Genomic DNA, 206,516 nt, shown 5'->3' on the forward strand with positions numbered 1-206,516 from the left:
TCGTCCACCGCCTCCTGCAGGGTGGCGTCGACGCAGATCTTGACCCCCTGGCCCACGAAGCCCAGCACGAACCCCGCGAGGACGACGGTGGGCGGGAGCGCGGGCAGGCCGAGGGCGACCAGCAGCGGCCCGGCGAGGGCCAGCAGCAGCGTCACCCAGCGGGACCGCCCGAGCCGGCGCACCGCCGCCGGGGTGACCGCCGCCGCGAGCAGGGTGCCCGCCGCGCCGGTGGCCACGACCACCCCGAGCCCGCCGAGCCCGCCGGGCACCGGCCCCCACGCGTCGAGGGTGTTCCGGAACAGCAGGAGCGTCATCAGCGTCACCAGGCCGAAGCACAGCCGGTGGGCGGTGATCACGGCGAGCGCGACGACGGCGGGCGGGCGGCTCCACGCGTGCCGGGCGCCGGCGACCATCCCGGCGCCCACCGTCCGCACCGACGGGGACGCCGTCCGGGTCGCGGTGTCCGGCCCCAGGTACCCGCGGCCGAACCCGGCGACGACCCCCGCGGACACCAGGTACGGCAGCGCCGCCGCCAGGGTGGCCGCCGCGTAGGCGCCGTCCCCCGCGCCGGCCAGGGGCAGCAGCGCGACGGCGACCGCACCGCCCACCACCGTGGCCACCGCCCCGGAGGTCGTCGACAGGGCGTTGGCCGGCACCAGCGACGGCTCGTCGGCCGTGTGGGGCAGCGCCGCGGACAGGGCGGAGAGGACGAAGCGGTTGACCGAGAAGACCGCCAGGCCGGTGAGCAGGAACGGCGCGCCGGAGACGCCGGACCACACCAGTCCGGCGAGGAGCGCGACCAGGGCGCACCGGACGAGGTTGGCCCGCAACAGCACCTGGCGGCGGCTCCACCGGTCCAGCCAGACGCCGGCGAAGGGGCCGACCAGCGAGTAGGGCAGGAGGAGCGCGGCGAACCCGGCCGCGACGTCGAGCGGGTCGGCCGCGCGCTGCGGGTTGAACAGCACCGTGCCGGCGAGCGCGGCCTGCACCACGCCGTCCCCGAACTGCGCGGACAGGCGCGTGCCCAGCAGCCGGCGGAAGTCCGGCCGCACCAGCAGGTGGCGCACGCTCGTCCCCGCCTGGCGCACGCGGTCACCCTACGGTGGCCGTCCCGTCCCGGAGGGTGGACGACGGGCCGCGATCGGGCTTCCACAGCGGGCGGTCGCGGGCACCCTGCCCCGTCCGCGTGGGGCACACTGGGTGCGATGACTCCCCCGCCCTCGTCCGAACCCGAGTCCGGGCCGCCGGCGCGCCCGGTGGCGGGACGACGCCGTGCGGGCGCGGTTCCCCCGCTGTCCATCGGCGGTCTGGACGACGTCCGCCCGGGCTCGCTGCTGGTCGCCATGCCGGCGCTGACCGACCCGACCTTCGCCGGGACGGTCGTCTTCGTGCTCGACCACAGCGACACCGGCACCCTGGGCGTCGTCCTGGGCCGGCCGAGCCAGGTGGAGATCCGCGACGTCCTGCCGGGCTGGTGCGACCTCGCCGTCGAGCCCGGGGTGTTCCACGTGGGCGGCCCGTGCGAGACCGACACCGCGCTGTGCCTGGCCGTCTGCCCCGGTGTCCCGCCGGCGCCCGACAGCGGTCTGCGCCAGGTCGCCGGCGACGTCCACCTGGTCGACCTCGACGCCGAGCCCGACGTCCTCGACGGGCAGGTGCAGGGGCTGCGGGTGTTCGCCGGCTACGCGGGCTGGTCGCCGGGCCAGCTGGCCGGGGAGGTCGCCGAGGGGGCGTGGGCGTGCGTACCCGGCACCCCGGACGACGTGCTCAGCGAGCTGGCCGGCCCGGAGCTGTGGCGCCGGGTCATGGGCCGGCAGACGGGCCGGCTGGCGGTGCTGTCCACGGCACCGGCCGACCCGTCGGTCAACTGAAGGTCACGATCCGCCGGTCAGGGGCGCGCCGGGGCAGCCGATCTGGTAGAAAGACCCTCGGAAGGGGGCGGTCTGGGGAAGAGGCCGCCCCCTTCCGCATGTCCGGGGCCGGGTGCTCCAGCGGCCTCAGAGGCCGACGGCCGCCGAGACCTCCGGGTGCGCCGCCCCGTCGACGGTCTCCTCCTCCGCCGGCACCGCGATCTGCCGGGGCCCGTGGTCGGACAGCGTCACCGTCACGTCGTGCTCCTGGCCGGGCAGCCGGGTGAGGAACTGCACCAGCAGGTCGCTGGAGCTGTCCACGGCCACCGACCAGCCCGACTCCGACGCGTAGACCGCCGTCAGGTCGCCGTCCACCGAGCGCTCGCCCTGCCAGGTGTAGTCGGTGCCCCGGAACGCGCCGGGGTCGTCGGGCTCCTCGGCGGAGAGGTTGAGCACCAGCCGCACCAGCACGTCGGTGAGCGGCGACTCGTCGCCGGTGGCCAGCGGTCGGCGCACGTACGAGGCCTCCGGGAGGCCGGCCGCGGCGAGGGTCGCGGCGAGCCCCGGCACGTCGCCGAACCAGACTGCCTCGGGGGTGAAGAAGAGCGTGCGGGTGTCGTCGGGGCGGCCGTCGCCGTAGGTGGTCACCGCCTGGGCGCGCCCCACCCGGCCGGCGAGGTCGACCTCGCCGGTCAGGGTCAGGACGGTGTCCTCGCCGTACGGCGCCGTGACGACGACGTCCGCGCCGCCCTCGTCCTGGTTGCGCGCCAGCAGCTGCGCCAGGACGTCGGCCTCGGCCGCGGTCACGGGGTCGCCGGTCTGCCGTTCCTCGTCGCCGCCGGAGCACCCCGTGAGCAGCGCGAGCACCAGCCCCAGGGCCGGGAGCAGCGGACGGCGGCGCGGCGGCATGCGGCCCAGCGTAGGCAGCCGGGGCGGTCGGGCCGCGCAACGCGACAGGGCCCGTCCCCCGGATCGGGAGACGGGCCCTGTCGGGGCGCTCAGGACCTCAGCGCTCGACGTCGCCGCGGATGAAGGCCTCCACGGCGTCGCGGGCCTCGCTGTCGTCGTACTGCACGGGCGGGCTCTTCATGAAGTAGGACGACGCGGAGAGGATCGGGCCGCCGATGCCGCGGTCCTTGGCGATCTTCGCGGCGCGGACGGCGTCGATGATGATCCCGGCCGAGTTCGGGGAGTCCCAGACCTCCAGCTTGTACTCCAGGTTCAGCGGGACGTCGCCGAACGCGCGGCCCTCCAGGCGGACGTAGGCCCACTTGCGGTCCGACAGCCACGGCACGTGGTCCGACGGGCCGATGTGCACGTTCTCCTTGCCCATGTCCCGGTCGACCTGGCTGGTGACCGCCTGGGTCTTGGAGATCTTCTTGGACTCCAGGCGCTCGCGCTCGAGCATGTTCTTGAAGTCCATGTTGCCGCCGACGTTGAGCTGCATGGTGCGGTCCAGCTGCACGCCGCGGTCCTCGAACAGCTTGGCCAGCACCCGGTGGGTGATGGTCGCGCCGACCTGGCTCTTGATGTCGTCGCCGACGATCGGCACGCCGGCGGCGGTGAACTTGTCCGCCCACTCCTGGGTGCCGGCGATGAACACCGGCAGCGCGTTCACGAACGCGACGCCGGCGTCGATGGCGCACTGGGCGTAGAACTCGGCGGCCTGCTGCGAGCCGACGGGCAGGTAGCAGACGAGGACGTCGGCACCGGACTCGCGCAGCGCCGCGACGACGTCCACCGGCTCCTCGTCGGACTCCTCCACCATCTCGCGGTAGTACTTGCCCAGGCCGTCGAGGGTGGTGCCGCGCTGCACGGAGACGCCCAGGGGCGGCACGTCGCAGATCTTGATGGTGTTGTTCTCACTGGCGACGATGGCCTCGGAGAGGTCGCGGCCGACCTTCTTGGCGTCGACGTCGAACGCGGCGACGAACTCCACGTCGGACACGTGGTACTCGCCGAAGCGCACGTGCATGAGCCCGGGCACCGAGGCGGTCTCGTCGGCGTCGCGGTAGTAGTGCACGCCCTGGACGAGCGACGCGGCGCAGTTGCCGACGCCGACGATGGCGACCTTGACAGATCCCACAGGGGTCTCCTTCTTCATTGGACCGCGAACGGTCGGTGAGCGGACCGGGGACGGTCCTGCGTGTACGGAGGTGGCGACGCCTCCGGGGTCATCCCGCTGCCGGGGGCGGGTCGGCGTCCCTGGTCTCGGGTCCGCCGGTCCGTCGCCGCTCGCTGTCGGTCAGCTCCTGGTCGATCAGCTCGGCGAGCCAGCGGACCTCCCGGTCCACCGACTCCAGGCCGTGGCGCTGCAGCTCGAGGGTGTAGCGGTCCAGGCGCTGGCGGGTCCGCGCCAGTGAGGCCCGCAGGCCCTCCCGCTGCTGCTCCACGGTGCGGCGGCGGCCCTCGAGGATCCGCAGCCGCACGTCGGCGGCGGTGTGCCGGAAGAACGCCAGCCGGACGCCGAAGAGCCCGCCGTCGTCGTACGCCTCCGGGCCGGTCTGGCTGACCAGCTCGTGGAAGCGTTCCTTGCCCTCCGCGGTGATCGTGTAGACCACCTTCCCGCGCCGGCCGGTCAGCGCCGGGGCGTCGGCCGGCAGCGGTGCCCGCGGGTCCGGCTCGTCGGTGGTGACGTAGCCGGCCGCGTGCAGCCGCTTGAGCGCGGGGTACAGCGAGCCGTAGGAGATGCTGCGCAACCCGCCGAGCACCTGTGCGAGCTGTTTGCGCAGCTCGTAGCCGTGCATCGGGGACTGGTGCAGCAGGCCCAGGATGGCGAGCTCGAGCACGTCGCCTCCCCTTCGCCCCCACGGTTCGATGTATCGGGACGATACATCGACAGGCGACCGCCGCGACACGGGGAGGTGTCCGTGAGGTGGCCGGCCGGAGGGCCCGGTGGTGCGGCCGGGACGCCGGGGACCTGCTCGTCAGCGCTGACGGCGTCGGTCGCGGTGCGTACATTGGCGCCGTGCCCGGACGTCGATCCGTCGTGGACTACTCGCTGCAGCGGCGAGCCGTCCTCGCCGACGTGTACGCCGGACGCACGGGGCTCTTCGAGGTCTGCGACGCCAGTCCCTACCTCTCCCGGGCGGCCAAGTACCACGGTGAGGCGACCGACGTCGTCTGCCCGGTCTGCCGCAAGGAGCGCCTGACGCTGGTCAGCTACGTCTACGGCGAGCACCTCGGACCGACGGCCGGACAGGCCAAGACCCCGACCGAGCTCGCCCGGATGGACGCCGCGCAGGAGGAGTTCTCCGTGTACGCCGTCGAGGTCTGCCGCGGCTGTGGCTGGAATCACCTCGACTGCTCGTACGTGCTCGGGAACGAGCCTGAGCCGGGGCGTTCGCCCCGCCGGACCCGCCGGCGCGCCGCCACGGAGTAGTGGCTGCGGGAACAACTGCGCCCCGCCGGACCCTTCCGTCACGTGGGACCGCTGTGAGTACGGCGCTGCCGCGGGTCCTCCCCCGCTCTCACAGCTGAAGACGACACCCTGAGTGCGGGACGCCTTCGTCCCGCCCACCGAACGAGTCAGAGAGGGGCCCCTTCGTGCCTCCCCACGACGAGACCTCCCCGGTCGGGCCGCAGGGCGGCCCCGACCGCCGACCGGCGCCGGGCCGCACCGGCGGCGGGAACGGCGGCAACCGGCGGCCACCAGCCGGCCGTGGGGGCCGGACGACGGCGTCCCGGTCCGGCGGCGCGCGCCCCGGTTCCGCCGTCGCACGGTCGGGGCGGCCGAGCGGCCGGCCGATGACCAAGGCGGCCCGCACGAAGAAGCAGAAGGGCCGCCGCCGGCTGAAGATCGTCGGCGCCGCGTTCGCCGGCATGCTCGTGCTGCTCGGCGTCTTCGTCGGCGTCGTCTACGCCACCACCGAGGTGCCCGACCCCGACTCGGTGCAGAACGCGCAGACGACCGTCGTCTACTACGCCGACGGCACCACCGAGATGGCGCGGCTCGGCGTGGACGGCGGCAACCGCACCAACGTCCCCCTCGACAAGGTCGCGAAGCCGGCGCAGGAGGCGATCCTCGCCGCCGAGAACCGCAGCTTCTACACCGATCCGGGCATCTCCTTCACCGGGATCATGCGGGCCGCGTGGAACAACCTCACCGGCGGCTCGACCCAGGGTGGCTCGACGATCACCCAGCAGTACGTCAAGAACGCGTTCCTGACGCAGGAGCAGACGTTCAGCCGCAAGTTCCAGGAGCTCTTCCTCTCCATCAAGCTCGACAACGAGTACGAGAAGGACGAGATCCTCGAGAACTACCTGAACACCATCTACTTCGGCCGTGGCGCCTACGGCATCGAGAGCGCGGCCAACACCTACTTCGGGGTGCCGGCCGCCGAGCTGACCCCGCAGCAGGGCGCCGTCCTCGCCGTCCTCATCCGCAGCCCCAGCAACAACGACCCCGAGACCAACCCCGAGGGCGCGCAGAAGCGCTGGGGCCTGGTGCTCGACGCCATGGTCGACGAGGGATGGCTGACCCAGGAGGAGCGGGACGCCTCGGTCTACCCGCCGGTGCAGCCCAAGACCGAGTCGAACCTCGGCATCCCCGGCACCCACGAGGGCCTGGTCGTGCAGCGGGCCATGGACGAGCTCGAGGCGAAGGGCTACACCGAGCAGCAGATCCGGGCCGGCGGCCTGCGGATCACCACCACGGTGGAGAAGCGTGCGCAGGACGCCGCGGCGGCCGCCGTCGACGAGGTGATGGACGGCCAGCCCGACGGCCTGCGGCAGGCGCTGGTCGCCGTCAACCCGCACAACGGTGCGGTGCGCGCCTACTACGGCGGCGCGAACGGCAACGGCACCGACTACGCCCAGGCCCAGCGCCAGGCCGGCTCGTCGATGAAGCCCTACACCCTGGCCACCGCGCTGGAGGAGGGCATCAGCGTCAACGCCCGCCGGGACGGCAGCTCGCCGCAGAAGTTCGACGACCGCGAGGCGCTGGTGCGCAACTCCGGCGGCGCGTCCTGCGGCGCGTGCACGCTGGTCGAGGCCATGACCCGGTCGCTGAACACCACCTTCTACGGCCTGGCGCACGAGGTCGGTCCGGAGAAGGTCCGCGAGACGGCACTGGCCGCCACCGGCCTGCCGGAGGTGTGGCCCGAGGGCACCAACCTCGCCGGCAACACCACGCTGGCCAACGCCGACGGCTTCACCGGCTCGGCGATCGGCATCGGCGAGTACGAGATGCGCCCGATCGACCAGGCGCACGGCTTCGCCACCCTGGCCAACGGCGGGGTCGAGCACGAGCCGTTCTTCGTCTCCCGCGTGACCGACAGCCAGGGCGCGCTGCTGCTGGAGTACTCCGGTGACTCCGGCGACCAGGCGATCACCGCCGACGTCGCCAACGACGTCACCTTCGCGCTCAAGGGCGTGGCGTCCTACTCCAAGCGGGCGCTGGACGGCGGCCGCGAGGTGGCCAGCAAGACCGGTACGCAGGGTCAGGGCGAGGACAACTCCGACGCCTGGATGGTCGGCTACACCCCGTCGCTGTCGACGGCGGTGTGGATGGGCAACGACTCGCCCAGCGACCCGATCGTCAACTCCAGCGGCGCGATCATCTACGGCTCGGGCCTGCCCGGAGCGATCTGGCAGGAGTTCATGAACAGCGTCCTCGAGGGCACGCCGAAGGAGGACCTGCCCGACCGGGCGCTCATCCGCGGCGACACCGGCGTGAGCGTGCCCGAGCCGGCGCCGCAGACCACGCGGCCGCAGCCGTCCACCGCCCCGCCCACGCAGTCGCAGCCGTCGACCCCGCCGGTCGTCCAGGACACGCCGCCGGCCGACGGGACCGGCAACGGCAACGGCAACGGTCAGACCGGCAACGGCGAGACGACGAACGGTCAGACCGGCAACGGCGAGACGACGAACGGTCAGACCGGCAACGGCGGGACGACCGGCGACCAGACCGGCCCGGGGGGTCGCACCATGCCGCCGCAGCCCGGCAGCCCCGCCCCTGTCCAGCCGGCGCAGCCCGTGGAACCCGACAGCGAGCTGCAGCCGACCGGCTGACCTGCGCGGGCAGACTGTCCGCGTGAGCACTTCCCCGCAGGGCCCGTCCGACCCGGCTGTCCAGCCGGCGGGCGGGCCCTCGGCGTCTCCGGCGGCGACCACCGGCCGGGGGGACGACGCGCGCCCCGACCGCGTCGTCCCGACCTGGACCGACCCGGTGGCCACGCAGGCCAGCGAGGCCGTCGGCGGCCCGTGGGGACGGCACGCGGTCACCGGCCGGGCCCTGTTCTGGACGCCGCTGCGGGTCTGCCTGCTGTTCAGCACCACCGTGCTGGCGCTCGCCTGGGTCAAGCAGGCGCCCTGCTCCGACGGCAACTGGGCCGGCTGGGTGCAGTACACGCACTTCTGCTACTCCGACACCGTCCCGCTCTACGGCCTGCACGGGCTGGACGCCGGGGAGGTCCCCTACCTGGACTCCGCCGTCGAGTACCCGGTGCTCACCGGCGCGCTCATGTTCGTCTCGGCCCTGCTCGGCCGGTCCTACGACGCGCTGGCGGCGGCGTCCGGCGTGCTGCCCGCCGTCCCGGCGGTGCAGTCGTACTACGTCGCCACGTGCCTGCTGCTGTCGCTGTGCGCGCTGCTGGTGACCCGCGCGGTGCTCGGCTCCTCCGGACGGCGGCCGTGGGACGCCGCGATGGTCGGGCTGTCCCCGCTGCTGTTCGTGCACGCGTTCACCAACTGGGACCTGCTGGCCGTCGCCCTGGCCTCGCTCGGGGTGTGGGCCTGGGCGCGCCGCCGCCCGGTGCTCGCCGGGGTGCTGCTGGGTCTCGGCGTCGCCGCCAAGCTCTACCCGGTGCTGCTGCTGGGCGCGCTGTTCCTGCTGTGCCTGCGGGCGGGGCGGCTGCGGACCTGGCTGCGGACGGCGGGAGCCGCGGGGCTGGCCTGGGCGGCGGTGGACGTGCCCGTCGCCGTCCTCGCCCCGGAGAACTGGTCGCGGTTCTTCCGGCTCAACAGCGAGCGGCCGGCCGACCCCGACACCCTGTGGAACATCGCCATCCACGTCTCCGGGGGGCGGCTGTTCGACGGTCCGCTGGCCGAGGGCGAGGCGCCGGTCGTGCTCAACGCCGCCGTGGCCGTCGCGGTGCTCGCGCTCGTCGTGGCGGTGGCCTGGCTGACGCTGGCCGCCCCGGTGCGGCCCCGCGTCGCGCAGGTGGCGTTCCTGCTGGTCGCCGGGTTCCTCCTGCTGAACAAGGTGTGGAGCCCGCAGTTCTCCGTGTGGCTGCTCCCGCTGGCGGTGCTGGCCCGGCCGCAGTGGCGGGCGCTGTTGCTGTGGCAGGCCACCGAGGCGCTGGTGTGGGTGCCCCGGCTGCTCTGGTACCTCGGCACCGACAACCGCGGCGTCGGCGTGGAGTGGTTCTTCCTCGCCGTGATGGTGCGCGACATCGCCGTCGTCGTCCTCATGGCGCTGGTGGTGCGGGACGTCTGGCGCCCGGACGGCGACGTCGTCCGGGCGAGCTGGCCCGGCGTCGACGACCCGGCCGGAGGCGTCCTCGACCACGCGGCGGACCGGGTGGTGCTGCGCCGGCGGTCAGCTGACGTGTGACCGCAGGAAGGCGACCTCCTCGGCGTGGGCGGCGGCGTCGCCGGGGGTCTCCAGGACGACGGGACAGTCCGCGGCGCGGGCCACCTCGACCAGGAGCTCGGTCGGGATCTCGCCGTCGGTCAGCGGTGCGTGCCGGTCGCGGCTGGAGCCGGCCGGGTCGCGGCTGTTGTTCAGGTGCACCAGGTCGACGCGGCCGGTGATCGCCCGGACGTCGTCCACCGCGGTCGCGAGGTCCCACCCGGCGGCCCAGGCGTGACAGGTGTCGAGCACGAAGCCGGCGCCGAACTCCCCGACCGCCTCCCACAGGCGGGCGATCGCGTCGAGGTCGCGGGCCATCGCGTTGCCGCCGCCCGCGGTGTTCTCGATGAGCAGCGGGACGGCGAAGCCGCCGGTCTCCGCCTGCCGCGCGAACGTCTTGCGCCAGTTGTCGACACCGGCCGCCGGGTCGTCCTTGGCCAGCACGTGGCCGCCGTGCACGACCATGCCGCGGGCGCCGATCGCGGCCGCGGCCCGGGCGTGCGCGTCCAGCAGCTTGCGGCTCGGGATGCGGATGCGGTTGTTCGTCGTCGCCACGTTGAGCACGTAGGGCGCGTGCACGACCACCATGACGTCGCCGGCGAGCAGGTCGGCGGCGTCCGGGCGGGGCTTGGGGGCGGTCCAGCCCTGCGGGTCGGCGAGGAAGACCTGCACGCCGTCGGCGTCCATCTCCGCCGCGCGCGCCAGCGGACCGCCGGCGTCGAGCTCGTTGTCCTCGGTCAGGCCGGGGCCGACGTGTACGCCGATCGGGTGAGCTGGCACGGCGGGAACCCTAGAAGGACCCCCTGCCCCCCGTCGCTCGCAGGCTCGCGGCGGGACCCTGCAGGGGGCCTGTGGACGCGCCCCGCGGCGAGGTCGGCGCGTGGCGTACCCTGGGCGGAGCGCGTTCCACCGGTACCTCCGGTCGGGGCGCGCGACGCGTGTACGACCCTCCTGCTGCAGACCGACTGCAGCCGCCCAGACCAGAGGAGGTGGGGTTCTCCGTGCGTCACTACGAACTGATGGTCATCCTCGACCCCGATCTCGAGGAGCGGACCATCGCGCCGTCCCTCGACCGGTTCCTGACCGTCGTCAGCAACGCCGGCGGCACGTTCAAGACCGAGATCTGGGGCCGTCGCCGCATGGCCTACGAGATCAAGAAGCAGGTCGAGGGCATCTACGCCGTCATCGACATCCAGGCCGAGCCCGCCGCGGTCGCCGAGCTCGACCGGCAGCTCAACCTGAACGAGTCGGTCCTCCGCACGAAGCTGATGCGGCCCGAGGCCCACTGACGATGGCCGGCGAGACCGTCATCACCGTCATCGGCAACCTGACGTCGGACCCGGAGCTGCGGTTCACGCCCTCCGGTGCCGCGGTCGCCAACTTCACCGTCGCCTCGACGCCGCGGACGTTCGACCGCCAGTCGCAGGAGTGGAAGGACGGCGAGGCGCTCTTCCTGCGCTGCAACGTGTGGCGGCAGGCGGCGGAGAACGTCGCCGAGTCGCTGACCCGCGGTTCGCGGGTGATCGTCTCCGGCCGGCTCAAGCAGCGGTCGTTCGAGACCAAGGAAGGCGAGAAGCGCACCGTCGTCGAGCTGGAGGTCGACGAGATCGGCCCCTCGCTCCGCTACGCCACCGCGAAGGTCACCAAGGCCTCGCGCGGTGAGGGTGGCGGCGGCTTCGGCGGCGGTGGCGGTGGCGGCTTCGGCGGCGGCGGCGGGTCCAGCGACCCGTGGTCGACCCCGGCCCCGCCGTCGGACGAACCGCCCTTCTGAAAGAGGACCCCGTCCTCCTCACCCCCTCCCACGCTCGGGGTGAGCCTCTGGACGGGGCCGACAACCCCCTGAACCTCTTCGTAACTGGAGAACCCCGGTGGCCAAGCCCCCCATCCGCAAGCCGAAGAAGAAGGTCTGCCAGTTCTGCAAGGACAAGGCGACCTACATCGACTACAAGGACACGACCCTGCTGCGGAAGTTCATCTCCGACCGCGGCAAGATCCGTGCCCGCCGCGTCAGCGGCAACTGCAGCCAGCACCAGCGGGACGTCGCCGTGGCCGTGAAGAACAGCCGCGAGATGGCTCTGCTGCCCTACACCTCGACGGCGCGCTGACCATGAGCACCCAGAAGCTGATCCTGACGCAGGAGGTCACCGGTCTCGGTTCCTCCGGTGACACCGTGGAGGTCAAGGGCGGGTACGCCCGCAACTACCTCCTGCCCCGCGGCCTGGCCATCGTCGCCACCCGCGGTGCCGAGAAGCAGGTCGAGTCGCTGCGCCGGGCGCGTGCCGCCCGCGAGGTGCGGTCGCTCGAGGAGGCGCAGACCGTGGCCGGCAGCCTGTCCGGGCTGACCGTCCGCGTGCCGGCCCGCGCCGGTGAGGGTGGCCGCCTGTTCGGCCGCGTCACCACCGCCGACGTCGTCAACGCCGTCACCGCCGCCGGTGGCCCGGCGCTGGACCGCCGCCGCGTGGAGCTGCCCAGCAGCATCAAGACCACGGGCCAGCACACCGTCACCGTGCGGGTGCACCCCGAGGTGACCACCCAGCTGGCGATCGAGGTCGTCCCCAGCTGAACCCGGACCCTCCAGGTTCCCTCCGGGGAGGCCGTGGAGGGCCCACCGCCCGCGAGGGGCGTCGGACTCCGGTCCGGCGCCCCTCGCGGCGTCGTGGCCCCCGTGCAGGAGCCCGTGAGCGGCGGGGGCAGGGGCCCGCCGTCAGTCGACCGCCGTCGCCTCGATCTCGACCATCAGCTCCGGGAAGGCCAGCCGCGTGACCCCGACGAGGGTCGACGTCGGCCGGATCCCGGCGGCGGCGAAGCGCTCGGCGAGGGCCGGCCAGCAGGTCATGATGCCGTCGACGTCGGTCGTGAAGACGTTCAGCCGGACGACGTTGGCCAGTGTCATGCCGCCGTCCTTCAGCACGGTCTCGACGTTGTCGAGGCTCAGGGCCACCTGGGCGGCCAGGTCGCCTGGGTGCTGCGGGACGCCCTCGGCGTTCACGGCGGCCTGACCGGAGCACACGAGCACCCTGCCGGCGCCCTCGACGAGCGCGGCCTGGTCGAAGCCGAAGGCGGCCGACCACGGCCAGGGGTTCACGGGGGTACGGGTGACGGGCATCGGGGCCTCCCTTCCTCGGCCGCCGCCACGGGTCCGGGGCGGTCGGCGGCGGGAGCCCATGGTGGACCACCGGCGGGCACGAGTGGAGCTGTGGACATGTGGCCCGTGGGACGGGTGGTCACCGGTCCGCGACACGCCGGGGGGCGACACCCGGATTTCTCGGTGATTTTCCCCGTCCACACCCGGTGGGTCGTCTTCCCGCAGCTCAGGCGCGGGATGTGGAGATCGGCGCCCGTCCGTCCCCCGCTGTCTCCACATGTCGACACGTCTGTGTCCACCGACTTGTCCACAAGTTGTGCAGAACGAGGTGCACAGCGGTGTTGGACTGCTCCGTCTCAGCTTCCTAACGTCCTCCCCGAGCTGCCGCCGGCGCGTCCTGTCGGTGCCGCGCGGTAGCAATGACACGAACAGACGTTCGAGTCAGGTGTACGTCGATTCTGGTGCTTCCCCCACCAGGCCCCGGCCGGCGGCCGGGGTCTGTTCGCGGGTGCGCCGGTGAGTGGATGGAGGAGCCTCCGTGGCGGTGGCCGACGAGTTCAGCCGACCGATGCCGACGGCGCCGGAGTACGACCGGCAGCCGCCGCAGGACGTCGCGGCCGAGCAGTCGGTGCTCGGCGGCATGCTGCTGAGCAAGGACGCGATCGCCGACGTCGTCGAGGTGCTGGCCGGCCCGGACTTCTACCGGCCCGCGCACCAGGTGATCTTCGACTGCATCCTCGACCTGTACGGCCGTGGCGAGCCGGCCGACGCGATCACCGTCGCCGCGGAGCTCAACCGCACCGACCAGCTGTCGAAGATGGGCGGCGCGGTCTACCTGCACACGCTCATCCAGTCCACGCCCACCGCGGCCAACGCCGGCTACTACGCGGCGATCGTGGCCGAGCAGGCGGTGCTGCGCCGGCTGGTGGAGGCCGGCACCCGCGTGGTCCAGCTGGGCTACGGCGCCGCGGGCGGCAAGGGCGACGTCGACGACATCGTCGACCGCGCCCAGCAGGAGATCTACGACGTCACCGAGAAGCGCATGAGCGAGGACTACGCGCGCCTCGAGGACGTCCTGCAGCCGACGATGGACGAGCTGGACGCCATCGCCTCCCGCGGTGGCACCGCGCGCGGCGTGCCCACGGGCATCCGCGACCTCGACGAGCTCACCAACGGCCTGCAGGCCGGTCAGATGGTCGTCATCGCGGCCCGCCCCGGTGTGGGCAAGTCGACCCTCGGCCTGGACATCGCCCGCTCGGCCACCGTGAAGCACCACCTGCCGGCGGTCATCTTCTCGCTGGAGATGAGCAAGCACGAGATCACCATGCGTCTGCTGTCGGCCGAGGCGAAGGTGCCGCTGCACCACATGCGCGCCGGCACGCTGTCCGACGAGGACTGGTCGAAGCTGGCCCGTCGCATGGGCGAGATCGCCGACGCCCCGCTCTACATCGACGACTCCCCGAACATGACGATGATGGAGATCCGGGCCAAGGCGCGGCGGCTCAAGCAGCGCAACGACCTCAAGCTCGTGGTCATCGACTACCTCCAGCTGATGACCTCGGGCAAGCGGGTCGAGAGCCGCCAGCAGGAGGTCTCGGAGTTCTCCCGTGCGCTCAAGCTGCTGGCCAAGGAGCTCGAGGTCCCGGTCATCGCGATGAGCCAGCTGAACCGTGGGTCGGAGCAGCGTCAGGACAAGAAGCCGATGCTGTCGGACCTCCGTGAGTCCGGCTCGATCGAGCAGGACGCCGACATGGTCATGATGATCCACCGCGAGGACATGTACGAGAAGGAGAGCCCGCGGGCCGGCGAGGCCGACATCATGCTGGTCAAGCACCGCAACGGCCCCACCGCGAACGTCACCGTCGCCTTCCAGGGCCACTACAGCCGCTTCGTGGACATGGCGAACTGACCCGACCCCAGACCCCCAGAGGCCCAGGACGACGTCGTCCTGGGCCTCTCGGCTGTCGTCACGGCGGAAACCGTCGGACCCTCCTGTCACGGTGGGCGCGTGAAGCTGTTGACCGCGACGTACACGGGGCAGGGCGAGCGGGACGGCGACTTCTGCTTCGCCGTCGAGGGCGAGCTGGTCCTGGTGGGTGACGTCTGCGCGGCCGACCAGGCCGACCCCGACCCCGACGGCGGGTGCGGCTGCGGCCGGGCCTTCACCGGGCTGAGCTCGCACCGGGGCACGACGACCGCGATGGTCCGCGACCTCGAGTTCTCCCTCGGCGACCTGCAGCTGGCCCTGGAGGCCCATCTCGCCGCGAGCGGTCTGGGTCCCGATGTCCTGGGCGACGAGGACTTCGCCGACCTCGTGGAGGAGACGGTGCACGAGACGGCGTCCTTCGCCCGGTGCTGGCCCGTGGGCACGGTCCTCGGGCGGCGCCTGGACTCGGTCCGCCGGCGGTCGCTGCCGGCCGGCGCGGAGGACCACCCCTGGTTCGGCTCCGACAGCTGAGCCGCGCGTGCTCGTCGTGGCCACGGACGACGAGAGACCCGGAGTGCGGCTACCAGCACTCCGGGCCTCGTCGTCGGCTCCCGCCGCCTCAGGGGCGGCCAGGGGTCAGGCCGCGGCGGCCTCGGCCAGGAGCCGGCGGCGGACCTTCGGCGACCCGGTGCTCATCTTGTAGAGCATGACCAGCTGCGAGGGCAGGTTCCGCGCCGTCGTCTTGTCCAGCCAGCCGTTGGGCAGCGACAGCCGGATGATCTTGTGCCAGGCCGACGCGACCTGCTTGGGCAGCGGCGCGGAGTGGTAGTTCAGCCCGTACCGGTCGAACAGGTCGCGGACCCTCGGCGCGATCTCGGCGTACCGGTTGCTCGGCAGGTCGGGGAACAGGTGGTGCTCGATCTGGTGCGACAGGTTGCCGGTCATGATGTGCATGGCCTTCGACCCGGAGATGTTCGCCGAGCCCAGCATCTGCCGCAGGTACCACTCGCCGCGGGTCTCGCCGTCGATGGACTTCTTCTCGAAGGTCTCCACGCCCTCGGGGAAGTGCCCGCAGAGGATGACGGAGTTCGACCACAGGTTGCGCACCAGGTTGGCCACGAAGTTGGCCGTCAGGGTCGCCAGGAAGTTGGGCCCGGACAGCAGCGGGTGGACGAGGTAGTCCTTGCGTGCCTGCCGGCCGATCTTGCGCAGCACGGCCTTGGCCCGCGCGCGGAACTCGGGGTCCCCGGTCTGCTTCTTCGCGATGACCGCGCCGAGCTCGAGGTCGTAGGCGGCGATGCCGTACTCGAAGAAGCAGGCGTTGATGAAGCTCCACAGCGGCTGCCCCAGGTACATCGGCACCCACGTCTGGTCCTCGTCGACGCGCATGATGCCGTAGCCGAGGTCGTTGTCCTTGCCGATCACGTTCGTGTACGTGTGGTGCAGCTCGTTGTGCGAGTGCTTCCACTGCTCGGCCGGGCTGGCCATGTCCCACTCCCACGTCGTGGAGTGGATCTTCGGGTCGCGCATCCAGTCCCACTGCCCGTGCAGGATGTTGTGCCCGATCTCCATGTTGTCGAGGATCTTGGCCACCGAGAGGCCGATCGTCCCGAGCACCCAGGCGGGCGGGAAGCCCGAGGCCAGCAGCACCGCGCGGCTGCCGAGCTCGATCTTCCGGTGGACGTCGATGACCTTGCGGATGTAGGCCGCGTCGGCCGCACCGCGGGTGTCGATGACGCTCTGACGGATGTCGTCGAGCTCCTTGCCGATGAGCTCGACGTCCTCGGCGGTGAGGTGGGCGATCGGGTTGACGGGCTTCTTCTGCAGGACGGTCACGCGTGAGTCCTCCGCTGGGTTCGGGGGCGGTCGGTCAGTGGTCGATGTCGCAGGCGCCGGCGGCGGCGCTCACGCAGGTCTGGATGAGGACGCCGTCCCCGGGGGCGGCGGTGGTGACCTCGCCGTTGCGCAGGTCGCGGACCGCGCCCTCCCGCAGCGGCAGCACGCAGCCGAAGCAGATGCCCATCCGGCAGCCGCTCGGCATGAGCACGCCGGCCTCCTCGGCGGCGTCGAGGATCGTCGTCGCGCCGTCGGCCTCCAGCGTCGTGCCCGACTTCACGAAGGAGACGGTGCCGCCCTCGCCGGCGACGACGGTCGTGGGGCGGAACCGCTCGGTGAACAGCCGGTCGGCCAGCCCGGCCGTCTCCCAGTGCTCCTCGAGGGCCTCCAGCAGGCCGACGGGGCCGCACGCCCAGGTGGCGCGCTCGGCGTGGTCGGGCACCAGGGCGGTGATCGCCGCGGGGTCGAGCAGCCCGGCGGTCTCGGTGTGCTGCTCGACCAGCCGGATCCGGCCGGCGGCGGCCAGCGCCCGCAGCTCGGCACCGAAGACGACGTCCTCGGCGGTGGGCGCGGAGTGCACGAGGACGACGTCGGGGAGCTCGGGGTGGTTGCGCAGGATGCCCATGACCGGCGTGATCCCGGAGCCCGCGGTGATGAACAGCGTCTTCGCCGGAGCCGGCGTGGGCAGCACGAACTCACCCGCGGCCTGGTCGAGCTGCACGATGGTGCCCGGCTCGGTGTGGTGCACCAGGTGGTTGCTGACCTTCCCGCCGGGGATGGCCTTGACGGTGATGCTGATGCAGCCGTCGGAGCGGGTCAGGTCCGAGGTCAGCGAGTAGGCGCGCCACTGGCGGACGCCGTCGACGTCGACACCGATGCGCACCCACTGGCCGGGCACGTGCGGCCGCCAGTCGGCGCCGGGGCGGATCACGAGGGTCGCGGCGTCGCGGGTCTCGTGGTGCACCGCCTCGATGCGCCCGCGCAGGGCGGCGCCGGAGCGCAGCGGGTGCACCAGGTCCAGGTAGTCGTCGGGCAGCAGCGGCGTCGTCACCAGCTCGGCGAGGCGCAGCGCCCGCCGGCGCAGGGCGGTCAGGGCCGGCCGGGCCGGGGAAGGGCGCGGGACGGTCGCGGTCATGCTTCTGATCGTTCCCAGCCCACCGTGCAATTACCTGTGCTCTCGACGTGAACCTCGGGCCGGATACTGTCTCGACCGAACAAAGAACCGGTGACGGTGAGGTGAGTGTGACGCCGGAGCAGAACCCCTTCACCCCCGCGGTGGCCGCGGCCATGCGCGCCGAGCTGCCCGCGGTGGCCGAGAGCACCGTGGCCGCGATCGTCGTCGAGGTGCCCAGCTACACCGAGGCCTTCCGGGGCGACATGGGCCGGGCGATCGAGAACGCCGTCCAGCTGGCGCTCGGGGGGTTCCTCCAGCTGGCGACGACGACGGCCGGTGTCGACGCCAGCCGGCCGATCGGTCCCGCGCTCGAGGGTGCCTACGCCCTGGGCCGCGGGGAGGCCAAGAACGGGCGGACGATGGACGCGCTGCTGGCCGCCTACCGGGTCGGCGCCCGTGTGGCGTGGCGGCACATGAGCGAGACCGCGGTGGGTGCCGGGATGCCCGCCGCCTCGCTGGCCCGCTTCGCCGAGCTGGTGTTCGCCTACATCGACGCGTTGTCGGCCTCCAGCGTCGCCGGCCACGCCGACCACCTGGCCACCAGTGGCCGCGAGCGCCGCCGTCACCTGGAGCGGCTGGCCGAGCTGCTGCTCACCGGCAGCCCGGCCTACGACCTGGCCGCCGCGGCCGAGCGGGCGGACTGGACGCCGCCGCGGACCCTCACCGCGGTGCTCCTCCCGGAGGCCCGGGCCCGCGGGGCGGTCGCCCAGCTGGATGCCCGCACGCTGCAGGCCGGCACGGACCTGCCCGGCGCCGAGCCCTCCACCGAACGGGCGGTGCTGCTCGTGCCGGACGCGGAGGGGTTCGCCCGCGGCGGCCTGCTCAAGGCGCTGTCCGGGCGCGAGGCCGTCGTCGGACCGCCGCGACCGTGGCAGGACGCCCGGTCGTCCTACTCGCGGGCGCTGCGGGCGCTGCAGCTGGGCCTGCGACCCGAGGGCGAGGCGCCGGTGGACACCGAGCAGCGGCTGGCCGAGCTGGTCCTGCGGGCCGACGGCGAGGCGCTGGCCGACCTGCGCGCCCAGGTGCTCGCGCCGCTGGAGGACCTCGCCCCGGGTCCGCGGGAGAAGCTGGTCGAGACGCTGCGCTCGTGGCTGGCGCACCACGGACGGCGGGAGCGGATCGCCGCGGAGCTGTTCGTCCACCCGCAGACCGTGCGCTACCGGATGGGGCAGCTGCGCGAGCTGTTCGGCGACCGCCTGGAGGACCCCCGCACCGTGCTGGAGCTCACGATCGCCCTGGGCACCGCCGAGCCCTGAGGCCGCTCCCTACGATCGCCGCCGTGATCGGCTTCCTCGTGGCGCACGGCTGGGAGAACCGGCGTCCGGCCGGGCACTGGCAGCACTGGCTGGCCGGGGAGCTGGCCGTGCAGGGGCACGCCGTGGCCTACCCGCAGTTCCCCTCGCCCGACGAGCCGGTGCTCGACGAGTGGCTGGCCGAGTTCCGCCGCCACCTGGCGGCCCTGGACGGCGACGAGCGGGTGCTGGTGTGCCACAGCCTGGCGGTCCTGCTCTGGTGGACGGCGCAGCCGGCACTCGGGGACCTGCAGCCCGACCGGGTCCTGCTGGTCGCCCCACCCTCCCCCGACCGGCTGCGCCGGGAGCCGGCGGTGGCCGCCTTCGTGCCCGACGGCATCGCGACGACCCCGCTGGACGACGACGTCCGCCGCCGGGTGCGGATGGTGGCCTCCGACGACGACCCGTACTGCCCGGGCGGGGCGCTGGAGGTCTACGGCAGGCCCCACGGGCTGGACCTCGACGTGGTGCCGGGCGGCGCGCACCTGGACCTGCCGGCGGGCTACGGGTCGTGGCCGGCGGTGTTGCGCTGGTGCACCGACCCGAGTGTGAGGATCACCGGTCGATGAGCGCTCTGCTCGACGAGGTCTGGCCGCTGCTGACCGGGAGTGCGGCGCCGTCGGTCCGCGTCGTCGGGGCGACCGGTCTGGGCGGGCCGCTGCCCGTGCCCGACCTCGCCGTGGGGTCGGTCGCCGCGCAGTTGCTGGCCGCGCGGCTGCTCCGCGGCGGCTCGGAGCCGGTCGAGGTGGACGCCGCGCACGTCGGGCCGGCGTTCCGCAGCGAGCGGTTCGCGGCGGTGGGCGGGCAGCCGGTCGCGCCCGGGTTCGCGCCGCTGTCGCGGTTCTGGCGGACCGCCGACGGCTGGCTGCGGCTGCACGGCAACTACCCGCACCACCGGGACGCCGCGCTGCGGGTGCTGGGGCCCGAGGGTGGCCCGGCGGCGGAGCGGTGGCGGGCCGAGGAGCTGGAGGCGGCCGTCGTCGCGGCGGGAGGTGCGGCCGCCGCCGTCCGTCCGCGGTCGGTCTGGGCGGGGACGCCGCAGGGGCGGGCCGTGGCGGGAGCCCCGCTGGTCGGGTTGCGCCGGGTTGCCGACGGGCCCGTGCGGGCGTCGTCCCCCGACGGGGTGCGGGTGCTGGACCTGACGCGGGTCATCGCCGGCCCGGTCGCCACCCGCACGCTCGCCTCGCACGGCGCGGACGTGCTGCGGGTCGACAGCCCGCGGCTGCCCGAGGACCCGGGGCAGCTGGTCGACACGGGGCCCGGGAAGCGGCACGTGCTGCTGGACCTCGCCGCGGCGGCCGACCGCCGGACGGTCGAGGGGCTGCTGGCGGGGGCGGACGTCGTGGTCCAGGGGTACCGGACCGGGGCGCTGGCGCGGTTCGGCCTGGATCCCGCTTCGCTGGCGTCCCGGCATCCGCACCTGGTCGTGGTGAGCCTGTCGGCCTGGGGCACGGCGGGGCCGTGGGCACAGCGGCGGGGCTTCGACTCGCTGGTGCAGGCGGCGACCGGGATCGCGCTCGAGTGCGGGTCGGCCGGCGAGCCCGGGGTGCTGCCGGCGCAGGCGCTGGACCACGCGACCGGTCACCTGGCCGCCGCGACGGTGCTGGCCGCGCTGGCCCGCCGCCGGGAGGAGGGCGGCGGCTGGCACGGGGAGCTCTCCCTCGCGCGCACGGCGCACTGGCTGCTGGACGCACCGCGGGTCGCGGCCCCAGCGGCGGCCTCGTCGGTCGATCCGGCGCCGTACCTGCTCTCCCTGCCGTCGCCCGACGGGCCGGTGACGCTCGTCGCGCCGCCGGGCTCGCCGCCGTGGCGGTCCGCGGCGGTCGGGCCGGCGGGTCAGCGGCCGGTCTGGCTGCCCCGGCCGTAGCCGGGGCCCTGGCGTGCGGGGTGCGGCGAAGCCTCGAGGGTGCGGCGGCGTCGGGTCACGGCGTCCTCGGAGCCGGCGCACAGCTGCCGTCCAGGTTCCCCGCTGACGATGGTGGTGCCGGGTCGACGGACCCCACCGTCCCGTTCCCACACCCCGGCACCGCTGAGCCGCGCGGGCGCGAGCGGAGCGGGCCGGCACCCCTCAGGCGGGGCGGAGGACGGCGACCAGGAACTCCGACGTCGGCGTGAACGGCCGCAGGTCCCAGGTGGCCAGCAGCAGGTCCGGCGTCCAGCCGCCGGTGCGGGTGTCGGCGAGGAAGTCGTCGAATGCGTACCCCCGGCCGGCGCCGAAGCCGATGGCCGCGCGTCCGTCGCCGGCGACGTGCGCCCGCAGCCGCTCCAGCACCGCGACGCGGGTGGAGGGCGCCAGGAACGTCATCACGTTGCCGGCGCAGACGATCGCGTCGAAGGCGCCCGCCACCCCGGCCGCCGGCAGGTCGAGCTCGGCGAGATCGCCGACCAGCCACCGCGGGCCGGGGTGGTCCTCCTCGGCGGCGGCGATGAGCACCGGGTCCACGTCCACCCCGACGACGTCGTGACCGGCCGCGGCCAGCCGGCCGCCCACCCGGCCCGGCCCGCAGCCGGCGTCGAGCACGCGGGAGCGGCGGGGCAGCATCGCGTCCACCAGCCGGGCCTCGCCGCCGAGGTCGGCGCCCTGCGCGGCCATGGTGCGGAAGCGCTGCACGTAGGCGGCCGAGTGCCCGGGGTCGTCCTGCGTCATCTGCACCCACGCGCTCTGGTCGACCATGCGGCCCATGATCGCCCCCGGTCCCGACCGAACTGCCACCCGGCTCCCAGCCCCCGGCCGGCCGGACGACGTCCTGCCGGCCGACCGGGCGGTCGACGTGGCCGCCGCCGCGCTGACGGAGCACCCCGGCGCGGTCATCGACCAGGTCGACGTCCACGTCGACTCCGACCTCACGGTGCCGGGCCGGCCGGCGTTCCCGGGCTGACCCGCCAGTCCGGCGGGTCGGCGGGGTGCAGGGCGGGGTCGTCGGAGGCCAGCGTGCGCACCGGTCCGGGCGGCGTCCCGGGGCCCTCGAAGCGCACCGTGACCCGGCCCAGGCCCCGGCCCCACACCCAGCCGGCGCCGAGGTCGTCGTGCCGGACGTCCTGCCCCGGCCACCACCGCTGCTCCGCGGGCAGCGGGGCCTCCGGCTCGTCGGGGGCCTCGTCGGGGACCGGGTCCTCCTCGGCCGGCGCGGGGTCGTCGGCCGCGAAAAGGTCGCCCTGCGCGTAGGGCGACAACCCCGAGACGCCGACGCCGAGCAACCGCAACCCCCCGGCGGTGCCGGCCTCGGTGAGCAGCCGGCGGGCGATCCCGGCGATCGCCCGCGGGTCGTCCGTCGGCTGCGGCAGCGTCTGCGAGCGGGTGAGCGTGGTGAAGTCGTAGCGCCGCAGCTTGAGCGTCACGGTCCGGCCGGACAGGGCGGAGTCGCGCAGCCGGGTGGCGACCCGCCCGGCCATCGTGTCGATCTCCCGCGTGAGGACGGCGACGTCGGTGAGGTCCCGCTCGAACGTCGACTCCTGCGACACCGACTTCGCGCCGCGCTCGGCCACCACCGGCCGGTCGTCCTCGGCGCGGGCCAGCGCGTACAGGCCCCCGCCGTGCGCCCGCCCGGCCAGCGCGACCAGGTCCGGCAGCGACCGGGCGGCGAGGTCCGCGACGGTCTTCACGCCGATCTGGTGCAGCCGCTCCGCGGTGGCCGGGCCGACGCCGCCGAGCCGGGTCACCGGCAGCGGGTGCAGCGCGTCCAGCTCCCGCCCCGGGGGGACGACGACCAGCCCGTCGGGCTTGTCGAGGTCGGAGGCGATCTTGGCCATGAGCTTCGAGGACCCGATGCCCACCGACCCGGTCACCCCGCCGGTGGCCTCGGCGATCCGCTCCTTCAGCCGGCGCCCGAGCGCGGTGACGCCGTCCACGGAGAGGTCGTGCCCGGCACCGGCCGCGAGGTCGACGTAGGCCTCGTCCAGCGAGGCGGGCTCCACCAGCGGGGAGAGCTCCCGCAGCAGTTCCATGACGACGTCGGAGGTGCGCCGGTAGGCGGCGAACCGGCCGCCGAGGAACGCCGTCCCGGCCGGGCAGCGCCGCCGCGCCTCGGCGGTGGACATCGCCGAGCGCGCCCCGTAGGCCCGCGCCTCGTAGGACGCCGTCGCCACCACGCCGCGGCCGCCGACCCCGCCGACCACCACCGGCCGCCCGCGCAGCGACGGCTTGTCGCGCTGCTCGACCGCGGCGAAGAAGGCGTCGAGGTCCAGGTGGAGGATGCTCGCCTCCCGCCGCACGCCCCACCTCCTCGCTGTCGCCGGCCCACCCCATCGTCGCCCGTCCTCCGACCGGGTGACGCGGACGCCCCGGTGCCGGTTCCGGTTGATCACCGGCGCCCGCGCCTGCGAGTGTCGGCGGCCACACCGACGGAGGGGGGCGCGTGGAGGTCGCTCTCCTGGTCGTGGGCGCGATCGGCCTCGCCGTCCTGCTGCTCTCCCTGGTCGTCGGCGAGATCGGCGACCTCGCCGGCGACGCGGACGGCCCCTTCTCCGTCCCCGCCGTGGCGGCGCTGCTCGGCGGCGTCGGCTTCGGTGGCGCCGCCGCCGCCTCGCTCCTGCCCGACGACCTCCCGGACGCCGGCCGGCTCGGGCTGGCCCTGGTCCTCGGGCTGGCGGTCGCGGTCCCGCTGGCCTGGGCCGCGGTCCGGCTGTCGCGGGCGCTGCGGAACATGCCCACCACCGAGACCCTCACCCGCCACCACCTGCTCGGGGCGCAGGGGGTCGTGGTCTCCGCCGTCCCGACCGCGGGGTTCGGGGAGGTCCGGCTGCGGGTCGCCGGCCAGCAGGTGAAGTTCGCCGCCCGCAGCGACGTCCCGCTGGCCGCCGGCACCCCCGTCTACGTCGTCGAGGCGCTCAGCGAGACCGCCGTCCAGGTGGTGTCCACCGCGCCCGACCCCCTGCCCGAGCTGCCCCAGACCGGAGGCCCCGAACCGTGGACCTGACCCTGCTCATCGCCATCGGCGGCATCGCCGTCCTGGTGCTCCTGCTCGTGCTGCTGGTGCTCTCCCGGATCAAGGTGGCCGGACCCAACCAGGCGTTCATCGTCACCGGCCGGCAGGGCCGCCAGGTGACCAGCTCCAACGGGGTGACCTCACGGGACTCCTCCGGTCAGAAGGTCGTCATGGGCGCGAGCGTCTTCGTGCTGCCGGTGGTGCAGAAGCTGCACACGATGGACCTCTCCAGCCGCCGCATCCCGGTCGGCATCCGCGGGGCGGTGTCCAAGCAGGGCGTGAAGTGCGACCTCGAGGGCGTGGCCATCGTCAAGGTGGGCGGCACCGAGGACTCCATCCGCGCCGCCGCGCAGCGGTTCCTCAACCAGCAGGAGGGCATCGACACCTTCACCTCGGAGGTGCTCGCCGGCGCGCTGCGCTCCATCGTCGGCCGGCTGACGATCGAGGAGATCATCCGGGACCGCGCGGCGTTCGCCTCCGCCGTCGCCGAGGAGGCGGAGTCCTCCCTCACCGGGCAGGGGCTGGTGCTCGACACCTTCCAGCTGCAGGACATCCAGGCCGAGGGCAGCTACCTGGCCGACCTGGGCCGTCCCGAGGCCGCCCGGGTGCTCAAGGAGGCGAGCATCGCCGAGGCCCGCGCCCGGCAGGCCGCCCAGCAGGAGCAGCTGCTGGCCGACGAGGCGATCGCCGTCGCCCAGCGGCAGCTCGCGCTCCGGCAGGCGGATATCACCGCCGAGACCGACGCGGCGAAGGCCCGGGCCGCCGCGGCCGGCCCGCTGGCGCAGGCCGCCCAGGACCAGGCGGTGCTCATCGAGCAGGAGAAGGTCGCCGAGCGGACGGCGGCGCTGACCGAGCGGCAGCTGGACACCCAGGTCCGCCGGCCGGCCGATGCCCAGCGGTACAAGGTCGAGCAGGAGGCCGAGGGCCGCAAGAACTCCGCGATCCTCACCGCCGAGGCGCAGCGGCAGGCCACCATCGCCGCCGCCCAGGCCGCCGCCGAACAGGCCAAGCTCTCCGGTGAGGGTGAGCGGGCCCGCCGCTCGGCGCTGGCGGAGGCCGAGGCGATCGAGGGCGCCAAGCGGGGTGAGGCAGAGAAGCTGCGCCGGCAGGCCGTCGCGGACGCCGTCGAGCGCGAGGGTCAGGCCGAGGCGGCCGCGATCCTCGCCCGCGGGCAGGCCGAGGCCGAGGCGCTGGACGCCCGCTCGGAGGCCTTCGCGAAGTACGGCGAGGCGGCGATCCTGGAGATGCTGGTCAAGGTGCTCCCGGACGTCGTCCAGGCGGCCGCCGCCCCGCTGGCCGGCGTGGACAAGATGACGGTCATCTCCGCCGACGGCGCCGGCTCGCTGGGCCGGTCGGTGGCGGCCAACGTCGCGCAGGGCCTGCAGCTGTCCGGCGACCTCACCGGCGTCGACGTCGCGGCGCTGCTGCGCCGGCTGGGCGGGGCGGGCGCGCCCGGCGCGGACGGTGCCTCCCGGGCCACGGACGGCGCCACCCGCATCCCGATCGTCCCGGCCACGGGTGAACCGCCGGCGAGCTGACCGTCAGAGCCGGTCCGGCCAGGTCTCCCGCTCGTGCGCCGCCCGCCAGAACTCCAGCTCGTACCGGGTGGCGACGGTGAACGCCCGCAGCATCGCGGGCTCCGCCCCGGGCGACGCGAGGGCGGCCGCGTCCACCAGTGCCCGGGCCTCGCGAGCGGCGTCCTGGAACGCCGGGGAGTCGTAGGCGGCGACCCAGCGCAGGTACGGGTGCCCGGGGACGAGCGCGGCGGTCCGGGCCAGCCGCGCGCCGACGTCCGCGTACACCCAGTAGCAGGGCAGCGCGGCGGCGGCGCCCACCGCGTACGGAGCCGTCGCCGCCGCGGCCACCAGGTAGGAGACGTAGGCCAGGCAGGTCGGTGAGGGCACCGGGTCGCCATCCGGCCGGTCGGCCGGCCGGAGCTCGGCGGCCAGCAGGTCGGCGTGCAACTGGCGCTCGACCGTCGCGGTCGTGGCCGCGGACGTCGCCCAGAAGGCCGCGGCGGCGGAGTCCGGGGCGCGGGCGGCGAGCAGGGTCAGCGCCCGGGCGTACTCGGCGAGGTAGAGGGTGTCCTGCTCCAGGTAGTGCCGGAAGGTGGCCGGCGGCAGGGTGCCCGAGCCCAGCTCTGCGAGGAAGGACAGCTCGTCGATGGCCACCCGCAGGCCGGCGGTGGCCGCCCAGGCGCGCTCGGTGAACCGCTCGGTGGACGAGGTCACGACGGCCAGATGCCGGCGAAGTGGTGGACCGGGCCGGCCCCGGAGCCGATGCCCAGCCCGGCGCCGCCGACCAGCGCGGCCTGCAGGTAGTCCCGCGCCCGCTCCACCAGGGGCAGCCAGTCGCCGGCGCCCTCCGCGGCGGCGAGGGCGGCCAGCGCCGAGGAGAGCGTGCAGCCGGTGCCGTGCGTGGCCGAGGTCGCCACCCGGGGCCGCCGGGTGGGCGTCGCGCCGGCCGCGGTGACCAGGACGTCGACGCTCTCCGCCCCGCCCAGGTGGCCGCCCTTCAGCAGCACCGCCCGCGGGCCCAGCGCCAGCAGCGCCTCGCCCTGCCCGACCAGCCCGTCGACGTCGGTCGCGGGCGCGGCGTCCAGCAGCGCCGCCGCCTCGGGGACGTTGGGCGTGACGAGGTCGGCGAGCGGCAGCAGGGTGGTGCGGACGGCGTCCACCGCCGACTCGTCGATCAGCCGGTGGCCGCTGGTCGACACCATGACCGGGTCGCAGACGACCGGGCCGGCGGGGCGGGTGGCCAGGACGCCGGCCACCGCGGCGACCACCTCAGCCGTCCCGAGCATGCCCAGCTTGGTGGCGGCGACGGGGACGTCGTCGAGCAGCGTGTGCAGTTGCTGGGCGACGAACTCCGCCGGTACCGGGTGCACGCCGGTCACGCCGCGGGTGTTCTGCGCGGTGAGGGCGGTCAGCACCGCCGTCCCGTAGGCCCCGAGGGCGCTGAAGGTCTTGAGGTCGGCCTGGATGCCGGCCCCGCCGCTGGGGTCGCTGCCGGCCACGGTGAGCGCGACCGGTACCCCGGCCCGCCGCGGGGGCGCGTCCGGCGCGGTCACCGGTGCGCCCCCGCGGCCCGGCCGGCGGCGATCCCGGTCCGCAGGGCGCGAGCCGCCGCCTCCGGGTCGGACGCGGCGCAGATCGCGGACACCACGCAGATCCCGTCGACCCCGGTGCGGGCCACGTCGGCCGCCCGGCCGGCGTCGATGCCCCCGATCGCCACCGCGGCCAGGCCACCGGCACGGGCGGCGGCCGCCAGCGCGGCGGCGCCCGCGAGCCCCAGCCCCGGAGCGGCGTCCGGCTTCGTGGGGGTGGCCCACACCGGGCTCAGCCCGACGACGTCCACGGTGCCCGCGGGCAGGGCCAGCGCCGCGTCGAGTTCCGCCGCCGAGGAGACGCTCACCCCGAGCAGCCGGTCCGGCCCGAGCAGCGCGCGGGTCTCCCCCGGCGGCAGGTCGTCCTGTCCCACGTGCGCGCCGTCGGCGCCGGCGACCACGGCGACGTCCACCGCGTCGTTGACCACCACCGCCACGTCCGGCCGGTCGGCGAGCGCCGTCTGCACCGCCCGGGTGAGCGCCAGCAGCTCCCGGCGGGAGGCGGTCTTGTCGCGCACCTGGACGGCGGTGACCCCGCCGGCCACCGCGGCGCGGACGACGTCGGCGACCGGCCGCGGGTGGCACAGCGCGGTGTCGGTGACCAGGTAGAGGGTGGGGTCGAAGCGGGTCACCGGGAACCCCGGATGTCGGCGCCGGCCAGGGAGTCGCCGTCCAGGGCGTCGAGCGCGTCCAGCCACGCGGGCGCGAAGGTGCCCGGGCCGTCGGCGAGGTCGGCGGCGACCTCGGCGGCCAGCGCCACGTGGGCGTGGGCGGCGACGGTGCCGGTGAGGGCGTCGCCGGTGGCGGCGACGTAGGCGGCGACCAGCGCACCGAGGGCGCACCCGGCACCGGTGGTGCGGGTCAGCAGTTCCGAGCCGCCGCCCACGCGGACCGTCCGCCGCCCGTCGGTGACCAGGTCGACCTCGCCGCTGACGGCCACCACCCCACCGGTCCGGCGGGCCAGGTCGGCCGCGGCCGGGGCCGCGGCGTCGGTGCCGGCGGTGCTGTCCACCCCACGGCCGCCGCTGCCCGCGCCGGCCAGCGCCATCACCTCGGAGGCGTTGCCGCGGACCACCGTGGGCCGCAGCCCGACCAGCTCGGTGGCCAGCTCGGTGCGGAAGACCAGGCCGCCGACGGCGACCGGGTCCAGGACCCACGGCGTCCCGGCGGCGGCCGCCGACCGGGCGGCCAGGCGCATCGCCTCGGCGGTGCGGGCGTTCACCGTGCCCACGTTGACCAGCACGGCGGAGGCGACGGCCGCGAAGTCGGCGGCCTCCTCCGGGGCGTCGACCATGGCCGGCGCCGCGCCGGCGGCCAGCAGGGCGTTGGCGGTGAGGGTCTGCACGACCGTGTTGGTCAGGCAGTGCACCAGGGGGGTGGTGGCGCGCAGGGCCGCCCGGGCCGCGCGCAGGTCGTCGGCATCCACGCCGTGACATCCCTTCGCCAGTACGAACTGGAGCAGGTTCGACGGGTGTGCTCTCAGTCCCCTGCGGGGACACCCCGTGTCACTTCCGCCGCCGAACCTAACAGCCGGGCCCTCAGACCGCGGCGGTCACCGCGGGCCGCGCGACCGGGACGGCCGGGCGGGGCGACGGCCGGAAGCCCCTGGCGATGAGGACGGCGGCGAGGCTCATCTCCCAGACGGTGACGGGGAGGGCGGCGACCATGCCCCACACGGAGACCTGTTCGTAGAGGCCGAACAGGATCGCGGTGGACGACGCGAAGACGACCGGTCCGCCCACGATCCCGAGGACGGCGATCCAGCGCGGCACGAGCCGGGACCGGTACACGAGGACGGCGAGCAGCAGGCTGTTCACCCCGATGACGAGGCCGGGGCCCAGCAGGAACGTCCGGTCGTGCAGGGCGACCAGCGACCGCGCGACCGCCAGCAGCCCGGCGTCGTCCGTGCCGGCCGCGGGGTCCTGCCGCAGGGTGACCACGGACAGGAGGCTGACGACGCCGACGACGATGAGCGCGGCCTCGAGCAGCCGGCCGCAGACGTAGGCCAGCGCCATGCCCTCGCCGTGCCGCCTGACCACCGGGTACAGCGTGACCGCGGTGCCGATGCACGAGGCGGCGAGCACGACCTCGAGGAAGCCGCCCCACAGCACGTGGGTGTCGGCACCGGCGCCCAGGACGTAGCCCGGGTCGCCCAGCACCGGCTGGTACAGCGCCAGCGCCACGACCGCGGTCACCGCGGCCACCACGAAGAACGTCCCCGCGACGACCGCGGTCCCTCTGTCCGTGCTCATGTCGTTCCCTCCCGGCTGAGGTGTACGGCGTACACCGATGCCGGAGACGGTAGGTGTACGTCGTACACCGGTCAAGGGCTAGGCTCGTCAGGGTGGCCTCGGCGGGGAGCTCGTCGGGGCGAGCTCGTCGGTGGGAGGGAGCCGCGATGCCCCAGCAGGCAGCCGGCGCGCGGCGCGTCCCGCTCAGCCGGGAGCGGGTGCTGCGCGCCGCGGTCCAGCTGGCCGACGAGGCCGGGATCGACGCGGTCAGCATGCGGCGGCTCGCCCAGGAGCTGGGGGTCGTGCCGATGGCGCTGTACAAGCACGTCGCCTCGAAGGAGGAGCTGCTCGACGGCGTGGTCGACGTCGTCATCGGCGAGTTCGAGGCGCCCGACCCGTCGATGGACTGGCGGACGGCGGTGCGCGAGCGGGTGCTCTCCGCGCGGCGGGCGGTGCTGCGGCACCCGTGGGCGCGGCAGGCCATCGAGTCCCGCACCCGCCGGACGCCCGCCGTCCTCGGCTACATGGACGCCGTGACCGGCACGTTCCGGGCGGGGGGCTTCTCCGCCGACCTGACCCACCACGTGATGCACGCGCTGGGCAACCGCATCTGGGGCTTCAGCCCGGAGCTGTTCGACGAGGCGCCCGGTGCGGACGCGCCGGCTCCCACCCCGGAGGAGCAGGCGGCCATGGCGGCGGAGTTCGCCCAGCGGTACCCGCACATCCTCGAGATCGCCGTGGCCGCGAACGAGGGCCCCGGGGCCGGGTCCGGCTGCGACGAGCAGTTCGAGTTCGAGTTCGCCCTCGACCTGCTGCTGGACGGGTTCGACCGGCTGCGACAGCAGGGCTGGAGCTCTCGGCCGGCCTCCGTGCCCGGCTGACGGGACCGGACGGGCTCAGGCGTCGGTCAGCGCCGTGGCCGGCAGCCAGTCGGCGTCCAGCAACTCGGCGATCTCCTGCAGGGACGACGTGTCCGCGCCGGCGGTCGACCCGCTGACCGCCAGCCGCTCCACCATCACGCGGGCGACCTGCTCCTCCACGGTGTCCTCCGCGAAGGCGACCCGCCACGGGGAGACCTGGCCGTCGCGGTGCGTGCGGCCGGTGACCTGCCGGGCCTGGATGCCGGAGAACCGCGGCTGGTGGAACAGCCCGACCCGCGGGGTGGCCGAGGCGGCGGACCCGCTCGGCAGCAGCTCGCCGGCGTGCAGGCTGATGGAGGCGGTCACGGTGAACACGCACACCGGCGCGGCGCCGGTCTGGAAGCGCAGCCGCTCGGCCTCGACGTCGAACCGGTCGCGGCCGTAGATGGCGGCGACGGGGATCCCGGAGTCGAGCAGGGCCTCGCGGATCGGGTCGGCCGCCGTCTCGACGAACTCCACCGAGACGGCCACCTGCCGCTCGGCCTCCACCTGCGCCCTGACCCAGTCGACCGTCGCCTGCGCGCGGATCAGGCCGGCCTTCTGCCGGAACCGCAGCAGCGCCGCCCGGCCGCGGGCGCTCTGCCGGGCGCGCCGGGCCAGTTGCATCTCGGTCCGGAACTCCTGCCACTCTGAGTCGTAGGCGGACCGCTCGGCGGGGGTCAGTGCGACCGGCGTCCCGGTCACCGACACCGGCCCCCAGGGCGCCGGCCGGTGCAGCGTCGCCGGTGGGGTGCCGTCGGCGAGCCACCCCTGCAGCCGGGCGAGGTCGGCGCGGCGCTCGTCGGCGTCCTCGGTCCAGGCCCAGCCGTAGCGGCCGCGTTCCACGTGGAACCCGTGCTCGGCCAGCCGGCCGGGCAGGTCGGACCAGGCGCGCAGCGGCTCGCCGTGCCGCTGCGCGAACTGCGGCGCGAGGTACGGCAGCTCCAGCGGTGTGTGCGCGGGGGTGGCGGTCGCGGCGATGACGAACGGCGCGTCCTTGACCCGGCCGGCGCCGGAGACGGCCTTCCAGTGCTTCCACCGCTGGGTCGTGGTGTGCCGGACCATGTGTGCCTCGTCGGCGATCACCACGTCGAACCGGAACTTGGCGACCTTGGCCAGGCGGTCCCAGGTGGTGACGCACCAGCGCAGCCCGCCGTCCCCGAACCCGGCGATCGAGCGCGTCCAGTGCGGGATGGTGATCGCGGCGGGGCGGTCCGCGACGACGAGCACGGTGCGGCCGCCGCGCTGCGCCGCGACCTCGCGCGCGGCGAGGACCGCGGTGCCGGTCTTGCCGACGCCGGGGTCGTCACCGAGCAGGAACACGCGGTGCCCGGCCTTCGCGGAGGCGGCGATCGCCGCGGCGCCGGTGAGCTGCTCGTCGCGCGGCTGCATCGGGCGGCCGGCGGGGAGCGGACGCGGCATCGGGTTGAGCTCGTCCTCGAGGAACCGCTCGAAGGTGTACGGCGCGGGGGCGTGGGGCGCCAGCTCCGGCGGCAGCTCGCGGCCGACGTACACGTGGGCCTGCAGGTCCGGGCGCCACTGGGCGCCGGGCGCCGGCGCGCGGAACGGGACGGCGAGCACCCACACCCGCTCCCCCGGCCCGGCGACCGGCGGCTCCGGGGCGGGCTTCGCGGCGCGGCGGGCCGGTGGCTTGCGGCGGGTGGCGGTCGTGCTGCGGGTGGTGGACCGGGTCGTCGTCCGGCGGCGCCGTCCGGGCATGGGTGCGCTCTCCTTCGTCGGCGCCGAGGGCGACCGGTGACTTCGTCGGCCGTCGACGGTAGGTGGGGAGGCCGCGGGGATCTGGTGGAATCGCCGGGTGACGACGAACTCCGACGAGCGGCTGCACGCCCGGACGCTGGGGGACGCCGGCCCGCGGGTGGTGTTCGTGCACGGGTTGTTCGGCCAGGGGAAGAACTGGACGACGATCGCCAAGGGCCTCTCGGCCGATCACCGCGTCACCCTGCTCGACCTGCCCAACCACGGGCACTCGCCGTGGACCGACCGCGTCGACTACGTCGACATGACCGGGATGGTCGCGGCGGAGCTCGAGTCGTTCGGCGAGCCGGTGACCCTCGTCGGGCACTCGATGGGCGGCAAGGTCGCGATGCAGCTCGCGCTGCGCCACCCGGAGTTGCTACGCGCCCTCGTCGTCGTCGACATCGCGCCCACGGAGTACCCCGTGTCCGGCGGCCGCACCGACGACGAGGACGAGGAGGCCTCCCCGTTCGGCGCGTACATCGCCGCGATGCGGGCCCTCGACCTCGACGCGCTCACCAGCCGCGAGGACGCCGACGCCGCGCTGCGCTCCGCCGTCCCGAGCCGGATGGTGCGCTCGTTCCTGCTGCAGAGCCTGGTCCGCGAGGGGCTCGGCGAGGGCGGCGGCTGGCGGTGGCGGCTGAACCTGGAGCTGCTCGAGCGCGACCTCGGCGAGCTGCGCGGCTTCCCCGAGCCGCCGCCGGGGGCGCGGTACGACGGGCCGGTGCTGTGGATCGCCGGGGCCAACTCGCACTACGTCCTGCCCGAGGACCGGGAGCGCATGGACCGGTTGTGCCCGAACACCCGGCTGGTGCGGGTCAAGAACGCCGGGCACTGGGTGCACTCCGAACAGCCGGAGGTGTTCCTCGAGACGCTCAAGCGCTTCCTCGCCGCGGTCGAGGGGCGGGACGGCACGGCCTGACGGGGGTGCCGGCCGAGCGGCAGGTGCTCGGCCGGCGCTCCCGGTACCGAGCGACCACACCGTCCGGCCCGGCCCTCCACGCGGACGGCCGGCGCCGCCGTGTCCACCGGTCGCGACCGGGGTGGGTCCGGGCCAAGATCGGCGACATGACCGACCCCCGCGCAGGACAGCCGGCCCGGCCGGACGACCTCATCGACGTCGCCTCGCTGGTCACCGCGTACTACACGTTGGAGCCCGACCCGTCGGACCCGGCGCAGCAGGTGGTGTTCGGTACCAGCGGTCACCGCGGGTCGGCGTTCGACGCGGCCTTCAACGAGGCGCACATCCTCGCCACCACGCAGGCGATCTGCGAGTACCGCACGGCGCAGGGCTACGACGGGCCCCTGTTCGTCGGCCGCGACACGCACGCGCTGTCCGAGCCGGCCTGGGCCAGCGCGCTGGAGGTGCTCGCCGCCAACGACGTGACCGTGCTGGTCGACGCCGCCGACCGGTACACCCCCACCCCGGCGGTCAGCCACGCGATCCTGCAGGCCAACCGGGGGAAGAGTTCCGGGCTCGCCGACGGCATCGTCGTCACCCCGTCGCACAACCCGCCCCGCGACGGCGGGTTCAAGTACAACCCGCCGTCCGGCGGGCCGGCCGACACCGACGCGACGAAGACGATCGCCGACCGCGCCAACGAGCTGCTGCGGGCCGGGCTGGAGGGTGTGCAGCGGATCCCGTTCCGCCGGGCCCGCGCGGCGGCTGCGGCGCACGACTTCCTCGGCGACTACGTCGACGACCTGCCGTCGGTCCTGGACGTCGACGCGATCCGGTCGGCCGGCGTGCGGATCGGCGCGGATCCCCTCGGCGGCGCGAGCGTCGACTACTGGGCCGCCATCGCCGATCGGCACCGCCTCGACCTCACCGTCGTCAACCCGCTGGTCGACCCGACCTGGCGGTTCATGACGCTGGACTGGGACGGCAAGATCCGCATGGACTGCTCCTCCCCCAGTGCGATGGCCTCGCTCATCGGCAAGCGCGCCGACTACGCGATCGCGACGGGCAACGACGCCGACGCCGACCGGCACGGCATCGTCACCCCGGACGGCGGGCTGATGAACCCCAACCACTTCCTCGCCGTGGCGATCTCCTACCTCTTCTCCCACCGGCCCGAGTGGGGCCAGGACACCGCGGTCGGCAAGACCCTCGTCTCGTCGTCCCTCATCGACCGGGTGGTCGCGGGCCTCGGCCGGCGCCTGGTGGAGGTGCCGGTCGGGTTCAAGTGGTTCGTCCCCGGCCTGCTCGACGGGTCGGTCGGCTTCGGGGGTGAGGAGTCCGCGGGCGCCTCGTTCCTGCGCCGCGACGGCAGCGTCTGGACGACGGACAAGGACGGCATCCTGCTGGCGCTGCTGGCCAGTGAGATCCAGGCGGTGACCGGCAGCTCGCCGTCCCAGCTGCACGCGGAGCTGACCGCGAGCTACGGGGAGTCGGCGTACGCGCGGGTCGACGCCCCGGCCTCCCGGGAGCAGAAGGCCAAGCTCGGCAAGCTCTCCCCCGGCGACGTGACGGCGACCGAGCTGGCCGGCGAGCCCATCACCGCCAAGCTCACCAGCGCGCCGGGCAACGACGCCGCGATCGGCGGGCTCAAGGTGACCACCGAGAACGCCTGGTTCGCCGCCCGCCCCTCCGGCACCGAGGACGTCTACAAGGTGTACGCGGAGTCGTTCAAGGGCCCCGACCACCTGGCGCGTGTGCAGGAGGAGGCCCGCGCCGTCGTGACCGCGGCGCTGGGTGGGAGGTGACTCGGTGGCTGACGTGGCCGCGCTCGACCTGACCGCGCTGGTGCGGGAGCTCGTCGGCCGGACGACGGTGTCGGGGGACGCCGCCGCCCAGCGCGACACCCTCGGCGCGCTCACCGAGGTGCTGCGCGAGCGGGCGCCGCACCTGGAGGTCACGGAGGGCCGCGACCCCGACCACCCGTGGACCCTGCTGCGCACCCCCACCGACCCGGGCCGCCGGCAGCTGCTGCTGGCCTGCCACGTCGACACCGTGCCGGTGCCCGACCCCGGCGCGTGGTCCCGCGACCCCTTCGGCGCCGAGCTGGACGGCGGCCGCGTGTGGGGCCGGGGTGGCAGCGACATGAAGGCCGGCGTGGTGGCCGCGGCCGCCGCGCTCGCCGCCGCCGACCCGCAGACGCCGGTCGCGCTGCTGCTCACCAGCGACGAGGAGATCGGCTCCCAGGGCGCCGCCGCCGCGGCCGCCGCGGTCGCCGACCAGGCGGTGGGCGCGGTCGTCGTCCCGGAGGCCACCGGCAACCAGGTCGTCCTCGGCCACAAGGGTGCGCTCTGGCTGGCCGTCCGGACGGCCGGGCGGGCCGCGCACGGCTCCACGCCCGAGCGCGGGCACAACGCCGTCCTCGACCTCGTCGCGCTGCTCGCCCGCGCGGGCAGCGCCCTGCCGTTCCGCACCGACCCGTTCCTGGGCACCGAGACGTGGAACCCCGGCGTGGTGGCCGGCGGCACGGTGCCCAACGTCGTCCCCGACCGGGCCGAGGTGGTGGTCGACATGCGCACCGTCGCCGCCGGCGACGAGCTGCTGGCCTGGTGGCGCGGCCAGCCGGAGGTGGCGGACGTCGACGTGCGGGTCGACCTGCCGCCGGTCGGCACCCCGGCCGACGACCCGTGGGTGGCCGCGCTGCCGGCCACGGTGCTGCCCACACCGGCCACCTACTTCACCGACGCGTCGGTGCTCGGCCAGGTCGTGGGCGGCGCCCCGATCGTCGTCTGGGGTCCGGGCACGCCCGCGGTGATGCACGCCGTCGACGAGTACGTCGAGCTCGCCGAGCTCGAGCAGGCAGCCGCGGCGTTCACCGACGTCGTCGCCCGCTGGCGCGGCTGACCGCAGCCTGCTCCCGGCACGTCCCCAGGGCGAGGCAGGTCACGTCTCGATACACGGGTGTATCCGATACAGTCGTGCATCGTGACGAGCGAGGACCTCGACCGGCCCAAACGCCGCCGTGAGGTCACCGTGGAGCGGCTGCTGGACGCGGCGCTGGAGACCTTCGCCGAGGTCGGCTTCGCCGCGGCCAGCGTCGAGGACATCTGCCGCCGCGGTGGCTTCACGCGCGGCGCGTTCTACTCCAGCTTCCGCACCAAGGACGAGCTGTTCGCCGCCCTCTACGAGCGGGAGACCCGGCGCGAGCTGTCGCGGGCGGAGGAGCAGCTGGCCGGCCTCGAAGGGGAGGACGACCCGGTCGCGGCCGCGGTCGAGCGCTGCCTGAACACGCTCCGCGCCGACCGGACGTGGGTGCTCGTGCACACCGAGTACACGTTGCACGCCGCCCGGCACCCCGAGGCCGCCGCCGCGCTGCGCCAGCACACCGCCGCCATGCACGCGCAGGTCGCCACGCTGATCGAGGGCGCGGTCACCCGGCTGGGGCTGCGCCTCACCGTGCCCGCCGGGCAGCTGGCCCGCGCCCTCATCGCCCTGCACGAGGGCACCGTCCTGCGGTCGGTCGCCGACGACGCCGTCGACCCGTCCACCCCGGGCGACCCCGACCTCGAACACACCGCGCTGCTGCTCCTGCTGCGCGCGGCCGTCTCCCACTGAACCCGGAGCACTCGACACCCATGGCAACCCTGCTCGCCCGGCTCGGCCGGGCCGCCTACCGCTCCCGTCGGCTCGTCGCCGCGATCTGGGTGCTGGTCCTCGCGGGCGTCGTCGCCGTCCTGGTCACCGCCGGCGGCGAGTTCGACGACACGTTCACCATCCCCGGCTCGGAGTCCCAGGCCGCCCTCGACCGGCTGGCCGAACTGCAGCCGCAGGCTGCGGGGGCCAGCGCGCAGATCGTCTTCGCCGCCCCCGAGGGCGCCGGCCTCGCCGAGCCGCGCTACCAGCAGGCGATCGCCGAGGTCGTCGCCGCGGCCGCGCAGGCGCCGCAGGTGGCCGCGGTCGCCGACCCCTTCACCAGCCAGGCGCTCACCCCCGACGGCCGCGCCGCCCTGGCCACCGTCCAGTACGAGGTCCAGCGCGAGGCCCTGGACGCCGGCAGCCTCGACGCCCTCGAGGAGACCACCGCGGCGGCCGAGGACGCCGGCCTGGAGGTCGCCGTCGGCGGCAACGCGTTCGGCACGACCGGGGTGCACATCGGCCCCACCGAGTTCGTCGGTGTCGCCGTCGCCGTCCTGGTGCTCGTGCTCACCTTCGGCTCGCTGCTGGCCGCCGGCATGAACCTGCTGACGGCGATCGTCGGCGTCGGGGTCGGCCTCGGCGGCCTGCTCGGCGTCTCCAGCCTGATCTCGCTGTCCTCGACCGCGCCCACGCTCGCCCTGATGATCGGCCTGGCCGTCGGCATCGACTACGCGCTGTTCATCCTCTCCCGGCACCGCACCCAGCTGGCCGCGGGCATGCACCCGGAGGAGTCCGCGGCCCGCGCCACCGGCACGGCCGGGACGGCGGTCGTCTTCGCCGGCCTCACCGTGGTCATCGCCCTCGCCGGCTTGTCGGTCGTCGGCATCCCCTTCCTGAGCGTCATGGGCCTGGCCGCCGCCGCCACGGTGCTGGTCGCCGTCGCCGTCGCGCTGACCCTGCTGCCGGCCCTCATGGGCTTCGCCGGGCTGCGGCTGGCGCCCAGGCCGGGGTCGCGGGCCGCGACGCGGGAGGCCGCCGTCGCCACCGGGGCCGGCCGGCGTTCGATGGGCGAGCGGTGGGCCACCCTGGTCACCCGACGCCCGCTGGTCACCGTCCTGCTGTCGGTGATCGGGCTCGGCGTCCTGGCGATCCCCGCCGCCCAGCTCCAGCTCGCGCTGCCCGACAACGGCGCCGCCGCCGAGGACACCAGCCAGCGGCAGGCCTACGACCTGATCAGCGAGACCTTCGGCCCCGGACTCAACGGCCCGCTCGTCGTCCTCGTCGACGGCCTCGACCCGGCCACCGCCCAGCAGGCCGCGGGGCAGGTCGCGGGCGCCATCGGCGGCACGCCCACACAGACGCCGGGGCAGTTCACCGGCGGGCTGACCGACGTCGCCTACGCGGTCCCGACCGTCCTGCCCGAGGGCACCGCCGCGCTGGTCACCGTCGTCCCGGAGAGCGGCCCACAGGACGAGGCGACCAGCGACCTGGTCACCGCGCTGCGCGACCTCGCGCCGCAACTGGAGGAGCAGACCGGCGCCGACGTCGCCGTCACCGGCCAGACCGCGGTGGCCATCGACGTCTCCGACCAGCTCGACGACGCGCTGCTGCCCTTCGCCCTCGTCGTGGTCGGCCTCGCGGTCGTCCTGCTGCTCCTGGTCTTCCGCTCGGTGCTCGTGCCGGTCAAGGCCGCCGTCGGGTTCCTGCTGTCGGTCGGCGCCTCGTTCGGCGCGGTCGTCGCGGTGTTCCAGTGGGGTTGGCTGGCCGACGTGTTCGGCGTCCCGACGACGGGGCCGATCATCAGCTTCATGCCCGTCATCCTCATGGCGGTGCTGTTCGGCCTGGCCATGGACTACGAGGTCTTCCTCGTCTCCCGGATGCGCGAGGAGTTCGTGCACGGCGCCCCGCCGCGTCCGGCGGTCCTGGCCGGCGCCCGGCACGCGTCGCGGGTCGTGGTCGCCGCCGCGCTGATCATGTTCTCGGTGTTCGCCAGCTTCGTGACCATCGACGACGTCATCGTCAAGGCGATCGCCTTCGGCCTGGCCGTCGGCATCCTGCTCGACGCCTTCGTCGTGCGGATGACGCTGGTCCCGGCGGTCCTGGCGCTGCTGGGCCGATCGGCCTGGTGGCTGCCGCGCTGGCTGGACCGCCTCCTCCCCGACCTCGACGTCGAGGGCGCGAAGCTCGGCCCGGTCTCCACCGTGCCTGCGCGGCGCGAGCCGCAGCCGGCTGCACACTGAACGGCATGCACGGGGACGGTCAGGCGCAGGAGTGGGACGCGGTCCCGCCGGGACAGCAGGCACCCCCGGCGGGCCACGGCCCGCCGCCGGCCTACGGTCCCCCGCCCGGGTACGCGCCGCCGGCCTACGGTCCCCCGCCCGGGTACGCGCCGCCGGCCGGGTATGCGGCGGCACCCGGGTACGGCACCCCCGGCTACGGTCCACCTCCTGGGTACGCGCCGGGCTACGGCCCGCCGCCGACCTACGGTCCCCCGCCCTGGTACCCGCCGCCGCCCGGCTACGGCTGGGCCTGGCCGTCCGCGCCGGTGGCCTGGCCGGACGGGCCGGCACGGCCCGGGGTGGCGACGGCGGCGAGCGTGCTGGGCTTCGTCACCGGCGGCCTCACGGCGCTGGCCTCGCTCGGGTTCCTGGCGGCCGTGGCCGGTGGGGACGACGACGCCGTGACGGCGCTCCTGCTGCTCGGCCTGCCCTGCGCGGCCGGGCTGCTGGCGGGCGCGGCCCAGCTGCTGCGCCGCCGTCCGCCGGCCCTGCTGTTCGGCTCGGCGCTGGCGGCGGTGGGGGTCCTGCTGCTGACCCTGCTCGTCGGCTGGGCGACCCTCGGCGACAGCGACCGGGCCGGGCTGACGGCGTTCGTGGTGCTCGCCGCGCCGCTGCCGGTGCTGACGGCGGTCTACGCCCGGCTCGGCCGGGTGACCGGCTGGGCCGCCGCCGGAGCACCCGCCGGAGGGCCACCCGCCGGACGGTGAGGGGTCGTCATCGGCGGCGGGCGGACTTGTCCGCGTACATGGCGTCGTCGGCCTCGCGGATGAGCAGTTCGTAGGCCAGTTCCGGGTCGGTGCCCCCGGCGACGGTGCCGATGCCGATGCTCATGCCCAGCGGGACGACCACCTCCCCGATCGTCAGCGGCTCGGTGAGGGTGTTCCGCAGCCGCTCGGCGAGGGACTCGGCGTCGGCCCGCTCGCTGTTCTCGCACACGATGCTGAACTCGTCGCCGCCCACCCGGGAGGCCGTGTCGCTGGAGCGCAGCACCGAGGTGAGCCGCTCGGCGAAGCCGACGAGCACCGCGTCGCCGACCGGGTGGCCGTGCCGGTCGTTGATCTCCTTGAAGCCGTCGAGGTCGATGCCCAGCACGCAGGTCGGGGTGCGCTCGCGGTGGCCGCGCTCCAGGGCGTGCCGCAGCCGGTCGCCGAACAGGATCCGGTTGGGCAGCCCGGTGAGCGGGTCGTGCAGCGAGCGGTGCACGAGCGCCGCCTCCAGGGACTTGCGCTCGGTGATGTCCTCGACGATCGCCACCATGTGCGGCGGGTCCCCCTCCGGGGTGGCCTCGACCCACGACGCGGTGATCTGCGTGGGCACCGCGGTGCCGTCGGCCCGCACCAGCCGGGTCTCCAGCCGCATCGTCCGGTGCCGGCTGAGGAGCTCGGCGTGCGCCTCCTGGGCAGCGGGCTGGTCCTCCGGGTGGATGAGGCCGAGCACCGAGCAGCCGTACAGGTCCTCGGCGCTGCGGTCCAGCATCGCGGTGAAGGCCGGGTTGGCGTCGACCAGGAGGCCCGACGGGGTGGCGAGCACGATGCCCATGGGGGCGTTGGCGAACGCGCTCCCGCGGTCCGCCGGGGGCAGCGTGCCCAACGCGTTCGTCACATCCCACCTCCGTGCCGGACATTCTGCGCACACGTCGCCCTGTTCCTGCAGGTTCTCGGCGTGCAGGGTGCCCCGGACCGTTCCACGTGGAACCTCGGGACGGGGCAGGATGGGGGTCCGGACACGAGGGGGTTGCCGTGAACGAGTTCGACCTGGTGCTGCCGGCCACCGTGGACATCCGCGAGGTGGGCATGCGCGACGGCCTCCAGCTCGAGGCCCCCGTGCCGCTGGAGGCCAAGCTGCAGATGCTGGAGGCGCTGGTCGCCACCGGCGTGCGGCGGATCGAGGCGACGTCCTTCGTCTCGCCGCGGGCGGTGCCCGCGCTGGCCGACGCCGACGGGGTGGCCGCGGAGCTGTCCCGGTGGGGCGACGTGCACTGGTCGGCCCTGGTGGCCAACCCGCGCGGGGCGACCCGCGCCGTGGACGCCGGGGTCGCGAACCTCGAGTACGTCGTCTCGGCCTCCGACGGGCACAGCCGGGCCAACGCCGGGCGATCCACCGCCGAGGCCGTCGGCGCGGTCGGGGAGATCGCCGGTCTGGCGCACGGCGCCGGCGGGTCCCTCGAGGTCGTCGTCGCCACCGCCTGGGACTGTCCCTTCGACGGGCGCACGCCGATCCCCCGCACCGTGGACGTCGCCCGCGCCGCGGTCACCGCGGGCGCCGACGCGCTGTGCCTGGGCGACACCATCGGGACGACGACCCCGCTGCGGGTGGTCCAGCTGCTCGACGCCGTCCGCCGGGCCTGCCCGGGCGTGCCGGTCGGCGTGCACTTCCACGACACCCGCGGCACGGGCCAGGCCAACGCGCTGGCCGCCGTCCAGGCCGGGGTCACCCAGTTGGACTCGTCGGTCGGCGGACTCGGCGGCTGCCCGTTCGCCCCCGGCGCCAGCGGCAACATCGCCACCGAGGAGCTGGTCTACATGCTGGAGGAGTCCGGCGTGCGCACCGGCCTGGACCTCGACGCCGTCCTGGCCGCCGCGCGCGTCACGGAGCAGGCGGTCGGGCACGAGCTGCCCAGCTCGCTGTACCGGGCCGGTGGCCGCTCCGTCCCCCGCGCCACGCCCGTCGGCTGACCGGCACCCGTGGTTGGCTGAGGGCATGAGCGAGTCGGGGTCCCCGCTGGACGGCGCCGTCGAGGTCATCGACCCGGGTCAGATGCGGGAGGTGCTGGGGCACTTCGCCTCCGGGGTCACCGTGGTCACCGCCGTCGACGACGGGGAGCCGATCGGGTTCACCTGCCAGTCGTTCAGCTCCCTCTCGCTGGACCCGCCGCTGGTGGTGTTCGCCCCAGCGCGGACGTCGCGCACCTGGCCGCGGCTGCGTCAGCTCGGCCGGTTCTGCGTCAACGTGCTCGCCGAGGACCAGGACGGGCTGTCTGTCGCGTTCGCCCGCTCCGGCGAGGACAAGTTCGCCGGCGTTTCCTGGCGGCCCAGCCGGTTGGGCCGGCCGGTGCTCGACGGCGTCGTGGCCTGGATCGACTGCGAGCTGTGGGCCGAGTACGACGGCGGCGACCACACCCTCGTCGCCGCCCGCGTGCTCGACCTCGGCGCCGACGGGGCGCGGCGTCCCCTGCTGTTCCACCGCGGCGCCTACGGCCTGCTGGAGGGCCCGCGCGGCTGACCGGGCGCCCGTCGCCAGGTGTGGGGACGGCGACGGCGGGCACCCACCCCTGCACCGCCTGAGAGGAGACGATCGCCATGGGACTGCTCGACCGGCTCTTCGGCCGCCACCGGCGGCGGGACGACGAGGGCCACCCCCAGGGGTACCCGCGCGGCTACGACGACGGCTACGGCGCACCACCGCCGACCCGGGCACCCCGCTCGGACGACGAGCGGGCGATCGAGCGCTACCGCTACCTGCTGCGGACCGCGCCGCCGGACCAGATCGAGGCCGCGCACGCCGAGGCGTTCGCCCAGCTCACCCCGGAGCAGCGGCGGCAGGTGCTCGACCAGCTGGCCGCGGCGGGTGAGCGGGCCCGCGGCGACGACGCGCGCAGCCTGGCCCAGGCCGCGACCCGCGCGGAGATGCGCCGCCCCGGCACGCTGGAGCGGGCCTTCGGCGGCTACGGCGGCGGCCCGGGCCACGGGCCCGGCTACGGCGGCGGCCCCGGCTACGGGGGCGGCTTCGGCGGCGGGTACGGCCCGAGCTTCGGCAGCATGATGGGCGCCAGCCTGCTGGGTACGGTGGGCGGCCTCGTGGTCGGCACGGCGGTCGCCGACGCGCTCTTCGACACCGGCCTCGGCGACGGCGGCCTGTTCGGCGGCGGCGACGAGGAGGCCTACGCCGCGGGCTACGACGACGGCAACGACGCCGGTGGCGGTGACTACGGGGGTGACCCGGGCGGCGACTTCGCCGGCGGCGCCGACGCCGGCGGGTGGGACGGCGGTGGCGGCGACTTCGGCGGCGACTTCGGGGGCGGCGACTTCTGAGCCGCCGCGGCCCGCGGCGGGCAGCCCCCGCCGTGGGCCGCTCAGCCGGTGACGGCGCGGGCGCGGGCCTGCCGGCGCAGCCAGAGCAGGCCGAGCACCGGCAGCACCAGCGGGATGAACAGGTAGCCGCGACCGTAGGCCGACCACACCGTCTCGTCGGGGAAGGCGGCGCGGTCGGCCAGCGAGAGGGTGCCCACGATGAGCACCCCCGCCAGCTCCACCGAGCAGGCGACCAGGGCGGTGCGCCGTCCACCGCGGGCGAAGGCGACCGTGGCCACCAGGTAGACGACGGCGGCCAGCGCCGACAGCAGGTAGGCGATCGGCGCCTCGGAGAACCGGGTCGCCAGCTGGACCGCGGCCCGCGCGCCGGCGGCCAGGGCGAACACCCCGTAGACGGCGACCAATACCCGCCCCGGGCCGCCGGAGGTGTCCCCCGCGCTCGCGCCGTCGGTCCGTCCCGGTTCAGCCACCGGTCGCCTCCCACAGTTGCAACAGCCGCCAGATCATGACCCCCACCGCACCGGCCGCGACGGCCAGCACCGTGCCCGCCCAGCGGGTCGGATCCGACCGCGCCCACAGCCCGCCCGCGACCGGCAGCAGCACGATGCCGCCGAGGTAGCCCACGAAGGTGGGGGTGTCGGCCGGGTGCTGCCCGCGCACCAGCAGGACGACGGCGAGCACGGCCTGCACCAGCAGCAGCAGCTCCAGCAGCGCCGTCCCCCCGAGGTGGAGCAGGCCGATCCGGCGCCGGGCGAGGGTCGAGGCCAGGCCGGCCAGGGCCACCGCGGCGGCGACGACGGTCACCGCCACCACGAGGGCCGGGATCACCGGGGGGACCTCGCGGACACGGCGCTGAGCACGGATGTCATCCTCCCGCGTGGGGGAGACGGCCCGGGCACCCGCCCTGCCCCGGGTCGCACACCGCGCGGGCGCGCTCAGCGGGGGGCGCGCCGAAAGGATCGTCATGACCGTCCGCGACCTGGTGGTCGACCTCTTCTCCGAGCACGTCGACGCCGTCACCGACCAGCCGGTGCGGTTGCAGGCCCTGGTGGCGCTGCTGGAGCACTTCGAGATCGCCGAACCGACCTCACGCATGACCATGGCCGCGCTGCGCCGCTCCGGGTTGCTGGCCGCCTCACGCTCCGGCCGGGAGACCCTCTACAGCCCCACCGAGGCGATGCGCAGCGCCGTCCGGGCGCGGTGGGCGCGGCTGGACGAGCGGCTCGGGCCGTGGGACGGCCGCTGGCGCATGGTGATCTACACGGTGCCCGAGACCGACCGGTCGGCCCGGGAGCGGGTGCGTCGCACGCTCACCCGGCACGGGTTCGGGCCGCTGGCGCCGGCCACCTGGCTCTCGCCGCACAAGGTCGCGCTGGACGACGTCCGGACCGAGCTCGCCCGGGAGCCGCTGAGCCGGCTGGACCTGCTCACCGCCCAGGTGACCGAGGAGACCGGCGGCTCGGACACCGAGTTGGCCGCGCGGTGCTGGGACCTGCAGGGGGTCGCCGCCGCGCACCGCCGGGTGATCGACCGGATCCGCGCGCTGCTCACCGACCCGGTCGCGGACGGGGCGACGGCGTTGGTGACCCACCTGCGGGTGCTCGCCGACATCCGGCGGGTCGGCGTCAGCGACCCGCTGCTCCCCGACGCGCTGCGGCCGCCGGGCTGGCCCGGCGCGGAGCTGCGCGAGGCCTGGGACGAGCTCTGCGCCCGGCTGCACGGACCGGCACGCGAGCACGTGGGCACCGTGCTGGCGCGGCCGGACCGTGCGCGCCCGGCTCAGCGGTGCACGGTGGACATGTCCGGGTAGCGGTCGCCGGCGGTGGTGCCGGCCGGGGCGGCGTCGTCCAGCCGGCGCAGGTCGTCGTCTGAGAGCCGGAGGTCGGCCGCCGCGGCGTTCTCCTCGAGGTAGGCGACCCGCTTGGTGCCGGGGATCGGCACGATGACCGGGTTCCCGTCGAGGCCCCCCTGCGCCATCACCCAGGCCAGCGCGAGCTGGCCGGCGGTGACGCCCTTCTCGTCGGCGATCTCCCGGACCCGGTCGACCAGCTCCAGGTTCCGGGTGAAGTTCTCCCCCTGGAAGCGCGGGTTGCGCCGGCGGAAGTCGTCGGGCGCGAGGTCGTCGAGGCTGCGGATCTGCCCGGACAGGAAGCCGCGGCCCAGCGGCGAGTAGGCGACGAAGCCGATGCCCAGCTCGGCGCAGGTGGCCAGCACGCCGTCGTCCTCGGGGTCGCGGGTCCACAGCGAGTACTCGGTCTGCACGGCCGTCACCGGCTGCACGGCGTGCGCGCGGCGGATGGTCTCCGGCGCGGCCTCGGAGATGCCGACGTGCCGCACCTTGCCGGCCTCGACCAGCTCGCGCAGCGCACCCCAGGTCTCCTCGACCGGCACCGTCGTGTCCACCCGGTGCTGGTAGTAGAGGTCGATGACGTCCACGCCGAGGCGCTGCAGCGAGGCGTCGCAGGCCCGGCGGACGTAGTCGGGGCGGCCGTTGATGCCGCGGAAGGAGCCGTCCTCGCCGCGCTCGTTGCCGAACTTGGTGGCCAGCACCACCTCGTCGCGGCGGCCGGTGATCGCGCGGCCGACCAGCTGCTCGTTGGTGAACGGCCCGTACATGTCCGCGGTGTCGAGGAACGTGACGCCGAGGTCCAGTGCCCGCTGGATCGTCCGCTCGGCCTCCGCCTGGTCGCCGGTGCCGTAGAACTCGCTCATCCCCATGCAGCCCAGGCCCTGGGCGGACACGGTCAGGTCTCCGAGTGTGCGCATCTGCATGGCCGCTCCCCTGCCCTCCCGCGCGGCCGGCCAACCGGCTGGAGGGACCCGCTTGACAGACGGTGCTGCTCGTGTGACAGGTTAGGGCCTCCTCACTAAGCCAAGCCTTACCTCAGGAGCACGATGCGTACCGCCGCCCGGCCGCTGGCCGCCCTGTCCCTCACCGTGGCCACCGCCGTGGCCCTGACCGCGTGCGGGGAGGGCGACGACACCGCCGAGGCCGCCGCCGCCGGTACCGAGACCGTCTCCTTCACCTGGGACCGGAACACCGCCGCCGAGGACGAGGAGCCCGTCCTGGAGGAGACGACGGTCGACGTCCCGAAGAACCCGGAGCGGATCGTCGTCTTCGACATGGCCAGCCTCGACACCATCGGCGCGCTCGGCGGAGAGATCGCCGGTGCCCCGCTCGACTCGGTGCCCGGCTACCTGGAGCAGTACCTCGCCGACGACGCCTTCAACGCGGGCACGCTGTTCGAGGCCGACATCATCGAGATCGAGTCGCAGCAGCCCGACCTCATCGTGATCGGCGGCCGGTCGTCGGCGCTGTACGAGGACCTCAGCGAGATCGCCCCCACCGTCGACCTGGGCCTGCGGGGCTCCTACACCGAGAACCTCGAGCGCAACACCACGTTCCTCGGCGAGGTGCTCGGTGCCGAGGACGAGGCGGCCGCCGCGATCAGCGAGATCGAGGCCGGCATCGAGGAGGCCCGCGCCGCCACCGCCGACGCGGGCACCGGCCTGGGCCTCATGGTCTCGGGAGGCGAGCTCAGCGCGATGGCCCCGGCCGGTGACGACGCATCGGGGCGTGGCGCGCGCGGCGGCCTGATCTACGACGCGTTCGGCGTCCAGCCGGTGGTGGAGGACATCCAGGCCGCCACCCACGGCGAGCCGGTCTCCTTCGAGTTCCTGCTCGAGACCGACCCCGACCACCTGTGGGTCGTCGACCGGGACGCCGCCACCGGGGAAGAGGGCGCGCAGGCGGCCGCGGCGGTGCTCGACAATGACATCGTCGAGCAGACGACCGCATTCCGGAACGGCCAGATCCACTACCTCGACCCGGTGGCCTGGTACGTCGTCTTCGGCGGCATCGACACCACGAAGATCATGATCGAGGACGTCCTGGAGAGCGCGGCGTGACCAGCCCCTCCCCGGTCGGGCACCGCCCCCGTCGGTTGTGACGGCGCTCGACCCGACCTCGACGAGCACCCCTGCCCGCGTGCGGCCCGGCCGCACCTGGGCGGGGGTGCTCGTCGGCGTGCTGCTCGCCGTCCTGGCGGTCACGAGCCTGTTCGTCGGAGTCTCCGACGTGTCCCTGGGGTCGGTCCTCGCCGCTGGGCCGGAGAGCGACGCGGCCCTCCTGCTCGGGGTGAGCCGGATCCCGCGCACGCTCGCCGTCGTCCTGGTCGGCGCCTCCCTGGGCATCGCCGGGCTGATCATGCAGATGCTGGTGCGCAACAAGTTCGTGGAACCGGGCACCACGGGCGTCAGCGAGTTCGCGACGCTCGGCATGCTCGTCACGATCGTGTTCCTCCCGGGCCTGGCCGTCGTCGGGAAGATGGGCGTCGCCGCGGTCTTCGGCCTGGTCGGCACCTGGGTGTTCCTCCAGGTGGTCAAGGTCGTGCCCGTGCGCCAGCTCGTGCTCGTCCCGCTGGTCGGCATCATGCTCGGCGGCGTCGTCGGCGCCGTCACGACGTTCTTCGCCTACCGCCTGGATCTCCTGCAGTCCCTCGGGCAGTGGTCGCAGGGCAGCTTCGCCACGGTCATGCAGGGCCGCTACGAGTTCGTGTGGATCGCCGGACTCATGGTCGGGGTGGCCTGGCTGGCCGCCGACCGCTTCAGCGTGATCGGCCTCGGCGAGGAGTTCGCGACCAACCTGGGGCTGGACCACCGCCGGTGGGTGACCGTCGGGATGGTGATCGTCGCGGTGATCACGGCGGCGGTGCTCGTCACGGCCGGGCTGATCCCGTTCCTGGGGCTCGTCGTGCCCAACGTCGTGAGCCTGGTCGTCGGCGACAACGTGCGCCGGGCGATCCCCTGGGTCGCGGGGCTCGGGGCGGTCTTCGTGCTGGGCTGCGACATCCTCGCGCGCGTCGTGCGCTTCCCCTACGAGATCCCGCTGTCGGTCGTCGTCGGCGTCATCGGCGCCGCGCTGTTCCTCTGGCTGCTGCTGCGGAGGAGGAGCCGTGCTCACTGAGCGCACCCCCACGACGTCCCCCGCGCCCGCCGGCGGCGCGCGGATCGCGACGCGCTGGGCGCAGCCCGGGGTCCGCCTGGCCGCGCTCGGCGTCGCCGCCCTGGGGCTGGCCGCGGTCTACTGCCTCACCGACGTCCCCGGCTCGCTGGCCTTCGCGCTGGAGGTCCGCAGCCTCACGGTGGCGGCGATGCTCGTCGTGGCCGCCGCGGTCGGGGTCTCGACGGTCGTGTTCCACACGATCACGCAGAACCGCATCCTCACCCCCTCCATCATGGGGTTCGACGCCTTCTACGTGCTGGTCTCGACCGTTCTCGTGTTCACCTCCGGGTCGGCGGCGTTCCTGCGGTTCGACCAGCTCACCCTCTGGCTCGTCCAGGTCGTCGTCATGGTCGCCGTCAGCGTCGTGCTGTTCACCTGGCTGTTCGGCGGCAAGCGGCGGTCGATCCACCTCATGCTGCTGGTCGGCATCGTGCTGGGCACGTTCTTCCGCAGCGCCACCGAGTGGATGCAGCGGATGCTCGACCCGCTGGACTTCCAGGTGCTCTCCGATGCGGTGTTCGCCTCCCTCACCCGGCCCGACGAGACGCTGCTGGCGCTCACCGCCGCCCTCGTCGTCCTCGCGTGCGCCGCGGTCGTGCCGCTGCTGCGCACCCTCGACGTCCTGACCCTCGGCGAGCCGGCGGCCGTGGGCCTGGGGGTCGACCACCGGCGGGTCGTGCTGGTCCTGTTCGCGAGCGTCTCGGTCATGATCGCCGCGTCGACGGCCCTGGTGGGGCCGATCCTGTTCCTCGGCCTCATCGTCGCCAACCTCGCCTACTCGTACGCGGGGTCCTTCCGCCACGTGTGGACGCTGCCCACCGCCGTCCTCATCGGGGTCGTCTGCCTGCTGGGCGGCCAGCTGGTCCTCGAGCGGCTGCTGCACCTCGGCGGCACCCTCTCGACGGTCATCGACTTCGCCGGCGGCCTGTTCTTCCTCTACCTCGTCCTGCGAAGGGGGGCGCGTTGATCGCGCTCGAGCACGCCACCAAGCGCTACCACGGCCACACCGTGCTGGACGACGTCTCGATCGGCTTCGGCGCGGAGGGCGTCACCGCGCTCATCGGCCCGAACGGCGCCGGCAAGTCCACGCTGTTCGGTCTCGTGGGCCGGCTCCTCCAGCCCGACGCCGGCCGGGTCACCGTCGACGGCAGGGACGTCGCTCGGACGCCGTCCAGCGAGCTCGCGCGGACCCTCGCGGTGCTGCGCCAGGACAACCACGTCGCGGCGCGCCTGACCGTGCACGACCTCGTCGAGTTCGGCCGCTTCCCGCACTCCCGCGGGCGGCTCACGGTCGACGACCGCGAGCACATCGAGCGCGCCATCGCGTACCTGGACCTCGACGCCCACCGGAACCGGTTCCTCGACGAGCTGTCGGGCGGTCAGCGCCAGCGCGCGTTCATCGCGATGGTGCTCGCGCAGGACACCCGGTACGTGCTGCTCGACGAGCCGCTCAACAACCTCGACCTGCGGCACATGACGGAGATCATGCGGCTGGTCCGGAGGATGGCCGACGAGCTCGGCAAGCGGGTCGTCACGGTGCTCCACGACGTCAACTTCGCCGCGACCTGGTCCGACCGCATCGTCGCGATGCGCGACGGCCGCGTCGTGGCGGACGCCCCCGCACGCGAGATCATGCGTCCCGAGGTGCTGGAGGCCGTCTACGGCACGACCGTCGACGTCCGCGAGATCGACGGCCGGCCGGTGGCCCTGTACTACGGCTGAGGTCGCGCGGCGGCCGACGGCGCCGCCCGAGCGTGTGCGCCGACGGGTGGTTCGAGGGCCGCGAACTCCCGCTCGGCGCACACGGTGGGCCGCGGAGGCCGGGCTGTTCCACGTGGAACGCGGCGCTGTTGCAGGCGTGTGACGTTCTCCCGACCGTCTGGCGGGTCCCCGGGGAGCGGGGTTGGATCGAACCCATGTGCGGCCTCTCCGGCGAGATCACGTTCGACGGCTCCCTGGCCGACACCACCGCCGTCGCGCGGATGGTGGACGCCCTCGTCCCCCGCGGCCCGGACGGTCAGGGCACCTGGAGCAACGGGCGGGTGGCGTTCGGGCACCGCCGGCTGTCGGTGATCGACCTCTCCACCTGCGGCTCGCAGCCGATGATCGACAACGACCTCGGGCTGACCGCCGTCTTCAACGGCTGCATCTACGACTACAAGGAGCTGCGCGCCGAGCTGGAGGGCCACGGCTACCGCTTCTTCTCTCACAGCGACACCGAGGTGATCCTCAAGGGCTACCACCACTGGGGCACCGACGTCGTCTCGCACCTGCACGGCATGTTCGCCTTCGTCATCCACGAGCGCGACACCGGCCGGGTCGTGCTGGCCCGCGACCGGCTGGGCATCAAGCCGCTCTACCTGTCCGAGACGCCGGGCCGGCTGCGGTTCGCCTCCACGTTGCCGGCGCTGCTGCAGGCGGGGGACGTCGACACCTCGATCGACCCGGTCGCGCTGCACCACTACCTCACCTGGCACGCCGTCGTCCCGGCGCCGCGGACGATCCTGAGCGGGGTCCGGAAGCTGCCGCCGGCCACGCTGCGGGTGGTCGAGGCCGACGGCACCTCCCGCGAGGAGCGGTACTGGAACGCCACGTACGAGCGGCGTCCCGAGCACGCCTCCTGGTCCGCCCGGGACTGGGAGGACGCGATCGAGGAGGCGCTGCGGGTCGCCGTCCGCCGGCGGCTGGTCGCCGACATCCCGGTCGGCGTGCTGCTGTCCGGCGGCCTGGACTCCAGCCTCATCGTCGGCCTGCTGGCGCAGGAGGGGCAGACCGGCCTGGCCACCTACTCGATCGGCTTCGAGGCCGTGGGCGGTCGCGCGGGCGACGAGTTCCAGTACTCCGACGTGATCGCCGAGCGGTTCGCGACGAACCACCACCGGATCCGGGTCGCCTCCGACGAGCTCGCCGCCGCGCTGGGCCACGCGATCGGCGCGATGGCCGAGCCCATGGTCAGCCACGACGTCGTCGCCTTCGACCTGCTGTCGGAGCGGGTGTCGCAGACGATCCGGGTGGTGCAGTCCGGCCAGGGCGCCGACGAGGTCTTCGCCGGCTACCACTGGTACCCGCCGCTGGCCGACGTCGGCCGCGACGAGGCCGTGGCGCGCTACGCCGCGGCGTTCTTCGACCGCGACCACGACCAGATGCGGTCGGTGGTCTCCGACCGGTACGCCCTGGCCGAGGACCCGAGCCTGGCCTTCGTCCGGGAGCACATGTCCATGCCCGGCGCCGAGACGGCGGTGGACGCCGCCCTGCGCCTGGACAGCGAGGTCATGCTCGTCGACGACCCGGTCAAGCGGGTGGACAACATGTCCATGGCGTGGGGCCTGGAGGCCCGGGTGCCCTTCCTCGACCACGACCTGGTCGAGCTGGCCGCGATGTGCCCGCCGGAGCTCAAGCTCGCCGACGGCGGCAAGGGCGTGCTCAAGGCGATCGGCCGGCGGATCATCCCGCCGGAGGTGATCGACCGGCCCAAGGGCTACTTCCCGGTGCCGGCGATCACCCACCTCGAGGGCAAGGTGCTCGACCTGGTGCGTGACGCGCTGTCCGGCGACGCCGCCCGTGAGCGCGGGCTGTTCCGTCCCGAGTACGTGCGCGAGCTGCTCGGCGACCCCAACGGCGAGCTCACCCCGCTGCGCGGCAACAAGCTGTGGCAGCTGGGCCTGCTCGAGCTGTGGCTGCAGAGCCACGGAGTGTGACGGTGCCCCGGATCGCCGGGCACCGTCGCCGTACCGCGGTGACCGACGTCCCCTCGTTCACCAGCCGCTCGTGGCAGCAGCCCTCCGAGCACCAGCGTCAGGGCATGGACGCCGACGTCGTCCTCGACCTGGGCTGGGGGCGGCTGGTCTTCGGCCAGACCTTCGACGACCTGGGCGGGATCGTCGACGCACTGCGCGCCGAGGGCAGCGGGCGCCGCGACATCTGCATCTACCCGCGGGACCCGCACGTGCTGGTCGGCATGGCCCCCGACGAGCTGTTCATCGATCCCAGCTACACCTACCGGCTGGACCTGCACCGCTACCGGCCGCGGCCCGAGCTCATCCGCGGCGTCTTCGTGCGCACGGTGACCTCGCTGGCCGACATGGAGCAGATCAACGACATCTACGCCCGCAACGGCATGGTCACCGGCGACGCCGCGACGATGTGGGCCAACCACCGCACCCGGACCTTCACCTACCTGGTGGCGGAGGACCGGCGCACCGGCCGCATCGTCGGCACGGTGACCGGCGTGGACCACGTCCTGGCCTTCGGCGACCCGGAGCGCGGCGCCAGCCTGTGGTGCCTGGCCGTGCACGCCCAGGACGCCCCGCCGGGCACCGGGGAGGCGCTGGTCCGGGTGCTCGCCGAGCGCTACGTCGGCCGCGGCCGGGCCTACCTGGACCTGTCGGTGCTCTACGACAACAGCGGGGCGATCGCCCTCTACCGCAAGCTCGGGTTCCAGCGGACCCCCGCGGTGTGCGTCAAGCGCAAGAACCCGATCAACACCCCCCTGTTCGCCTCGCGCCCGCCGGGGCTGGAGGAGCTCAACCCCTACGCCCGGATCATCGCCGACGAGGCCCTCGAGCGCGGCATCCGCGTGGAGGTCACCGACGCCGAGTGGGGCGAGATCCGGCTGTCCCTCGGCGGCCGCAGCGTCCTCACCCGCGAGTCGCTGTCGGAGTTCACCAGCGCGGTCGCGATGAGCCGCTGCGACGACAAGCGGGTGACCCGCCGGATCATGGAGCGCGCCGGGGTCCGGGTCCCGAAGGGGGCGCTGGTCACCGAGGGCAGGCTGGACGACGGACTGGCGCTGCTCGACGAGTGCGGCGAGGTGGTGGTGAAGCCGGCCCGCGGCGAGCAGGGTCGCGGCATCACCGTGGGCGTGACCGCACCCTCGGCGCTGGAGCGGGCGGTCGGCCTCGCGCTGCAGCACTGCCCCGAGGTGCTGGTCGAGGAGCTGGTCGCCGGCGACGACCTGCGGGTGGTGGTCATCGACCACGAGGTGGTGGCCGCCGCGGTGCGCCGTCCCGCCGAGGTGGTGGGTGACGGGCGCACCGCGGTCACCGGGCTGGTGCGCTCCACCAGCCGCCGCCGGGAGCGGGCCACCGGCGGGGAGTCGACGATCCCGCTGGACGACACCACCGCCGAGGTGGTCGCCGAGGCCGGCTACGCGATGGACGACGTCCCGCCGTCCGGAGAGCGCATCCGGGTCCGGCGGACGGCGAACCTGCACACCGGCGGCACGATCGAGGACGTCACCGACCGGCTGCACCCGGCGATCGCGGAGGCGGCCGTGCGGGCCAGCCGGGCGATCGGCATCCCGGTGACCGGCCTGGACTTCCTGGTGCCGGACGTCGAGGGCGAGGAGCACGTGTTCATCGAGGCCAACGAGCGGCCGGGGCTGGCCAACCACGAGCCCCAGCCGACCGCGGCGCGCTTCGTGGACCTGCTGTTCCCGGAGACCCGCCGCCGGTGAGCGACGGACCCGACAGCTCTCGGCCCCGGCCAGGGGCTCGCCCCGAGCCTGCGAGGGGTGAGGGGGCCGGGGTCCTCTATGTGCTGGCCGCGCTGGGCGGTGCGATCGGCGCCCTCGGCCGCTGGGGCATCGAGACGGCGCTTCCCCGCTCCCCCGGCGGCTGGCCCTGGGCCACGCTGCTGGTCAACCTCACCGGCTGCCTGCTGCTGGGTGCGCTGTACGCCGCCCTGGCCGCCCGCTCCCCCGAGCCGCCCTGGGTCCGGCCGCTGCTGGGGGTGGGCGTGCTCGGCGGCTACACCACGTACTCGACCTTCGCGGTGGAGGTCGTCGAGCTCACCGACGCCGGCGCCGCGCTGCTCGCCGTTGGGTACGTGCTGGTCTCGGTCCTGGGCGGGGTCCTCGCCGTGGCCGCCGGCGCGTACGCGGTGCGGAGGCCCGCCCGGTGACCCCACTGCTGGTCGCGGTGGGTGCGCTGGCCGGCGCTCCCCTGCGCCTGCTGGCCGCCCGGCTGGCGACCCGGGCCGGCCGGGACGCCTCGGCGGGCACCCTGGTGGTCAACGTCGCCGGCAGCGCCCTGCTCGGCGTGCTGCTCGGGCTGGCGGACGTCCCGGCGGCGGTCGTCGCCCTGGTCGGCACGGGCTTCTGCGGCGCGCTGACCACCTTGTCGACCTTCGGTTCGGACGTCGTGCGGCTGGTCGAGGAACGGGCGGTGGGCCGCGCCCTGGGCTACGTCGGGGCGACCGTCGTCCTCGGCCTGGGGGCGGCCGCCGTCGGCCACACCCTCGCCGCGTGAGGGTCCGCGATGCCCTCGGGACGCGCCATCGATAGGGTCGGAGGCGGCATGGGTGGAGCATCCGGAGCAGACGAGCGGGCGGACAGCCCCGTCGTGGTGGTGGCCAACCGGCTGCCCGTCGACCAGGTGACCGACCCGGACGGGACGACGCGCTGGCAGCGCAGCCCCGGTGGGCTGGTGACGGCGCTGGAGCCGTTCGTGGCCGGCCGCGGGGGCGCCTGGGTCGGCTGGTCCGGCTCGGCCGGGGAGGCGCCGGAGCCGTTCGAGTCCGGCGGCGTGCAACTGATCCCGGTGCCGCTCTCCGAGGAGGAGGTGGACCGCTACTACGAGGGCATGTCCAACGCCTCGCTGTGGCCGCTCTACCACGACGTCGTCGAGAAGCCCGAGTACCACCGGACGTGGTGGGACACCTACGTCCAGGTCAACAAGCGCTTCGCCGAGCGCACCGCCGAGGTCGCCGCCGAGGGCGCGATCGTGTGGGTGCACGACTACCAGCTGCAGCTGGTCCCCGCGATGCTGCGGCAGCGCCGCCCTGACCTGACCATCGGGTTCTTCCTGCACATCCCCTTCCCGCCCTACGAGCTGTTCACCCAGCTGCCCTGGCGCTCGGCGATCGTCGAGGGGCTGCTCGGCGCCGACCTGGTCGGCTTCCAGCGGCCCAGCGCGGCGTCGAACTTCGTCCAGCTCGCCCGCCGGCTGCACGAGCTGCCGGCCCGCGGCACGACCGTCGAGTACGACGGGCGCACGGTCACCGCGCGCGCCTTCCCGATCTCCATCGACGTCGCCGCCTTCGACGAGCTGGCGAGCTCGCCGGAGGTGGTCCAGCGCGCCAAGGAGATCCGCGCCGAGCTCGGCAACCCGGAGAAGATCATCCTGGGCGTCGACCGGCTCGACTACACCAAGGGCATCGCCGTCCGGTTCTCCGCGTTCCAGGAGCTGCTCGAGGACGGCGCCCTGGAGGCCCCGGGCACGGTGCTGGTCCAGGTGGCCACGCCCAGCCGCGAGCGGGTCGAGCACTACGTGCACATGCGCGAGACCATCGAGCAGCAGGTCGGCCACATCAACGGCGTCTTCGGCAGCCTCGGCGGCCCGGCGGTGCACTACATCAACCAGTCGGTGCCCCGCGAGGAGCTGGCCGCCCTCTACCGGGCCGCCGACGTCATGCTCGTGACGCCGTACCGCGACGGGATGAACCTGGTCGCCAAGGAGTACGTCGCCGCGCGCAGCGACCTCGGTGGTGCGCTGGTGCTGTCGGAGTTCGCCGGCGCCGCGGCCGAGCTGAAGCAGGCCTTCCTGGTCAACCCGCACGACATCGCCGGGGTCAAGAACCAGCTGGTGCGGGCGCTGCGCGCCGAGCCGGCGGAGCTGGCCAAGCGGATGCGGGCCATGCGGCGGCACCTGGCGAAGAACGACCTCGAGCATTGGGCGACGTCCTTCTTCGACGCGCTGCGCGCGCAGCAGTGATGGCCGGGTCGCCGGCCGACCTGGCCACCGCGCTCCGGGAGCTGGCCGGACGGCGGCCGCTGCTGGTGGCCAGTGACTACGACGGCGTCCTCGCGCCGCTGGTCGGGGACCCGTCGGCGGCGGTCCCCTCCCCCGGTGTCGGCGAGGCGCTTGCCCGGCTGGCCGACCGCCCCGGCGTCGTCGTCGCCCTCGTCAGCGGCCGCGGCGTGGCCGACCTCCAGACGGTCAGCGGGCTGTCCGGTCCGTACCGCTGGGTGGGCAGCCACGGCGCGGAGTTCGACGGCCCGCTCACCGGGGAGCTCGCCGCCCGCCGGGATGCCCTCGCCGAGCGGCTGGCGCCCCTCGTGGCCGCGGTGCCGGGTGCGCTGCTCGAGGTGAAGCCGGCCAGCGTGGCGGTGCACGTGCGGCAGGTCGCCGACCGCGCCGCGGCCGCCGAGCTGCTCGCGGCCGCCGACCGGGACGCCGATCCGTCACTGACGAAGAAGCCGGGCAAGGAGGTGCTCGAGCTCGCCGTCACCGACGCCGACAAGGGCCGGGCCCTGCTGCGTCTCCGCGAGGAGCTCGGCGCCGCGGCGGCGGTCTACCTCGGCGACGACCTCACCGACGAGGACGCCTTCCGGGCCCTCCCCGCCGGCGACGTCACCGTCAAGGTCGGCGAGGGCGACACCGTGGCCCGCTTCCGCATCCCCGGGCCCGCCGCCGTCGTCCCCCTGCTCGAGGAGCTCGCCGACCTGCTCGCCTGACCCGGTGGCGCGGGGGACGCCCGGGTCACCGGCAGGGCCTGCGCGGCGGTCCGCCCGGCCGCTGTCGACAATCCCGGGATCGGCGCAGGGCGGAGGCTCCCGGCGCTCCGGGAAATGGCGTAGTCGCCGTTCCCGCGCTGTCGACAAATGCCGTCGGCGAGCCGGTCACCATACTGCTCGGGAACGATTCCGCATCCCTCTCCGAATGGGCTCCGGAACCGCCAGGAATGGCACCAGACTATGCCGAAGCGCACATCCGTCTGCCATTCGCCATCGTCCCTGGAGGGGCTCTCCGTGTACTCCCCCACCACCCCCGCTCCCCCCGGCCGCACCTCCGGGTGGTTCGCCGACCGGCCCCTCGGCGTGCGGATCGGCGCGGTCGTCGCGCTGCTCGCCGTCGTGGTGCTCGCGACCAACGTCCTCGCGGTCCTGCGCATCTCCGAGATGCGCACCCACCAGGAGACGATCTACACCGAGAACCTCGAGCCCCTGAACGCGCTGTCCGCGGTGCAGCGCGCCACCGCCGCGCACCGCGCCCGCGTGCTCGAGTACGCCGTCTCCGACCCCGCTCGCCGGGAGGAGCTGCGCGGCGAGATGGACGAGAAGCAGGCCGACGTCGACGCCGCCCTCGCCGAGTACGCGCCCTACGTGATCGACCAGGCGGCCATGGACGCCTACGCGCAGGGCCGGCAGCGGTTCCTCGCCACCAACGAGGCCCAGCTGTTCCCCGCCGCCGACCGCGGCGACCTCACGACGTACGCCCAGGTCTACCGCGACGTCTCCAGCCCGCTGCTCACCCAGATCGCCGACGGTCTGGAGGAGGAGGGCGTCGCGCAGTCCGCGCAGGCCGCCGCCCGGAACGCCGAGGCCGCCGAGCGCGCCGACTCCGCGGTCACCACGCTGCTGGTCAGCGCCCTGGTCGCGACCGCGCTGGCCACGGGGCTGACCGTGGTCGTCGTCCGCCGGATCACGGGGACGGTGCGCGCCGTGCAGGAGGTGGCCGAGGCCATGGCCGGCGGGGACCTGCGCCGCACCACCGGCGTCCACTCCGCCGACGAGCTCGGCCGGATGGCCGCCGCCCTGGACGCCGCGCAGGCCAACCTGCGCGAGGTCATGGCCTCCGTCGCGAGCTCGGCGGACGCGGTGGCGGCGTCGTCGGAGGAGCTGTCGGCCTCGTCGGCGCAGATCGCGGCGTCGGCGGAGGAGACCAGCGCGCAGTCCGGTGTGGTCGCCGGCGCGGCCGAGGAGGTCTCGCGCAGCGTCGAGACGGTGGCCGCGGGTGCCGAGCAGATGGGCGCCTCGATCCGGGAGATCGCCACGAACGCGGCCGAGGCCTCCGACGTCGCCGCGCGCGCGGTGACCGCGGCGGCGTCGACGACGGCGACGGTGGCCAAGCTGGGGGACTCCTCGGCGGAGATCGGCAACGTGGTGAAGGTGATCACCTCCATCGCGGAGCAGACCAACCTGCTGGCGCTGAACGCGACCATCGAGGCCGCTCGCGCCGGGGAGGCCGGCAAGGGCTTCGCGGTGGTGGCCAACGAGGTCAAGGAGCTGGCCCAGGAGACGGCGAAGGCGACCGAGGACATCGCGCGGCGGGTGGAGGCGATCCAGCACGACACCGGTGCGGCGGTGACCGCCATCGAGGAGATCTCCCAGATCGTCGCCCAGATCTCCGACCGGCAGACCACCATCGCCTCCGCGGTGGAGGAGCAGACCGCGACCACCAGCGAGATGTCGCGATCGGTCGCGGAGGCCGCCGGCGGGTCGGGGCAGATCGCGGAGAACATCGTCAGCGTCTCCACCGCCGCGGACTCCACCACCCAGGCGCTGACCCAGACCCGCAGCGCCGTGGACGAGCTGTCGCGGATGGCGTCGGACCTGCGGACGAGCGTCTCCCGCTTCGCCTACTGACGCCCGACTCCAGGACGACGGAGCGCCCGGCCGGGGAACCGGCCGGGCGCTCCGTCGCATGTCCGCGCCATCGTCGGGGATGTCGACGAGACGTCGCACGCAATGCGCTGACCGGCCTTTCTCGGGCGATGTGCGACCGTCGGCCGAGGAGGCCAGCGTGCAGTCCGGCGTCGTGGCCTCGGCCGCGGAGGAGGTCACCCTGGGCGTGGAGACGGTGGCGGCGGGCGCCGAGCAGATGGGCGCGTCCATCCGCGAGATCGCCCAGAACGCGAACGAGGCGGCGAAGGTCGCGGTGACCGCGATCGGCCGCATCAGCGAGGTCATCGCAGATCAACGACTTCCAGCTGACCATCGCCAGCGCCGTGGAGGAGCAGACCGCCACCACCAGCGAGATGTCGCGCTCGGTGGGGGAGGCCGCCGGCGGCTCGCGGGAGATCGCCGCCAACATCACCGGGGTCTCCGCGGCGGCCGGCTCGAGGACGCAGGCGCTCACCCGGACCCGCACCAGCGTCGACCGGCTCACGGGCATGGCCGCCGACCTGCGGACGGCGGTCACCCGCTTCACCTACTGAGGCACCGCGAGGAGGGGCGTCCGGTCGCGACCGGGCGCCCCTCCCGTATTCCCCGGAAATGGTCGCCGAGAACGGCCCGGTGTCGACAAATCGGGAAGGCAGAGGAGGTCGCCGACCATTCTCGCCGACCATTCGCGACACGCCCCGCGCGCTGCCGTGGAATCGGTCCACGGCCAATAACGTCCCGCGTGTCACCCACCGGGGCGCGGACCGCGTCCCGGCAGCCCGACCGCTCCGGTCTCCGTACACCAGGGACGTCCCTCATGCACACCAGCACGCCCGTGCGCCGCTCCCGCCTCGGCGTCCGCGGCTCCATCTCCGCTGTCGGTGCCGCCGGCATGGCCGCTGCCCTGGCCGTCGGTGGCTTCGGGCTGGCCGGTCTCGGCAACTCCGGCGACGCACGGCAGCACGTGGCGGAGCTCAACGACGCCTTCGACCACGCGCAGGCCATGGAGTTCTACAACGCCGACGTGAGCGGGTGGCAGACGGCCTACGCGTGGGACGCCCGTCTCTCCGGCCCGGTCGTGGCGGTGCAGCCCACCAGTGCCAACCGGGCCGGCTTCCTCGACGTCGCCGGTCGGCTGCGCGAGGAGCTCCAGGCCATGCCGATGGACGTGCTGACCGAGGAGGAGGCGGCGACCTACGCGGAGATCGGCGCCAGCTGGGACGACTTCTTCGCCGTGGACGACCAGGTCGTCGCGCTGTACCAGCAGGGGACCCCGCAGGCGACGGACGCGGCGGACGCGCTGATCCTGGGCGAGGGCTACCAGGTCTACTTCGGGATCATCGACCTCACCAAGCAGCTGGAGGACTCCCTGCGGGAGCGCGTCGCGGCCGCGACCGCGGCCGCCGAGGCGCAGGAGACGCGCACCCGCTGGACCATGATCGCCGTCGTCGTCCTGGGGGCCCTCCTGGCGCTCGGGGCCGCGCTGGCCGTCTCGCGGCGCATCGTGCGCCCCCTCGCGGCGGTCGAGTCGGTCGCCGGTGCCCTGGCCGCCGGTGACCTCACCCGGATGACCGGTGTCACGCGGGACGACGAGGTGGGCCGGGCCGCCGCGGCCGTGGACCGGGCCATCGAGTCCGTCCGCGAGGTGGTCGCGTCCGTGGCCGCGTCGGCGGACGCGGTGGCGGCGTCGTCGGAGGAGCTGTCGGCCTCGTCGGCGCAGATCGCGGCGTCGGCGGAGGAGACCAGCGCGCAGTCGGGTGTGGTGGCCGGCGCCGCGGAGGAGGTCAGCCGGAACGTGCAGACCGTGGCCGCGGGTGCCGAGCAGATGGGTGCGAGCATCCGGGAGATCGCCACGAACGCCGCGGAGGCCAGCGAGGTAGCTGCTCGGGCGGTGACCGCCGCCGAGACCACCACCGCCACCGTCGCCAAGCTCGGTGAGTCCTCGGCGGAGATCGGCAACGTGGTGAAGGTGATCACCTCCATCGCGGAGCAGACCAACCTGCTGGCGCTGAACGCGACCATCGAGGCCGCGCGCGCCGGGGAGGCGGGCAAGGGCTTCGCGGTGGTGGCCAACGAGGTCAAGGAGCTGGCCCAGGAGACGGCGAAGGCGACCGAGGACATCGCGCGGCGGGTGGAGGCCATCCAGGGCGACACGGGGGCGGCCGTCACCGCCATCGGCGAGATCAGCACGATCGTCGCCCAGATCAGCGACCGGCAGACCACCATCGCCTCCGCCGTCGAAGAGCAGACCGCCACGACAAACGAGATGTCCCGGTCGGTGACCGAGGCCGCCGGCGGGGCGGGGGAGATCGCCGCGAACATCACCGGCGTCTCCACCGCGGCCGAGTCGACCACGCAGGCGCTGACCCAGACGCGCACCGCCGTCGACGAGCTGTCCCGGATGGCCGCCGACCTGCGTGCCGGGGTCGCCCGCTTCACGTACTGACGTCCGCGCTCCGGCCGGCTCGCCGTGTGGAGCCGGCCGGGGTGTTACACGCCCCGGTGCCCGACCATTCCGAAGAAATGGTCGCGAACGGGTGGAACGACCTCTCGTGTCGACAAGTCATCCATTCCGGGGCGACGACCGTCCCGGCGCAGGATGCAGGCGCCGGAATTCTCATGAATTCGGGACCAAGGTCCCTGAAATGGCTGTGCGCCCTACCGAAACACATGGCGGGTCGATGCAGACCCGCCCCGCAGCAGAAATCCCCCGCAGAACGCCCCCCGCAGACCGCCCTCAGCACAGGAGACCTCGAATGAGCGCCACCGCCCCGCCCGCCGCCGGCCCCCGGTCCGGCGGGTGGTTCGCCGACCGTCCGATCGGCGTCAAGATCGGCGCGGCCCTGGCCGTGCTCGCCGTCGTCGCGATCGGCATGACCGTCCTCGCGGTCAGCCGCATCAACGCCCTCGAGGCGGCGGCGACACGGATCAACGGGAACGTCACGACCCTCGCGGACCTGGCGGACATCCAGCGCTCCTGGCAGGGCGACCGGTCGCGGTTCAACACCTACCCGCTGGCCGACCCGCAGAGCCGCGCCGCGCTGCTGGCCGACCTGACCGAGCGGCGGGAGACCATCGAGGCGCAGCTCGACGCCTACGCCGAGGTGACCGTCAACCGGGAGGGGTTCGAGGTCTTCCGCGGCCACGTCGAGGAGTACTACGACGTCGCCGACCACCAGCTCGTCCCGGCCTCGGACGCCGGTGACCTGCGGACCGCCACCGCGCTGATCACCGGCCCGCTGCAGGACTCCTCGGACGTGCTCATGGACGAGTACAACGCCATGCAGGAGCGGCGGGTCGAGGCCGGCCAGGCGGACACGGACGCCGCCGCCGGCATCGCCGACTCCGCCGTCCTCACGCTGTGGCTGACCCTCGCCGCGGGCATCACCGTCGCCGGCGCGATCACCGTGTTCGTCGTCCGACGGATCGTGTCCACCGTCCGGTCGGTGCAGCAGTCGGTGGAGGCCCTCGCCCAGGGTGACCTGACCGTGGCCCCGGAGGTGCGCGGCCAGGACGAGCTGGGCCGGATGGCCGGCGCGCTGTCCACGGCACAGGGGAACCTGCGCGACGTGCTGGCGTCGGTGGCAGCGTCGGCGGACGCGGTGGCCGCCAGCTCGGAGGAGCTGAGCGCCTCGTCGGCGCAGATCTCCGCCTCGGCGGAGGAGACCTCCGCCCAGTCCGGTGTCGTGGCGAGCGCGGCCGAGGAGGTCAGCCGGAACGTGCAGACCGTGGCCGCGGGTGCCGAGCAGATGGGTGCGAGCATCCGGGAGATCGCCACGAACGCGGCCGAGGCCTCCGACGTCGCCGCGCGCGCGGTGACCGCGGCGGAGACCACGACGGCGACCGTCGCGAAGCTGGGGGAGTCCTCGGTCGAGATCGGCAACGTGGTGAAGGTGATCACCTCCATCGCCGAGCAGACCAACCTGCTGGCGCTCAACGCCACCATCGAGGCGGCGCGGGCCGGGGAGGCGGGCAAGGGCTTCGCGGTCGTGGCCAACGAGGTCAAGGAGCTGGCCCAGGAGACGGCCAAGGCGACCGAGGACATCGCGCGGCGGGTGGAGGCCATCCAGGGCGACACCTCCGCGGCGGTGACCGCGATCGGTGAGATCTCCCAGATCGTCGCCCAGATCTCCGACCGGCAGACCACGATCGCCTCCGCGGTGGAGGAGCAGACCGCCACCACGAACGAGATGTCGCGGTCGGTGACCGAGGCCGCCGGCGGGGCGGGGGAGATCGCCGCGAACATCACCGGCGTCTCCACCGCGGCCGAGTCGACCACGCAGGCGCTGACGCAGACGCGCACCGCCGTCGACGAGCTGTCCCGGATGGCCGCCGACCTGCGCGCCGGGGTCGCCCGCTTCACCTACTGACCCGCGCGGTCACCGCCCGGCCGGGATCCCCGGCCGGGCGGGTCGTCGGCCATTCCCGGGAATGGCGGACGGTCGACACGGGGACCGCCCCGATGCGGTCACCGACGTTCTTGCGAACGCATTCCGCGACACGCACGGAATGGTGTGACGGGCGCACCGTGCGGCGTCCACCATCCCGTCGACGAACCGACGGCGGCACGCCGGCAGGTCCGGCCGTTGGGCTCAACCCCTGGCACTGCCCGCCGATGAACAACCCGAAGCGCGCGCTGCGCCGGGAACGAGAGAGAAGAGCAACGTGGACGGTCTGGACGACATCGTCGAGGAGTTCCTGGTCGAGAGCCACGAGAACCTCGACCAGCTGGACACCGACCTGGTCGCCCTGGAGCAGGAGCCCGACTCGCGGGAGCGGCTGTCGAGCATCTTCCGCACGATCCACACGATCAAGGGCACCAGCGGCTTCCTGGCCTTCCACCGCCTGGAGGAGGTCACCCACGTCGGGGAGAACATGCTCTCCCGGCTGCGGGACGGCGCCCTCGCGCTGACCCCCACCCGGACCAGCGTGCTGCTGCAGATGGTCGACACGGTCCGTTCGCTGCTGGCCTCCATCGAGGCCACCGGCGGCGAGGGCTCGGTCGACGTCTCCGCCGTCGTCGCGGCGATCAGTGCGGCGATGGACGACGCCCCGGCCGCGCCGGCCGTCGAGGTCCCGGCCGTGGCGGCCGGCGCGGCCGGGGCGTCGTCCCCGGCGCAGGAGGCCCCGGCCGCCGAGGCGACCCCCGTCGCCGTCGTCGAGGCCGTCCCGACCCCCGCCGTCCCTGCTCCGGCCCCCGCCGCGGAGGTGCCTGCGCCCGTGTCCGAGACCCCGGTCCCCGCGCCCCGGCCCGAGCCGGTGCTGGAGACTCCCGAGCCCGCCGAGGCCGAGGCCGGCCCCGCCGCCGACACCGGTGGCGGTCAGGCCCGCCGCGCCGTCGCCGACAGCACGATCCGGGTGGACGTCGACCTGCTCGACGAGCTGATGCTGCTGGTCGGGGAGCTGGTGCTGACCCGCAACCAGATCGTCCAGTACGTCGGCCGCTCCAACGACACCGACCTGCTGCGCGCCTCGCAGCGGCTCAACCTGATCGCCAGCGAGCTGCAGGAGGGCGTCATGAAGACGCGCATGCAGCCGATCGACCACATCTGGTCGAAGCTGCCGCGCGTCGTCCGCGACCTGGGCCTGCAGTGCGGCAAGAGCGTCCGCCTGGAGATGGAGGGCCGGGACACCGAGCTGGACAAGACGCTGCTCGAGGCCGTCAAGGACCCGCTGACCCACCTGGTCCGCAACTCCGTCGACCACGGCATCGAGGCCCCCGAGGCCCGCCGCGCCGCCGGCAAGCCCACCGAGGGCGTCCTGACCCTGCGCGCCAAGCACGAGAGCGGCCAGGTCGTGGTCGAGGTGGCCGACGACGGTGCCGGCATCGATCCGGCCAAGGTCGGGGCCAAGGCCGTCGAGCGCGGCCTGATCAGCGCCGACGCCCTCGCGCGGACCAGCCCCGCCGACGTCCTCCAGATGATCTTCCTGCCCGGCTTCTCCACCGCCGCGGCCGTCACCAACGTCTCCGGCCGCGGCGTCGGCATGGACGTGGTCAAGACCAACATCGAGTCGATCGGCGGCACCATCGAGGTCGAGTCGGTGCCCGGCGAGGGCACCGTCTGCCGGCTGCGGATCCCGCTGACCCTGGCGATCGTCCCCGCGCTGACCGTCGAGTGCGCCGGCGACCGCTACGCCATCCCGCAGATCAGCCTGCAGGAGCTGGTGTCCCTGGACGCCGAGAAGGCCGCCACCGCGGTCGAGGAGGTCGGCGGCGCGCCGGTCTACCGCCTGCGCGGGGAGCTGCTGCCGCTGGTCCGCCTCACCGACGTCCTGGGGCTCACCTCCGACCGGCACGACGGGCACGTGGTCATCGCCGTCCTCCGCTCCGAGGGGCGCCGCTTCGGCCTCGTCGTCGACCGCGTCATCAACACCGAGGAGATCGTCGTCAAGGCCGTCGGCGGCCAGCTCAAGGCGATCGGCCTCTACTCGGGTGCCACCGTCCTCGGCGACGGCACCGTGGCGCTCATCCTCGACGTCCAGGCCCTGGCCCGCCGGGCCCTGCGCACCGAGACCAGCGAGCGTCAGGACTCCCGGGTGGCGGCCCTGCAGGCGTCGGCCGCCGAGAGCGACCGGCAGCGGATGCTGCTGGCCGCCATCGGCGGCGGACGGCGGGTGGCCATCCCGCTGGACACCGTCACCCGGCTCGAGCAGGTGCGCACCGAGGCCGTCGAGCGCGTCGGCAACCGCGAGGTCGTCCAGTACCGCGGCGCGATCCTGCCGATGGTGCGCCTGGACCGGCACCTGGGCGCCTACGGCGAGAGCGACCGCGAGGTCCTCGAGGTCATCGTCTACAGCGACCACGGGCGCAGCGTCGCGATCGTCGTCGAGGAGATCCTCGACATCGTCGACGGCGAGGCGGCCGTCCGCAGCGACATCGACGACCTGGGCCTGCTCGGCTCCGCCGTCCTCGGCGACAAGGTGACCGAGCTGCTCGACGTCCGCGCGGCGATCCTCGCCGCCGACCCGGCCTTCTACTCCGCGCCCCTCTCCGCGACGCCCGAGGGCGTCCCCGGCTCCCTCCTGGAGGTCTGACGTGCCTGCCGCGACCGACACCACCGCGCCGGCCATCGGCGGCCAGCTGGCCACCTTCTGGCTGGACGGCGACCTCTACGGCATCGAGGTCGCGCACGTGCAGGAGGTCCTGAAGAGCCAGGGGCTCACCCGGGTGCCGCTGGCCCCCGCCGCCGTCGCCGGCCTGATCAACCTGCGCGGGCAGGTGGTGACCGCGATCGAGCTGCGCGAGCGGCTGGGCCGGCCGCCGCGGCCCGAGGGCACCGACGCGGTGGTGATCGTCGTCCGCCTGCACGGGGAGGCGGTCAGCCTGCTCGTCGACGCGATCGCCGACGTCGTGGACGTCGACCCGGCCGACTTCGAGGCGCCGCCGGACACCCTGGACGGGTCGGCCCGCGAGCTGATCCGCGGGGCGTTCAAGCTCGACGGGCAGCTGCTGCTGGCGCTCGACGTCCAGAAGGCCGTGAGCGCCTAGCGGCCACGGACCCGGGCGCGGCCGGACTTCCCCGGCGGCCGACGCCCTGCCTCCTCGACCCCCGGTCGGGCGGCCCCTCTCTCCGGAGGGTCGCCCGGCCGGGGGTCGCTGCGTTCCCGGGCCGGCCGGGCCCGGTCTCACCGCTGTCCGTCGTGCTGGGCGGGCTCGCCGGCCGGGCCGAGGGCGAGAGTGACCGTCAGGCCACCGGAGGCGGCGTTGGCGGCGGTCACCGCACCGCCGTGCGCGGTGGCGACGGCGGCCACGATGGCCAGGCCGAGGCCGGCGCCGCCGGGTTCGTGGCGGGCGTCGTCCACCCGGCTGAACCGGTCGAACAGGCCGGGCAGCCGGTCGGCCGGGACCCCGGGCCCGGTGTCGCTCACGGCGACCTGCGCACCGGCCGAGCCGGTGGCCTGCACGTCGACGGTGACGGTGCCGCCGTCGGGGGTGTGCCGCAGCGCGTTGTCGACCAGGTTGGCCACCGCCCGCTCCACGCCGGCCGGGTCGCCGCGGATCACCGCCGCCCCGCCGGTCTGCAGCCGGATGCCGCGCCGGGCGGCGAGCGTGGTGAAGCGGCCGGCCACCCGCTCGACGAGGTCGTCGAGGTCCAGGGGGCGCTCGGTCTCGAGGTGGCCGGTGTCGACACGGGCGAGCACCAGCAGGTCGTCGATGAGCCCGGAGAGGCGGCCGGCCTCGTCCAGCGCCGTCCCCAGCGCGGTGCGGACGGCGGGGTCGTCGGTGCGGTCGCGGGCCAGTTCGACCTCCGCGGTGAGGATCGCCAGCGGGGTGCGCAGCTCGTGGCTGGAGTCGGCGGTGAAGATGCGCTCCCGGGCGACGGCGGCGGCCAGGCGGTCGAGCATGGCGTTGAGGGTCTGCACCAGGCGGCCCACCTCGTCGGGGTGCGCGGGCGGGGACAGCCGCCGGGACAGGTCCGCCGCGCTGATCGCCAGCGCCTCGTCGGTCGCCCGCCGGACCGGGGCCAGCCCCCGCTGGGCGATGACGTAGCCGAGCAGGCCGGCCAGGACGGTGGCCAGCCCGGCGGCGGGCAGGTAGCCCGAGACCAGCGCGGCCTGCGCCTCCTGGACCTCGTCGAGCCGGGCGGCGAGGATCGCGACCTGCCCGCGGGAGCCGTCCCGGATGGCGAGCACCCGCAGCCCGGACCCCTCGTCGAGGGTGCGGAGCACGTCCTGACCCGACCGGGCGCGGGCGAGGTCGGTCGGGCCGAGGAGGGGTGTCCCCGGGACGTCGTCGCCGGCCGTGCCCATGACCCGGCCCCGCCGGTCGACGAGCTGCACCATGCGGTCGTCGAGGTCGACGCTGAGCATGTCCTCGTCCAGCTGGTCGCCGCGCAGGCCGACCGGGAGCGCCACGGCGAGGTCGTCGAGCCGATCGTCGACGCCCGCGCGCAGGGCCGTGCCGAGCTGCTGGTGGACGACCACCCCGACGAGGGCGAGCAGGACGGCGAGCGACGCGGCCGACAGCGCGGCGAGCCGCACGCTGATCGGCAGGCGGGACACCGCCGTCAGGCCGCCGAGTCCGGGCAGGCCAGCCGGTAGCCGGCACCGCGCACGGTCTGCACGAGGTCCAGGGAGAACCGCCGGTCGATCTTGTCCCGCAGGTACTTCACGTAGACGTCCACGACGTTGGACAGCCCGTCGTAGTCCTGCCCCCAGACCTGTTCCAGGATCTGGCTGCGCGACAGGACGTGCCCCGGGTGGCGCAGCAGGAACTCCAGGAGGGCGTACTCGCGCCGGGAGAGCTCCACCTCCTCGCCGCGGCACTCCACGGTGTGGGCCGCGGGGTCGAGCGTGATCGGGCCGCAGCGCAGCAGCGCCGGCCGCGGGGGCGCCCCGCGGCGCTGCAGGGCGCGCAGCCGGCCGAGCAGCTCGGTGAACGCGAAGGGCTTGACCAGGTAGTCGTCGGCTCCGGAGTCCAGGCCGTACACCCGGTCGGGCACGGCGTCGCGCGCGGTCAGCATCAGCACCGGCGTCCACACCAGCCGGTCCCGCAGCGTCCGGCACACCGCGAAGCCGTCCATGCCGGGCAGCATCACGTCGAGCACGACGGCGTCGTAGAGGACCGACGTCGCCCAGGCCAGCCCCGCCGAGCCGTCGGCCACCGCGTCCACCGCGTGCCCCGCCTCCGTCAGACCACGAACGAGGACGTCGCGCATCTTGGTCGAGTCCTCGACGACCAGAACCCGCATGCCCCGAGGGTGGCACCTGGGGATGAAGGAGTCATGAGAACCGCGCCCGGCTCATCGTCCCCTCATCTGGAGGGGGCAGGGTCGTACCCGGAGGAGCTCGGGGTCCGCGGCGTCGCCGGGGCCTGGTCGGGGGTCATCGTCGACGCCGGGCCCGCACAGGGTTGGTCACGTGGAGTGACCGCCTGCTGACGCTGCTCCGGGGGACACGCAGGTGGACCCCTCCCCGGGTCCGGCGATCGGGTGACGGTGACGTGGCGCTGCCTGTCGATCACCGTCAGCATGGGCTGACCTCACCCCGGGGGACGTGGAAAGGGAGGCGCTGCCGTGCCCTACTCGCTGGTCAGTGCCGCCACTCTCGGCTTCGACCTGGTCCGGCTGCCCGCCGGCCGCGCCGTCGCCGACGCCCTGCTGGCCGGGCTCGCGGCCGACGCCGCCACGCTCGAGCAGCTGGCCACCGTCCACCCCGCCGCCGGCCGCGACCGCGAGCAGCGGGCGGCCCTCGCCGTCCGGTCACGCAAGGCTCGCGAGCTCGCCGTCTCGGTGCCGCACGTGCGCACCGCCGCGGCCGACCTGCCCGGCGCCGACCGCACCGCGGCCCTCGTCGCCCAGCTCGAGCGCAGCACCATCGGGGACGCCGTCGCCCTGGAGCGGGTGCTGCGCGAGGACGTCCTCGGTCCCGAGCACCCCGCCCGGAGCCTGGTCGGCGAGGAGGTGCTGGCCGCGGCCGCCGACGTCCTCGCCGACGCCGCCGTCGGCTCGTGGGCCGCCGCGGTGCTGCCGCCGCTGGTCCGGCGACAGCTGACCGGCCCGTTCGCCGTCGCCACCGCGGCCGGCATGGTGCCGGCGCCGGAGCTGGACCTCGGCCCCGCCACCGCGGAGCTCACCGACGTGCTGGCCGGGATCCGGTCGCTCGACGCCGCCGGCCGGGCCCGCTGGCAGGCCGCCGTCGACGCCGCCCGCGCCGAGCGCCGGCCGTGGGCCACCGCCATGCACGAGGCCTCGTGGGCCGCGCACGTCTCCGGCCGCACCCGCACGCTCGCCACCGCTCAGCTGCTCGCCGTCCAGGCCTTCCTCGACGGCGGCTTCGACCCGGGCACCGCCGCCGCGGGTGCGTGGAACGCCGTGGCCGGCTGCGTGCAGGGCATCGTCATGGGTGACCTGCTCGGCGCCGACGCGCTCGCCGTGCTCTGCGCTCCGCGATGACGCTGCGGTCCTCCGGACCGCACCGCGGCCAGGTGCCGTACCCCTGATGCGCTGAGCCGCTGCCTGCCGTCCCCGGCTCCCGCGCCCGGTCCGGTTCGTCCGCCCGTGCCTCAGTCCTCGTCGTCCGCGGGGTGGCGGGCGCCGGCGGGCAGTTGCGTCCCCGGCGGGACGACGGCCTCCCGGCCGACCAGGGTGATCTCGCCGTCCCCGCCGACCGAGGCCTTCTCGCCGATCTCGACCCGGTCGTCGAGGACGGCGCGGGTCACGGTCGCGCCGGCGCGCACGCGGGCACCGGGCAGCAGCACCGAGTCCACGACGGTCGCGCCGGCCTCCACGACGACGCCGGGGGAGAGGACCGAGCCGCTCACCAGGCCGGCGACCCGGGTGCCGCCGGACAGCAGGCTGCCCGCCACCTCCGCACCGCGCAGGACCCGCGCGGCGCTGTGCCGGCCGCCGCGGGTGTGCACCGGCCAGCGCGGGTCGTCGAGGTCCAGCGGCGGCTCGGGGGAGAGGAAGTCCTGGTGCGCCGCCCAGTACGCCGGGATGGTGCCCACGTCGCGCCAGTAGGAGCCCAGCGGGTGCGCGCGGGCCCGCCCGTCGCGGGTCTGGGCGGGCAGCAGGTGGGTGCCGAGGTCCTCGAGCCCGTCCTCCCCGACCTCCGTGCTCAGCGCCTCCAGCCGGTCCAGCGTCGGGCCGGGGGAGAAGACGAACACCTCGTTGGTCGCGGTCGTGGTGCGCGGCTCGTCGGGCTTGTAGGCGTAGTCCCGGATCCGGTCGTCGTCGCCCATCTCGACGATGCCGTAGCGCGGGGCGTCGTCCTCGGCGACCTCGGTGGTCACCATCGTCACCTCGGCGCCGGACTGCAGGTGCCCGTCGACGACCTCGCGGTAGTCGAGCTTGTAGACGGCGTCGGCGCTGACGACGACGAGCGCGTCGGCGGCGAACTCGCGGACCAGCGGCGCGTAGCGCCACAGCGAGTCGGCCGTGCCCGACACCCAGCCGCCCCGCTCGGTGCCCCGGTAGGGCGGCAGGGTGAGCAGGCCGCCGGTCGTGCGGTCGAGGTCCCACGGCCGGCCGTTGGCCAGGTGGCGGGCCAGCGACGTCGGGTGGAACTGCACCGACACCCACACGTCGGACAGGTGCGAGTGCTGGCAGTTGGTCAGCGGGAAGTCGATGAGCCGGTACACCCCGGCGAAGGGGACGGCGGGCTTGGCGCGCTGGTCGGTCAGCAGCTCCAGGCGGCCGCCGGCGCCACCGGCGAGGACGAGGACGAGGACACGGGGGAGCGCCATGCGACCCCGCCTACCCCGGCGACCGCGCGCCACCCGCGTCCAGGGATCTCTGCCGCTCTCTAGTTCAGTCGCTAGACGACCGCAGACAGCGCTCGACCGCTCGGGCAGTGCTGACCCCGCGGTCGCCGGGTGACCTGTCGACAAATGGTGCGAAATGGTCGGCAACCGCATTTCCGCAGGTCGCGAAAAATGCGCCGCCAATTCGGCGGATCGGCTCAAGGAGTGTCGGCGGGAGGCCGACAACCCGGGGGACAGGCACCGTCTTCGGACGTACCGCACCGGAGCGGTGCGCCCCCGCGCCCCGCGCGCGGCCTCCGGGCGACTGCCGACGCCAGACAGCACTGCACACCCCCCGCTGGGCCGACCAGGGGGAGACGGAGGACGCATGGACCCGATCCGGGTGATGGTCGTCGACGACTCGGTGGTCGTCCGCAAGATCGTGACCGACGTCCTGTCCGCGGACCCGGCGATCGAGGTGGTCGGCACCGCGGTCAACGGCCGGATCGCCGTCGGCAAACTCGAGCAGCTGAAGCCCGATCTCGTCACCATGGACATCGAGATGCCGGAGATGAACGGCATCGAGGCGGTCCGGGCCATCCGCGCCGGTGCCGGGGCCGGTGGGGCGGGGCGAGGGCACAGCCGGGTGCCGATCATCATGTTCAGCACGCTGACCGAGCGGGGCGCGGCGGCGACCCTCGACGCGCTGTCGGCGGGCGCCAACGAGTACGTCACCAAGCCCGCCAACGTCGGCAGCGTCGCGCAGTCGATGGAGAGCGTGCGCGAGCAGCTCATCCCCAAGATCAAGGCGCTCACCGGCCGCCCCGCCACCCCGGGCCCGTCCCGCCCCGCGCCGCCGCCGGTCCGGATCGCCCCGCCGGCCCCGCGCCAGGGCGCGGTCAAGGCGCCCGCCGTCCTCGTGATCGGCTCCTCCACCGGTGGGCCCGAGGCGCTGGCCAAGCTGCTCCCCGCGCTGCCGGCCACGCTCCCGGTGCCGGTGCTGCTCGTCCAGCACATGCCACCGGTCTTCACCCGGCAGTTCGCCCAGCGGCTGGACCGGCTGAGCGCCCTGCGCGTCGTCGAGGCCGTCGACGGCACCCCGCTGGTGCCCGGCACCGTCCACCTGGCGCCCGGCGACCACCACCTGACCATCCGCAGCACCGGCCGCGGGCAGTACACCGTGCTCACCCAGGGCCCGCCGGAGAACTTCTGCCGCCCGGCCGTCGACCCGCTGTTCCGCTCCGCGGTCGACACCTACGACGGCGCCGTCCTCGGCGTGGTGCTCACCGGCATGGGCTCCGACGGCCGGCTCGGAGCCGGTCGCATCCGGGAGGCCGGCGGCTCGGTCGTCGTCCAGGACCAGGCCACCTCGGTGGTCTGGGGGATGCCCGGCGCCGTGGCCTCGGCCGGCTTCGCCGACGAGGTGCTGCCACTGGACGGGATCGCCGAGGCGATCCACCGGCGGCTGGCCCCGCCGCGTGCCACCGCCCCTGTCCCGGCGACCGCCGGAGGACGGCGATGACCCTCACCGCCACCAGCTTCGACTGGGTCCGTCAGCTCGTGCACCGGGAGAGCGCCATCGTGCTCGCCCCGGGCAAGGAGTACCTGGTGGAGGCCCGGCTGCTGCCGATCGCCCGCCAGATGGGCCTGCCCGACGTCGGCCAGTTCGTCGACTCGGTCCGCACCCGCCCCAGCCCGGAGTCGACCCGGAGGATCGTCGAGGCGCTCACCACCAACGAGACCTCGTGGTTCCGGGACGGCGACCCGTTCACCGCGCTCACCTCGACGGTGCTGCCCGCGCTGCAGGCCGCCCGCGGCCCGGCGGAGCGGCTGCAGATCTGGTCGGCGGCCTGCTCCAGCGGGCAGGAGGCCTACACGATCGCGATGCTGCTCGAGGACGCGATGCCGAACGCGGGCACGCGGGTCTCGATCACCGCGACCGACATCTCCCGCGAGATGGTCGAGCGCACCCGCGCCGGCCGGTTCAGCCAGCTCGAGGTCAACCGCGGGCTGCCCGCCCCGATGCTGGTGCGGCACTTCACCCGCGCCGGCAGCGAGTGGGAGGTCGCCGCCGGCCTGCGCCGGATGGTGACGGCCTCCGAGTGCAACCTGGCCGCGCCCCTCCCGCGGATGGGCCCGTTCGACGTGGTCTACCTCCGCAACGTCCTCATCTACTTCGACCTGCCGACCAAGCAGGCGATCCTCCGCCGGGTGCGCGACCTCATGCGCCCCGACGGGTGGCTCTTCCTCGGCGCCGCCGAGACCACCCTCGGCGTCGACGACTCCTGGGAGCGGGTCGTCATCGGCCGCAGCTCCGCCTACCGCCCGCTGAAGGGGGCCTGACCATGCGTGCTCTGGTGATCGACGACTCACGCGCCATGCGGCGCATCGTGAGCGGGACCCTCGAGGGCTTCGGCTACGAGACCCGCCAGGCCGGCCACGGCCAGGAGGCGCTCGACGTCCTGCACGAGGGCTGGGTGCCCGACCTGTGCACCATCGACTGGAACATGCCGGTGATGGACGGGCTGCAGTTCGTCTCCGCCGTGCGCACCAACCCGGCCTGGCGGGCGGTGACGCTGATGATGGTCACCTCCGAGGGCGAGCAGTCCCAGATCGTCCGCGCGCTGGCCGCCGGCGCCCACGAGTACGTCCTCAAGCCGTTCACCGCCGACGCGATCCGCGACAAGCTCGCGCTGCTCGGCCTGCTCCCGCAGGAGGTCGTGCTGTGAGCGCGCCGGTCATCACCGACCTGCTCGACGAGGCGACGGTCCAGGAGATCGCCGACCAGGCGTGGGCCGCGCTCGTGGGCGAGGACGAGGTCCTCGTGCCGCTGCCGGGCGACCTGGGCCCGGACGTCCTCAGCTCCTGGGTGGGCATCGCCGGCCCCTGGACCGGCACCGTCGTCCTGACCTGCGGCCGGGACACCGCCGAGCAGCTGACCCGGGCGCTGCTGCGCGAGCACGCCCCGGCCGAGCTGGAGGCCGAGGACGTCGACGACGCCCTCGGCGAGCTGGCCAACGTGGTCGGCGGCAACGTCAAGGCCATCCTCCCGGGCCCCTCGGTCCTCGGCCTGCCCGAGGTCGGCACCGCGCCGGAGCTCACCTCGCCGGCCGACACCTGCCGCGTCGACGCCCAGTGGCGCGGCCGTCCCCTGTCCATCTCCGTCCAGGGCACCCCCGCCCCGGACGCCGACGAAGACCCCACGCACGAGAACGGAGTGTCCCTGTGAAGATCCTGATCGCCGACGACAGCCGCGTCATGCGGCAGATCGTCATCCGGACGCTGCGGCAGGCCGGTTACGACGACCACGACATCGTCGAGGCCGAGGACGGCCGCGACGCCCTCGACAAGGTCAGGGCCGAGAACCCGGACCTAGTCCTGTCCGACTGGAACATGCCGAACATGACGGGGATCGAGTGCCTGCAGGCGCTGCGCTCCTCCGGGTCCGGCGTGCCCTTCGGCTTCGTCACCTCGGAGGGGTCGGCGGAGATGCGGGAGAAGGCCGCCGACGCCGGCGCCCTGTTCCTCATCGCCAAGCCGTTCAACGAGGACACCTTCAAGGACGCCCTGGACGGGGTGATCGTGTGACCGCCACCCTCGTCCTGCCCGCGGCCAAGGACGTCCGCGACATGCTCGTGGGCCTGCTCGGCAAGCCGGTCGCGGTGAGCCCGGGTGCCCCGGTGACCCCGGGGGAGGAACGCCCGGTCTCCGTCGCCGTCTACGTCGACCCGCAGCTGGCGGTCAACGCGCTGTGCGTCATGGACCTGCCGCTGTCGGCCTGGACCGGTGGCGCGCTGGCCATGCTGCCCCCCGGCGGCGTCCAGGACGCCGTCGAGGAGGACGGCGAGCTCACCACGATGCTCACCGAGGCGCTGCACGAGGTCGTCAACGTGCTGTCGGCGCTGTTCAACGTGCCCGGTGCGCCGCACTCGAAGCTGTACAAGCTCTACGCCCCGGGTGACGAGCTGCCCGCGGACCTGGCCGAGATGGCTGCCGGGTTCAACCGGATCGACCTGGCCGTCGACGTGCCCGGCTACGGCAAGGGCGCGCTGTCGCTGGTCATCAACACCCTCCAGGCGGTCTGAGACCCCCCGCCCGCCCTGCCCTCACGGGCAGCGGCGGGCGGCCTGGGCTGCCCCGGGACGGCGCCGGGACGCGAGTCCCCGCCGTCCCGGGCGCATCCGTGCACGACGGCCCCGGGAGCACCGCTCCCGGGGCCGTCGTGTTGCACGTGGAACGCCTCAGTTGAAGGCGGGCTCGCGAGCGCCGTCGGTGGTGGGCATGCACGCCCACACGTGCTTGCGCCCGTCGTCGACGTACCAGCCGTGCGCGACGGACAGCCGCGCCACCAGGTGCAGGCCCAGCCCGCCCTGTGCGGGGTCGCGGTCGACGGCCGGGGTCGGCATCGTCTCCGGGTCGTGGTCGCTCACGTCGAGCAACCAGCCACCGCTGCCGGCGACGACCGTCGCGACGACCGGCGAGATGCCGTGCCGCAGCGCGTTGGACGCCAGCTCGTCGAACGCCAGCACCAGCTGCTCGGCCGCGTGGTCCTGGTCGTCCCGGGGGATGCCGACGTCGTCGAGGCGGGCGCGCAGGCCCGCCCGGGCGGAGGGCAGCTCGGCCACCGTCTGCAGGTCCCACCGCCACAGTTCGCCCCGGCCGTCGGGGAGCGGGCGCACCGGCCACGCGAGTCGACCCACTGCCCTCTCCTCTGTCGTCTGCTCCGACGACACAGGGGTTGCCCACCAGCCCCGGGGCTCAACCGTGCCGATGGCGTTCCGACCCTCCGGGGTGAGAGGGTTCACGGCGCGGGCGGCGTGTCCCCGGCCGGCTGCAGGCGCAGGGCGACGAGCGCGACGTCGTCCTGCGGGACGCCGGCCAGCATGCGGGCCAGCAACTCGTCGCACAGCCGGTCCAGCGGCAGCCCCACCAGCTCGGCCAGGTGCCGCCGCAGCTCCGCCACACCGGCGTCGACGCCGCGGTCGCGCCGCTCGACCAGTCCGTCGGTGTAGAGCAGCACCGTCGCGCCGGGCCGCAGCGGCGCGACGAACTCGCGGCGGGCGGCGGTGGGGTCGACGCCGAGGAGCAGGTCGCCGTACCCGCGGGACAGCACGCTCACCGCGCCGTCGGTGTCCACGACGAGCGGCGGCGGGTGCCCCGCGCTGGCCCACCGCAGCCGCGTGCCGTCGGCCTCGACGCGGGCGATCGCCGCGGTGGCGAGGGTGCCCGGGTACAGGTGCGCGATGGCGTCGTCCAGCCCGCGCAGCACCTCGGCCGGACCCGCGCCGCTGTAGTGCGCGATGCCGCGCAGCAGCCCGCGCAGCTGGCCCATCTCCGCGGCGGCAGCCGTGTCGTGGCCGGCGACGTCGCCGATCACCAGCACCGGGTCGCCGCGGCGCTGCAGGAACGCGTCGTACCAGTCGCCGCCGACCTGCGCGGCCTCCGCCGCCGGCACGTAGCGCACCTCCAGCCGGGCGCCGTCGACGTTGAGCGGCTGGGTGAGCAGGCTGCGCTGCAGCACCTCGGCGAGCTGGGCCTGGCGGCTCTGGCGGTGCACCCGGTCCACGGCGCGGCCGGCGCGGTCGGCCACCTCCCGCGCGGCGGCGAGGTCGTCGTCGTCCAGGGACCGCCCCGCGTCCAGGTAGAGGGTGAGCACGCCGACGGGCCGGTCCCCGGCGGGGAGGGGGAGGACGACGGCCGACTCCGGGCGCAGCGCCGCCAGGAGGTCCCGCGCCGGGCCGGGGTCCATGAGGCCGAGCACGGCCGTCGCCGTCTCCCGCGCCTCCGTGCCCGCCCGCAGCGCCCGCCCGACCGGGGAGCTCTCCGGGAGGGTCTCCATGCGCACCGCGGCGTAGCGGGCGATCACGTCGCGGCGGTCGGGGTCGGCGTGCCAGGAGGCGACGTCGTGCGCCCGGCCGTCGCGGTCGATGACGGTGACGATGCACCCGTCGGCCAGGCCGGGCACCACCAGCCGGGCGAGGTCCCCGAGCGCCGACTCGACGTCGCGGGCCCCGGACAGCTCGGCGCTGACGGCGGCCAGCAGCGTCAGGCGGGCACCGGCCCGCTCCGCCTCCTCCTGCGCGTGCCGGCGGGCGGTGATGTCGACGAACGCGAACGCCGGCCCGGCCGCGGTGGGCCAGGCGTGCAGCTCCGTCCAGCCGGCCCCGGCCCGCGACGGGGGCAGCTCCACCGCGAGCGGCCGGCCGGTGGCGACCGCGTCGGTGCAGGCGGTCGCGACGGCGGCGGCGACCTCGGGCGGGAGGACGTCGTCCAGCCGACGGCCGACGAGCTCGAGCGCGGGGCGCCCCATCAGCTGCTCGGCCGCCCGGTTGGCGTAGCGGACCCGCTGCGACCCGTCCAGGCAGCACAGCGCCGCGGGCGCACTCGCGAGCACGGCGGTGGCCAGCACCGCGTCGGACGGCGTCCGGACGGGGGTCAGGGGGACGACGGTCGGTGCCGCCACGGCAGGGCACCGGTCGTCCACGCCGCCCACCCCCTCCTCCGCCGCGCGCTCCGGGCGACACTGCCCGGCGCCTCCCCCGCACCGTCCCGCCGGAGCGGGCTCCCGGATGGTGGCAGCGCGCGGACCGACTGCCAAGCGCCCCGGGCGCGGCGGGTCGCCCCCCGACCGGGCGATGCCGCGCCCGCCGTGCCGGGGGACGCGGCGGCATGCGGCAGAGTGATTCCCATGGACCCGGAGGCGGCGCACGACCACGGCCTGCTCGTCCAGGCCGTGGAGGGCATGGAGCGCCCGCTGATCGTCCTGGGTGAGGACTGGCGGTTCCGCTACATCAACCCCGCCGGCGCGCGGGCGCTCGACCGCACCGTCGAGGAGCTGGTCGGCCGGGACGTCTGGGCCGAGTTCCCCGAGGCCCTGGGTGGCCCCTTCGAGGAGCTGTACCGGCGGGTCGCCGCGACCGGGGGGTCCGACGGCGTCGAGGCGTGGTTCGGGCCGCTGGCCCGGTGGTTCCGCGCCGACGCCTTCCGCACCGACGCCGGCCTCGTCGTCACCTACGACGACGTGACCGAGCGGCGGCGCACCGAGGAGGAGCGCGCCCGGGCCGCCGAGGAGGCCGAGCTGGCCGGCCGGCACCTCATGCTGCTCGGCGACATCAACCTGGCCATGACCTCCACCGTCGACGTCGACGAGGCCGTCGACCGGTTCGCGCACCTGGTCGTGCCGCTGCTGGCCGACTGGTGCCTGGTCAGCGTCGTGGACCCCGACGGCACCCGCCGGGACGTCGGCCGCGCGCACAGCGACCCGACGCAGCTCGAGGCCATGCACCGCTACGCCGACGCGCGGGTGCTGACCAACGCGCCCACCGCACCGGTGCCCGTGTCGCTGCGCAGCGGTCGTCCGGTGGTCATCGCGTCGCTCACGGACGCCGACGTCGCGGCCATGGTGAGCTCCCCCGCCGCCCGCGAGGCCCTCGCGCCACTGCGCCCCGCCGCGGTCGCCGCCTTCCCGCTCATCGCCCGCGGTGAGATCTTCGGCGCCTTCACCCTGGTCAACGGCCCCGAGCGCGGGGCGCACACGCCCGCCGAGCTGCGGACGGCGGAGATCGCCTCCCGCCGCGCAGCGCTGGCCCTCGACAACGCCCGGCTGGCCGTGGTCAACCAGCAGGTCGCCGAGCGGCTCCAGGTCAGCCTGCTCTCCCCGCCGGTGCAGCCGGACCGCATGGAGCTCGCCGTCCGCTACCGGGCCGCCACCCGCGGGGTGTCCATCGGCGGTGACTGGTACGACTCGTTCCTGCAGCCCGACGGCGACACGGTCGTCGTCATCGGCGACGTCATGGGTCACGACATCGAGGCGGCGGCGGCGATGGGCCAGGTCAAGACCCTGGTGCGGGCGATCGCCTTCGACCGGCTGGAGGAGCCGGCCGGCGTCCTGCGGCGGGTCGACCACGCGCTGGTCGGCCTCGCGGTGCCCGCGATGGCCACCGCGCTGGTCTGCCGGGTCGAGCAGACCCCGGAGGAGCGGGCGGCGGGCGTGCGCCGGCTGCGCTGGTCCACGGCCGGGCACCCGGAGCCGATGCTGCGCCTCCCCGACGGCCGCGTCACCGACCTCACCGCCCCGGTGGGCCCGCCGCTGGGGATCGGCTGGCGCGGGCCCCGCGCCGACGGCCAGGTGCTCCTGCCCGACGGCGCGACGCTGCTGCTGTTCACCGACGGGCTCTTCGAGCGGCGCGGCGTCCCCCTCGACGAGGGCCGCGACCGGCTGCGCCGGCTGCTGGCCACCGCCGCGGAGGAGACCCTCGACGAGCTCGCCGACCGGCTGCTGGCCGAGATGGTGGGGGAGGGTGCCGAGGACGACGTCGCGCTGCTGGCGGTCCGCGTGCACGCCCATGACGACGAGCGCTCGCCCGTCCCGGTCCGGGCCCCGGCGCGGTCGGCCGCCCGCCGGCGCTGACTCAGCTGCGGGCGGCGGCCACCCGGGTGGCCTCGGCGATCGCGGCCACGCCCTGCGGGGCCCACACGATCGAGTAGTGGTTGGTGTCGGGCACCTCGCGGGCGGTGATGCCGCTGGGCTCCAGGCCGAGCAGGGCCAGCCGGCGCTCGTCGTACAGCCCGGGGGACTGGTCGAGCAGCCCGCGCGACGCCCACAGCAGGGTGGCCGGCACCGGCAGCTCGGCGGTCGCCTCGAGGACACGCTCGTTGAGCAGCACGTCGCCGCCGTCCACGCGCACCGCCTCGGGCACGCAGGTGCTGCGCAGCGCCGGCGGGTCGCCGGCCACGTCGCGGGCCAGGTAGGCGGCGACCGCGGGGTGGTCGACCCACGGGCCGACCGCCGGGTGGCCGGCCCAGAAGTCCCGCACGGCGGCCTGGTCGGGGAAGGTCGTGGTCAGCCGGGCCAGCGACGGGCCGAGGACGGCGGTGAGCATCGCGTCCACGTCGGCACCGGGCGGCTGCGGGAAGGCCAGACCGCCGTCGACCAGCACCAGCCCGTGCACCCGGTCCCGCGCCGTCCCCGCGGCGGCGAGGGCGGCGACGAACGCCCCCATCGAGTGCCCGACCAGGACCGCGGCCTCCGCGCCGCCCTCGGCGTCGCCGCCGAGGCGGTCCAGCAGCGTGGCGACGTCCGCGGCGTGCGCCTCGATGCCGTACGGGCCGGGCACGCCGGCCGAGCGGCCCCGGCCGCGCAGGTCGGGGGCGACCACCTCGAACTCCCCGGCCAGCGCGGGCGCCACCGCGGCCCAGGCCATCGCGTTGGCGGTGATGCCGTGCACGAGGACGGCGATCGGGGCGCCCGGCGCGTCCGCCGGCCAGCGGAGGACGGCGAGCTCCCCGCCGTCGACCGGGACGCTGATCTCCTGGGGTGCGCGCGGAGCGGGGGTCACGGCGTCCACCCTGCCCGGATCGCCCGGCGGGCGCAGCCTCAGGAGACCTCGATGGCGAAGGCGACCAGGAAGCCGAGGCTGGTGATGACGCCGGTCCAGGTGCGGGTCCGCTCGAACGCCTCGGGGATCATCGTGTCGGCGATCATCGTCAGGATCGCCCCGGCCGCCACGGCGGTGATCACCGCGACCACCTCCGGCGGAGCCCCGCCCAGCGCGGTGTAGCCGACCAGCGCGGCCAGCCCGCTGGCCACCGCGATCGCGCCCCACACCCCGAACACGTAGCGCGCCGACCGACCGCCGGCCTTCATGCCCGCGGCGGAGGAGAGCCCCTCGGGCACGTTGGAGATGACCACCGCCGCCAGCACCGAGGCGCTCACCGAGCCGCCGCCGATTAGCCCGAGCCCCAGGACGACGGACTCCGGGACCCCGTCGAGCAGCGCGCCCACGGCGATCGCCGCGCCGCTGCCGGACTGCTCGCCCTCCGACGGCTGCTGACCCCCCGACCGCTTGCGGTGCCGGGCGCCGCGGCGGGCCAGCGCCGCGTTGGCCGCCAGGTAGGCGACCGCGCCGCCCACGAACCCGAGCGCCGTCGCGGGCAGCCCGCCGGTGGCGGCGGCCTCGGCCATCAGGTCGAAGGCGACCGCGGAGATCAGCACCCCCGACCCGAAGGCCATCACCGACGCGATGACGGTCTGCGGCACCCGCACGAACCAGGCGACCAGCGCGCCCGCCACCAGCGCCCCGCCGCCGAGCAGCCCCCACAGTCCGGCCTCCAGCCACGTCGGCACCCGGAGCCCTCCCGTCGTCGTGACGCCGGATCGGGCGCCGGGGCGGCCGTGCCCGGACGGGGCGGGATCGAACCCCCCGCCGCTCGCCGGCCTCGGGTCAGCGGTTCGTGCACAGACCGTCGTCGGGCGGGCTCCGAGGCGACGTTCTGTGCACAGAGCGTCGCCTCACGGCTCCAGGGCGCGCGCCCTCTCAGTCGGCGTGGGACAGCAGGTAGCGGCCGAAGTGGGGGACGGTGAACGCGATCTGGCCGCGCTCCGCCGAGTAGACCAGCCCCTTCTTGATCAGCGAGTCGCGCGCGGGGGAGAGCGACGCCGGCTTGCGGCCCAGCGACACCGCGACCTCCGACGTCGCCACCGCGGCCCCGTTCGGCCCGCCCAGCTCGGCCATCGCGTGCATGTACTCGCGCTCGGCGGGGGTGGCCCGGTCGTAGCGGGAGCCGAAGAACCCGACCGCCAGCTCGGCCTCGGCGACCGGGGCGGCCATGGCGACGTCCGCCGCGGTGATGGGGGAGGAGGCGGCGACGTCCCAGGTGACCTTGCCGTAGGCCTGCACGAAGTAGGGATAGCCGTCGGCGGCGGCGTAGAGGGCGTCGAGGGCCCCGGGCTCGAAGGTGACGTCCTCCCGCTCGGCCGGGGCGAGCAGCGCGCGGTCCGCGGCGGGGCGGTCCAGGCGGTCGATGCGCAGGTAGCGGAACAGTCGCTCGGAGTAGCTCTTGGACGCCGAGAGCACCGCCGGCAGGTGCGGCAGCCCGGCACCGACGACGATCAGCGGCGCGCCCTGCTGGGACAGCTCGTGGCAGGCGGCGCAGATCGCGGAGACGTCGTCGGACTGCACGTCCTGCATCTCGTCGATGAACAGGGCGACGCCCTTGCCGACGTCGGCGGCGAGCCCGGCGGCGTCGCTGAGCAGCTCGACGAGGTCGATCTCCATGTCCCCGGAGTCGGCCCGCCCCGAGGTCGCCGCGACGTCGATGCCCGGCTGCCAGCGGTCGCGCACCTTCGCGTCCGACGACTGCCGCAGCGCGAAGGCCTTGAGCACCCCCAGGACGGCGTCCATCGACTCCTGGTCGGGGTGCCGCAGCTCGCGCAGCGCCATGTGCAGCGCGGAGGAGACCGGGCGGCGCAGCGACTGGTCCGGCCGCGCCTCGATCTTGCCGGTGCCCCATCCCCGGTTGATCGCCGCCGACCGCAGTTGGTTGAGCAGCACCGTCTTGCCGACGCCGCGCAGCCCGGTGAGGACGAGTGACCGCTCCGGGCGGCCGTGCGCGATCCGCTCGAGGACGACGTCGAACGCCGACAGCTCGGCGTCGCGTCCGGCCAGCTCGGGCGGCCGCTGGCCGGCGCCGGGGGCGTACGGGTTCCGCACGGGGTCCATGTCGACCACCGTATGGGCACGTCTAGCCCGAGCAGTAGAGACGGGTAGAGGTCGCTACGGCGTGTCGTCGCCGCGGCTGGGGTCCTCCGTCGCCAGGGCCTGCACCCGCGCGGCGCGTTGCTCGGCCCGCTCGGCGGCGGCCAGGTGCTCCGCGCGGGTCGTGCCGGTCTCGCCGTCCCCCAGTTCGGCCAGGCGCCGGTGCACCGCGGCCATCTCCAGCAGCTTGGATGCGGCGTTGTAGATGGCTCCCTCGACCGCCTCCCGCTGGGCGGCGAGCAGCGTCTGTGCCGACCAGGTGTGGCCGACGTGGCACGTGTAACTCGCCGTCGAGCCCGGCACCGACTCGAACATCCCGCCCTGGCACTCGGGGCAGCCGATGGCGGCGGGGGCGCCGAGGTCGGTGTCCGCAGTGGGGCCGCCCATGGTCGGCTTCCTCTCTGCTGTGGGGGCGGCGACGCCGGGGAGCGCCGGCCCGCGTACCAGTCCGGTCACGGCCGCGGCCAGCTCCGCGGTGCGCAGCGTCCGGGCGTGACGCACGGCGCCCAGCACCGCGCGGGGCATCGCCGACACGCGCGCCTCGGCCGGGTCCTGTACCAGCACCACGCCGTCCTGGGCCGCCACGGCGGCGGCCCCGGCCGCGCCGTCGTCCAGGGCCCCGGAGAGCACGACGGCGATCACGCCGGGCCCACAGGACCGGGCGGCGCTGCGGAAGAGCGTGTCGACGGCCGGGCGCTGCCGGTTCTCGCGCGGCCCCCGGCTGAGCCGGACGTGCGAGCCCCGGAGGAGGAGGTGGTGGTCGGGCGGGGCCACCAGGATGGTCCCCGGCCGCAGCCGCTGCCCGTCCTCCGGGTGCGCGGCGGGCAGCGGGCCGCAGCGGGACAGCAGCCGCGGCAGGTGGCTGTCGGCCGTGGGCGGCACGTGCACCACCACGAGGACGGCGGTCGGCAGGTCCGCGGGCAACCCGGCGACGAACTCCTGCAGCGGAGTCAGCCCCCCGGCGGAGGCCCCGACCACCACGACGTGGTCCATCGCTGCCCGCCTCTCCGCTCCCCGTGCCCGGGGGAGGTGTTCCCCGCGTGCGCCGGATCGATGCCTCCGAGGCTCAGAGGAAGGGGCGCGGGCGACCGGAGCGCCACTCCTCGATCTCGGCCACCTGGCGCGCCATCCGGGTGCGGAGGGCGGGCAGCGCGGGGGCGGCCGTGACGTCCAGCCGCAGCGCGGACCCGTCGCGCAGGTCCAGCTCGACGGCGCGGTTGCCCGCGCGGCCGGACACGCGGGCCACGCCGACCCCGGTGATCTCGTCGCGGTGCAGCGTGCGGGTCCGCCAGGTGTTGCGCACGACCAGCCGCCCGTCGGCGGTGCCGAGCACGCGCAGGGTGGCCTGGCGCCAGGACGTCCCCACCGCGGCGGCGCAGAACAACACCACGAGGGGCAGCGGTGGGCGGATCACGAGGACCACGACGGCGACGAAGACGACCGGGAAGCCCAGCAGGTAGAGACGGGCCCAGGCCGGCGGGCGCAGGGACAGCCGGGCGTCAGCCGTGGTCACGGGCGGAGTCTGCGGGTGTCGACCGCCTTCTGTCACCCTCTAGCTCCACGACTAGACGGGCGTAGAACCTCCGACACGGCCTGATCCGTGATCTTCGGCGGCTAGCGTGGCCGCCGTGCTGAGGTTCCTGGTCAAGGTCGTCCTCATGGCCGGCGTCTTCTATCTCGCGGTGTACGCCTACGACAACATCCTCGGTCTCACCGGGGTCGAGGTGGTGCCCAACCCGCAGGGGGCGTTGGGCGAGCCGGGTACCTGGCTGTGGATCGCGCTCGTCTTCGCGGTGGTCAACGCCATCGTCGGATCGGTCCTCCGGCTGCTGTCGCTGCCGTTCATCCTGCTCACCCTCGGCCTGTTCCTGCTCGTGGTGAACGCCGCCGTGCTCGGCATCACCGCCGCGCTCAGCGATCGGCTGCAGGTCGATGGGTTCGGTGCGGCCGTGGTGCTCGGACTGATGCTGGCCATCGGCGGCTGGTTCGTCGACCTGGTCGTCGAGAGGCGCTGACCCGGCCCCCTGCGGGGGCCCGCCGCGAGCGTGCGTCGTTGTGACGGCGCGCACTCCGCGGGCTAGCGTCAGCCGACATGGCCAGCACCATCGGCACCGCCCCGGCGACCCCGGGAGCGGGCCCCGCTGACGGCTCACCTCCGGTCGTCGCCACCGACCTGGCCGCCCTGGAGGCGGCCCGCGACGAGAAGCGACGGCTGCTGGAGCGGGCCGCCCGCGAGGCCGTCGACGCCGGCTCCGGCCTGCCCGCGGGCTGCGGTGCGGCCGACGTCCCGGCGCTGCTGCGGCGCTACTACTGGAGCGAGCCGGCCGCGGAGGTGCTCGACCAGGACCCGGCCGACCTCGCCGCGCTGGCGCTGGGTCACCTCCGGCTGGCCGAGGTCCGCCCGCAGGGGTCGGCCACCGTCTCCGTCCGGCGGCTGCCCGGCCGGGAGGGCCCGGCGGCGCGCTCCATCGTCCTGGTCGTCACCGACGACATGCCCTTCCTCGTCGACTCGGTCACCGCCGAGGTGGTCCGCCAGGGCTTCCGGCTCGAGCACGTCGTCCACCCCGTGCTGGTGGTCCGCCGGGACGTGACCGGGGCGATCCTCGCCTTCTGCGACAGTGCCTCCCCGGAGCAGTGCGGGCCCGACGCCCTGGCCGAGTCCTGGATGGCGGTGGTGCTCGACGGCCCGCTGGACGAGGAGGCCGCCGGTGACCTCGTCACCGGGCTGCGGACGGTCCTGGCCGACGTCCGGGCGGTCGACGAGGACACCGGTCGCATGCGGGCCCGCGCGCTGGAGCTGGCCGGGCGGCTGGCGGACCTGCCGCCGGCGCCCGGCGGCGACCCGGCCGACGACCCGGCCGAGGCCGCCGCCCTGCTGCGCTGGCTGACCGACGGCAACTTCGTCCTCCTCGGCGCGCGCGACGTCGAGCTGACCCACCCCCGGGGCCGGACGGCGGTGCGCGCGGTCCCGGGCAGCGGCCTCGGGGTGCTGCGCAGCGACACCGACATGGCCGCGAGCCCCGAGCTCGAGTCCGGCGGCGCGCTGCTGGCCGTCACCAAGGGCGACGCCCGCTCCACCGTGCACCGCCGCGCCTGGCTCGACGTCGTCACGGTCACGCCCCCGGCCGGCGACGGCCCGGTCCGGCAGCACCGCCTCGTGGGCCTGTTCCCCTCCACGGCCGCCGCGCACGACGTCCGCGACGTGCCGCTGGTCCGCCGGCGGGTGGCCGACGTGATCGAGGGCTCGGGCGTGCCGGCCGACAGCCACACCGGCAAGCAGCTGCTCGACGTCCTGGAGACCTATCCCCGCGACGAGCTGTTCCAGGTCGGCGCCGACCAGCTGCTGCCCGCCGCGCTGGCCGTGCTGCAGCTGCAGGAGCGCCGGCAGACGCGGCTGTTCCTGCGCCGCGACCCGGCCGACCGGTTCTGGTCGGCGCTGGTCTACCTGCCCCGCGACCGGTACACGACCGAGGTGCGGCTGGCCGTCCAGCAGCTGCTGCTCGAACGCCTCGGCGGCACCAGCATCGAGTACACCGCGTGGGTCACCGAGTCGGTGCTGGCCCGCCTGCACTTCGTCGTCCGGCCCCCGGTCACCCGCCGCGGCCGCCCGGCGCTGCAGGACGTCGACGTCGCGTCCCTGCAGGCGGCGCTGGCCGCCGTCGTCCGCAGCTGGACCGACGACCTCGCCGACGCCCTCGGCGCCCGCTACGGCGCCGACGCCGAGCGGCGCCTGGCCCGGGTCGCCGACGCCTTCCCCGCCGCCTACCAGGAGGACTTCCCCGCCTCGGTCGCCGTCGAGGACCTCGAGCGGCTCGAGGCCCTGGCCGAGCACGAGATCGGGCTGGTCCTTCGCCGCCCGCCCGCGGGGTCGGCGGCCGAGCCGCGGCTGGCCGTGTACCGGGTGGGGGAGCGGCTGCTGCTGTCCGACGTCCTGCCGATGCTGCAGCACATGGGCGTGGACGTCGTCGACGAGCGCCCGTACGAGATCGACCGGATCGGTGCGCCCCTGGCGTGGATCTACGAGTTCGGGCTGACCGCCCCGGCGGGCGAGCTGCCCTTCCCGGGGTCGCTGCCGGAGCGGTTCACCGAGGCGCTGTCGGCGGTCTGGCGCGGCGACGCCGAGGACGACGGCCTGGGCGCGCTGGTGCTGCTGGCCGGGCTCAACTGGCGCCAGGTCACCGTCGTGCGGGCCTACGTGCAGTGGCTGCGCCAGGCCGGGCTGCCCTTCGGCCAGCGCTACGTGGAGACCACGCTGGCCGCCCACCCCGACGTCGTCGCCCGGCTGGTCGCGCTGTTCGAGGCCCGGTTCTCCCCGGGTCGCGACGCCGGGCGCGCCAGTCGGCAGGAGGAGCTGGTCCGGTCGCTGCGCGAGGCGATCGGCGAGGTCGACTCCCTGGACGCCGACCGCGTGCTCACCGCCCTGCTGGCCGCCGTCACGGCCACCCAGCGGACGACGTACTACGCGATGTCCGGACCCCGGCCCACCCCGCTGGCGCTCAAGCTGCACCCGGCGGACGTGCCCGACGTGCCCCAGCCGCGGCCGGCCCGCGAGGTGTGGGTGAGCTCGCCGCGGGTGATGGGCGTGCACCTGCGCTTCGGGGCGGTGGCGCGTGGCGGGCTGCGCTGGTCCGACCGGCACGAGGACCTCCGCACCGAGGTGCTGGGCCTGGTGAAGGCGCAGATGGTGAAGAACACCGTCATCGTGCCGACCGGTGCGAAGGGCGGGTTCGTCGTCCGCAAGCCGCCGCCGGAGAGCGCCGGCCGGGACGCGTGGCTGGCCGAGGGGCAGGCCTGCTACCGGCTGTTCATCGGCGCGCTGCTGGCCCTGACCGACAACCTGGTGGAGGGCCGCGTCGTCCCGCCCGAGCGGGTGGTGCGCCACGACGGCGACGACACCTACCTGGTGGTCGCCGCCGACAAGGGCACCGCCACGTTCTCCGACCTGGCCAACGCCGTCGCGCTCGAACGCGGGTTCTGGCTCGGTGACGCCTTCGCCTCCGGCGGCTCGGTCGGCTACGACCACAAGGCGATGGGCATCACCGCCCGCGGCGCCTGGGAGTCGGTGACCCGCCACTTCCGCGAGCTCGACCTCGACGTCCAGAGCCAGGACTTCACCGTCGTGGGCATCGGCGACATGTCCGGCGACGTCTTCGGCAACGGGATGCTGCTGTCCGAGCACATCCGCCTGGTGGCCGCCTTCGACCACCGGCACGTCTTCGTCGACCCCACTCCCGACGCCGCGACGTCGTTCGCCGAGCGTCGCCGGCTGTTCGGGCTGCCGCGCTCCTCGTGGGCCGACTACGACCCGTCGCTGATCAGCCCCGGCGGAGGCGTCTGGCCGCGGACGGCGAAGTCGATCCCGGTCAGCGAGCCGATGCGCACCGCACTGGGCCTGCCGGACGGGGAGACGGCGCTGTCGCCCGTGGAGCTGGTCCGCGCGATCCTCCTGGCGCCGGCCGACCTGCTGTTCAACGGCGGCATCGGCACCTACGTCAAGGCCTCGGCCGAGAGTGCCCTCGACGTGGGGGACAAGGCCAACGACGCCGTCCGCGTCGACGGCCGCGACCTGCGCGTGCGGGTGGTGGGGGAGGGCGGCAACCTGGGCCTGACCCAGCGCGGCCGGGTGGAGTACGCCCTGGCCGGCGGGCGGATCAACACCGACGCCATCGACAACTCCGCCGGCGTCGACACCTCCGACCACGAGGTCAACATCAAGATCGCGCTGGACCGCGTGGTGGAGGCCGGCGAGCTGGACGCCGACGGCCGGGCCGAGCTGCTCGGCGAGATGACCGACGAGGTGGCGGTCGCCGTCCTCACCGACAACCACGCGCAGAACGCGACGCTCGCCGCCGAGACCGCCTCCGCGCGCAGCCTGCTCGACGCCCACCAGCGCTACCTGCGGGCGCTGGAGCGCTCCGGGCGGCTGGTGCGCAGCGTCGAGGCCCTTCCCGACGACCGCGCGATCACCGAGCGGCGCCGCGACGGGCACGCGCTGACCGGTCCGGAGCTGTCGGTGCTGCTGGCCTACGCCAAGCTGCAGACCGGGGACGCCGTGCTCGGCTCGGGCCTGCCCGACGACCCGGCGCTGGAGCACCTGCTGGTCGAGTACTTCCCGGCCGAGCTGCGCCGCCGCTTCCCCTCGGCGGTCGGCGGCCATCCGCTGCGGCGGGAGATCGTGGCCACCGCGCTCACCAACCGGGCCGTCAACGTCGCCGGCGTCACCGGCCTGTTCCGGCTGGTCGAGGAGACCGGGGTGCCGCTGGCCGGGGTCGTGCGGGCGCACGCCGTGGCCCGCGCGGTGTTCGAGGTGGACCGGCTCTGGGACGCCGTCCGGCCGCTGGACAACCGCGTCTCGGCGGCCACCCAGGTGGAGCTGCGCACCGAGGCCACCCGGCTGGCCGAGCGCGCGACCCGCTGGCTGCTCGGGCTGGCCGAGCTCGCCGCGGAGGACGGCGCGCCGATCGGCGAGGTGGCCGACCGGTTCGCCGTCCCGGTGGCCACCGTGCGGGCCGGGCTGCCGTCGTGGCTGCTGGGCGCCGAGGCCGCCGCCTACGCCGAGCGGGCCGCCCGGCTGCAGGAGGTGGGGGTGCCCGGGGCGCTGGCGGCGGAGGTCGCCGCGGCGCCGCTGCTGCCGGCCGCCCTCGACCTCGCCGTCGTGGCCGAGCGCACCGGCGCCCCGATCGCCCTCGCCGGGCAGGTGCAGCAGTGCCTGGCCGAGCGGCTGGCGCTGGTGCCGCTGCGCGAGCTGGTCATCGCGCTGCCCCGCGACCGGCGCTGGCCGTCGATGGCGCGGGCCTCGCTGCGCGACGACCTGACCGGCGAGCAGGCCGCGCTCACCGCCGAGGTGCTGGCCGGGCGGCGCAGCGACGCCGAGCCCGCCGACGCGCTCCTCGCCCGGTGGGTGGGCAGCTGGGACGGCACGCAGCAGCGGGCCGCGGCCCAGCTGGTCGACATCGCCGCGGGGGACCGGCAGGAACTGGCCGAGCTGCTGGTCGCCGTGCGGACCCTCCGCGGCCTGCGCCGCCGCACCTGACGGTGTCCGCGCCTCTCCAGCCGGTGCGCTGGAGAGCCTCAGACGTGGCTAGCGCCTCGGCGTCCACGCGGGGTCGCGGCCGACCAGACCGAGGGCGCGGTCCTGCAGCGGCGCGTCGGCCGGCACCTCCACCACCGGGCCGAAGACGACGACGCCGGGCCCGAAGGCGCCGGGCTGCCGCATGACGTCGGGGATCTCCTGCAGGCCGGGCCACATGGCCTCCAGCTCGGCGGCGTCGATCGTGTCGTCCTGTCCCGTGGCGCGGGCGAGGTCCCAGCGGTGCAGCACCAGGTCCGCGCTGGGCACCCGGTCGACCAGGTCGACGCCGGCCATCGTGCCGGCGGGGCTCTGCGTCTCCCGGGCGGCCAGTCCGGGGTCGGCCAGGATCGCCTCGACCTCGGCGCGGGCGGCCCGGAAGGCGGCGAGGGGGTCCTGGTCCACGGTGGGCGCGTCCGCCGGCGTCCGGCCGTAGGGGCGCAGCGCCACGTGCTGCATGTCCACGACGTGCCGGACGACGTCCCGGGCGTCCCACCCGGCGCACGGGGATGGGCGCGACCAGGCGTCGTCGGGCACGCCGGCCGTCGTCGCCTCGAAGGCGTCCGCTCGCCGCCGGTAGCGCGCGACCACCTCGGCGAGGTGCTGTGGGTCGGGTGTCATGCCCTTCCGACCGTCGGGCGGCGCCGGACTCATCGGTGGCCGGCCTCATCGGGACACGTCGCGAGGGCGGCGACGGCGGAGTGAGGGCGGCCGTCGAGTCGCGTCTGGCTCTCTCTAGCGGCTGCGCAAGAGAGCCGTAGATCATCTCAGAGGGGTGGACGGCGCTGCCCGAACAGCGTGGCCTGCTCGAAGGCGTGACCCACCTCGAGCACCCGCCGGTCGGCCCGCGGGGCGGCGACCACCTGCAGCCCGACCGGCAGCCCGTCCGGGGTGAAGCCGGCCGGCACCGACAGCGCGGGGCACCCGGTGGGCGTGATGAGCGTGCAGGCGCGCATCCACTCCAGGTAGTTGTCGAGGGCGACGCCGCCGATCTCGGTCGGGTACTCCTGCTCCACCGGGAACGGCAGCACCTGCGTCGTCGGGGCCAGCAGCACGTCGTAGCGGTCGAAGAAGGCGACCGTGCGCTCGTAGAGGGCGGTGTGCGTCACCTCCGCCCGCGCGATGTCGGCGCCGGACAGCTTCGCGCCCATCTCGGCGTTCCAGCGGATCGACTCCTTCACCTGGTCCGGGTGCTGCCGGGCGAGCTCGGTGAAGGAGGAGTCGAACAGCCAGGCGCGGAGCGTGCCGAAGACGTCGTCGGCGCCGGTGAGGTCGGGGCAGTCGGCCTCCACCGTCGCGCCCAGCTCCTCGAACACCCCCACCGCGTCGGAGAGCACCGCCGTGATCGCGGGATCGACCCGCACCCGCCCCCCAAGGTCGGGGGCCCAGGCCACGCGCAGCCCGTCCAGCCGCTCGGGCAGCGGCGCGGCGAAGGGGGCGCCGGGGTCCCCCAGCGCGATCGGCACCCGCGGGTCCGGCCCGGCGACCGCGGACAGGGTCAGCGCGACGTCGGCCACGGTGCGGCCCATCGGGCCCTGGACCGACATCTGCGACCAGCCGATCGGCGCCGGCCAGGTCGGCACCCGCCCGGGCGTGGGACGCAGCCCGACGACGTTGCAGAACGCCGCCGGGTTGCGCAGCGACCCGCCCATGTCGCTGCCCTCCGCGAGCGGCACGAAGCCGGCGGCCAGCGCCGCGGCGGCACCGCCGCTGGACCCGCCGGCCGACAGCCCGTGCCGGTAGGGGTTGTGGGTGACGCCGAAGAGCGTGTTGAAGGTGTGCGAGCCGGCGGCGAACTCCGGGGTGTTGGTCTTGCCGACCCGGACCGCGCCGGCCGCCCGCATGCGGGCGACGATGAGCTCGTCCTCGGCGGGCACGGTGTCGGCGTGCAGCGGCGAGCCCCACGTCGTCCGCATGCCGGCCGTGGCGTGGGTGTCCTTGTGCGCCACCGGCAGGCCGTGCAGCGGCCCGACCTCCCCGCCGGCGGCCAGGGCGGCGTCCGCGGCGTCGGCGGCGGCACGGGCTCCCTCGGCGTCGAGGGTGACGATCGCGTTGACCCGGGGGTCGAGCCGCTCGATGCGCTCCAGGCAGGCGTCGGTCAGCTCACGCGCCGACAGCTGCCGTGAGCGGATCAGTGCGGCCAGCTCCGTCGCGGGGCGCAGGCACAGCTCGTCAGTGGTGGCGGTCACCGGACGAGGTTGCCACAAGGGCGGCACCCCGCGGTCAGGTCGTCGCCGGTTCCTCCGGGACGACGTCCGGCACGACGTTGGGGCCCGCCTCGGGGGGCCGCGGGCGGTCCTGCGGGTGCAGCCGGACGGCGACGAGCGCGACGTCGTCCTCGGGGCGGCCGCCGACCAGCCGCTGGACCACCTCGGTGAGCATGTCCTGGAGCGGCAGCTCGGCCAGCTCCGACAGGGCCTCGCGCAGCCGGAGCATCCCGGCGTCGAGGTCGGCGTCGCGGCGCTCCACCAGCCCGTCGGTGAACAGCAGCACGGTGGCGCCCCGGTCGAGGGTCACCACGGACTCCTGGCGCTGCACCTCGGAGTCGACGCCGAGCAGCAGGTCGCCGCGCCAGGAGGCCAGCTCGGCGACGCTGCCGTCGGGGTTGATCACCAGCGGCGGCAGGTGGCCGGCGTTGGCCCAGCGCATGCGGGTGACGCCGCGCTCCCGCTCGCCGGGGGTCTGCTCGAACCGGGCCACGGCCGCGGTCGCCAGCACCCGGGTCTGCAGCACCGCCATCGAGGCGTCCAGCCCGCGCAGCACCTCGGCCGGCGGGGCGTCGCTGTAGGTGGCGATGCCCCGCAGCAGCCCGCGCAGCTGCCCCATGGCCGCGGCCGCCTCGGTGTCGTGGCCGACGACGTCGCCGATGACCAGCATCGTGGCGCCGCACGGCTGGAGGAACGCGTCGTACCAGTCGCCGCCGACCCGGGCCGCCTCGACGGCGGGCTGGTAGCGGACGGCGATCTCCGCGTGGTCCGGCTCCGGCGGCTCGGTGAGCAGGCTGCGCTGCAGGCCCTCGGCCAGCTGTTCCTGCTGGGCGTAGAGCTGGGCGTTGTCCAGGGCCAGCCCGGCGCGGTCGGCGACGTCCTGGGCGACGGCGACGTCCTCGGGGGTGGGGGCGTGCCCGTCGGCGTAGAAGAGGGTGAGCAGGCCGACCGTTCGGCCGCCGCGGGCCCGCAGGGGGAGCGCCACCTCGGTGGTCGGCGCGAGGACCGCCAGGAGCTCCTTGGCGCGGCCGGGGGGCAGCACGTCGAGGACGTCGTCGCCCGCGAAGGTGACCGCCTCCCCGGTGTGCAGCGCCCGGGCGACCGGGGCGCTGACCGGCATGACGTCCATGCGGACCTCGGCGTACCGCTCGAGGACCGGGCGGCTGGCGGGGTCGACGTGCCAGCTGCCCACGTCGCGGGGCCGGCCGTCGGCGTCGATGACGGTGAGCACGCAGAAGTCGCTCAGGGCCGGGACCACCAGGCGGGGGAGGCGGCCGGTGGCGGCCTCGACGTCCAGGGTGCTGGCGAGCTCGGCGCTCACCTGCGCGAGCAGGGCCAGCCGCTGGGCGGACCGCTCGGCCCGCTCCCGCACCCGCCGCCGCTCGGTGACCTCCAGGAAGTAGACCGACAGCCCCTCGGGGGTCGGCCACGCGCGCAGCTCGTACCAGCCGTCCAGCGGCGGGGGGTAGTACGCGTCGAAGTGCACCGGCCGCCCCGTCCGGACGGCGTTGCGGTAGCTGTCCTCGAAGATGCTGCTGGTGGCGGCGGGGAAGGCCGCCCACAGCACCTCGCCGAGCAGCTCCTCGCGGGAGCGCCCCAGCAGCCGCTCGGCCTCGGCGTTCACGTGGGTGAACCGCCACTCGTGGTCCAGCGAGTAGAAGCCGGCCGGCATCGCCTCCAGCACGCGGGTCACCCGGGCCTGGGCGGTGCGGTCGTCGGTGGAGTCGTACGCGGCGCCCAGCACCCGCACCGCCCGCCCGGAGGCGTCGGTGAGCGCCCGGCCGCGGGCGAACACCCAGCGCGTGGTGCCGTCCGGGCGGACCACCCGGTACTCGGCCTCGTACTCCCCGCCGGTCTCGATCGACACGCGCAGGGCCTCGGAGACCCGCGGCAGGTCGTTGGGGTGCAGGCGGCGGTTGAACGCGTCGATCGTGCCGTCGAAGTCCTCGTCGGTGTAACCGAACGTGGCCAGCAGCGGCGCGTCCCAGACGAGCTCGCCGGTGCGCAGGTCCCAGTCGAAGGTGGCGACCCTGCCGGCGTCCATGGCCAGCGACCAGCGCAGCCGCTGGCGCTCCTGCTCGCCGATCAGGGCCGCGTACTCGAGCTCGGTCACCGCGAGGTCGGCGAGGTGGCGCAGGGTCGCCACGTCGGCGGCGGACCACGCGTGCGGCTCGACGTCGAAGACGCAGAGGACGCCGACGACGAGGCCGCCCTCCCCGGTCAGCGGCACGCCCAGGTAGGCGCCCACCACGCCGGAGGTGACCGGGTCGAGGGCGCCGAGCTGGTCGTCGGCGCGCGCGTCGGGGACCACCAGCGGGGTGCCGAGCGCGGCCGCGAGGGCGCAGGGGGACTGGTCCAGCGGGGAGACCTGACCGCGGCCGCCCGGGGGCACGCCCGCGATCCCGGCGATCGTGTGGGCGTCGTCCAGGATGGAGATCTGGGCGGACGGGACGTGCAGCAGCCGCGTGGCCAGCTCGACGATCCGGTCGAGGGCGGCGGTGCCGCCCTCCGGTGTCCGCAGCCGTCGCGCCGCCCGGACGCGCGCGGGGTCGCTGCGCAGCTCGACGGCGGCCTGGGCAGCGTCGAGCGCGCGCACGGCGCTCGCACGCCGCGGGATTCCCTCCACCGCAACCCTTCTCATCCGGCCCTCCGGCCGGGCACGGCGCGCGGGCCCCGGCTGTTGGAGCCCCTCGCGCCCCCGCAGTTATGCCACCCGGAACGCCATCGGGCAAGGAAAGCTGACCCAGATCACTGCCCGTGTCACGCTCCGTGTCCGCTCAGCGAGTCACGTGCTCGGCCGGGACGACGAGCGTGAGCGCGGTGGCGCGGTCGTGTTCCACGTGCAACCCCGCCCGGCGCAGCAGCGCCCGCAGCCGGACGACGTCCCCCGGCTCGGCCGTCGTGGTGGCCAGCAGTCGCGCGACCCGGCCCTTGTGCGCCTTGTTGAAGTGGCTGACCACCGAGCGGGTGCCGTCCGGCCGCTCGCTCAGCACGTCGACGGTCACCGCGCCCGGCACCGGTGCCAGGGCGGCGTAGGACCCGCTGCGCAGGTCGACGACGAGCTCGTCCACGGCGGCCAGCACCGGACCGAGCACCGGCTTCCACAGCGCCCGCAGCGTCGGCTGCCCCGGCAGGGCCGAGCCCGCCGAGAGCCGGTAGGCCGGGATGGCGTCCGTGCCGCGGACCAGCCCGAACAGGGCCGAGCCGACGGCCAGCCGCCGGTCCGCCCGCGCCCGCTGCGCGCAGGTCAGCGAGCGCACGTCCAGCGCGTCGTACAGGACGCCGGTGTAGCGCTCCAGCGCCGGCGCCGTCGGGCTGGTGAGCAGTGCGGCGTTGCGCGCGATCTCGTCGTCCTGCTTCGGGGAGAGCCCGAGCGCGGCCCGGGAGGCGGGGACGTCGGCGGCGAGGTCGGCGAGGGTCTTCGTCAGCTCGGTGCGGACCGGCGTGAGCTCGGGGGAGGACAGCGCGTCGAGGTCGAGCGGGGCGCCGTCCCCGCCCGGCGCCTTGGTCTCCGACGGCGGGAGGAGCACCAGCACGCCGCTACTCGCCCAGCTCGACGACGACCGGCGCGTGGTCGCTGGCGCCCTTGCCCTTGCGCTCCTCGCGGTCGATGCGGGCACCGGTCGTGCGCGCGGCCAGCGCGGGGGAGCCGAGGACGAAGTCGATCCGCATGCCCTCACGGCGGGGGAAGCGCAGCTGCGTGTAGTCCCAGTACGTGTAGACGCCGGGGCCGGGGGTGTGCGGCCGGACCACGTCGGCGTACCCGGCGTCGACGATCGCCCGGAACGCGGCCCGCTCGGGCTCGGAGACGTGCGTGGAGTGCGCGAAGACCCGCATGTCCCACACGTCGTCGTCCTGCGGGGCGATGTTCCAGTCGCCGACCAGGGCGACCTGTGCGTCGGCGTCCTCGGCCAGCCACCCGGACGCCGTCGTCCGCAGGGCGTCGAGCCACTGCAGCTTGTACTGGTAGTGCGGGTCGGTCAGCGTGCGGCCGTTGGGCACGTAGAGGCTCCACACCCGCACCCCGCCGCAGGTGGCGCCGAGCGCACGGGCCTCGGACTGCTCGTCGTCCCCCCAGCAGGGCTGGCCCGGGAAGCCGATCTGGACGTCGTCCAGGCCGACCCGCGACAGCACCGCCACGCCGTTCCACTGCGAGTAGCCCACGTGCGCGACCTGGTAACCGAGGTCGGTGAAGCGGGACTCGGGGAACTGGTCGTCGCGGCACTTGGTCTCCTGCAGCGCGAGGACGTCGACGTCCGAGCGCTCCAGGAAGGCGGCCACCCGGTCGGCGCGGCTGCGGATGGAGTTCACGTTCCAGGTCGCGATGCGCACGTGGGACGACGATACGGAGTGACACGAGTGTGGTTCCCGCGCCGTGGCACTCCGCTCAGGCGTTGCGGGCGGCCTCGCGGGCGCGCATCCGCTCCCGGCTCTCGACGAAGCGGGTCGCCTGCGCGTCCAGCCCGGCCAGGAAGGCGGCGAGCTCCTCGCGGGCCTTCTCGCCCGCCGGCCCGAGGTCGGTGCGCTCGAACACCTTCCAGGCGCGCAGCACCGGGCTGACCACCTCGTCGTGGTGCAGCCGCAGGTCGTAGATGCCGGCCTTGGCGATGATCATCGAGTTCTTCCGGAAGCCGGTCATCGTGGCGCCGGGCATCTCGAAGCCCACGACCTCCCGGGTCACCGCCTGCATGGCGAGGTCGGGGTCGATGTCGAACGCCGCGGCCATCAGGTTCCGGTAGAAGACCATGTGCAGGTTCTCGTCCGTGGCGATGCGGGCCAGCAGCCTGTCGGCGATCGGGTCGCCGGTGGCGCGGCCGGTGTTGCGGTGCGAGACGCGGGTGGCCAGCTCCTGGAACGACACGTAGGCCACCGCCTCCAGCGGCGTCTTGTCGCCGGAGTCGTAGCCGAGGGTCATGTAGTCCATCCGCGCCCGCTCCAGCGCGACCGGGTCCACGCCGCGGGTGACGACGAGGTAGTCGCGTAGCGCGACCCCGTGCCGGTTCTCCTCCGCCGTCCACCGGCCGACCCACTGCCCCCAGGCGCCGTCCCGGCCGAACCGGGTGGCGATCTCCCGGTGGTAGCTGGGCAGGTTGTCCTCGGTGAGCAGGTTCACGAACATCGCCGCCTTGGCGGCCTCGTCGAGCCGCGACTGCTCGGGCGACCAGTCCTCGCCGCCGAGGAAGGCGAAGTTCCGGCCCTCGTCCCAGGGCACGTAGTCGTGCGGGTGCCACTCCTTGGCCACGCCGATGTGGCGGTCCAGGTTCTGCGCGACCACCGGCTCGAGCTCGTGCAACACCGCCGCGTGCGGGGACGTCTGGGACATGGGGACCTCCGGGCGACTCGAGCTGCGACCCACGCCGTAGCCAGGCGCCAGCCTGCACCTGTGGGTGCCCCGCCGGGACACCGGACACGCATCCCGTGCCCTCCGATCGGGTGTACCGGCATCTGGGGCCGGACGGACGGGCGGTACGGGTGGTGCAGGAGTGGGAGCATGGCCGCGTGACCGGGTTCTGCCGCACGGGGGCGTGCACATGAGCGAGTGGGACGAGACCCGTCCCATCGGCCCGTCGAGGCCGCTCCCGCCACCACCGGACAGCCCCGGACGTGCGCGCCGGCGGGAGGGGCGCCGGTTCCGCTCCGCCCTCGCCTGGACGGTGGCCGGTGCCGTAGTCCCGGGGACGGCGTTCCTCGCGGCCGGCCGCCGCGTGCTCGGCGCGGTCACGCTGCTGCTGTTCCTGGCCCTCGTCGGTGGCGGGGCCTGGCTGGCCACGGCCGGCCGGCGCACCGCCGTCCGGATCGCCGTCGACTCGCACTGGCTGGGCTGGGTGCTCGGCGGCGTCGTCGTGGTGGCCCTGCTGTGGGTGCTGGTCGTCGTCGCCGGCTACCGGATGCTGCTGCCGCGGCCCACGTCGGGGTGGCGGCACGCGCTCGGCGCCGCGGTCGTCCTCGCGCTGGTGGCCGGCATCGTCTACCCCGCCTACACGGCCGTCCAGGTGGCGGCGGCGCAGCGCGGCCTGCTCGACGACGTGTTCGCCGACCGCGAGTCGGCGACCGTGGTGGACACCCCCGACCCGTTCGGCGACAAGGAGCGGGTCAACGTGCTCCTGCTCGGCGGGGACGGCGGGGAGGGCCGCGAGGGGGTGCGCACCGACACCGTCATCGTGGCCAGCATCGCCACCGACACCGGCGAGACGACGCTGTTCAGCCTGCCCCGCAACCTGCAGGACCTCCCGTTCCCCGCCGACAGCCCGCTGGCCGAGGCCTACCCCGACGGGTTCGAGGGCAGCAACGAGAGCGAGGGCCTGCTCAACGCCGTCTACCGCAACGGGCCGGCGGCGTTCCCCGACATCCTCGGCCGCACCGACGACCCGGGCGCGGACTTCCTCAAGCTCGGCGTCGGCGAGGCGCTCGGGCTGGACATCGACTACTTCGTGCTGGTCAACCTCGACGGGTTCAGCAAGCTGGTCGACGCGCTCGGCGGCATCACCGTCAACGTCAACTACTACGTGCCGATCAACGGGGACCCGGGCACCGGCGAGCTGCCCGACGACTACATCGACCCCGGTCCGAGCCAGCACATGGACGGCGACCGCGCGCTGCAGTTCTCCCGCGGGCGCTTCGGGCTCACCGACTACGACCGGATGGCCCGGCAGCGCTGCACCATCTCGGCGATCATCGACGCGGCCGACCCGGTGACCCTGCTGCAGCGCTACCAGGACCTCGCGGCGACCACGCAGGACATCGTCAGCACCGACGTCCCGCGGTCGGCCCTCGACGACTTCGTGGACCTGGCGTGGCTGGTCAAGGACTCCGAGGTGCGCAGCGTCGTCTTCGACACCAGCGTCATCGACCCGGCCTACCCCGACTACGACCTGGTGCGCCAGGTCGTCTCCGACGCCCTGGACCCGCCGGCGCCGGCGGACGACGCCCCCGACGGCACCCCAGCCCCGAGCGGCGAGCCCGCCCCCGAGGCCGGCACGACCCCGCCGCCCCCGGGGACCCCCGAGGGCGACGCCGAGACCGTCACCGAGGTCGGCGACGCCTGCGCCTACGACCCGGCCCAGGCCGCCGAGGCGCGCGCGGCCGGCGAGCCCCCGAACAAGGCGGACTAACCGACGACGAGGTCGCGGCGGCGGAAGCCGGCCAGGCCCGCCGCGAGCAGCACGAGGGCGACGAGCGTGAGCGCCGCGGCCGGGCCGGTCGCCCACGGCTCGCCCGGCCCGGCCGGGGTCCACGACAGCGGCGACAGGTCGTCGACCCAGGACGGCCAGTCCAGCGACCGGGCGAACAGGGTCACCACGACCACGTAGGCCACCCAGCCCCAGGTCACGGCCGTCGCGGCCCGCGGCAGCACGCCGACGAGCAGCGTGGCGACGGCGGCGAACACCCACACGTCGGGCAGGTGGCCCAGGGTCGCCTCCAGCACCCGGACGGTCAGCGCGGGATCCCCCGTGGCCGCCGCGGCGGACAGCCCCATGACCAGCCCGGCCGCGACCAGCACGGCGGTCGACCCCAGCAGCGCCACCGCCGCGTGGCTGCCCAGCCAGGCCGGGCGGCTCGTGGCGGTGGCGAGCACCGGCTCGGCCCGGCCCGCGGCCTCCTCCGAGCGGGCGCGCAGGGCCGCGGAGACGGCGTAGGCCCCGGTGACGAGCACGACCATGCCGAGCGTGACACCGAGGTAGGCGTCGACCAGCCCGGCCGTGGACAGGTCGGGCAGGAAGGTCTCCGCGGCGGGGTTGTCGCCCAGCAGCGTCTGTACCGACCCGGCGATCGACCCGTAGACCGCCCCCAGCGCGACCAGCCCGACGGCCCAGCCGAGCAGCGCGCCCCGGTGCAGCCGGCCGGCCAGGCCCCAGGCGGAGCCGAGCGCCCGGGAGGCGGAGGCGGCGCCGGGCCGGGGGCTCACGACCCCGGCACCGAGGTCGCGCCGGTCGAGCAGGGTGCGGGCGGCGGCCAGCAGGACGACGGCCCCGGCCAGGCACAGCAGCAGCGGCCACCAGCGGTCGTCGGAGAACGGGTGCGTCGCCTGGGCCCAGCCGACGGGGGACAGCCACGACAGGCCGTCGTCCCGGATGTCACCGACGGCGCGCACCGCGAAGGCGACGCCGAAGACCGCGAGCACGATGCCGTAGCCGGCGCGGGCCGAGCCGCTCACCTGTGCGGCCACGGCGGCGACGGCGGCGAAGACCAGGCCGGCGGCCCCGACCGAGGCGCCGAGCAGGAACGACCCCCCGGACGGCAGGCCGGTGGCCACGCCCGCCGCACCGATGGCGACCGCGAGCGCGGCGCAGCCCAGCGCGGCCAGGCCCACCCCGGCCAGCAGCGGTGCGTGCCGGCCGACCCGCGCCGCCCGCACCAGCTCGGTGCGGCCGGCCTCCTCGTCGGCGCGGGTGTGCCGGATCGTGGTGGACATGGCCATCAGCGTGGCCACGAGGACCAGCGTGAACGAGATCTCGAACGCCACCGCGCCGGCCACCGTCCCCAGCCCGACCGGCGGGCCGGACAGCGCGATCGTGGCCGCGTTGCTGCCCACCGAGGCGCGGTAGGCGGCCAGGGCCTCCGGGGTGTCGTAGAACGCCTGGCTGCCGAGTGACTGCTGGGCCATCAGCCCCGCGCCGACCGCCACCCAGACGGCGAGGCGGACGCGGTCCCGGCGCAGCGCGAACCGCAGCAGCGTGCCCGTGCCCGCCTGCAGCGACGGGTCGACGGCGATCACGGCCGCACCGCCTCCGGCGCGCGCCCGACGCCGTCCTCGGCGAGCTCCTCGCCGTAGTGGCGGAGGAAGAGCTCCTCGAGGGTCGGCGGGGCACTGGCCAGGGCCCGGATGCCGAACCCGGTCAGGTGCCGGACGGCGCCGTCCAGGGCGTCGGTGTCGACGTCGAACCGGACGCGGCCGTCGCCGTGGGCCAGGTCGTGGACGCCGGGGAGCCCCTCCAGCCCGGTGACCGGCCGCGCCGTCTCCACCGTGATCGACGTGCGGGTGAGGTGGCGCAGCTCGGCCAGGCTGCCGCTCTGCACCGTCCGGCCGTGCCGGATGATGCTCACCCGGTCGCACAGGGCCTCGGCCTCGGCGAGGATGTGGCTGGACAGCAGCACGGTGCGCCCGGCGTCGCGCAGGCGGCGCACCTCGTCCTGGAACACCGCCTCCATGAGCGGGTCGAGGCCGGACGTCGGCTCGTCCAGCACGTACAGCTCGGCGTCCGAGGCGAGGGCGGCCACCAGGGCGACCTTCTGCCGGTTGCCCTTGGAGTAGGTGCGCGCCTTCTTGCGCGGGTCGAGGTCGAAGTGCTCCAGCAGATCGGCGCGGCGGGCCGGGTCGAGCCCGCCCTGCAGCCGCCCGAGCAGGTCGATGGCCTCCCCGCCGGTGATGCCGGGCCAGAGGGTGACGTCGCCGGGCACGTAGGCCAGCCGGCGGTGCAGCGTGACGGCGTCGGCCCAGGGGTCGCCGCCGAGCAGTCGCACGCGGCCGGCGTCGGCGCGCAGCAGCCCCAGGAGCACGCGGATGGTCGTGGACTTGCCGGAGCCGTTGGGCCCGAGGAAGCCGTGCACCTCGCCGGTGGCCACCTCGAGGTCGAGGCCGTCGAGGGCGCGCGTGGTGCCGAAGGTCTTGACGAGTCCGGAGGTCGAGATCGCACTCTCCATGGCGCGGAACCTACACACATTTCACGATGTTGTGAATCATGTTGACCGTGCTTATCGTGATCATCACCGGCGGCGAGCGGAGGGGGACGCGTGGCGGAGGACGGCGACCGGGCCACCCTGCTGCGCTTCGTGGAGCGCTTCGCGCTGGTGCTCCGCGAGGCGGGGATGGCGCCGATGCCCGCGCGCGTGCTGGCCTACGCCCTGGCCGACGACGCCGACCACTACACCGCCGGTGACCTCGCCCGGGGTCTGGGCGTCAGCGCCGCGGCGATCAGCGGCGCGGTCCGCTACCTGGTGCAGGTCGGCTTCTTCACCCGCGAGCGGGAGCCGGGCACGCGCAGCGATCTGTACGTCCTCGACGACCGGGACCTGTGGTCGCACTTCATGGCCGCCGAGCTGCGCTCGCTGCACCGGTTCGAGGAGACGGTGGCCCGCGGCGTGGAGGCGCTCGGGGTCGACCGCCCCGGTGGGCGGCGCCTGGCCGAGACCCGCGACTTCATGGCCTTCCTGCACGCCGAGCTGACCGACGCGCTGCGCCGCTGGCCGGCCGAGCGCGACCGGCTCGCCGCCGGCCGGAGCGAGGTCGCCCCGGCCGGCTGACCGGTCACATGTCGGCGATCTGGATGAGGTTCCCGCAGGTGTCGTCGAAGACGGCGGTGGTGACCGGCCCCATGTCGGTCGGCTCCTGGGTGAAGCGGACACCGAGCCCGCGCAGCCGCTCGTACTCCGCGTGCACGTCCTTGACGGCGAACGAGGTGAAAGGGATGCCGTCGGCGACGAGCGCCTCCTTGAGCGGCCGCGCGGCCGGGTGCTCGTCGGGCTCGAGCAGCAGCTCCACCCCGTCGGGGGCCTCGGGGGAGACGACAGTGAGCCACCGGTGTGCCCCCGTCGGGACGTCGGTCTTCTTCACGAAGCCGAGCACGTCGGTGTAGAAGCTCAGCGCCTTCGCCTGGTCGTCGACCCAGACGCTGGCCAGGTTGATCCGCATCGTCACTCTCCTCGAGGCTCGATCCGCCACCGGTCGGTGATGGCTCTCAGGGGCGCGGTGTCCAGGGAGTGGAACTTGCAGCGGCCCTCGCGGCGGGTGGTGACCAGGCCGGCGTCCTCCAGGACGTCGAGGTGCTGGGAGATCGCCTGCCGGCTCGAGGTGAGCCCGTGCCGGTTGACCAGCCGGGCGCACAGCTCGAACAGCGTCTGGTCGTCCCGCTCCTGCAGCTCGTCGAGGATCACCCGCCGGGTCGGGTCCGCGAGGGCCCTGAACACGTCGCCCACGGGGGGACGATACGCAAGCAGCCGCTTGCATGACAAGGGCGTCTGGGAGGCTCGGGGCGTCGGGTCGGCACGGCGGGAGGCGCAGGCGATGGTGCAGAGGTCAGGCGGGGACCGCCGGGAACGGCTGGTCGCGCTGCTCGCGGCCGGGATCGCCGTCGTCCTGCTGGTGTCGTCGGTGAGCTGGTTCGCCGGCGACCAGACCGGCGTCGGCGTCACCCAGCTGTTCCTCGGCGCCGTCCTCGCCGGGGTCGCCGCCTTCCTGTACCGGCGCTCCCGGGGGCGCTGACCACCGGGCCCGCCGCCGGCGGGCCTCGGCGGCCGGCTGCCGCATGGCCACCACCGACGTCGGCTCCCTCATCGCGGCGGCTCGGTCAGCCGCCCCTCGGCGACCAGGGCCCCGTCCGCGTCGAGCAGCCGCACCGTCGCGCCGTCGAGGGGGCCCGTGACGGGGCCGCTGCCCGCCCCGCCGGGAAGCCCGAACCGGGCGACCCGCCCGCCGTCGGCGCCGAGCACGTCGGCCACGGTGGCGGACGACGGGCCGCTGACGGTGACCACGACGTCCCCCGGCACGGAGGCGGGCACGGCGAGGACCTGCTCGAGCAGCGGCGTCCCCGCCGGTGCCACCTCGGTCAGGGCGACCTGGGAGGTCAGGCCCGTGCCGTCGTCCCAGACGATCACCTGGGCCGCCGTCGTGGCGCCTGACGGGAACGTGGCGCCGACGAGCACCGTGGCCGACGGGGAGCCGTCGCCGACCGGCCCCGCGGCCAGCAGGGTGGTCCGCAGGTCGGCGGTGGGCACGCCGTAGTACCCGGCCAGGGCCTCGACGGCCGACCGGAGGTCCTCGTCGCGGACCGAGCCGCGCAGGCCGCGGGGGTCGGCCACGTCCGGCACGGCGCGGGCGCCGTCGAGCACCCGGTCGGCCACGGTGAGGGCCGGCTCGTACGAGCCGCCGGTGCGGTCGACCCGCAGCTGGGCCTCCAGCGGCCAGGTCGCCGGGCCGGGCGCGGCGATCGCGCCGGCCCCGTCGGTCAGCGGCACGGGCAGCCACTGCTCGGTCGCGGTGCCGTCGGCGGTCACGGTCCTCCCGGTCAGCAGGCGGGCGCCGTCCCCGGGCCAGGTGACGACGACCAGCGTGGGGCCGGCGGCGGCCGGGTCCGGCGCGTCCATGAGGGCCAGCGGGTGCTGCGCGGTCGTCTCCGCGGGCGGGGCGGCCAGGGTCATCTGCCCGGGGTCGGCGCCCTCCGGGCCCACGAACCAGGCGGCGACCAGCGGGGCGTCCCCGGCGAGGACGAGGGCCACCCGGGCACCCGGCACGTCACCGGCGAAGGTGACCCGGCGCTCGGCCACGGCCGGGTCCGGCGCGCCCTCGGGGGAGTTGGCCGTGGTCCAGGGGAGTGCGCGGACCCCGGCCAGCCAGTCGGCGTCCCCGGCCAGCGAGCCGCGGGTGGGGAGCTCGGTCAGCGGCCGGGAGGTCTCCGGCGGCACGGCGCCGGACGGCGCGGCCACCTGCCCGCCCGGACGGTCCCCGAGCAGCGTGGCCGCCCCCACCGGGACGCCGACCAGCACGGCCGCCGCGACCAGGCCGGCGGCGCCCACCGCGAGGCGGGCGCGGCGCTGGGTGCGCGCCCGCTGCCGCACCCGGTCGGCCAGGTCGTACGGCGCGGGCGGGACGTCGTCGGCAGCGGCGTGCAGGCCCTGACGCAGCCGGGTCTCCAGATCGGGCCGGGCCATGTCAGCACTCCTCCAGGACGACGGCGGGGGCGGGGGTGGCCAGCAGGACGCGCAGCCGGGCCAGGCCCCGCGCGGTCTGGGTCTTCACCGTGTTGACCGAGCAGCCCAGGACCTCCGCGGTGGCCGCCTCTCCGAGGTCCTCCGCGTAGCGGAGCACCAGGACCGCGCGCATCCGGGGCGGGAGGGTCGCCAGCGCCGCGGTCATGCGCTGCCGCTCGGCGAGCTCGTCGGTGGCGTCGGGGCCGGCGGGGTCGTGCGCGGGCAGGGCCACGATCTCCTGCGTCGTCCGCAGGCGCCGCCAGCTCGCGGCACTGGTCACCAGGACCCGGCGGACGTACGGGTAGGGGTCGGCTCCCGCGATCCGGCCCCAGCGCCGGTAGGCCTTCACCAGCGCCGTCTGCAGCAGGTCCTCCGCGTGCCCGCGGTCGGACGTGAGCAGCACCGCGGTGCGCAGCAAGTCGTCCGACCGTGCGGCGACGAACGCCTCGAAGGACGCCTCGTCCCGTGCTCCCACTGGTCCCTCCCCCTCGTCACCCCCTACGACGCGCGAGGACGCCGGGCGGGGGTGACGCCGTGACCGGATCGTGACCGAACGGGTTCGGGTCGTCGTGACGTTGCAGGTCACCCGGGCGCGCCGCACGCTGGACGCCCGACCGTCGGAGGACCGAGCGGAGGTCAGGCGTGAAGCTGGACAAGCAGGAGCTGCTGCGGGTGCTGCGCACCGAGGGCGACAACGACACCGCGGAGAAGGTGGCGGCCCAGCTGCCCGACGAGATCGACACCGACCGGGACGGCGACGCGCTCGACGCCGTGGGCCTGGACCGCACCCAGCTCATGGCGAAGCTGGCCGGCGGCGGTCTCGGCGGCACGCTCGCCCCCTGAGCGGCGGACCGCTCTCCGGGCGCACCGGGTTCATCCCCGGGCGCCCCGAGCGGCCGCCGATCGCAGTCCCGCCCCGAGCTCGACGGCGAGGTCGAGGAACCCGGTCACGACGTCCGGGTCGACGTCCTCGGGGGCGGCGAGGTCCAGCGTGCGCACCTGCCGGCCGGTGCCGGACAGCCGGTGCTCCGGGTCGGGCAGGCGGACGCCGTGCTCGAAGACCAGCTGCACCCGGTCGGCCGTCGGGAAGACGGCGCAGACGAAGCCGGCCGTCGGGTCCCGGTAGTTGAGCGAGTGCCAGCCGTGCCGTACGCGCTCCTGCAACTGCGGGTGGGCGTCGAGCAGCACGGTGCGCAGCCGCTGCGCCGTGGCGGCGACGGTGTCGGTGTGCTCGGCGAGCAGGTCGTCGGCCTCCGGGTCTCTGGGCACGCTCGCAGCCTGGCAGCACGGTGTGACAGGTCCGGACCGCAGCGGAGGCTCGGGAGCGACGGGAGCTCACTCCCGAGCCTCCGCGTCAGCCGGCGTACGGCCGCTCCCGCCCCAGCTCCTCACGGGCGACCGAGCGCAGGTGGACGGCGTCCGGCCCGTCGGCGATGCGCAGCGTGCGGGCCGCGGCGTAGAAGCGGGCCAGCACGGTGTCGTCGCTGACCCCGGCGCCGCCGTGCACCTGGATCGCGCGGTCGACGACCTCGCAGGCCACCCGCGGCGCGACCACCTTGATGCCGGCGATCTCGGTGCGGGCGCCCTTGGCGCCGAACCGGTCGATGAGGTCGGCGGTCTTGAGCACCAGCAGCCGGGCCTGGTCGATCTCCAGCCGGGACAGTGCGATCAGCTCGCGGACCGTGCCCTGGTCCGCGAGCGGCCGGCCGAAGGCCACGCGCGACCTCGACCGCTCGACCATCAGGGCCAGCGCCCGCTCGGCCATCCCGAGCGCGCGCATGCAGTGGTGGATCCGGCCGGGGCCCAGCCGGGCCTGGGCGATCAGGAAGCCGTCGCCCTCGCCGGCCAGCAGGTTCGTCGCCGGCACGCGGACGTCGGTGAGCAGCAGCTCGGAGTGCCCGTGCTGGTCCTGGTACCCGAACACCGGCAGGTGCCGCACGATCTCCAGCCCCGGGGTGTCGCGGGGGACCAGGATCATCGACTGCTGCCGGTGCGGCGCGCCCCCGGGGTCGGTCTTGCCCATGACGATGAACACCTGGCAGCGCTCGTCGGCGGCGCCGCTGGTCCACCACTTGCGGCCGTTGAGGACGTAGTCGTCCCCGTCCCGGACGATCGAGGTCTGGATGTTGCGGGCGTCGGACGACGCGACGTCCGGCTCGGTCATGGCGAAGGCCGACCGGATCTCCCCGGCCAGGAGCGGCTCCAGCCAGCGCTGCTTCTGCTCGGGCGTCCCGAACAGCATCAGCGTCTCCATGTTGCCGGTGTCGGGGGCGCCGCAGTTGGTGGCCTCGGGGGCCAGCGTCGGGCTCCAGCCCATGATCTCGGCGACGGAGGCGTACTCGAGGTTGGACAGCTCGCCGAGCTCGGGGGAGAACAGGTTCCACAGCCCGCGCCGGCGCGCCTCGGCCTTGAGCTCCTCCAGCACCGGAGGGTGGGCGTGGTCGTCGTGACCGCGCGCGGCCCGCCACTGCTCGTAGACGGGCTCGGCGGGGAAGACGTGCTCCCGCATGAAGTCCCACATCCGGCCGCAGACGTCCTCGGCACGGGCGGAGAGGGCGAAGTCCATGCCCGCAACGTAGAGGGCGGGGCCCCGCGCGTGGGTCAGGTCGGCCCGTCGGACGGCGGACCTGCCAGCCACCGTGCCACCAGGAGCGGGCTGCCAAGGACGAGCGCGATGCCGAGCACGCCGATGGCGGGCAGGCCGAAGAGCAGTGGCGCGGTGACGCCGACGGCGATCGCGCAGAGCAGCAGCAGGAGGAAGCCGGCGCCCCGCGGCCGGTGGCGGCGGTCCTCGGCGGGGGAGTCCGGGCCGGAGCCGAGCAGGGCGGCCAGGCGGGGGTCCTCGCGCGCCAGGTCGTCCCCCAGCGCGCGCAGTACGGGGTCGTCGTCCACGGTGGTCCCCTGCGGACGGAGCAGTGGTGCACCGTCCAGTGGGCGACCGGACCGTGCCGGCGTCGAGTGACCCAGGTCATCGTGCGGGCAGGGACCTTCGGCGTGGCCCGCCGCGGACGCGCCGGAGGCCGGGCCCCGCGCGGGGGCCCGGCCTCCGGGTGGTGGTGCCGGCAGCTCAGACCCGGTTCGTGCGACCGCGGACGGCGGAGCGCACCGGGCCCAGTGCGATGACCAGGCCCACGATCGCGGTCACGAGGTGCAGGACGTTGTCGGCCCAGTTCAGGTTGAGGAAGTCCCACTCCTTCCCGACCGCGAACAGGCCGTACAGGAACGCGGCCCCGTAGCCGACCGTCAGCAGCCAGCCGTAGGTGCGGGCGCCGCTGAGCGTGCGGGCGAGGACGAGCCCGGCCACACCGATGGCGATGTGCACGACGTTGTGCATCGGGTTCACCATGAAGCCGAGCAGGTTCGCGTCGACGTGGTGCGGCGTCCCCGCCTCGTTGCCGACGAAGTCCTCGAATCCGGTGACGAAGAAGCCGGCGATGCCGACCAGCAGGTAGACGGCGCCGAAGACCAGCGCCAGCACCTGGGGCCAGGTCATGGCCCCCCGGCCGGTACCGGTGTCGTTGAGTGGTGCGGACATGGTGGTCCTCCCAGGGACATGCGGACCGCCCTGTTCTGGACGGCCTGCATCCGGGACTACCCAGGTCAGAGGGCGGGGAACGGGATCCCCCTGTTTCGGCGCCCACCGTTGCCGAAACGTCACCTCCCGGTCTCGTCAGCGCCGGGTGGGCCTCGGCCGGCGGACGACGAACGGGCCGATGGCCAGCAGGTCCACCGGCGCCGAGCCGAAGCACTCCAGGGCGTCGCGCGGGTCGTCGACCATCGGCCGTCCGGCGGTGTTCAGGCTGGTGTTGACCACCACCGGCAGCCCGGTGCGCCGCTCGAAGGCCGAGATCATGCGGTGCACCAGCGGCTCGGTGCCGGCGTCGATCGTCTGGATCCGCGCCGTCCCGTCGACGTGGGTGACGGTCGGGATGCGGTCCCGCCACTCCGGGGCCACGTCGTGGACGAACAGCATGTAGGGGGAGGGGATCGGCCCGCGGCTGAAGATCTCCCCCGCCTTCTCCAGCAGCACCATCGGGGCGACCGGGCGGAACTGCTCGCGGCCCTTCACGTCGTTCATCCGCTCGAGGTTGGCCTCGTGGCCGGGGTGGGCGAGCAGGGAGCGGTGGCCCAGCGCCCGGGGGCCGTACTCGCTGCGGCCCTGGAACCAGGCGACGATCCCGTTGTCGGCCAGGACCTCGGCGACCGCCTCGGCGACGTCGTCCGGACGCTCGTAGTCGATGGCGGCCGTCTCCAGCCACCGCTCGATCTCGTCGTCGTCCCAGCCGCGGCCCAGGGCCGCGCCGGGCATCGGCTCGGTCTGCTCGCCGAGCTCGCGGGCCACGTGCAGGGCGCTGCCCAGCGCCGTGCCGGCGTCGCCGGCGGCCGGCTGGACCCACACCTCCTCGAACGGGCTCTCGGCGAGGATGCGGGTGTTGGCCACGCAGTTGAGCGCGGTGCCGCCGGCCAGGGTGAGGACCTCGTCGCCGGTCTGCTCGTGCACCCAGCGGGCCAGGTCGACCAGCACCTCCTCCAGGCGCTGCTGCACGCTGGCGGCGAGGTCGGCGTGGTCCTCGGTCCACTGGTCGCCCTTGCCCAGCCGCGGCGCGAACTCGGCGAAGTCGATGCGCTCGGTGCGGAAGCCGCCGTCGCCGGTGGCCCGGATCAGCTCGGAGAGCTCGCCGAGGAAGCGCGGCTTGCCGTACGAGGCCATCGCCATGACCTTGAACTCGTCGGAGCTGCGCAGGAAGCCCAGGTGGTCGGTGAGCTCCTCGTACATCAGGCCCAGCGAGTGCGGCAGCGTCTGGCCGGCGAGGACCTCGAGCGTGCCGTCGACGTACCGGCCGGCGAGGTGGCTGTGGGCCTCCCCGCGGCCGTCGAGCACGAGCACGGAGTTGTCCCGCTGCGGCGCGGCCAGCCCGGCCGAGGCCGCGTGGGCGACGTGGTGCTTCACGAACCGGACCTTCGCCGGGTCGAGGCCGGGCAGGGCGTGGGCCAGGAACTCCGGCGCCATCTCGGCGTACTTCTTGCGCATGACGTCGCCGTCGTCGAACAGCCCGGACTCCTCGGGCGTGCCCATCAGGGCGGGGTCGAAGGAGTAGGCGACGGCGTCGAGCTCCTCGGGGCGGATGCCGGCCTCGGCCAGGCACCAGGCCGCGGACAGCTCGGGCAGCTCCCACGCGCTCCACGGCAGTGGCCGCTTGCCGTGCTTGCGCCGGCTGAAGCGCTCCTCCTCGGCCGCGGCCACGACCCTGCCGTCGATGACCAGGGCCGCCGCCGGGTCGTGGTAGATCGCGTTGATGCCGAGGACCTTCACCCGTGTTCTCCTCCCGCCGGGCGGGTCTGCCCGGTCTCCGTTGTGATCATCGAGCCGATGACCTCGGCCCGCAGCGCGAGCGCCGCCGGTCCCCCGTGAGACCGGCGGCGGTTCACTCGCGCCGGACGAGCAGGTCGTTGTCCAGGACCGCGGCCAGCCCGAGGGTCTTGTAGCCGACCTCCTCGAACAGGACGACGACCCGGTCGTCCTCGACCCGCATGACCACGCCCGGCCCCCACTCGGCGTGCTGGACCGGCGTCTGGGCGGGGAACGGGGTGTCGCCGTCGTCCGCGCCCGGCTGCTGCTGCGACAGCCCGGCCGAGCAGTTGTCGCAGTTGCCACAGGGCTCCTCGAGCTGCTCGCCGAAGTAGCCGAGCAGGAACTGCCGCCGGCACTCGGTGGTCTCGGCGTAGCCGCGCATCATCTCCACGCGGCTCTGGTCGACCCGCTCGTGGTGCTCGGCGAGCTCGCGGGCCGCGGCCGCGGCCTCGCCGGGGCTGGGCGCCCCCTCGGCCGGGTGCGCCGCGCCCTCCTCGTCCAGCACGACCGCTGACACCTGCTCGAGCAGGTTGAGGTCGCGGGCCAGCGGGGTGGCGCCCCGGCCGGTCTCCTCGCGCAGCTGCCCGACGTCGACGCCGTCGTCCAGCCCGGCGGCCTGCGCCCCGGTCACCAGGCCGGCCACCTGCTGCAGCTCCTCCTCGGCCGGGACGCCGGCGGCGAAGAACTTGCGCAGGCCGAGGTCCTCCTGCCGGTAGACCAGCACCGCCAGCGCCGGCTCGCCGTCCCGCCCGGCCCGGCCGATCTCCTGGTAGTAGCTGTCGACGGAGTCCGCCGGCTCGGCGTGGACGACGAAGCGGGTGTCGGGCTTGTCGATGCCCATCCCGAACGCGGTGGTGGCGACCACGACGTCGAGCTCGTCGTCCATGAAGGCCCGCTGCGCCTCCTCGCGGTCGGACTTCCTGAGCCCGGCGTGGTACGGGCGGGCGCGCAGGCCGCGGTCGGTGAGCTCGGCGGCGAGCTCCTCGGTGCCCTTGCGCGTGGCGCTGTAGACGATGCCCGGCACGTGCCCGGCCCCGACCTCGGCGAGCACCCGCTCGAGCACCGCCTGCTGCTTGCCGTGTGCGTCGGCGTGCTGCTCGACCTCGAGCCGGATCTCCGGGCGGTCGAAGCCGGCGACGACCACGCGGGCGTCGCGCATCTCCAGGCGCTCGACGATCTCGGCGCGCACCGGCGGGGCGGCGGTCGCGGTGAGCGCGAGGACCGTCGGGTGGCCCAGCTGCTCGACGACCGCGCCGAGCCGCAGGTAGTCGGGGCGGAAGTCGTGGCCCCAGGCCGACACGCAGTGCGCCTCGTCGACGACGAACAGCGCGGGGGAGGCCTGCCCGATCGCCTCGACCACCTCGGGCTTGGCCAGCTGCTCGGGGGCGAGGAACAGGTAGCGGACCGTTCCGTCCGCCAGGCCCTCGAGGGCGGCGCGCTGGTCGCCGGCGCTGAGCGCGGAGTTCAGCTGCGCGGCCTGCCCGTCGAGGCCGTCGAGCTCGTCGAGCCGGCCGACCTGGTCGCGCTGCAGGGCGATCAGGGGGGAGACGACGAGGACCGGACCGTCGGTCAGCTGCCCCGCCACCTGGTAGACGGCGGACTTCCCGGCCCCGGACGGCAGCACCGCGAGGGTGTCCCGGCCGGAGACGACCGATCTCATCGCCTCCTCCTGGCCCGGCCGGAACTCCTCGAAGCCGAGCAGGTCGCGGGCCACCTCCCGGATGCGGCGGGTGCGGACGGAGGCGGACGCCCCGGCGGGGTTGGTCTCTTCGGTGCGGGGCACCGGCCACCTCTCCCCGCGCCGGGAGATCGGCAAACCGGGCGCCGATCGTGGCGTGCGCGGCGTCGGCGGCTCGGCGACGGTGAGGGGAGGACGGCGGCTCGCGGGCGGGCGACGGGCTACTGTCCGGCCGTGGCCGCCTCCTACCGCATCGCCGAGGCCGCCGCGCTCCTCGGGGTGAGCGACGACACCGTGCGGCGCTGGATCGACAGCGGCCGGCTGCCGGCCCGCCGCCAGGGCGGTGGCCCGGCGCAGGTCGCCGGCGCGGACCTCGCGCGGGTGGCCGCCGGGCTGCACGAGGCGCCGGAGCCGGGGACGACGCGCGGCTCGTCGGCCCGCAACCGGCTCACCGGCATCGTCACGCGCGTCCTCCGCGACACCGTGATGGCCCAGGTGGAGATCCAGGCCGGGCCGTTCCGGGTGGTCTCGCTGATGTCGCGGGAGGCCGCGGACGAGCTGGGCCTGGAGGTCGGCGTCCGGGCGGTGGCCACGGTCAAGGCCACCCAGGTCAGCATCGACGTCCCCTGACCCGGTGACCGAGACGCAGTCTCGGATCCGCTGCCCATGGAGCACGCGCAGTCGCGGCTGGATTTCGTATAACCTCCCGCACACGCGGACGGTGCCACGCCGGTCCGACCGACCGGAGGTGTCGATGAGCAGGCGCGCCCCTCTCGTGCTCCCCCTCGCGGCGGCCCTGGTGCTCACCGCCTGCGGCGGGTCGTCGGACGACGGGGCGGCGGGGACGACGGCGGCACCGGGCTCGTCGGGCGCCGGGCTCGGCGGCACCCTGACCGTCTTCGCGGCCGCCTCCCTGACCGACGTCTTCACCGAGCTGGGCGAGCAGCTGGAGCAGGAGAACCCCGGCCTCGACGTGCAGTTCAACTTCGCCGGCAGCTCCGCGCTCGCCACCCAGCTCACCCAGGGCGCCCCGGCCGACGTGTTCGCCTCGGCCAACGAGACGCAGATGACCGTGGTGACCGACGCCGGGCTGCAGGCCGAAGACCCGGCCGTCTTCACCTCCAACGTCCTGCAGATCGCCGTCCCGGAGGGCAACCCCGCCGGGGTGACCGGCCTGGCCGACTTCGGGCGGGAGGACCTGACCCTGGCGGTCTGCGCCCCGGAGGTGCCGTGCGGGGCGGCCGCCGAGGACGTCTTCGCCGCCGCCGGCACCACCGCCGTGCCCGACACCCTGGAGGAGGACGTGCGGGCCGCGGTCACCAAGGTCGAACTGGGTGAGGTCGACGCCGCGCTGGTCTACACGACCGACGTCACCGCCGCCGGCGACGCCGTCGAGGGGCTGGACTTCCCGGAGGCCGAGGACGCGGTCAACGACTACCCGATCGTGACGCTCGCCGACGCCCCCAACCCCGACGCGGCGGCCGCCTTCGTCGACCTCGTCGAGTCCGAGGCGGGGCAGCAGGCGCTCACCGACGCCGGCTTCCGGACCCCGTGAGACGACGGGAACCCGGCGTCCCGCTGCCGCTGCTCGTCCCCGCGCTGCTCGCGGTCGTCTTCCTCGTCCTGCCGCTGGTCGGGCTCGTCGTCCGGGCGCCGTGGGGTGGACTGTGGCCGCAGCTGACCGCGCCGGCCGTCGGCCAGGCCCTGCGGCTCTCGCTGGTCACCGCCACGCTCGCGACGGTGCTCTCGCTGGTGCTCGGCGTGCCGCTGGCCTGGGTGCTGGCCCGCTCCCGCATCCGCGGGCGGTCGGTGCTGCGGGCCCTGGTCACCGTGCCGCTGGTGCTGCCGCCGGTGGTGGGCGGGGTCGCGCTGTTCCTGGTGCTGGGCCGGCAGGGCATCGTCGGCCGCTGGCTGGACCAGACCTTCGACGTCACGATCCCGTTCACCACGACGGCGGTGGTGATCGCCGAGACCTTCGTGGCGATGCCGTTCCTCGTCATCAGCGTGGAGGGCGCCCTGCGCGCGGCCGACGCGCGCTTCGAGGACGCCGCGGCCACCCTGGGCGCCGACCGGTGGACGACGTTCCGCCGGGTCACCCTCCCGCTGGTCGCCCCGGGGATCGCCGCCGGCGCGGTGCTGTGCTGGGCCCGCGCGCTCGGCGAGTTCGGCGCCACGATCACCTTCGCCGGCAACTTCCCGGGGACGACGCAGACGATGCCGCTGGCCGTCTACCTGGCGCTCCAGCGGGACCCGGAGGCGGCGATCGTCCTCTCGCTCGTGCTGCTCGTCGTCTCGCTGGCGACGCTGCTCCTGTTGCGCGACCGCTGGCTGTCCCGGGCGGCCGCGTGAGCCTCACCGCCGACGTCCGGGTCACCCGCGGCACGGCCACGGTCAACGTGGCGGTGGACGTCGCCGACGGGGAGGTGCTCGCCGTCCTCGGGCCGAACGGGGCGGGCAAGTCCACCCTGCTGCGGGTGCTCGCCGGCCTGCTCCCCCCCGACGGCGGCCGGGTGGTGGTCGACGGCCGTGACACCTGGGACGACGTCGCGGCCGGCGTGCACGTGCCCGCCCACGAGCGCCGCCTCGGGATGGTGTTCCAGGACCACCTGCTCTTCCCGCACCTGACGGTCACCGACAACGTCGCCTTCGGCCTGCGCACGCGCGGGGTGGGCCGGGCCGCGGCCCGCGCCGCCGCAGGGGGGTGGCTGGCGCGGGTGGGCCTCGAGGGCCTCGGCGACCGCCGCCCCGGGCAGCTCTCCGGCGGGCAGGCGCAGCGGGCCGCGCTGGCCCGCGCGCTGGTCGGCGACCCCGCCGTCCTGCTGCTCGACGAGCCGCTGTCGGCGCTGGACGCCCGCACCCGGCTCACCGTCCGCGCGGAGCTGCGCCGGCACCTGGCCGGCTTCGGCGGCAGCACGGTGCTGGTCACCCACGACCCGGTCGACGCCATGGCGCTGGCCGATCGGGTGGTCGTCGTCGAGGAGGGCCGGGTGGTCCAGGCCGGCGCCCCGGCCGACGTCAGTCGGCACCCGCGCACCGACTACGTGGCCCGGCTGGTCGGGCTGGCGCTGCTGCCGGGCACCGGCGCGGGCACGTCGGTGCGGCTGGACGGCGGGGGCACCGTGGCCGTGGCCGAGGAGACCTCGGGGCCGGTGTTCGTCGCCGTCCGCCCCGAGTCGGTGGCCCTCTACCTGAGCGCGCCGCACGGCAGCCCGCGCAACGTCTGGCCCGCCCGCCTGGTCTCCGCGACCCCGCACGGGGCGACGGTGCGCTGCGAGCTGGACGGCGAGGTGCCGCTGGTCGCCGACGTCACCGCGACCGCCTTCGCCGAGCTGGGCCTGGTTCCCGGGTCGCAGGTGTGGGCCACGGTGAAGGCCTCCGAGGTCGCCGTCTACGCCCGCTGACCGGCCTTTGTGGCCACGAAGGCCCGTTTCCGGACGGCCTTCGTGGCCACAAAGGCCGGTCCTGGCAGGGTGGGGGTGTGAGTTCAGTCGCGGGGCTGGTCCTCGCCGCGGGGGGCGGCCGTCGCTACGGGATGCCCAAGGCGCTGGTCGAGTACGAGGGCAGCCTGCTGGTCGAGCGGGCGGTCCGGACGGCGCGGGCGGTGTGCGACCCGGTGCTCGTCGTCCTCGGCGCCCGGGCCGTCGACGTCTGGCGCACCGCCGACCTCGACGGGGCCACCGTGCTGGCCAACCGCGACTGGGAGACCGGCATGGCGTCGTCGCTGCGCACCGGGCTGGAGGGCCTGCGCGGGTGGCCTGGGCAGATCGACGCCGCGCTGGTCCTGCTGGTGGACATGCCCGGGATGACGCCGGCCGCGCTGGAGCGGCTGGCCGCGCACGCCGCCCCGGACGCCCTGGCCGTGGCGGCCTACGACGGGGTCCGCGGCCACCCGGTGCTGCTCGGGCGCGAGCACTGGGCCGGCGTGGCGGAGACCGCGACCGGGGACGAGGGCGCCCGCCGATACCTCGCCGCGCACCGGGTCAGCGAGGTCGACTGCACGGGGCTGGCGGATCCGACCGACCTCGACGTGCCGCCCGGCGGGGTACCGTCGGCGCCGTGATCGCCCGGGTCGTGGACACGCCGCTGTCGGTCGCCGAGCACGAGGACGCCGTGGCGGACAAGGCGGCCGGCGCGGTCGTCTCGTTCGCCGGCGTGGTGCGTGACCACGACGGCGGCCGGTCGGTGACCGAGCTGGAGTACGTGGGCCACCCGACCGCGGAGGAGCTCATCGCCGAGATCGCCGCGGAGTTCGCCGCCCGGCCCGAGGTGCACGCCGTGGCGGTGTCGCACCGGGTCGGCATGCTCGGCATCGGCGACGTCGCCCTGGCCTGCGCGGTCAGCGCCTCCCACCGCGGGCAGGCCTTCACCGCCTGCGCCGAGCTCGTCGACGAGGTGAAGAAGCGGCTGCCGATCTGGAAGCGGCAGGTCTTCACCGACGGCGAGGAGGAGTGGGTCGCCTGCCCGTAGGCCCCGTCCCGCTTCAGTCGTCGACCAGCACGACCTCGTACTGGTCCGCCGTCGGAGGGACGCCGGTGTCGAACTTGGCGTTCACCACGGCCAGCTCGCCGTCGTACCGGATCGCGGTGGCCGGACTCTGGAAGCGCTCGTCGGTGATCTCCTCCCGCACGGTCCCCGACGTCAGGTCCCGGCTCAGCCGGACCTCGACCACCCGGTTGTCGGGGTTGCGCACCACCCACAGCCGGCGACCGTCGAGCACGAGCCCGTCGGCGTTGGGCGCGCTCACCCCCGTGATCAGCGCGCTGGCGCCGGACTCCGGGTCGACGGTGTACAGCTGGCCGGTGCCGGAGTGGGCGACGATGAGCGTCCCGCCGGAGCGGGTGGCGACGATCCCGTTGAGGTTGAACTCGCCGCTGGTGTCGGCCGCCGGGCCGCTCAGGGCGAGCGTCCTCGCCTCCCCCGGCTCCCCGTCGTCCAGCGGCACGAAGTAGAGCTGGGCCTGCAGGCTGTCGGTGAACCAGGCGCCGTCGCGGGTGACGGTGACGTCGTTGACGAAGGACGTCGTCGGGTCGTCGAGCTGGTGGGTGGCGACGGTCTCGCCGGAACGGGTGTCGTACACGTAGCCCTGGCCCGTGTAGCCCCCGGCGACGAACAGCAGCCGGTGCCGGTTGTCGGCGTCCATGCCCACGGCCAGGCGCCCGTCCGGGGCGTCGATGAACAGCTCGGCCGTCCGCTCGCGGAGATCGCCGCGGAAGACGTCGCCGCGGAACAGGTCGCCGGCGTAGAAGGTGGCGCCCCGGCCCTGGGCGATGCCCTCGGCGGAGCTGGCGCCGGGCAGGACGATGACGTCGTCCCCGGGCGCTGCGGCGGCCGGGCCGCCGGTGCCCGCGAGGAGGCCGAGGACGGCGCCCAGGAGCACCGTCGTGCGTGCGGGGGAGAGTGACCTGGGCATCGGTGCCTCCTGGTCGGACCGCGGCGCGCGGGGCTCCCAACCATGGCACCGCGGCGTCGTTGCCGGAAGAGGCGTCCGGGCGTCGGGCCGCCCGGTCAGTGCCCGGTCGAGCCGATGTCCGGGCCCGGCGGCGGGTCGGGGGGCTTCATGCCGGCGGCCATGAGGGTGCTGAGCATCCGCGCCACCGTCTCCACCAGCGGGAGGTCGCGCGTGGCGCTGCGCGGCCGGGCGCGGAAGCCGACCGCGCACAGGGTGCCGAACAGCTCGCCGTCCGCGGTGACCAGCGGGACGCCGAGGTAGGAGGCGACCCGGCGCACCGGCCCCATGGAGCGGGCCGCGTACTCGGGGACGGCCGCGGTCACGGTGGCGGCCCGCGGCGCCTCCCCGGCGACCATGAGGCGGCAGAAGCTCTCCTCCCACGGGAGGGACGCCCCCGGTGGCAGCACCGTCGCCGGGTGGGCGTGCAGCACGACCTGACGGTCGTCGATCACGCGGGTCACCGTCCACACGTCCCAGCCGAGCTGCTCGTGCAGGAACTGCAGGGCGCCGTGGGCGGCGTCGGCGAAGTCGCGCCACGGCGCGACATCGGTGATGCCCGGTTCTGGAACCATGTCGTCCAGTGTCCCAGCGCGCCGCCGCACCGGCCGCCGCACCGGCCGCCGTCCGGTCAGCCGGCCCCGGTCACTGTCGCGCGGGCACCCCGTCGTCGTCCTGCGGCCGGCGGCGGTCGTCGTCCTCGCGGAGCTCGGCCTCCTCCGCCTCGCCCTCCAGGCGCCGTGCCTCGCCGGCCACCCTCGCCGCAGCGTCCCCGTGCGACTCCCCGTAGACCTCCTCGGCGCGGCCGATGAGCTCGTCGGCCTTCGCCTTGGCCCTGCCCCAGATGCTCATGCGCCCATTGTCCGGCGTCGTGATCAGCGGCGCAGCAGTCTCCGGCGCGTCGTCACCGGTGCACCGAGTCGCGGATCTCGCCGACCAGCTCCTCGAGGATGTCCTCCAGCGCGACGACGCCCAGCACCGCGCCGTCCTGGGTCACCGCGGCGAACTGCGCGCCGTCGGCCTGCATGGTCTGCAGGGTGGTGCGCAGGTCGCCGGTGGCCGGCACACGGGGGAGCGGACGGGTGATGTCGGAGACCCGCACGTCGGGCTCGCCGTCGGCCACGAGCACGTCCTTCACGTGCACGTAGCCGGTGAACACGCCGTCGCGGACCACCGGGAAGCGGGAGAAGCCGGTGCGGGCGGCGGCGCGCTCGACGGCGAGCGCGCCGTCGTCCGGGCGCACGGTGGTCAGCTGCGTGCGGGGGATGAGCACCGACCGGGTGTCGCGGTCCTCCAGCGTGAGGGCGCCGGTGAGCAGGTCGTGCCCCCGCTTGTCGAGCAGCCCGCCGGCGCGCGACTGGTCGAGCAGCCCGGCCACCTCGTCGCGGGTGAAGGAGCTGGTGACCTCGTCCTTGGGCTCGACCCGCAGCAGCCTCAGGACGCCGTTGGCCAGGGCGTTGAGGACGACGATCACCGGCTTGAGCACGGTGACCACGGCCGAGAGGGGTGGGGCCAGCGCGAGCGCGGCGCGGTCCGGGCCGGCCAGGGCCAGGTTCTTCGGCACCATCTCGCCGATCACCACGTGCAGCGCCACCACGACGGTGAGCGCGAGGACGAAGGAGATCGGGTGGACCAGCGCCTCCGGCACGCGCAGCGCGTCGAAGACCGGCTCCAGCAGGTGCGCCACGGCCGGTTCACCGATGGCGCCCAGGCCCAGCGAGCACACGGTGATGCCCAGCTGCGCGCCGGCCATCATCAGCGAGACCCGCTCCATCGCCGCCAGCGTGGTGGCGGCCCGGCGGGACCCGGCCTCGGCCAGCGGCTCGATCGAGGAACGCCGCGCCGAGATCAGCGCGAACTCGGCCCCCACGAAGAAGGCGTTGGCCAGCAGCAGGACGACGGCGACCGCCACCCCGGCCCAGTCAGGCACCGTCGGCCTCCCCGTCCTCGGCGGACAGCGCGCCGACCAGCGCGCGGTCCACGCGGGTGCCGTCGAGGGCCTCCACCTCGACCCACACGCCGCCGGGGTGGCCCTCGGCCTGGCCGGCCAGCTCGGCGGGCAGCCGCCGCAGGGCGGTCACCCGGTCACCGGGCTCGGGGATGCGCCCCAGCTGGTGCAGCACGAGGCCGCCGATCGTCTCGTAGTGCCGGTCGGCGGGGACGGCCAGACCGGTGAGCGCGCTGACCTCGTCCGGCCGCAGCAGCCCCGACACCGACCAGGTGCCGTCGCCGCGGTCGACGACGTCCTGCTCGCCGTCCTCGTCGTGCTCGTCGGACACCGCCCCGACCAGCTCCTCGACGAGGTCCTCGACGGTCACCACGCCGTCGGTGCCGCCGTACTCGTCGACGACGACGGCCATCTGCAGGCCGCCGCGGCGCAGGTCGGCCAGGAGGTCGTCGAGCTGCCGGGAGGTCGGGACGAACCGCGGCGGCACCATCACCCGCTCCACCGGGACGCTGCCGCGCTGCTCGCGCGGCACCGCGAGCGCGTGTTTCACGTGGACCATCCCGACGACGTCGTCCGCGCCGGCCCCGGACACGACGGGGAACCGCGAGTGCCCGGACTCGCGTGCGGTGGTGAGGACGGCGGCGACCGGGGCGTCCACCTCGACGGTGGTCATCCGGATCCGCGGGGTGGCGACGTCGCTGGCCCGCAGCTCACCGAAGGCCAGTCCGCGCTCGAGCAGCGTCGCCGTCCCGGCGGGCAGGGTGCCGACGGTGCGCGAGCGGCGGACCAGGGAGGTGAGCTCCTCCGGGGACCGGGCCGAGGCCAGCTCCTCCTGCGGCTCGACGCCGAACAGCCGGCGCAGGATGCCGTTGGCCCAGCCGTTGAGCAGCCGGATGACCAGCGCGGTGCCCGTGGTGAAGCCGCGCTGGAAGCCCGAGACCCGCTTGGCCACGCCCAGCGGCGCCGAGATCGCCAGGTTCTTCGGCACCAGCTCGCCGAAGACCATGGTCAGCGCGGTCGCGAGCACCAGGGCGAGCGTGATCGACACCGAGCGCGCGGCGCCGCCGGAGAGCCCGGCCGAGGCCAGGGGCCCCTCCAGCAGTGCCGCGATGGAGGGCTCGGCGACGAACCCGATGGCCAGGTTGGTGACCGTGATGCCGAGCTGGGCGCCCGACAGCTGGGTCGACAGCGTCTGCATCGCGGTCAGGACGCCGCCGGCGCGGGGCCGGCCGGCCGCGGCCTCGCGCTCGACGGTGGCGCGGTCGACGGTGACCAGCGCGAACTCGAAGGCGACGAAGGCGGCGCAGGCGAGGACGAGGAGGACGCCGACGCCGACGAGCAGCCACTCGGTCATCGGGGGCCGGGAGCGTGCCGGCGCGCGGCGGCGCGTCCGGTCAGCGGCAGTTCGGGGGGCTTGCGATGGTGAGGCAGCGCCTTCACGGGGGCGGGATCATCCTCCGGCGAACGGGGGCAGCACGTCGACGACCGCCCCGGGTTCCAGGACCAACGCGCGGTCCCGGGTCTGCGTTCCGTCGACCAGGAAACTGCAGGCGGTGAGCACCCGCTCCAGCCGCTCCCCGTGCGCGTCGACGATCTGCCCGACGAGCTCCTCGAGGGTGCCCGCGGTGCGGGTCTCGGTGTCCACGCCGGCGGCGGCGCGGGCCCCGGCGAAGTAGCGGACGGTGACGTCGCTCCCGGTGCTCATGGTTCGCCTCCGCGCTCGCTCCGCCCCTCGCTCGCAGAGCTCGCCGCGATGCTCACTCGCTGTCGGCTCACGGGCTCAGCCGCCGATCGCCGACATCGGGCGCGAGGGCTGCAGGAAGCTCGGGTCGTCGATGCCGTGCCCGGGCAGCTTGCCGAGCGTGGCGATCCGCCAGCGGTCGGCCAGCTCCTCGTCGGTCGCGCCCTCCCGCATCGGCGTCCGCAGGTCGGACTCCTCGCGGGCGAACAGGCAGTTGCGGACCTGCCCGTCGGCGGTGAGCCGGGTCCGGTCGCAGGTGCCGCAGAAGGAGCGGGTCACCGAGGCGATGACGCCGACGGTCGCCGGGCCGCCGTCGACCAGCCACCGCTCGGCGGGGGCCGAGCCGCGCTCCTCGGTGTCCGGGGTGAGGGTGTGCGCCGCCGACAGCCGCTCGAGGATGTCCTCGGCGGTGACCATGCGGCCGCGGGTCCAGGCGTGGTGGGCGTCCAGCGGCATCTGCTCGATGAAGCGCAGCTGGTAGCCGTGCTCCAGGCAGAAGTCCAGCAGCGGGACGGCGTCGACGTCGTTCATGCCGTGCAGGAGCACGGCGTTGACCTTCACCGGGGTGAGGCCGGCGGCCTGGGCGGCGGCGAGGCCGGCCAGCACGTCGTCGAGCCGGTCGCGCATGGTGAGCTGCTTGAACCGGTCGCGGTCGAGGGTGTCGAGGCTGACGTTGATCCGGTCCAGCCCGGCCTCGGCCAGCGCCGGCGCGACCCGGGACAGGCCGATCGCGTTCGTCGTCAGGCTGACCTCGGGGCGCGGCCGCAGCGCGGTGGCTGCCGCGACGATGCCCACGAGGCCCGGGCGCAGCAGCGGCTCGCCGCCGGTGAAGCGGACCTCGCGGATGCCGAGGCGCTCCACGCCGATGCGGACCAGCCGGGCGATCTCGTCGTCGGTCAGCACCTCCACCTTGGGCAGCCAGTCCAGCCCCTCGGGCGGCATGCAGTAGGTGCAGCGCAGGTTGCAGCGGTCGGTCAGGGACACGCGCAGGTCGGTGGCCACCCGGCCGTGCCGGTCGACCAGCCCGCCGGTGCCGGGCACCGGGTCGGGACGGCGCAGCACCGGGTCGGGCAGCGGGCTCGTCGAGGTCACCCCTCGAATGTAGTGGCCGACGGCGACACCGCGCCGCCGTGCTGACGTGCGACGGGGGCGGCCGGTGTCCCGGTCGCCCCCGTCGGGTGGAGTGCGGTCAGCCGATCGGGGTGGGGTCCACCGGCTCCGGCGGCACCGGCACCGAGCCCTGGATGCGGTTGCGGGCCTGGCAGTCGCTGGTGCAGTCGGTGGCGCCCGCCGACAGCTCGATGGCGTCCTCGCCGAGGACGCCGCCCATCCGGCCGCCGGAGGCCACCGACCACCGGCTCGTCGTCCCGTCCTGGGCGAGCTTCGTGGCCACCTGGGGGCTGTCCTTGCCGAGCAGCATCTGGTGCGTCGCGTCGCCGGTCACGCCGTCCCCGAAGTTCACCTTCCCGGTGAACTCGTTGACGAAGTAGAAGAGCGTCGGGCCGAGGGTGTGCACGTACTCGACGGGGCCGCCGAACTCCTGCTCCATCTGGAAGATGCCGCCCTGCGGGGCGTCCTTCGCCTGCACCTTCAGCTTGCCGCCCGCCGTGGCGAACTCGGCGACGACCACGCCGTCGCGCAGTCGCAGCTCGGTGAGGCGGACCCCGCGCAGCTGGGCGGCGGTCAGCTGCGGCACCTTCGAGGCGAAGACGACGGTCGGGGCGGTGACCATGCGCTGCGGGTCCGGGGCGCCGGTGAGGGTGTACCGGTGGACGCCCAGCGTGGCCGGGTCGATGGTGAAGGTGACGTGCCGGCCCGTGACGGCGATCGGGCCGGTGGGCGTGACGTCCCGCAGGCGGGCCTCCCGCCCGGCGGCGGGGTCGGTGGTGCGGCCGTTGACGGTGACCGCGAAGTCGCCGCTGCCGCTGGCGGCCTCGCCTCCGCCGCCGTCCTCGACGGAGACGGCGTCGTCACCGCCCTTCGCGGCGGCGGTGCCGGGGGCGAGCGAGACGGCCAGGGCGAGCAGCGCGGCGCACAGCAGGCGCGGGCGGGAGGTCGCGGACACGGGGCTCCTTCGGGAGGCGGTGCGTCCGCGTGTGCGGTCGCTCACACAGAGTGCATGAAGCTTCATGCAGTGGCCCCGGGGACACGCGGCTCGCGCGCGGAAACTGGCGGCGCGGCGTCGGCGGTCGTTGCTACCGTCTCCGGGCCACCCGAGAGACCGGCGGGCAGCCCCGCACTCGCTCGTGGCCAGGAAGCGCGAGAGTCCCGTGTCGCCCCGCACCGTCTTCGGTCCGTACGCCCGTCTGTTCACCGTGCCCGGCTCGGTGGCCTTCTCCCTCGCCGGCTGGGTCGGCCGGCTCCCGGCGCCCATGCTCGGTCTCGGCGCCGTGCTGCTCGTGGAGGGCGAGACCGGCAGCTACGGCGTCGCCGGTGCCGTCTCGGGCACGCTGGCGCTCAGCTACGGCCTGGCCGGCCCCCAGTGGGCCCGCGCCATGGACCGCCGCGGCCAGGGGACGGTGCTCCGCCTGGCCATGGCCGCGTTCCTCCTCACCGGCGTCGCGTTCGTCGTCTCCGTCGTCGCCGGTGGGCCGCGGTGGAGCTGGTTCCTGCTGGCCGCGGTGGCCGGCGCCTGCGGTCCCAACATCGGCTCGCTGGTGCGCGCGCGGTGGTCGGCGGTCCTCGACCCGGTCTCCCGGCAGACGGCCTACGCCTTCGAGGCGGTGGCCGACGAGGTGGTCTTCGTGCTCGGCCCGCCGCTGGTCACGCTCCTGGCCACGCTGATCGCCCCACCGGTCGGGTTCCTCACCGGCGTCGGCTTCGGCGTCGTCGGCGGGCTGTGGCTGGCCGCCCAGCGGGCCACCGAGCCCCCCGTCCACCCGGTCGACGCGACCGCGCCGTCCCGGCGGTGGTCGGTGCTCACGCCGACGCTGCTGGTCGTCGTCGTCACGTACCTGGCGGTCGGCACGGTGTTCGGCGCGATCGACGTCGTGGTCGTCGGGTTCGCCGAGGCGGAGGGGGCGCAGGCCCTGTCCGGCGCGGCGCTGGCCGTCTTCGCCGGCGGCAGCCTCGTCGCCGGCCTCGTCTACGGCCTGGCCCGGCTGCCCGGCACGCTCGCCGCCCGCTTCGTCGGGACGGCGGTCGCCTTCGGGCTGGCCGCGCAGCTGCTGTGGAGCGTGGGCTCGCTGCCGGTGCTCATCGGCTGCGGCTTCCTCGCCGGCCTCACCATCGCGCCGGTGCTGGTCTCGGGGACGTCGCTGGTGGAGTCGCGCGTGGCGCCCGGCGTCCTCACCGAGTCGCTGGCCTGGACGATCACGGGGCTCACCCTCGGCGTCACGGCCGGGTCGGCGCTGGCCGGTGCGGCCGTGGACGCGTGGGGCGCGGAGGCGGCCTTCGCCGTCCCGGCCCTCGCCGCGGCGCTGGCCGCGCTGCTGGCCCTCGGCGGGTCGCCGTTCCTGCGCCGGGTGGACGACGCGCTGCCGCATGGTGGAAGCCGCCGGGTTGAGCGGGAGACGGCCGGGTAGCCCTCGCCGCGGCAGGCTGCGCGCCGTCCGGTCGCGCGCGGCGCCCCCATCCGTCGAGAGGAGCACCCGTGGCAACCGTGCCCACGATCCGGCTCAACAACGGTGTCGAGATCCCGCAGCTCGGGTTCGGCGTCTACCAGGTCCCGCCCGAGGACACCGCCGACGCGGTCGCCGCCGCGCTCGAGGTCGGCTACCGGCACATCGACACCGCGGAGATGTACGGCAACGAGAAGGGCGTCGGGGAGGGCATCCGCAACGCCGGCGTCGACCGCGACGAGGTCTTCATCACCAGCAAGCTGAGCAACGCCGCGCACCGCCGCGACGACGCGCTGCGCGCCTTCGACCAGACGCTGGCCGACCTCGGCACCGACCACCTCGACCTGTTCCTGGTCCACTGGCCGCTGCCCGGCATCGACGTCGACTACGTCGAGACGTGGAAGGCGATGGAGGAGATCTACGCCGGCGGGCGGTGCCGCGCGATCGGCGTCTCCAACTTCACCGCCACCCACCTGCGGCGGCTGTTCGCCGAGACCGACGTGCGCCCGGCGGTCAACCAGATCGAGGTGCACCCCTACCTCGCGCAGGAGGAGCTGCGGGCGTTCGGCGCCGAGCACCAGATCGTGACCGAGGCGTGGTCGCCGATCGCCCAGGGCAAGGTGCTCGGCGACCCGGCCATCACCGCGATCGCCGAGCAGCTGGGCCGCACGCCGGCCCAGGTGGTGCTGCGCTGGCACATCCAGCGCGGGGACGTCGTCTTCCCGAAGTCGGTCACCCGCTCGCGGGTCGAGGAGAACTTCGCGCTGTTCGACTTCGAGCTCGACGACTCGGCCATGGCCGCCCTCACCGGCCTGGACCGCGGCGAGCGCACCGGCCCGGACCCGGACACCTTCGACTACGTCCCCGGCTGACCCTGGTGGAGTCGCTCGGGAGCGGTCCCCGCACTCGAGCGACTCCACTCAGCCCGTGCGGAGCAGGGCCGCCCGCACGATCGCCAGCACCGTCTCGCCGTCCACACCCGCCGCGCGGGCCCGGGCGGCGAGGTCGGCGGCGGCGCGGCGCAGCTCCTCCTCGGCCGGGGCCTTCGGGCGGCCGGTGACGACCGTGCCCGTGCGGCGCCGGCTGGCCACCAGCCCCGCGGCCTCCAGTTCCGCGTAGGCCCGCCCCACCGTGCCGACCGCCACGCCCAGGTCGGCGGCCAGGGCCCGCATGGTGGGCAGCCGGGCACCCTCGGCCAGCAGCCCGGCGTCGACGTAGGCGGCGATCTGCCGGCGGATCTGCTCGTACGGCGGCGTCGCGGCCGCGACGTCGACCGTGATGTCCAGGGCCATGGCGGTCAGGCGGCCACCGGCCGGTCCGCCGGGACGCCGGGTGCCCGGACACAGGCCACCACCGCCCCGGCCAGCAGGGCGCTGACCCCGCAGCCGCCCAGGCCGATCCCGAGGACGCCGAGCACCGGGTGTCCGGTCGAGGTGGACACGCTCCACACCGCGCTGCCGGCGGTGGCCAGCAACCCGCCGGCGACCACGAGCGTCGTCGCGGTGGCCCCGCGCAGCACCCGGTGCGCCGACGCGGACCGCAGCGCGGCCTCGGCCCGCGCGTCCTCGGTCGCCACGGCCGGGCGGCTGGCGACGATCCACAGCGTCGCGGCCGTCGCGGCGGCCAGCACGAGCAGCCCGAGGGCGGCCGGCAGCCCGTAGACGGGCCCGGGGAACGGGCTCGCGGTGGCCGTGACGGGTGGGGCCTCGACCAGGAGGCTGCGGCCGTCGGGTGCCGCGGTGACGGCGCCGGCGACGACGGTCAGCAGCACCACCCCCGCCGCGATGCCGGCTCCGCGGACCAGCCACCGGGGCGCCGCGTCGAGCAGACCGCGGCGCTCCAGCCGGGCCCGGCGCACCGTGCCGGCGGGCCGCGGCCACGTCAGCTCGGCGAGGGCGAGGACCACGGTGTGGACGACGCCGAACACGATCGGGACCAGGAGCGCGGTGACCCCCAGGCTGCCGGGGGAGGGGTCGCCGAGGCGCGTCGTCCCCACCCACAGCGCGGCGGCCGCCCCGCCTCCGAGCGCGGCGGCGGAGCCGTACCGGGCGTGCCGCCGGGCGGTGGCCACCGTCTGCTCCCGGCTGGGCGGCGAGCGGCGGAGCAGGCCGGTGGCGACCACGGTGGCCATCCCGGCGAGGACCGGCAGCAGGACGAGCAGGCTCACGGACACTCCCATTGACTCAGATGAATGAGACAATGGCGCGTGCCCCGCGCCGCGGCAAGACCCTGCGGAGCGCCGGGGACGCGTTCTGCGCGGCGGAGTGCTCCGCTCAGTCGGTGGTGACGAAGTCGATGAGCTCCTCGACCCGCCCGATCAGCGCCGGCTCCAGGTCGGTCCACGTGCGCACCCGGGCGAGGATGCGCTGGGCCCACACGTAGCCGGTGTCGTCCTCCCAGCCCAGCCGCCGGCAGATCCCCTCCTTCCACGACTCGCCCTTGGGCACGGTCGGCCACGCCTTGATCCCGACCACCTGCGGCTTGACCGCCTGCCAGATGTCGATGAAGGGGTGGCCGACGACCAGCGCGTGCGCTCCGGTGACCTGGTCGGCGATCCGCGACTCCTTCGAGCCGGTCACCAGGTGGTCGACGAGGACGCCCAGCCGCCGTCCGGAGGAGGGGCGGAAGTCGCGGACGATGGCCGGCAGGTCGTCGACGCCGTGCAGCGGCTCGACCACGACGCCCTCGATGCGCAGGTCGTGGCCCCACACCTTCTCCACCAGCTCGGCGTCGTGCTTGCCCTCGACGTAGATGCGGCCCTCGCGAGCGACCCGGGCGCGCGCGCCGACGACGTAGGTGGAGCCGGAGGCGCTGCGCTGCGGGCCGGACGGGGCGTTCTGCTTCGGCCGGACGAGCACGACCGGGCGGCCGTCGACCCAGAAGCCGGGGCCCAGCGGGTAGGCGCGGACCTTCCCGAAGCGGTCCTCGAGGTGGACGACGTCCTTCTCGCAGCGCACGACGGCGCCGACGAACCCGCTGCTCGGGTCCTCGACGACGACGTCCCGGAGCGCCTCCACCTGCGGCGGCGGCTTCTTCACGGTGCGCGGGTGGACCAGGTCGTCGTACGGCGAGCGGGGAGGCACGCCGTCCAGGATGAGCAGCCGCACCCCGGAGGGCGGCGGCGACGCGCCGGGACGGTGGGTGACGCGACACGCCCGGCGGTGCGGCGATCGCGGAGAGTCACTCTCCCGCCCGGCGGCGTCGGGCGATCCGGTTGCGCGCCATCTATCGGCTCCTGACCTGCGGGGACGGTCCACCCCGGGGCATGGCGGCGGTCGACTCCGATGGGTGCGTGTGCGCTCTCCGGGCGTGTCGTGTGACCGGTCTCGTTTCGTCGGCCCGGCCCCGGTCACCCATCAGGTGACCGTGACACCCCGTGCTCAGATGGGAGCGACGAACGACGATGATCGGTACCGAGACCATCAGCCGTGTGATCGGCAAGGACGTCTACGACCAGTCCGGCGAGAAGATCGGATCGGCGTCGGAGGTCTACCTCGACGACGAGACCGGCCAGCCCGAGTGGGTCACCGTGCGCACCGGCCTGTTCGGCACCAAGGAGTCCTTCGTCCCGATCCGGGACGCGGACCTGACCGATGACGGGCTCCGGGTACCGGTGAGCAAGAGCGCCGTCAAGGACGCCCCGAAGATCGACACCGACGGGCACCTCTCGCCGCAGGAGGAGCAGGAGCTCTACCGGTACTACAACCTGGAGTCGAGCGCCGGGACGGCCGGGACGGGCCGCACCGACACCCGGACCGAGTCGACCACCGGCATGGCGACCACCGGGATGACCGACCGGGACCGTGACCTGACCGACCGGGACCGCGACCTGACCGGCCGGGACCGGGACCTGACCGGCACCGACGCCGGCCACGCCCGGCACACCGACACCCGCCCCGCCGTCGGCCGCGACACCTCCGGCCCCACGACGGACAACGCGATGACGCGCTCGGAGGAGCGGCTCGACGTCGGCACCCGCCGCGAGGAGGTCGGGCGCGCCCGGCTGCGCAAGTACGTCGTGACCGAGAACCAGACCGAGACGGTGCCGGTCTCCCGCGAGGAGGTCCGGGTCGAGCGCGAGCCGATCACCGACGCCAACATCGGCAACGCGATGGACGGCCCCGCGATCTCCGAGGAGGAGCACGAGGTCACGCTGCACGCCGAGCGTCCGGTCGTGGAGAAGCAGGCCGTCCCCGTCGAGCGCGTGCGCCTCGACAAGGAGACGGTCACCGACACCGAGACCGTCAACGCCGACGTCCGCAAGGAGCGGATCGACGTGGACGGCGGCACCGCGGGCACCGGCGTCCGGGACGACGTGACCGGCCGTGACGACCGCAGCCTCAAGGAGAAGGCCAAGGACGCCCTGGACCGTGACCGGGACGGCCGGATCGGCTGACCCGACCGCCCCGAACGGCGCCCGCCCGGCTCGCCCGGGCGGGCGCCGTCGCGTGGAGGGCGCCATCCGGACGACCGCCCGTCGCCCGGACACCGCAGGTGGGATGCTCAGTACGTGAGTGAGACCACGCTGGAGCCGGTGTCCGCCCCGCGCGAGGGCTTCACCGGCCCCGAGGACCTGGCCGCGGCCCTGGAGGGCACCGGGTACCTGCCCGACGAGGGGCTGGCCACCGCCGCCTACCTAGCCCTGGCGATGCACCGGCCGCTGTTCCTCGAGGGTGAGGCCGGCGTCGGCAAGACCGCGCTGGCCCAGGCGCTGGCCCAGGTGACCGGCCGCCCGCTGTACCGGCTGCAGTGCTACGAGGGCCTGGAGGCCAGCCAGGCGCTCTACGACTGGGACTTCGGCCGGCAGCTGCTGCACCTGCGGGCCGCGGAGGCCGCGCACGCCACCGGCGACACCGAGACGCTGGAGGCCTCCCTCTACGACCGCCGGTTCCTGCTGGCCCGCCCGTTGCTGCAGGCCCTGGAGGACTCGCCGTCCGTACTGCTGGTCGACGAGGTCGACCGCGCCGACGACGAGTTCGAGGCGTTCCTGCTCGAGGTGCTCTCGGACTTCACCATCTCCATCCCGGAGCTGGGCACCATCCGCGCGGCCACCCCGCCGCTGGTCATCCTCACGTCCAACCGCACCCGCGAGGTGCACGACGCCCTCAAGCGGCGCTGCCTCTACCACTGGCTGCAGCACCCCGACTTCGACCGCGAGGTCGCGATCCTACGGCGCCGGCTGCCGGAGGTCACCGAGCAGCTGGCCCGCGAGGTGGCCCGGGCGACGGCGAAGCTGCGCACGCTCGACCTGCTCAAGCCGCCCGGCGTGGCCGAGGCCATGGACTGGGCCACCGCGCTGCAGACCCTCGGCGCCCGCGACCTCGACCCCGACATCGCCGCGCGCACGCTGGGTGCGGTGCTCAAGTACCGGGAGGACGCCGACCGCGTGCACGCCCTGGCCCGGGGGGCGCTCTTCGGTGGCAGCTGAGGAAGGACCCCGTCCCCCTTCCCCCGCGCGAGCTCGGGGCGGGGCCGTCGGGGTGCAGCCGTCGCGCGACGTCGTCGACACGGTCCTGGGCTTCGCGCGCACCCTCCGGCACGCCGGGGTGACCGCCTCGCCCGACCGGGTCGAGGCGATGCTGGCCGCCGTCGGGGCGCTCGACGTCCTCGACGCGACCGACGTGTACTGGGCCGGCCGGCTCACCCTGTGCGGCGGACCGGACGACCTGGAGCGCTACGACGCCGCCTTCGCCGCGTACTTCGGCGGCGAGGCGCCGCGGCCGACCCGCTCGGCGGGCCGGCCGGAGCAGCAGCTGGCCACGACCGCACCGCTGGAGCCCGGTACCGGGCACAGCGACGACGGCGAGCAGCCGCCGGAGCTGGCCGGGACGGCGAGCGCCGACGAGGTGCTGCGCCACCGCGACGTCGCCGAGATGAGCGTCGCCGAGCGGGACCACCTGCGCCGGCTGTTCGCCCTGCTCGTCCCGGCCTCGCCGATGCGCCCGTCGCGGCGGCGGCGGCCCAGCGCGCACGGGACGGTGCACGCCTCCCGCACCGTGCGCCGCGCCCTGCACGACGGCGGCGAGGTCACCCGGCTGCTGCACCGCCGCGCCCGGCCCCGCCCGCGCCGCGTCGTCCTGCTGGTCGACGTCTCCGGCTCGATGAGCCCCTACGCCGACGCGCTGCTGCGTTTCGGGCACGCCGCCGTCCGCGCCCACCCCGCGGCGACCGAGGTGTTCACGATCGGCACCCGGCTGACCCGCGTGACGCGGGAGCTGCGGATGCGCGACCCCGACAAGGCGCTGGCCGCCAGTGGTGCCGCCATCCCGGACTGGTCGGGCGGCACCCGCCTCGGCGACGTGCTCAAGGCGTTCCTCGACCGGTGGGGGCAGCGCGGCACTGCCCGCGGGGCGGTCGTCGTCGTGTGCAGCGACGGCTGGGAACGCGGCGGCACCGAGGTGCTGGCCGAGCAGATGGCGCGGCTGCACCGGCTGGCCCACGCGGTCGTGTGGGTCAACCCGCACAAGGGCCGGGAGGGCTACGAGCCGCTCACGGCCGGCATGCAGGCGGCGCTGCCGTCGGTCGACCACTTCGTCGCGGGGCACAGCATGGCGGCGTTCGAGGAGCTCGCGGGAGTGATCTCGCGTGCCTGAGGTGTTGAGCGGAGTGCCACGGTGCAGGTTTCCTGCACTCCCACACTCCACTCGGAGGAGAGGCAGCGATGCGTGACGTGCTCGAGGACCTGGTCGGCTGGTGGCAGGCGGGGGAGACCGTCGGCATGGGCACCGTGGTGGCCACCTGGCGCTCGGCCCCACGGCCGGCGGGCGCGTCCATGCTGGTCGGCCCGGACGGCACCGCCGTGGGCAGCGTCTCCGGCGGCTGCGTCGAGGGCGCGGTCTACGAGGAGGCCAAGGACGTCGTCGAGACCGGCGTCCCGACGCTGGAGCGGTACGGGGTCAGTGACGACGACGCCTTCGCCGTGGGCCTGACCTGCGGCGGCATCCTCGACGTCTTCGTGGAGCGGGTCTCCCGCGAGTCGTTCCCCGAGCTCGGGGAGATCGCCGAGTCCGTGGCCGCGCACGAGCCGGTCGCCGTCGTCACCTGCGTCGCCGGCCCGGAGGACCGGGTGGGCCGGCGGCTGGTCGTCTGGCCCGACCGCGCCTCGGGCACCCTCGGCCTGCAGCGCCTGGACGACGCCGTCGCCGCCGACGCCCGCGGCATGCTCGCCGCCGGCCGGACCGGGATGATGCACGTCGGCCACGACGGCGAGCGGCGCGGCGACGACCTGTCGCTGTTCGTCAACGCCTTCGCCCCGGCGGCCCGGATGGTCGTCTTCGGCGCCATCGACTTCGCCGCCGCCGTGGCCCGGGTGGGGGCGTTCCTCGGCTACCGGGTCACCGTCTGCGACGCCCGCCCGGTGTTCGCCACCCCCAAGCGCTTCCCCGACGCGCACGAGGTCGTCGTGGAGTGGCCGCACCGTTACCTGCAGGCCGAGGTGGACGCCGGCCGCATCGACGAGCGCACCGTGCTGTGCGTACTCACCCACGACCCCAAGTTCGACGTCCCACTGCTGGAGGTCGCGCTGCGGATCCCGGTCGCCTACGTGGGCGCGATGGGTTCCCGGCGCACCCACGAGGAGCGGCTGGCGCGGCTGGAGGAGGCGGGGCTGGCCAAGGAGGAGTTGGCGCGGCTCTCCTCGCCCATCGGGCTGGACCTCGGGGCCCGCACCCCGGAGGAGACGGCGATCTCCATCGCCGCGGAGATCATCGCCGGGCGCTGGGGTGGCTCCGGCGAGCGGCTGACCGGCATCGAGGGCCCGATCCACAAGACCGCCGACCGCTAGACGCCGTCGGGGCTCCCCGCTATAGCGGAACAGGTATACCGTTGCTGGTGTGCCACCGCGCCGCAGCCGGTTCCCGGGCCTGGAGGGCCTCGCCGACCGCCGGCGCGAGCTGATCGAGGAGCTCGTCCGCGCCCGCCGGGAGAGCGACCTCAGCCAGACCGACGTCGCCGCGCGCATGGGGACGTCGCAGTCGGCGGTCGCCCGGCTGGAGAGCGGTGAGCTCGACGCGCGGCTGTCCACGCTGGAGCGCTACGCGGCCGCGCTGGGCCGCACCGTCGACTGGCAGGTCCGACCGTCCGAGGAGCCGTCATGACCCGTGCCACCTGGCCACCCGTGCCGCCCGGTCCTCCCGACCCGCCGTTCCCCCCGCGGACGCCGGAGTGGCCCCGCACCCCCTGGCAGCCGGAGGCGCGGCCGCCGGTGCCCGGCCCCTCGTCGGCGTCGGCCACCGTCGTCCTCGGCGGGGCGGACTGGCTGACCGAGCGACTGCTCGAGCAGCGCGTGATTCCCCTGGCCGGCGAGCTGGACGCCGACGCGGTGAACCAGGCCGTGGCCGAGCTCGCCCTGCTCGACGCCACCGGTGACGGACCGGTCCACCTGCGGTTGTCCGGCGTCGGCGCGGACCTCGACGGCGCCCTCACCCTCGTCGACGCCCTCGACCTCGTGGGCGCGCCCGTGCACGCCACGTCGCTGGGCACCCTCACCGGCCCCGCACTCGCCGTGCTGGCCGTAGCCGACTCCCGGCAGGCCGGGGCGCACGCGAGCTTCCGGCTGGTCGAGCCGCGGGCGCCGCGCGGCGTGCCCGGCCACGAGGTGGAGGCCTGGGCCGCCGAGCACGTGCGGCAGCTGCGCCGGCTGCAGGAGCGGCTGGCCGCCGCGTGCGGTCGTCCGGTCGAGGAGGTCGCCGCCGACATGCGCGCCGGGAGGTTGCTCGACGTCGACGAGGCCCGCGCGTACGGGCTGCTCGACGCCGGGCCGGCCCGCTGACGCCCCTCCCGTACCGCTACGACGTCGAGGTCGTCGCGCTGCTCGCCTCCCCGGTGCACCGCTACGGCGGACGCCCCGGCGGCGGGGTCCCGACGGTGGACGACGACCACCGCGCGGAGATCGCGGTGCGCGCCGGGCACGGGGTGGTGGGTGATCGCTACGCCGGCCGGCCCGCCCACCGCGACGCCCAGCTGACCGTGCTCGCCGTCGAGGGCCTGGAGGCGCTGGCCGCCGAGCTCGGCGTGGCGCCGTTCGACCCGCTGCTGGCCCGGCGCACCGTCGTCCTGCGGGGCGCCGAGGTGGAGGCGCTGCGCGGCCAGGAGTTCGCCCTCGACACCGGCTCGGGGCCGGTGCGGCTGCGCGGGGGCCGGCCGGCGAACCCGTGCGGGTGGATGGACGTCGTCCTCGCGCCCGGGGCGCACCGGGGGCTGCGGGGGCGCGGCGGGGTCCGCTGCGCGACGCTGTCCGACGGCGTGCTGAGGCTCGGGCCGGCCGTCCTCACCTCCACCGTCCCCCTCGACCCGGCCCGCGCGGGGGACGCCGTGGAGCCGGTGCGCCGACCGCGTCGACCGGCCCCTAGCCCAGGACGGCCCGCACCGCGGCCGGGGCCTGCGTCGGCTTGAGCAGCGGGGCGACCCGGCCGTCGCCCGCGGCCGCGAGCGCGGCGCAGTTGGCGACCGACTCCGGGTCGTCCGACAGCGAGAGCACGTGCAGGTGGGCGCCGGCCCGGGCCAGCGCGCCGGCGGCGGGCAGCGGGTCGGGGCTGTCGGTCGGCATGCCGTCGGAGAGCAGCAGCACGTCACGGGCCGCGGCGCGGGAGCGGGCCAGCTGGACGGCGGCGGTGCGCAGGCCGAGGTCGAGGTCGGTGGTGCCACCGCCGTCGAGGTCGAACAGCCGGTCGATGACGACGTCGGTGCGCGGGTCGGTGGACAGCGGCCGCAGCACCACCGCCTGCGACCAGAACGCCACCACGGCCAGCTCGTCGCCCGGCCGCATCCGCTGGGCCAGCGCCGAGGCGGTGAGGACGGCGACCGACAGCTCGTCCCCGGCCACCGAGCCGGAGGCGTCCACCAGCAGCACGCAGGCCCGGCCGGTGGAACGCCAGCCACGGGTGTGCAGGTGCTCGGCCCGCCAGTGCGGTTCCGCGCCCCGGGCGACGAGGGTCGCGTCGAGGTCGATGTCGCTGCCGGTGTCGTCGCGGCGGGTCACCACCCGGCGGGTGCCCGGGCGGTCGGGGACGCCGGCCCGCGGGGTGCCCACCGGCAGCCGGCAGGCCAGGGCGCGGGCGGCCGCGCGCAGCCCGGGGTCGAAGGCCCGGCCCATCGCGGTGAGCAGCCGGTTCGCGGCGTCGGGGTCCCGGGCGGTGAGGTCGGCCATCGCCTCCTCGTCGAGCTCACCGAGCTGCGGGGAGACCTGCCGGAAGTCCGGGTGCGCCCGGGCCAGCTCGTCGCGGCCGGCCTTGCGCGCGGCGTGCTGCTTGAGCACCTGCTCGACGTCGTCGGGGTCCTCCACCGGCGTGGGCTGCGGCGGCCGGCGTCCGGGTGGGTCGTGCAGGCCGCCCGGCCCCGGCGGGGGTGGTGGCGGCGGATCGGCCGGGTCGGCCGCGTCGGCGGGGTCGCCCGGCTCCTCGGGCGTCAGTCTTTTCCCAGCTCCTCACCCGCCCGGCGCCAGATGTCGGCGACGACGTCCTCCACCGCGCGGGCGGTGCCGTCGGCGAGGGTGACCTTGCCGGTGAGGGCGGCCAGGGCGGCGTCCAGGCCGGTGGACTCCTCGATGCCCTCGTGCCCGCGGACGGTCGCCAGCTCCAGCGCGATGAGCACGGTGTCGATGGCGCCGCGCACCGAGGAGCCGATCCGCAGCTCGGGGTGGTCGCGGGTGATCCGGACGGTCCGCACCGCCTGGGCGACCAGGGGCGCGGGTCCGTCGGTGGCGGTCGTGACGACGGAGAGCTCGGCCTCCTCGTCCTGGTAGCCCATCGCCACCCGGCAGGAGCGGTCGTAGAGCGCGGGGGTGACCCGTGCCGTGCCGACGGCGTCGAACGGGTTCATCGCCGCGACCAGCCGGAACGTCGGACGGGCGCTCACCCGCCCGAACCGTGGCACGTGCATCTCGCGCTCGGAGAGGACGCCGAGGAGGACGTTCATCGTCTCCTCGGGCACCCGGTTGAACTCCTCGACGTAGAGGATCGCGCCGTCGGTCATCGCGCGGGTGAGCGGCCCGGGCACGAAGTTCTCGGCGCGGTAGTCCTCGGTGAGCACCCGCGAGGCGTCGTGGTGGCCGACCAGCCGGGTCGGGGTGAGCTCGGCATTGCCCTCCACCAGCACCAGCGGGACGCCGGCGCCGTCGGCCAGCGAGCGCAGCAGGGTCGTCTTGCCGGTGCCGGGCGGGCCCTCCAGCAGGACGTTGCGTCCGGCCGACAGCGCGGCGGCGACGACCTCGGCCTCGCGCAGGCGGGCGACCACCCGCTCACGGGCGACCCGGACCATGCCGGTCACGTCGAGCCGCCGGGCGGTGGTGGTGCTCACGGTTCTCCTCGTGGGGTGGGTGACGCGCGACCGGGGCGCTCCCCGCAGGGAGCGCCCCGGTGTGTTCCGTCCTCAGTCGTGGATGATCACGCCGCGGATGTTCTTGCCGTTGTGCATGTCCTCGTAGCCCTGGTTGATGTCGTCGAGCTTGTACCGGGTGGTGATCAGCTCGTCGAGCTTGAGCTTCCCCTCCTGGTAGAGGCGGAGCATCTTCAGCATGTCGGCGCTGGGGTTCTGGTCGCCGAACAGGGCGCCGCGGATCTCCTTGGTGAACAGCGCCAGCATGCTCGGGTTGATCGGGATGCCCACGTCGGTGAGGTCGCCGAGCCCGGTGATGACGACGCGGCCGCCCTTGCCGATCGCGTCGAACGCCTGGGCGACGTGCTCGCCCTTCAGGATGCCGACGGTGACCAGCGCCTTGTCCGCGCCCTGGCCGTTGGTGACGCTGCGCGCGAAGTCGGCGGCCTCCTCGATGCTGCCGAAGGCGTGCGTCGCACCGAACTCCTGGGCCTTCTCCCGCTTGAACGCCACCGGGTCGACGGCGATGACGTGGCTCGCCCCGGCGTGCGAGGCACCCTGGACCGCGTTGATGCCGATGCCGCCGATGCCCATGACGATCACCGTGTCGCCGGCCTTCACCTCGCCGGCCTGCACCGCGGTGCCCCAGCCGGTGCCGACGCCGCAGCCGACGAGGCAGGCGACCTCCAGCGGGATGTCGTCGGGGATCTTCACCGTCGAGCGGACGTCGACCGTCGTCACCTCGGCGAAGGTGCCCAGGCCGCACATCTGGCCGACCGCCGTGCCGTCGGAGGTCTGGATGCGGAAGCTCTCCGCGTCGTCCCAGCGCGAGCCGATCAGCAGGTTGGCGCCGGAGTCGCAGATGTACTGCTGACCGTTCGCGCAGTAGCGGCAGCGGCCGCAGCCGGGCAGGAACGAGAAGACGACGTGGTCGCCCTCCTTGAACCCGGGCGTGCCGGGGCCGACGGCGGTGACGACGCCGGCTCCCTCGTGGCCGCCGAGGAACGGGTAGTGGCCGACCTGCATGTCGCCGGTGGCGATGTGGTCGTCGGAGTGGCACAGGCCGGACGCCGCGACCTTGACCTGGAGTTCGCCCTGGCGCGGGTCGTCCGCGACCAGGTCGGTGACCTCCCACTTGCCAGGAGCGGAGCGCAGGATCGCGCCGCGGGTGTTCACGGGCACAGTGACCTCCTCGTCGCCCTCGTCGTCGAGGGCACTCGCGCATGCACGACGCATGACCGTGACCGGCACGTTATGGCGTGGCTCACACCAAGGGGAAGGGAGGTGCAACGTTTCCGCTACCCCGACTTCCGCCCGCTGGGAGAGTGGCGCCGTGACAGGCGGGCCGGTGGTCGTCGTCGGCGCCGGCCCGGTGGGTCTGACCGCGGCGCTGCTGCTGGCCCGCCGCGGGCTGCCGGTCGTCGTCCTCGAGCGGCAGCCGGCGCCCTACGCCCGGCCGCGCGCGGTGCACCTGGACGACGAGGCGCTGCGGGCGCTGTCCGACGCGGGGGTCGCCGAGGCGTTCCTGCAGCTCAGCCGGCCGATGAGCGGGCTGCGGCTGCTCGACGGCCGGCTGCGCACCCTCGCGGAGTTCCGCCGCTCGCCGTCCGCCGGGGCGCACGGCTGGCCGCAGGGGTCGATGTTCCACCAGCCCGACCTGGAGGAGGTGCTGCTGGCCGCCGTCCGGGCGACGCCGGGGATCACCCTGCGCACCGGTGCGGAGGTGGTGGGCCTGACCGGGGACGGCGGCGTCACCGTGCGCGACCGGGCCGGCGGCGCGCCGTCGGAGGTGACCGCGGCCGCGGTGCTCGGCTGCGACGGCGCCAACAGCACGGTGCGCCGGCTCATCGGGGCCGCCATGCGGGACCTCGGCCCGGCCGACCGCTGGCTCGTGGCCGACCTCCGCTCGGCCACCCCGCTGCCGGTCTGGCCGGGCGTGCACCAGGTCTGCGACCCGCACCGGCCGGCGACGTTCATGCCGGTCGCCGGCGACCGCTACCGCTGGGAGTTCCGGATGCGGCCGGGAGAGACCCGGGAGGGGCTGGCGGCACGGCTGCCGGAGCTGCTGGCGCCCGCGGGCGCCGACGGCGCGGAGGTGGTGCGCGTGGCCGAGTACGTCTACCGGGCGCAGGTCGCCGACCGCTGGCGGGCCGGCCGGGTCCTGCTGGCCGGGGACGCCGCCCACCTCACCCCGCCCTTCATCGGCCAGGGGCTGGGCCTGGGGCTGCGCGACGTCCACCAGCTGACCTGGAAGCTCGCCGCGGTGCTCACCGACGGGGCCCGGGACCGGCTGCTCGACACCCACCAGGCCGAGCGTGCGCCGCACGCCCGGGCGATGGTGCGGCTGGCGGTCCTCGTCGGCCGGCTCATGACCGGCGGCGGCGCCGGCGGCGCGGTGCTGCGGCGGGCGGTGCTGGCGGCGGTCGGGCGCGTGCCGGCGGTCGCCGGCTTCGCCACCGACAGCCGCACCCCGCCGCTGCGCCGCGGTCCGCTGGTCACCCGCCGCGCGCGACCCGGGCGGCGGCTGGCCGGCACGCTGCTGCCGCGCGCCCCGGTGGACGCCGGCGGCCGACGGTGCCCGGTGGACGACGTCCTGGGCCCGGGGACGGCGCGGCTGCGGCTGCTGGCCCCCGGGCGGGTGGCGGTGCGTCCGGCGGGCGGTCCGGAGGTCGTGGTGGCCGACGTCGACGGCGTCCTCACCGCCTGGCTGCGACGGGCGCGGGCGACCACCGTCGTCGTCCGCCCGGACCGGATCGTCCGCTCCGCCCGGTGACCGCGGGATGTGCACACGACGTGGTCTCCGGCCGCTCGGGACCACGGTGTGTGCACACACCGTCCGGCGGTCGACGGCGCCCGACCGGCATGCTGGCGCGGTGAGCTACGACGTCGACGCCGTCCGCGCCTGCTTCCCCGCCCTCCGTGCCGGCACCGCGCATTTCGACGGGCCGGGCGGCTCGCAGGTCCCCGAGTCGGTGGCCGCGGCGGTCTCGGCCACCCTGACCGCGCCGATCGCCAACCGCGGACGGGTGACGCAGGCCGAGCGGAACGCCGACGACGTGGTCCTGGGTGCGCGCCGGGCGGTGGCGGACCTGGTCGCGGGCGACCCCGGCGGGGTGGTCTTCGGCCGCAGCGCGACGCAGCTGACCTACGACCTCTCCCGCGTGCTGTCGGCCGGCTGGGCCGGGGGCGACGAGGTGGTGGTGACCCGGCTGGACCACGACGCCAACGTGCGGCCGTGGGTGCAGGCGGCGCAGGCGCGCGGGGCGACGGTGCGGTGGGCGGAGTTCGACCCGGCCACCGGCGAGCTGGCCCCGGAGGCCGTCGCCGCCGTCCTCTCCGACCGCACGCGGCTGGTCGCGGTCACCGGCGCGTCCAACCTCATCGGCACGCGGCCGGACGTCGCTGCGATCACCGCCCTCGCGCACGAGGCGGGGGCGCTCACGTACGTCGACGGAGTGCACCTCACCGCGCACTCCGCGGTCGACGTCACCGCCCTCGGCGCGGACTTCTTCGCCTGCTCCCCGTACAAGTTCCTGGGCCCGCACTGCGGCTGCGTCGTCGCCGCGCCCGCGCTGCTGGAGACGCTGCGCCCGGACAAGTTGCTGCCCTCCACCGACGTCGTCCCGGAGCGGTTCGAGCTCGGCACGCTGCCCTACGAGCTGCTCGCCGGCACCACCGCGGCGGTCGACTTCCTGGCCGGACTCGGGGGGCCGGAGGGGAACCGGCGGGCCCGGCTCGAGGCGGGGATGGCCGCGCTGGAGGAGCACGAGGACCGGCTGCGCGAGCGCATCGAGGACGGGGTGGGGGCGCTGCCCGGCGTCACGCTGCGGTCGCGGGCGCGGCACCGCACGCCCACCCTGCTCATGACCTTCGCGGGGCGGGACGCCGCCGACGCGTACCGGTTCCTCGCCGAGCGCGGGGTCAACGCGCCGGCCGGCTCGTTCTACGCGATCGAGGCCTCCCGGTGGCTCGGGCTGGGTGACACCGGCGGCCTGCGCGTGGGCCTGGCGCCCTACAACGACGACACGGACGTCGACCGGCTGCTGGCCGGGCTGGAGGAGTGGCTCGCCGGCTGACCGCCGCGGCGCCAGCCGGCGCCGGCCGCGGGTGGAGCCGGCTGGGAGCCGCGTGGGAGCCCGCTGTGATCAGCCGTCAGGCACCGGTGCTCCACGATCGGTGAGGGCGCGGCGCGCCGCGGGGGGCGGACCCCCAGGACAGGGCGGTGGACCCGCCCCACCTCACGGGTGTCGTTGGGCTGTGCAACGAGCGGAGTCTCCTCGCCGCCCACCCGTTCGGGGGACGCCAGAAGGAGCACTCGTGTCCGCCAACCTCACCCGCCGCGACGCCCTCAAGGTCGGCGCGTTCGGCGCCGCCGCCCTGTCCCTGCCGTTCATCCCGGTGCTCAGCGCGAAGTCCGTGTCGCAGCTGGCCGCCAGCAAGCTGCCCAAGCCCTACACGCTGCCGTTCAGGACGCCGCCGGTGGCGCAGGCGCGGTCCAACCCCGCCCATCCGGGCGCGGCGTTCTACCGGATCGAGCAGCGGCTGCTCACCCCGGAGATCATCCCCGGCTACAAGACGCCGGTCTTCGGCTACTTCGACACCATCGGCGGTGCCGGCGGTACGCCCGGGCCGACGATCCGCGTGCAGCAGGGCCAGACCGCCGTCGTCCGGCAGGCCAACAAGCTGCCGGAGACTCACCCCGCGATGAAGTACCGCGACTGGACCTCCACCCACCTGCACGGCTCTCCGTCGCGGCCGCAGTACGACGGCTACGCCAGCGACATGACGCAGCCGGGGGAGTGGAAGGACTACGTCTACGAGAACCGGATGAGCGCCCGCACGCTCTGGTACCACGACCACGGCGTGCACCACACGGCCGAGAACGCCTACATGGGCCTGGCCGCCATGTACGTCAGCACCGACCCCGTCGAGCGGGCACTCCCCCTGCCCAAGGGCGAGTTCGACGTCCCGCTGGTGCTCGGCGACAAGGCGTTCACCTCGAACGGCGCGCTGCTGTTCGACGACAACAGCCACTCGTCGACCTTCGGTGACGTCGTCCTCGTCAACGGCGTCCCGTGGCCGAACATGCAGGTCAAGCGGCGTAAGTACCGGTTCCGGATCCTCAACGCCTCCATCTCGCGCGGCTTCCGGCTGGCCCTGAGCGACGGCTCGCCGATGACCGTCATCGGCACCGACGGCGGCCTGATGCCGGCGCCGCAGACCGTCAAGGGCTTCCGCATCGGCATGGCCGAGCGCTACGAGGTGGTCATCGACTTCGCCAAGTACACGAAGGGGGCGAAGGTCCAGCTCAGGAACCTGGGCGTGCCCAACGCCACGGACTACGACAACACCGACAAGGTCATGCAGTTCGAGGTCCTCGAGGACACCGGCCCGACGACGGACAACGCCGTCCCCGACCTGCTCGACCCCACCGCCGCCCGCGGCGTGATGAGCCTGACGACCCAGGGCGCCATCAAGCGCACGATGCGCCTGGAGCGCAGCAACGGGGAGTGGGAGATCAGCGGCGTCACCTGGAAGGACATCGAGGACTCCGGGTTCACGCTGGAGTTCGCCAACCCGCAGCCCGGCGCCACCGAGCTGTGGACCATCGAGAACAGCTCCGGCGGCTGGTTCCACCCGTTGCACATCCACCTCGTGGACTTCCAGATCGTCGCCCGCAACGGGGCCCCGCCGCCGGCGCACGAGCGCGGCCCCAAGGACGTCGTCTACACCGGGGAGAACGAGAAGGTGGACCTGCTCATGCGGTTCCACCCCGCGGGCGACCCGAACTCCCACGACGCCGCCAGCCGGCCGGAGGAGCTCACCTACCCCGCCGACCACGGGCGGTACATGGTCCACTGCCACAACCTCACGCACGAGGACCACGACATGATGACCCAGTTCTGCGTGGGCGAGGACACGGCGGACGTCGACCCCATCAAGGCCGCGGCAGCGACCAGGGACGCCGAGCCGGACGACTGAGCGGGGGGCGGCCCCTGCTCCGCGCCGGGGCCGCCCGCCGTTCCACGTGGAACGGGCGGTCAGGCGGAGCGCAGGGTGGGGAAGCCGGCGGCGAGCTGGTCGAACGCCGCGTGCAGCTCGTCGCCGAGGGACGTCGTCCCGTCGGCCAGCCACACCTCGAACGCCGTCGTCGCGGCCGCGCGGGTCGTGGTGGCCACCAGCCGGGGGAGCAGCATGTCGGGCCGCTCCCCGGTACGGCGGGCGACGTACTCGGCCACCACCCGGTCGACGTCGGCGTAGCGCACCTGGGAGTGGGCCTGCAGCGCCGGCTCGCCCAGGATCAGGGCCATCCGCCGGCGCAGCATCGGCAGGTCGGCTGTGGAGTAGTCGTTGACCTCGACGTAGGCGGCGCAGATCGAGGCGAGCACCGGCTGGTCGGCCCGGGCGGTCGCCAGCAGCTGGTCGAGCCGCTCGACGTGGGAGGCGAAGTCGCCCCAGACCGCGTCGGCCTTGGTGGCGAAGTAGCGGAAGAACGTCCGGCGGCTGATCCCGGCCGCGTCGGCGATCTCGTCGGTGGTGACCTGCTCGAACCCGGTGCGGGCGAACAGGTCGAGGGCGGCCTCCTCGATCCGGGCACGGGTGTCCGCGCGCGCGTCGGGCAGGACGGAGGTCACGGGGTCCATCTTGCGGCACCGGGGCGCTCTCCCGGCCCGTCTCCGCGCCGCGTCCCCGGACGGGGCGACCGGGATGGCGCGCCGGCGCGCTGACCTGCGGGCCGCGGCCGACCCCCGGTGTTGCCCGTGGCACTGGGTGTCACTAACGTCCACGCCACGTTCGTAACCCCGATCACAGGAGGCACCGTGCCCGAGAACACCGACACCCAGGCAGCCGAGGCGCCCGCCGCCGAGGAGACCCTGGTCGAGGAGTCGCTCGTCGAGGAGGTCTCCATCGACGGCATGTGCGGGGTGTACTGATCGACGTCCCCGTCGCGGCGCCGGCTGACCCGATGAGCGACGCCGGCGCCGCTCCGCCGCCGGGCTCCGGCGCCCCCGCGTTCGACCCGTCGCTGCCGTGGCGCCGGGCCCGCTCGGTGGCCCTGCGCCCCGAGCCGTTCGGCGCGCTCGTCTACCACTTCGGCAACCGGAAGCTGTCGTTCCTCAAGTCGAAGACGCTGGTCACCGTCGTCGAGACGCTGGCCGACCACCCCAGCGCCGAGGCCACCCTCGTCGCGTGCGGGGTGCCCGAGGCGCAGCGGCCCGCCTACGTCAAGGCGCTGGCCGACCTCGCCCGTTCGCAGATGATCGAAGTACGGGAGACCTCTGCATGACCGCCGTCCTGCCGCCCCGCGCGCCCGCCCCCGAACGCCCCGTCGGCGGCCGGCTGATCGACCAGTTCGAGTACGGGCTGGACGCGCCGATCTGCCTCACCTGGGAGCTCACCTACGCGTGCAACCTGGCGTGCGCGCACTGCCTGTCCTCCTCGGGACGGCGGGACCCCCGCGAGCTGTCCACCGCCGAGGCCGAGGCGGTCATCGACGAGCTCCAGCGGATGCAGGTCTTCTACGTCAACGTCGGCGGCGGCGAGCCCACCGTCCGGCCGGACTTCTGGCACCTGCTCGACTACGCCATCGGCCACGACGTCGGCGTCAAGTTCTCCACCAACGGCGTGAAGCTGGACAAGACCCGCGCCGCGCAGCTGGCCCGCACCGACTACGTCGACGTGCAGATCTCCCTGGACGGCGCGACCGCCGAGGTCAACGACCGCGTCCGCGGCACCGGCTCGTACGCCACCGCGATCCGCGCGTTGGAGAACCTGGCCGAGGCCGGGATGAAGGACTTCAAGGTCTCCGTCGTCGTCACCCGCGAGAACGCCGGGCAGCTCGACCAGTTCAAGGCCCTGACCGACTCCTTCGGCGCCCAGCTGCGGATCACGCGGCTGCGCCCGTCCGGCCGCGGCGCCGACGTCTGGGACGAGCTGCACCCCACCCAGCAGCAGCAGAAGGAGCTCTACCACTGGCTGCTGGCCAACGGCGACAACGTCCTGACCGGTGACTCCTTCTTCCACCTGTCGGCGTTCGGCGAGGCCCTGCCCGGGCTGAACCTGTGCGGCGCGGGCCGGGTCGTGTGCCTGATCGACCCGGTGGGCGACGTCTACGCCTGCCCGTTCGCGATCCACGAGAACTTCCTCGCCGGCAACGTCCGCGACGAGGGCGGCTTCCAGCGGGTGTGGCAGCAGTCGGAGCTCTTCACCGACCTGCGCAGCCCGCAGACCGGCGGCGCCTGCACCAAGTGCGCGCACTTCGACGCCTGCCGGGGCGGCTGCATGGCGGCGAAGTTCTTCACCGGTCTGCCGCTGGACGGCCCCGACCCCGAGTGCGTGCAGGGCTACGGCGAGACCGCCCTGGCCGCGCGCGACCTCGACCTGGTCACGCCGAAGAGCCACATCGACCACTCGCACAAGGGTCCGGTGCGCGGCCAGCCGACGCTGCTGGGCATGCCGAGCATCCCGCCGGCGAAGATCTGCGACGAGTCGCCGCTGGCCGGGCTCGACCTGCGCTGAGGCTCCTCGAGCCGCTGGTCCTGGCGGGCCGGACGGCGCCCTCCCGGGTGCTGTTCGGCCCGCACGAGACCAACCTGGGCCGCGGGCGTGCCCTCTCGGACCGGCACGCCGCGTACTACGGCCGCCGGGCCGCCGGAGGCTGCGGGATCGTCGTCACCGAGACCGCGTCGGTGCACGCGGACGACTGGCCCTACGAGCGCAGCCCGCTGGCCGCCGACAGCGGCCCCGGCTGGGCCGCCGTCGTCGCCGCCTGCCGGCCCTCCGGCGCGCTCGTCCTGGCCGGGCTCGGGCACACCGGGGCGCAGGGCACGAGCGCGCACACCCGGGCGGCGGTCTGGGGGCCGTCCGCCGTCCCCGACGTCGTCACCCGCGAGGTCCCGGCGGAGCTGGAGCCGGACGGGATCGCCGCCGCCGTCGCCGGCTTCCGGGCGGCCGCCCGCACCGCGGTCGCCGCGGACCTCGACGGCGTGGAGGTCGACGCCGGCCCGCGCGCGCTCCTGCGCCAGTTCGCCTCCGGCCTCACCAACACCCGCAGCGACGGCTACGGCACCGACCGGCTGCGGCTGCTGCACGAGGTGCTCGCCGCCGTCCGCGCGGAACTCGGACCCGGCCGCGTGCTGGGGCTGCGGCTGTCCTGCGACGAGCAGGCACCGTGGGCCGGCATCACGCCGGAGACCGCGGTGGTCGCCGTCGCCGAGCTGGCCCCGGTGGTCGACCTGCTGGTCGTCGTCCGGGGCAGCGGCCTGGCGCCCTCGGCGTACCGGCCCGACGGGCACACCGCACCCGGGTTCAACACCGCGCTCACCCGGGCGGTGCGATCCGCGGCGGGGGGCACGCCGGTGGTGCTCCAGGGATCCGTGGTGGACGTCGCCGCCGCCGAGGCCGCACTCGCCGACGGGACCGCGGACGCCGTGGAGATGACCCGCGCGCAGATCGCCGACGCTGACCTGGTCGCCAAGACGCGGGCCGGCGTCCCGGTGCGCCCGTGCACGCTGTGCAACCAGGCCTGCCAGGTGCTCGACGTCCGCAACCCGCCGGTCAGCTGCGTGGCCGACCCGTCCAGCGGACACGAGACCGAGGAGCCGGCCGGGGTGCCGTCCGGTGCCGGCCGGCGCGTGACCGTCGTGGGCGGCGGCCCCGCGGGGCTGGAGGCGGCCCGCGTGCTGGCCGGTGCCGGGGCCGACGTCCGGCTGGTCGAGCGGTCCGGCCGGCTCGGCGGTGCGCTGCCGCTGGTCGCCGCGCTGCCGGGCCGGGCGCGCTTCGCCGACCTCGCCGGCTGGCTGGAGCGGGAGGTGCGGCGGCTCGGGGTGCGCGTCGAGCTCGGGGCCGCCGCGGACGCCGGGGACGTCGTCGCCACCGGCGCCCGGCCCCGCCCACCGGCGTTCGCCGTCGCGGACGGCGCGTGCGTGCTGCCCGCCGCCGACGTCCTGTCCGGGCGGGCCGTTCCCCCTGGGCCGGTCATCGTGCATGATCCCGCCGGCGGGCCGGCCGGCACGGGGGCGGCCGAGCTGCTCGCCGCCGCCGGCCGTGAGGTCACGGTGGTCACCCCGGACGAGGTCGTGGGGGTCCGGCTCGCCGGTGACCTCGCGCCGGCCAACACGCGGCTGCTGAGGGCCGGCGTGCGCCGGGAGACCGGCTGCGTGCTCCGGGCGGTCGAGGACGGCGCGGCGGTGCTCGCCGACCGCTGGACCGGCGCCGAACGCCGCCTGCCCTGCGCCGTCGTGGTCGACGCCGCGCCCCTGCTGCCCGGCGCCGTGCCGGGCGCCGCGGTGGGGGCGGGGGACGTCGTCGCGCCGCGCACCGTGCTCGAGGCGGTGCTCGAGGGCCGGCGCGCGGCGCGGGCGGTGCTGGGGGCCTAGAGGTCGACCTTGGCGCTGTCGCCGGCCTCGATCCGCTGCCCGGTGGCCTTGGCCTTCACGAAGCTGAACGCGGTCGCCAGCCGGCCGCCCGGGGCGTCCCAGTACTCCGCGGAGTCGGCGTCGACCCGGACCAGCACGGACGTCGGGTCCTCGGGCCCCTGGGGCAGCCACGCCTCGACGCCGCTGTTCCAGAGCTCCTTCTTCTTCGCCACGTCGTCCACCACCGAGGCGTGCCCGGTGAGGGACACCCAGGTGCCGCCCGACCCGACGCCGACGTTGACCTGCGGGGAGGCGGCGACGTGCGCCAGCCACTCGGTGCCCCGCTCGGCGAAGAACCACAGGTCGCCGTCGAACTCGACCTCCTGCAGCGTCATGGGGCGGCTGGTGAGCTTGCCCTCGGGCGTGACGGTGGTGAGGAAGCCGAACCGCTCCCCCTTGATGAGCTCGGCGACCTTCCGGGTGTCCTCGGTGGTCATGACGTCCTCTCGTCGTGCGCGATCAGATGACGCCCACCTCCTGCCCACCGCGCCGGTCGCCGACACCCGGCGTCACACCGCGTCGACGTACCGCCAGGCCCCGTCCTCGCGGACGAACCGGCTGACCTCGTGCTGGCTGCCGGTCTGCCCGTCGTGCCGGTACCAGGCGCGGAACTCCACGGTCCCCTCGCGCGCCAGCAGCCCGCCGCCGGTGCCGCCGATCACGTCCAGACCGGTCCAGCGCACCGACGGGTGCAGCTCCAGCGACGCCGGGCGCGTCGTCGGGTGCCAGGTCGCCAGCAGGTAGTCGGCGTCCCCGACCACGAAGGCGCTGTACCGCGAGCGCATGAGCTGCTCCGCGGTGCCCGCCGCGGTCGTCCCGTCGTGCAGCGGGCCGCAGCACTCGGCGTAGGGGAGCCCGGTTCCGCAGGGACAGCGTCGGGGAGCCATGCGCAAGAGTGTCCCGGGACCCGGAGGTGCCGGGGCACGCGGAACGGAGGGGACGTGGCGTTCGAGCGGCTGGCTGCCCCGCTGCGCGTGGGGCCGGTGACGCTGCCCAACCGGGTCGTCTTCCCCGCCCATCTGACGAACTTCGCGGTCGACGGGCTGCCCACCGAGCGGCACGCCGCCTACTACGCGGCGCGGGCGGCGGGCGGCGCCGGGCTGGTGGTCACCGAGGAGTCGACCGTCGACCCCGCCGACCGGCCCTACGAGAAGCTGGTCCGGGGGTGCGACCCGGCAGTGCTGCCCGGTTGGCGGCGGGTCATCGATGCCGTCCACGCGCACGGGGTGCCGGTGTTCGCCCAGCTCAACCACAACGGCGGGCAGTCCGACGCGACGCACACGCGGGCACCGCTGGTCGCGCCGTCCCCCGTGTCCGACCCGCTGTTCCGCGAGGTGCCGCGGGAGGCCACCGCCGCCGACATCGCCCGGCTGGTGGCCGGCTACGCCGACGTCGCCGCCCGCTGCGCCGGGGGCGGGTTCGACGGCGTGGAGGTGCAGGCCTCGCAGTCCTCGCTGGCCCGCCAGTTCCTCTCCCGCGCGACCAACCGGCGCACCGACGGCTACGGCGGCCCGCTGGAGCACCGCGCCCGCTTCCTCGTCGAGGTGCTCACCGCCGTCCGGGAGGCGCTCGGGCCGGGCCGCGCGCTGGGCGTGCGCCTGGCCGGCGAGGAGGGGGTGGACGACGGGACGACGACCGCCGAGGCCGCCGCCACCGCCCGGCTGCTGGGCGAGCGCGGCCTGGTCGACTACGTGAGCACGACGGTCGGCGTCGCGACGGCGACCCTGGAGCGGGTCATCCCGCCGATGACCACGGCGCCCGGCTACGCCCGGCCTCTCGCCGCCGCGATCCGCGCCGCCGCGGGCGTGCCCGTCATCGGCGTCGGCCGGTTCCTCGCCCCGGAGCAGGCCGAGCGCGCCCTGGCCGACGGCGACTGCGACCTCGTGGGCGTGGCCCGGGGGCAGATCGCCGACCCGGAGTTCGCGGGCAAGGCGCTCACCGGGCGGGCCGCGGAGATCCGCACCTGCCTGGGCTGCAACCAGGAGTGCGTGGGCCGGGTGGGCCTCAACCGGCCGCTGGGCTGCGTGACCAACCCGCGGGCCGGCCGGGAGGCGCCGCTGCCCGTGCCGGTGCGCCGCCGGCGGGTGCTGGTGGTCGGGGGTGGGCCGGCCGGGCTCCGCGCGGCGGCCACCGCCGCGCAGCGCGGGCACGCGGTCACCCTGCTCGAGCAGGGGCCGGCCACCGGGGGCGCGGTCCTGCTCGCGGCGTCCGCCCCCGGCCGGGACGGGCTGCGGCCGCTCGTGGACGACCTGGCCGCGGAGTGCGCGCGGGCCGGCGTGGAGGTCCGCACCGGGGTCCGGGCCACCGCGGCGATGGTGGCGGCCGAGGCGCCCGATGCCGTCGTCCTCGCCACCGGCGCCCGCCCGGCCCGGCCGGCGTGGGCGGGGAGCGACGAGCGCGTGGTCGACGTCCGGGACGTGCTGTCCGGCCGGGTCCAGCCGGCCGGCGACGTGCTCGTCGTCGACGACCTGGGCACGGCCGCGGCGCCGTCGGTCGCCGAGTTGCTGGCCGAGCGGGGCTGCGCGGTGGAGGTGGTGACGGCGGGGATGGTCGTCGGGCAGGACCTGGGCCTCACGCTGGACACGCCCCGCTGGCGGCGGCGCGCGGCGGAGCTCCGCATCCGGCTGGACACCGACCTGGTCGTCGAGGGCGTCGAGGGGCCGGTCGTGCGGCTGCTGCACCACCCGACCGGCGTGCCGGAGCAACGCAGGGTCGACCACGTGGTGGTCGCGACCTCCGGCCGGGCCGACGACGGGCTGTGGCGCGACCTGGCCGGCAGCGGGCTGGAGGTGCACCGGGTCGGCGACTGCCTCGCCCCGCGCCGGGCCTCGGCGGCCACCCTGGACGGCGAGCGGGTCGGCGCGGCGCTCTGACCGCCCCGGGGTCAGGTGGCGAACCGGATGCGCAGGCCCGTGACGAGCAGGTCCAGGCCGAACTCGAACGTGGTCTCGTGCGGCTCGCCGAGCACCTCGGTGATCGCCGCGAGGAGCACCGGCTGCTCGGCGAGGACCTCCGCGCGCCGGGCGCCTGCGTCCTCGTCGTCGGCGTCCGGGAGGGGGGTGGTGCGGCTGCGCTCGGCCTCGGCCTGCCACTCGGTCGCGCTGCCGATGACGTAGGAGCCGATCGCGAACAGTGCGTGCTGGGCCTGGCCCGGTGTGAGCCCCGCGTCGACGAGCACGGTCAGGGACCGCTCGATCCGCTCCAGGCTCTCCTGTCCGGGCCGGTTGCCGGCCAGCACCCGGGGCGCGTCGCGGGTGGCGACGAGCGCGGTGAACATCCGCCGCGCGTCCTCGCGCAGCCACTCCCACCACGGCTGCCCAGGCTCGGGCGCGGGGTGGTCGACGCCGGCCCGGCGGAACAGCTCCTCGGCCATGAGGTCCATGAGCTGGCGCTTGTTCTCGACGTGCCAGTAGAGCGTCGGCCCGGCCACCCCGAGGCGCGCGGCCACCCGCCGGAAGGACACGCACTCCAGGCCGCCGTCGGCCAGCAGGGCCAGTGCCGCGTCGACGACCGCCTCCCGGGTCACCGGAGCACGCTCGGCCGCTTTCACGCTTGACACTCTAACGGTGTGAGAGGCATCCTCCCCCGGTGTCTAACACCGTTAGAGGGGCGGCCATCGAGGTGGCCGGGCTGACGAAGACCTACAAGACCGGCGACACCGTCGTGGAGGCGGTCAAGGGCATCGACCTGCGCGTGGAGCGCGGGCAGACCTACGGCTTCCTCGGCCCCAACGGGGCGGGCAAGTCCACGACGATCGAGATGCTGTGCACCATCCGGAACCCCACCGCCGGCGCCGCCCGCGTCGCCGGGTTCGACGTCGTCCGCGAGCGCGACCAGGTGCGCCGTCGGATCGGGCTGGTGTTCCAGCAGCAGACGCTGGACCTGCAGCTCACCGCCGAGCAGAACCTCCGCTTCCACGCAGAGCTGTACGGGCTCTCCCGGGCCGACGCCGACCGGCGCATCGGGGAGGTCCTGGAGATGGTCGCGCTGACCGACCGCCGCTCCGACGTCGTCCAGCGGTTCTCCGGGGGCATGAAGCGGCGGCTGGAGATCGCCCGCGGCCTCGTGCACGCCCCGCAGGTGCTCTTCCTCGACGAGCCCACCATCGGTCTGGACCCGCAGACCCGCGCCGCCATCTGGGACCACCTGCGGTGGCTCCGGGAGAACACCAGCATCACCGTCTTCGTCACCACGCACTACATGGACGAGGCCGAGCACTGCGACCGGATCGCGATCATGGACCACGGCGAGGTGGTCGTCGAGGACACCCCCGAGGCGCTGAAGTCCAGCATCGGCACCGACCGCATCGCCCTGCGCACCGACGACGACGAGCTGGCCATCGCCCGCGTCCGCGAGCGCCTGGGCATCGAGGCCGGCGTCCACGAGGGGCAGGTGACCCTCGCCGTCGCCCAGGGCGCGCAGGTCGTGCCCCGGCTGTTCACCGAGCTCGGCGTCGGCATCCGCTCGGTCACCGTCACGCGGCCGAGCCTGGACGACGTCTTCCTGACCTACACCGGCCGCACCATCCGCGACTCCGAGGGGGCCGGCCCGGCCGGGTTCCCGTTCGCCGGGAGGCGATGACATGACCACGACCCGACCCGAGACCGCGGCACCCGCCCCGCTCACCGAGGTCCGCAGCGACCTGGCCCACGAGCTGCGCGCCACCTGGGTGGTCATGCGCCGCGAGCTCATCCGGCTGCGTCAGGACCGCGCGCGGATCCTCACCATGCTGCTGCAGCCGGTGCTGTTCATCTTCGTCATGGGCACCGGGCTGGCCAGCATCGTCGACACCGGCGGGAGCACGGACTTCCGCACGTTCCTCTTCCCCGGCGTCCTGGCGACGTCGGTGCTGTTCACCGCCGCGTTCGCCGGCATCTCGCTGGTGTGGGACCGGGAGTTCGGGTTCCTGCGCGAGATGATGGTGGCCCCCATCTCCCGCGCGGCGATCATCTGGGGCAAGTGTCTGGGCGGCGCCGTCGTCGCCACCGTGCAGAGCCTCGTGCTCGTCGCACTCATGGGCACCGTCGGCATCCCCTACGCGCCGGTGCTGATCCTCCAGCTGGTCGCCTGCCTGTTCCTCGGGTCGCTGCTGCTGACCGCGCTGGGCGTGCTGCTGTCGACCCGGATCACGACCATCCAGACGGCGATGCCGGTCAGCCAGCTGCTGATCATGCCGATGATGTTCCTGTCGGGCGCGCTCTTCCCGATCTCCGGGCTGCCCGACTGGCTGGCGGTGCTGACCCGGCTCAACCCGCTGACCTACGTGGTGCAGCCCATGCGGTACTTCGTGCTGGAGCACCTGTCGCTGACCGCTGAGGAGCGCGAGCGGTTGGTGCCGGTGCTCACCTGGTTCGGCTGGGAGGTGCCGGTGGGGGTGCAGCTGCTCACCGTCGCCGTCATCACCCTCGGCCTGGTCGCCCTCGCGGCGCGGGTCTTCAAGACGACGGAGTAGGAGGACCCCCAGGAGGACCCCCAGAAGGACCCCCAGAAGGACCCCGTCGCCCCCCGCCACTCGCAGGCTCGCGGCGGGACCCTGCGACGGGGCCGCCTGACCCCTCGCAGGCTCGCGGCGGGACCCTGCGACGGGGCCGCCTGACCCCTCGCAGGCTCGCGGCGGGACCCTGCGACGGGGCCGCCTGACCCCTCGCAGGCTCGCGGCGGGCCTCGGAACGGGGTCTCCCTAAGCTCCAGCGGTGACCTCCCTCGCCGGTGCCGTGTGGCCGGACCTCCCGCAGCGGCCGCTGCTGCTCGTGCCGCTGGGCGCGGTCGAGCAGCACGGCCACCACCTGCCGCTGGCCACCGACACCACGGTCGCGTGCACGGTGGCCGAGGCGGCGGTCGCCGAGCTGGACGGCGCGCTGTTGGCACCCGCCCTGGCCTACGGCGCGAGCGGTGAGCACGAGGGCTTCCCCGGCACCGTCTCCATCGGCACCGAGGCGCTCACCGGGCTGCTGGTCGAGTACGGCCGCTCGGCGTGCCGGTGGGCCGGCCGCCTGGTGCTGGTCAACGGCCACGGCGGCAACCTCGACGCGCTGCGCACCGCCGGGCGGCGGTTGCGCGACGAGGGGCGCGACGTCGCCTGGTTCCCCTGTGGCGTGCCCGGGGCCGACGCGCACGCCGGGCGCACCGAGACGTCGGTGATGTTGCACGTGGAACCCGCGCTGGTGCGCACCGACCGCGCGGTTGCCGGGGACACCACCCCGATCGCCGAGCTGCTGCCGCGGCTGCGCGCCGAGGGGGTGCGCGAGGTGAGCCCCACCGGGGTGCTCGGCGACCCGGCGGGTGCGTCGGCCGAGGAGGGCGCCGAGCTCCTGGCCACGATGGCCGCCCGGCTCGGGGCCGCCGTCCGGGCGTGGGACGTCGACCCCACCGGTCGGTTGAGGGGCTGATCCCGGCCGCGGTTAGGGTCGCCGGCATGGGCGCACCGTCGGGTTGGCTGGTCGTCGTCGACTACCAGGAGGTCTTCCGCGACACGTCCTCGCCGTGGACGACGCCGCGTTTCGACGAGATCCGCCCGCGCATCCGGTCGCTCGTGGAGGCCTTCGGCGAACGCGTCGTCTTCACCCGGTTCGTCGTCCCGGAGCAGCCGGAGGGCGCCTGGGTCGACTACTACAAGGAGTACGCCTACTTCACCGAGCCGCACGCCATCCCGCTGTTCCAGCTGTCGGAGGACCCGGGCGACCGGCCCGTCATCGACGCCCCGACCTTCGGCAAGTGGGTGCCCGAGGTGGCCGAGCTGGTCGGGGAGGGTCCGGTCACCGTCGCCGGCGTCGCCACCGACTGCTGCGTGCTGTCCACCGTGCTGCCCGCGGCCGACGCCGGCGTGCGCGTGCGGGTGGTCTCGGACGCCTGCGCCGGGGCCGACGACGAGTCGCACGACGACACCATGCGGATCCTCGGCTGCTACGCGCCCCTGGTCGAGGTGACCACGACCGCGGAGGTCCTCGCGGCGGGATGACGCCCGCCCCCGCGGTCCCGGCGCCGCCCTCCGCCCGGCTCCCCGACGGCTTCGCCGTCCGGCTGGACCCCCGGACCAGGCGCAGGGACGGCGGGACGGCGCTGCTCGGGGGCTCCCCGCTGCGGCTGCTCCGGCTGCTGCCGAGGGCCCGCGACCTGCTGCGGGGTGACCGGCTGGTGGTCCGGGACGCCACGACCGCCGCGCTCGCCGCCCGGCTGCTCGACAGCGGCCTCGCCCACCCAGCCCTCGCCCACCCAGCCCTCGCCCACCCGGACCTCCCCGGCGCCGCGGCGGCCGGCCTCACCGTCGTCGTCCCGGTCAAGGACCGCCCCGCCGCGGTCGACCGGCTGCTGGCCGGGCTGCGCGCCGACCCCGCCACCGTGGCGGTGCCGGTCCTCGTGGTGGACGACGGCTCCGCCGACCCCGGGACCCTCGCGCGGGTCGCGACCCGGCACGGTGCCCGCGTGCTGCGGCACGAGGAGAGCCGCGGCCCGGCCGCCGCCCGCAACGCCGGCCTGGCCGCGGCCACCACCGACCTGGTCGCGTTCCTCGACTCGGACTGCGTGCCGCGGCCGGGGTGGGCCACGGTGCTCGCCCCGCACGCGGCCGACCCCCGCCTGGCGCTGGTCGCGCCGCGGATCACCGCGCTGCCCCCGCGCGGCGCCGGCTGGGTGGACCGCTACGAGACGGCGGTCAGCGCGCTGGACATGGGGGCGCACCCCGCGCCGGTGACCGCCGGGACGGCGGTGTCGTACGTGCCCAGCGCCGCGCTGCTGGCCCGCCGCACGGCGCTCGGCGACGGCTTCGACGAGTCGATGCGGGTGGCCGAGGACGTCGACCTGGTCTGGCGGCTCACCGCCGCCGGCTGGCGGGTGCGCTACGAGCCCGCGGCCGAGGTCGCCCACGAGCACCCCTCGGCGACGGGCGAGTGGCTGCGCCGCCGCGCCTTCTACGGCACCGGGGCCGCGCTGCTGGCGGCGCGGCACGGTGCTGCGGTGGCCCCCGTCGTCGTCTCGCCGTGGTCGGCGCTGGCCTGGGGCCTGCTCCTGACCGGCCGTCGACCGGCGGTCGCGGCCGCGGGCGGGGCGCTGGCCGTCACGGCCATCCGGCTGGCGCGGCGGCTGGCCCGGCCGGGGGAGCCGCCGCCCCTCGGGCTGGCGGCCGCCCTGGTGCTGCGCGGCAGCGCGTCTGCCGGGCGCACCCTGGCCCGCAGCGCCACCCGGCACCACTGGCCGCTGGCGCTGGCCGCGGCGGTGGTGTCCCGGCGGGCCCGGCGGACGGTGGTCGCGGCGGCCGCCGCCGACGCCGTCCTCGCCTGGTGGCCGCACCGGCGCGCGGTCGGCCTGCTGCGCTTCGCCGCGGCCCGGCGGCTGGAGGACCTCGCCTACGGCACCGGGCTGTGGGCAGGTGCCCTCCGCGCGCGCGACCCCCGCGCCCTGCTGCCCGCGGCCCCGCCCCCGATGGCCCCACCGCGCCGACCCGCCGCGCGCTGAGACGGCCGGAGGCTGCCTGGTGGAAAGCCGCGCGAGAGGCCACGATGCAGGCGATGAGCCCGAGCCCGTGGACGACGCCGTGACGCTGGTCAACCCCTGGCTCGCGCTGCCCGAGGGACGCCCCGACCCCGCCCACGCCCGGCGGCTCCGGGCCGCCCACGAGGCCCTGGTCACCCGGGGCGGTGCACCGGCCGGCGGCTCGGTGCGCGCCGTCGTCTGGGACTCCTGGCGCCGATGTCTCGGCAGCGGTGTCGACCCCGACGGCACCGCGCCCCCGGTCGACCTCCTCGACGACGACCTGCTGGTCCACCGCGCCGCGCACCCGCTGGCCCCGGTACTGCCGGTGATCCGCCGGCTGCTGGTCGAGGACGCCGAGGCCGACCAGATGATCGTCGCGGTGACCGACGCGGCCGGCCGGATGCTGTGGGTGGAGGGCGACCGGCGGCTGCGGTCGCGCGCCGAGGCCCTGAACTTCGTCGAGGGCGCCCGCTGGTCGGAGGAGGTCGCCGGCACCAACGCCCCCGGCACCGCGCTGGCCCTCGACCACGCCGTCCAGATCTACGGCAGCGAGCACTTCCGCCGTCCGGTGCAGAACTGGAGCTGCTCGGCCGCGCCGGTGCACGACCCGGTGACAGGCGTCCTGCTCGGCGCCATCGACGTCACCGGCGGCGACCACGTGGCCAGCCCGCACGTGCTCACGCTGGTCCGGGCGACCGTGGCCGCGGTCGAGTCCGAGCTGCGCTGGCTGCACCGCGAGCAGACCGCCCGGCGTCCCGCTCCGCCCGCGCCCCGGCCGGCCGCCCCGCGGCTGGAGGTCCTGGGCCGGGAGCGCGCCCGCCTCCGGCTGCCCGCAGGCCCCGTCGAGCTGTCGCTGCGCCACTCCGAGCTCCTGCTGCTGCTCGCCGAGGCCGCCGTCACCGGCCGCGGCCGCACCGCCGAGCAGTTGGCGGCCGAGTGCCACGGCGGGGAGGCCGCCCCGGTGACCGTGCGGGCCGAGCTGTCCCGCCTGCGCCGGCTGGTCGGCACCGACCTCCTCGGCTCCCGGCCGTACCGGCTGCTCGAGCCGCTGGAGACCGACCTGGACCAGGTGCGCCGGCTGCTGGGCCGCGGCGCGGTCGGCGCCGCGCTGGAGCGCTACGCCGGCGCGGTGCTGCCGCGCTCGGCCGCGCCCGGCGTCGTGACCGCCCGCGAGCGGGTCACCGCCCTCCTGCGGCAGGCGGTCCTGGCCAGCCGCCGCCCGGAGCTGCTGCTGCGCTACAGCCGGCTGCCCGAGGCCCAGGACGACGTCGCGGTGTGGCAGACCTGCCTGGAGTGGCTGCCGCCGGGCGCCCCCCACCGGCCCGCGGTCGCCGCGCACCTGCACCGCCTCCGCCGGGCACCCCGCGCGCCGCTGCGCCTGCACTGAGGAAGGACCCCCTGCCCCCCACCGCTCGCGGGCTCGCGGCGGGACCCTGCAGGGGGCCAGGGGCGATGGGGTGACCCCTGCCTCCCACCGCTCGCAGGCTCACGGCGGGACCCTCCAGGAGGCCGTCGTCGGGAATGTCCCCGACGGGGCGGGACTTGGCACCGACACGTGAGCGCACCGCCCGACGTCCCCCTGCCCTCCACCCGGCGGGTCGTCGCCGCGGTCGTCGCCCTCGCCCTGGGCGGCTTCGCGATCGGCACCACCGAGTTCGTCACGATGGGCGTCCTGCCCGACATCGCCGCGGGGATCGGGGTCGACATCCCCACCGCGGGCCACGTCATCTCCGCGTACGCGCTGGGGGTCGTGGTCGGCGCGCCGGTGATCGCCGCGCTGGGCGCCCGGCTGCCCCGCCGCGCCCTGCTGGTCGGGCTGATGGCCGCGTTCCTCGTCGGCAACGTGGGCAGCGCGCTGGCGCCCGGCCAGGCCTCGCTGCTGCTGGCCCGGTTCGTCAGCGGCCTGCCGCACGGTGCGTACTTCGGCGTCGCCTCGCTGGTCGCCGCGGCCCTGGTGCCGCCCCAGTTGCGCGGCCGGGCGGTCAGCTCGGTGATGCTGGGCCTGGCGGTGGCCAACGTCGCGGGGGTGCCGGCGGCCACCTGGCTCGGGCAGCAGCTGGGCTGGCGGGCGGCCTACTGGGCGGTCGTCGTCCTCGCCGCCGTCACGGTGTGCGCGGTCCTCGCGGTGGTGCCGTCCGCGCCGGGCCGGCCGGACGCCGGGGTGGCCACCGAGCTGGCCGCGCTGCGCCGTCCGCAGGTGCTGCTGACCCTGCTCGTGGCCACGGTCGGCTTCGGCGGGATGTTCGCCGTCTACAGCTACATCGCGCCGGTCACCACCGAGGTGACGGAGCTGCCGCGGGGTGCGGTCCCGTGGGTGCTGCTGGTCTACGGCGCCGGCGGCGTCGTGGGCACCGCACTGGGCGGCCGGCTGGCCGACCTCGCGCTGTTCCGCTCGCTGGTGGGGGCCATGGTCACCGTCGGGCTGGTACTGGCGCTGTTCCCCGCCCTCGCGGGCTCGGCCGCGGGCCTGCTGGGCGGGGCCTTCCTGCTCGCCGCGACCGCGTCGGTCCTCGTCGTGACCCTGCAGCTGCGGCTCATGGAGGTGGCCGGCGACGCGCAGATGCTCGGCGCCGCGCTCAACCACTCGGCCCTCAACGCCGCCAACGCCCTCGGCGCCTGGCTCGGCGGCGTGGTCATCGCCGCCGGCCTGGGCTGGACCTCCCCCGCGGTGGTGGGCGCGGGCCTGGCCGCCGTCGGGCTGGCCGCGCTGACGGCCTCGGCGGTGCTTCGCCGCCGCGAGCGGCGCGCCGGGCCGGTGCGGACGGCGCCCGCACCGGCCCCGGCGGGGGGCTAGAGCGTCTCGGCGAACAGCGGGACCGCGTTCTCCAGCGCGTACTCGATGCCGAGCGGGGTGCCGCTGGAGAAGGCGCTGACCAGCTCCTGGTCCTCGAGGACGAGCGCGTGGCCCTGCTGGACCGACGGCAGCGTGCCCCAGACGGGGTTCGAGGTGATGGCGCCGGCCTCCACGAAGATCGGGAAGACGACCGTCAGCGGCGCGTCGAGCAGCGACACCTGCTCGTCGCTGACCGACACGAAGAAGTTGGTGCCGGACAGCTCCTGGATCGCGGGCTTGTTGACGAAGCCGAGCTGCTCCATGAAGTCCACCCGCGAGTCGCCGCGGACGTAGGCGCCGAAGCCCTCGGAGGTGTAGGCCGCCACGGCCACCTCGGTGCCGTCGAACTCGGGGTGCGCGGCGGCGGCCTCGGTGAACTGCTGGTCGATGTCGGCCTCGAGCTGCTGCGCCTCCTCGACCTTGCCCAGCGCCTGGCCGATCAGCTCGAGCTGCTGCTGCCAGGTGGTCTGGTAGGGGCCGGCGCCCTCGGGCTGGCCGATGGTCGGCGCGATCTGCTCGAGCAGGTCGTAGCGCTCCTGCGTGGCGGCCGACCGGGTGTCGAGGATCAGGTCGGGCTCCAGCGCGGCGATCGCCTCCAGGCTCGGCTCCAGGGTGTCGATCAGCTCCGGGGCCTCGTCGTAGCGGCCCTCCGCCCACGGGCCGACGCCCTCGCCGCCGAAGCCCAGCCAGTCGCTGGCCCCGACCGGCTGGACACCGAGGGCCAGCGCCGTCTCGGCGTCCGACCAGCCCAGCGCGACGACGCGGGTCGGCTCCTCCTCGACGGTCACGTCGCCGAAGGCGGTGGCGACGGTGACCGGGAAGGCCCCGGACGACGCCCCGGAGGACGCCGCGACGTCGCCCCCGTCCTCCGCCGGGTCGGAGCCGCAGCTGGTGGCCAGGAGGGCGACGGCGAGCAGCGCGGCGCCACGCAGGACGGGACGGGAACGCATCAGGACTCCTCGGTGCGGTCAGTAGGTGAGGCTCACCTAACACCTGTCCCGGCACGAGCGGGTCACGGGGGTGCGGCCGGGCGTGCTGCAACGGCCCTGCAACGTTGTCCGGCGGCGCGAGTCGGGACGACGCGCCACAGGGACCTCCGCAGATGCGGGCCGTCAAGCGTCCTGGTTCCGCTGCAGCGGAGACGATCTCACGTGCCGCGCAGGTAAGCGTGGCCTAAGTCACTCTCCCGTTGCCAGACTCCGCCTCCAGGTGGCTTCGCCACACGACCCCTGCAACGAAGCGGAGGATCCGTGACACAGATCAACGTGCGGGTCGACGGGGTGTCCTACACCGACGACGTCGAACCGCGGACCCTGCTCGTCCACTACCTGCGTGAACAGCTCGGCAAGGTCGGCACCGTCGTCGGCTGCGACACCAGCAACTGCGGCGCCTGCACCGTCCACCTCGACGGCGCCGCGGTGAAGTCCTGCACCGTGCTCGCCGTCCAGGCCGACGGCAGCGAGGTCACCACCATCGAGGGGCTGGCCCGGGAGGGCGAGCTGCACCCGGTGCAGAAGGCGTTCCACGAGATGCACGGCCTGCAGTGCGGGTTCTGCACCCCGGGGATGATCATGGCGTCGGTCGACCTGCTCAAGGAGAACCCCGACCCCAGCGAGACCGAGGTGCGCGAGGGCATCGAGGGCAACCTCTGCCGCTGCACCGGCTACCAGAACATCGTCCGCGCGGTGCGGCACGCCGCCGCCGAGATGCGCGGCAGCGGGGGCGCCGAGGTGCCGTCCGCCCGCTCGGAGGCCGGGGACACGGCCGCCGCTGACACCGTGGTGGTGCAGGCATGACGATCACCGAGGACGCCGCCGACCTGGCCCCCGCCAAGGAGGTCGGCAAGGCCCGCCGCCGCAAGGAGGACGCCCGGCTCATCACCGGCCGGACGACGTGGACCGACAACATGGTCCTGCCGGGGATGCTGCACATCGCCGTCGTCCGCAGCCCCGTCGCCCACGCCAAGATCACGAACGTCGACGTCTCGGCCGCGAAGCAGGCCCCCGGCGTCGTCGCGGTCTACACCGGCCGGGACCTCGCCGAGCAGCAGGGCTCCATCCCCTGCGCGTGGCCGGTGACGCCGGACATGGTCAACCCCGGGCACCCCTCCGTCGCCGTGGAGGAGGTCAACCACGTCGGGGAGGCCGTCGCCGTCATCGTCGCCCGCAGCCGGGCCGCCGCGGCCGACGCCCTCGAACTGGTGGACGTCGACTACTCCCCGCTGCCCCCGGTGCTGGACATGGAGGAGGCGGTCAAGGGCGAGGCGGACCTCTGCCACGACCACATCGAGTCCAACACCGCGTACCACTTCGTCTTCGACGCGGGCGAGGCCGGCACCGGCGCCGACACCGAGCAGGCCTTCGCCGACGCCGACGTCGTGGTCAGCCGCCGCTTCGTCAACCAGCGGCTGATCCCGGCCTTCATGGAGCCGCGCTCGGTCGTCGTCCAGCCGCAGGGCGACAACTTCACCATGTGGTCGGCCACCCAGATCCCGCACGTGCTGCGGGTGATGCTGGCGATGGTCACCGGCGTCCCCGAGCACAAGCTCCGCGTCATCGCCCCCGACGTCGGTGGTGGCTTCGGCGGGAAGCTGCAGGTCAACCCCGAGGAGGTCATCGCGCTCCTGGTGGCCCGGCGGCTGGGCAAGCCGGTCAAGTGGACCGAGACCCGCAGCGAGTCGCTGATGACCGCCCACCACGGCCGCGACCAGATCCAGTACATCGACGTCGCCGCCGACCGCGAGGGCAACGTCAAGGGCCTCAAGGTGCGGCTGCTGGCCGACATGGGCGCCTACCTGCGGCTGATCACCCCGGGCGTCCCGGCGCTGGGCGCGTTCATGTTCCCGGCGATCTACAAGTTCCCGGCCTACCGGTTCGAGTGCGACGGCGTCTTCACCAACAAGGTGCCCACCGACGCCTACCGCGGCGCCGGCCGGCCGGAGGCGACCTTCGCCATCGAGCGGATCATGGACGAGCTCGCCGTCGAGCTGGGCATGGACCCGCTGGAGCTGCGCCGGAAGAACTGGATCCAGGCCCAGGAGTTCCCGTTCACCACCGTTGCGGGCCTGGAGTACGACAGCGGCGACTACGACGCCGCCACCCGGCAGGCGCTGGAGCTGATCGGCTACGACGAGCTGCGCGAGGAACAGCGCCGCCGCCGCGAGTCGAACGACCCGGTGCAGCTGGGCATCGGGTTCTCCACGTTCACGGAGATGTGCGGCCTGGCGCCGTCCCGGGTGCTGGGTTCGCTGTCCTACGGGGCCGGCGGCTGGGAGTCGGCGTCCATCCGGATGCTGCCCACCGGCAAGGTCGAGGTCGTCACCGGCTCGACGCCGCACGGCCAGGGCCACGAGACGGCGTGGAGCCAGCTGGTCGCCGACCAGCTCGGCGTCCCCTTCGAGGACGTCGAGGTGCTGCACGGCGACACCGCGGTGGCCCCCAAGGGCATGGACACCTACGGCTCCCGGTCCCTGGTGGTCGGCGGGACGGCGGTGGTCAAGGCCGCGGAGAAGGTCGTCGCGAAGGCCCGCAAGGTCGCCGCGCACCTGCTCGAGGCCAGCGAGGACGACCTCGAGTTCGCCGACGGCAAGTTCTCGGTGCGCGGCACGCCCGGCACGAGCATGGGCATCCAGGAGATCGCCCTGGCGGTCTTCGCGGCGCACGACTACCCGGAGGACGTCGAGCCGTCGATCGACGCGGACGCCACCTACGACCCGGCCAACTTCTCCTTCCCCCACGGCACGCACATCTGCGCCATGGAGGTCGACACCGAGACCGGCATGGTCACGATCCGCAAGTACGCCTGCGTGGACGACGTCGGCACGATCGTGAACCCGCTGATCGTCGAGGGGCAGGTGCACGGCGGGCTGGCGCAGGGGATCGCCCAGGCGCTGTACGAGGAGGCCGTCTACGACGCCGACGGCAACCTCACCACCGGCACGTTCGTCGACTACCTGGTGCCGTCGGCGGCCGACCTGCCGCACTTCGACACCGGTAACACGGTGCACGAGGCGCCGGGCAACCCGATCGGGGCCAAGGGCGTCGGCGAGGCCGGCTGCATCGCCAGCACGCCCGCGGTGGTCAACGCCGCCCTCGACGCCCTCCGGCCGCTGGGGGTGAGCGACATCCGCATGCCGCTGACGCCGGAACGGGTGTGGCGGGCCATCCACCAGGGCGGGGACGGCGGCGACCGCGCCACCGCCGGCACCAACGCCTACGGCGGGGCGCAGACCGAGACCACCGCCGGCGTCTCCACCCCGCAGTCGTCCCTCGGAGGTGACCGGTGATCTGCCGATTCGACGAAGGAGAAGCGCCGTGATCCCCGCTCCGTTCGCGTACGCCCGGCCGACGACCGTCGACGAGGCGCTGCAGGCCATCGCCGACGGCGGCGAGGACGTGAAGATCCTGGCCGGCGGCCAGTCGCTGATCCCGGTCATGCGGCTGCGCCTGGCCGCGCCCGAGACGGTCGTCGACCTGTCGCGGGTGAGCGAGCTGCGCGGCGTCCGAGACGACGGCGACGCGATCGTCATCGGGGCCATGACCACGCACCACGACGTGCTGGTCGACCCCCTGATCGCGCAGCACGCGCCGCTGATCGCCGAGGCCACCGAGACCGTCGCCGACCGGCAGGTGCGGGCACGCGGCACCTTCGGCGGCGCGCTGGCGCACGCCGACCCGGCCGGTGACCTGCCGGCCGTGGCGCTCGCGCTGGACGCCGAGTTCGTGATCGCCGGCCCCGGCGGGGCGCGGCGCACGGTGCCCGCGGCGGACTTCTTCGTCGACTACCTCACCACCGCGCTGGAGGAGGGGGAGCTGCTCGTCGAGATCCGCGTCCCCAAGCTGGCCGGGCAGTGGGGCATGCACTACGAGAAGTTCAACCGGGTGGCGCAGGCCTGGTCGATCGTCGCGGTGGCCGCGGCGGTCCGCCGCGAGGACGGGCGCATCGCGGAGGCCCGGATCGGGCTGACCAACATGGGCCCGACCCCGCTGCGCGCCAGAGCCGCCGAGGCCGCCCTGGCGGGGGCGGCGGCCAGCGCGGACGCCATCGCGGCGGCGGCGCAGGCGGCCGCGGAGGGCACCAGCCCGAGCAGCGACCTCAACGCGCAGGCCGACTACCGCCAGCACCTGGCGCAGGTGCTGACTCGCCGTGCGGTGACCACCGCCGCCGGGTTGTAGCGTCGGTCACCCGCCCCCGGAACCGCCCAGTCCCTCTCGGCCGGCCCGCCCCTCGGGGCGGACCGGCCGAGCCACGTAGCCCAGGAGGTCGCACCGTGCAGTTGGAGAACTCGTTCACCGTCCCCGTGCCCATCGACGAGGCCTGGCGGGTGCTGCTGGACATCGAGCGGATCGCGCCGTGCATGCCCGGCGCCGCCCTGGACTCGGTCACCGGCGACGACTTCACCGGCCGGGTGAAGGTCAAGCTCGGCCCGATCAACCTCACCTACCAGGGCAAGGCCTCCTTCATCGAGAAGGACGAGGCCGCGCACAAGGCGGTCATCGACGGCCGTGGCAAGGACCAGCGCGGCAACGGCACCGCGTCCGCGCTGATCACCGCCCAGTTGAAGGCCGAGGGCGACACCACGCGGGTGGACGTCCTCACCGACCTCAACATCACCGGCCGGCCCGCCCAGTTCGGCCGCGGCGTCATGACCGACGTCGGGAACAAGCTGCTGGGGCAGTTCGCCGACAAGCTCGCCGCCCAGCTCGGGGCCGGCGACGAGCAGGCCGCCGCGACCCCGCCCCCGGCCGGTGCGGCCGCGACGGCGGCCGGCGTGGCCGAGGAGGTCGCCGCCTCCGTCGAGCAGGTGCCCGGCGACGGCGCCGCGGCCACGGCGACGCGCAACGCGGCGTCGGCGGCCCGGGAGTCCGCCGCGGCCGCGGCGGACAAGGCCGCCGGTGACACCACCTCGGTGAGCACCCCGGCCGGCCCGTCCGCGACCCCGGCGTCCACCCCGGCGGTGCCGGCCACCGCCGCTCCGGGCGCCGCGGCCCCGGCCACGGTGGCGAGCACCCCGGCCGGCCCGGCCGCCACGCCCGCCAGCACCCCGGCCCGGTCGCCCCAGGCCGAGCCCGAGCCGATCGACCTGCTCGAGGTCGCCGGCGGCGCGGCGATGGCCCGCTACGCGACGCCGCTGGCCGGCGTCGCCGCGGTGCTGCTGGTGATCACGCTGATCGTGCGCCGGCGCCGCCGCCGCTGAGCCCGTCGGGTGGGGTCGCCGGCGAGGTCAGCCGGCGACCCCGCCCAGGCCGTCCACGGCCGCCGCGGCGACGACGTCCGGCGCCGCCTTGAGCGCGTGGTCGCCGGGCACGGCGTAGACCGAGGCGCCGGCCCGGCCGGACAGGACGGCGGCGACGTCCTCGGGGCCGCCGAACGCGTCCCGCTCGCCCTGCACCACGACCAGCGGCACCTCGACCGCGGTCAGTTCCCCGGCGCGGCTCTTCTCGGGCCTGCCCGGCGGGTGCAGCGGGAACGCCAGACACAGCACCGCCGCGGCCTCCTGCGCCGCCGCCGTCCGGCAGGCCACCCGCGCCCCGGCGCTGCGGCCGCCCAGCACCAGGGGCCCGGTCAGCCGGCCGCCGTACCGCAGCGCGTCGAGGACGGCGGTCCAGGCGAGGTCGAGCCGGGCCGGCGCCGGCGCGATCCGCTTCCCCGCGACCCGCCAGGGCTGCTCGACGCGCAGCACCCGCCAGCCGGCCGCCGCGGCGGAGGTGGTGACGGCCAGCAGGTCGGCGGACTCGATGCCGCCGCCGGCGCCGTGGCCCAGCACGAGGGTGCCGAGGGTGCCGTCGGCCGGTTCGGTGGTGGTGACCCGGGCCGGGCCGAGCGGGGTGGGCAGGTCGGTCATGCGGGGAGGGCGAGCAGCGCGTCCACGGCGCCGGTGACGTCCTCGGCGACGAGCGCGGCCGGGTCGTACACCCCGGGGTAGGCCCGCTCGGTGCGCGGGAACCAGGCGGCGGACAGGCCCGCCCGCAGCGCCCCGTGCACGTCCCACGCGTGGGCGGCGACCAACGCCATCCGCTCCGGGGCCACGTCGCAGACGCCGGCCGCCCACAGGTACACCTCGCGGGCGGGCTTCCAGGCGCGGATGACCTCGCTGGACAGCGAGCGCTCCACCAGCGCCCCCACCCCGCCGCGCTCGAGCCCGGCCTCGGCGACGCCCGGCGAGCCGTGGGTGAGGGTCACCACCCGCACGCCCGCGGCGGTGAGCCGGCGCAGCGCGGGCTCGACGTCCGGGTGCGGTGCCAGCTCGAGGAACGCCTCGGCGACCCGCGTGCGGTCGCCGTCGGGGAGGTCGCTGACCTGGGCGAGGGCCGCGTCGAAGGCGTCCCGGAAGCGGCACCAGGTGCCGGCCGCCGCGGTGGCGAAGCCGGTGAGCAGGGTGCGCGCGAAGACGGTGCCGAGCAGGTCGGCGGGCTGGCCGAGCTCCACCAGGGCGGCCCGCACGGGGGCCAGGTCGAGCAGGGTCTCGTTGACGTCGAAGGCGACGACGTCCGGACGGCGGAGGGGAGCGCTCACGCCTCGCGCCGGTCGGCGTCGTCGGCCGGGGCCGTCGTCGAGGGCTCGGTCGCCGGGCGGTCGGCGGTGGTGGTCCGACCGGCCGCGGCGCGGGTGCGGCGGTGCCGGCGGACGTCCTTGGCCCGCTTGTAGACCAGCCAGGCCAGCCCCACGGTGACGGCGGCGACGACGGCGTAGTCCAGGTACTTGAGGTTGTCGCGGACGAAGTCGCCGGCCGCCACGCCCAGCCCGATGAGCACGCTGTTCCAGATCAGGCTGCCGCCGGCGGTGAAGAGCAGGAACTGGCCGAACGGCATCCGCACGACACCGGCCGGCACGGAGATGAAGCTGCGCACGATCGGCACCATGCGGCCGAAGAACACCGCCGAGCGCCCGTGCCGCTCGAACCAGGCGAAGGTCCTGTCGACGTCCGCGGTCTCCACCAGCGGCAGGCGGTCGAGGAACGCGTGCGAGCGGCGCGGCCCGAGTGCCCGGCCGACGTAGTAGAAGAAGATCGCCCCGAGGACCGACCCGAGCGTGGCGCACAGGACGACCGGGACGATCGTCATCCGGCCCTCGTTGATCAGCACGCCGGCCGCACCGAGCACGGCCTCGCTCGGGATCGGCGGGATGACCGTCTCGAGCAGGATGGACAGGCCCACGCCCACCGGCCCCAGCTTCTCCACCATGTCGAGCAGGAAGCCGGTGATGCCGCCCTGATCGGAGGAGGCAGCGGCGGCGAGGAACGACATGGCTCCACGGTAACGGCGCGGTCACGGGAGGGCCGGGACGGCAGGGGTAGCTTCGCCACTCATGCGCCAGCGCTTCACCGCCCGGGCCGTCGTCGTGGGGGACCGGGCCGGCACGGTGGTCCCCGACGCGGTGGTCGACGTCGACGACGGCACGATCACCTGGGTCGGCGCGGCGGCGGACGCCCCGCCCGCCAGGGACGCCGAGGTCGTCGCCCTGCCCGGAGTGCTGACGCCGGGGCTGGTCAACGTCCACTCGCACGCGCCGATGGTGCTGTTCCGCGGGCAGGCCGAGGGGCTGCCGCTGGAGCGCTGGCTGCGCGAGGTCATCTGGCCGCGGGAGGCCCGGCTCACCCCCGAGGACGTCGAGGTCGCGATGACCGCGGCCTCGGCGGAGATGCTGCGCGGCGGGGTCACCACGAGCGTGGAGATGTACTTCTCGCCCGAGCGGATCGCCGCCGCGGTCGGCCGGACTGGGGCGCGGGCGGTGGTCGCCACCCCGCTCATCCCGCTGCCCGGGATGCCGCCGCTGGCCGAGCAGCTGGCCCACGCGGTGGACCTCGCCGCCGGCGCCCCGCACGACGGCGCCATCGAGTACGGCATCGGGCCGCACGCGGCCTACACGCTCCCCCTGCCGGTGCTGCGCGACGCCGCGGCCGCCGCACGCGAGCACGGCCTGCTGCTGCACCTGCACGTGGCCGAGACCGTCGTCGAGGACGCCGACCTGCTGGCCGCCCACGGGCTCTCGACACCCGCGCTGCTGGCCGCCCACGACGTCCTCGGCGGCCGGGTGCTCGCCGCCCACTGCGTGCACCTCGACGAGGGCGACCTGGAGTTGTGGCGCGAGTACGACGTCGCCGTCGCGCACTGCCCGGCCAGCAACGCGAAGCTGGCCAGCGGCATCGCGCCGGTGCGGGCGATGCTGGACCGCGGCATCCGGGTCGGGCTCGGCACCGACGGGCCGGCGTCCAACGACGGGCTGGACCTGCTGGCCGACGTCCGGCTGGCCGCGCAGCTGGCCCGGCTGCGGGAGCGTTCGGCCACCGCACTGACCGCGGCCGAGGCGTTCTGGCTGGCCACCGGTGCCGCCGCCGACGCCATCGGCCGGCCCGACCTGGGGCAGCTCGCCGTCGGGCGGCGGGCCGACCTCGTGCACGTCGACACCCGTGACCTGCTGTTCGAGCCGGTGGGGGACGTCGAGGACGTGCTCACCCACCTGGTCTGGTCCGGCGCCTCCCGGCTGGTGCGCGACACCTGGGTGGGCGGCCGGCAGGTGGTGCGCGACGGCGCCTGCACCACGGTGGACGCCGAGGCGCTGCGGGCCGAGGTCGCCGAGCGCGCGGCCCGCCTCAGCGGAGGCTGAGCGTGCACGTCTCCTGCGCTGTGGGCCTCCGCTACGGCGCCTCCGCTACGGCCGGAGGGAGATGGTCTCGCCGCGGGTCACGGTGCGCAGCTCGCCCGGGGCGCGCCGGGCCGCCACCTCGCGGACGAAGTCGCCCAGCGGGGACCGGAAGCGGTCGTAGTCGTCGAAGTGGATCGGCACGGTGACCGGCGGCTTCAGCAGCTCGACGAGGTCGGCGCCCTGCCGGCCGTCCATCGTGACCGTGACGCCGAGGGCCTTGGTGCCGCCCAGGTGCGGGATGAGCACGTCGAGCGGGCCGCAGCGCTGCAGCACCTCGCCGAGCCAGGGCCGGAAGATCGTGTCGCCGCTGACGTAGCCCCGCCAGCTCACCTCGCCGTCGCGCACCAGCTCCAGGACGCTGCCCATCACGGGCGGCAGCACCTTCGCCAGCGGCCCGGGCCCGTGGACGCCGGGCACCGAGGTGATCCGCAACGTCTCGCCGTCCCGGGTCAGCTCGTGCCGCTGCCAGGGCCGCAGGTCGAGGGTGGCCCGGAAGCCGCGCCGGCCCAGCGCGGCGGCGGCCGCCTGCGTGGTCACCACGGGGGTGTCCTTGTCGAGGGTGCGGGTGGCGATGCGGTCCCAGTGGTCGGCGTGCAGGTGCGACAGCAGGATCGAATCCAGCTGCGGCAGCTGGGCGGGCAGCAGCGCGGGGTCGGTGAGCCGCTTGGTCCACAGCCCCTTGCCGAGGTAGGCACGCTGCCCGCGGTGCAGGAAGTTCGGGTCGGTCAGCAGGGTGAACGCGCCGATGCGCAGCAGCGTGGTGGCGTTCCCGCCGAAGGTGAGGGTGACGTCGCCGGCGGAGGACGGCGGGGGAGTGGCCATGGCCCTCGACTACCCCGCCGCCTCGCGGGTGACGCCGGATGCCCGAGGAGCCGACAGGCCTGCGTGCTCGTGGCCACCAGCGCGCGATCGCCTGGGGTCCGCAGGACCCGGTGCGTGCGGCGGGAGCTCGACGGAAGGGAGGCCGTCCGCCCCGGCTGGTAGACAGGGCGGGTGGCTGCCTCCCGCGACGTGGACGCGTCCTTCCTCGCCCTCCCGCTCTCCGCGCTGACCGACGCGGCGCTCACCCGCGCGCTCGACCTGGGGTGCGAGCACGCCGACCTGCGGGTCGAGCGGGTCCGCACCCAGTCGATCAGCCTGCGCGACGCCCGCCTGGAGTCCCTGGCCGACGGGGAGGACCTCGGGCTGGCCGTGCGCGTGGTCCACGAGGGCACCTGGGGCTTCGCCGCCGGCGTCGTCCTCACCGCCGCGGAGGCCGTGCGGCTGGCCGAGGAGGCCGTCGCGGTGGCGCAGGTGTCCGCCGCGGTGAACAGCGACCGCGTCGAGCTCGCCCCCGAGCCGGTGTACGCCGACGCCGTGTACGTCTCCGACTACGACGTCGACCCGTTCACGGTGCCCGACGCCGAGAAGACCGGGCTGCTGACCGAGCTGTCCGAGCGGCTGCTGGCCGCCGACGGCGTCGAGCACGTGCAGACCGGCTGCACGGCGGTGAAGGAGCAGAAGTACTACGCCGACACCGCCGGCACCCGGACCCGGCAGCAGCGGGTGCGCATCCACCCCGACCTCACCGCGCTCACCGTCGACCGGTCCACCGGGGCGTTCGAGAGCATGCGCACCCTCGCGCCGCCGGTGGGGCGGGGCTGGGAGTACCTGACCGGCACCGGCCGGGACTGGCGCGGCGAGCTGGCCGAGATCCCCGAGCTGCTGCGGGAGAAGACCAAGGCGCCGTCGGTGCAGGCGGGCCGGTACGACCTGGTGGTGGACCCGTCGAACCTGTGGCTGACCATCCACGAGTCGATCGGCCACGCCACCGAGCTCGACCGCGCGCTCGGCTACGAGGCCGCCTACGCCGGCACCTCGTTCGCCACCGTCGACAAGCTCGGCTCGCTGCAGTACGGCTCGCCGATCATGCACGTCACCGGCGACCGCACCACCGTCCACGGGCTGTCCACGGTCGGCTGGGACGACGAGGGCGTGGCCGGGCAGAGCTGGGACATCGTGCGGGACGGCGTCCTCGTCGGCTACCAGGTGGACCGCAACATGGCGCGCCTGCGCGGGCTCCCGCGGTCCAACGGCTGCGCCTTCGCCGACTCCTCCCAGCACGTGCCGATCCAGCGGATGGCCAACGTCTCGCTGCAGCCGGCGCCCGGCGGCCCCTCGACCGAGGAGGTCATCGCCGGCGTCGAGCGGGGCATCTACGTCGTCGGCGACAAGAGCTGGTCGATCGACATGCAGCGGTACAACTTCCAGTTCACCGGCCAGCGGTTCTACCGGATCGAGAACGGCCGCCTGGCCGGGCAGCTCCGCGACGTGGCCTACCAGGCGACGACGACGGAGTTCTGGGGGTCGATGGCCGTCGTCGGCGGGCCGCAGACCCACGTGCTCGGCGGTGCCCTCAACTGCGGCAAGGGCCAGCCCGGTCAGGTGGCCCCGGTCAGCCACGGCTGCCCCGTCGCCCTGTTCGAGAACGTGAACATCCTCAACACGGTGCAGGAGGCCGGCCGATGAGCTCCTCGACCCCGCAGGACGTCGTCGAGAAGGCGCTGGCCGCCTCCACCGCCGACGGGCAGGTCGCCTTCGTGGTGGAGAGCTCGCAGGCCAACCTGCGCTGGGCGGGCAACAGCCTGACCACCAACGGGTCGATGCGCTCGCGGCAGGTCGTCGTCGTCTCGTTCGTGGACGGCGGGGCCGGGATGGCGACCGGCACCGTGGCCCGCACCGGCAACCCGGACGTCGCGGAGCTGGTCGCGGCCAGCGAGCAGGCCGCCCGTGACGCGGGGCCGGCCGAGGACGCCGTGCCGCTGGTGTCGGAGACGCCGCCGGGCGCCGGGGACTGGGACGCCGACCCGGCCGAGACCTCGATCGGCGTGTTCGCCGACTTCGCCCCCGCCCTCGGGCAGGCCTTCGGTGAGGCGCGCGGCCGCGACGAGCTGCTGTTCGGCTACGCCGAGCACGCGATGGCGACCACCTACCTGGGCACCTCGACCGGGTTGCGGCTGCGGCACGACCAGCCCACCGGGCGGGTGGAGCTCAACGGCAAGAGCGCCGACATGAGCCGCTCGGTCTGGGCCGGCACCGGCACCCGGGACTTCGCCGACGTCTCGGTGGCGGCGCTGGCCGCGGAGGTGGAGCGCAAGCTCGGCTGGTCGCGGCGCCGGGTGGAGCTCCCGGCCGGCCGGTACGAGACGCTGCTGCCGCCGTCCGCGGTCAGCGACCTGATGATCTACGCCTACTGGACGATGGAGGCCCGCGACGCCGACGAGGGGCGCAACGTCTACGCCAAGGCCGGCGGCGGCAACCGGGTGGGGGAGCGGCTGGCGGCCCTGCCGCTGACGCTGCGCAGCAACCCGTTCGAGCCGGGCCTGGAGGCCGCTCCGTTCCAGGTGGTCAGCGGGTCGTCGGGGTCGGCGTCGGTCTTCGACAACGGGATGGCGACGCCGGCGGTCGACTGGATCTCCGGCGGCGTCCTCAGCAACCTCATCCGCCCGCGGGCGTGGGCCCTGAAGACGACGGCGCCGGCGACCGCCGCCGTCGACAACCTCGTGCTCGAGCTGCCCGGGGCGACCGCCACCCAGGAGGAGATGGTGGCCGCCACCGACCGCGGCCTGCTGCTGACCACGCTCTGGTACATCCGCGAGGTCGACCCGCAGACGCTGCTGCTCACCGGGCTGACCCGCGACGGCGTCTTCCTCGTCGAGGGCGGCGAGGTGACCGGCGCGGTGAACAACTTCCGGTTCAACGAGTCGCCGGTCGACCTCCTGGCCCGCATCACCGAGGCCGGTCGCACCGAGCGGACCCTCCCGCGGGAGTGGAACGACTGGTTCACGCGAGCGGCGATGCCGCCGGTGCGGGTGCCGGACTTCAACATGAGCAGCGTGTCGCCCGCCAGCTGACGCCGCCGGGAGCATCGACCGAGCGCCAGCGAGGGAGGAGCGGACCGGGGGCGGAAGCGGCGCGTGGCCACGGCCGGCTGAGGGCCGCGCCAGGACGGTCATCGCGGCGCGGCGCGCCGACACCTCGCCACGGTGGGTGGTCGAGTGCCAACCGTTCCGTCACATCGTTGGCGGATCGTGACCGTGACGTTCTGCAAACACCCAAATACCGTGAGTCCTGTCGGGATGGACGCACGGACGCAACCACCGCCAGTACCACCCCGCGCAACAGTCGAAACGTGGCTCGGACGTCTTCCTCGTCCCGGCCACAGACAGGCCCCGCGCGAACACCGGGGCCGGTGAGGGGGAGGTCCCGTGGCACGAGGTCAGAAGCCGTCGGTGTTCCAGGTCGGTCAGCTCTGGGACGACGGCGACACCGTCGTCGTCTCCGGCTGGGGTCTCGGGCTGTGCGCCGCCGCCTGCTCCTGCCACCGGCACCCCTCCGCCGGTCACCTCACCATCGCCGAGGACCAGGCCGCCGGTCTGCTCGGCCTGGCGAGCTACCGCGACGACTGCGACTGCTGCGAGCCCTGGACGGCCGACGAGCTCGGCGCCATCCTGCGCGACCTCGAGATGGTCTCCGGGATCGACGCCCAGGAGCCCCTCGCCGGCTGAACGCCAGGGACTGCTGAGCTCCGGAGCCGCGCGCCGGTTGGTGCGCGGCCTCTGGGGTAGGGCCGCCCCATGCTGGGACGAGCTGCCCTCCGCGGTGCCCTGGCCGGGCTGGCCGGCACCGCAGCCATGACGCTCGGTGAGAAGGTCGAGCAGTCGTTCACGCACCGGCCGGACTCCTACGTGCCGGCCCGCACCCTCACCGCGCTGACCACCCGCCGCCGGCTGCCGGGCTCCGCGCGCCCGCCGGTGCGCAACCACCTCATGCACTGGGGCACCGGCGCCCTCGTCGGCGCCCTGCGCGGCATCTGGTCGGCCAGCGGCCTGCGCGGCTGGCGGGCGTCGGCCTGGCACACCTCCGTGCGGCTGGCCACCGACCAGACGCTGGAGAACGCCACCGGCGTCGGCGCGCCGCCGTGGACCTGGTCCCGACGCGACCAGGTCGTCGACCTCGGCGGCAAGGCCCTCTACTCGTTCGTCACCGGCGCCGTCGCCGACCGGTTGGTCCCCCTGGCGCCCGACCGGCACCCGTCCGGGGCGGCCGGACCCCGCCGGCGGTAGCTGCCGCGCCGTGATCGCCGTCCTCACCGCCGCGGCGAGGACACCGCCGTCCCGCTAGCCCCTCCTGCTGACAGGTCCGACGCCGCGGCGGGACGCGGGGGCCTGCTGGTGCCGGTGTGACGCATGAGTCGCGACCCCGGCCCTGCGGCCCGCGCGGCGCCCCCTACACGTCGACATGCCCTCCTTACCGTGCGTACAGACGCGCGAGGAACACCGCCCACTTCCCGGGGCGGGGCGTGGCGAGAGGGGGCCGGCGATGCAGCGCAACCGGACGACGAGGCGACGCTGGTTCGGAGCCACCCTCTCCGTGGGCGCCGCCGCGGCGGTCGTGCTGGCCCCCGCCACCGCCGGCGCCACGCCGACCACCGCCGCGGACGCCGCCCGCCTGGTGGAGGAGACCGGCCAGCAGCTGACCGACCTCGACGAGCAGGTGCACTCGGCGCAGCTCCTCGTCGCCGAGCAGCAGCAGGTGGCCGCCGCGGCCGCGCAGACCGCCGAGCAGGCGCACGCCGAGGTCGCCCGGTACGAGCCGCAGCTGCGGGCCTTCGCGCAGAGCGGCTGGACCAGCCACTCGCAGTCGCGGGTCGCCGCCTTCCTCACCGGCGAGTCCGCCGCCGACGTCGTCCAGCAGATGACGACGCTGGACCTCATCGCCAGCCACACCGAGGGGCTGCTCACCGAGGTGGCCGCGGCGCAGGACGCGGCCCAGGAGGCGCAGGCCCAGGCGGACGCCGCCGCGGCCCAGGCCACCGCGGCCCTCGCCGAGCTGGAGCGCCAGAAGGCCGACGTGCAGGCCCGCGTCGACGCCTACGAGGCCGACTTCGAGCGGCTGTCGGAGGAGGAGCAGGCCGCGGTCACGGCACGGCTGGCCGGCCCGGCCCTCGCGGCGCCCTCCACCGCCGCGGTGGTGGCCGCCGCGCCCAGCGAGGCCGTCGGCGCGGTCATCCGGGCGGCGCTGGCCCAGCTGGGCAAGCCCTACGTGTGGGGCGCGTCCGGCCCCGAGGGGTTCGACTGCTCCGGCCTGACCAGCTTCGCCTACCAGGCGGCGGGGGTCTCGCTGCCGCACTCCAGCCGGTCGCAGTCGCAGATGGGCACCGAGGTCCCCCGCGCCCAGCTCCAGCCGGGCGACATCGTCTACTTCTACTCGCCGGTCAGCCACGTGGGCATCTACATCGGCGACGGCAAGATGGTGCACGCCCGGACCTTCGGGCAGCCGGTCGCCGTCACCACCGTCGACCAGCGCGGCTACGCCGGAGCGCGCCGCATCCTCTGAGTCGGCCCCCCGGCCTCAGTGCGGCCGCCGGCCCTCGGCGAGCATCTGCACCAGCGTGGCGATGCGCCGCGCCCGGGTCGCGGACGTCGCGGCGGTGGTGACCCGGTGCAGGACGGCGTAGCGGTTGGCCCGGTCCAGCGCGGCGAACTGCTCCTGGGCCGCGGGGACCGCGGCGAGCGCGGCGGCCAGGTCGTCGGGCACCGTCGCGGTGGCCGGCCCGGCGTAGGCCCGCTCCCAGCGCCCGTCGGCCTGCGCCGCCGCCACGGCCGCCAGCCCGGCCGGGCGCATCCGCCCGGCCGCGGTCAGCGCCTCGACCGCCGCGACGTTCTTCTGCGACCAGATGCTGCGCGCCCGGCGCGGGGTGATGCGCTGGAGGTAGAAGTCGTCGTCGAGCCGGTTGGACCGGCCGTCGATCCAGCCGAAGCACAGCACCGACTCGACGAGTTCGGCGTAGGTCACCGACGGCACCCCGGCGCCCTTCTTGGCGAGCTTCACGTAGAGCCCCGGGGCCGTGGCGTGCTCGGCGTCCAGCCACTCCTCCAGCGCGGACTGGTCGGGGAAGGCCCGAACCGGCAGGTCGGTCGGCAGCGTCACGGCGGCGATCCTCGGGCCGGCCCGGCGCCGCCGTCCAGTGCCCGCACGCCGGTCGGCGGTTTGGCCGCTCCGCCGGGCGGCTAGAGGCGGGATCCCGGGCGCTGCGGCCGGGCGGCGCGACCCGAGGAGGCGGGATGGGTGACCAGGGCCCCGGACCGGCGGTGCTGTGGCTGGTCCGGCACGGCGAGAGCATGGGCAACGTCGCCGACGCGCGGGCCCAGGAGGCCGGGGCCGGCCGGCTGGACCTCGACATCCGCGACCCCGACGTCCCGCTGTCGGACACCGGCCGGGCGCAGGCGGAGGCCCTCGGGCGTCACCTGGCCGCGCTGCCGGCGGAGCAGCGGCCCACCGCGGCGCTCAGCTCCCCCTTCGCCCGCGCCCTCACCACGGCGCGGCTGGCGACGGCCGGCCTGGGCGTGCGCGTGCGCACCGACGAGCGGCTGCGGGAGCGGGACTTCGGCGCCTTCGACGGCATGACCGGCGCGGGCATCCGCGAGCACCACCCGGAGGAGGCCGACCGGCGAGACCTGCTCGGCAAGTTCTACTACCGGCCACCGGGCGGCGAGAGCTGGGCGGACGTCGCGCTGCGGCTGCGCAGCCTGCTGGCGACCGAGGCGCTGCGGCACGACTGCGACCGGCTCCTCGTCGTCGCCCACCAGGCGGTGATCATGGTGTTCCGCTACGTGCTCGAGGAGCTGACCGAGCAGGAGCTGCTGGCCGTCGACCGCGACCACCGGGTGGCCAACGCCTCGCTGACCCGGTACGAGATGGACGCCGACGGCTCCCTGCGGCTGGCGGCGTTCAACGAGGTCGACCACCTCACCGCCGAGGCCGAGCCGGTCACCGAGGAGCCCGATGCCGCACCGCGGCCCTGACCCCACCCGCATCGGCCCCGAGCTGCTGCGCGGGTGGCCGCTGCCCGAGCCGACCGGCGGCAAGAACGCCCGCGGCTCCGTCCTGGTCATCGGCGGCAGCACCGAGACGCCGGGCGCGGTGCTGCTCGCCGCGCACGGGGCCATGCGCGCCGGGGCGGGCAAGCTGCAGGTGGCCACCGTGGCGTCCCTGGCCGCCTTCGTCGCCACGGCCCTCCCCGAGGCGCGCGTGTGCGCCCTGCCCGAGACCCGGGGCGGCGCCGTCCGGGCCGGTGCCGCCGACTCGGTCCGCGAGCTCGTCGAGGCCGCGGACGCCGTCCTGATCGGCCCCGGCATGGCCGACACGGAGGAGGCCCGCGGCTTCGGGGAGCGGCTCCTGTCCGGCGTGCGCGGGTGCCTGACCCTCGACGCCCTCGGGCTGGCCTGCGTGACGGCCGACGACGCCTGCCTGCGGCACCTCGAGGGCCGGGTGGTGCTGACCCCCAACCCGACCGAGATCGCCATCGCGCTGCACGTCGACGAGGAGCAGGTGGACGACGACCCGGCCGGTGCCGCCACCGAGCTCGCCGGCCGGACGCGCGGGGTGGTCGGGCTGGGCGGCGCGACGTCCTGGGTCGCCGCGCCCGACGGCCGGCTGTGGCAGGACGACAGCGGTCTGGCCGGCCTCGGGGTGTCCGGGGCCGGCGACGTGCGGGCCGGCATCACCGCCGGGCTGCTGGCCCGCGGTGCCCCGCCGGAGCAGGCCGCGGTGTGGGCCTCCTTCCTGCACGGGCGGGCCGGCGAGCGGCTGGCCGCGTCGGTGGGCCGGCTGGGCTTCCTGGCCCGGGAGCTGCCGCCGGAGGTGCCGCGGGTGCTCAGCGAGCTCGAGGCCTGACGCCGGGGGCCGCCGTCCGGAGCGCCCGACCGTCTCCGTAGCGTGCGGGGGTCGGACGGCGACCGGAGGAGGCAGCGGTGAGCGGCGAGGTTCCTGCGACGGTGCAGGCGATCTACGACGAGGTGCTGCGGCGCAACCGCGGCGAGACGGAGTTCCACCAGGCGGTGCGCGAGGTCCTGGAGTCCCTCGCCGTCGTCCTGGACCGGCACTCCGAGTACGCCGAGATGAAGACCGTGCAGCGCATCTGCGAGCCGGAGCGGCAGATCATCTTCCGCGTGCCCTGGCAGGACGACCGCGGCGAGGTGCACGTCAACCGCGGCTTCCGCGTGGAGTTCAACTCCGCGCTGGGCCCCTACAAGGGCGGCCTGCGCTTCCACCCGTCGGTGGACCTGGGCATCGTCAAGTTCCTCGGGTTCGAGCAGGTCTTCAAGAACGCCCTCACCGGCATGCCCATCGGCGGCGGCAAGGGCGGCTCCGACTTCGACCCCAAGGGCCGTTCGGACGCCGAGGTCATGCGCTTCTGCCAGTCGTTCATGACCGAGCTGTACCGGCACCTGGGCGAGTACACCGACGTGCCGGCCGGTGACATCGGCGTCGGCGCCCGCGAGATCGGCTTCCTGTTCGGGCAGTACAAGCGGATCACCAACCGCTACGAGTCCGGCGTGCTCACCGGCAAGGGCCTGGGCTGGGGCGGCTCGCTGGTCCGCCCCGAGGCGACCGGCTACGGCGCGGTCTTCTTCGCCGACGAGATGCTCCGGGCCCGCGGGGAGTCCCTCGACGGCAAGCGGGTCGTCGTGTCCGGGTCGGGCAACGTCGCGGTCTACGGCGTCGAGAAGGTGCACCAGCTCGGCGGTACGGCCGTGGCCTGCTCGGACTCCACCGGCTTCGTCGTCGACGAGAAGGGCCTCGACCTCGAGGTCCTCAAGCAGGTCAAGGAGGTCGAGCGCGGGCGGATCAGCGACTACGCCGAGCGGGTGGCGACGGCGTCGTTCGTCGCGGGCGGCCGCATCTGGGACGTCCCCTGCGACATCGCCGTCCCCAGTGCGACGCAGAACGAGCTGGACGGCGACGCGGCCGCGGTCCTCGCCCGCAACGGGTGCCGGTACGTCGTCGAGGGCGCGAACATGCCCTCGACGCCGGAGGCCGTGCGGGTCTTCCGCGACGCCGGGATCGGCTTCGCCCCGGGCAAGGCGGCCAACGCCGGCGGGGTGGCGACCTCGGCGCTGGAGATGCAGCAGAACGCCTCCCGCGACCGCTGGACCTTCGAGTACACCGAGGCGCGGCTGGAGGCGATCATGCGCGACATCCACGCCCGCTGCTCCGCCACGGCCGAGGAGTACGGCTCGCCCGGCGACCTCGTCCTGGGCGCGAACGTCGCCGGCTTCCTCGAGGTGGCCGAGGCGGTGCACGCCCACGGACTGGTGTGAGGCGGGCAGCGGGCCCCGCGGTCAGAGCTCCGCGCGCAGCAGGCTGGCGGCCTCGGCCAGGGCGCGCATCTTGCCCTCGGCCGACGCGCGGGGCAGGTACTTGAGGCCGCAGTCACTGGTGAGCACCAGCCGCTCGACGTCGACGTCGTCCAGCGCGCGGCGCACGCGGTCGGCGACGACCTGCGGGGTCTCCACCTCGGGGGTCGACAGGTCCAGCACGCCGAGGGCGATCCCCTTGCCGCGCAGCGGCCGCAGCTGGGCCGGGTCCAGGTGCGACTGGGCGGTCTCCACCGACACCGCGTCGACCGGGGTGTCGGCCAGCTCGGGGAGGAACGAGTAGCCCTCCGGCCGCTCGGAGACCATCGCGGCGTAGCCGAAGCACAGGTGCAGGTGCACCGGCCCGGCGGCGCCCTCGACGGCGCGGGTGACCGCCTCGGCGCCGTAGCGGCGGGCGACCTGGGGACGCGCCTGCAGCCACGGCTCGTCGATCTGCACGATGTCGGCGCCGGCGGCGAACAGGTCGGCGATCTCCGCGCGGACGACGTCGGCGTAGGCCAGGGCGAGCGCCCGGTCGTCGCCGTAGTGGTCGTCCTGGGCCTGCTGGGCCATGGTGAACGGCCCCGGCAGCGTGATCTTCACCGTCCGGTCGGTGGCCGCGCGCAGGAACCGCACGTCGCGGGCCTGGATCGGCTCGCGGCGGGTGATGTCACCGACCACGCGGGGCACGGGGATCGGCTGCCCGGAGCGGTTGAGCACGGTGCCCGGGTCGTCGACGTCCACCCCGTGCAGCGCGGTGGCGAAGTGGTTGGAGTAGGACTCCCGGCGCTGCTCGCCGTCGGTCAGGATGTCGAGCCCGGCCTCCTCCTGCGCGCGGACGGCGAGCAGCGTCGCGTCGTCCTGCGCCTCCTCCAGCTGGGCCGGGGCCACCCGCCACAGCTCCTTGGCGCGCACCCGCGGGGGGAACTGGTGGGCCAGCTTGTCGTGGTCGATCAGCCAGCCGGGCTGCGGGAGGCTCCCGACGATGGACGTGGGCAGGGGCGGCAGCGCGGCGACCATGCGGTGGAGTCTGCCGTGCGTCCGGACGCTGCGCGCACGGCCCCACTGTGCTGTGCTGACCCTCGTGGCCGAGAACTACATCGCACAGCTGGACTTCGGCGCCCCCAAGATCGACGAGGAGGCCTTCGTCGCACCGACGGCGGTCGTCGTCGGCGCCGTGACGATGGGCCCGCGATCGAGCATCTGGTACGGCGCGGTCGCCCGGGCCGACCACGAGGTCATCGAGATCGGCGAGGGCTCGAACGTGCAGGACGGCTGCACGCTGCACTCCGATCCCGGCTTCCCCCTGGTGATCGGCCGCGGCGTCACCGTCGGCCACAACGTGGTGCTGCACGGCGCCCGGGTCGATGACGACGTCCTGGTCGGCATGGGCAGCGTGGTGATGAACGGCTCGCACATCGGGTCCGGGTCGATCGTCGCCGCCGGTGCGGTCGTCACCCAGGGCACCGAGGTGCCGGCGGGCTCGTTGGTCGCCGGCATCCCGGCGAAGGTGATCCGCCAGGCGACCGACGACGACCTCGCCCACATCCGCGGCAATGCCGCCAGCTACACCGACAGACTGCCTGCGGCGCGCCGGGTGCGGCCGGTGGTCCGCCAGCCGCTGCCGCCCGCAGGCGCGGTGCCGGGGGACGACTTCGCCGACTGAGAGGCGGGCGCGTCAGGTGCCCAGCAGCTCCCGCACCAGCGCGCCGACGGCGTCGATCTCGATGAGGAAGCCGTCGTGCCCGTACGGCGACGGGATCACCTGCAAGGGGACGCCGAGGCCGTCGGCCACCTGCTGCTGCAGCGCGAGCGGGTAGAGCCGGTCGGTGTCGACGCCGGCCACCACCGCGCGCGCGGTGACCCGCGACAGGGCCGCCTCGACCCCGCCCCGGCCGCGGCCGACGTCCCACCGGTTCATGCTCTCGGTGAGCACCACGTAGCTGCCGGCGTCGAAGCGGCGGGCCAGCTTGTCGGCGTGGTGGTCGAGGTAGGAGGCGACGGCGTAGCGGCCGTCGTCCTGGACGGTGGTGCCGAAGCGTGCGTCGAGCTCCAGCGCGCTGCGGTAGGTCAGGTGCGCGATCCGCCGGGCGACGCCGAGGCCGGCGACCGGGCCGGGGCCGGGGAGGTAGTCGCCGCCGGCCCACGCGGGGTCGCTGAGGATCGCCGCCTGCTGGGTGGTCTGGGTGCCGAGCTGGTCGGCGGTCGCCACGGCCCCGGAGGCCAGGAACAGCAGCGCCCCGACCCGCTCGGGCAGGGCGACCGCCCACTCCAGCGCCCGCATGCCGCCCATCGAGCCGCCGAGCACCGCCGTCCACCGGCCGATGCCGAGGGCGTCGGCGACCGCCGCCTCCACCCGCACCTGGTCGGACACGGTGACGGCCGGGAAGCGGGACCCGTAGGGGGCGCCGTCCGGTGCGGTGGACGACGGGCCGGTGGTCCCCTGGCAGCCGCCGAGGACGTTGGCGCAGACGACGAACAGCGGGTCGGTGTCCAGCGGCGCGCCCGGGCCGACCAGCCCCTCCCACCAGCCCGGGGTGGGGTGCCCCGGCCCGGCCGGGCCGGCGACGTGGCTGTCGCCGGTGAGCGCGTGCTCGACGAGGACGGCGTTGCCGCCGTCGGGGTCCAGCCGGCCCCACGTCTCGTAGGCGACCCGCACCGCGGGGAGGGTCCCGCCGCGCTCCAGGGCGAACGGCCCCGGCAGGTCGAGGAAGCGCCGGTCCCCGGCCGGGTCGCCGTCCCGCCAGCCACCGGGGTGCGGCGGGGCCCAGGGGGCAGCGACCTGCCCGACCGGGGCCCCGCCGTCCATCAGGCCTCCTTCGCGGCGCGGAAGCCGGCCTCCAGGTCGGCCAGGATGTCGTCGATGCCCTCGAGGCCGACGGCCAGCCGCACCAGGCCCGGGGTGACGCCGGTGGTCAGCTGCTCCTCCGGGGTCAGCTGCGAGTGCGTCGTCGACGCCGGGTGGATGACCAGGCTGCGCACGTCGCCGATGTTGGCCACGTGACTGTGCAGCTCCAGCGCGTCGACGAACCGCTTGCCGGCCTCGACGCCGCCGTGCAGCTCGAAGGTCAGGACGGCGCCCGCGCCGCGCGGCGCGTACTTCTGCTGGGCCGCGTGCCACGGCGAGGAGGCCAGGCCCGGGTAGTTGACCCGGTCGACGGCGTCGTGGGCCTCGAGGAACTCCGCGACCCGCTGGGTGTTGGCCACGTGCCGCTCCATGCGCAGCGACAGCGTCTCGATGCCCTGCACCACCAGGAAGGCGTTGAACGGCGAGATCGCCGGGCCGAGGTCGCGCAGCAGCTGCACCCGGGCCTTGAGCGCGTAGGCCGGCGCACCGAGGTCGGCGTAGACCACGCCGTGGTAGGTCGGGTCGGGCTCGGTGAAGCCGGGGAACTTCCCGCCGGTCCAGTCGAAGGTGCCCGCGTCGACGATCAGGCCGGCGATCGCCGTGCCGTGCCCGCCGAGGTACTTCGTCGCCGAGTGGACGACGACGTCCGCGCCGAACTCGATGGGGCGGATGAGGTACGGCGTGGCGATGGTGTTGTCGACGATCAGCGGGACGCCGTTGCGGTGCGCCATCTCCGCCACCGCGCTGATGTCGAGGACGTCGCCCTTCGGGTTGCCGATGGTCTCGGCGTAGAACGCCTTGGTGTTCTCCCGCACCAGCGACTGCCAGTTCTCGGGGTCGTCGGGGTCCTCGACGAAGGAAACGGTGATGCCCAGCTTCGGCAGCGAGTGGTGCAGCAGGTTGTAGGTGCCGCCGTACAGGGAGGCGGAGGCGACGACGTGGCTGCCGGCCTCGGCGATGTTGAGGATCGCGAGGGTCTCCGCCGCCTGCCCGCTGGAGACCGCGAGCGCCGCGACGCCGCCCTCCAGCGATGCCACGCGCTGCTCGAGCGCGTCCTGCGTCGGGTTCATGATCCGCGTGTAGATGTTGCCCATCTCGGCCAGCGCGAACAGGTCGGCGGCGTGCTGGGCGTCGCGGAACTGGTAGCTCGTGGTGGCGTAGATCGGCAGCGCGCGGGCCCCGGTCGTCGGGTCGGGGCTGGTGCCGGCGTGGATCTGCCGGGTCTCGAAGCTCCAGCTCTGCGGGTCGGTCATGCGCCGGTCTCCTCTCGTCGGGAGACCCCGCGGCGCACGGGGACCTCCGTCCTTGCCCGGCGGCGGGCGCCGTCGGGCCGGCTCTTCCCCTGGAGCACCTCGGACGGAGTCGAGGTTGCCGGGCAGCCAGCCAGGTGCTTTCCACTGCCTCTCGTGAGCCAGTCGCGATCCTAGGCAGCCCACCGCCCTGCGGGGAACACCGGCCTCGGGTTCCCGCAGGTCAGCGGGTGGGCGGCCCTGCTGGGTGCTCGGCGGTGCGGCAGGCTGCCCGCGTGCGCGCACTGGTGTTCGAGTCCTTCGGCGGCCCGCTGACCGTGCAGGAGGTGCCCGTGCCCGACCCGGCGCCCGGCGGCGTCGTCGTCCGGGTGGGGGCGAGCGGCATCTGCCGCAGCGACTGGCACGCCTGGCAGGGCCACGACCCCGACGTCGTCCTGCCGCACGTGCCCGGCCACGAGCTGGCCGGCACCGTCGCGGCCGTCGGGCCGGGCGTGCGCCGGTGGCGGGCCGGGGACCGGGTGACCGTGCCGTTCGTCAACGCCTGCGGCCGCTGCCCGCAGTGCGCCGCGGGGGAGCACCAGGTCTGCCCGCACCAGACGCAGCCCGGCTTCACCCACTGGGGGTCGCTGGCGGAGCACGTCGCCCTCGACGCCGCCGACGTCAACCTGGTCGGGCTGCCCGACGGGCTCGACGACGTGACCGCGGCGAGCCTGGGCTGCCGGTACGCCACCGCCTTCCGCGCGGTCGTGCAGGTCGCCGCGGTGCGGGCCGGGGAGTGGGTCGCCGTGCACGGCTGCGGCGGCGTCGGGCTCTCGGCGGTGCAGGTGGCGGTGGCCGCCGGCGCCCGGGTCGTCGCCGTCGACGTCTCCCCGGCGGCGCTGGACCTCGCCCGCGCGCTGGGTGCCGAGCACACGGTGGACGGCGGCGGGACGGGTGGGGTGGCGGAGGACGTCGCGGCCACGGTCGCCGAGCTGACCGGGGGTGGCGCGCACGTGTCGCTGGACGCCCTGGGAGCGGCGGCCACCTGCGAGAACTCGGTCCGCTGCCTGCGCCCGCGCGGACGGCACGTGCAGGTCGGGTTGCTGCCTCCCGCGCAGGGCCGCCCGGCCGTGCCCATGGAGCTGGTCATCGCTCGCGAGCTGCAGGTGCTGGGCAGCCACGGCATGGCCGCGCACGCCTATCCGGAGCTGCTCGGACTCATCGCCGCCGGCCGGCTGGCCCCGCAGCGCCTGGTCACCCGCCACCTGGCCCTGGACGACGCCGCCGCGGCGCTGGCCGACGTCGGCCGGGCGCCGGGCATCGCGGTGGCGACCCGCTTCTGACGGCCAGAGTGGCCACTTCGGCCGCACGTGGAACGGCCGAAGTGGCCACTCTGGCCGACCGCGCCGGGAGGACCCGCCCCTAGAGGACCTTGGAGAGGAACGCCCGGCAGCGGGGGTGCTGCGGGTCGGTGAGCACCTGCTTCGGGTCCCCGGCCTCCAGGACGACGCCGTCGTCCATGAAGACCAGGGTGTCGCCGACCTCGCGGGCGAAGCCCATCTCGTGGGTGACGACGACCATCGTCATGCCCGACTCGGCCAGGCCGCGCATGACGTCGAGGACCTCGCCGACCAGCTCCGGGTCCAGCGCCGAGGTCGGCTCGTCGAAGAGCATCAGCTTGGGCTCCATCGCCAGCGCCCGGGCGATCGCCACCCGCTGCTGCTGGCCGCCGGAGAGCTGGTTCGGGTAGTTGTGCACCCGCTCGCCGAGGCCCACCCGCTCGAGCAGCTCGATGCCGCGGGCCCGGGCGGCCTCCTTGCGCACGCCCTTCACCTGCGTCGGCGCCTCGATCACGTTCTCCAGCGCCGTCTTGTGCGGGAACAGGTTGAACCGCTGGAACACCATGCCGATGTCGCGGCGCTGCGCGGCGACCTCGCGGTCGCGCAGCTCGTGCAGCTTGCCGCCCCTCTCGCGGTAGCCGACGAGGGAGCCGTCGACCCACAGCCGCCCGGCGTCGATCTTCTCCAGGTGGTTGATGCAGCGCAGGAACGTCGACTTCCCCGAGCCGGACGGGCCGATGACGCAGACCACCTCGCCCGGCCGGACCTCCAGGTCGATGCCCTTGAGCACGTCCACGTGGCCGAAGGACTTCCGCACACCCTCGGCCTTCACCATCGCCTGCCCGTTCGCGGTCACTTCGAGCTCCCCACCTCACGCGCCTCCCGCGCCGCCCGCTGCGCCCGGGTCTCCCGCGCGCCGAAGCCGCGGCTGAACCGCTTCTCCAGGAAGTACTGGCCGACCATGAGCAGGCTCGTCAGCGCCAGGTACCAGAGGATCGAGGCCACGGCCATCGGGATGATCTGGAACGTCCGGCTGCCGATGGCCCGCAGCTGGAAGTTCAGCTCGCTGGTCACCGGCACCGCGAGCAGCAGCGAGGTGTCCTTGAGCATCGCGATCGTCTCGTTGCCGGTCGGCGGGATGATCACCCGCATCGCCTGCGGCAGCACGATCCGGCGCATCGTCTTGCCGCGGCTGAGGCCCAGCGCGCTGGCCGCCTCCGCCTGGCCGGGGTCGACCGACTGGATGCCGGCCCGCACGATCTCGGCCATGTAGGCGCCCTCCGACAGCGCCAGGCCGAGCAGCCCCGCGGTGAAGCCGGCGAAGATCTGGTTGCCGTCCAGGCCGAGGAAGCGCAGGTCGCCCTCGAACCCGAAGAGGTCCATCAGCTGCCGGTCGAAGGGGATGCCGAGGTCGTAGGTCGCGTACAGGGCGCCGAGGTTGGCGATGAAGAACAGCAGGACGATCCGCGGGATCGCCCGGAAGACCCAGATGTAGGCCCACGCCGCGCCCGAGACGATCGGGTTGGGCGACAGGCGCATGACCGCCAGCACGATGCCCAGCAGGACGCCGAGGACCATCGCGAGGACGGTCATGATCAGCGTCGTCCGCGCCCCGCGGAGGACCGGGGGCGTGAACATGTTGTCGAGCATGAAGTCCCACTGGAACACCGGGTTGGTGGCCAGCATGTGGACGAACATCGCCACCAGCACCGCGATGACGACGGCGGCGATCCAGCGGCCGGGGTGCCGGACCGGCACCGCCCTGATCTGCTCGGGCGGTGCCGGCCGGCTGGTCGTGTCGGGGGCCTCGGCGGCCATGGCGGAGTGCTCCGGTCAGCCGACGGTGGGGTTCACCGTCGGGTCGTCGATGGCGCCGTCCTCGACGCCCCACCGGGAGAGCACCTCGGTGTAGGTGCCGTCGTCGATCAGGGCCTTGACGGCGTCGGCGACGGCCTGGGCGAAGTCGGCCTGGTCCTGGGCGACCACGTAGCCGTAGGGCGCGGCGTCGTAGATGTCGCCGAGCAGCTCGAGCTGGCCGTTGGTCTGCTGCACGGCGTAGGCCATGACCGGGGAGTCGGCCAGACCCGCGGCCGCGGCGCCGGAGACGACCGCCGCGGTGGCGTCGCTCTGCAGGTCGTACTGGTTGATCGTGATCGGGTCCTCGCCGGCGGCCTCGCAGGCCTCCGACCGGGCGGTGATGTCGTCGACCTGCACGGTGGCCTTCTGGACGGCGATGGTGAGCCCGCAGGCGTCGTCCGGGTCGACCCCGTCGGGGTTGCCGGCCTTGGTCGACCACTGCGTGCCGGCCTCGTAGTAGCTGATCATGTTGGCCTGCTGCAGGCGCTCGGGGTTGATCGTGAACGACGAGACGCCCACCTCGTACCGCCCCGAGCCCACGCCGGCGATGATCGAGTCGAAGGCGGCGGTCTGGAACTGCGCCTCCAGGCCCAGCTTCTGCGCGACGAGGGTGAACAGGTCGACGTCGAAGCCGACGATCGTCTCGCCGTCCTCGGCGATGAACTCGCTGGGGGCGTAGCTGGTGTCGCTGCCGACGCTGATCACGCCGTCCTCGGCGATCGCCGCGGGCACGCGGGCGGCGAGCGCCTCGTCGGCCTCCACGGTGGGCAGCGGCTCGCTGGTCGCCGCGGCGCCGCCGCCCCCGCCACCGCTGCCCGCATCGTCGCCGGAGTCGTCCCCGCAGCCGGCGAGCGCGAGGGTCAGGCCGGCGGCGGCCGCGACGGCGACCCGTCCACGCCGGGTCAGGGATCGGATGGCCACGGGTTGTCTCCCTCCACGGGTGCCTCGTCCGCCGAGGCACAGGGTGCTGATCCTGCCCTGCGAGCCTCCGGCCTGGTGCGGCGAGGTGCCTGGTGACCGCCGTGCGGTGGCGGCCGTCACGGCTCCGGAGAGGTGGTGGCCGGCGGCTCGGACGCCGGTGCCCGGGTCGTCGTCGGCTCTCCCGGTGTGCTCTCCGCGGTCTCCCCGCCGCCGGTCGTGGTCGGCGGCGTGGTCGAGTCCGTCTCCCGCGGCGCCGTCGTCGTCGGCGCGGTGCTGCGGCTCGTGGTCGGCGTCGGGGCCGTCGTGCCGGTCGGCTCCGGGGTCTCGGGGGCCGGCGCGGGCTCGGCGGGCCGGGCCGGCTCCTGCGCCGGCGCGGGCTGGGTGTCGCTGACGGGCTGCTGGACGGTGCCGACCCCGGTGACCGGCGGCCTCACGTAGAGGTACAGCGTGCCGACGGCGAGGAACAGGATCGTCAGGACGACGGTCGAGGTGCGGGCGCGGCCGAGGTGGTGGGGCACCGCCGCCCAGAACCGGCGCAGGCCCGAGGGCGGGGCGGTGCGCACCGACGGCAGCTCGTGGGTCGGGTGCTCCCCGGAGTGGCGGGGGCTCACCGGGCGCCGTCCGCGGAGGCGGAGAGGTCCTCGGCGGCCACGTGGGACGTCGGCGCGGGCATGTTCAGGCCCGCCCGGCGGAAGGCCAGGACGACACGGGCGCGCAGGTCACGGCCGACCTCGAACTGCTTGCCGGGCAGCGTGCGCGCCACCATGCGGACGTTGACCTGCTCGAGGTCGAGGGTCTCCACGCCCATGACGCTGGGCTCGTCGAGCAGCAACGGGCGCATCGCCGGGTCGGCGAAGGCCTGCTCGCCCACCTCGTGCAGCAGGTCGTTGACGCGGCTGACGTCCATGGTCGTGGGCACCGGGATGTCGACCACGGCGCGGGCCCAGTCGCGGGAGAGGTTGACCACCTTGACGATCTGACCGTTCGGCAGCGTGACCACCTCGCCGTTGGGCGAGCGCAGCCGGGTGATGCGCAGGGTGACGTCCTCGACGGTGCCGGTCGCCTCGTCACCGCCGCCGACCACCTGGATGGAGACGACGTCGCCGAAGCCGTACTGCCGCTCGGTGATGATGAAGAACCCGGCGAGCACGTCGCCGACGATCCGCTGGGCGCCGAAGCCCAGGCCGACGCCGAGGACGGTCGCCGGCGCCACCAGCCCGCCGATCGGGATGCCGGCGCGGTCGAGCACGAAGAAGGCGGCGATCGCGTAGATCAGCACGATGAGGGTCCAGGTGATCACCTGGGTCAGGGAGTGCCGGTGCTTGGCCGCCTCGGACCTGACCAGGACGTCGCCGCCGGTGGAGCGGGCGTCGATGCTGTCGGTGATCTTCGTGCCCACCCATGCCACGAGCCGGGCCAGCAGCACCGACCCCAGGATGATGAGCACGATCTCCAGCCCGCGGCCGGAGAGCCAGTCCAGGAGTGCGTCCAGTGGTTCCATCGCCCCCCAGCGTCGTCGCCGCCGCCGGGGAACGCCAACCGTGACCGGCAGTCAGCGCGGCTCGACGAACAGCGACTGCGCGGAGCGGCCGACCCGCCCGGTGGCGTCGTAGAGGTCGGCGAAGCACTGGCCGGCACCGGCCGGGCCGAGGGTGGTGACGGCGTCCACGCCCAGCCACTCGCCGGCCGGCGGGCGCACCAGCGACAGGCCGAGGTCGACGTTGGCGAACGTGGCCGTCGTCCAGTCCAGGACGGCGGAGATGCCGCTGGCCGCGTCGGTCATCACCAGCAGGTGCTGCAGCGGCGTCATCGGCTCGCCGGCCACCAGGCCGCACAGCGGGCGGGTCCAGGCCGCGGCCGGGCCGGGCGCGTTGAACGAGCCGTGCGCGAACCGCCACTCCAGCGCCCGGTGGTAGGCGACGTCGGTGGTGAAGAAGTCGGCGGTCTCCGGCCGGCTCTCCTCCGGCCCGGGCAGGGGGACGGCGGGCTCCGGCGTCCCCTCGGCGGCGCGGGTGCGCACCCGCCAGGCGGTCAGCCGCATGAGCGGCCGGTCGTCGCCCGCGGTGAGCCGGGACTCGACGAGCTCCACCCGCCGGCCCGGCCGCAGCACCCGCGCCGAGACGGCGACCGGGCCGACCGGCACGGGGCCGAGGATGTCGAAGGCCAGCCGGACGGTCTGCGCGTCGGGGATCCCGCCGGCCGCCTCCGCCTCGCGGGCCAGCAGCGCCGCCGGGGGGCCCGCGTGCTGCAGCCCGGGGTCCCAGGGCCCGATCGTCAGCGCGGTGGCGCGGTAGCCGCCGTCCACCGGCTCGTACAGGGCGGGAGGCATGTCCCCGGTCGCGGGCGGGCGCATGCCGCCCAGTGTGCCGCCGGCCCTGCCGGGGGTCGGCGCTCTGCCGGTGCGATCCCGTCCGCAGAGGGAAGGGGCCCGCAGAGGGCGGCGTCCCGCGGCCGTCAGAGGCCCGACCGGCGGGTCTCCCAGACCGCGAACGCCGTCCAGGCGGCGGCGAGGACGGCGGCCACCACCCACAGCCAGCGCAGCGACCCGGCCGGGTCGGCCAGCACGAGCAGCACCGCCACGACCAGCACCGCCCCGGCGAGTGGTGGCGTGCGCAGCACCTGGCCGAGGGTGCCGGGCCCGGGGTAGGTGACGAACACCACGACGGCGACGACGAGGAGGAAGCCGCACAGGCCGGCGAGGAACAGCGCCGGGATGCCGTACTGCGCGGGCAGCAGGAACGAGCACAGGACGCCGACGGCCAGGCCGACCCCCAGCCCGACCAGCAGCTTCCGGCGTCGGGGGGACCACGACGACCCCGATCCGGGCGGGGGGAACGGCGGCGCCACGCCCCAGGTGTGCCCCCGGCCTCCCGCGGGCACACAGGCACCCGCGGGCGTCGCGTGGCGGTCTCGCCGAGATCACAGCGGGCTTGCGCGCGGCCGGCCGGCTCCGGACGGTGGATGAGTCGCTCCTCCCGTCCCCGGGAGCGGCGGCGCGCCCGTCGTCGATCGAGAGGGAGGAGCGCCGGCACCGGCGCCACGCGGCACAGTGACGAGAGAAACCGAGAGAAGACGCCAACCCAACTTCGTCGCGACCAGCGACCACCCGGCCGTGGCCCCGCCGCCTCCGCTGCCCGCGGACCGCGGCGCGTCGCTCGACCGCGTCGTCTTCGGCGTCTCCGCCGTCGTCGCGCTGGCCTTCGTCGCCTGGGGCTTCCTGTCCCCGGCGGGCCTGGGCTCGGCCAGCGGCAGCGCGCTGGAGTGGGTGGAGACCAACCTCGGCTGGTTGTTCGTGCTGCTGGCGTCGTCCTTCGTGGTCTACGTCCTGTGGCTGGCCGCCGGGAGGTACGGCCGCATCCCGCTGGGCCGCGACGACGAGGCGCCGGAGTTCCGCACCGTCTCGTGGGTCGCGATGATGTTCAGCGCCGGCATGGGCATCGGCCTGATGTTCTTCGGCGTCAGCGAGCCGCTGTCCCACTACGTCTCCCCGCCGCCGCGGACGGTCGCGGCCGAGACGCCCGAGGCGGTGCAGACGGCGATGGCGACGACGCTGTTCCACTGGTCGCTGCACCCGTGGGCGATCTACGCCGTCGTCGGGCTGGCCATCGCCTACGGCACGTTCCGTCGCGGGCGCCGGCAGCTGATCAGCGCCGCGTTCGCCCCGCTGTTCGGCACCCGCCGCACCGAGGGCTGGGCCGGGAGGACGATCGACGTCCTCGCCATCTTCGCGACGCTGTTCGGCTCGGCGGCGTCCCTGGGCCTGGGTGCGCTGCAGATCGGCAGCGGCGTGGAGATCCTCGGCTGGGCGGGGGACGTCGGCAGCGGCGTCCTCGTCGTCATCATCGCCGTCCTGACCGCGGCGTTCGTCGCCTCGGCGGTCTCCGGCATCGCCAAGGGGATCCAGTGGCTGGCCAACACCAACATGGTGCTGGCCGTCGTCCTGGCGGTGTTCGTGTTCGCCGTCGGCCCGACGGTGTTCATCCTCAACCTGCTGCCGACCACGATCGGCACCTACTTCAGCGACCTGGGCCAGATGGCCGCCCGCACCGAGGCGACCGGCGGCGACGCGACCGCCGAGTGGCTGCGCGGCTGGACGGTCTTCTACTGGGCCTGGTGGATCAGCTGGACGCCGTTCGTCGGGCTGTTCATCGCCCGGATCAGCCGCGGCCGCACCATCCGGCAGTTCGTCACCGGCGTGCTGCTGGTGCCCAGCGTGGTCAGCCTGGTCTGGTTCGCCGTCTTCGGCGGCGCGGGCATCGCCGTGCAGCGCAGCGGGGTGGACGTCGCCGGGCAGGCGACCACGGAGGGCCAGCTGTTCGGCGTCCTCGACACCTTCCCGCTCGCCACGGTGATGACCGTGCTGGTCATGACGTTGGTCGCGATCTTCTTCGTGTCCGGCGCGGACGCGGCATCGATCGTCATGGGGTCGCTGTCGGAGCGGGGGACGCTGTCCCCGAGCCGCACCACGGTGGTGTTCTGGGGCGTCGTCATGGGCGCGGTCGCCGCGATCATGCTGCTGGTCGGCGGCGACGAGGCGCTGACCGGCCTGCAGAACCTGACGATCATCGCCGCGTTGCCCTTCGCCCTGGTGATGGTGGGCCTGGCCGTGTCGCTGGCCAAGGACGTGCGCACCGACCCGATGGTGCTGCGGCGCACGGTCGCGGCCGAGGCGGTCGAGCAGGCCGTCGTCGAGGGCATCACCCGGCACGGCGAGGACTTCGTGCTCGTCGTCGAGCCGGCTCCGGACGCCGATGCCGACGGCGTGCCCGACACCGCCACGCACTCCACCCCGGTCCGGACCGTCGAGCACCGGGAGGGGCGCAGCGGCGTGCAGGTCGACGAGGTCGGCTGGCCGGTGCCCGACGGCACCCGGCGATGAGTTCCGCCGGTCGGCCCCGTCTTCCCTCCGACGGGGCCGACCGGGCCTCCGGACGACGGGACCGACGACCGTGCGCATGATCTTCCTGAACCTCCCGGTGCGGGACCTCGCGGCCGCCAAGGCGTTCTACGGCGGGCTCGGGTTCTCCTTCACCGAGCAGTTCTCCGACGAGCGGACGGCCTCGGTGGTGATCGACGAGAACGTCGTCGTCATGCTGCTGACCCGCGACCGGTTCGCCGACTTCGTGACCGGCGAGGTGGGCGACCCCGCGGCCGCGACCACCCAGCTCGCCGCGCTGTCGGCGGCCAGCCGCGAGGAGGTCGACCAGCTGGTCGAGCGGGCCCTGGCGCACGGCGGGAAGCCCTGGCTGCCGCCCCAGGACCACGGGTTCATGTACGGCGCGAGCTTCACCGACCCCGACGGGCACGTCTGGGAGGCCGTCTGGATGGACCCGTCCGCGGTCCGGTGACCCCCGCCGAGGCGCTGGCCGGGGTGTTCACCGCAGGTGCACCCCGGGCGGAACTGGCCGACCGGCTCGCGCTCTTCGCACCGCTGGTGGGCAGCTGGGACCTCCGCGTGACCGACGTCGCGGCGGACGGCTCGGAGACGGAGCGGGACGGCGAGTGGCACTTCGGCTGGGCGCTGGACGGGCGCGCGCTGGCCGACGTCTGGATCAGCCCGTCCCGGGCCGCGCGTGCCCGCGGCGCCCCGGATGGCGAGTGGGGCCTGAGCCTGCGGTTCTGGGACGAGGCGCTGGGTGCCTACCGGTCCACCTGGCACGGCCCGGCGCGCGGCTGGGTCATCCCGTTCACCGCCGCGCCCTCCCCGGACGGACTGGTCCTGTCCGGCGAGCGGGACGGCACCCGCCTGCGCTGGGTCTTCTCCGAGGTCGGGGCCGACGGCTTCCACTGGCGGGCCGAGGAGGACGACGGCGAGGGGTTCCGGGTGCGGCAGCGCTTCGTCGCCGTCCGCCGCGCCTGAGCCGCTCGTCCCTGCGCGAGATCGGCGACCTGGTGGCGATCAGCGGCTGACGGCCACCAGATCGCCGATCTCGCGCCCCGGGGTCGCGGGGAGCGACAGCCCGGCAGGTAGGTGGCACGGGGCATCACGGCAACTACATTGCTGTCCGTGCAGCGCCCCGTCCTCGGTTACGCCGCCACCGTCGCCGCCGCGGGGTTCTTCGCCGTCAACGGCACCGTGTCGACCCTCGCCCTCCAGGCGGGCATCCCGCCCACCCGGCTGACCGCGCTGCGCTGCGTCGGCGCCGCCGTGGGGCTGCTCGTCGTCCTGGCGCTGGTGTCGCCCGGGCGGCTGCGGATCACCTGGCGGGAGGTGCCCTTCCTCGCCGTCTTCGGGGTGGTGGGCGTCGCGCTGACGCAGTTCCTCTACTACGTGGCGATCGGCCGGCTGCCGGTCGGCATCGCGCTGGTCTTCGAGATGACCGCGCCGGTGTTCATCGCCCTCTACGTGTGGCTGGTCCGCCGCGAGCAGGTGCGCAGCCGGCTGTGGGTGGCCCTGCTGCTGTCGCTGTCCGGCCTGGTCTTCGTGGCCGAGGTCTGGCAGGGAGGCGGCTCGCTGGACCCGCTCGGGGTGGCCGCGGGGCTCGCCGCCGCGCTGTGCCTGGCCACCTACTACCTGATGGGCGAGCGGGGGACGGTGACCCGCGACCCGGTCGGCCTGACCTGCTGGAGCTTCGTCGCCGCCGGGCTGTTCTGGTCGGTGGCCGCGCCGTGGTGGGAGTTCGACGCCGGAGTGCTCACCGAGCGGGTGCCGGTGTCGGCCGGGTCGCTCGAACTCCCGCTGTGGGTGCTCGTCGTGTGGATCGTCGTCCTCGGGGCGATGGTGCCGTTCTGGCTGTCCATCGCGGCGCTGCGGCACCTGTCGCCGACGACCGCCGGCCTCGTGGCGACCGTCGAGCCGGTGCTGGCGTCGGTGGTGGCCTGGCTGTGGGTCGAGCAGGTGCTGTCGGGCTGGCAGGTGCTCGGCGGCATCGTCGTCCTGGTGGGGATCGGCCTAGCCCAGACGGCGCGGCCGGCGCCCGTCGCCGCCGCGGTGCCGGAGGCGGTCGCGCCCTCCTGAGCGGAGTCGCTCGGTGACGGGAACCGGCACCGAGCGACCCCGCCCGTGGTTCAGGTGACCTTCCGGGCCTCGGTGAGGTAGCCGGCCAGCTCCTCCATGTAGGCGGCCTGGGCGGCGTAGTCCATCCCGATGTACTTCCACGGGTGGAGCTGGCCGGCCTGCACCGCCGGCAGCAGCGCGGCGGTCGGCTGGGCCGCGTACTCCTCCGGGGTCATGCTGAGCCGCAGCGAGTAGAGCAGCACGTCGCTGGGGTGGTTCGGCACCTCCTCCCAGCCGACCGACTCCCAGAAGTAGCCGTCACCGCCGGGGTCGACGAACTGCACGCCGAGGTCCTGGTAGAGGTGCAGCGAGGGGTCGTCGGGCGCCTTGGCCATCCACCAGCCGTCGCTGGGGGAGGCGTACACGGGCAGCACCGTCACGCCGCCGGCCGCGGCCTCGGTCAGGGCGGTGGACGCCGCCTCGTAGTCCTCCCGCGCGGCGTCGACCAGCTCGTCGTCGGCGCCGACGGACTCGGCCAGCTCGAGGGTGCGCTCGATGACGTCGGCCGCCGAGCCGCCCCAGGTGATGGCGACGATCGGCGCGATCTCGGCGACCTGCTCCTGCTGCTCGATCGACTCGAAGCCGTACAGGGGCTGGGTCCGGTCGATCGTGCCCGCGGAGTCGGTCGGGTAGACCGAGGTGACGATCAGGTCGGGGGCGGCCGCGGCCAGCCGCTCGAGGTCGATCTGCCCGTAGCTCTCGCCCAGGATCGCGAACCCGCCGAGGTCCTTGCCCTCGAACGCGACGTCGTCCGCGGCGGAGGTCTGGCCCCAGCCGCCGACCGGCTCGATGCCGTAGTTCCACAGCGAGGCGACGACGTCGTTGAGGCCGGCGATGCGGGTCGGCGTCTCGTCGAGCTCGACGGTGTTCCCCAGGTCGTCGGTGAACTCCCAGCCGCCCTCCCCGGGGGCGCTGGAGCCGGCGGCGTCGGCGGGTCCGTCGGAGCAGCCTCCGGCCGCGAGCAGGGCGGCCACGGTGAGGGAGGCGCCGATCAGGCGGCGCGGCATGCGGTGCAACGGGGGTCTCCTCGCTGGTCATCCCGGGAGGTGGTTCCTCCCGGAAGGCGGCTTAGGTTAGCCTCACCTCTGCTGCCGTCCGCAAGGGTCGGGGCGCCGGGAGAGAGTGGAGACGCCACATGACCGTCACCGTCGAGACCGCGGTCGAGGCCGCCCCCGGGTGGGCCTTCTTCGACGCGACGGTGGCCGCCGTCCGCCGGCTGGGCCCGAGCTTCGTGCGGGTCACCCTCACCGGCCCCGACCTCGCGGGCTTCGGCGTCGCCGGCGACGACCAGCGGATCAAGCTGGTGCTGCCCCGTGACCCGGCCGGCATGCGCCGGCTGGTCGAGCGGGGGTCGGACTGGTACCCGGAGTACTGCGCGATGCCCGAGGAGCAGCGGCCCTGGGTCCGCACCTACACGGTGCGCGCCGCGCGCCCCGAGCTCGCCGAGGTCGACGTCGACCTGGTCCTGCACGGGGTGGAGGACGGGCACGCCGGTCCGGCCGCCCGCTGGGCCGCGGCGGCCGCGCCCGGCGACCGCATCGTGCTGCTCGGCCCCGACCGGCCCGGGCGCGGCCGGATGTGGGGCGTGGAGTGGGCCCCGCCCGCCGCGGCCACCACGCTGCTGCTGGCCGGCGACGAGACCGCCGTCCCCGCGGTCTGCGCGATCCTCGAGGGGCTCGGGCAGTCCCCCCGCCGCGTCGTGGCCCTGCTCGAGGTGCCGGCCGAGGCCGACGCGATGAACCTGGTGCTGCCGCCGGGGGTGAGCGTGCGCTGGCTGCCGCGCTCCGGCGCCGCCCGCGGCTCGCTGCTGGTGCCGGCGGTGCACGCCGCGCTGTGCGAGCTCGGCGTGGTCGCGACGCCCACGGAGGTCCCGGAGGACGTCGACCTCGACGCCGGGCTGCTGTGGGAGGTCCCGGACGCGGACGCCACCTCGGGCTGCTACGCCTGGCTCGCCGGCGAGGCCGGGGTGGTCAAGCAGCTGCGCCGGCACCTGGTCGGCGACCTCGGCGTCCCGCGCGGCGCGGTGGCGTTCATGGGTTACTGGCGGCAGGGCATCGCGAGCTGAACCGGCGCGCGCCCTACCGCAGGCGGCGGACGGGCACCACCATCGGCGTCCCGGCCACCGGGTCCGGCACGATCCGCGCCTCCAGGTCGAACACGTCGGCCAGCAGCCGCTCGGTGAGCACCTCGGCCGGCGTCCCCGACGCGACCAGGACGCCGTCCTTCATGGCCACCAGCCGCTGCGCGTACCGGGCGGCCAGGTTCAGGTCGTGCAGGACGACGACGACGGTGCGGCCCCGCTCGGTGTGCAGCCGGCCCACCAGCTCCAGGACGTCGATCTGGTGCGACAGGTCCAGGTAGGTCGTCGGCTCGTCGAGCAGGAGCAGGTCGGTGCCCTGCGCCAGCGCCATCGAGATCCACGCGCGCTGGCGCTGCCCCCCGGAGAGGGCGTCGACGGGCCGCTCGGCCAGCTCGGACATGTCGGTCCAGGCCAGCGCCTCGGCGACCGCGGCCTCGTCCCCGCGTGACCACTGCTGGAGCCACGACTGGTGCGGGTGGCGGCCGCGGGCCACCAGGTCGGCCACCGTGAGCCCCTCCGGCGCGACCGGCGTCTGCGGCAGCAGCCCGAGCACCTTCGCCACCTCGCGGGTCGGCGTCCGGGAGATGGCGTGCCCGTCGAGCAGCACCTGGCCCTGGCTGGGGCGCAGCAGCCGGCCCAGGGCGCGCAGCAGGGTGGACTTGCCGCAGCCGTTCGGGCCCACGATCGCGGTGAAGGAGCCGTCGGTGAGCTCCAGGTCGAGGTCGCGGACGACCACGCGGTCGTCGTAGCCGAGGCTGACCGACTCGGCGGCGAGGCGGACCGGCCGGGTCCCGGTGGGGACCGGGGGGTGCGCGGTGGTCGTCACAGCGTGGATCGCCGCCTTCCGCGGACGAGGAGCCAGAGCAGGTACGGGGCGCCGACGGCGGCGGTGAGGATGCCGACCGGCAGGGCCTCGGGCAGGACGGTGCGGGTGAGCAGGTCCGCGCCGATCACGAGCGCGGCGCCGAGCAGCCCGGAGGCGAGCAGGGGCGGCCGGGAGCCACCGCTGAGGCGGACGGCGATCTGCGGGACCACCAGCGCCACGTAGGAGATCGGGCCGGCGGCGGCGACGGCGGCGGCGGTGAGCGCGACCGCGACGAGGACCACCGCGGCCTGGGCCAGCGGCAACCGGACGCCGAGCCCGCGGGCGGTGTCGTCGCCGAACTGCAGCACCGCCAGGGCGCGGCTGGCGGCCAGCGCGAGCGGGACCAGCACGGCCAGGGCGAGGGACAGCGGCCCGGCCTGGTCCCACGTCCGGGCGTTGAGCGAGCCGGTGATCCACACGTAGGCGGCGGCGGCGTCGAAGATCTCCGCGCGGGTCAGCAGCCAGTCGGTGAGCGCGGAGGCGACCGCCCACAGCGCGATGCCGACGAGCACCAGCCGGTAGCCGTCGACGCCGCGGCGCCAGGCCAGCACGAACAGCAGGACGCCGGTGACCAGCGCGCCGAGGAGGGCGGCCAGCGGGACGCCGAGGCCGCCGAGCAGCGCCCCGCCGCTCGACGTCCCGCCCAGCACGATCGCCGCCACCGCCCCCACCGAGGCGCCCTGGGTGATGCCGAGGACGTCGGGGGAGGCCAGCGGGTTGCGGGCGAAGGTCTGGAACAGCGCCCCGGCGATGCCGAACGCCAGCCCGACCAACGCGCCGACGACGATCCGCGGCGCGCGCAGCTCGAGGACGATGAACTCCTGGGTCTGCTCGCCCAGGCCGACGAGGGTCTCGAGGACGTCGCCGACGCCGATCGGGAAGTCGCCGCGGCCCAGGCTCACCGCCCCCAGCAGGACGACGACGACCGCGGCGCTCACCGGCACGAGCAGCTGCCGCCAGCGCAGCCGACCGGAGACCGGGCCGGCGCGGACGACGGTCTCCCGCGGCACCGCGACGCGCTCCGGAGCGGTCGCCGTCACGGGCCGGCCAGCTGGCGGCGCCGGATCAGCGCGATGAAGAACGGCGCGCCGACCAGGGCGAGCACGATGCCGACCTGCAGCTCACCGGGCCGGGCCACCACCCGGCCCAGGACGTCGGCCAGCAGCAGGAACGCCGCCCCCAGCAGGCCCGAGAGGGGGACCAGCCAGCGGTGCGCGGGGCCGGTGAGCGCCCGGACGACGTGCGGGACGACCAGCCCGACGAAGGCGATCGGGCCGCAGGCCGCGGTGGCGGCGCCGCACAGCAGGGTGACCGCGCCGAGCCCCACCAGGCGGGCCAGCCAGACGCGCTGGCCGAGGCCGCGGGCGACGTCCTCCCCGAGGCCGAGCAGGTCCAGCGCCGGCGCGTTGAGCAGCGCGAGGACCAGCCCGGCGGCGATGAACGGGGCGACCTGCCAGGCGATGTCCGCGCCGCGGCCGGCGAGGGCACCGACGACCCAGAACCGGAAGCTGTCCAGGCTGTCGGAGTCGCTGACCAGGATGGCCCGGACCAGCGCGTAGAGCAGCGCCGACAGCGCGGCACCGGCCAGGGCGAGGGTGACGGGGGTGGCGCCGCCGCGGCCGGCGGAGCCGAGGGTGAACACCAGCACGGTGCCGGTCAGCGCCCCGGCGAAGCCGAACCACACGTACCCGGCGGGCGTGCTGAGGCCCAGCGCCCAGATGGCCAGGACGACGCCGAGGGAGGCGCCGGCGGTGACCCCGAGCAGGCCGGGGTCGCCCAGCGGGTTGCGGGTGTGGCCCTGGGTGAGCGCGCCCGCGACGCCGAGCGCCAGGCCGACCAGGAGGCCCAGGGCGGTGCGCGGCAGCCGCAGCTCGCGCACGATCACCGCCTCCTCGCTGCCGAGGGAGGAGTCGGTCAGCGCCTGCCAGACGGTGCCCAGGCCGATGCTGCGGGTGCCCACGGCGATGCTGAGCGCGGCGGAGGCGACGACCAGCAGCAGCAGCGCGAGGGCGGCGAGGAACCGCGGGCCGCGGCCCCGCAGCAGACCGCGCGTCCGGGGCGGCGCCACCGCCCCCGGGGTCCGGGGAGCGGCGTCGGTCGTCGAGGACACGCGCGGCTCCAGGGACGAGGGACGGGGGACCACCCGCATCGACCGGGCCGTCTGCCGACACAGGTTAGCCTCACCTCAGCCGGCCCGTGCGCTCCCGCGGCGTGCCGCGGTCACCGGTGCTGGCGGCGGCTGCCCCCGTGCCAGTCCTCCTGCACGCCCACCTCGCCCGGGCGGACGCCGAAGGAGCGCACCTGCGGGCGCTCCCGGAGGCTGCGCTTGAGCTCGGCGAACCCGGGGAAGGCGGCGAGGGCCACCACGTGGTCCCACAGCTCGACGGCGTCCTCGGGGCTGGGCACCCGGCTGATCACCGGGCCGAAGAACGCGGCGCCGTCCGGGGGAGCGAAGTGCAGGATCGGCGTCCCCACGTCCTTGCCGGCCAGGCGCAGCGCCTCGTCGGTGTCGGCCTGGATCGCGGCGTCCCACGACTCGTCGTCCAGCGCGTCGGCGAGGTCCGCCGGCAGGCCGAGGCCGGCGAGGACGGGTGCGACGAACGCGCGGGTGCCGCGCTGCTCCCGGTCCTGCGGCCCGTCCTGCGGCTCGGCGTCGAAGACGGCGGTCCCGAGCGCGGCGTAGAGCGGGCCGAGCACGTCGGGCCCGTGCTCGTCGCGGGCCCGCGCGGCCACCCGCAGCAGCCGCAGGCCGGCGGTGTGCCCGGCCTCGTACTCCGGCGGGAACTGGGTGTCGTAGTCCACGTGCCGGTTGAGCAGCCGCAGCGAGATCAGCCGCCACTCGACGGTGTACTCCCGCCGGTCGGCCACGGTGCGCACCCACTGGCTGGTCACCCAGGCGAAGGGGCAGACCGGGTCGAACCAGAAGTGCAGGTCGGCGTCCCGGGTCACTGGGCCAGCGCCTGCTCGATGGCGTGCCGCACCTCGGGGGAGTCGGGCTGGGTCTGCGGCCGGAAGCGGGCCACGACCGCGCCGTCGGCGCCGACGAGCCACTTCTCGAAGTTCCAGCGCACCTCGCCGGCCTCGCCGGTGGCGTCGGGCGCCTCGGCCAGCCGCTGGAACAGCGGGTGCGCGCCCGGGCCGTTGACCTCGAGCTTCTCGGTCATGGGGAAGGTGACGCCGTAGGTGGTGGAGCAGAAGCTCTGGATCTCCTCCGCCGTGCCCGGCTCCTGGCCCATGAACTGGTTGCACGGCGCGCCGACCACGGTCAGGCCGCGCCCGCCGTACTCCTGCTGCAGCGCCTCCAACTGGCTGTACTGCGGGGTGAGCCCGCAGCGGCTGGCGACGTTCACCACCAGGGCCGCGCCTCCGCCCGCGAGGGCGCCCAGGGTCGTGGCCTCGCCCTGGAGGGTGGTCACCGGCAGGTCCAGCAGGTCGCTCATGTCGCTCCTCGTCGTGTAGCGCATCTGGTGGCTCCCTCGCAGGGCCCCGCCGCCAGCGTGCGGGTGGTGGGGGGCAAGGGGGTCCTTCCTCTAGTCGAGGCCGCTGAGGTCGTCGGGGACGTCGACGGCGTGCTGCCGCAGCGCCTCCAGCGGGACGACCTCGAGGGCGCGGGCGTTCGTCGCGGCCAGGACGACGCCGGCGGCCGCGCCCGCCTGGTACGCCTGCAGCCAGCGGGCGGCGACGACGCACCAACGGTCGCCGGGGCGCAGGCCGGGGAAGGCGTACTCCGGCCGCGGCGTCACCAGGTCGTTGCCCAGCTCGCGCTGCACCTGCAGGAACTCGGCGGACACGACGGCGCAGACGGTGTGGCTGCCGACGTCCTCGGGGCCGCTGCTGCAGACACCGGTGCGGAGGAAGCCGGTCATCGGCTCGGTGCCGCACGGCTCCAGCGGCCCGCCGAGGACGTTGCGCTCCTCGCTGCCGCCTCCGGGTCCGCTCATCGGGTCAATCTTGCTGGCTGCACCGCGCCCGCGCAGCGCGCGGGGGATGGCAGGGTGCCGGTGTGACCGGTAACGCGAGCGAGCCGACCGTCCTCTGGCGCCCGACCCCGGAGTCGGTGCGGGCCACCCGGATCGCCGAGTTCGCCGGGTGGGTGGCGCAGCGGCGCGGCCTGGACCTCGGCGACCCGGCGGACTACGACGCGATCTGGCGCTGGTCGGTGGAGCGCCTCGACCAGTTCTGGGCCGACGTGGCCGGCTGGACCGGCGTGCTGCCCGGCATACCCGACGACCGGGTGCTGACCCGGCGGGAGATGCCCGGCGCCGTCTGGTTCCCCGGCACCACGCTCAACTACGCCGAGCAGGCGCTGCGCGCCGGCGCCGACGGCACGGTGCCCGCCGACTCCCCGGCGCTGATCGCGGTCGCCGAGGACCGCGAGCCGGAGGAGACCAGCTGGGCGCAGCTGCGCGCCCGGGTCGGCGCCTTCGCCGCCACGCTGCGCCGGCTCGGCGTGCAGCGCGGCGACCGGGTCGCCGGCTACCTGCCCAACGTCCCCGAGGCGGTCGTCGCCTTCCTCGGGACGGCGGCCATCGGCGCGGTCTGGTCCTCCTGCGCCCCCGACTTCGGCACCCGCGCCGTCCTCGACCGCTTCGTCCAGATCGAGCCGACCGTGCTGGTCGCCGTCGACGGCTACCGGTGGGGCGGCAAGGAGTACGACCGCCGCGAGGTCGTCACCGAGCTGCGCGGCGCGCTGCCCAGCGTCCGGACGACGATCGCCGTCCCGCGGCTGTTCCCCGGCGAGGTGCCGGCCGGCGCCGTCCCGTGGGCCGAGGCGGTCGCCGAGGAGCAGGAGCCGGCCTTCGAGCAGGTCCCGTTCGACCACCCGCTGTGGATCGTCTACTCCTCGGGCACCACCGGCCTGCCCAAGGGGATCGTGCACGGCCACGGCGGCGTCACCCTCGAGGAGCACAAGCAGCTGGCCCTGCACGGGGACGTCGGCCCGGGCGACCGCTTCTACTGGTACGCCTCCACCGCCTGGATCATGTGGAACATCGCCACCTCGGCGCTGCTGTGCGGCGCCACGGTGGTCGTCCACGACGGCGCCCCCGCGTACCCGTCGGTCGACGCCCAGTTCGCGATCGCCGCGCAGACCCGGCTGACCTACCTCGGCACCAGCGCCGGCTACCTGACCGCCTGCGAGAAGGCCGGCATCCGGCCGGGGGAGACCCACGACCTGTCGGCGCTGCGGTGCATCGGGTCGACCGGCTCGCCGCTGCCGGCGTCCGCCTTCACCTGGGTGTACGACGCGGTCAAGCCCGACGTGTTCCTCGGGTCGCTGTCCGGCGGCACCGACGTCGCCACCGGGTTCGTGGGCAGCTCGCTGCTGCTGCCGGTCACCGCCGGGGAGCTGCAGCGGCCGATGCTGGGTGTCGCGGCGGCCGCCTGGGACGAGCACGGCGAGCCGGTGGTCGGCGAGCTGGGCGAGCTGGTCATCACCGAGCCGATGCCGTCGATGCCGCTGTACTTCTGGAACGACGCCGACGGCGAGCGCTACCGCGAGGCGTACTTCGAGCCGTGGCCGGGCGTCTGGCGGCACGGGGACTGGATGGAGGTCACCGACCGCGGCACCTGCCTGATCACCGGCCGGTCGGACTCGACCCTCAACCGCGGCGGCGTGCGCATGGGGACGGCGGACATCTACGCCGCCGTGGAGTCCGTCCCCGAGGTGCTCGACTGCGTCGTGCTCGGCGTGGAGCAGCGCGACGGCGGCTACTGGATGCCGCTGTTCGTCAAGCTGGCCGAGGGGGCCGAGCTCACCGAGGAGCTCACCACCCGGATCCGGGACGCCATCCGCCGCCAGGCCAGCCCCCGCCACGTGCCCGACGAGGTGATCGCCGTCCCCGCGGTGCCGCACACCCGCACCGGCAAGCGGCTGGAGGTGCCGCTCAAGCGGCTGTTCCAGGGTGTCGACCCGGCCCGGGCGCTCAACGTCGGCGCCGTCGACGACCCCGGCGCGGTCGAGCACTACCTGGCCCTGGCGCGGGAGCGCGGCCCGCGCTGAAGGCCCGGGTCACCGCCCCGCGCCGGCCGTCAGCCGGTCGCTGCCGGCCAGCTCGAGCAGGACGGCGGCGACGGCGTCCGGGTCGGACACGTGAGCGAGGTGCCCACAGGCGAGGGCGCGGTGCCGCCAGCCCCGTGACTCCGCCGCCCGCTGCGCCCACCGGTCGAACCCGGGGTGCGGGAAGCGGGTGCACCGCACGTAGCTGCGCGGAAGGTCGCCGACGGCGCCGGTCAGGTGGAGCGGGCGGGTGAAGTGGCCCACCGGGGTGGCCCGCAGCCGGGGCTCGGCCCACGCGGCGTCGTCCGCGTCGGTGATCCCCCACAGCCGGGAGAGGATCTCCGGCCACGGTGGCGGCGCGAACCGGGGCAGCAGCCACCCGTCGCCCTCGGTGGCCACGAGCGCCTCCATCGCCGCCCGCCGCTCCGGAGCGACCAGGTCGAACACGCACTGGCCGTCCTCCGGGACGAACGCGTCCAGGTAGACGACCTCGGCCACCCGCTCCGGCAGCCGGTCGGCCACCCCGGTGACCACCGCGCCCCCGGAGCTGCTGCCGACCAGCACCACCCGGTCGAGGTCCTCGTAGGTCAGCACGTTGACGACGTCCTCGACGTGGGTGAGCAGGTCGATCCCGTGGTCCAGCAGGTGGGACCGGTCACCGAGCCCGGTGAGCGTCGGCGCCACCACCTCGTGGCCCGCTCCGCGGAGCAGGGGGGTGAGCTTCCGCCAGCACCAGCCGCCCAGCCAGGCGGGGTGCACCAGCACGAACGTCGCCATCGCCCGGCCTCCGTCCCTGGAGGAGCCGGCCGGCGCCCGGTGCGGTCCGGCGCCCGGTGCGGTCGGGCCGGCGCGTGCCGACGACGGTAGGCCCGGCCGGTCGCGACAGGCCAGCCCCGCCGGCTCCGTGTCCCACGTGCGACGACGCGTTGACACCCCGCCCGGGCGCCGGACACGATCCCGGCTCAGCCGCCTGCAGGACGGAGCGCCGGTGACCGCACCGCTGGCCAGGGACGTCGTCGACCTCGAGCTGTTCGACCCGCAGGTGTGGGCCGAGCGGGGGCAGCCGCACGAGGCCTTCGCCGCCCTGCGCGCGCGGGCGCCGGTGGCCTGGGTCGACGAGGTCCCCGTCCTCGGCTGGCCGGAGGGGCCGGGCTACTGGGGCGTGTTCCGGCACGCCGACGTCCGCGCGGTGAACACGCACCCCGACGTCTTCAGCTCCCAGCTCGGCGCCACCCAGATCCACGACCCCGCCCCCGACGACCTGGTCTTCCAGCGGCGGATGCTGCTGAACCTCGACCCGCCGGAGCACTCGGTGCTGCGCCGCACGGTCAACCGGGCCTTCACCCCGCGGGCGGTCGCCCGCATGGCCGGCTGGGTGCACGACCGCGCCCGGGAGATCGTCGACGGCCTCGACGGGACCACGTCCTGCGACTTCGCCCAGGACGTCGGCCGGGAGCTCCCGCTGCTCACCCTCGCCGAGATCATGGGCGTCCCGCGGGAGGACCGGCACCTGCTGTTCGGCTGGGCCAACCGGGTCATCGGCGTGCACGACGAGGAGTACGCGACGGCCGGGGACGGCGGCCGCCCGGTGGACCCGCGGTCGCGGGCGAGCCTGCAGGACATGTTCGACTACGCCCACCAGCTCGCCGCGCACAAGCGGGCGCACCCCGGCGAGGACCTGATCAGCCTGCTGCTGGCCGGCGTCGAGGGGCAGCCGCTCACCGACGAGGAGTTCGAGAACTTCTTCTTCCTGCTCTCGGTCGCCGGCAACGAGACGCTGCGCAACGCCATCCCCGGCGGCATGCTCGCCCTCCTCGAGCACCCGGAGCAGCTCCGGCGGCTGCGCGCCGACCGCGGGCTGCTGCCCACCGCGGTCGACGAGATGCTGCGCTGGGTCACCCCGGTCACCCAGTTCCGCCGGACCGCCACCCGGGACGCCGAGCTCGCGGGCCAGCCGATCCGTGCCGGGGACAAGGTCGTCGTCTACTACGCCTCGGCCAACCGCGACGGGGCCGTCTTCGACCGGCCCGACCGGTTCGACGTCGGCCGCACGCCCAACGACCACCTGACCTTCGGCGTCGGCCCGCACTTCTGCCTCGGCGCCGGCCTCGCCCGGCTGCAGATGAGCGCCCTGTTCGGCGAGCTGCTCGACCGGGTGCACGACGTCGAGCTCGCCGGGCCGGTGGTGCGGCTGCGGTCGAACTTCCAGAACGGCATCAAGCGGCTGCCGATCACCTACCGGCTGCGCTGACCCCGGTCACGGGGGAGCGGCCCGGCGGCGACCGTATGCTCCCCCGGTCACCGCCCGCCCGACCCCGGGCCGGTACGGACGACGGGGGAGAACGATGGCCGGCCTGCCGCGGGCGCTCGCGCCGCTGCGGCACCCCCGCTACCGCCTGCTGGCCGCCTCCCTCGGGCTCTCGCTGCTCACCAACAGCACCTTCGCCGTCGCCGTGGTGTGGCAGGTCGTCGCGCTGGACGGCGGCCCGGCCGAGCTGTCGCTGGTCAGCGGGCTGACCGCCGGCGGCATGCTGGCCAGCACGCTGCTCGGCGGCGCGCTGGCCGACCGCGTCCCGCAGCGGCACGTGCTGCTGGCCGTGGCGCTGGTGCAGGCCGTCGGCATCGCGCTGGTCGCGGTGCTGTCGCTGACCGGGGTGCTGGCGCTGTGGCAGCTGGCCGCCGTCGCGCTGGCCGGCGGGCTGGCCAACGGCTGCTACTACCCGGCGTACTCCGCGCTGGTCCCGGCGCTGCTCCCGCAGGACGAGCTGCTGCCGGCCAACGGGCTCGAGGGCACGATGCGGCCGGTCCTCTACCAGGCCACCGGCCCCGCCCTGGCCGGCGGGCTGATCGCGGCGACGTCCCCCGGCGTCGCCCTCGTCGTCACCGCGACCGCGGCGGTGGGCGCGGCGGTCTGCGTGGCAGCGCTCCCCGCGACGCCGGTCCGGCGCGAGCCGGGGACGGCGCCCGCACACCCGGTGCGCGGCCTGTTCACCGACATGCGCGAGGGCTTCGCCTACATGGTCCGGACGCCGTGGCTGCTGGCCACGCTGCTGTTCGCCTCCCTGATGCTGCTGGTGATGATCGGCCCGTTCGAGGTGCTCGCGCCCTTCGCGATCAAGGACCGGGCCGGTGGCGGGCCGTTCGAGCACGCCCTCGTGCTGGCCGCCTTCGGGGTCGGCGGCGCGCTCGGCTCGATGACCGTGGCCTCGATGCGCCTGCCCCGGCGCTACCTCACGGTCATGAACCTGCTGTGGGGCCTGGGCTGCGTCCCGCTCGTCGTCTTCGGGACCACCACCCAGCTGGCCGTCATGATCGGCGCCGGGCTGGTCACCGGCGCCTCCATGCAGGCGGGCATGGTCATCTGGGGCACGCTGCTGCAGCGGCGGGTGCCGCCGGCGCTGCTCGGCCGGGTCTCCAGCCTCGACTTCTTCGTCTCCACGGCGTTCATGCCGCTGTCGATGGCCCTCGCCGGCCCGGTCAGCGAGCTGATCGGCCTGTCCGCCACCTTCCTCGTCGCCGGGCTCGTGCCCCCGGTGCTGGCGGCGGTCGCGCTGCTGGCCGGGCGGCTGCCGGCCGACGAGCTGGCCCACCCGCTGGACCGGCGCCCCTCCGCGGGGACCCCCGTGCCGGCCTGAAGACCCGGGACGGGGCCGGCCGAGCCTCCGCTCACGGCAGCCGCAGCACCCGCGCCTCCCACGGGCGCAGGACGGCCGGGTCGGCCGGGTCGGCCGGGTCGGCCGGCGCCAGGTTGCCCAGCACCGGCTCCGCGGCCACCGCCTCGGGCAGCAGCTCGTCCAGCCGGTGCTCGTGCCCGCTCACGTTGCAGACGACCAGCAGCGTCTCGCCGTCCAGCGACCGGGTGAAGGCGTACACGTCGTCGTGCTCCGGCAGGAGCATCGTGAAGTCGCCCAGCGCCACCACCGCCGACTCGTGCCGCAGCGCGATCAGCCGCCGGTGGTGGGCGAACACCGAGTGCGGATCGGTGCGCTGGGCGGCGGCGTTCCACTCGGTGTGGTCGGGGTTCACCGCGATCCACGGCGTCCCGGTGGTGAAGCCGGCGTGCGGCGAGTCGTCCCACTGGACCGGCGTCCGGGCGTTGTCCCGGCCCACCCGCCGCATCGCCGCCAGCACCCGGTCGGGGTCCTCGCCGTGGGCGACGGCCTGCGCGAAGTGGTTGAGCGACTCGACGTCGCGGAAGTCGTCGAGGGAGGCGAACGGGGCGTTGGCCATGCCGAGCTCCTCACCCTGGTAGACGTACGGCGTCCCCCGGTGCAGGTGCAGCAGCGTGGCCAGGCAGGTCGCGGAGTCCCGGCGGTACCGCGGCGAGTCGTCCCCGAAGCGGGAGACCGCCCGCGGCTGGTCGTGGTTGTCCCAGTAGAGGGAGTTCCAGCCGACGTCGGCCAGCCCCGCCTGCCACCGCCCGAACGAGGCCTTGAGGTCGCGCAGCCGCAGCGGCCGGGGGTGCCACTTGGACTCGTCGAAGTCCAGCCCCACGTGCTCGAACTGGAACACCATGTCCACCTCGGCCCGCGCCGGATCGGTGAACAGCCGGGCCTGCTCGACGGTGACGCCGGGCATCTCGCCGACCGTCAGCAGCGCCTCCGACCGGCCGGCGAACACCTCGCGGTGCATCTCCTGCAGGAACTCGTGGATCCGCGGCCCGCACAGGTAGGACGCCGAGCCGTCGCCGTAAGGGAGGCCGGGCAGCGGCGGGCCGTCGTGCAGGTGGCCGTCGGCGGCGACGTCCTTGCTGATCATGTTGATGACGTCCATGCGGAAGCCGTCGACCCCGCGGTCGAGCCACCAGCGCATCATCGCGTACACCGCCTGCCGGACCTCGGGGTTCTCCCAGTTCAGGTCCGGCTGCCGGCGGTCGAACAGGTGCAGGAAGTACTCGCCGCTGGCCTCATCGAGCTCCCAGGTGGGGCCGGAGAAGAACGAGTGCCAGTTGGTCGGCTCCGCGCCCGGCGCGCCGGCCGTCATCCCCGGCCGCGGCGGCCGCCACCAGTACCAGTCGCGCTTCGGGGAGTCCTTGGACGACCGGGACTCCCGGAACCACGGGTGCTGGTCGCTGGTGTGGTTGACCACCAGGTCCATGACCAGCCGGATCCCGCGCGCGTGCAGCGCGGCGACCAGATCGTCGAACTGTGCGAGGTCCCCGAACAGCGGGTCGACGTCCTGGTAGTCGCTGATGTCGTAGCCGTTGTCGGCCTGTGGTGACGGGTAGACCGGCGAGAGCCACAGGACGTCGACGCCGAGATCGGCCAGGTGGTCCAGCCGCTGCAGGATCCCGCCGAGGTCGCCGATGCCGTCGCCGTCGGAGTCCATGAACGAGCGCGGGTAGACCTGGTAGACGACGGCACGGGTCCACCACGGGGGCTGTTCGGCGGGCACGACGTCCACCCCAGCACGGCGGAGTGCGCCCCGCACCCGCGCGACGCTACGGTCCGACCATGCCTCCCGGTGTCGTGCTCGTGACCGGCGGGAGCCGCGGCATCGGCGCGGCGACGGCGCGTGCCGCCGCGGCGGCCGGGTGGTCGGTCGCGCTGACCTACCGGGACGACGCGGCCGCGGCCGCCGCCGTCGTGGCCGGCATCGAGGCGGGCGGCGGCACCGCCTGCGCCGTCCGCGCGGACGTCTCGGTGGAGGACGACGTCCTGGCCGCCTTCGCCGCCGCCGAGGTGCTGGGCGCGGTGACCGGACTGGTGGCCAACGCCGGGATCGTGGGCCCGCGGGCGCGGGTCGACGAGCTGACCGCCGATCGGGTGCACCGGATGCTGGCGGTCAACGTGCTGGGTGCCTTCCTGTGCTGCCGGGAGGCGGTGCGGCGGATGTCCACCCGGCACGGTGGGTCCGGGGGGTCGATCGTGCTGCTGTCCTCGGTCGCCAGCAGGCTCGGGTCGCCCGGCGAGTACGTCGACTACGCGGCCAGCAAGGGGGCCGTCGACACGCTGGGGATCGGCCTGGCCCGCGAGGTGGCCGACGAGGGGGTCCGGGTCAACGTCGTGCGGCCCGGGATCGTCGAGACGGAGATCCACGCCAGCGGCGGCCAGCCCGACCGGGCGGCGCGGCTCGGCCCGACGGTGCCCATGGGCCGGGCCGGTCGCGCGGAGGAGGTCGCCGACGCCGTCCTGTGGCTGCTCGGCGACGACGCCGGCTACTGCACCGGCAGCGTGCTCGACGTCGCCGGCGGCCGCTGACCCGCAGCGCGAGGTGGTCGACCACCTCG

202 protein-coding genes and 2 riboswitches (1 of these 204 only partly in view) are annotated in these 206,516 nt (G+C 75.1%); of the genes, 111 read left to right on the top strand and 91 right to left on the bottom strand.

The annotated features are described in order from the left end of the window. Positions 1-1,088 carry the 5' portion of an MFS transporter gene (locus ACI78Q_RS03200; RefSeq protein ID WP_456921870.1) on the bottom strand. 181 nt of this gene lie to the left of the window's left edge, so only the first 1,088 of its 1,269 coding nucleotides appear in the window; the start codon lies at positions 1,086-1,088; the stop codon falls past the left edge of the window. A 117-nt stretch (positions 1,089-1,205) separates the two neighbouring features. On the opposite strand from ACI78Q_RS03200, the gene ACI78Q_RS03205 reads away from it, so the two are divergent. Next, entirely contained in the window at positions 1,206-1,871 is a 666-nt protein-coding gene (locus ACI78Q_RS03205) for a YqgE/AlgH family protein (RefSeq protein ID WP_456921871.1), read from the top strand. A 126-nt stretch (positions 1,872-1,997) separates the two neighbouring features. Here the strand turns inward: ACI78Q_RS03205 and ACI78Q_RS03210 are convergent, their stop codons facing one another. The 3 genes from ACI78Q_RS03210 to ACI78Q_RS03220 form a co-directional block, all read right to left on the bottom strand. Beyond that, positions 1,998-2,759 (bottom strand): hypothetical protein, encoded by a 762-nt coding sequence (locus ACI78Q_RS03210; protein WP_456921872.1) that lies wholly within the window; start codon positions 2,757-2,759, stop codon positions 1,998-2,000. Between the two features lie 97 nt (positions 2,760-2,856). Continuing rightward, a complete protein-coding gene (locus tag ACI78Q_RS03215; RefSeq protein ID WP_456921873.1) occupies positions 2,857-3,936 on the bottom strand; it encodes an inositol-3-phosphate synthase in 1,080 nt (359 codons plus the stop codon). 88 nt (positions 3,937-4,024) lie between these two features. Next, positions 4,025-4,639 carry a PadR family transcriptional regulator gene (locus ACI78Q_RS03220; RefSeq protein WP_456921874.1) on the bottom strand — a complete coding sequence of 205 codons (615 nt, stop codon included), beginning with the start codon at positions 4,637-4,639 and terminating at the stop codon, positions 4,025-4,027. Between the two features lie 179 nt (positions 4,640-4,818). Between ACI78Q_RS03220 and ACI78Q_RS03225 the strand changes: the two genes are divergently transcribed. From ACI78Q_RS03225 to ACI78Q_RS03235, 3 genes are all read left to right on the top strand, one after another. Continuing rightward, the gene (locus ACI78Q_RS03225) at positions 4,819-5,232 is read left to right on the top strand and encodes a DUF5318 domain-containing protein (protein ID WP_456921875.1); all 414 of its coding nucleotides are present in this window, start codon (positions 4,819-4,821) and stop codon (positions 5,230-5,232) included. A 365-nt stretch (positions 5,233-5,597) separates the two neighbouring features. Next, positions 5,598-7,862: a transglycosylase domain-containing protein gene (locus tag ACI78Q_RS03230; RefSeq protein WP_456921876.1), complete on the top strand. Its 2,265-nt coding sequence runs from the start codon at positions 5,598-5,600 to the stop codon at positions 7,860-7,862. Between the two features lie 22 nt (positions 7,863-7,884). Then, on the top strand, positions 7,885-9,405 hold the full coding sequence (locus tag ACI78Q_RS03235; protein WP_456921877.1) for a glycosyltransferase family 87 protein: 1,521 nt from the start codon (positions 7,885-7,887) through the stop codon (positions 9,403-9,405). Here the strand turns inward: ACI78Q_RS03235 and ACI78Q_RS03240 are convergent. After that, a complete protein-coding gene (locus ACI78Q_RS03240; protein ID WP_456921878.1) occupies positions 9,391-10,203 on the bottom strand; it encodes a deoxyribonuclease IV in 813 nt (270 codons plus the stop codon). The two genes, ACI78Q_RS03235 and ACI78Q_RS03240, sit on opposite strands and share 15 nt — an antisense overlap. Positions 10,204-10,424: 221 nt before the next feature. Here ACI78Q_RS03240 and rpsF point away from each other — a divergent pair, with 221 nt between their 5' ends. The 4 genes from rpsF (at position 10,425) to rplI (ending at position 11,986) form a co-directional block, all read left to right on the top strand. Continuing rightward, the gene (rpsF, locus tag ACI78Q_RS03245) at positions 10,425-10,712 is read left to right on the top strand and encodes a 30S ribosomal protein S6 (RefSeq protein WP_456921879.1); all 288 of its coding nucleotides are present in this window, start codon (positions 10,425-10,427) and stop codon (positions 10,710-10,712) included. Positions 10,713-10,714: 2 nt separating this feature from the next. After that, positions 10,715-11,194: a single-stranded DNA-binding protein gene (locus ACI78Q_RS03250; protein WP_012951017.1), complete on the top strand. Its 480-nt coding sequence runs from the start codon at positions 10,715-10,717 to the stop codon at positions 11,192-11,194. Positions 11,195-11,291: 97 nt separating this feature from the next. Further along, positions 11,292-11,528 (top strand): 30S ribosomal protein S18, encoded by a 237-nt coding sequence (rpsR, locus tag ACI78Q_RS03255; RefSeq protein WP_097207512.1) that lies wholly within the window; start codon positions 11,292-11,294, stop codon positions 11,526-11,528. 2 nt (positions 11,529-11,530) lie between these two features. Beyond that, positions 11,531-11,986: a 50S ribosomal protein L9 gene (gene rplI, locus ACI78Q_RS03260; protein WP_456921880.1), complete on the top strand. Its 456-nt coding sequence runs from the start codon at positions 11,531-11,533 to the stop codon at positions 11,984-11,986. Positions 11,987-12,127: 141 nt separating this feature from the next. Here the strand turns inward: rplI and ACI78Q_RS03265 are convergent, their stop codons facing one another. After that, the gene (locus ACI78Q_RS03265) at positions 12,128-12,529 is read right to left on the bottom strand and encodes a RidA family protein (RefSeq protein ID WP_456921881.1); all 402 of its coding nucleotides are present in this window, start codon (positions 12,527-12,529) and stop codon (positions 12,128-12,130) included. Positions 12,530-13,046: 517 nt separating this feature from the next. Between ACI78Q_RS03265 and dnaB the strand changes: the two genes are divergently transcribed. Both dnaB and ACI78Q_RS03275 read left to right on the top strand, forming a co-directional pair. Then, entirely contained in the window at positions 13,047-14,417 is a 1,371-nt protein-coding gene (gene dnaB, locus ACI78Q_RS03270) for a replicative DNA helicase (RefSeq protein WP_456921882.1), read from the top strand. Between the two features lie 99 nt (positions 14,418-14,516). Beyond that, the gene (locus tag ACI78Q_RS03275) at positions 14,517-14,966 is read left to right on the top strand and encodes a DUF7715 family protein (RefSeq protein WP_456921883.1); all 450 of its coding nucleotides are present in this window, start codon (positions 14,517-14,519) and stop codon (positions 14,964-14,966) included. Positions 14,967-15,071: 105 nt separating this feature from the next. Here the strand turns inward: ACI78Q_RS03275 and ACI78Q_RS03280 are convergent, their stop codons facing one another. Continuing rightward, on the bottom strand, positions 15,072-16,271 hold the full coding sequence (locus tag ACI78Q_RS03280) for a fatty acid desaturase family protein (protein ID WP_456921884.1): 1,200 nt from the start codon (positions 16,269-16,271) through the stop codon (positions 15,072-15,074). A 34-nt stretch (positions 16,272-16,305) separates the two neighbouring features. Further along, positions 16,306-17,406: a ferredoxin reductase gene (locus ACI78Q_RS03285; RefSeq protein WP_456921885.1), complete on the bottom strand. Its 1,101-nt coding sequence runs from the start codon at positions 17,404-17,406 to the stop codon at positions 16,306-16,308. A gap of 101 nt (positions 17,407-17,507) precedes the next feature. On the opposite strand from ACI78Q_RS03285, the gene ACI78Q_RS03290 reads away from it, so the two are divergent. The 3 genes from ACI78Q_RS03290 to ACI78Q_RS03300 are packed head-to-tail and all read left to right on the top strand — an operon-like array spanning position 17,508 to position 20,604. Next, entirely contained in the window at positions 17,508-18,701 is a 1,194-nt protein-coding gene (locus ACI78Q_RS03290) for a PucR family transcriptional regulator (RefSeq protein ID WP_456921886.1), read from the top strand. 23 nt (positions 18,702-18,724) lie between these two features. Next, positions 18,725-19,306 (top strand): RBBP9/YdeN family alpha/beta hydrolase, encoded by a 582-nt coding sequence (locus tag ACI78Q_RS03295; RefSeq protein WP_456921887.1) that lies wholly within the window; start codon positions 18,725-18,727, stop codon positions 19,304-19,306. Further along, positions 19,303-20,604 carry a CoA transferase gene (locus tag ACI78Q_RS03300; protein WP_456921888.1) on the top strand — a complete coding sequence of 434 codons (1,302 nt, stop codon included), beginning with the start codon at positions 19,303-19,305 and terminating at the stop codon, positions 20,602-20,604. The genes ACI78Q_RS03295 and ACI78Q_RS03300 overlap by 4 nt, the downstream gene beginning before the upstream one ends. A gap of 201 nt (positions 20,605-20,805) precedes the next feature. On the opposite strand, the gene ACI78Q_RS03305 is transcribed toward ACI78Q_RS03300, so the two are convergent. Continuing rightward, positions 20,806-21,411, bottom strand: coding sequence for a class I SAM-dependent methyltransferase (locus ACI78Q_RS03305; RefSeq protein WP_456921889.1), 606 nt, complete (start codon positions 21,409-21,411; stop codon positions 20,806-20,808). 7 nt (positions 21,412-21,418) lie between these two features. Between ACI78Q_RS03305 and ACI78Q_RS03310 the strand changes: the two genes are divergently transcribed. Beyond that, on the top strand, positions 21,419-21,616 hold the full coding sequence (locus ACI78Q_RS03310) for a hypothetical protein (RefSeq protein ID WP_456921890.1): 198 nt from the start codon (positions 21,419-21,421) through the stop codon (positions 21,614-21,616). On the opposite strand, the gene ACI78Q_RS03315 is transcribed toward ACI78Q_RS03310, so the two are convergent. After that, the gene (locus ACI78Q_RS03315) at positions 21,582-22,949 is read right to left on the bottom strand and encodes a DNA polymerase IV (protein WP_456921891.1); all 1,368 of its coding nucleotides are present in this window, start codon (positions 22,947-22,949) and stop codon (positions 21,582-21,584) included. The two genes, ACI78Q_RS03310 and ACI78Q_RS03315, sit on opposite strands and share 35 nt — an antisense overlap. A gap of 143 nt (positions 22,950-23,092) precedes the next feature. Between ACI78Q_RS03315 and ACI78Q_RS03320 the strand changes: the two genes are divergently transcribed. Further along, positions 23,093-23,653 (top strand): hypothetical protein, encoded by a 561-nt coding sequence (locus ACI78Q_RS03320; RefSeq protein WP_456921892.1) that lies wholly within the window; start codon positions 23,093-23,095, stop codon positions 23,651-23,653. After that, positions 23,644-25,200 carry a flotillin family protein gene (locus ACI78Q_RS03325; protein ID WP_456921893.1) on the top strand — a complete coding sequence of 519 codons (1,557 nt, stop codon included), beginning with the start codon at positions 23,644-23,646 and terminating at the stop codon, positions 25,198-25,200. The genes ACI78Q_RS03320 and ACI78Q_RS03325 overlap by 10 nt, the downstream gene beginning before the upstream one ends. Positions 25,201-25,203: 3 nt before the next feature. Here ACI78Q_RS03325 and ACI78Q_RS03330 read toward each other — a convergent pair whose 3' ends face one another. From ACI78Q_RS03330 to ACI78Q_RS03350, 5 genes are all read right to left on the bottom strand, one after another. Continuing rightward, on the bottom strand, positions 25,204-25,893 hold the full coding sequence (locus tag ACI78Q_RS03330) for a TenA family protein (RefSeq protein WP_456921894.1): 690 nt from the start codon (positions 25,891-25,893) through the stop codon (positions 25,204-25,206). Further along, positions 25,890-26,732, bottom strand: a complete 843-nt coding sequence (thiD, locus tag ACI78Q_RS03335) for a bifunctional hydroxymethylpyrimidine kinase/phosphomethylpyrimidine kinase (protein ID WP_456921895.1) — start codon at positions 26,730-26,732, stop codon at positions 25,890-25,892. The genes ACI78Q_RS03330 and thiD overlap by 4 nt, the downstream gene beginning before the upstream one ends. Then, positions 26,729-27,400, bottom strand: coding sequence for a thiamine phosphate synthase (gene thiE, locus ACI78Q_RS03340; protein ID WP_456921896.1), 672 nt, complete (start codon positions 27,398-27,400; stop codon positions 26,729-26,731). Before thiE ends, thiD begins: the two co-directional genes overlap by 4 nt. Beyond that, positions 27,397-28,194, bottom strand: coding sequence for a hydroxyethylthiazole kinase (thiM, locus tag ACI78Q_RS03345; protein ID WP_456921897.1), 798 nt, complete (start codon positions 28,192-28,194; stop codon positions 27,397-27,399). Before thiM ends, thiE begins: the two co-directional genes overlap by 4 nt. Further along, positions 28,187-28,281: riboswitch (TPP riboswitch) on the bottom strand. Its footprint overlaps the gene before it by 8 nt. Before the next feature lie 25 nt (positions 28,282-28,306). Beyond that, positions 28,307-29,020: a DUF4386 domain-containing protein gene (locus ACI78Q_RS03350; RefSeq protein WP_456921898.1), complete on the bottom strand. Its 714-nt coding sequence runs from the start codon at positions 29,018-29,020 to the stop codon at positions 28,307-28,309. A gap of 146 nt (positions 29,021-29,166) precedes the next feature. On the opposite strand from ACI78Q_RS03350, the gene ACI78Q_RS03355 reads away from it, so the two are divergent. Continuing rightward, a complete protein-coding gene (locus tag ACI78Q_RS03355; protein ID WP_456921899.1) occupies positions 29,167-29,880 on the top strand; it encodes a TetR/AcrR family transcriptional regulator in 714 nt (237 codons plus the stop codon). Positions 29,881-29,895: 15 nt separating this feature from the next. Here the strand turns inward: ACI78Q_RS03355 and ACI78Q_RS03360 are convergent, their stop codons facing one another. Further along, positions 29,896-31,617: a helicase gene (locus ACI78Q_RS03360; protein ID WP_456921900.1), complete on the bottom strand. Its 1,722-nt coding sequence runs from the start codon at positions 31,615-31,617 to the stop codon at positions 29,896-29,898. Positions 31,618-31,714: 97 nt separating this feature from the next. On the opposite strand from ACI78Q_RS03360, the gene ACI78Q_RS03365 reads away from it, so the two are divergent. The 6 genes from ACI78Q_RS03365 to ACI78Q_RS03390 all read left to right on the top strand — a co-directional run bounded on the left by ACI78Q_RS03365 (position 31,715) and on the right by ACI78Q_RS03390 (position 39,173). Further along, positions 31,715-32,575 (top strand): alpha/beta fold hydrolase, encoded by an 861-nt coding sequence (locus ACI78Q_RS03365; RefSeq protein ID WP_456921901.1) that lies wholly within the window; start codon positions 31,715-31,717, stop codon positions 32,573-32,575. Between the two features lie 146 nt (positions 32,576-32,721). Further along, the gene (pgm, locus tag ACI78Q_RS03370; protein WP_456921902.1) at positions 32,722-34,359 is read left to right on the top strand and encodes a phosphoglucomutase (alpha-D-glucose-1,6-bisphosphate-dependent); all 1,638 of its coding nucleotides are present in this window, start codon (positions 32,722-32,724) and stop codon (positions 34,357-34,359) included. A 4-nt stretch (positions 34,360-34,363) separates the two neighbouring features. Beyond that, on the top strand, positions 34,364-35,455 hold the full coding sequence (locus tag ACI78Q_RS03375; RefSeq protein WP_456921903.1) for a M20 family metallopeptidase: 1,092 nt from the start codon (positions 34,364-34,366) through the stop codon (positions 35,453-35,455). An 81-nt stretch (positions 35,456-35,536) separates the two neighbouring features. Further along, entirely contained in the window at positions 35,537-36,166 is a 630-nt protein-coding gene (locus tag ACI78Q_RS03380; protein ID WP_456921904.1) for a TetR/AcrR family transcriptional regulator, read from the top strand. A gap of 20 nt (positions 36,167-36,186) precedes the next feature. After that, on the top strand, positions 36,187-38,427 hold the full coding sequence (locus ACI78Q_RS03385; protein ID WP_456921905.1) for an MMPL family transporter: 2,241 nt from the start codon (positions 36,187-36,189) through the stop codon (positions 38,425-38,427). 5 nt (positions 38,428-38,432) lie between these two features. Then, a complete protein-coding gene (locus tag ACI78Q_RS03390; protein ID WP_456921906.1) occupies positions 38,433-39,173 on the top strand; it encodes a hypothetical protein in 741 nt (246 codons plus the stop codon). A 7-nt stretch (positions 39,174-39,180) separates the two neighbouring features. Here ACI78Q_RS03390 and ACI78Q_RS03395 read toward each other — a convergent pair whose 3' ends face one another. Continuing rightward, positions 39,181-40,068: a diguanylate cyclase domain-containing protein gene (locus ACI78Q_RS03395; protein WP_456921907.1), complete on the bottom strand. Its 888-nt coding sequence runs from the start codon at positions 40,066-40,068 to the stop codon at positions 39,181-39,183. Positions 40,069-40,205: 137 nt separating this feature from the next. On the opposite strand from ACI78Q_RS03395, the gene ACI78Q_RS03400 reads away from it, so the two are divergent. From ACI78Q_RS03400 to ACI78Q_RS03410, 3 genes are all read left to right on the top strand, one after another. Continuing rightward, positions 40,206-41,141 (top strand): hydroxymethylglutaryl-CoA lyase, encoded by a 936-nt coding sequence (locus ACI78Q_RS03400; RefSeq protein ID WP_456921908.1) that lies wholly within the window; start codon positions 40,206-40,208, stop codon positions 41,139-41,141. Positions 41,142-41,166: 25 nt separating this feature from the next. Next, positions 41,167-41,688, top strand: a complete 522-nt coding sequence (locus ACI78Q_RS03405; RefSeq protein ID WP_456921909.1) for a flavin reductase family protein — start codon at positions 41,167-41,169, stop codon at positions 41,686-41,688. Between the two features lie 77 nt (positions 41,689-41,765). Then, on the top strand, positions 41,766-42,497 hold the full coding sequence (locus ACI78Q_RS03410) for a hypothetical protein (protein ID WP_456921910.1): 732 nt from the start codon (positions 41,766-41,768) through the stop codon (positions 42,495-42,497). 41 nt (positions 42,498-42,538) lie between these two features. On the opposite strand, the gene ACI78Q_RS03415 is transcribed toward ACI78Q_RS03410, so the two are convergent. Together ACI78Q_RS03415 and ACI78Q_RS03420 are read right to left on the bottom strand one after the other, a co-directional pair. After that, a complete protein-coding gene (locus ACI78Q_RS03415; RefSeq protein WP_456921911.1) occupies positions 42,539-42,967 on the bottom strand; it encodes a hypothetical protein in 429 nt (142 codons plus the stop codon). Then, the gene (locus ACI78Q_RS03420) at positions 42,960-43,325 is read right to left on the bottom strand and encodes a hypothetical protein (RefSeq protein WP_456921912.1); all 366 of its coding nucleotides are present in this window, start codon (positions 43,323-43,325) and stop codon (positions 42,960-42,962) included. The genes ACI78Q_RS03415 and ACI78Q_RS03420 overlap by 8 nt, the downstream gene beginning before the upstream one ends. Before the next feature lie 136 nt (positions 43,326-43,461). Between ACI78Q_RS03420 and ACI78Q_RS03425 the strand changes: the two genes are divergently transcribed. Further along, entirely contained in the window at positions 43,462-44,307 is an 846-nt protein-coding gene (locus tag ACI78Q_RS03425; RefSeq protein WP_456921913.1) for a PaaX family transcriptional regulator, read from the top strand. On the opposite strand, the gene ACI78Q_RS03430 is transcribed toward ACI78Q_RS03425, so the two are convergent. Beyond that, on the bottom strand, positions 44,277-45,263 hold the full coding sequence (locus ACI78Q_RS03430) for an aldo/keto reductase (RefSeq protein WP_456921914.1): 987 nt from the start codon (positions 45,261-45,263) through the stop codon (positions 44,277-44,279). The two genes, ACI78Q_RS03425 and ACI78Q_RS03430, sit on opposite strands and share 31 nt — an antisense overlap. Before the next feature lie 129 nt (positions 45,264-45,392). Here ACI78Q_RS03430 and ACI78Q_RS03435 point away from each other — a divergent pair, with 129 nt between their 5' ends. The 16 genes from ACI78Q_RS03435 to ACI78Q_RS03510 all read left to right on the top strand — a co-directional run bounded on the left by ACI78Q_RS03435 (position 45,393) and on the right by ACI78Q_RS03510 (position 65,375). After that, positions 45,393-46,406, top strand: coding sequence for a siderophore ABC transporter substrate-binding protein (locus tag ACI78Q_RS03435; protein WP_456921915.1), 1,014 nt, complete (start codon positions 45,393-45,395; stop codon positions 46,404-46,406). A gap of 79 nt (positions 46,407-46,485) precedes the next feature. Further along, a complete protein-coding gene (locus ACI78Q_RS03440) occupies positions 46,486-47,463 on the top strand; it encodes an ABC transporter permease (protein ID WP_456921916.1) in 978 nt (325 codons plus the stop codon). Next, entirely contained in the window at positions 47,453-48,469 is a 1,017-nt protein-coding gene (locus ACI78Q_RS03445; RefSeq protein WP_456921917.1) for an iron chelate uptake ABC transporter family permease subunit, read from the top strand. The genes ACI78Q_RS03440 and ACI78Q_RS03445 overlap by 11 nt, the downstream gene beginning before the upstream one ends. Continuing rightward, positions 48,466-49,224: an iron ABC transporter ATP-binding protein gene (locus ACI78Q_RS03450; protein ID WP_456921918.1), complete on the top strand. Its 759-nt coding sequence runs from the start codon at positions 48,466-48,468 to the stop codon at positions 49,222-49,224. The genes ACI78Q_RS03445 and ACI78Q_RS03450 overlap by 4 nt, the downstream gene beginning before the upstream one ends. A gap of 194 nt (positions 49,225-49,418) precedes the next feature. Continuing rightward, on the top strand, positions 49,419-51,200 hold the full coding sequence (locus tag ACI78Q_RS03455; protein ID WP_456921919.1) for an N-acetylglutaminylglutamine amidotransferase: 1,782 nt from the start codon (positions 49,419-49,421) through the stop codon (positions 51,198-51,200). Positions 51,201-51,202: 2 nt separating this feature from the next. Continuing rightward, on the top strand, positions 51,203-52,957 hold the full coding sequence (ngg, locus tag ACI78Q_RS03460; protein ID WP_456921920.1) for an N-acetylglutaminylglutamine synthetase: 1,755 nt from the start codon (positions 51,203-51,205) through the stop codon (positions 52,955-52,957). 80 nt (positions 52,958-53,037) lie between these two features. Then, positions 53,038-53,403, top strand: coding sequence for a fluoride efflux transporter CrcB (gene crcB, locus ACI78Q_RS03465; protein WP_456921921.1), 366 nt, complete (start codon positions 53,038-53,040; stop codon positions 53,401-53,403). Next, positions 53,400-53,750 (top strand): fluoride efflux transporter FluC, encoded by a 351-nt coding sequence (locus ACI78Q_RS03470; protein WP_456921922.1) that lies wholly within the window; start codon positions 53,400-53,402, stop codon positions 53,748-53,750. The genes crcB and ACI78Q_RS03470 overlap by 4 nt, the downstream gene beginning before the upstream one ends. Before the next feature lie 48 nt (positions 53,751-53,798). Next, positions 53,799-55,214: an alpha,alpha-trehalose-phosphate synthase (UDP-forming) gene (locus ACI78Q_RS03475; RefSeq protein WP_456921923.1), complete on the top strand. Its 1,416-nt coding sequence runs from the start codon at positions 53,799-53,801 to the stop codon at positions 55,212-55,214. After that, positions 55,214-55,957: a trehalose-phosphatase gene (gene otsB, locus ACI78Q_RS03480; RefSeq protein WP_456921924.1), complete on the top strand. Its 744-nt coding sequence runs from the start codon at positions 55,214-55,216 to the stop codon at positions 55,955-55,957. Before ACI78Q_RS03475 ends, otsB begins: the two co-directional genes overlap by 1 nt. Positions 55,958-56,251: 294 nt before the next feature. Further along, positions 56,252-57,868 carry a methyl-accepting chemotaxis protein gene (locus tag ACI78Q_RS03485; RefSeq protein WP_456921925.1) on the top strand — a complete coding sequence of 539 codons (1,617 nt, stop codon included), beginning with the start codon at positions 56,252-56,254 and terminating at the stop codon, positions 57,866-57,868. Between the two features lie 362 nt (positions 57,869-58,230). Further along, a complete protein-coding gene (locus ACI78Q_RS03490; RefSeq protein WP_456921926.1) occupies positions 58,231-58,440 on the top strand; it encodes a hypothetical protein in 210 nt (69 codons plus the stop codon). Positions 58,441-58,703: 263 nt separating this feature from the next. Next, positions 58,704-60,332: a methyl-accepting chemotaxis protein gene (locus ACI78Q_RS03495; RefSeq protein ID WP_456921927.1), complete on the top strand. Its 1,629-nt coding sequence runs from the start codon at positions 58,704-58,706 to the stop codon at positions 60,330-60,332. Positions 60,333-60,642: 310 nt separating this feature from the next. Then, the gene (locus ACI78Q_RS03500; protein ID WP_456921928.1) at positions 60,643-62,256 is read left to right on the top strand and encodes a methyl-accepting chemotaxis protein; all 1,614 of its coding nucleotides are present in this window, start codon (positions 60,643-60,645) and stop codon (positions 62,254-62,256) included. A 295-nt stretch (positions 62,257-62,551) separates the two neighbouring features. Then, on the top strand, positions 62,552-64,921 hold the full coding sequence (locus ACI78Q_RS03505; protein WP_456921929.1) for a chemotaxis protein CheA: 2,370 nt from the start codon (positions 62,552-62,554) through the stop codon (positions 64,919-64,921). A 1-nt stretch (position 64,922) separates the two neighbouring features. Then, positions 64,923-65,375: a chemotaxis protein CheW gene (locus tag ACI78Q_RS03510; RefSeq protein WP_456921930.1), complete on the top strand. Its 453-nt coding sequence runs from the start codon at positions 64,923-64,925 to the stop codon at positions 65,373-65,375. Positions 65,376-65,512: 137 nt separating this feature from the next. On the opposite strand, the gene ACI78Q_RS03515 is transcribed toward ACI78Q_RS03510, so the two are convergent. Together ACI78Q_RS03515 and ACI78Q_RS03520 are read right to left on the bottom strand one after the other, a co-directional pair. Then, on the bottom strand, positions 65,513-66,889 hold the full coding sequence (locus ACI78Q_RS03515) for a sensor histidine kinase (RefSeq protein ID WP_456921931.1): 1,377 nt from the start codon (positions 66,887-66,889) through the stop codon (positions 65,513-65,515). A 5-nt stretch (positions 66,890-66,894) separates the two neighbouring features. Next, positions 66,895-67,578: a response regulator transcription factor gene (locus ACI78Q_RS03520; RefSeq protein ID WP_456921932.1), complete on the bottom strand. Its 684-nt coding sequence runs from the start codon at positions 67,576-67,578 to the stop codon at positions 66,895-66,897. Positions 67,579-67,902: 324 nt separating this feature from the next. On the opposite strand from ACI78Q_RS03520, the gene ACI78Q_RS03525 reads away from it, so the two are divergent. Next, positions 67,903-68,781, top strand: a complete 879-nt coding sequence (locus tag ACI78Q_RS03525; RefSeq protein WP_456921933.1) for a hypothetical protein — start codon at positions 67,903-67,905, stop codon at positions 68,779-68,781. Between the two features lie 110 nt (positions 68,782-68,891). Here the strand turns inward: ACI78Q_RS03525 and ACI78Q_RS03530 are convergent, their stop codons facing one another. Further along, positions 68,892-70,073 carry a glucose-1-phosphate adenylyltransferase family protein gene (locus tag ACI78Q_RS03530; RefSeq protein WP_456921934.1) on the bottom strand — a complete coding sequence of 394 codons (1,182 nt, stop codon included), beginning with the start codon at positions 70,071-70,073 and terminating at the stop codon, positions 68,892-68,894. Positions 70,074-70,458: 385 nt separating this feature from the next. Between ACI78Q_RS03530 and ACI78Q_RS03535 the strand changes: the two genes are divergently transcribed. The 6 genes from ACI78Q_RS03535 to ACI78Q_RS03560 are packed head-to-tail and all read left to right on the top strand — an operon-like array spanning position 70,459 to position 74,155. Next, complete coding sequence (locus ACI78Q_RS03535; RefSeq protein WP_456921935.1) at positions 70,459-71,592, top strand: protein-glutamate methylesterase/protein-glutamine glutaminase; 1,134 nt, start codon at positions 70,459-70,461, stop codon at positions 71,590-71,592. Then, positions 71,589-72,413, top strand: coding sequence for a CheR family methyltransferase (locus tag ACI78Q_RS03540; protein WP_456921936.1), 825 nt, complete (start codon positions 71,589-71,591; stop codon positions 72,411-72,413). The genes ACI78Q_RS03535 and ACI78Q_RS03540 overlap by 4 nt, the downstream gene beginning before the upstream one ends. A 2-nt stretch (positions 72,414-72,415) precedes the next feature. Further along, positions 72,416-72,799: a response regulator gene (locus tag ACI78Q_RS03545; RefSeq protein WP_456921937.1), complete on the top strand. Its 384-nt coding sequence runs from the start codon at positions 72,416-72,418 to the stop codon at positions 72,797-72,799. Then, on the top strand, positions 72,796-73,299 hold the full coding sequence (locus ACI78Q_RS03550) for a chemotaxis protein CheX (protein ID WP_456921938.1): 504 nt from the start codon (positions 72,796-72,798) through the stop codon (positions 73,297-73,299). Before ACI78Q_RS03545 ends, ACI78Q_RS03550 begins: the two co-directional genes overlap by 4 nt. Beyond that, entirely contained in the window at positions 73,296-73,658 is a 363-nt protein-coding gene (locus ACI78Q_RS03555; RefSeq protein ID WP_456921939.1) for a response regulator, read from the top strand. The genes ACI78Q_RS03550 and ACI78Q_RS03555 overlap by 4 nt, the downstream gene beginning before the upstream one ends. Further along, the gene (locus ACI78Q_RS03560; RefSeq protein WP_456921940.1) at positions 73,655-74,155 is read left to right on the top strand and encodes a hypothetical protein; all 501 of its coding nucleotides are present in this window, start codon (positions 73,655-73,657) and stop codon (positions 74,153-74,155) included. The genes ACI78Q_RS03555 and ACI78Q_RS03560 overlap by 4 nt, the downstream gene beginning before the upstream one ends. A 156-nt stretch (positions 74,156-74,311) precedes the next feature. On the opposite strand, the gene ACI78Q_RS03565 is transcribed toward ACI78Q_RS03560, so the two are convergent. Both ACI78Q_RS03565 and ACI78Q_RS03570 read right to left on the bottom strand, forming a co-directional pair. Further along, positions 74,312-74,770: an ATP-binding protein gene (locus ACI78Q_RS03565; RefSeq protein WP_456921941.1), complete on the bottom strand. Its 459-nt coding sequence runs from the start codon at positions 74,768-74,770 to the stop codon at positions 74,312-74,314. A gap of 101 nt (positions 74,771-74,871) precedes the next feature. Then, positions 74,872-76,533 carry a SpoIIE family protein phosphatase gene (locus ACI78Q_RS03570; protein WP_456921942.1) on the bottom strand — a complete coding sequence of 554 codons (1,662 nt, stop codon included), beginning with the start codon at positions 76,531-76,533 and terminating at the stop codon, positions 74,872-74,874. Between the two features lie 225 nt (positions 76,534-76,758). Between ACI78Q_RS03570 and ACI78Q_RS03575 the strand changes: the two genes are divergently transcribed. Continuing rightward, the gene (locus ACI78Q_RS03575) at positions 76,759-78,480 is read left to right on the top strand and encodes a SpoIIE family protein phosphatase (RefSeq protein WP_456921943.1); all 1,722 of its coding nucleotides are present in this window, start codon (positions 76,759-76,761) and stop codon (positions 78,478-78,480) included. Position 78,481: 1 nt separating this feature from the next. On the opposite strand, the gene ACI78Q_RS03580 is transcribed toward ACI78Q_RS03575, so the two are convergent. From ACI78Q_RS03580 to ACI78Q_RS03600, 5 genes are all read right to left on the bottom strand, one after another. Continuing rightward, a complete protein-coding gene (locus ACI78Q_RS03580) occupies positions 78,482-79,408 on the bottom strand; it encodes an alpha/beta fold hydrolase (RefSeq protein WP_456921944.1) in 927 nt (308 codons plus the stop codon). A 38-nt stretch (positions 79,409-79,446) separates the two neighbouring features. Next, the gene (locus ACI78Q_RS03585) at positions 79,447-80,196 is read right to left on the bottom strand and encodes a ZIP family metal transporter (protein ID WP_456921945.1); all 750 of its coding nucleotides are present in this window, start codon (positions 80,194-80,196) and stop codon (positions 79,447-79,449) included. Between the two features lie 190 nt (positions 80,197-80,386). Then, positions 80,387-81,571: an AAA family ATPase gene (locus tag ACI78Q_RS03590; protein ID WP_456921946.1), complete on the bottom strand. Its 1,185-nt coding sequence runs from the start codon at positions 81,569-81,571 to the stop codon at positions 80,387-80,389. A 54-nt stretch (positions 81,572-81,625) separates the two neighbouring features. Beyond that, positions 81,626-82,600 carry a chemotaxis protein CheB gene (locus ACI78Q_RS03595; RefSeq protein WP_456921947.1) on the bottom strand — a complete coding sequence of 325 codons (975 nt, stop codon included), beginning with the start codon at positions 82,598-82,600 and terminating at the stop codon, positions 81,626-81,628. A gap of 73 nt (positions 82,601-82,673) precedes the next feature. Further along, complete coding sequence (locus ACI78Q_RS03600; RefSeq protein ID WP_456921948.1) at positions 82,674-83,120, bottom strand: hypothetical protein; 447 nt, start codon at positions 83,118-83,120, stop codon at positions 82,674-82,676. Positions 83,121-83,235: 115 nt separating this feature from the next. Between ACI78Q_RS03600 and ACI78Q_RS03605 the strand changes: the two genes are divergently transcribed. Beyond that, positions 83,236-83,622 (top strand): phage holin family protein, encoded by a 387-nt coding sequence (locus tag ACI78Q_RS03605; RefSeq protein WP_456921949.1) that lies wholly within the window; start codon positions 83,236-83,238, stop codon positions 83,620-83,622. Positions 83,623-83,699: 77 nt separating this feature from the next. After that, positions 83,700-88,640, top strand: a complete 4,941-nt coding sequence (locus ACI78Q_RS03610) for an NAD-glutamate dehydrogenase (RefSeq protein ID WP_456921950.1) — start codon at positions 83,700-83,702, stop codon at positions 88,638-88,640. Between the two features lie 48 nt (positions 88,641-88,688). On the opposite strand, the gene ACI78Q_RS03615 is transcribed toward ACI78Q_RS03610, so the two are convergent. The 6 genes from ACI78Q_RS03615 to ACI78Q_RS03640 all read right to left on the bottom strand — a co-directional run bounded on the left by ACI78Q_RS03615 (position 88,689) and on the right by ACI78Q_RS03640 (position 96,206). Further along, positions 88,689-89,297 carry a TIGR03086 family metal-binding protein gene (locus tag ACI78Q_RS03615; protein ID WP_456921951.1) on the bottom strand — a complete coding sequence of 203 codons (609 nt, stop codon included), beginning with the start codon at positions 89,295-89,297 and terminating at the stop codon, positions 88,689-88,691. Between the two features lie 146 nt (positions 89,298-89,443). Then, the gene (locus ACI78Q_RS03620) at positions 89,444-90,865 is read right to left on the bottom strand and encodes an amidase (RefSeq protein WP_456921952.1); all 1,422 of its coding nucleotides are present in this window, start codon (positions 90,863-90,865) and stop codon (positions 89,444-89,446) included. Between the two features lie 34 nt (positions 90,866-90,899). Beyond that, positions 90,900-93,479 (bottom strand): SpoIIE family protein phosphatase, encoded by a 2,580-nt coding sequence (locus tag ACI78Q_RS03625; RefSeq protein ID WP_456921953.1) that lies wholly within the window; start codon positions 93,477-93,479, stop codon positions 90,900-90,902. A gap of 181 nt (positions 93,480-93,660) precedes the next feature. Next, the gene (gene yaaA / locus ACI78Q_RS03630; protein ID WP_456921954.1) at positions 93,661-94,419 is read right to left on the bottom strand and encodes a peroxide stress protein YaaA; all 759 of its coding nucleotides are present in this window, start codon (positions 94,417-94,419) and stop codon (positions 93,661-93,663) included. Positions 94,420-94,423: 4 nt separating this feature from the next. Further along, positions 94,424-95,215: an exodeoxyribonuclease III gene (locus ACI78Q_RS03635; protein ID WP_456921955.1), complete on the bottom strand. Its 792-nt coding sequence runs from the start codon at positions 95,213-95,215 to the stop codon at positions 94,424-94,426. A gap of 55 nt (positions 95,216-95,270) precedes the next feature. Continuing rightward, positions 95,271-96,206 (bottom strand): acyl-ACP desaturase, encoded by a 936-nt coding sequence (locus tag ACI78Q_RS03640; RefSeq protein ID WP_456921956.1) that lies wholly within the window; start codon positions 96,204-96,206, stop codon positions 95,271-95,273. A gap of 331 nt (positions 96,207-96,537) precedes the next feature. On the opposite strand from ACI78Q_RS03640, the gene ACI78Q_RS03645 reads away from it, so the two are divergent. Continuing rightward, complete coding sequence (locus tag ACI78Q_RS03645; protein WP_456921957.1) at positions 96,538-97,995, top strand: LCP family protein; 1,458 nt, start codon at positions 96,538-96,540, stop codon at positions 97,993-97,995. On the opposite strand, the gene ACI78Q_RS03650 is transcribed toward ACI78Q_RS03645, so the two are convergent. Together ACI78Q_RS03650 and ACI78Q_RS03655 are read right to left on the bottom strand one after the other, a co-directional pair. Then, on the bottom strand, positions 97,992-99,599 hold the full coding sequence (locus ACI78Q_RS03650) for an ABC transporter permease (protein WP_456921958.1): 1,608 nt from the start codon (positions 99,597-99,599) through the stop codon (positions 97,992-97,994). The genes ACI78Q_RS03645 and ACI78Q_RS03650 overlap by 4 nt on opposite strands. Next, positions 99,596-100,525: an ABC transporter ATP-binding protein gene (locus ACI78Q_RS03655; protein WP_456921959.1), complete on the bottom strand. Its 930-nt coding sequence runs from the start codon at positions 100,523-100,525 to the stop codon at positions 99,596-99,598. Before ACI78Q_RS03655 ends, ACI78Q_RS03650 begins: the two co-directional genes overlap by 4 nt. Positions 100,526-100,615: 90 nt before the next feature. On the opposite strand from ACI78Q_RS03655, the gene ACI78Q_RS03660 reads away from it, so the two are divergent. Then, positions 100,616-101,125 carry a GbsR/MarR family transcriptional regulator gene (locus ACI78Q_RS03660; RefSeq protein ID WP_456921960.1) on the top strand — a complete coding sequence of 170 codons (510 nt, stop codon included), beginning with the start codon at positions 100,616-100,618 and terminating at the stop codon, positions 101,123-101,125. A gap of 4 nt (positions 101,126-101,129) precedes the next feature. Here ACI78Q_RS03660 and ACI78Q_RS03665 read toward each other — a convergent pair whose 3' ends face one another. Together ACI78Q_RS03665 and ACI78Q_RS03670 are read right to left on the bottom strand one after the other, a co-directional pair. Continuing rightward, entirely contained in the window at positions 101,130-101,513 is a 384-nt protein-coding gene (locus ACI78Q_RS03665) for a VOC family protein (RefSeq protein ID WP_456921961.1), read from the bottom strand. A 2-nt stretch (positions 101,514-101,515) separates the two neighbouring features. Next, positions 101,516-101,797: an ArsR/SmtB family transcription factor gene (locus ACI78Q_RS03670; RefSeq protein ID WP_456921962.1), complete on the bottom strand. Its 282-nt coding sequence runs from the start codon at positions 101,795-101,797 to the stop codon at positions 101,516-101,518. Between the two features lie 88 nt (positions 101,798-101,885). Between ACI78Q_RS03670 and ACI78Q_RS03675 the strand changes: the two genes are divergently transcribed. Beyond that, positions 101,886-102,083 (top strand): hypothetical protein, encoded by a 198-nt coding sequence (locus tag ACI78Q_RS03675; protein ID WP_456921963.1) that lies wholly within the window; start codon positions 101,886-101,888, stop codon positions 102,081-102,083. A 68-nt stretch (positions 102,084-102,151) separates the two neighbouring features. Here ACI78Q_RS03675 and ACI78Q_RS03680 read toward each other — a convergent pair whose 3' ends face one another. Then, positions 102,152-103,528, bottom strand: coding sequence for a hypothetical protein (locus tag ACI78Q_RS03680; RefSeq protein WP_456921964.1), 1,377 nt, complete (start codon positions 103,526-103,528; stop codon positions 102,152-102,154). A gap of 1 nt (position 103,529) precedes the next feature. Then, complete coding sequence (locus ACI78Q_RS03685) at positions 103,530-104,042, bottom strand: SigE family RNA polymerase sigma factor (protein ID WP_456921965.1); 513 nt, start codon at positions 104,040-104,042, stop codon at positions 103,530-103,532. Positions 104,043-104,209: 167 nt separating this feature from the next. Between ACI78Q_RS03685 and ACI78Q_RS03690 the strand changes: the two genes are divergently transcribed. Beyond that, a complete protein-coding gene (locus ACI78Q_RS03690; RefSeq protein WP_456921966.1) occupies positions 104,210-104,410 on the top strand; it encodes a hypothetical protein in 201 nt (66 codons plus the stop codon). 30 nt (positions 104,411-104,440) lie between these two features. On the opposite strand, the gene ACI78Q_RS03695 is transcribed toward ACI78Q_RS03690, so the two are convergent. The 6 genes from ACI78Q_RS03695 to ACI78Q_RS03720 all read right to left on the bottom strand — a co-directional run bounded on the left by ACI78Q_RS03695 (position 104,441) and on the right by ACI78Q_RS03720 (position 110,703). Then, entirely contained in the window at positions 104,441-104,836 is a 396-nt protein-coding gene (locus ACI78Q_RS03695) for a DUF1801 domain-containing protein (protein WP_456921967.1), read from the bottom strand. 85 nt (positions 104,837-104,921) lie between these two features. Beyond that, complete coding sequence (locus ACI78Q_RS03700) at positions 104,922-106,133, bottom strand: acyl-CoA dehydrogenase family protein (protein ID WP_456921968.1); 1,212 nt, start codon at positions 106,131-106,133, stop codon at positions 104,922-104,924. Between the two features lie 35 nt (positions 106,134-106,168). Next, a complete protein-coding gene (locus ACI78Q_RS03705) occupies positions 106,169-106,459 on the bottom strand; it encodes a DUF3040 domain-containing protein (RefSeq protein ID WP_456921969.1) in 291 nt (96 codons plus the stop codon). A 175-nt stretch (positions 106,460-106,634) separates the two neighbouring features. After that, the gene (locus ACI78Q_RS03710) at positions 106,635-107,102 is read right to left on the bottom strand and encodes a DUF4383 domain-containing protein (protein WP_456921970.1); all 468 of its coding nucleotides are present in this window, start codon (positions 107,100-107,102) and stop codon (positions 106,635-106,637) included. A 135-nt stretch (positions 107,103-107,237) separates the two neighbouring features. Further along, a complete protein-coding gene (locus ACI78Q_RS03715) occupies positions 107,238-108,881 on the bottom strand; it encodes a carbamoyltransferase family protein (RefSeq protein WP_456921971.1) in 1,644 nt (547 codons plus the stop codon). Between the two features lie 112 nt (positions 108,882-108,993). Beyond that, the gene (locus ACI78Q_RS03720; protein WP_456921972.1) at positions 108,994-110,703 is read right to left on the bottom strand and encodes a RecQ family ATP-dependent DNA helicase; all 1,710 of its coding nucleotides are present in this window, start codon (positions 110,701-110,703) and stop codon (positions 108,994-108,996) included. A 129-nt stretch (positions 110,704-110,832) separates the two neighbouring features. Here ACI78Q_RS03720 and ACI78Q_RS03725 point away from each other — a divergent pair, with 129 nt between their 5' ends. The 6 genes from ACI78Q_RS03725 to ACI78Q_RS03750 all read left to right on the top strand — a co-directional run bounded on the left by ACI78Q_RS03725 (position 110,833) and on the right by ACI78Q_RS03750 (position 115,065). Beyond that, the gene (locus ACI78Q_RS03725; protein ID WP_456921973.1) at positions 110,833-111,228 is read left to right on the top strand and encodes a TOBE domain-containing protein; all 396 of its coding nucleotides are present in this window, start codon (positions 110,833-110,835) and stop codon (positions 111,226-111,228) included. Between the two features lie 124 nt (positions 111,229-111,352). Next, positions 111,353-112,153: a molybdate ABC transporter substrate-binding protein gene (modA, locus tag ACI78Q_RS03730; protein ID WP_456921974.1), complete on the top strand. Its 801-nt coding sequence runs from the start codon at positions 111,353-111,355 to the stop codon at positions 112,151-112,153. Then, a complete protein-coding gene (locus ACI78Q_RS03735) occupies positions 112,150-112,947 on the top strand; it encodes an ABC transporter permease (protein WP_456921975.1) in 798 nt (265 codons plus the stop codon). Before modA ends, ACI78Q_RS03735 begins: the two co-directional genes overlap by 4 nt. After that, the gene (locus ACI78Q_RS03740; protein WP_456921976.1) at positions 112,944-113,999 is read left to right on the top strand and encodes a sulfate/molybdate ABC transporter ATP-binding protein; all 1,056 of its coding nucleotides are present in this window, start codon (positions 112,944-112,946) and stop codon (positions 113,997-113,999) included. Before ACI78Q_RS03735 ends, ACI78Q_RS03740 begins: the two co-directional genes overlap by 4 nt. Positions 114,000-114,076: 77 nt before the next feature. After that, a complete protein-coding gene (locus ACI78Q_RS03745; protein ID WP_456921977.1) occupies positions 114,077-114,658 on the top strand; it encodes a nucleotidyltransferase family protein in 582 nt (193 codons plus the stop codon). Further along, a complete protein-coding gene (locus tag ACI78Q_RS03750; protein ID WP_456921978.1) occupies positions 114,655-115,065 on the top strand; it encodes a molybdenum cofactor biosynthesis protein MoaE in 411 nt (136 codons plus the stop codon). Before ACI78Q_RS03745 ends, ACI78Q_RS03750 begins: the two co-directional genes overlap by 4 nt. Before the next feature lie 13 nt (positions 115,066-115,078). Here the strand turns inward: ACI78Q_RS03750 and ACI78Q_RS03755 are convergent, their stop codons facing one another. The 8 genes from ACI78Q_RS03755 to ACI78Q_RS03790 all read right to left on the bottom strand — a co-directional run bounded on the left by ACI78Q_RS03755 (position 115,079) and on the right by ACI78Q_RS03790 (position 121,798). After that, positions 115,079-116,008: an SMP-30/gluconolactonase/LRE family protein gene (locus tag ACI78Q_RS03755; protein WP_456921979.1), complete on the bottom strand. Its 930-nt coding sequence runs from the start codon at positions 116,006-116,008 to the stop codon at positions 115,079-115,081. Between the two features lie 95 nt (positions 116,009-116,103). Next, positions 116,104-116,619, bottom strand: a complete 516-nt coding sequence (locus ACI78Q_RS03760) for a GAF domain-containing protein (protein WP_456921980.1) — start codon at positions 116,617-116,619, stop codon at positions 116,104-116,106. A 70-nt stretch (positions 116,620-116,689) separates the two neighbouring features. Continuing rightward, positions 116,690-116,896, bottom strand: a complete 207-nt coding sequence (locus ACI78Q_RS03765; RefSeq protein WP_456921981.1) for a hypothetical protein — start codon at positions 116,894-116,896, stop codon at positions 116,690-116,692. Positions 116,897-116,948: 52 nt separating this feature from the next. Further along, positions 116,949-117,974: a hemolysin family protein gene (locus tag ACI78Q_RS03770; RefSeq protein WP_456921982.1), complete on the bottom strand. Its 1,026-nt coding sequence runs from the start codon at positions 117,972-117,974 to the stop codon at positions 116,949-116,951. Next, on the bottom strand, positions 117,967-119,346 hold the full coding sequence (locus ACI78Q_RS03775; protein ID WP_456921983.1) for a hemolysin family protein: 1,380 nt from the start codon (positions 119,344-119,346) through the stop codon (positions 117,967-117,969). Before ACI78Q_RS03775 ends, ACI78Q_RS03770 begins: the two co-directional genes overlap by 8 nt. Positions 119,347-119,442: 96 nt before the next feature. Further along, positions 119,443-119,697, bottom strand: a complete 255-nt coding sequence (locus ACI78Q_RS03780; protein ID WP_456921984.1) for a MoaD/ThiS family protein — start codon at positions 119,695-119,697, stop codon at positions 119,443-119,445. 75 nt (positions 119,698-119,772) lie between these two features. Further along, complete coding sequence (gene moaA, locus ACI78Q_RS03785) at positions 119,773-120,825, bottom strand: GTP 3',8-cyclase MoaA (RefSeq protein WP_456921985.1); 1,053 nt, start codon at positions 120,823-120,825, stop codon at positions 119,773-119,775. A gap of 97 nt (positions 120,826-120,922) precedes the next feature. Next, a complete protein-coding gene (locus ACI78Q_RS03790) occupies positions 120,923-121,798 on the bottom strand; it encodes a hypothetical protein (protein WP_456921986.1) in 876 nt (291 codons plus the stop codon). Between the two features lie 205 nt (positions 121,799-122,003). Between ACI78Q_RS03790 and ACI78Q_RS03795 the strand changes: the two genes are divergently transcribed. Continuing rightward, positions 122,004-123,257: an MFS transporter gene (locus tag ACI78Q_RS03795; RefSeq protein ID WP_456921987.1), complete on the top strand. Its 1,254-nt coding sequence runs from the start codon at positions 122,004-122,006 to the stop codon at positions 123,255-123,257. A 68-nt stretch (positions 123,258-123,325) separates the two neighbouring features. Further along, the gene (locus ACI78Q_RS03800) at positions 123,326-124,165 is read left to right on the top strand and encodes an aldo/keto reductase (protein WP_456921988.1); all 840 of its coding nucleotides are present in this window, start codon (positions 123,326-123,328) and stop codon (positions 124,163-124,165) included. A gap of 48 nt (positions 124,166-124,213) precedes the next feature. Here the strand turns inward: ACI78Q_RS03800 and ACI78Q_RS03805 are convergent, their stop codons facing one another. The 3 genes from ACI78Q_RS03805 to ACI78Q_RS03815 all read right to left on the bottom strand — a co-directional run bounded on the left by ACI78Q_RS03805 (position 124,214) and on the right by ACI78Q_RS03815 (position 126,376). Further along, positions 124,214-124,585 carry a GntR family transcriptional regulator gene (locus ACI78Q_RS03805; protein WP_456921989.1) on the bottom strand — a complete coding sequence of 124 codons (372 nt, stop codon included), beginning with the start codon at positions 124,583-124,585 and terminating at the stop codon, positions 124,214-124,216. A gap of 5 nt (positions 124,586-124,590) precedes the next feature. Then, on the bottom strand, positions 124,591-125,460 hold the full coding sequence (locus tag ACI78Q_RS03810; RefSeq protein ID WP_456921990.1) for a hypothetical protein: 870 nt from the start codon (positions 125,458-125,460) through the stop codon (positions 124,591-124,593). A 106-nt stretch (positions 125,461-125,566) separates the two neighbouring features. Further along, positions 125,567-126,376, bottom strand: a complete 810-nt coding sequence (locus tag ACI78Q_RS03815; RefSeq protein WP_456921991.1) for a DUF3097 domain-containing protein — start codon at positions 126,374-126,376, stop codon at positions 125,567-125,569. A gap of 320 nt (positions 126,377-126,696) precedes the next feature. On the opposite strand from ACI78Q_RS03815, the gene ACI78Q_RS03820 reads away from it, so the two are divergent. From ACI78Q_RS03820 to ACI78Q_RS03850, 7 genes are all read left to right on the top strand, one after another. Next, a complete protein-coding gene (locus ACI78Q_RS03820) occupies positions 126,697-127,689 on the top strand; it encodes a DUF2382 domain-containing protein (RefSeq protein ID WP_456921992.1) in 993 nt (330 codons plus the stop codon). A gap of 114 nt (positions 127,690-127,803) precedes the next feature. Further along, positions 127,804-128,721 carry an AAA family ATPase gene (locus ACI78Q_RS03825; protein ID WP_456921993.1) on the top strand — a complete coding sequence of 306 codons (918 nt, stop codon included), beginning with the start codon at positions 127,804-127,806 and terminating at the stop codon, positions 128,719-128,721. A gap of 52 nt (positions 128,722-128,773) precedes the next feature. Further along, on the top strand, positions 128,774-129,886 hold the full coding sequence (locus tag ACI78Q_RS03830) for a vWA domain-containing protein (protein WP_456921994.1): 1,113 nt from the start codon (positions 128,774-128,776) through the stop codon (positions 129,884-129,886). A 68-nt stretch (positions 129,887-129,954) separates the two neighbouring features. After that, entirely contained in the window at positions 129,955-131,076 is a 1,122-nt protein-coding gene (locus tag ACI78Q_RS03835) for an XdhC family protein (protein ID WP_456921995.1), read from the top strand. A gap of 49 nt (positions 131,077-131,125) precedes the next feature. Continuing rightward, on the top strand, positions 131,126-131,389 hold the full coding sequence (locus tag ACI78Q_RS03840; RefSeq protein ID WP_456921996.1) for a helix-turn-helix domain-containing protein: 264 nt from the start codon (positions 131,126-131,128) through the stop codon (positions 131,387-131,389). Continuing rightward, entirely contained in the window at positions 131,386-132,063 is a 678-nt protein-coding gene (locus ACI78Q_RS03845) for a ClpP family protease (RefSeq protein ID WP_456921997.1), read from the top strand. The genes ACI78Q_RS03840 and ACI78Q_RS03845 overlap by 4 nt, the downstream gene beginning before the upstream one ends. A gap of 95 nt (positions 132,064-132,158) precedes the next feature. After that, a complete protein-coding gene (locus tag ACI78Q_RS03850) occupies positions 132,159-132,686 on the top strand; it encodes a molybdenum cofactor biosysynthesis protein (RefSeq protein WP_456921998.1) in 528 nt (175 codons plus the stop codon). Here the strand turns inward: ACI78Q_RS03850 and ACI78Q_RS03855 are convergent. The 3 genes from ACI78Q_RS03855 to ACI78Q_RS03865 all read right to left on the bottom strand — a co-directional run bounded on the left by ACI78Q_RS03855 (position 132,640) and on the right by ACI78Q_RS03865 (position 135,788). Continuing rightward, on the bottom strand, positions 132,640-133,575 hold the full coding sequence (locus ACI78Q_RS03855) for a vWA domain-containing protein (RefSeq protein WP_456921999.1): 936 nt from the start codon (positions 133,573-133,575) through the stop codon (positions 132,640-132,642). The genes ACI78Q_RS03850 and ACI78Q_RS03855 overlap by 47 nt on opposite strands. A gap of 122 nt (positions 133,576-133,697) precedes the next feature. Continuing rightward, a complete protein-coding gene (locus tag ACI78Q_RS03860; RefSeq protein WP_456922000.1) occupies positions 133,698-134,588 on the bottom strand; it encodes an AAA family ATPase in 891 nt (296 codons plus the stop codon). Between the two features lie 72 nt (positions 134,589-134,660). Then, complete coding sequence (locus ACI78Q_RS03865; protein WP_456922001.1) at positions 134,661-135,788, bottom strand: NDMA-dependent alcohol dehydrogenase; 1,128 nt, start codon at positions 135,786-135,788, stop codon at positions 134,661-134,663. A 151-nt stretch (positions 135,789-135,939) separates the two neighbouring features. On the opposite strand from ACI78Q_RS03865, the gene ACI78Q_RS03870 reads away from it, so the two are divergent. From ACI78Q_RS03870 to ACI78Q_RS03880, 3 genes are all read left to right on the top strand, one after another. After that, positions 135,940-137,379, top strand: coding sequence for a bifunctional 3-(3-hydroxy-phenyl)propionate/3-hydroxycinnamic acid hydroxylase (locus tag ACI78Q_RS03870; RefSeq protein WP_456922002.1), 1,440 nt, complete (start codon positions 135,940-135,942; stop codon positions 137,377-137,379). A gap of 100 nt (positions 137,380-137,479) precedes the next feature. Beyond that, a complete protein-coding gene (locus ACI78Q_RS03875) occupies positions 137,480-138,682 on the top strand; it encodes a cysteine desulfurase-like protein (RefSeq protein WP_456922003.1) in 1,203 nt (400 codons plus the stop codon). 241 nt (positions 138,683-138,923) lie between these two features. Further along, the gene (locus ACI78Q_RS03880; RefSeq protein ID WP_456922004.1) at positions 138,924-140,588 is read left to right on the top strand and encodes a multicopper oxidase family protein; all 1,665 of its coding nucleotides are present in this window, start codon (positions 138,924-138,926) and stop codon (positions 140,586-140,588) included. 59 nt (positions 140,589-140,647) lie between these two features. On the opposite strand, the gene mftR is transcribed toward ACI78Q_RS03880, so the two are convergent. Then, entirely contained in the window at positions 140,648-141,241 is a 594-nt protein-coding gene (gene mftR, locus ACI78Q_RS03885; protein WP_456922005.1) for a mycofactocin system transcriptional regulator, read from the bottom strand. A 186-nt stretch (positions 141,242-141,427) separates the two neighbouring features. Here mftR and mftA point away from each other — a divergent pair, with 186 nt between their 5' ends. Genes mftA through ACI78Q_RS03905 form a run of 4 tightly spaced genes read left to right on the top strand, consistent with a single transcriptional unit; the run spans position 141,428 to position 144,985 of the window. Beyond that, complete coding sequence (gene mftA / locus ACI78Q_RS03890; protein WP_456922006.1) at positions 141,428-141,541, top strand: mycofactocin precursor MftA; 114 nt, start codon at positions 141,428-141,430, stop codon at positions 141,539-141,541. Between the two features lie 32 nt (positions 141,542-141,573). Further along, complete coding sequence (gene mftB, locus ACI78Q_RS03895) at positions 141,574-141,894, top strand: mycofactocin biosynthesis chaperone MftB (protein WP_456922007.1); 321 nt, start codon at positions 141,574-141,576, stop codon at positions 141,892-141,894. Further along, positions 141,891-143,126 (top strand): mycofactocin radical SAM maturase, encoded by a 1,236-nt coding sequence (gene mftC / locus ACI78Q_RS03900; RefSeq protein ID WP_456922008.1) that lies wholly within the window; start codon positions 141,891-141,893, stop codon positions 143,124-143,126. Before mftB ends, mftC begins: the two co-directional genes overlap by 4 nt. A gap of 14 nt (positions 143,127-143,140) precedes the next feature. Then, positions 143,141-144,985, top strand: a complete 1,845-nt coding sequence (locus ACI78Q_RS03905; RefSeq protein ID WP_456922069.1) for a mycofactocin system FadH/OYE family oxidoreductase 1 — start codon at positions 143,141-143,143, stop codon at positions 144,983-144,985. On the opposite strand, the gene ACI78Q_RS03910 is transcribed toward ACI78Q_RS03905, so the two are convergent. Then, positions 144,982-145,461, bottom strand: a complete 480-nt coding sequence (locus ACI78Q_RS03910; protein WP_456922009.1) for a pyridoxamine 5'-phosphate oxidase family protein — start codon at positions 145,459-145,461, stop codon at positions 144,982-144,984. The two genes, ACI78Q_RS03905 and ACI78Q_RS03910, sit on opposite strands and share 4 nt — an antisense overlap. Positions 145,462-145,533: 72 nt before the next feature. After that, positions 145,534-145,911, bottom strand: a complete 378-nt coding sequence (locus ACI78Q_RS03915) for a YchJ family protein (protein ID WP_456922010.1) — start codon at positions 145,909-145,911, stop codon at positions 145,534-145,536. Between the two features lie 54 nt (positions 145,912-145,965). Here ACI78Q_RS03915 and ACI78Q_RS03920 point away from each other — a divergent pair, with 54 nt between their 5' ends. After that, positions 145,966-147,897 carry a mycofactocin system FadH/OYE family oxidoreductase 2 gene (locus tag ACI78Q_RS03920; RefSeq protein WP_456922011.1) on the top strand — a complete coding sequence of 644 codons (1,932 nt, stop codon included), beginning with the start codon at positions 145,966-145,968 and terminating at the stop codon, positions 147,895-147,897. An 11-nt stretch (positions 147,898-147,908) separates the two neighbouring features. Here ACI78Q_RS03920 and ACI78Q_RS03925 read toward each other — a convergent pair whose 3' ends face one another. Further along, a complete protein-coding gene (locus tag ACI78Q_RS03925) occupies positions 147,909-148,550 on the bottom strand; it encodes a TetR/AcrR family transcriptional regulator C-terminal domain-containing protein (RefSeq protein ID WP_456922012.1) in 642 nt (213 codons plus the stop codon). Positions 148,551-148,612: 62 nt separating this feature from the next. On the opposite strand from ACI78Q_RS03925, the gene ACI78Q_RS03930 reads away from it, so the two are divergent. The 7 genes from ACI78Q_RS03930 to ACI78Q_RS03960 all read left to right on the top strand — a co-directional run bounded on the left by ACI78Q_RS03930 (position 148,613) and on the right by ACI78Q_RS03960 (position 156,287). Continuing rightward, complete coding sequence (locus ACI78Q_RS03930) at positions 148,613-149,605, top strand: ATP-binding cassette domain-containing protein (RefSeq protein ID WP_456922013.1); 993 nt, start codon at positions 148,613-148,615, stop codon at positions 149,603-149,605. A gap of 1 nt (position 149,606) precedes the next feature. After that, positions 149,607-150,476 (top strand): ABC transporter permease, encoded by an 870-nt coding sequence (locus tag ACI78Q_RS03935; protein WP_456922014.1) that lies wholly within the window; start codon positions 149,607-149,609, stop codon positions 150,474-150,476. A gap of 241 nt (positions 150,477-150,717) precedes the next feature. Continuing rightward, positions 150,718-151,413 carry a mycofactocin biosynthesis peptidyl-dipeptidase MftE gene (gene mftE / locus ACI78Q_RS03940; protein ID WP_456922015.1) on the top strand — a complete coding sequence of 232 codons (696 nt, stop codon included), beginning with the start codon at positions 150,718-150,720 and terminating at the stop codon, positions 151,411-151,413. A gap of 26 nt (positions 151,414-151,439) precedes the next feature. Further along, positions 151,440-151,982 carry a cysteine hydrolase family protein gene (locus tag ACI78Q_RS03945; RefSeq protein WP_456922016.1) on the top strand — a complete coding sequence of 181 codons (543 nt, stop codon included), beginning with the start codon at positions 151,440-151,442 and terminating at the stop codon, positions 151,980-151,982. After that, positions 151,979-153,475: a mycofactocin biosynthesis glycosyltransferase MftF gene (mftF, locus tag ACI78Q_RS03950; RefSeq protein WP_456922017.1), complete on the top strand. Its 1,497-nt coding sequence runs from the start codon at positions 151,979-151,981 to the stop codon at positions 153,473-153,475. The genes ACI78Q_RS03945 and mftF overlap by 4 nt, the downstream gene beginning before the upstream one ends. Before the next feature lie 67 nt (positions 153,476-153,542). Further along, the gene (locus tag ACI78Q_RS03955) at positions 153,543-154,880 is read left to right on the top strand and encodes a GAF domain-containing protein (protein WP_456922018.1); all 1,338 of its coding nucleotides are present in this window, start codon (positions 153,543-153,545) and stop codon (positions 154,878-154,880) included. Positions 154,881-155,048: 168 nt separating this feature from the next. Continuing rightward, positions 155,049-156,287 (top strand): MFS transporter, encoded by a 1,239-nt coding sequence (locus ACI78Q_RS03960; protein ID WP_456922019.1) that lies wholly within the window; start codon positions 155,049-155,051, stop codon positions 156,285-156,287. Here ACI78Q_RS03960 and ACI78Q_RS03965 read toward each other — a convergent pair. Further along, positions 156,284-157,276 (bottom strand): iron-siderophore ABC transporter substrate-binding protein, encoded by a 993-nt coding sequence (locus ACI78Q_RS03965; RefSeq protein WP_456922020.1) that lies wholly within the window; start codon positions 157,274-157,276, stop codon positions 156,284-156,286. The genes ACI78Q_RS03960 and ACI78Q_RS03965 overlap by 4 nt on opposite strands. A gap of 300 nt (positions 157,277-157,576) precedes the next feature. Between ACI78Q_RS03965 and ACI78Q_RS03970 the strand changes: the two genes are divergently transcribed. The 4 genes from ACI78Q_RS03970 (at position 157,577) to ACI78Q_RS03985 (ending at position 162,522) form a co-directional block, all read left to right on the top strand. Further along, positions 157,577-158,122 carry a (2Fe-2S)-binding protein gene (locus ACI78Q_RS03970; RefSeq protein WP_456922021.1) on the top strand — a complete coding sequence of 182 codons (546 nt, stop codon included), beginning with the start codon at positions 157,577-157,579 and terminating at the stop codon, positions 158,120-158,122. Then, the gene (locus ACI78Q_RS03975) at positions 158,119-160,611 is read left to right on the top strand and encodes a xanthine dehydrogenase family protein molybdopterin-binding subunit (protein ID WP_456922022.1); all 2,493 of its coding nucleotides are present in this window, start codon (positions 158,119-158,121) and stop codon (positions 160,609-160,611) included. Before ACI78Q_RS03970 ends, ACI78Q_RS03975 begins: the two co-directional genes overlap by 4 nt. Positions 160,612-160,639: 28 nt before the next feature. After that, positions 160,640-161,500, top strand: coding sequence for an FAD binding domain-containing protein (locus ACI78Q_RS03980; protein ID WP_456922023.1), 861 nt, complete (start codon positions 160,640-160,642; stop codon positions 161,498-161,500). A gap of 95 nt (positions 161,501-161,595) precedes the next feature. Further along, positions 161,596-162,522 (top strand): SRPBCC family protein, encoded by a 927-nt coding sequence (locus ACI78Q_RS03985; RefSeq protein WP_456922024.1) that lies wholly within the window; start codon positions 161,596-161,598, stop codon positions 162,520-162,522. 27 nt (positions 162,523-162,549) lie between these two features. On the opposite strand, the gene ACI78Q_RS03990 is transcribed toward ACI78Q_RS03985, so the two are convergent. The 3 genes from ACI78Q_RS03990 to ACI78Q_RS04000 are packed head-to-tail and all read right to left on the bottom strand — an operon-like array spanning position 162,550 to position 164,572. Then, positions 162,550-163,170 (bottom strand): alpha/beta hydrolase family protein, encoded by a 621-nt coding sequence (locus ACI78Q_RS03990; protein ID WP_456922025.1) that lies wholly within the window; start codon positions 163,168-163,170, stop codon positions 162,550-162,552. Then, positions 163,167-163,841 carry an HAD-IA family hydrolase gene (locus tag ACI78Q_RS03995; RefSeq protein ID WP_456922026.1) on the bottom strand — a complete coding sequence of 225 codons (675 nt, stop codon included), beginning with the start codon at positions 163,839-163,841 and terminating at the stop codon, positions 163,167-163,169. Before ACI78Q_RS03995 ends, ACI78Q_RS03990 begins: the two co-directional genes overlap by 4 nt. Beyond that, positions 163,838-164,572: a DedA family protein gene (locus ACI78Q_RS04000; RefSeq protein ID WP_456922027.1), complete on the bottom strand. Its 735-nt coding sequence runs from the start codon at positions 164,570-164,572 to the stop codon at positions 163,838-163,840. The genes ACI78Q_RS03995 and ACI78Q_RS04000 overlap by 4 nt, the downstream gene beginning before the upstream one ends. 61 nt (positions 164,573-164,633) lie before the next feature. On the opposite strand from ACI78Q_RS04000, the gene ACI78Q_RS04005 reads away from it, so the two are divergent. Beyond that, positions 164,634-165,932 (top strand): amidohydrolase family protein, encoded by a 1,299-nt coding sequence (locus ACI78Q_RS04005; protein WP_456922028.1) that lies wholly within the window; start codon positions 164,634-164,636, stop codon positions 165,930-165,932. A gap of 45 nt (positions 165,933-165,977) precedes the next feature. Here the strand turns inward: ACI78Q_RS04005 and ACI78Q_RS04010 are convergent, their stop codons facing one another. Next, entirely contained in the window at positions 165,978-166,793 is an 816-nt protein-coding gene (locus ACI78Q_RS04010) for an MBL fold metallo-hydrolase (RefSeq protein ID WP_456922029.1), read from the bottom strand. Between the two features lie 171 nt (positions 166,794-166,964). Here ACI78Q_RS04010 and ACI78Q_RS04015 point away from each other — a divergent pair, with 171 nt between their 5' ends. The 5 genes from ACI78Q_RS04015 (at position 166,965) to ACI78Q_RS04035 (ending at position 172,349) form a co-directional block, all read left to right on the top strand. Further along, on the top strand, positions 166,965-168,479 hold the full coding sequence (locus ACI78Q_RS04015) for a TldD/PmbA family protein (protein ID WP_456922030.1): 1,515 nt from the start codon (positions 166,965-166,967) through the stop codon (positions 168,477-168,479). Next, positions 168,476-169,864 carry a metallopeptidase TldD-related protein gene (locus tag ACI78Q_RS04020; RefSeq protein WP_456922031.1) on the top strand — a complete coding sequence of 463 codons (1,389 nt, stop codon included), beginning with the start codon at positions 168,476-168,478 and terminating at the stop codon, positions 169,862-169,864. Before ACI78Q_RS04015 ends, ACI78Q_RS04020 begins: the two co-directional genes overlap by 4 nt. Positions 169,865-170,218: 354 nt before the next feature. Beyond that, positions 170,219-170,518, top strand: a complete 300-nt coding sequence (locus ACI78Q_RS04025; protein ID WP_456922032.1) for a hypothetical protein — start codon at positions 170,219-170,221, stop codon at positions 170,516-170,518. Between the two features lie 69 nt (positions 170,519-170,587). After that, a complete protein-coding gene (locus ACI78Q_RS04030) occupies positions 170,588-171,076 on the top strand; it encodes a hypothetical protein (protein WP_456922033.1) in 489 nt (162 codons plus the stop codon). A gap of 256 nt (positions 171,077-171,332) precedes the next feature. Then, the gene (locus tag ACI78Q_RS04035) at positions 171,333-172,349 is read left to right on the top strand and encodes a C40 family peptidase (protein ID WP_456922034.1); all 1,017 of its coding nucleotides are present in this window, start codon (positions 171,333-171,335) and stop codon (positions 172,347-172,349) included. Positions 172,350-172,364: 15 nt separating this feature from the next. Here the strand turns inward: ACI78Q_RS04035 and ACI78Q_RS04040 are convergent, their stop codons facing one another. Continuing rightward, positions 172,365-172,943: a YdeI/OmpD-associated family protein gene (locus tag ACI78Q_RS04040; protein WP_456922035.1), complete on the bottom strand. Its 579-nt coding sequence runs from the start codon at positions 172,941-172,943 to the stop codon at positions 172,365-172,367. Positions 172,944-173,077: 134 nt separating this feature from the next. Here ACI78Q_RS04040 and ACI78Q_RS04045 point away from each other — a divergent pair, with 134 nt between their 5' ends. From ACI78Q_RS04045 to gdhA, 3 genes are all read left to right on the top strand, one after another. Next, on the top strand, positions 173,078-173,818 hold the full coding sequence (locus tag ACI78Q_RS04045; RefSeq protein ID WP_456922036.1) for a histidine phosphatase family protein: 741 nt from the start codon (positions 173,078-173,080) through the stop codon (positions 173,816-173,818). Beyond that, positions 173,799-174,689, top strand: coding sequence for an NAD(P)H-hydrate dehydratase (locus ACI78Q_RS04050; RefSeq protein WP_456922037.1), 891 nt, complete (start codon positions 173,799-173,801; stop codon positions 174,687-174,689). The genes ACI78Q_RS04045 and ACI78Q_RS04050 overlap by 20 nt, the downstream gene beginning before the upstream one ends. A 77-nt stretch (positions 174,690-174,766) precedes the next feature. Then, the gene (gene gdhA / locus ACI78Q_RS04055) at positions 174,767-176,116 is read left to right on the top strand and encodes an NADP-specific glutamate dehydrogenase (RefSeq protein ID WP_456922038.1); all 1,350 of its coding nucleotides are present in this window, start codon (positions 174,767-174,769) and stop codon (positions 176,114-176,116) included. A gap of 21 nt (positions 176,117-176,137) precedes the next feature. Here gdhA and ACI78Q_RS04060 read toward each other — a convergent pair whose 3' ends face one another. Beyond that, positions 176,138-177,172: a uroporphyrinogen decarboxylase family protein gene (locus ACI78Q_RS04060; protein WP_456922039.1), complete on the bottom strand. Its 1,035-nt coding sequence runs from the start codon at positions 177,170-177,172 to the stop codon at positions 176,138-176,140. 64 nt (positions 177,173-177,236) lie between these two features. Here ACI78Q_RS04060 and ACI78Q_RS04065 point away from each other — a divergent pair, with 64 nt between their 5' ends. Further along, positions 177,237-177,818: a gamma carbonic anhydrase family protein gene (locus ACI78Q_RS04065; RefSeq protein WP_456922040.1), complete on the top strand. Its 582-nt coding sequence runs from the start codon at positions 177,237-177,239 to the stop codon at positions 177,816-177,818. A 12-nt stretch (positions 177,819-177,830) separates the two neighbouring features. Here ACI78Q_RS04065 and metX read toward each other — a convergent pair whose 3' ends face one another. Both metX and ACI78Q_RS04075 read right to left on the bottom strand, forming a co-directional pair. Continuing rightward, on the bottom strand, positions 177,831-178,961 hold the full coding sequence (gene metX / locus ACI78Q_RS04070) for a homoserine O-acetyltransferase MetX (RefSeq protein WP_456922041.1): 1,131 nt from the start codon (positions 178,959-178,961) through the stop codon (positions 177,831-177,833). Next, positions 178,961-180,253: a bifunctional o-acetylhomoserine/o-acetylserine sulfhydrylase gene (locus tag ACI78Q_RS04075; protein WP_456922042.1), complete on the bottom strand. Its 1,293-nt coding sequence runs from the start codon at positions 180,251-180,253 to the stop codon at positions 178,961-178,963. Before ACI78Q_RS04075 ends, metX begins: the two co-directional genes overlap by 1 nt. Before the next feature lie 43 nt (positions 180,254-180,296). Beyond that, a riboswitch (SAM riboswitch) is annotated at positions 180,297-180,412 on the bottom strand. Between the two features lie 113 nt (positions 180,413-180,525). Between ACI78Q_RS04075 and ACI78Q_RS04080 the strand changes: the two genes are divergently transcribed. After that, positions 180,526-181,572 carry a zinc-binding dehydrogenase gene (locus ACI78Q_RS04080; protein WP_456922043.1) on the top strand — a complete coding sequence of 349 codons (1,047 nt, stop codon included), beginning with the start codon at positions 180,526-180,528 and terminating at the stop codon, positions 181,570-181,572. Positions 181,573-181,651: 79 nt separating this feature from the next. On the opposite strand, the gene ACI78Q_RS04085 is transcribed toward ACI78Q_RS04080, so the two are convergent. From ACI78Q_RS04085 to ACI78Q_RS04115, 7 genes are all read right to left on the bottom strand, one after another. Beyond that, positions 181,652-182,425, bottom strand: a complete 774-nt coding sequence (locus ACI78Q_RS04085; RefSeq protein ID WP_456922044.1) for an amino acid ABC transporter ATP-binding protein — start codon at positions 182,423-182,425, stop codon at positions 181,652-181,654. Next, positions 182,422-183,387 (bottom strand): amino acid ABC transporter permease, encoded by a 966-nt coding sequence (locus ACI78Q_RS04090; RefSeq protein WP_456922045.1) that lies wholly within the window; start codon positions 183,385-183,387, stop codon positions 182,422-182,424. Before ACI78Q_RS04090 ends, ACI78Q_RS04085 begins: the two co-directional genes overlap by 4 nt. A 15-nt stretch (positions 183,388-183,402) precedes the next feature. After that, the gene (locus ACI78Q_RS04095) at positions 183,403-184,347 is read right to left on the bottom strand and encodes an ABC transporter substrate-binding protein (protein ID WP_456922046.1); all 945 of its coding nucleotides are present in this window, start codon (positions 184,345-184,347) and stop codon (positions 183,403-183,405) included. A gap of 116 nt (positions 184,348-184,463) precedes the next feature. Then, the gene (locus ACI78Q_RS04100; RefSeq protein WP_456922047.1) at positions 184,464-184,958 is read right to left on the bottom strand and encodes a hypothetical protein; all 495 of its coding nucleotides are present in this window, start codon (positions 184,956-184,958) and stop codon (positions 184,464-184,466) included. Continuing rightward, positions 184,955-185,848, bottom strand: a complete 894-nt coding sequence (locus tag ACI78Q_RS04105; protein ID WP_456922048.1) for a mechanosensitive ion channel family protein — start codon at positions 185,846-185,848, stop codon at positions 184,955-184,957. Before ACI78Q_RS04105 ends, ACI78Q_RS04100 begins: the two co-directional genes overlap by 4 nt. Positions 185,849-185,899: 51 nt before the next feature. Then, a complete protein-coding gene (locus tag ACI78Q_RS04110; RefSeq protein ID WP_456922049.1) occupies positions 185,900-186,700 on the bottom strand; it encodes a thioesterase family protein in 801 nt (266 codons plus the stop codon). 101 nt (positions 186,701-186,801) lie between these two features. After that, complete coding sequence (locus ACI78Q_RS04115) at positions 186,802-187,194, bottom strand: hypothetical protein (RefSeq protein ID WP_456922050.1); 393 nt, start codon at positions 187,192-187,194, stop codon at positions 186,802-186,804. 265 nt (positions 187,195-187,459) lie between these two features. On the opposite strand from ACI78Q_RS04115, the gene ACI78Q_RS04120 reads away from it, so the two are divergent. The 4 genes from ACI78Q_RS04120 to ACI78Q_RS04135 all read left to right on the top strand — a co-directional run bounded on the left by ACI78Q_RS04120 (position 187,460) and on the right by ACI78Q_RS04135 (position 191,305). After that, entirely contained in the window at positions 187,460-189,226 is a 1,767-nt protein-coding gene (locus ACI78Q_RS04120; protein WP_456922051.1) for a BCCT family transporter, read from the top strand. A 76-nt stretch (positions 189,227-189,302) separates the two neighbouring features. Next, complete coding sequence (locus ACI78Q_RS04125; RefSeq protein ID WP_456922052.1) at positions 189,303-189,695, top strand: VOC family protein; 393 nt, start codon at positions 189,303-189,305, stop codon at positions 189,693-189,695. Then, on the top strand, positions 189,692-190,207 hold the full coding sequence (locus ACI78Q_RS04130; RefSeq protein WP_456922053.1) for a hypothetical protein: 516 nt from the start codon (positions 189,692-189,694) through the stop codon (positions 190,205-190,207). The genes ACI78Q_RS04125 and ACI78Q_RS04130 overlap by 4 nt, the downstream gene beginning before the upstream one ends. A 147-nt stretch (positions 190,208-190,354) precedes the next feature. Further along, positions 190,355-191,305 (top strand): EamA family transporter, encoded by a 951-nt coding sequence (locus ACI78Q_RS04135; protein WP_456922054.1) that lies wholly within the window; start codon positions 190,355-190,357, stop codon positions 191,303-191,305. A gap of 50 nt (positions 191,306-191,355) precedes the next feature. Here ACI78Q_RS04135 and ACI78Q_RS04140 read toward each other — a convergent pair whose 3' ends face one another. Beyond that, entirely contained in the window at positions 191,356-192,351 is a 996-nt protein-coding gene (locus ACI78Q_RS04140; RefSeq protein WP_456922070.1) for an ABC transporter substrate-binding protein, read from the bottom strand. A gap of 128 nt (positions 192,352-192,479) precedes the next feature. On the opposite strand from ACI78Q_RS04140, the gene ACI78Q_RS04145 reads away from it, so the two are divergent. Further along, the gene (locus tag ACI78Q_RS04145) at positions 192,480-193,409 is read left to right on the top strand and encodes a siderophore-interacting protein (protein ID WP_456922055.1); all 930 of its coding nucleotides are present in this window, start codon (positions 192,480-192,482) and stop codon (positions 193,407-193,409) included. A gap of 13 nt (positions 193,410-193,422) precedes the next feature. On the opposite strand, the gene ACI78Q_RS04150 is transcribed toward ACI78Q_RS04145, so the two are convergent. From ACI78Q_RS04150 to ACI78Q_RS04175, 6 genes are all read right to left on the bottom strand, one after another. Continuing rightward, positions 193,423-194,250, bottom strand: coding sequence for an ABC transporter ATP-binding protein (locus tag ACI78Q_RS04150; RefSeq protein WP_456922056.1), 828 nt, complete (start codon positions 194,248-194,250; stop codon positions 193,423-193,425). Beyond that, positions 194,247-195,329: a FecCD family ABC transporter permease gene (locus ACI78Q_RS04155; protein WP_456922057.1), complete on the bottom strand. Its 1,083-nt coding sequence runs from the start codon at positions 195,327-195,329 to the stop codon at positions 194,247-194,249. The genes ACI78Q_RS04150 and ACI78Q_RS04155 overlap by 4 nt, the downstream gene beginning before the upstream one ends. Continuing rightward, positions 195,326-196,399, bottom strand: a complete 1,074-nt coding sequence (locus ACI78Q_RS04160) for a FecCD family ABC transporter permease (protein WP_456922058.1) — start codon at positions 196,397-196,399, stop codon at positions 195,326-195,328. Before ACI78Q_RS04160 ends, ACI78Q_RS04155 begins: the two co-directional genes overlap by 4 nt. A 110-nt stretch (positions 196,400-196,509) precedes the next feature. After that, on the bottom strand, positions 196,510-197,238 hold the full coding sequence (locus ACI78Q_RS04165; protein WP_456922059.1) for a mycothiol-dependent nitroreductase Rv2466c family protein: 729 nt from the start codon (positions 197,236-197,238) through the stop codon (positions 196,510-196,512). Then, positions 197,235-197,729: a glutathione peroxidase gene (locus tag ACI78Q_RS04170; RefSeq protein WP_456922060.1), complete on the bottom strand. Its 495-nt coding sequence runs from the start codon at positions 197,727-197,729 to the stop codon at positions 197,235-197,237. Before ACI78Q_RS04170 ends, ACI78Q_RS04165 begins: the two co-directional genes overlap by 4 nt. Positions 197,730-197,819: 90 nt before the next feature. Next, positions 197,820-198,230 carry a DUF2237 family protein gene (locus ACI78Q_RS04175; protein ID WP_456922061.1) on the bottom strand — a complete coding sequence of 137 codons (411 nt, stop codon included), beginning with the start codon at positions 198,228-198,230 and terminating at the stop codon, positions 197,820-197,822. A 62-nt stretch (positions 198,231-198,292) separates the two neighbouring features. Between ACI78Q_RS04175 and ACI78Q_RS04180 the strand changes: the two genes are divergently transcribed. After that, entirely contained in the window at positions 198,293-200,290 is a 1,998-nt protein-coding gene (locus ACI78Q_RS04180; RefSeq protein WP_456922062.1) for an acetoacetate--CoA ligase, read from the top strand. A gap of 9 nt (positions 200,291-200,299) precedes the next feature. On the opposite strand, the gene ACI78Q_RS04185 is transcribed toward ACI78Q_RS04180, so the two are convergent. Beyond that, a complete protein-coding gene (locus ACI78Q_RS04185) occupies positions 200,300-201,064 on the bottom strand; it encodes an alpha/beta fold hydrolase (RefSeq protein WP_456922063.1) in 765 nt (254 codons plus the stop codon). A 211-nt stretch (positions 201,065-201,275) separates the two neighbouring features. Between ACI78Q_RS04185 and ACI78Q_RS04190 the strand changes: the two genes are divergently transcribed. Both ACI78Q_RS04190 and ACI78Q_RS04195 read left to right on the top strand, forming a co-directional pair. Then, the gene (locus tag ACI78Q_RS04190) at positions 201,276-202,538 is read left to right on the top strand and encodes a cytochrome P450 (RefSeq protein WP_456922064.1); all 1,263 of its coding nucleotides are present in this window, start codon (positions 201,276-201,278) and stop codon (positions 202,536-202,538) included. Between the two features lie 94 nt (positions 202,539-202,632). Continuing rightward, positions 202,633-203,922, top strand: coding sequence for an MFS transporter (locus ACI78Q_RS04195; protein WP_456922065.1), 1,290 nt, complete (start codon positions 202,633-202,635; stop codon positions 203,920-203,922). Positions 203,923-203,953: 31 nt separating this feature from the next. Here ACI78Q_RS04195 and ACI78Q_RS04200 read toward each other — a convergent pair whose 3' ends face one another. After that, positions 203,954-205,681 (bottom strand): glycoside hydrolase family 13 protein, encoded by a 1,728-nt coding sequence (locus ACI78Q_RS04200; protein WP_456922066.1) that lies wholly within the window; start codon positions 205,679-205,681, stop codon positions 203,954-203,956. A gap of 59 nt (positions 205,682-205,740) precedes the next feature. On the opposite strand from ACI78Q_RS04200, the gene ACI78Q_RS04205 reads away from it, so the two are divergent. Then, positions 205,741-206,487, top strand: coding sequence for an SDR family oxidoreductase (locus ACI78Q_RS04205; protein ID WP_456922067.1), 747 nt, complete (start codon positions 205,741-205,743; stop codon positions 206,485-206,487). The last annotated feature ends 29 nt before the right edge of the window (positions 206,488-206,516 follow it).

The sequence above is a fragment of the Geodermatophilus sp. SYSU D00705 genome, from assembly GCF_054050135.1.

Coding starts and splice junctions, on each gene's coding strand:
- ACI78Q_RS03205 (WP_456921871.1), top strand. CDS start 1,206: ATGACTCCCCCGCCCTCGTCCGAACCCGAGTCCGGGCCGCCGGCGCGC.
- ACI78Q_RS03210 (WP_456921872.1), bottom strand. CDS start 2,759: ATGCCGCCGCGCCGCCGTCCGCTGCTCCCGGCCCTGGGGCTGGTGCTC.
- ACI78Q_RS03230 (WP_456921876.1), top strand. CDS start 5,598: ATGACCAAGGCGGCCCGCACGAAGAAGCAGAAGGGCCGCCGCCGGCTG.
- ACI78Q_RS03250 (WP_012951017.1), top strand. CDS start 10,715: ATGGCCGGCGAGACCGTCATCACCGTCATCGGCAACCTGACGTCGGAC.
- rplI (WP_456921880.1), top strand. CDS start 11,531: ATGAGCACCCAGAAGCTGATCCTGACGCAGGAGGTCACCGGTCTCGGT.
- ACI78Q_RS03265 (WP_456921881.1), bottom strand. CDS start 12,529: ATGCCCGTCACCCGTACCCCCGTGAACCCCTGGCCGTGGTCGGCCGCC.
- ACI78Q_RS03285 (WP_456921885.1), bottom strand. CDS start 17,406: ATGACCGCGACCGTCCCGCGCCCTTCCCCGGCCCGGCCGGCCCTGACC.
- ACI78Q_RS03300 (WP_456921888.1), top strand. CDS start 19,303: ATGAGCGCTCTGCTCGACGAGGTCTGGCCGCTGCTGACCGGGAGTGCG.
- ACI78Q_RS03305 (WP_456921889.1), bottom strand. CDS start 21,411: ATGGTCGACCAGAGCGCGTGGGTGCAGATGACGCAGGACGACCCCGGG.
- ACI78Q_RS03310 (WP_456921890.1), top strand. CDS start 21,419: ATGATCGCCCCCGGTCCCGACCGAACTGCCACCCGGCTCCCAGCCCCC.
- ACI78Q_RS03350 (WP_456921898.1), bottom strand. CDS start 29,020: ATGAGCACGGACAGAGGGACCGCGGTCGTCGCGGGGACGTTCTTCGTG.
- ACI78Q_RS03355 (WP_456921899.1), top strand. CDS start 29,167: ATGCCCCAGCAGGCAGCCGGCGCGCGGCGCGTCCCGCTCAGCCGGGAG.
- ACI78Q_RS03360 (WP_456921900.1), bottom strand. CDS start 31,617: ATGCCCGGACGGCGCCGCCGGACGACGACCCGGTCCACCACCCGCAGC.
- pgm (WP_456921902.1), top strand. CDS start 32,722: ATGACCGACCCCCGCGCAGGACAGCCGGCCCGGCCGGACGACCTCATC.
- ACI78Q_RS03385 (WP_456921905.1), top strand. CDS start 36,187: ATGGCAACCCTGCTCGCCCGGCTCGGCCGGGCCGCCTACCGCTCCCGT.
- ACI78Q_RS03390 (WP_456921906.1), top strand. CDS start 38,433: ATGCACGGGGACGGTCAGGCGCAGGAGTGGGACGCGGTCCCGCCGGGA.
- ACI78Q_RS03405 (WP_456921909.1), top strand. CDS start 41,167: ATGAGCGAGTCGGGGTCCCCGCTGGACGGCGCCGTCGAGGTCATCGAC.
- ACI78Q_RS03410 (WP_456921910.1), top strand. CDS start 41,766: ATGGGACTGCTCGACCGGCTCTTCGGCCGCCACCGGCGGCGGGACGAC.
- ACI78Q_RS03425 (WP_456921913.1), top strand. CDS start 43,462: ATGACCGTCCGCGACCTGGTGGTCGACCTCTTCTCCGAGCACGTCGAC.
- ACI78Q_RS03430 (WP_456921914.1), bottom strand. CDS start 45,263: ATGCGCACACTCGGAGACCTGACCGTGTCCGCCCAGGGCCTGGGCTGC.
- ACI78Q_RS03435 (WP_456921915.1), top strand. CDS start 45,393: ATGCGTACCGCCGCCCGGCCGCTGGCCGCCCTGTCCCTCACCGTGGCC.
- ACI78Q_RS03455 (WP_456921919.1), top strand. CDS start 49,419: ATGTGCGGCCTCTCCGGCGAGATCACGTTCGACGGCTCCCTGGCCGAC.
- ACI78Q_RS03475 (WP_456921923.1), top strand. CDS start 53,799: ATGGGTGGAGCATCCGGAGCAGACGAGCGGGCGGACAGCCCCGTCGTG.
- otsB (WP_456921924.1), top strand. CDS start 55,214: ATGGCCGGGTCGCCGGCCGACCTGGCCACCGCGCTCCGGGAGCTGGCC.
- ACI78Q_RS03495 (WP_456921927.1), top strand. CDS start 58,704: ATGCACACCAGCACGCCCGTGCGCCGCTCCCGCCTCGGCGTCCGCGGC.
- ACI78Q_RS03500 (WP_456921928.1), top strand. CDS start 60,643: ATGAGCGCCACCGCCCCGCCCGCCGCCGGCCCCCGGTCCGGCGGGTGG.
- ACI78Q_RS03520 (WP_456921932.1), bottom strand. CDS start 67,578: ATGCGGGTTCTGGTCGTCGAGGACTCGACCAAGATGCGCGACGTCCTC.
- ACI78Q_RS03530 (WP_456921934.1), bottom strand. CDS start 70,073: ATGGCGCTCCCCCGTGTCCTCGTCCTCGTCCTCGCCGGTGGCGCCGGC.
- ACI78Q_RS03535 (WP_456921935.1), top strand. CDS start 70,459: ATGGACCCGATCCGGGTGATGGTCGTCGACGACTCGGTGGTCGTCCGC.
- ACI78Q_RS03540 (WP_456921936.1), top strand. CDS start 71,589: ATGACCCTCACCGCCACCAGCTTCGACTGGGTCCGTCAGCTCGTGCAC.
- ACI78Q_RS03545 (WP_456921937.1), top strand. CDS start 72,416: ATGCGTGCTCTGGTGATCGACGACTCACGCGCCATGCGGCGCATCGTG.
- ACI78Q_RS03575 (WP_456921943.1), top strand. CDS start 76,759: ATGGACCCGGAGGCGGCGCACGACCACGGCCTGCTCGTCCAGGCCGTG.
- ACI78Q_RS03590 (WP_456921946.1), bottom strand. CDS start 81,571: ATGGACCCCGTGCGGAACCCGTACGCCCCCGGCGCCGGCCAGCGGCCG.
- ACI78Q_RS03595 (WP_456921947.1), bottom strand. CDS start 82,600: ATGGACCACGTCGTGGTGGTCGGGGCCTCCGCCGGGGGGCTGACTCCG.
- ACI78Q_RS03610 (WP_456921950.1), top strand. CDS start 83,700: ATGGCCAGCACCATCGGCACCGCCCCGGCGACCCCGGGAGCGGGCCCC.
- ACI78Q_RS03615 (WP_456921951.1), bottom strand. CDS start 89,297: ATGACACCCGACCCACAGCACCTCGCCGAGGTGGTCGCGCGCTACCGG.
- ACI78Q_RS03640 (WP_456921956.1), bottom strand. CDS start 96,206: ATGTCCCAGACGTCCCCGCACGCGGCGGTGTTGCACGAGCTCGAGCCG.
- ACI78Q_RS03655 (WP_456921959.1), bottom strand. CDS start 100,525: ATGGAGAGTGCGATCTCGACCTCCGGACTCGTCAAGACCTTCGGCACC.
- ACI78Q_RS03665 (WP_456921961.1), bottom strand. CDS start 101,513: ATGCGGATCAACCTGGCCAGCGTCTGGGTCGACGACCAGGCGAAGGCG.
- ACI78Q_RS03675 (WP_456921963.1), top strand. CDS start 101,886: ATGGTGCAGAGGTCAGGCGGGGACCGCCGGGAACGGCTGGTCGCGCTG.
- ACI78Q_RS03680 (WP_456921964.1), bottom strand. CDS start 103,528: ATGGCCCGGCCCGATCTGGAGACCCGGCTGCGTCAGGGCCTGCACGCC.
- ACI78Q_RS03700 (WP_456921968.1), bottom strand. CDS start 106,133: ATGGACTTCGCCCTCTCCGCCCGTGCCGAGGACGTCTGCGGCCGGATG.
- ACI78Q_RS03710 (WP_456921970.1), bottom strand. CDS start 107,102: ATGTCCGCACCACTCAACGACACCGGTACCGGCCGGGGGGCCATGACC.
- modA (WP_456921974.1), top strand. CDS start 111,353: ATGAGCAGGCGCGCCCCTCTCGTGCTCCCCCTCGCGGCGGCCCTGGTG.
- ACI78Q_RS03755 (WP_456921979.1), bottom strand. CDS start 116,008: ATGCCCAGGTCACTCTCCCCCGCACGCACGACGGTGCTCCTGGGCGCC.
- ACI78Q_RS03760 (WP_456921980.1), bottom strand. CDS start 116,619: ATGGTTCCAGAACCGGGCATCACCGATGTCGCGCCGTGGCGCGACTTC.
- ACI78Q_RS03765 (WP_456921981.1), bottom strand. CDS start 116,896: ATGAGCATCTGGGGCAGGGCCAAGGCGAAGGCCGACGAGCTCATCGGC.
- ACI78Q_RS03775 (WP_456921983.1), bottom strand. CDS start 119,346: ATGACCGAGTGGCTGCTCGTCGGCGTCGGCGTCCTCCTCGTCCTCGCC.
- ACI78Q_RS03780 (WP_456921984.1), bottom strand. CDS start 119,697: ATGAGCACCGGGAGCGACGTCACCGTCCGCTACTTCGCCGGGGCCCGC.
- ACI78Q_RS03805 (WP_456921989.1), bottom strand. CDS start 124,585: ATGGCCCTGGACATCACGGTCGACGTCGCGGCCGCGACGCCGCCGTAC.
- ACI78Q_RS03820 (WP_456921992.1), top strand. CDS start 126,697: ATGATCGGTACCGAGACCATCAGCCGTGTGATCGGCAAGGACGTCTAC.
- ACI78Q_RS03835 (WP_456921995.1), top strand. CDS start 129,955: ATGCGTGACGTGCTCGAGGACCTGGTCGGCTGGTGGCAGGCGGGGGAG.
- ACI78Q_RS03845 (WP_456921997.1), top strand. CDS start 131,386: ATGACCCGTGCCACCTGGCCACCCGTGCCGCCCGGTCCTCCCGACCCG.
- mftB (WP_456922007.1), top strand. CDS start 141,574: ATGAGCGACGCCGGCGCCGCTCCGCCGCCGGGCTCCGGCGCCCCCGCG.
- mftC (WP_456922008.1), top strand. CDS start 141,891: ATGACCGCCGTCCTGCCGCCCCGCGCGCCCGCCCCCGAACGCCCCGTC.
- ACI78Q_RS03910 (WP_456922009.1), bottom strand. CDS start 145,461: ATGACCACCGAGGACACCCGGAAGGTCGCCGAGCTCATCAAGGGGGAG.
- ACI78Q_RS03915 (WP_456922010.1), bottom strand. CDS start 145,911: ATGGCTCCCCGACGCTGTCCCTGCGGAACCGGGCTCCCCTACGCCGAG.
- ACI78Q_RS03935 (WP_456922014.1), top strand. CDS start 149,607: ATGACCACGACCCGACCCGAGACCGCGGCACCCGCCCCGCTCACCGAG.
- ACI78Q_RS03945 (WP_456922016.1), top strand. CDS start 151,440: ATGGGCGCACCGTCGGGTTGGCTGGTCGTCGTCGACTACCAGGAGGTC.
- mftF (WP_456922017.1), top strand. CDS start 151,979: ATGACGCCCGCCCCCGCGGTCCCGGCGCCGCCCTCCGCCCGGCTCCCC.
- ACI78Q_RS03965 (WP_456922020.1), bottom strand. CDS start 157,276: ATGCGTTCCCGTCCCGTCCTGCGTGGCGCCGCGCTGCTCGCCGTCGCC.
- ACI78Q_RS03975 (WP_456922022.1), top strand. CDS start 158,119: ATGACGATCACCGAGGACGCCGCCGACCTGGCCCCCGCCAAGGAGGTC.
- ACI78Q_RS03990 (WP_456922025.1), bottom strand. CDS start 163,170: ATGACCGACCTGCCCACCCCGCTCGGCCCGGCCCGGGTCACCACCACC.
- ACI78Q_RS04000 (WP_456922027.1), bottom strand. CDS start 164,572: ATGTCGTTCCTCGCCGCCGCTGCCTCCTCCGATCAGGGCGGCATCACC.
- ACI78Q_RS04005 (WP_456922028.1), top strand. CDS start 164,634: ATGCGCCAGCGCTTCACCGCCCGGGCCGTCGTCGTGGGGGACCGGGCC.
- ACI78Q_RS04010 (WP_456922029.1), bottom strand. CDS start 166,793: ATGGCCACTCCCCCGCCGTCCTCCGCCGGCGACGTCACCCTCACCTTC.
- ACI78Q_RS04020 (WP_456922031.1), top strand. CDS start 168,476: ATGAGCTCCTCGACCCCGCAGGACGTCGTCGAGAAGGCGCTGGCCGCC.
- ACI78Q_RS04030 (WP_456922033.1), top strand. CDS start 170,588: ATGCTGGGACGAGCTGCCCTCCGCGGTGCCCTGGCCGGGCTGGCCGGC.
- ACI78Q_RS04035 (WP_456922034.1), top strand. CDS start 171,333: ATGCAGCGCAACCGGACGACGAGGCGACGCTGGTTCGGAGCCACCCTC.
- ACI78Q_RS04045 (WP_456922036.1), top strand. CDS start 173,078: ATGGGTGACCAGGGCCCCGGACCGGCGGTGCTGTGGCTGGTCCGGCAC.
- ACI78Q_RS04050 (WP_456922037.1), top strand. CDS start 173,799: ATGCCGCACCGCGGCCCTGACCCCACCCGCATCGGCCCCGAGCTGCTG.
- ACI78Q_RS04060 (WP_456922039.1), bottom strand. CDS start 177,172: ATGGTCGCCGCGCTGCCGCCCCTGCCCACGTCCATCGTCGGGAGCCTC.
- metX (WP_456922041.1), bottom strand. CDS start 178,961: ATGGACGGCGGGGCCCCGGTCGGGCAGGTCGCTGCCCCCTGGGCCCCG.
- ACI78Q_RS04075 (WP_456922042.1), bottom strand. CDS start 180,253: ATGACCGACCCGCAGAGCTGGAGCTTCGAGACCCGGCAGATCCACGCC.
- ACI78Q_RS04090 (WP_456922045.1), bottom strand. CDS start 183,387: ATGGCCGCCGAGGCCCCCGACACGACCAGCCGGCCGGCACCGCCCGAG.
- ACI78Q_RS04105 (WP_456922048.1), bottom strand. CDS start 185,848: ATGGAACCACTGGACGCACTCCTGGACTGGCTCTCCGGCCGCGGGCTG.
- ACI78Q_RS04110 (WP_456922049.1), bottom strand. CDS start 186,700: ATGCGCCCGCCCGCGACCGGGGACATGCCTCCCGCCCTGTACGAGCCG.
- ACI78Q_RS04125 (WP_456922052.1), top strand. CDS start 189,303: ATGATCTTCCTGAACCTCCCGGTGCGGGACCTCGCGGCCGCCAAGGCG.
- ACI78Q_RS04140 (WP_456922070.1), bottom strand. CDS start 192,351: ATGCCGCGCCGCCTGATCGGCGCCTCCCTCACCGTGGCCGCCCTGCTC.
- ACI78Q_RS04145 (WP_456922055.1), top strand. CDS start 192,480: ATGACCGTCACCGTCGAGACCGCGGTCGAGGCCGCCCCCGGGTGGGCC.
- ACI78Q_RS04170 (WP_456922060.1), bottom strand. CDS start 197,729: ATGAGCGACCTGCTGGACCTGCCGGTGACCACCCTCCAGGGCGAGGCC.
- ACI78Q_RS04175 (WP_456922061.1), bottom strand. CDS start 198,230: ATGAGCGGACCCGGAGGCGGCAGCGAGGAGCGCAACGTCCTCGGCGGG.
- ACI78Q_RS04185 (WP_456922063.1), bottom strand. CDS start 201,064: ATGGCGACGTTCGTGCTGGTGCACCCCGCCTGGCTGGGCGGCTGGTGC.
- ACI78Q_RS04195 (WP_456922065.1), top strand. CDS start 202,633: ATGGCCGGCCTGCCGCGGGCGCTCGCGCCGCTGCGGCACCCCCGCTAC.
- ACI78Q_RS04205 (WP_456922067.1), top strand. CDS start 205,741: ATGCCTCCCGGTGTCGTGCTCGTGACCGGCGGGAGCCGCGGCATCGGC.